This is a genomic window from Actinomycetospora termitidis (assembly GCF_030286555.1).
Classification (GTDB): Bacteria; Actinomycetota; Actinomycetes; order Mycobacteriales; family Pseudonocardiaceae; genus Actinomycetospora; species Actinomycetospora termitidis.
Genome location: NZ_JASVWF010000005.1, coordinates 109986 through 337627, shown reverse-complemented (window position 1 = coordinate 337627; position 227642 = coordinate 109986). Strand labels below are relative to the sequence as shown.

The 227642-nt window shown below is 74.5% G+C and carries 220 protein-coding genes and 1 pseudogene (2 of these 221 cut by a window edge); 114 read left to right on the top strand and 107 right to left on the bottom strand.

The window, feature by feature from the left end; translation table 11 throughout:
- The 3 genes from QRT03_RS22355 to QRT03_RS22345 all read left to right on the top strand — a co-directional run.
- A protein-coding gene (locus QRT03_RS22355) for a sensor histidine kinase (protein WP_286055264.1) crosses the window boundary here: on the top strand, positions 1-2346 show its 3' portion. Its footprint begins 318 nt before the window's first position; only the last 2346 of its 2664 coding nucleotides appear in the window; the start codon falls outside the window, past its left edge; the stop codon is at positions 2344-2346.
- Positions 2343-3032 carry a response regulator gene (locus QRT03_RS22350; protein ID WP_286055263.1) on the top strand — a complete coding sequence of 230 codons (690 nt, stop codon included), beginning with the start codon at positions 2343-2345 and terminating at the stop codon, positions 3030-3032. Before QRT03_RS22355 ends, QRT03_RS22350 begins: the two co-directional genes overlap by 4 nt.
- Before the next feature lie 72 nt (positions 3033-3104).
- Positions 3105-4637 (top strand): CYTH and CHAD domain-containing protein, encoded by a 1533-nt coding sequence (locus QRT03_RS22345; protein WP_286055262.1) that lies wholly within the window; start codon positions 3105-3107, stop codon positions 4635-4637.
- Between the two features lie 7 nt (positions 4638-4644).
- Here the strand turns inward: QRT03_RS22345 and QRT03_RS22340 are convergent, their stop codons facing one another.
- Positions 4645-5217, bottom strand: a complete 573-nt coding sequence (locus tag QRT03_RS22340) for a hypothetical protein (protein WP_286055261.1) — start codon at positions 5215-5217, stop codon at positions 4645-4647.
- Between the two features lie 238 nt (positions 5218-5455).
- On the opposite strand from QRT03_RS22340, the gene QRT03_RS22335 reads away from it, so the two are divergent.
- From QRT03_RS22335 to QRT03_RS22305, 7 genes are all read left to right on the top strand, one after another.
- On the top strand, positions 5456-6955 hold the full coding sequence (locus QRT03_RS22335) for an NCS1 family nucleobase:cation symporter-1 (RefSeq protein WP_286055260.1): 1500 nt from the start codon (positions 5456-5458) through the stop codon (positions 6953-6955).
- 177 nt (positions 6956-7132) lie between these two features.
- A complete protein-coding gene (gene folP, locus QRT03_RS22330; protein ID WP_286055413.1) occupies positions 7133-7942 on the top strand; it encodes a dihydropteroate synthase in 810 nt (269 codons plus the stop codon).
- Positions 7942-8694 (top strand): dihydrofolate reductase family protein, encoded by a 753-nt coding sequence (locus QRT03_RS22325; RefSeq protein WP_286055259.1) that lies wholly within the window; start codon positions 7942-7944, stop codon positions 8692-8694. The genes folP and QRT03_RS22325 overlap by 1 nt, the downstream gene beginning before the upstream one ends.
- 183 nt (positions 8695-8877) lie before the next feature.
- Positions 8878-9855, top strand: a complete 978-nt coding sequence (locus QRT03_RS22320; RefSeq protein WP_286055258.1) for a permease — start codon at positions 8878-8880, stop codon at positions 9853-9855.
- Positions 9852-10577 (top strand): TIGR03943 family putative permease subunit, encoded by a 726-nt coding sequence (locus QRT03_RS22315; protein ID WP_286055257.1) that lies wholly within the window; start codon positions 9852-9854, stop codon positions 10575-10577. The genes QRT03_RS22320 and QRT03_RS22315 overlap by 4 nt, the downstream gene beginning before the upstream one ends.
- A 34-nt stretch (positions 10578-10611) precedes the next feature.
- A complete protein-coding gene (locus QRT03_RS22310) occupies positions 10612-10941 on the top strand; it encodes a DUF1330 domain-containing protein (protein WP_286055256.1) in 330 nt (109 codons plus the stop codon).
- A gap of 109 nt (positions 10942-11050) precedes the next feature.
- A complete protein-coding gene (locus QRT03_RS22305; RefSeq protein ID WP_286055255.1) occupies positions 11051-11224 on the top strand; it encodes a hypothetical protein in 174 nt (57 codons plus the stop codon).
- 10 nt (positions 11225-11234) lie between these two features.
- On the opposite strand, the gene QRT03_RS22300 is transcribed toward QRT03_RS22305, so the two are convergent.
- Entirely contained in the window at positions 11235-12092 is an 858-nt protein-coding gene (locus tag QRT03_RS22300) for an alpha/beta fold hydrolase (protein ID WP_286055254.1), read from the bottom strand.
- A 7-nt stretch (positions 12093-12099) separates the two neighbouring features.
- Here QRT03_RS22300 and QRT03_RS22295 point away from each other — a divergent pair, with 7 nt between their 5' ends.
- Positions 12100-12507: a winged helix-turn-helix transcriptional regulator gene (locus QRT03_RS22295; protein WP_286055253.1), complete on the top strand. Its 408-nt coding sequence runs from the start codon at positions 12100-12102 to the stop codon at positions 12505-12507.
- Here QRT03_RS22295 and QRT03_RS22290 read toward each other — a convergent pair.
- Positions 12504-13271, bottom strand: coding sequence for a methyltransferase domain-containing protein (locus QRT03_RS22290; protein WP_286055252.1), 768 nt, complete (start codon positions 13269-13271; stop codon positions 12504-12506). The genes QRT03_RS22295 and QRT03_RS22290 overlap by 4 nt on opposite strands.
- A 55-nt stretch (positions 13272-13326) precedes the next feature.
- On the opposite strand from QRT03_RS22290, the gene QRT03_RS22285 reads away from it, so the two are divergent.
- Positions 13327-14697 carry a protein adenylyltransferase SelO gene (locus QRT03_RS22285; RefSeq protein WP_286055251.1) on the top strand — a complete coding sequence of 457 codons (1371 nt, stop codon included), beginning with the start codon at positions 13327-13329 and terminating at the stop codon, positions 14695-14697.
- On the opposite strand, the gene QRT03_RS22280 is transcribed toward QRT03_RS22285, so the two are convergent.
- The 4 genes from QRT03_RS22280 to QRT03_RS22265 all read right to left on the bottom strand — a co-directional run bounded on the left by QRT03_RS22280 (position 14678) and on the right by QRT03_RS22265 (position 19777).
- Complete coding sequence (locus tag QRT03_RS22280; RefSeq protein ID WP_286055250.1) at positions 14678-15820, bottom strand: MFS transporter; 1143 nt, start codon at positions 15818-15820, stop codon at positions 14678-14680. The genes QRT03_RS22285 and QRT03_RS22280 overlap by 20 nt on opposite strands.
- Before the next feature lie 38 nt (positions 15821-15858).
- On the bottom strand, positions 15859-17151 hold the full coding sequence (locus tag QRT03_RS22275; protein ID WP_286055249.1) for a YibE/F family protein: 1293 nt from the start codon (positions 17149-17151) through the stop codon (positions 15859-15861).
- Positions 17152-17301: 150 nt separating this feature from the next.
- A complete protein-coding gene (locus QRT03_RS22270) occupies positions 17302-19491 on the bottom strand; it encodes a heavy metal translocating P-type ATPase (RefSeq protein WP_286055248.1) in 2190 nt (729 codons plus the stop codon).
- A gap of 1 nt (position 19492) precedes the next feature.
- Positions 19493-19777 carry a DUF1490 family protein gene (locus QRT03_RS22265; protein WP_286055247.1) on the bottom strand — a complete coding sequence of 95 codons (285 nt, stop codon included), beginning with the start codon at positions 19775-19777 and terminating at the stop codon, positions 19493-19495.
- Positions 19778-19904: 127 nt separating this feature from the next.
- On the opposite strand from QRT03_RS22265, the gene QRT03_RS22260 reads away from it, so the two are divergent.
- Positions 19905-21824, top strand: a complete 1920-nt coding sequence (locus QRT03_RS22260) for a protein kinase domain-containing protein (protein ID WP_286055246.1) — start codon at positions 19905-19907, stop codon at positions 21822-21824.
- On the opposite strand, the gene QRT03_RS22255 is transcribed toward QRT03_RS22260, so the two are convergent.
- Positions 21821-22567, bottom strand: coding sequence for a hypothetical protein (locus tag QRT03_RS22255; protein ID WP_286055245.1), 747 nt, complete (start codon positions 22565-22567; stop codon positions 21821-21823). The two genes, QRT03_RS22260 and QRT03_RS22255, sit on opposite strands and share 4 nt — an antisense overlap.
- Positions 22568-22731: 164 nt before the next feature.
- Between QRT03_RS22255 and QRT03_RS22250 the strand changes: the two genes are divergently transcribed.
- The 5 genes from QRT03_RS22250 to QRT03_RS22230 all read left to right on the top strand — a co-directional run bounded on the left by QRT03_RS22250 (position 22732) and on the right by QRT03_RS22230 (position 28612).
- Positions 22732-23406, top strand: coding sequence for a hypothetical protein (locus QRT03_RS22250; RefSeq protein WP_286055244.1), 675 nt, complete (start codon positions 22732-22734; stop codon positions 23404-23406).
- Positions 23407-23656: 250 nt separating this feature from the next.
- Positions 23657-26014: a molybdopterin cofactor-binding domain-containing protein gene (locus tag QRT03_RS22245; protein WP_286055243.1), complete on the top strand. Its 2358-nt coding sequence runs from the start codon at positions 23657-23659 to the stop codon at positions 26012-26014.
- A gap of 12 nt (positions 26015-26026) precedes the next feature.
- Positions 26027-26506, top strand: coding sequence for a (2Fe-2S)-binding protein (locus tag QRT03_RS22240; RefSeq protein WP_286055242.1), 480 nt, complete (start codon positions 26027-26029; stop codon positions 26504-26506).
- 23 nt (positions 26507-26529) lie between these two features.
- Positions 26530-26811, top strand: a complete 282-nt coding sequence (locus tag QRT03_RS22235) for a hypothetical protein (protein WP_286055241.1) — start codon at positions 26530-26532, stop codon at positions 26809-26811.
- Positions 26812-26851: 40 nt separating this feature from the next.
- Positions 26852-28612, top strand: coding sequence for a pyruvate dehydrogenase (locus QRT03_RS22230; RefSeq protein ID WP_286055240.1), 1761 nt, complete (start codon positions 26852-26854; stop codon positions 28610-28612).
- A 52-nt stretch (positions 28613-28664) separates the two neighbouring features.
- On the opposite strand, the gene QRT03_RS22225 is transcribed toward QRT03_RS22230, so the two are convergent.
- Positions 28665-31007 carry a transketolase-like TK C-terminal-containing protein gene (locus QRT03_RS22225; RefSeq protein ID WP_286055239.1) on the bottom strand — a complete coding sequence of 781 codons (2343 nt, stop codon included), beginning with the start codon at positions 31005-31007 and terminating at the stop codon, positions 28665-28667.
- A 56-nt stretch (positions 31008-31063) separates the two neighbouring features.
- On the opposite strand from QRT03_RS22225, the gene QRT03_RS22220 reads away from it, so the two are divergent.
- Complete coding sequence (locus QRT03_RS22220) at positions 31064-32734, top strand: DUF885 domain-containing protein (protein WP_286055238.1); 1671 nt, start codon at positions 31064-31066, stop codon at positions 32732-32734.
- 52 nt (positions 32735-32786) lie between these two features.
- Here the strand turns inward: QRT03_RS22220 and QRT03_RS22215 are convergent, their stop codons facing one another.
- Entirely contained in the window at positions 32787-33929 is a 1143-nt protein-coding gene (locus QRT03_RS22215) for an LLM class flavin-dependent oxidoreductase (protein WP_286055237.1), read from the bottom strand.
- A gap of 109 nt (positions 33930-34038) precedes the next feature.
- Positions 34039-35025 (bottom strand): AraC family transcriptional regulator, encoded by a 987-nt coding sequence (locus QRT03_RS22210; RefSeq protein WP_286055236.1) that lies wholly within the window; start codon positions 35023-35025, stop codon positions 34039-34041.
- Positions 35026-35181: 156 nt separating this feature from the next.
- On the opposite strand from QRT03_RS22210, the gene QRT03_RS22205 reads away from it, so the two are divergent.
- The 4 genes from QRT03_RS22205 (at position 35182) to QRT03_RS22190 (ending at position 38851) form a co-directional block, all read left to right on the top strand.
- Positions 35182-35724 carry an NAD(P)H-dependent oxidoreductase gene (locus QRT03_RS22205; RefSeq protein WP_286055235.1) on the top strand — a complete coding sequence of 181 codons (543 nt, stop codon included), beginning with the start codon at positions 35182-35184 and terminating at the stop codon, positions 35722-35724.
- A gap of 24 nt (positions 35725-35748) precedes the next feature.
- Positions 35749-36336 (top strand): 3,4-dihydroxy-2-butanone-4-phosphate synthase, encoded by a 588-nt coding sequence (locus QRT03_RS22200; protein WP_286055234.1) that lies wholly within the window; start codon positions 35749-35751, stop codon positions 36334-36336.
- Positions 36337-36341: 5 nt separating this feature from the next.
- Positions 36342-37805, top strand: coding sequence for an aldehyde dehydrogenase (locus tag QRT03_RS22195; protein WP_425604880.1), 1464 nt, complete (start codon positions 36342-36344; stop codon positions 37803-37805).
- A 68-nt stretch (positions 37806-37873) separates the two neighbouring features.
- Positions 37874-38851, top strand: a complete 978-nt coding sequence (locus QRT03_RS22190; RefSeq protein WP_286055232.1) for a zinc-binding alcohol dehydrogenase family protein — start codon at positions 37874-37876, stop codon at positions 38849-38851.
- On the opposite strand, the gene QRT03_RS22185 is transcribed toward QRT03_RS22190, so the two are convergent.
- The 4 genes from QRT03_RS22185 to QRT03_RS22170 all read right to left on the bottom strand — a co-directional run bounded on the left by QRT03_RS22185 (position 38841) and on the right by QRT03_RS22170 (position 42250).
- On the bottom strand, positions 38841-40292 hold the full coding sequence (locus tag QRT03_RS22185; protein ID WP_286055231.1) for an FGGY-family carbohydrate kinase: 1452 nt from the start codon (positions 40290-40292) through the stop codon (positions 38841-38843). The two genes, QRT03_RS22190 and QRT03_RS22185, sit on opposite strands and share 11 nt — an antisense overlap.
- Before the next feature lies 1 nt (position 40293).
- Positions 40294-40836: a Uma2 family endonuclease gene (locus QRT03_RS22180; protein ID WP_286055230.1), complete on the bottom strand. Its 543-nt coding sequence runs from the start codon at positions 40834-40836 to the stop codon at positions 40294-40296.
- A gap of 45 nt (positions 40837-40881) precedes the next feature.
- Entirely contained in the window at positions 40882-41397 is a 516-nt protein-coding gene (locus QRT03_RS22175) for a Uma2 family endonuclease (protein WP_286055229.1), read from the bottom strand.
- A gap of 94 nt (positions 41398-41491) precedes the next feature.
- The gene (locus QRT03_RS22170; protein ID WP_286055228.1) at positions 41492-42250 is read right to left on the bottom strand and encodes a MerR family transcriptional regulator; all 759 of its coding nucleotides are present in this window, start codon (positions 42248-42250) and stop codon (positions 41492-41494) included.
- 47 nt (positions 42251-42297) lie between these two features.
- Between QRT03_RS22170 and QRT03_RS22165 the strand changes: the two genes are divergently transcribed.
- From QRT03_RS22165 to QRT03_RS22155, 3 genes are all read left to right on the top strand, one after another.
- Positions 42298-42732, top strand: coding sequence for a GNAT family N-acetyltransferase (locus QRT03_RS22165; RefSeq protein WP_286055227.1), 435 nt, complete (start codon positions 42298-42300; stop codon positions 42730-42732).
- A gap of 79 nt (positions 42733-42811) precedes the next feature.
- Entirely contained in the window at positions 42812-43801 is a 990-nt protein-coding gene (locus QRT03_RS22160) for a sensor domain-containing diguanylate cyclase (protein WP_286055226.1), read from the top strand.
- 94 nt (positions 43802-43895) lie between these two features.
- The gene (locus tag QRT03_RS22155; protein ID WP_286055225.1) at positions 43896-44927 is read left to right on the top strand and encodes a GGDEF domain-containing protein; all 1032 of its coding nucleotides are present in this window, start codon (positions 43896-43898) and stop codon (positions 44925-44927) included.
- A 66-nt stretch (positions 44928-44993) separates the two neighbouring features.
- On the opposite strand, the gene QRT03_RS22150 is transcribed toward QRT03_RS22155, so the two are convergent.
- Positions 44994-45836, bottom strand: a complete 843-nt coding sequence (locus QRT03_RS22150; RefSeq protein WP_286055224.1) for an acyl-CoA thioesterase domain-containing protein — start codon at positions 45834-45836, stop codon at positions 44994-44996.
- A 174-nt stretch (positions 45837-46010) separates the two neighbouring features.
- On the opposite strand from QRT03_RS22150, the gene QRT03_RS22145 reads away from it, so the two are divergent.
- The gene (locus tag QRT03_RS22145; RefSeq protein WP_286055223.1) at positions 46011-47222 is read left to right on the top strand and encodes a thiolase family protein; all 1212 of its coding nucleotides are present in this window, start codon (positions 46011-46013) and stop codon (positions 47220-47222) included.
- Positions 47219-47917 carry an SDR family oxidoreductase gene (locus QRT03_RS22140; protein ID WP_286055222.1) on the top strand — a complete coding sequence of 233 codons (699 nt, stop codon included), beginning with the start codon at positions 47219-47221 and terminating at the stop codon, positions 47915-47917. The genes QRT03_RS22145 and QRT03_RS22140 overlap by 4 nt, the downstream gene beginning before the upstream one ends.
- Position 47918: 1 nt before the next feature.
- Here QRT03_RS22140 and QRT03_RS22135 read toward each other — a convergent pair whose 3' ends face one another.
- A complete protein-coding gene (locus QRT03_RS22135) occupies positions 47919-48293 on the bottom strand; it encodes a hypothetical protein (RefSeq protein ID WP_286055221.1) in 375 nt (124 codons plus the stop codon).
- A 148-nt stretch (positions 48294-48441) separates the two neighbouring features.
- Between QRT03_RS22135 and QRT03_RS22130 the strand changes: the two genes are divergently transcribed.
- Together QRT03_RS22130 and QRT03_RS22125 are read left to right on the top strand one after the other, a co-directional pair.
- Positions 48442-48768, top strand: coding sequence for a DUF6247 family protein (locus QRT03_RS22130; RefSeq protein ID WP_286055220.1), 327 nt, complete (start codon positions 48442-48444; stop codon positions 48766-48768).
- A 94-nt stretch (positions 48769-48862) separates the two neighbouring features.
- On the top strand, positions 48863-49330 hold the full coding sequence (locus QRT03_RS22125) for a DUF3293 domain-containing protein (RefSeq protein ID WP_286055219.1): 468 nt from the start codon (positions 48863-48865) through the stop codon (positions 49328-49330).
- An 11-nt stretch (positions 49331-49341) separates the two neighbouring features.
- On the opposite strand, the gene QRT03_RS22120 is transcribed toward QRT03_RS22125, so the two are convergent.
- The 7 genes from QRT03_RS22120 to QRT03_RS22090 all read right to left on the bottom strand — a co-directional run bounded on the left by QRT03_RS22120 (position 49342) and on the right by QRT03_RS22090 (position 54231).
- On the bottom strand, positions 49342-49608 hold the full coding sequence (locus QRT03_RS22120; RefSeq protein WP_286055218.1) for a hypothetical protein: 267 nt from the start codon (positions 49606-49608) through the stop codon (positions 49342-49344).
- 39 nt (positions 49609-49647) lie between these two features.
- A complete protein-coding gene (locus QRT03_RS22115; RefSeq protein WP_286055217.1) occupies positions 49648-50955 on the bottom strand; it encodes an SLC13 family permease in 1308 nt (435 codons plus the stop codon).
- 103 nt (positions 50956-51058) lie between these two features.
- Entirely contained in the window at positions 51059-51535 is a 477-nt protein-coding gene (locus tag QRT03_RS22110) for a hypothetical protein (RefSeq protein ID WP_286055216.1), read from the bottom strand.
- 37 nt (positions 51536-51572) lie between these two features.
- Positions 51573-52181 (bottom strand): hypothetical protein, encoded by a 609-nt coding sequence (locus QRT03_RS22105; RefSeq protein ID WP_286055215.1) that lies wholly within the window; start codon positions 52179-52181, stop codon positions 51573-51575.
- A gap of 41 nt (positions 52182-52222) precedes the next feature.
- A complete protein-coding gene (locus QRT03_RS22100; protein ID WP_286055214.1) occupies positions 52223-52813 on the bottom strand; it encodes a hypothetical protein in 591 nt (196 codons plus the stop codon).
- Between the two features lie 90 nt (positions 52814-52903).
- Positions 52904-53644, bottom strand: a complete 741-nt coding sequence (locus tag QRT03_RS22095; protein WP_286055213.1) for a hypothetical protein — start codon at positions 53642-53644, stop codon at positions 52904-52906.
- Positions 53644-54231 carry a hypothetical protein gene (locus QRT03_RS22090; protein ID WP_286055212.1) on the bottom strand — a complete coding sequence of 196 codons (588 nt, stop codon included), beginning with the start codon at positions 54229-54231 and terminating at the stop codon, positions 53644-53646. Before QRT03_RS22090 ends, QRT03_RS22095 begins: the two co-directional genes overlap by 1 nt.
- A 33-nt stretch (positions 54232-54264) precedes the next feature.
- Between QRT03_RS22090 and QRT03_RS22085 the strand changes: the two genes are divergently transcribed.
- Positions 54265-55029 (top strand): uracil-DNA glycosylase family protein, encoded by a 765-nt coding sequence (locus QRT03_RS22085; protein WP_286055211.1) that lies wholly within the window; start codon positions 54265-54267, stop codon positions 55027-55029.
- On the opposite strand, the gene QRT03_RS22080 is transcribed toward QRT03_RS22085, so the two are convergent.
- From QRT03_RS22080 to QRT03_RS22065, 4 genes are all read right to left on the bottom strand, one after another.
- The gene (locus QRT03_RS22080; protein ID WP_286055210.1) at positions 55026-56024 is read right to left on the bottom strand and encodes an FAD-dependent oxidoreductase; all 999 of its coding nucleotides are present in this window, start codon (positions 56022-56024) and stop codon (positions 55026-55028) included. The two genes, QRT03_RS22085 and QRT03_RS22080, sit on opposite strands and share 4 nt — an antisense overlap.
- A 190-nt stretch (positions 56025-56214) precedes the next feature.
- Positions 56215-56388 carry a CsbD family protein gene (locus tag QRT03_RS22075; protein ID WP_286055209.1) on the bottom strand — a complete coding sequence of 58 codons (174 nt, stop codon included), beginning with the start codon at positions 56386-56388 and terminating at the stop codon, positions 56215-56217.
- A gap of 102 nt (positions 56389-56490) precedes the next feature.
- Positions 56491-57600, bottom strand: a complete 1110-nt coding sequence (locus QRT03_RS22070; protein ID WP_286055208.1) for a DNA glycosylase AlkZ-like family protein — start codon at positions 57598-57600, stop codon at positions 56491-56493.
- Between the two features lie 4 nt (positions 57601-57604).
- Positions 57605-57871: an acylphosphatase gene (locus QRT03_RS22065; RefSeq protein WP_286055207.1), complete on the bottom strand. Its 267-nt coding sequence runs from the start codon at positions 57869-57871 to the stop codon at positions 57605-57607.
- 75 nt (positions 57872-57946) lie between these two features.
- On the opposite strand from QRT03_RS22065, the gene QRT03_RS22060 reads away from it, so the two are divergent.
- Positions 57947-58642: an alpha-ketoglutarate-dependent dioxygenase AlkB gene (locus tag QRT03_RS22060; RefSeq protein WP_286055206.1), complete on the top strand. Its 696-nt coding sequence runs from the start codon at positions 57947-57949 to the stop codon at positions 58640-58642.
- Between the two features lie 18 nt (positions 58643-58660).
- Here QRT03_RS22060 and QRT03_RS22055 read toward each other — a convergent pair whose 3' ends face one another.
- Positions 58661-59128: a nuclear transport factor 2 family protein gene (locus QRT03_RS22055; protein ID WP_286055205.1), complete on the bottom strand. Its 468-nt coding sequence runs from the start codon at positions 59126-59128 to the stop codon at positions 58661-58663.
- Positions 59129-59231: 103 nt separating this feature from the next.
- Here QRT03_RS22055 and ruvC point away from each other — a divergent pair, with 103 nt between their 5' ends.
- The 9 genes from ruvC (at position 59232) to QRT03_RS22010 (ending at position 71179) form a co-directional block, all read left to right on the top strand.
- Positions 59232-59801, top strand: a complete 570-nt coding sequence (gene ruvC / locus QRT03_RS22050) for a crossover junction endodeoxyribonuclease RuvC (RefSeq protein WP_286055204.1) — start codon at positions 59232-59234, stop codon at positions 59799-59801.
- A 122-nt stretch (positions 59802-59923) separates the two neighbouring features.
- Positions 59924-60550 (top strand): Holliday junction branch migration protein RuvA, encoded by a 627-nt coding sequence (ruvA, locus tag QRT03_RS22045; protein WP_286055412.1) that lies wholly within the window; start codon positions 59924-59926, stop codon positions 60548-60550.
- 19 nt (positions 60551-60569) lie between these two features.
- Positions 60570-61643: a Holliday junction branch migration DNA helicase RuvB gene (gene ruvB / locus QRT03_RS22040; RefSeq protein WP_286055203.1), complete on the top strand. Its 1074-nt coding sequence runs from the start codon at positions 60570-60572 to the stop codon at positions 61641-61643.
- 48 nt (positions 61644-61691) lie between these two features.
- Positions 61692-62174 (top strand): preprotein translocase subunit YajC, encoded by a 483-nt coding sequence (gene yajC / locus QRT03_RS22035; protein ID WP_286055202.1) that lies wholly within the window; start codon positions 61692-61694, stop codon positions 62172-62174.
- A 219-nt stretch (positions 62175-62393) separates the two neighbouring features.
- Positions 62394-64181 carry a protein translocase subunit SecD gene (secD, locus tag QRT03_RS22030; protein ID WP_286055201.1) on the top strand — a complete coding sequence of 596 codons (1788 nt, stop codon included), beginning with the start codon at positions 62394-62396 and terminating at the stop codon, positions 64179-64181.
- Positions 64178-65527, top strand: coding sequence for a protein translocase subunit SecF (gene secF / locus QRT03_RS22025; RefSeq protein WP_286055200.1), 1350 nt, complete (start codon positions 64178-64180; stop codon positions 65525-65527). Before secD ends, secF begins: the two co-directional genes overlap by 4 nt.
- The gene (locus QRT03_RS22020; RefSeq protein ID WP_286055199.1) at positions 65524-66066 is read left to right on the top strand and encodes an adenine phosphoribosyltransferase; all 543 of its coding nucleotides are present in this window, start codon (positions 65524-65526) and stop codon (positions 66064-66066) included. The genes secF and QRT03_RS22020 overlap by 4 nt, the downstream gene beginning before the upstream one ends.
- Positions 66067-66168: 102 nt before the next feature.
- Complete coding sequence (locus tag QRT03_RS22015) at positions 66169-68592, top strand: FUSC family protein (RefSeq protein WP_286055197.1); 2424 nt, start codon at positions 66169-66171, stop codon at positions 68590-68592.
- 292 nt (positions 68593-68884) lie between these two features.
- The gene (locus QRT03_RS22010) at positions 68885-71179 is read left to right on the top strand and encodes a RelA/SpoT family protein (RefSeq protein WP_286055411.1); all 2295 of its coding nucleotides are present in this window, start codon (positions 68885-68887) and stop codon (positions 71177-71179) included.
- On the opposite strand, the gene QRT03_RS22005 is transcribed toward QRT03_RS22010, so the two are convergent.
- A complete protein-coding gene (locus QRT03_RS22005) occupies positions 71163-71762 on the bottom strand; it encodes a TetR/AcrR family transcriptional regulator (protein ID WP_286055196.1) in 600 nt (199 codons plus the stop codon). The two genes, QRT03_RS22010 and QRT03_RS22005, sit on opposite strands and share 17 nt — an antisense overlap.
- Before the next feature lie 85 nt (positions 71763-71847).
- Between QRT03_RS22005 and QRT03_RS22000 the strand changes: the two genes are divergently transcribed.
- Genes QRT03_RS22000 through QRT03_RS21985 form a run of 4 tightly spaced genes read left to right on the top strand, consistent with a single transcriptional unit; the run spans position 71848 to position 76157 of the window.
- On the top strand, positions 71848-72990 hold the full coding sequence (locus tag QRT03_RS22000; protein ID WP_286055195.1) for an acyl-CoA dehydrogenase family protein: 1143 nt from the start codon (positions 71848-71850) through the stop codon (positions 72988-72990).
- Between the two features lie 11 nt (positions 72991-73001).
- Positions 73002-73742, top strand: coding sequence for an SDR family NAD(P)-dependent oxidoreductase (locus QRT03_RS21995; RefSeq protein ID WP_286055194.1), 741 nt, complete (start codon positions 73002-73004; stop codon positions 73740-73742).
- Positions 73739-75373, top strand: coding sequence for a class I adenylate-forming enzyme family protein (locus QRT03_RS21990; RefSeq protein ID WP_286055193.1), 1635 nt, complete (start codon positions 73739-73741; stop codon positions 75371-75373). Before QRT03_RS21995 ends, QRT03_RS21990 begins: the two co-directional genes overlap by 4 nt.
- Entirely contained in the window at positions 75360-76157 is a 798-nt protein-coding gene (locus tag QRT03_RS21985; protein WP_286055192.1) for an enoyl-CoA hydratase/isomerase family protein, read from the top strand. Before QRT03_RS21990 ends, QRT03_RS21985 begins: the two co-directional genes overlap by 14 nt.
- Before the next feature lie 25 nt (positions 76158-76182).
- Here QRT03_RS21985 and QRT03_RS21980 read toward each other — a convergent pair whose 3' ends face one another.
- The gene (locus QRT03_RS21980; protein ID WP_286055191.1) at positions 76183-77484 is read right to left on the bottom strand and encodes an AI-2E family transporter; all 1302 of its coding nucleotides are present in this window, start codon (positions 77482-77484) and stop codon (positions 76183-76185) included.
- A gap of 124 nt (positions 77485-77608) precedes the next feature.
- Here QRT03_RS21980 and pyk point away from each other — a divergent pair, with 124 nt between their 5' ends.
- Both pyk and QRT03_RS21970 read left to right on the top strand, forming a co-directional pair.
- Positions 77609-79027, top strand: a complete 1419-nt coding sequence (pyk, locus tag QRT03_RS21975; RefSeq protein WP_286055190.1) for a pyruvate kinase — start codon at positions 77609-77611, stop codon at positions 79025-79027.
- Between the two features lie 70 nt (positions 79028-79097).
- On the top strand, positions 79098-80264 hold the full coding sequence (locus QRT03_RS21970; RefSeq protein ID WP_286055189.1) for a MalY/PatB family protein: 1167 nt from the start codon (positions 79098-79100) through the stop codon (positions 80262-80264).
- Positions 80265-80269: 5 nt separating this feature from the next.
- Here the strand turns inward: QRT03_RS21970 and QRT03_RS21965 are convergent, their stop codons facing one another.
- Positions 80270-80794: a GNAT family N-acetyltransferase gene (locus tag QRT03_RS21965; RefSeq protein WP_286055188.1), complete on the bottom strand. Its 525-nt coding sequence runs from the start codon at positions 80792-80794 to the stop codon at positions 80270-80272.
- 37 nt (positions 80795-80831) lie between these two features.
- Between QRT03_RS21965 and QRT03_RS21960 the strand changes: the two genes are divergently transcribed.
- Together QRT03_RS21960 and acs are read left to right on the top strand one after the other, a co-directional pair.
- Positions 80832-81050, top strand: a complete 219-nt coding sequence (locus QRT03_RS21960; RefSeq protein ID WP_286055187.1) for a hypothetical protein — start codon at positions 80832-80834, stop codon at positions 81048-81050.
- Positions 81051-81122: 72 nt separating this feature from the next.
- Positions 81123-83048 carry an acetate--CoA ligase gene (gene acs / locus QRT03_RS21955; RefSeq protein ID WP_286055186.1) on the top strand — a complete coding sequence of 642 codons (1926 nt, stop codon included), beginning with the start codon at positions 81123-81125 and terminating at the stop codon, positions 83046-83048.
- Here acs and treZ read toward each other — a convergent pair.
- Positions 83035-84774, bottom strand: coding sequence for a malto-oligosyltrehalose trehalohydrolase (gene treZ, locus QRT03_RS21950; RefSeq protein ID WP_286055185.1), 1740 nt, complete (start codon positions 84772-84774; stop codon positions 83035-83037). The two genes, acs and treZ, sit on opposite strands and share 14 nt — an antisense overlap.
- Before the next feature lie 100 nt (positions 84775-84874).
- Here treZ and QRT03_RS21945 point away from each other — a divergent pair, with 100 nt between their 5' ends.
- Positions 84875-89752 carry a SpoIIE family protein phosphatase gene (locus QRT03_RS21945; protein WP_286055184.1) on the top strand — a complete coding sequence of 1626 codons (4878 nt, stop codon included), beginning with the start codon at positions 84875-84877 and terminating at the stop codon, positions 89750-89752.
- On the opposite strand, the gene QRT03_RS21940 is transcribed toward QRT03_RS21945, so the two are convergent.
- Positions 89723-90412, bottom strand: a complete 690-nt coding sequence (locus tag QRT03_RS21940; protein WP_286055183.1) for a response regulator transcription factor — start codon at positions 90410-90412, stop codon at positions 89723-89725. The genes QRT03_RS21945 and QRT03_RS21940 overlap by 30 nt on opposite strands.
- Positions 90409-92487, bottom strand: coding sequence for a sensor histidine kinase (locus QRT03_RS21935; protein WP_286055182.1), 2079 nt, complete (start codon positions 92485-92487; stop codon positions 90409-90411). The genes QRT03_RS21940 and QRT03_RS21935 overlap by 4 nt, the downstream gene beginning before the upstream one ends.
- Before the next feature lie 144 nt (positions 92488-92631).
- On the opposite strand from QRT03_RS21935, the gene QRT03_RS21930 reads away from it, so the two are divergent.
- The 4 genes from QRT03_RS21930 to QRT03_RS21915 all read left to right on the top strand — a co-directional run bounded on the left by QRT03_RS21930 (position 92632) and on the right by QRT03_RS21915 (position 95521).
- Positions 92632-93360, top strand: a complete 729-nt coding sequence (locus QRT03_RS21930; RefSeq protein WP_286055181.1) for a hypothetical protein — start codon at positions 92632-92634, stop codon at positions 93358-93360.
- A 55-nt stretch (positions 93361-93415) separates the two neighbouring features.
- Complete coding sequence (locus tag QRT03_RS21925) at positions 93416-94456, top strand: aldo/keto reductase (RefSeq protein WP_286055180.1); 1041 nt, start codon at positions 93416-93418, stop codon at positions 94454-94456.
- Positions 94457-94527: 71 nt separating this feature from the next.
- Positions 94528-94776, top strand: coding sequence for a hypothetical protein (locus tag QRT03_RS21920; protein WP_286055179.1), 249 nt, complete (start codon positions 94528-94530; stop codon positions 94774-94776).
- Between the two features lie 4 nt (positions 94777-94780).
- Complete coding sequence (locus QRT03_RS21915; protein WP_286055178.1) at positions 94781-95521, top strand: ferric reductase-like transmembrane domain-containing protein; 741 nt, start codon at positions 94781-94783, stop codon at positions 95519-95521.
- A gap of 133 nt (positions 95522-95654) precedes the next feature.
- Here QRT03_RS21915 and treY read toward each other — a convergent pair whose 3' ends face one another.
- The gene (treY, locus tag QRT03_RS21910; RefSeq protein WP_286055177.1) at positions 95655-98006 is read right to left on the bottom strand and encodes a malto-oligosyltrehalose synthase; all 2352 of its coding nucleotides are present in this window, start codon (positions 98004-98006) and stop codon (positions 95655-95657) included.
- A complete protein-coding gene (gene glgX, locus QRT03_RS21905) occupies positions 98003-100216 on the bottom strand; it encodes a glycogen debranching protein GlgX (RefSeq protein ID WP_286055176.1) in 2214 nt (737 codons plus the stop codon). The genes treY and glgX overlap by 4 nt, the downstream gene beginning before the upstream one ends.
- A gap of 82 nt (positions 100217-100298) precedes the next feature.
- On the opposite strand from glgX, the gene QRT03_RS21900 reads away from it, so the two are divergent.
- The 6 genes from QRT03_RS21900 to QRT03_RS21875 all read left to right on the top strand — a co-directional run bounded on the left by QRT03_RS21900 (position 100299) and on the right by QRT03_RS21875 (position 104285).
- A complete protein-coding gene (locus tag QRT03_RS21900; RefSeq protein ID WP_286055175.1) occupies positions 100299-100724 on the top strand; it encodes an HIT family protein in 426 nt (141 codons plus the stop codon).
- 31 nt (positions 100725-100755) lie between these two features.
- Positions 100756-101370 carry a histidine phosphatase family protein gene (locus QRT03_RS21895; protein ID WP_286055174.1) on the top strand — a complete coding sequence of 205 codons (615 nt, stop codon included), beginning with the start codon at positions 100756-100758 and terminating at the stop codon, positions 101368-101370.
- Positions 101367-102005, top strand: coding sequence for a TMEM175 family protein (locus tag QRT03_RS21890; protein WP_286055173.1), 639 nt, complete (start codon positions 101367-101369; stop codon positions 102003-102005). Before QRT03_RS21895 ends, QRT03_RS21890 begins: the two co-directional genes overlap by 4 nt.
- A 122-nt stretch (positions 102006-102127) precedes the next feature.
- The gene (locus tag QRT03_RS21885; RefSeq protein ID WP_286055172.1) at positions 102128-102964 is read left to right on the top strand and encodes a class I SAM-dependent methyltransferase; all 837 of its coding nucleotides are present in this window, start codon (positions 102128-102130) and stop codon (positions 102962-102964) included.
- Entirely contained in the window at positions 102961-103947 is a 987-nt protein-coding gene (locus QRT03_RS21880; RefSeq protein ID WP_286055171.1) for a phytanoyl-CoA dioxygenase family protein, read from the top strand. Before QRT03_RS21885 ends, QRT03_RS21880 begins: the two co-directional genes overlap by 4 nt.
- Before the next feature lie 29 nt (positions 103948-103976).
- Positions 103977-104285, top strand: coding sequence for an EthD family reductase (locus QRT03_RS21875; protein WP_286055170.1), 309 nt, complete (start codon positions 103977-103979; stop codon positions 104283-104285).
- Positions 104286-104306: 21 nt separating this feature from the next.
- Here the strand turns inward: QRT03_RS21875 and QRT03_RS21870 are convergent, their stop codons facing one another.
- The 5 genes from QRT03_RS21870 to QRT03_RS21850 form a co-directional block, all read right to left on the bottom strand.
- Positions 104307-105449, bottom strand: a complete 1143-nt coding sequence (locus QRT03_RS21870) for a tetratricopeptide repeat protein (RefSeq protein WP_286055169.1) — start codon at positions 105447-105449, stop codon at positions 104307-104309.
- Positions 105446-106690, bottom strand: a complete 1245-nt coding sequence (locus tag QRT03_RS21865) for an AAA family ATPase (RefSeq protein WP_286055168.1) — start codon at positions 106688-106690, stop codon at positions 105446-105448. The genes QRT03_RS21870 and QRT03_RS21865 overlap by 4 nt, the downstream gene beginning before the upstream one ends.
- 394 nt (positions 106691-107084) lie before the next feature.
- On the bottom strand, positions 107085-108647 hold the full coding sequence (locus QRT03_RS21860) for a Na+/H+ antiporter (RefSeq protein ID WP_286055167.1): 1563 nt from the start codon (positions 108645-108647) through the stop codon (positions 107085-107087).
- Positions 108644-109276 (bottom strand): class I SAM-dependent methyltransferase, encoded by a 633-nt coding sequence (locus tag QRT03_RS21855; RefSeq protein WP_286055166.1) that lies wholly within the window; start codon positions 109274-109276, stop codon positions 108644-108646. Before QRT03_RS21855 ends, QRT03_RS21860 begins: the two co-directional genes overlap by 4 nt.
- 20 nt (positions 109277-109296) lie before the next feature.
- On the bottom strand, positions 109297-109833 hold the full coding sequence (locus tag QRT03_RS21850; RefSeq protein ID WP_286055165.1) for a GNAT family N-acetyltransferase: 537 nt from the start codon (positions 109831-109833) through the stop codon (positions 109297-109299).
- 93 nt (positions 109834-109926) lie between these two features.
- Here QRT03_RS21850 and QRT03_RS21845 point away from each other — a divergent pair, with 93 nt between their 5' ends.
- The 9 genes from QRT03_RS21845 to QRT03_RS21805 all read left to right on the top strand — a co-directional run bounded on the left by QRT03_RS21845 (position 109927) and on the right by QRT03_RS21805 (position 118859).
- Positions 109927-110487, top strand: coding sequence for a Uma2 family endonuclease (locus QRT03_RS21845; RefSeq protein WP_286055164.1), 561 nt, complete (start codon positions 109927-109929; stop codon positions 110485-110487).
- 280 nt (positions 110488-110767) lie between these two features.
- Entirely contained in the window at positions 110768-111760 is a 993-nt protein-coding gene (locus QRT03_RS21840; RefSeq protein WP_286055163.1) for a cation diffusion facilitator family transporter, read from the top strand.
- Between the two features lie 69 nt (positions 111761-111829).
- Complete coding sequence (locus QRT03_RS21835) at positions 111830-113476, top strand: purine-cytosine permease family protein (RefSeq protein ID WP_286055162.1); 1647 nt, start codon at positions 111830-111832, stop codon at positions 113474-113476.
- A 32-nt stretch (positions 113477-113508) separates the two neighbouring features.
- A complete protein-coding gene (locus QRT03_RS21830; protein ID WP_286055161.1) occupies positions 113509-113811 on the top strand; it encodes an urease subunit gamma in 303 nt (100 codons plus the stop codon).
- Positions 113808-115877: an urease subunit alpha gene (locus QRT03_RS21825; RefSeq protein WP_286055160.1), complete on the top strand. Its 2070-nt coding sequence runs from the start codon at positions 113808-113810 to the stop codon at positions 115875-115877. Before QRT03_RS21830 ends, QRT03_RS21825 begins: the two co-directional genes overlap by 4 nt.
- Positions 115878-115891: 14 nt before the next feature.
- Positions 115892-116386 carry a methylated-DNA--[protein]-cysteine S-methyltransferase gene (locus tag QRT03_RS21820; protein ID WP_286055159.1) on the top strand — a complete coding sequence of 165 codons (495 nt, stop codon included), beginning with the start codon at positions 115892-115894 and terminating at the stop codon, positions 116384-116386.
- A 259-nt stretch (positions 116387-116645) separates the two neighbouring features.
- The gene (locus QRT03_RS21815) at positions 116646-117470 is read left to right on the top strand and encodes an urease accessory protein UreF (protein ID WP_286055158.1); all 825 of its coding nucleotides are present in this window, start codon (positions 116646-116648) and stop codon (positions 117468-117470) included.
- Between the two features lie 16 nt (positions 117471-117486).
- A complete protein-coding gene (gene ureG, locus QRT03_RS21810) occupies positions 117487-118119 on the top strand; it encodes an urease accessory protein UreG (protein WP_286055409.1) in 633 nt (210 codons plus the stop codon).
- Positions 118116-118859, top strand: coding sequence for an urease accessory protein UreD (locus QRT03_RS21805; RefSeq protein ID WP_286055157.1), 744 nt, complete (start codon positions 118116-118118; stop codon positions 118857-118859). Before ureG ends, QRT03_RS21805 begins: the two co-directional genes overlap by 4 nt.
- Positions 118860-118881: 22 nt before the next feature.
- Here the strand turns inward: QRT03_RS21805 and QRT03_RS21800 are convergent, their stop codons facing one another.
- Entirely contained in the window at positions 118882-120453 is a 1572-nt protein-coding gene (locus QRT03_RS21800; protein ID WP_286055156.1) for a hypothetical protein, read from the bottom strand.
- Between the two features lie 60 nt (positions 120454-120513).
- On the opposite strand from QRT03_RS21800, the gene QRT03_RS21795 reads away from it, so the two are divergent.
- The gene (locus tag QRT03_RS21795) at positions 120514-121218 is read left to right on the top strand and encodes a (2Fe-2S)-binding protein (protein ID WP_286055155.1); all 705 of its coding nucleotides are present in this window, start codon (positions 120514-120516) and stop codon (positions 121216-121218) included.
- On the opposite strand, the gene QRT03_RS21790 is transcribed toward QRT03_RS21795, so the two are convergent.
- Positions 121210-121923, bottom strand: a complete 714-nt coding sequence (locus QRT03_RS21790; protein ID WP_286055154.1) for a M50 family metallopeptidase — start codon at positions 121921-121923, stop codon at positions 121210-121212. The genes QRT03_RS21795 and QRT03_RS21790 overlap by 9 nt on opposite strands.
- Before the next feature lie 46 nt (positions 121924-121969).
- On the opposite strand from QRT03_RS21790, the gene QRT03_RS21785 reads away from it, so the two are divergent.
- Genes QRT03_RS21785 through QRT03_RS21775 form a run of 3 tightly spaced genes read left to right on the top strand, consistent with a single transcriptional unit; the run spans position 121970 to position 125252 of the window.
- A complete protein-coding gene (locus QRT03_RS21785; RefSeq protein ID WP_425604886.1) occupies positions 121970-123397 on the top strand; it encodes an MFS transporter in 1428 nt (475 codons plus the stop codon).
- Positions 123394-123798: an ACT domain-containing protein gene (locus tag QRT03_RS21780; RefSeq protein WP_286055152.1), complete on the top strand. Its 405-nt coding sequence runs from the start codon at positions 123394-123396 to the stop codon at positions 123796-123798. Before QRT03_RS21785 ends, QRT03_RS21780 begins: the two co-directional genes overlap by 4 nt.
- Positions 123795-125252 (top strand): glucose-6-phosphate dehydrogenase, encoded by a 1458-nt coding sequence (locus QRT03_RS21775; RefSeq protein WP_286055151.1) that lies wholly within the window; start codon positions 123795-123797, stop codon positions 125250-125252. The genes QRT03_RS21780 and QRT03_RS21775 overlap by 4 nt, the downstream gene beginning before the upstream one ends.
- Here QRT03_RS21775 and QRT03_RS21770 read toward each other — a convergent pair.
- The 3 genes from QRT03_RS21770 to QRT03_RS21760 all read right to left on the bottom strand — a co-directional run bounded on the left by QRT03_RS21770 (position 125238) and on the right by QRT03_RS21760 (position 127666).
- Complete coding sequence (locus QRT03_RS21770; protein WP_286055150.1) at positions 125238-125561, bottom strand: hypothetical protein; 324 nt, start codon at positions 125559-125561, stop codon at positions 125238-125240. The genes QRT03_RS21775 and QRT03_RS21770 overlap by 15 nt on opposite strands.
- A 432-nt stretch (positions 125562-125993) precedes the next feature.
- Positions 125994-127001, bottom strand: coding sequence for an aminotransferase class V-fold PLP-dependent enzyme (locus QRT03_RS21765; protein WP_286055149.1), 1008 nt, complete (start codon positions 126999-127001; stop codon positions 125994-125996).
- An 83-nt stretch (positions 127002-127084) separates the two neighbouring features.
- On the bottom strand, positions 127085-127666 hold the full coding sequence (locus QRT03_RS21760; protein ID WP_286055148.1) for a helix-turn-helix transcriptional regulator: 582 nt from the start codon (positions 127664-127666) through the stop codon (positions 127085-127087).
- Between the two features lie 245 nt (positions 127667-127911).
- Between QRT03_RS21760 and QRT03_RS21755 the strand changes: the two genes are divergently transcribed.
- Entirely contained in the window at positions 127912-130665 is a 2754-nt protein-coding gene (locus QRT03_RS21755) for a helix-turn-helix transcriptional regulator (protein ID WP_286055147.1), read from the top strand.
- Between the two features lie 6 nt (positions 130666-130671).
- Here the strand turns inward: QRT03_RS21755 and QRT03_RS21750 are convergent, their stop codons facing one another.
- From QRT03_RS21750 to QRT03_RS21740, 3 genes are read right to left on the bottom strand one after another with little or no spacing between them, the layout of a single operon-like run.
- Complete coding sequence (locus QRT03_RS21750; protein WP_286055146.1) at positions 130672-131361, bottom strand: hypothetical protein; 690 nt, start codon at positions 131359-131361, stop codon at positions 130672-130674.
- 46 nt (positions 131362-131407) lie between these two features.
- The gene (locus QRT03_RS21745) at positions 131408-132808 is read right to left on the bottom strand and encodes an MFS transporter (protein WP_286055145.1); all 1401 of its coding nucleotides are present in this window, start codon (positions 132806-132808) and stop codon (positions 131408-131410) included.
- Positions 132809-132851: 43 nt separating this feature from the next.
- The gene (locus QRT03_RS21740; protein WP_286055144.1) at positions 132852-133322 is read right to left on the bottom strand and encodes a MarR family winged helix-turn-helix transcriptional regulator; all 471 of its coding nucleotides are present in this window, start codon (positions 133320-133322) and stop codon (positions 132852-132854) included.
- A 64-nt stretch (positions 133323-133386) separates the two neighbouring features.
- Here QRT03_RS21740 and QRT03_RS21735 point away from each other — a divergent pair, with 64 nt between their 5' ends.
- Positions 133387-134679: an FAD-dependent oxidoreductase gene (locus QRT03_RS21735; RefSeq protein ID WP_286055143.1), complete on the top strand. Its 1293-nt coding sequence runs from the start codon at positions 133387-133389 to the stop codon at positions 134677-134679.
- 72 nt (positions 134680-134751) lie between these two features.
- On the opposite strand, the gene QRT03_RS21730 is transcribed toward QRT03_RS21735, so the two are convergent.
- From QRT03_RS21730 to QRT03_RS21660, 15 genes are read right to left on the bottom strand one after another with little or no spacing between them, the layout of a single operon-like run.
- Complete coding sequence (locus QRT03_RS21730) at positions 134752-135954, bottom strand: acyl-CoA dehydrogenase family protein (protein ID WP_286055142.1); 1203 nt, start codon at positions 135952-135954, stop codon at positions 134752-134754.
- The gene (locus tag QRT03_RS21725; protein ID WP_286055141.1) at positions 135951-136922 is read right to left on the bottom strand and encodes a hypothetical protein; all 972 of its coding nucleotides are present in this window, start codon (positions 136920-136922) and stop codon (positions 135951-135953) included. Before QRT03_RS21725 ends, QRT03_RS21730 begins: the two co-directional genes overlap by 4 nt.
- Positions 136919-138103 (bottom strand): glycosyltransferase, encoded by a 1185-nt coding sequence (locus QRT03_RS21720; protein ID WP_286055140.1) that lies wholly within the window; start codon positions 138101-138103, stop codon positions 136919-136921. Before QRT03_RS21720 ends, QRT03_RS21725 begins: the two co-directional genes overlap by 4 nt.
- Entirely contained in the window at positions 138103-139167 is a 1065-nt protein-coding gene (locus tag QRT03_RS21715; RefSeq protein WP_286055139.1) for a class I SAM-dependent methyltransferase, read from the bottom strand. The genes QRT03_RS21720 and QRT03_RS21715 overlap by 1 nt, the downstream gene beginning before the upstream one ends.
- Positions 139164-139484, bottom strand: a complete 321-nt coding sequence (locus QRT03_RS21710) for an antibiotic biosynthesis monooxygenase family protein (RefSeq protein ID WP_286055138.1) — start codon at positions 139482-139484, stop codon at positions 139164-139166. The genes QRT03_RS21715 and QRT03_RS21710 overlap by 4 nt, the downstream gene beginning before the upstream one ends.
- On the bottom strand, positions 139481-139804 hold the full coding sequence (locus QRT03_RS21705) for a TcmI family type II polyketide cyclase (RefSeq protein WP_286055137.1): 324 nt from the start codon (positions 139802-139804) through the stop codon (positions 139481-139483). The genes QRT03_RS21710 and QRT03_RS21705 overlap by 4 nt, the downstream gene beginning before the upstream one ends.
- Positions 139789-141027 carry a cytochrome P450 gene (locus QRT03_RS21700; protein WP_286055136.1) on the bottom strand — a complete coding sequence of 413 codons (1239 nt, stop codon included), beginning with the start codon at positions 141025-141027 and terminating at the stop codon, positions 139789-139791. Before QRT03_RS21700 ends, QRT03_RS21705 begins: the two co-directional genes overlap by 16 nt.
- On the bottom strand, positions 141024-142094 hold the full coding sequence (locus tag QRT03_RS21695; RefSeq protein ID WP_286055135.1) for a methyltransferase: 1071 nt from the start codon (positions 142092-142094) through the stop codon (positions 141024-141026). Before QRT03_RS21695 ends, QRT03_RS21700 begins: the two co-directional genes overlap by 4 nt.
- Complete coding sequence (locus QRT03_RS21690) at positions 142091-142552, bottom strand: SRPBCC family protein (protein WP_286055134.1); 462 nt, start codon at positions 142550-142552, stop codon at positions 142091-142093. The genes QRT03_RS21695 and QRT03_RS21690 overlap by 4 nt, the downstream gene beginning before the upstream one ends.
- 17 nt (positions 142553-142569) lie before the next feature.
- Positions 142570-142986, bottom strand: a complete 417-nt coding sequence (locus tag QRT03_RS21685) for a cupin domain-containing protein (protein WP_286055133.1) — start codon at positions 142984-142986, stop codon at positions 142570-142572.
- Positions 142987-142998: 12 nt separating this feature from the next.
- On the bottom strand, positions 142999-143964 hold the full coding sequence (locus tag QRT03_RS21680; protein WP_286055132.1) for an NAD-dependent epimerase/dehydratase family protein: 966 nt from the start codon (positions 143962-143964) through the stop codon (positions 142999-143001).
- A complete protein-coding gene (locus QRT03_RS21675; protein WP_286055131.1) occupies positions 143961-145073 on the bottom strand; it encodes a DegT/DnrJ/EryC1/StrS family aminotransferase in 1113 nt (370 codons plus the stop codon). Before QRT03_RS21675 ends, QRT03_RS21680 begins: the two co-directional genes overlap by 4 nt.
- Entirely contained in the window at positions 145070-145738 is a 669-nt protein-coding gene (locus QRT03_RS21670; RefSeq protein ID WP_286055130.1) for a dTDP-4-dehydrorhamnose 3,5-epimerase family protein, read from the bottom strand. Before QRT03_RS21670 ends, QRT03_RS21675 begins: the two co-directional genes overlap by 4 nt.
- A complete protein-coding gene (gene rfbA / locus QRT03_RS21665) occupies positions 145735-146646 on the bottom strand; it encodes a glucose-1-phosphate thymidylyltransferase RfbA (protein WP_286055129.1) in 912 nt (303 codons plus the stop codon). Before rfbA ends, QRT03_RS21670 begins: the two co-directional genes overlap by 4 nt.
- 4 nt (positions 146647-146650) lie before the next feature.
- Positions 146651-147880 carry a class I SAM-dependent methyltransferase gene (locus QRT03_RS21660; protein ID WP_286055128.1) on the bottom strand — a complete coding sequence of 410 codons (1230 nt, stop codon included), beginning with the start codon at positions 147878-147880 and terminating at the stop codon, positions 146651-146653.
- Positions 147881-148188: 308 nt separating this feature from the next.
- Here QRT03_RS21660 and QRT03_RS21655 point away from each other — a divergent pair, with 308 nt between their 5' ends.
- The 9 genes and pseudogenes from QRT03_RS21655 to QRT03_RS21615 form a co-directional block, all read left to right on the top strand.
- Complete coding sequence (locus tag QRT03_RS21655; RefSeq protein ID WP_286055127.1) at positions 148189-148983, top strand: AfsR/SARP family transcriptional regulator; 795 nt, start codon at positions 148189-148191, stop codon at positions 148981-148983.
- A gap of 115 nt (positions 148984-149098) precedes the next feature.
- Complete coding sequence (locus QRT03_RS21650) at positions 149099-149761, top strand: VC0807 family protein (protein ID WP_286055126.1); 663 nt, start codon at positions 149099-149101, stop codon at positions 149759-149761.
- A gap of 70 nt (positions 149762-149831) precedes the next feature.
- A complete protein-coding gene (locus QRT03_RS21645) occupies positions 149832-150812 on the top strand; it encodes an ATP-binding cassette domain-containing protein (protein WP_286055125.1) in 981 nt (326 codons plus the stop codon).
- Entirely contained in the window at positions 150809-151603 is a 795-nt protein-coding gene (locus QRT03_RS21640; RefSeq protein WP_286055124.1) for an ABC transporter permease, read from the top strand. Before QRT03_RS21645 ends, QRT03_RS21640 begins: the two co-directional genes overlap by 4 nt.
- A gap of 116 nt (positions 151604-151719) precedes the next feature.
- Positions 151720-153180, top strand: a complete 1461-nt coding sequence (locus tag QRT03_RS21635) for an NDP-hexose 2,3-dehydratase family protein (protein WP_286055123.1) — start codon at positions 151720-151722, stop codon at positions 153178-153180.
- A 20-nt stretch (positions 153181-153200) separates the two neighbouring features.
- Entirely contained in the window at positions 153201-154472 is a 1272-nt protein-coding gene (locus tag QRT03_RS21630) for a beta-ketoacyl-[acyl-carrier-protein] synthase family protein (RefSeq protein WP_286055122.1), read from the top strand.
- Positions 154469-155674, top strand: coding sequence for a ketosynthase chain-length factor (locus tag QRT03_RS21625; protein WP_286055121.1), 1206 nt, complete (start codon positions 154469-154471; stop codon positions 155672-155674). Before QRT03_RS21630 ends, QRT03_RS21625 begins: the two co-directional genes overlap by 4 nt.
- 21 nt (positions 155675-155695) lie before the next feature.
- Positions 155696-155947: an acyl carrier protein gene (locus tag QRT03_RS21620; RefSeq protein WP_286055120.1), complete on the top strand. Its 252-nt coding sequence runs from the start codon at positions 155696-155698 to the stop codon at positions 155945-155947.
- Positions 155944-156516, top strand: a pseudogene (locus QRT03_RS21615) (VC0807 family protein); the annotation flags it as partial. The gene QRT03_RS21620 and the pseudogene QRT03_RS21615, both read left to right, overlap by 4 nt.
- A gap of 23 nt (positions 156517-156539) precedes the next feature.
- Here the strand turns inward: QRT03_RS21615 and QRT03_RS21610 are convergent.
- Genes QRT03_RS21610 through QRT03_RS21570 form a run of 9 tightly spaced genes read right to left on the bottom strand, consistent with a single transcriptional unit; the run spans position 156540 to position 166606 of the window.
- Positions 156540-157925 (bottom strand): NADH-quinone oxidoreductase subunit N, encoded by a 1386-nt coding sequence (locus QRT03_RS21610; protein ID WP_286055119.1) that lies wholly within the window; start codon positions 157923-157925, stop codon positions 156540-156542.
- The gene (locus QRT03_RS21605) at positions 157922-159466 is read right to left on the bottom strand and encodes a complex I subunit 4 family protein (RefSeq protein ID WP_286055118.1); all 1545 of its coding nucleotides are present in this window, start codon (positions 159464-159466) and stop codon (positions 157922-157924) included. Before QRT03_RS21605 ends, QRT03_RS21610 begins: the two co-directional genes overlap by 4 nt.
- Position 159467: 1 nt before the next feature.
- Positions 159468-161333 (bottom strand): proton-conducting transporter transmembrane domain-containing protein, encoded by a 1866-nt coding sequence (locus tag QRT03_RS21600; protein WP_286055117.1) that lies wholly within the window; start codon positions 161331-161333, stop codon positions 159468-159470.
- Positions 161330-161632: an NADH-quinone oxidoreductase subunit K gene (locus tag QRT03_RS21595; RefSeq protein ID WP_286055408.1), complete on the bottom strand. Its 303-nt coding sequence runs from the start codon at positions 161630-161632 to the stop codon at positions 161330-161332. The genes QRT03_RS21600 and QRT03_RS21595 overlap by 4 nt, the downstream gene beginning before the upstream one ends.
- A gap of 5 nt (positions 161633-161637) precedes the next feature.
- Positions 161638-162120: an NADH-quinone oxidoreductase subunit J gene (locus QRT03_RS21590; protein ID WP_286055116.1), complete on the bottom strand. Its 483-nt coding sequence runs from the start codon at positions 162118-162120 to the stop codon at positions 161638-161640.
- Positions 162117-162974, bottom strand: a complete 858-nt coding sequence (locus tag QRT03_RS21585; protein WP_286055115.1) for an NADH-quinone oxidoreductase subunit H — start codon at positions 162972-162974, stop codon at positions 162117-162119. The genes QRT03_RS21590 and QRT03_RS21585 overlap by 4 nt, the downstream gene beginning before the upstream one ends.
- Before the next feature lie 40 nt (positions 162975-163014).
- Complete coding sequence (locus tag QRT03_RS21580) at positions 163015-164058, bottom strand: hypothetical protein (protein WP_286055113.1); 1044 nt, start codon at positions 164056-164058, stop codon at positions 163015-163017.
- A complete protein-coding gene (locus tag QRT03_RS21575) occupies positions 164049-164408 on the bottom strand; it encodes an NADH-quinone oxidoreductase subunit A (RefSeq protein WP_286055112.1) in 360 nt (119 codons plus the stop codon). Before QRT03_RS21575 ends, QRT03_RS21580 begins: the two co-directional genes overlap by 10 nt.
- Positions 164405-166606 (bottom strand): heavy metal translocating P-type ATPase, encoded by a 2202-nt coding sequence (locus QRT03_RS21570; RefSeq protein ID WP_286055111.1) that lies wholly within the window; start codon positions 166604-166606, stop codon positions 164405-164407. Before QRT03_RS21570 ends, QRT03_RS21575 begins: the two co-directional genes overlap by 4 nt.
- A gap of 74 nt (positions 166607-166680) precedes the next feature.
- Here QRT03_RS21570 and QRT03_RS21565 point away from each other — a divergent pair, with 74 nt between their 5' ends.
- Positions 166681-166974, top strand: coding sequence for a metal-sensitive transcriptional regulator (locus QRT03_RS21565; protein ID WP_286055110.1), 294 nt, complete (start codon positions 166681-166683; stop codon positions 166972-166974).
- Positions 166975-166990: 16 nt separating this feature from the next.
- Here QRT03_RS21565 and QRT03_RS21560 read toward each other — a convergent pair whose 3' ends face one another.
- Complete coding sequence (locus QRT03_RS21560; RefSeq protein ID WP_286055109.1) at positions 166991-167329, bottom strand: hypothetical protein; 339 nt, start codon at positions 167327-167329, stop codon at positions 166991-166993.
- 65 nt (positions 167330-167394) lie between these two features.
- Positions 167395-168579: an acetyl-CoA hydrolase/transferase C-terminal domain-containing protein gene (locus tag QRT03_RS21555; RefSeq protein ID WP_286055108.1), complete on the bottom strand. Its 1185-nt coding sequence runs from the start codon at positions 168577-168579 to the stop codon at positions 167395-167397.
- A gap of 150 nt (positions 168580-168729) precedes the next feature.
- On the opposite strand from QRT03_RS21555, the gene QRT03_RS21550 reads away from it, so the two are divergent.
- The 3 genes from QRT03_RS21550 to ypfJ all read left to right on the top strand — a co-directional run bounded on the left by QRT03_RS21550 (position 168730) and on the right by ypfJ (position 171521).
- Entirely contained in the window at positions 168730-170193 is a 1464-nt protein-coding gene (locus QRT03_RS21550) for a glycoside hydrolase family 183 protein (protein ID WP_286055107.1), read from the top strand.
- A gap of 113 nt (positions 170194-170306) precedes the next feature.
- On the top strand, positions 170307-170429 hold the full coding sequence (locus tag QRT03_RS21545; RefSeq protein ID WP_286055106.1) for a hypothetical protein: 123 nt from the start codon (positions 170307-170309) through the stop codon (positions 170427-170429).
- A 72-nt stretch (positions 170430-170501) separates the two neighbouring features.
- Positions 170502-171521 carry a KPN_02809 family neutral zinc metallopeptidase gene (gene ypfJ / locus QRT03_RS21540; RefSeq protein ID WP_286055105.1) on the top strand — a complete coding sequence of 340 codons (1020 nt, stop codon included), beginning with the start codon at positions 170502-170504 and terminating at the stop codon, positions 171519-171521.
- Positions 171522-171706: 185 nt separating this feature from the next.
- On the opposite strand, the gene QRT03_RS21535 is transcribed toward ypfJ, so the two are convergent.
- Positions 171707-173173 (bottom strand): peptide MFS transporter, encoded by a 1467-nt coding sequence (locus QRT03_RS21535; RefSeq protein ID WP_286055406.1) that lies wholly within the window; start codon positions 173171-173173, stop codon positions 171707-171709.
- Between the two features lie 195 nt (positions 173174-173368).
- Here QRT03_RS21535 and QRT03_RS21530 point away from each other — a divergent pair, with 195 nt between their 5' ends.
- Positions 173369-175012: an L-lactate permease gene (locus QRT03_RS21530; RefSeq protein ID WP_286055104.1), complete on the top strand. Its 1644-nt coding sequence runs from the start codon at positions 173369-173371 to the stop codon at positions 175010-175012.
- On the opposite strand, the gene QRT03_RS21525 is transcribed toward QRT03_RS21530, so the two are convergent.
- Together QRT03_RS21525 and QRT03_RS21520 are read right to left on the bottom strand one after the other, a co-directional pair.
- Positions 175009-177249, bottom strand: coding sequence for a molybdopterin-dependent oxidoreductase (locus QRT03_RS21525; RefSeq protein WP_286055103.1), 2241 nt, complete (start codon positions 177247-177249; stop codon positions 175009-175011). The genes QRT03_RS21530 and QRT03_RS21525 overlap by 4 nt on opposite strands.
- Positions 177250-177281: 32 nt before the next feature.
- A complete protein-coding gene (locus QRT03_RS21520; RefSeq protein WP_286055102.1) occupies positions 177282-178133 on the bottom strand; it encodes a hypothetical protein in 852 nt (283 codons plus the stop codon).
- Positions 178134-178181: 48 nt separating this feature from the next.
- On the opposite strand from QRT03_RS21520, the gene QRT03_RS21515 reads away from it, so the two are divergent.
- The 6 genes from QRT03_RS21515 (at position 178182) to QRT03_RS21490 (ending at position 183049) form a co-directional block, all read left to right on the top strand.
- Entirely contained in the window at positions 178182-178964 is a 783-nt protein-coding gene (locus QRT03_RS21515) for a hypothetical protein (protein ID WP_286055101.1), read from the top strand.
- Between the two features lie 181 nt (positions 178965-179145).
- Complete coding sequence (locus QRT03_RS21510; protein ID WP_286055100.1) at positions 179146-180312, top strand: alpha/beta hydrolase; 1167 nt, start codon at positions 179146-179148, stop codon at positions 180310-180312.
- Between the two features lie 33 nt (positions 180313-180345).
- Positions 180346-181140, top strand: coding sequence for a methyltransferase domain-containing protein (locus tag QRT03_RS21505; protein WP_286055099.1), 795 nt, complete (start codon positions 180346-180348; stop codon positions 181138-181140).
- A gap of 54 nt (positions 181141-181194) precedes the next feature.
- Positions 181195-182202 carry an endonuclease/exonuclease/phosphatase family protein gene (locus tag QRT03_RS21500; protein ID WP_286055097.1) on the top strand — a complete coding sequence of 336 codons (1008 nt, stop codon included), beginning with the start codon at positions 181195-181197 and terminating at the stop codon, positions 182200-182202.
- 23 nt (positions 182203-182225) lie between these two features.
- Positions 182226-182738, top strand: a complete 513-nt coding sequence (locus QRT03_RS21495) for an SDR family oxidoreductase (RefSeq protein WP_286055096.1) — start codon at positions 182226-182228, stop codon at positions 182736-182738.
- Entirely contained in the window at positions 182735-183049 is a 315-nt protein-coding gene (locus tag QRT03_RS21490; RefSeq protein WP_286055095.1) for a Rossmann-fold NAD(P)-binding domain-containing protein, read from the top strand. Before QRT03_RS21495 ends, QRT03_RS21490 begins: the two co-directional genes overlap by 4 nt.
- Here QRT03_RS21490 and QRT03_RS21485 read toward each other — a convergent pair.
- From QRT03_RS21485 to QRT03_RS21475, 3 genes are all read right to left on the bottom strand, one after another.
- Positions 183036-184085 carry a phenylacetaldoxime dehydratase family protein gene (locus QRT03_RS21485; protein WP_286055094.1) on the bottom strand — a complete coding sequence of 350 codons (1050 nt, stop codon included), beginning with the start codon at positions 184083-184085 and terminating at the stop codon, positions 183036-183038. The two genes, QRT03_RS21490 and QRT03_RS21485, sit on opposite strands and share 14 nt — an antisense overlap.
- 565 nt (positions 184086-184650) lie before the next feature.
- Positions 184651-185439, bottom strand: a complete 789-nt coding sequence (locus QRT03_RS21480) for an SDR family NAD(P)-dependent oxidoreductase (protein ID WP_286055093.1) — start codon at positions 185437-185439, stop codon at positions 184651-184653.
- 298 nt (positions 185440-185737) lie between these two features.
- Positions 185738-186643 carry a LysR family transcriptional regulator gene (locus tag QRT03_RS21475; protein ID WP_286055092.1) on the bottom strand — a complete coding sequence of 302 codons (906 nt, stop codon included), beginning with the start codon at positions 186641-186643 and terminating at the stop codon, positions 185738-185740.
- Positions 186644-186763: 120 nt separating this feature from the next.
- Between QRT03_RS21475 and QRT03_RS21470 the strand changes: the two genes are divergently transcribed.
- Positions 186764-187981 (top strand): MFS transporter, encoded by a 1218-nt coding sequence (locus QRT03_RS21470; protein WP_286055091.1) that lies wholly within the window; start codon positions 186764-186766, stop codon positions 187979-187981.
- A gap of 143 nt (positions 187982-188124) precedes the next feature.
- The gene (locus QRT03_RS21465; protein WP_286055090.1) at positions 188125-188478 is read left to right on the top strand and encodes a DUF3099 domain-containing protein; all 354 of its coding nucleotides are present in this window, start codon (positions 188125-188127) and stop codon (positions 188476-188478) included.
- A gap of 3 nt (positions 188479-188481) precedes the next feature.
- Here the strand turns inward: QRT03_RS21465 and QRT03_RS21460 are convergent, their stop codons facing one another.
- The 3 genes from QRT03_RS21460 to QRT03_RS21450 form a co-directional block, all read right to left on the bottom strand.
- Positions 188482-189414 carry a hypothetical protein gene (locus tag QRT03_RS21460; RefSeq protein ID WP_286055089.1) on the bottom strand — a complete coding sequence of 311 codons (933 nt, stop codon included), beginning with the start codon at positions 189412-189414 and terminating at the stop codon, positions 188482-188484.
- A 154-nt stretch (positions 189415-189568) separates the two neighbouring features.
- Positions 189569-189982 (bottom strand): TIGR03668 family PPOX class F420-dependent oxidoreductase, encoded by a 414-nt coding sequence (locus QRT03_RS21455; protein ID WP_286055088.1) that lies wholly within the window; start codon positions 189980-189982, stop codon positions 189569-189571.
- A complete protein-coding gene (locus QRT03_RS21450) occupies positions 189982-190854 on the bottom strand; it encodes an LLM class F420-dependent oxidoreductase (protein ID WP_286055087.1) in 873 nt (290 codons plus the stop codon). Before QRT03_RS21450 ends, QRT03_RS21455 begins: the two co-directional genes overlap by 1 nt.
- A gap of 17 nt (positions 190855-190871) precedes the next feature.
- On the opposite strand from QRT03_RS21450, the gene glsA reads away from it, so the two are divergent.
- Genes glsA through QRT03_RS21435 form a run of 3 tightly spaced genes read left to right on the top strand, consistent with a single transcriptional unit; the run spans position 190872 to position 193690 of the window.
- Positions 190872-191987 (top strand): glutaminase A, encoded by a 1116-nt coding sequence (glsA, locus tag QRT03_RS21445; protein ID WP_286055405.1) that lies wholly within the window; start codon positions 190872-190874, stop codon positions 191985-191987.
- Positions 191988-192018: 31 nt separating this feature from the next.
- On the top strand, positions 192019-192780 hold the full coding sequence (locus QRT03_RS21440) for an SDR family NAD(P)-dependent oxidoreductase (RefSeq protein ID WP_286055086.1): 762 nt from the start codon (positions 192019-192021) through the stop codon (positions 192778-192780).
- A 10-nt stretch (positions 192781-192790) separates the two neighbouring features.
- Positions 192791-193690: an alpha/beta hydrolase gene (locus QRT03_RS21435; protein WP_286055085.1), complete on the top strand. Its 900-nt coding sequence runs from the start codon at positions 192791-192793 to the stop codon at positions 193688-193690.
- Here QRT03_RS21435 and QRT03_RS21430 read toward each other — a convergent pair.
- A complete protein-coding gene (locus QRT03_RS21430; RefSeq protein ID WP_286055084.1) occupies positions 193683-194477 on the bottom strand; it encodes a helical backbone metal receptor in 795 nt (264 codons plus the stop codon). The genes QRT03_RS21435 and QRT03_RS21430 overlap by 8 nt on opposite strands.
- Before the next feature lie 83 nt (positions 194478-194560).
- Between QRT03_RS21430 and QRT03_RS21425 the strand changes: the two genes are divergently transcribed.
- Positions 194561-195922: a wax ester/triacylglycerol synthase domain-containing protein gene (locus tag QRT03_RS21425; protein WP_286055083.1), complete on the top strand. Its 1362-nt coding sequence runs from the start codon at positions 194561-194563 to the stop codon at positions 195920-195922.
- Here the strand turns inward: QRT03_RS21425 and QRT03_RS21420 are convergent.
- Positions 195909-196724, bottom strand: coding sequence for a mycofactocin-coupled SDR family oxidoreductase (locus QRT03_RS21420; RefSeq protein WP_286055082.1), 816 nt, complete (start codon positions 196722-196724; stop codon positions 195909-195911). The two genes, QRT03_RS21425 and QRT03_RS21420, sit on opposite strands and share 14 nt — an antisense overlap.
- A 93-nt stretch (positions 196725-196817) precedes the next feature.
- Between QRT03_RS21420 and QRT03_RS21415 the strand changes: the two genes are divergently transcribed.
- Both QRT03_RS21415 and QRT03_RS21410 read left to right on the top strand, forming a co-directional pair.
- Positions 196818-198575, top strand: a complete 1758-nt coding sequence (locus QRT03_RS21415; protein WP_286055081.1) for a flavin-containing monooxygenase — start codon at positions 196818-196820, stop codon at positions 198573-198575.
- Between the two features lie 808 nt (positions 198576-199383).
- Positions 199384-200097, top strand: a complete 714-nt coding sequence (locus QRT03_RS21410) for an NHL repeat-containing protein (protein WP_286055080.1) — start codon at positions 199384-199386, stop codon at positions 200095-200097.
- Between the two features lie 32 nt (positions 200098-200129).
- Here QRT03_RS21410 and QRT03_RS21405 read toward each other — a convergent pair whose 3' ends face one another.
- Complete coding sequence (locus tag QRT03_RS21405) at positions 200130-200708, bottom strand: TetR/AcrR family transcriptional regulator (protein WP_286055079.1); 579 nt, start codon at positions 200706-200708, stop codon at positions 200130-200132.
- Between the two features lie 50 nt (positions 200709-200758).
- Here QRT03_RS21405 and QRT03_RS21400 point away from each other — a divergent pair, with 50 nt between their 5' ends.
- On the top strand, positions 200759-201709 hold the full coding sequence (locus tag QRT03_RS21400; RefSeq protein ID WP_286055078.1) for a zinc-binding dehydrogenase: 951 nt from the start codon (positions 200759-200761) through the stop codon (positions 201707-201709).
- Here the strand turns inward: QRT03_RS21400 and QRT03_RS21395 are convergent.
- Complete coding sequence (locus QRT03_RS21395) at positions 201706-202191, bottom strand: MarR family winged helix-turn-helix transcriptional regulator (RefSeq protein ID WP_286055077.1); 486 nt, start codon at positions 202189-202191, stop codon at positions 201706-201708. The genes QRT03_RS21400 and QRT03_RS21395 overlap by 4 nt on opposite strands.
- Before the next feature lie 92 nt (positions 202192-202283).
- Here QRT03_RS21395 and QRT03_RS21390 point away from each other — a divergent pair, with 92 nt between their 5' ends.
- Positions 202284-202919 carry an FMN-dependent NADH-azoreductase gene (locus QRT03_RS21390; protein WP_286055076.1) on the top strand — a complete coding sequence of 212 codons (636 nt, stop codon included), beginning with the start codon at positions 202284-202286 and terminating at the stop codon, positions 202917-202919.
- 47 nt (positions 202920-202966) lie between these two features.
- Here the strand turns inward: QRT03_RS21390 and icmF are convergent, their stop codons facing one another.
- Together icmF and QRT03_RS21380 are read right to left on the bottom strand one after the other, a co-directional pair.
- A complete protein-coding gene (gene icmF / locus QRT03_RS21385; RefSeq protein ID WP_286055075.1) occupies positions 202967-206200 on the bottom strand; it encodes a fused isobutyryl-CoA mutase/GTPase IcmF in 3234 nt (1077 codons plus the stop codon).
- Positions 206201-206266: 66 nt separating this feature from the next.
- Positions 206267-206818: an NUDIX hydrolase gene (locus QRT03_RS21380; protein WP_286055074.1), complete on the bottom strand. Its 552-nt coding sequence runs from the start codon at positions 206816-206818 to the stop codon at positions 206267-206269.
- A gap of 189 nt (positions 206819-207007) precedes the next feature.
- On the opposite strand from QRT03_RS21380, the gene QRT03_RS21375 reads away from it, so the two are divergent.
- Positions 207008-207163 carry a hypothetical protein gene (locus QRT03_RS21375; protein WP_018333901.1) on the top strand — a complete coding sequence of 52 codons (156 nt, stop codon included), beginning with the start codon at positions 207008-207010 and terminating at the stop codon, positions 207161-207163.
- Positions 207164-207310: 147 nt separating this feature from the next.
- On the top strand, positions 207311-207835 hold the full coding sequence (locus QRT03_RS21370; protein WP_286055073.1) for a hypothetical protein: 525 nt from the start codon (positions 207311-207313) through the stop codon (positions 207833-207835).
- Here the strand turns inward: QRT03_RS21370 and QRT03_RS21365 are convergent.
- From QRT03_RS21365 to QRT03_RS21330, 8 genes are all read right to left on the bottom strand, one after another.
- Complete coding sequence (locus QRT03_RS21365; protein WP_345783274.1) at positions 207798-209663, bottom strand: glycoside hydrolase family 15 protein; 1866 nt, start codon at positions 209661-209663, stop codon at positions 207798-207800. The two genes, QRT03_RS21370 and QRT03_RS21365, sit on opposite strands and share 38 nt — an antisense overlap.
- 8 nt (positions 209664-209671) lie before the next feature.
- Positions 209672-210286, bottom strand: a complete 615-nt coding sequence (locus QRT03_RS21360) for a hypothetical protein (protein WP_286055072.1) — start codon at positions 210284-210286, stop codon at positions 209672-209674.
- The gene (locus QRT03_RS21355) at positions 210283-210810 is read right to left on the bottom strand and encodes a hypothetical protein (protein ID WP_286055071.1); all 528 of its coding nucleotides are present in this window, start codon (positions 210808-210810) and stop codon (positions 210283-210285) included. Before QRT03_RS21355 ends, QRT03_RS21360 begins: the two co-directional genes overlap by 4 nt.
- Positions 210811-210872: 62 nt before the next feature.
- The gene (locus QRT03_RS21350) at positions 210873-211913 is read right to left on the bottom strand and encodes an NAD(P)H-dependent flavin oxidoreductase (RefSeq protein WP_286055070.1); all 1041 of its coding nucleotides are present in this window, start codon (positions 211911-211913) and stop codon (positions 210873-210875) included.
- A 64-nt stretch (positions 211914-211977) separates the two neighbouring features.
- Positions 211978-212496: a 2'-5' RNA ligase family protein gene (locus QRT03_RS21345; protein ID WP_286055069.1), complete on the bottom strand. Its 519-nt coding sequence runs from the start codon at positions 212494-212496 to the stop codon at positions 211978-211980.
- Between the two features lie 70 nt (positions 212497-212566).
- Entirely contained in the window at positions 212567-213517 is a 951-nt protein-coding gene (locus QRT03_RS21340) for a pseudouridine synthase (RefSeq protein WP_286055068.1), read from the bottom strand.
- A 117-nt stretch (positions 213518-213634) separates the two neighbouring features.
- The gene (locus tag QRT03_RS21335; RefSeq protein ID WP_286055067.1) at positions 213635-214834 is read right to left on the bottom strand and encodes an acyl-CoA dehydrogenase family protein; all 1200 of its coding nucleotides are present in this window, start codon (positions 214832-214834) and stop codon (positions 213635-213637) included.
- Between the two features lie 50 nt (positions 214835-214884).
- Entirely contained in the window at positions 214885-215832 is a 948-nt protein-coding gene (locus tag QRT03_RS21330; protein ID WP_286055066.1) for an SDR family oxidoreductase, read from the bottom strand.
- 190 nt (positions 215833-216022) lie between these two features.
- On the opposite strand from QRT03_RS21330, the gene QRT03_RS21325 reads away from it, so the two are divergent.
- Positions 216023-217042, top strand: a complete 1020-nt coding sequence (locus QRT03_RS21325; protein ID WP_286055065.1) for a maleylacetate reductase — start codon at positions 216023-216025, stop codon at positions 217040-217042.
- On the opposite strand, the gene QRT03_RS21320 is transcribed toward QRT03_RS21325, so the two are convergent.
- From QRT03_RS21320 to QRT03_RS21305, 4 genes are all read right to left on the bottom strand, one after another.
- Positions 217039-218184 (bottom strand): cobalamin-independent methionine synthase II family protein, encoded by a 1146-nt coding sequence (locus QRT03_RS21320; protein ID WP_286055064.1) that lies wholly within the window; start codon positions 218182-218184, stop codon positions 217039-217041. The two genes, QRT03_RS21325 and QRT03_RS21320, sit on opposite strands and share 4 nt — an antisense overlap.
- 124 nt (positions 218185-218308) lie before the next feature.
- Entirely contained in the window at positions 218309-219223 is a 915-nt protein-coding gene (locus tag QRT03_RS21315) for a 3-hydroxyacyl-CoA dehydrogenase NAD-binding domain-containing protein (RefSeq protein ID WP_286055063.1), read from the bottom strand.
- The gene (locus QRT03_RS21310) at positions 219220-220101 is read right to left on the bottom strand and encodes a beta-keto acid cleavage family enzyme (RefSeq protein ID WP_286055403.1); all 882 of its coding nucleotides are present in this window, start codon (positions 220099-220101) and stop codon (positions 219220-219222) included. The genes QRT03_RS21315 and QRT03_RS21310 overlap by 4 nt, the downstream gene beginning before the upstream one ends.
- Before the next feature lie 5 nt (positions 220102-220106).
- On the bottom strand, positions 220107-220937 hold the full coding sequence (locus tag QRT03_RS21305; protein ID WP_286055062.1) for a TetR/AcrR family transcriptional regulator: 831 nt from the start codon (positions 220935-220937) through the stop codon (positions 220107-220109).
- A 132-nt stretch (positions 220938-221069) separates the two neighbouring features.
- Here QRT03_RS21305 and QRT03_RS21300 point away from each other — a divergent pair, with 132 nt between their 5' ends.
- The 3 genes from QRT03_RS21300 to QRT03_RS21290 are packed head-to-tail and all read left to right on the top strand — an operon-like array spanning position 221070 to position 222183.
- Positions 221070-221309, top strand: coding sequence for an SH3-like domain-containing protein (locus QRT03_RS21300; protein ID WP_286055061.1), 240 nt, complete (start codon positions 221070-221072; stop codon positions 221307-221309).
- Complete coding sequence (locus tag QRT03_RS21295) at positions 221306-221575, top strand: SH3-like domain-containing protein (protein ID WP_286055060.1); 270 nt, start codon at positions 221306-221308, stop codon at positions 221573-221575. Before QRT03_RS21300 ends, QRT03_RS21295 begins: the two co-directional genes overlap by 4 nt.
- Positions 221572-222183 carry a nitrile hydratase subunit alpha gene (locus QRT03_RS21290; RefSeq protein ID WP_286055059.1) on the top strand — a complete coding sequence of 204 codons (612 nt, stop codon included), beginning with the start codon at positions 221572-221574 and terminating at the stop codon, positions 222181-222183. The genes QRT03_RS21295 and QRT03_RS21290 overlap by 4 nt, the downstream gene beginning before the upstream one ends.
- An 18-nt stretch (positions 222184-222201) precedes the next feature.
- On the opposite strand, the gene QRT03_RS21285 is transcribed toward QRT03_RS21290, so the two are convergent.
- Genes QRT03_RS21285 through QRT03_RS21270 form a run of 4 tightly spaced genes read right to left on the bottom strand, consistent with a single transcriptional unit; the run spans position 222202 to position 225910 of the window.
- Entirely contained in the window at positions 222202-223017 is an 816-nt protein-coding gene (locus QRT03_RS21285; protein ID WP_286055058.1) for an IclR family transcriptional regulator, read from the bottom strand.
- 3 nt (positions 223018-223020) lie between these two features.
- Positions 223021-224040 (bottom strand): histidine phosphatase family protein, encoded by a 1020-nt coding sequence (locus QRT03_RS21280; RefSeq protein ID WP_286055057.1) that lies wholly within the window; start codon positions 224038-224040, stop codon positions 223021-223023.
- The gene (locus tag QRT03_RS21275) at positions 224040-224984 is read right to left on the bottom strand and encodes a catechol 2,3-dioxygenase (protein ID WP_286055056.1); all 945 of its coding nucleotides are present in this window, start codon (positions 224982-224984) and stop codon (positions 224040-224042) included. The genes QRT03_RS21280 and QRT03_RS21275 overlap by 1 nt, the downstream gene beginning before the upstream one ends.
- Positions 224985-224995: 11 nt before the next feature.
- Complete coding sequence (locus tag QRT03_RS21270; RefSeq protein ID WP_286055055.1) at positions 224996-225910, bottom strand: catechol 2,3-dioxygenase; 915 nt, start codon at positions 225908-225910, stop codon at positions 224996-224998.
- Between the two features lie 101 nt (positions 225911-226011).
- Between QRT03_RS21270 and QRT03_RS21265 the strand changes: the two genes are divergently transcribed.
- The 3 genes in view from QRT03_RS21265 to QRT03_RS21255 are tightly spaced (each overlapping or abutting the next) and all read left to right on the top strand, a layout consistent with a single transcriptional unit that may run on beyond the window.
- Positions 226012-226719, top strand: coding sequence for a hypothetical protein (locus QRT03_RS21265; protein WP_286055054.1), 708 nt, complete (start codon positions 226012-226014; stop codon positions 226717-226719).
- On the top strand, positions 226720-227523 hold the full coding sequence (locus tag QRT03_RS21260; RefSeq protein WP_286055053.1) for an IclR family transcriptional regulator: 804 nt from the start codon (positions 226720-226722) through the stop codon (positions 227521-227523). It begins immediately after the preceding gene.
- On the top strand, positions 227510-227642 hold the 5' portion of the coding sequence (locus QRT03_RS21255; RefSeq protein WP_286055052.1) for a 2-keto-4-pentenoate hydratase. Its footprint extends 653 nt past the window's final position; the window shows 133 of its 786 coding nt (coding positions 1-133); its start codon is at positions 227510-227512; the stop codon falls past the right edge of the window. The genes QRT03_RS21260 and QRT03_RS21255 overlap by 14 nt, the downstream gene beginning before the upstream one ends.

Sequence of the window (227642 nt, the reverse complement as noted above, 5' to 3'; positions counted from 1 at the left end):
GCGCCCGAGGTGGTCGTGGTCGACGAGCTCGCCCACACCAACGCGCCGGGCAGCCGGCACGCCCGGCGGTACTCCGACGTCGAGGAGATCCTCGCCGCCGGGATCGACGTCATCTCGACGGTCAACGTCCAGCACCTCGAGTCGCTGCACGACGTCGTCGAGCGGATCACGGGCACCCGCCAGCACGAGACCGTTCCCGACGACGTCGTCCGCGCCGCCGAGCAGGTGGAGCTGGTCGACATCACACCGGAGGCGCTGCGACGGCGGCTCGCCCACGGCAACGTCTACCCGGCCGAGCGCATCGACGCCTCGCTCGCGCACTACTTCCGCACCGGCAACCTCATCGCGCTGCGCGAGCTCGCGCTGCTGTGGGTGGCCGACCAGGTGGACGTGGCGCTGCGCCGCTACCGCGCCGACGAGGACATCGACGAGGTCTGGGAGGCGCGCGAGCGGGTCGTGGTCGCCGTGACGGGCGGACCGGAGTCCCTCACGGTGCTGCGGCGCGCGGCCCGCATCGCCCGCCGGGCCGGCTCGGCGGACCTGCTGTGCGTGCAGGTGCTGCGAGGCGACGGCGTGGTCGTGCGGGACGGCGGGCGGGGAACGGGCCGGGACCTGCGGCGGCTCGCCAAGGAGGTCGGGGCCTCGTTCCACACGGTCGTCGGGGACGACGTCGCCGCGGCCCTGCTGGAGTTCGCGCGCGGCGCCAACGCGACCCAGCTCGTGCTCGGGACCTCCCGCCGGTCGCGGCTCGCCCGGCTCGTCGACCCCGGGATCGGGGCGCGGGCGGTCGCGGCCTCCGGGGCGATCGACGTCCACCTGGTCTCGCACGTGGAGCCCCGGTCCGACGGCGGCGCCGAGAACCCTGGACGGGGGCCGTGGCTCGGGACCCTGCTGCGGGGACGGCGGGCCCTGCGCGGGTGGCCGGCGGCGGTCGTCCTCCCGATGCTGGCGACCTGCTTCGGCTGGCTGTTCCCGATCGTGGGCCTCTCCACGGACACCGTCGCCTTCTTCCTCGCCACGGTGCTCACCGCGATCATCGGTGGCCTGGCCCCGGCCGTCGTGGCCGCCCTGTTCGGCGGGGCGCTGCTCAACTACTTCTTCACGCCGCCGCTTCACACGTTCACCATCGGCCGGTTCGAGGACCTCGTCGCCGTGACGACGATGCTGGTGATCGCCGTGCTCGTGGCCGCGGTCGTCGACCGCGCCGACCGGCGGGCGGCCCAGGCCGCGCAGGCGCGCGCGGAGGCGACCCTGCTCGCGTCCTTCGCGCGCGTGGTGATCTCGCGGTCCGACCCGCTGCCCCGGCTCCTCGAGCGGGTGCGGGAGGCGTTCGGGTTCGACTCGGTGGCGGTGCTGGAACGCGGGTCGAAGTCGTCGTGGACGGTGAGTGCGCAGGTGCCCGTGGAGGCCGACCACCCGGGCACCGACCCGTCCGACGCCGACCCGTCCGACGCCGACGCGGACGTCGAGATCGACGAGGGCTCGCACCTGGTCGGGCGCGGGCGCACCCTGACCGCGGCGGAGAACCGCCTCTTCGCGACCGTCGCCGGCCCGGCGCTGCTGGCGCTGCGGAACCGGCGGATCAGCGCCGAGGCGGTCGACGCGGCGCGGCGCGCCGAGGCGAGTGGGCTGCGGACCGCCCTGCTCTCCGCCGTCGGGCACGACCTGCGGACCCCGCTGTCGGCCATCAAGGCGGCCGTCTCGAGCCTCCGCGACCCCGGGCTCGAGCTCGCGGCGTCCGACCGCGACGAACTCCTGGCGACCGTCGAGGAGTCGGGGGACCGGCTCGTCGGGCTCGTGGACAACCTGCTCGACTCCAGCCGGCTCGCCTCCGGCGCCGTCACCCCGCACCGCGCCGAGGTGTGCGCGGGCGAGATCGCGCTCGCCGCCGCGGCGGCCCTGCCCCGGGCGGAGGACCGGGCACGGGTCCGGGTGGACAGCGGGGTGTTCCCGGACGACGTCGAGGTCGACCCCGGCCTGACCGAACGGATCGTCGCGAACCTCGTCGACAACGCCCTCCGCCACGGCGGTGCGGGGCCGGTCGCGGTGCGGACCAGCGCCCACGGCGACCGCGTCGAGATCCGGGTGGTCGACACCGGGCCCGGCGTGGACCGCGACGCCGAGCTCTTCGTCGCCTTCCAGCGCCTCGCCGACCACGACACCGCCGGGTCGCCGGGCGGGCTGGGGCTCGGGCTGCACGTGGCCCGGGGGTTCGCCCGGGCGATGGGCGGCACGCTGGAGCCCGAGGAGACCCCCGGCGGCGGCCTGACGATGGTGCTCTCGCTGCCCCGGGCCGGGACCCCCGGCCCGCGTCGTCCCGTCGTCGCCGGGACCGCCGCGTCGTGAGCCGGATCCTCGTCGTCGACGACGACCCGTACCTGCTGCGCACCCTGCGGATCAACCTCACCGCCCACGGCCACACCGTGGTCCCGGTGGCCACCGGAGCGGCGGCGCTGCGGGCCGCCGCCGCCCGACCCGCACCCGACGTCGTCGTCCTCGACCTCGGCCTGCCCGACCTCCCCGGCCTCGAGGTCCTCGAGGGCATCCGCGGCTGGAGCGCGATGCCGGTGATCGTGCTGTCCGCGCGCACGGACGCCGGCGACAAGGTCGCCGCCCTCGACGGCGGGGCGGACGACTACGTCACCAAGCCCTTCGGGATGCCCGAGCTGCTCGCCCGGATCCGCGCGGCCGTCCGGCGCGGGGCTGCCGTGGCGGGGGACGGGGAGCCGCGCGTGAGCACCCCGGACTTCGAGGTGGATCTCGTCGCGAAGAAGGTCGTGCGCGGCGGGGCCGAGGTGCACCTGTCCCCGACCGAGTGGGGCGTGCTGGAGCACCTCGTGCGCCACCCCGGCATGCTCGTCACCCAGCAGCAGCTGCTGCAGGAGGTGTGGGGGCCGCAGTACGGCACCGAGGGCCACTACCTGCGGGTGTACCTCGGGCACCTGCGCCGCAAGCTGGAGCCGGAACCGTCGCGACCGCGCTACCTGATCACCGAGCCCGGGCGCGGCTACCGCTTCGAACCGGCGGGCTGAACCGTTCCCGGTGATCTCCCGCCGGACGACCCGGTGCGCTTCGATGGGACGGGAGTGACGGAGGTGGCGCAGGTGTCGCAGGTGCCCGTGACGTCGGCCGGTGAGGTCGAGCGGAAGTTCGAGGCGGCGGGCGCGGAGACGCTCGGTGCCGACGACGTGCGCGCGGTCCTGGACCGTCCGGTGCCGGACGAGCCGACGGAGCGGCTGCAGGAGGCGGAGTACTGGGACACCGCCGACCTCGCGCTGCACCACGACCGGGTCACCCTCCGGCGCCGGACCGGGGGTCGCGACGACGGGTGGCACGTCAAGCTGCCCGGCTCCGGTGACCGCCGCGAGGAGCTGCACGCCCCGCTGACGCCGGCCGGCTCCGGGCCGCCGGAGGGCGTGGTGGCGCTGCTGCGTTCCTCCAGCCGCGGCCGGCCGGTGGTGCCGGTCGCCGAGCTGCTGACCCGTCGTCGGGAATGGCGGGCCGAGGACGCGGACGGGCGGACGGTCGCGGAGCTCGTCGTCGACCAGGTCACCGCCCGGACGGTGCACGCGGACGGGCGCGAGGACCTGCAGGCCTGGCAGGAGATCGAGGTCGAGCTGGGGCCCGGCGCCCCCGACGGGTTCCTGGACGAGGTCGAGGAGCGGCTCGCCGAGCGGGGGATCCGACGCTCGGCGTCGGCGTCGAAGGTGGGCCGGGTCCTGGCGGGGCGGGCCGCGACGGTCGCGCGCGCCGAGCCGGACGAGCACACCGCCGCCGGGGTCGTCCTGCGCTACCTGGCCGAGCAGGCCCGCGCGCTGCGCCACCAGGACCCGCTCGTGCGCCTGGACCGCGAGGACGCCGTGCACCAGATGCGGGTCGCCGCCCGCCGGCTGCGCAGTGCCCTGCAGGGCTTCGGGCGGGTGCTGGCGCGCGAGCGGACCCGTGGGCTCACGGAGGAACTGCGGTGGTTCGCGGGCGAGCTCGCCCCGGCCCGCGACACCGAGGTGATGCTCGCGCGGTTGCAGGAGCTCCTCGCGGAGACGCCGCCGGCGCTCGTCGTCGGCCCCGTCGCGGCCGAGGTGGACCGGGCGTTCACGCGACGGGGGGCCGCCGCCCGCGAGCGGGCGACGACCGCGCTCGACTCCGTCCGGTACCTGGCGCTGCTCGAGGCGTTGGACGCGCTGCAGGCCGACCCGCCGACGACGGGGCGGGCGTCCCGGGCGGCACGCCGGGTCCTGCCCGGCGAGGTCGACCGGGCCCACCGCCGGGTGGTCGCCGCGATGGACGCCGCCGACGCGACGCCCGAGGGCCCGGAGCGCGACGTGGCCCTGCACGAGGCCCGGAAGAAGGCCAAGCGGCTGCGCTACGCGAACGAGGTCGCCCAGCCGGTCCTCGGGAAGCCGGCCCGTCGGCTGCGCAAGCGGATGAAGGCGGTGCAGGAACTGCTCGGCGTCCACCAGGACACCGCGGTCACCCGGGCGACCCTGCTCGAGCTCGCGGGCCACGGGCAGGGCCCCGGGGAGGTCACGCACCCCTTCACGCTCGGGCTGCTGTACGGCGCGGAGCAGCGCCGCGCCCGGGACGCCGAGGACCGGCTTCCGGCGCTGTGGGCGAGGGTGCCGCGACCCGGGAGCTGAGGTCCGGTCACCGCGCGGTCGGGCTCGCCCGGCGCGGGATGGCGGCGTCCCGGTCCGCCGCGGGCCAGTCCGTGCCGGTGACGTCGGCCGCGGCGTCGGAGAGCAGGAAGTGCACGGCGTGGGCGGTGTCGAGCGGGACACCGCTCGGGCGCACGGAGTTGATCCGCACCCCGTCGTCGGCGAGCCACTCGGCCAGCGTCCGGGTCTGCTCGGGGCTGCCCACCAGGACGACCGCGGCGTACCGCGCGGCCCGCAGTGGCGCGCGGGCGGCGCGCAGCACGGCCAGGACCTCCGCGGGAGACCGGTCGACGGTCACGATGCCGGTCAGCACGCCGCGGTCGGCGACGGTCCGCGCCACCGCGGCGCGGATCAGCTCCGCGCACGCCCCGGGCTCGAGCGGGCGGTGCGCGACCCGACCCCACGGGCCACCGTGGCGCCGGGCGGCGGCCCGGGCGGCCTCGGCGTCCTCGTCGAGGATCTCCACGGTCGCGCCGTCGGCCACCAGCTCGTCCACGACCGCCCGGCCGTGGTCCCCCGTGCCACCCAGGATCAGGACGACCCGTCCGTCCAATGCCCCCATGATGCGCTCCGTTCCCGCGCTCCTCCGCGTGGTCTCGACCCCTGTGAGCAGCGGAAAGTACGACGCCGGACGGTCGGTGGCTATGCCGACCGCGAAGCCGTTGGACGTGCGGCGCATCACACTCCGACTGTTGCGTGCGCGTGATGCGTATGAGGATCGTGTGAAGGGTTCGGACATCGCTCGGTGCGCGTCCATTCGCGACCTAGCGTCGCCCGGAGCCGACCCGGGGAGGACCGCGATGACCGATCAGATGCGCACAGGTCATGACGATCTGGTGGAGGCCGCCGGCCATCCGATCGGTGCGGGCGTGGGCGGGGAGGGCTACGACCCGCGGCTGACCAACGAGGACCTGGCCCCGCTGCGCGAGCAGACCTGGTCGTCGTACAACTTCTTCGCGTTCTGGATGAGCGACGTCCACTCGGTGGGCGGCTACCTGACGGCGGGCTCGCTGTTCGCGCTCGGGCTCGCCGCGTGGCAGGTGCTCGTCGCCCTGCTGGTCGGCATCGGGATCGTCTACCTGCTGTGCAACCTCGTGGCCCGCCCGTCCCAGGCCACCGGCACGCCCTACCCCGTCGTCTGCCGCTCGGCGTTCGGGGTGCTGGGCGCGAACGTCCCCGCCATCATCCGCGGCCTGATCGCGGTCGCCTGGTACGGCATCCAGACCTACCTGGCCTCCGCCTCGCTGGTCGTCGTCGCGCTCAAGCTCTGGCCCGGGCTCGCCCCGTACGCGGACGACTCGACGGGGTTCACCGGACTCTCGCTGGTCGGGTGGGTGGCGTTCGCCCTGATGTGGGTGCTGCAGGCCCTGGTGTTCTGGAAGGGCATGGAGGCCATCCGCCGTTTCATCGACTTCTGCGGCCCCGCGGTCTACGTGGTCATGTTCCTGCTCGCCGGCTACCTCGTCTGGCAGGCGGGCGGCTTCTCGGCGATCGACCTGAACCTCTCCGAGAACCTGGTCACCGGCTGGGCGGCGGTGCCGATCATGGCGACGGCCGTCGCACTGGTCGTCTCCTACTTCTCCGGCCCGATGCTGAACTACGGGGACTTCTCGCGGTACGGGAAGAGCTTCGCCGCCGTCAAGAAGGGCAACTTCCTCGGCCTGCCGGTGAACTTCCTGGTGTTCGCCCTGCTCGTCGTCATCACGGCGGCCGCCACCGAGCCGGTGTTCGGGGAGATGATCGACGATCCGGTGGAGACCGTCGCGCGGCTGGACTCGACGACCGCCGTGGTGCTGGGCGCGCTGACGTTCATGATCGCGACGGTCGGGATCAACATCGTCGCGAACTTCGTCTCTCCGGCCTTCGACTTCTCCAACGTCGCACCGCAGCGGATCAGCTGGCGCACCGGGGGCATGATCGCGGCGGTCGGCTCGGTGCTGCTCACGCCGTGGAACCTCTACTCCAGCCCGGAGGTCATCCACTACACGCTGGACACGCTCGGCGCGTTCATCGGCCCGCTCTACGGCGTCCTGATCGCGGACTACTTCCTCATCAAGCGCCGGGTGATCGACGTCGACGCGATGTACACGCTCGACCCGACCGGGAAGTACTTCTTCCGCCGCGGCTACAACCCGGTCGCGATCGGGGCCACGGCGGTGGGCGCGGTCGCGGCGATGCTGCTGGTGCTGCTCGGGTCCTCGGACGTCGCGGCCTTCTCCTGGTTCCTGGGCGCGGGCGTCGCCTTCGTGGCGCACTGGGGCCTGAGCGCGCGGGCGGCGGCGACCACCGAACCGGTGTGAGTCCGCGGCCGGCCGCGACCGCACCGTGAGTCGTGCGGTGGCCCGGCGAGATCCGGCCGTGTATCAAGGCGGCATGCCCATCCTGATCGACACCACGGTCTCGTGAGCACGCCGACCCGCGCGGGGGTCGACCTGACGATCCACGGCCGGACGCTGCGACGGGACCGCGCCCTCATCATGGCGATCGTCAACCGCACGCCGAACTCGTTCTACGACCACGGCGCGACCTGGGAGGCCGGGGCCGCCGAGGACGCGATCGACCGCGCGGTGGCCGGAGGCGCGGACGTCGTGGACCTGGGGGGCGTGCCCGCGAGCCCGGGACCCGAGGTCACCGTCGCCCAGGAGATCGACCGGGTGCGGCCGACCCTGCTCTGGGCCCGCGAGCAGTTCCCGGAGCTGACGATCTCGATCGACACCTACCGGGCCGAGGCGGCGGAGGCGCTGCTGGCCGCGGGCGCCGACCTGGTCAACGACAGCTGGGCCGGGTGGGACGAGGAGATCCTCCCCGCCACGGCCCGGTACGGCGCCGGCTACGTCGCGGCGCACACCGGTGGCCTGACACCGCGCACCGACCCGGTGAAGCCGGTCTACGACGACGTCATGGGCGACGTCGTGGACGTGACCGTCGCGCTGGCGGAGCGGGCGGTCGAGGCCGGGGTCCCCGCGGAGGGCATCCTGCTCGACCCCACGATCGACTTCGGCAAGAACACCGTGCAGAGCCTCGAGGTGCTGCGCTCGCTCCCGCGGCTGATCGACACGGGGTGGCCGGTGCTGCTCGCGATGTCGAACAAGGGCGTGGTGGGGGAGACCCTGGACGTCCCGCTGGAGGGCCGACTCACCGGCACGCTCGCGGCCACCGCCCTGGCCGCCGAGGCGGGCGTCGCGATGGTGCGGGCGCACCAGGTCGAGGAGACGCGCCAGACGCTGGAGATGGTCGCGAGCGTGCTCGGGCACCGCCCGCCGTCGCGCGCGGAGCGCTGGACCTGATGCACCGGGTGTGGCCGCTGCCCGCCGGGGAGCTGGGGCCGGCGGAGCTCGAGGAGCTGTACACCTATCCCGTTCCCGACGACGGGTCGGGCTGGGTCGCGGTGAACTTCGTCAGCTCCCTCGACGGCGGGATCGAGATCGAGGGGCGCAGCCGGGGCCTGTCCACCGATGCCGACCGGAAGGTCTTCCACCTCGGGCACGACCTGGCCGACGTCGTCCTGCTCGCCTCCGGCACCGCGGTCGCCGAGGAGTACCCGGGGCTGCGGCCGGAGGGGGAGTCCGCGCGCCGTCGGGAGCGCCACGGCCTCGCCGGCGTGCCGCCGCTCGCCGTCGTGACCTCCGGGTCGTTGCCGGCGGACACGCCGAGCATCGTCGACGTCCTCGTCCCGACGATCGTGATCACCTGCGCGTCGGCGCCGGACGACCGGCAGCGGGCCTGGAAAGCGGCGGGCGCCGAGGTGCTGGTCGCGGGTGAGGGTGACGTCGACCTGGCGGACGCGACGCGGCAACTGGCCGAGCGGGGCCTGCGGCGGATCGACTGCGAGGGCGGGCCCGGGCTCACCGGGAAGCTCCTGGCGGCCGACCTGGTCGACGAGATGCGCGTGAGCTTCGTGCCGACCGCGGTGGCCGGGCGGGCGTCGCGCCTGGCCCGGACCGACGATCCGCTGGACTCGCCGCGCGGCTTCGCGGTGAACTCGTTGCTGGTCGAGGACTCGACGATCCTGGTGCGCTACGTCCGCACGCGATCCTGATCCGAGCGAAGGGCCCCTTCGGTCAGCTCTATCGCCGAGGGGCGCCCCTCGCCCATGCGGCGGCGTCCTGGCGATGGGCGCCCACGGCCCGTCTATGCGACCGAAGGGGCCCTTCGGTCGAACCGGGCGGCACCGTCGTCGTTCCGGCCCACGGTGTCGGACCCCTCTGCCACCATCGCGATCATGACGACGGGCGTGGTGCGACGGGTCAGTGGGGTCGAGGTCCTCGCCGTCGTGCTCGTCGTCGCGCTGGGGCTGCGGGTGCTCGGGGTGGACCCGCTGGTGACGCCGCAGTTGCGGGTCGGGGCCACGGTGTTCGTCGCGGTCGTGGTGCAGGCGCTGCCGTTCCTGGTGCTCGGCGTGCTGCTCAGCGGTGTGTTGACGGCCTACGTGTCGCCGGCAGCGTTGCGGCGGGTGCTGCCGGCGCGGACCGGGGCGGCGGTCCCGGTCGCGGTGGCGGCGGGCGTGGCGCTCCCGGGATGCGAGTGCGCGTCGGTGCCGGTGGCGCGCCGGCTGATCGCGCGGGGCGTGCCCGACGCGGTGGCCCTCGCGTTCCTGCTCGCCGCGCCCGCGGTGAACCCGATCGTGCTGGTCGCGACGGCCGTCGCGTTCCCGGACGCGCCGGAGATGGTGCTCGCACGGTTCGTGGGCTCCTTCGCGACGGCGGCCGTGGTCGGGTGGGTGTGGTCGCGGGCGGGCCGGGTGGAGTGGATCGCCGAGCGGGTGCGGCGGGTCCCGACGCCGGGTGACGGGCCGCGGTGGCGGGTCGCGGCGGCCACCGCCCGGCACGACCTCGTCGACGCCGGCGGCTTCCTCGTGCTGGGCGGTCTCGCCGCGGCGGTGCTGACGACCGTGGTGCCCGCGGCGTGGGTGGCCGGACTGGGGGAGCAGGTCGTGCTCGCCGTGCTGGTCATGGCCGTGCTCGCGGTGGTGATGTCGCTGTGCAGCGAGGGCGACGCGTTCGTGGCGGCGTCCCTCTCGGCACTGCCGCTGCTCCCGCGGCTGGTGTTCCTGGTCGTCGGGCCGGCGGTGGACCTCAAGCTGATCGCGCTGCAGACCGGGACCTTCGGGCGGGCGTTCGCCCTCCGGTTCGCCCCGGTGACGTTCGTGGTCGCGGTGCTGTGCGGGGTCGGGGCGGGTCTGGCGGTGGGGCTGCCGTGACGCGCGAGGTGCGCAACGCGCTGCTGGTGTTCGTCGGGGCCGTCCTCGTGCTGATCGTGGCCGACGGCACCGTGCTGCACTACGTCCGGCCCGGCATGGCGCCGCTCGTGGCGGCGGCCGGGGTCGTGGTGGTCGGGCTGGCGTTGCTCGACGTCGTGCGGGACCTGCGGCGCTCGGGCCCGGAGGACGGGCCCGTCGAGCACGACCACGGGTCCGGTCGGTCGGCGTGGCTGCTGCTCGTCCCGGTGCTCGTGGTGCTGCTCGCTGCGCCGCCGTCGCTGGGGTCGGACGCGGTCGACCTCGCCGGGTCGCGGACGGTCGCGGTCGGCCGCGCGCCGGAGGAGCCGTTGCCGCCCGGGGAGGCGCCGGACGTGCCGGTCGTCGACCTGGTCGCCCGCGCGGCCGCGGCTCCCGACGGCGGGGCGCTGGCCGGGCGGGACGTGACGCTGATCGGGTTCGTCGTCCCCGCCCGCGCCGGGCCGGGCGTCGACCTCGCCCGCCTCGTGATCTCCTGCTGCGCCGCCGACGCGAGCCCGGTGCGTGTCCGGCTGGACGATCCGCGGGGCGTCGTCGGCGGGCCGGGCAGCGGTGCCGATCGCTGGGTCGCCGCCCGGGTCCGACTCGTTCCGGGTACGGCGACGCGGGAGTCCGGCTTCGTCCCGACCGTCACCGTCGTCGACGCCGTCGAGGTCGCCGAGCCGACGCCCGCCTACGAGTACTGAGCTGTCCGTCCGGCCGGTGTGGAAGCCTCCGGGCATGAGCGCCGTCTACGCCCTGAACCTCTTCGACCTCGCCCCGAACGACGACTACAAGCAGTACTCGAAGCGGTCGGTCGATGCGGTGGGCAAGCACGGCGGGCGGGTCGTCGCCCTCGGCCGGCTCAGCGCCGACACGGAGTCCAGCGGCGGGACGCCCCGGCAGGTGATGGTGCTGGTGGAGTGGCCGTCCGCCGAGGCGTTCCAGGCGTTCAAGGACGACCCCGACCACGCCGACCTCCACCCGCTGCGCGAGGGCGGGACGGAGAACTACCTCTGGTGGGCCTACGACCGGCTCGACGACCTGCGCCCGGTGCTGAACGACCGGTGAGCGTGCCGCGAGTGCGACACAGTGCAGGTTCCGGCGCCCCGGAAGCTGCCTCACGTCGACCTCGCTGCTCGGGTTTGCCCCGAGAGCCCGCTGGGAAGGATCTCCGCCGATGCGTGACGTCGAGTACTCCGCCCTGACCGACTGGCTCGCCGACGGCGCGAGCGCTGCGGCGGGCACCGCCGAGGCCGAGCTGGCCGCGGACTGGAGCCGCGTCACGTCGTCGGCCCGCTGGACCCGGCTGACCGCGGCGCAGGACCCGGAGGCACCCGCCCGGACCGCCTGAGCGGGAGCGATCAGCGGCCCGCGGTGGTCGGCGAGACCTGCAGCAGGGCGCGGAGCCGCTCGACCAGGGCGGCCGGCGCGTCGGCGGGCACGATGTGGCCGCACTCGGGCAGGACCTCGCTGCGCAGGTCCGGGGTGATCGGCGCGAGTTGACGGGCGAGCGCGTCGCCGACCGTCGCGCCACCCAGTGCCAGGGTCGGTTGCGACAGAAGGATCCCGGCCGCCGCGGCGGCGACGAGTTCGGCGTTCCGGGCCAGGGCGCGGTAGTGCGCGAACCCGCCGCGCAGTCCCTCCGGGTCGCGGTAGGCGGCGAGGAAGGCCGAGCGCAGGTCGTCGTCGACCCCGCGCCCCCGCCAGGTCCCGGCGCGCAGGAACCAGTCGACGTAGGCGTCGGTCCGACCGGCGAGCACGGCCTCGGGCAGGTCGGGCACCGCGTGGAACCCGAACCACCACGGCGGGCCGCCGGCGAGGAACTCCTCCGCACCGGGTAGCCGCCCCAGCAGCGACTCCATCACCGCGAGCCGGGCGACGCGGGCGCGGTGGCGCACCGCGGTCATCCAGGCGACCGGGCTCCCCAGGTCGATCCCGGCGACCAGCGCCAGCTCGCCGACACCGAGCGCGTCCAGCAGCCCGACGGCGTCGTCCGCCAGAGTGTGCAGGTCGTAGCCCCCGGCCGGTTTGTCGGTGCCGCCGATCCCGCGGAGGTCGGGAGCGATCACGAAGTGGTCCACCGCGAGCGCATCGATCACGTCCCGCCAGAGGCGCCAGGTGTGCGGCCACCCGTGCAGCAGCAGGACCGCGGGACCGGCTCCGGCGGTCGCGACGTGGACGCGGAGGCCCGGGATGTCGACGTGACGGGTGGTTACCATAAAAAACATGGTCACCAATGGAGACCGGACCGGGAAGACGGCACCTCCGGGTAACCGTCGCGGCGACCTCTTCGACCCGGCGTGCCCGACCCGCCGGCTGCTGGACCGCATCGGCGGCAAGTGGACCTCGATGCTCGTCAAGACCCTCGCCGACGTGGACGGGGAGGTCCGCTTCTCCGAGCTGCAGCGCCGGGCCCGCGGGATCTCGCGGAAGATGCTCGCGCAGACGCTGCGCGACCTCGAGGCCGATGGACTCGTCGCCCGCCACGTCGAGCCGACCGTGCCCCCGGCGGTCCGCTACTCGCTCACCCCGCTCGGTCGCAGCCTGGTCGTCCCGCTGGACGCCCTGCGCGACTGGGCCGAGACGCACATGCCGACGGTCGACGCGCACCGCGCGGCCGGGGCGGGGAGTTAGGACACGCGGATCAGCACCTCCCCGTGCGGGAGGGAGAACCAGCCGTCGGGGTGGTCCGCCCACGCCCGCCAGGCGTCCGCGATGTCGGCCAGCTCCGCGCGGGTCGCGAAGCCGCCGTCCACGGCGCGCTCGGCGATGGTCGAGTCGACGATCCGCTCCGCCCACTGCCCGCCCCACCAGGCACGCTCGTCCGGGGTCGCGTGGCACCAGATCGACGCGCTCGGGGTCACGTCGGTCGCGCCGGCCGCGTGCGCCCAGCCCAGCAGGCGGCGGCCCGCGTCCGGCTCCGTCCCGTGCGCACGGGCCACCCCGCGGTAGATCTCCAGCCATCGGTCCAGCCGCAGGTCGTGGGGGTGCAGCACGATCCCGCCGTAGTCGCAGTCGCGTGCGGCGACCAGCCCACCGGGTCGCGTCACGCGGAGCATCTCGCGCAGCGCGGCGACCGGGTCCGTGAGGTGCAGCAGCACCTGGTGGGCGTGCACGACGTCGAACGGCCCGTCCGGCAGGGCGTACGCGTCACCGACCACCGCGTCGACCCCGAGCGCCCGCGCCTTCTCGACCACCCCGGGATCGGTGTCCACCCCGAGCACCGAGTGCACGCGGGTGGCGAGGTCCGCCGTGATCGTCCCCGGACCACACCCGACGTCGAGAACCCGCATTCCCGACGACAGGTGCGGCGCGAGGTACGCGGCGGAGTTCGCGACGGTGCGCCACGTCTGCGAACGCAGCACGCTCGCCGCGTGGCCCTGGCTGTAGGCGGTCACCCGCGCCACGCTGCCACCACGGCGGCCGGGGCGCCGCCCGCGTAGCGTCGGGAGAGTGAGTACCGCCGTCTCGCAGCTCGAGCACACCTACGCCGACGCGGTCCCGGATCTGGTCCTGAACTGGTCCGCCGCGCCCGTGCGGAACCCCTCGGCCCTCGTCGTCAACGACGAGCTCGCGGCCGAGCTGGGCCTGGACCCGCGGGAGCTGGTCGGGTCGGGCCTGCTCACCGGCACGGTGCCGGAGGGCGTGCAGCCGGTCGCGATGGCGTACTCCGGGCACCAGTTCGGCATGTACCAACCGCGACTCGGCGACGGCCGGGCGCTGCTGCTGGGCGAGATCGTCGACCCGCAGGGCCACCGGCACGACCTGCACCTCAAGGGCTCCGGGCGCACCCGCTTCGCCCGCGGCGGCGACGGCAGGGCCGCGCTGGGGCCGATGCTGCGCGAGTACCTCATGGGCGAGGCGATGCACGCGCTGGGCATCCCCACCAGCCGCGGCCTCGCGGTCTCGACGACGGGTGAGGACGTCCCGCGCGACACCGGCCTGCTGCCCGGCGCGGTCCTGGCGCGCGTGGCGTCGAGCCACATCCGCGTCGGCACCTTCCAGTACGCCGCGGCGACCGGCGGGCCCGACCTGGTCCGGGCGCTGACCGACCACGCGATCGCCCGCCACCACCCCGAGGCCACCGACGTCCTCGACTTCTACCGCCGCGTCGTCCACGCCCAGGCGGCGTTGATCGCGCAGTGGATGCTGGTCGGGTTCGTGCACGGCGTGATGAACACCGACAACACCACGATCTCCGGCGAGACGATCGACTACGGCCCCTGCGCGTTCATGGACCGCTACGACCCGCAGACCGTGTTCAGCTCCATCGACCACGCCGGGCGCTACGCCTACGGGAACCAGCCGCCGATCGCCCGGTGGAACCTGGCCCGTCTCGGCGAGGCGCTGCTCCCGCTGATCGACGAGGACAGCGACACGGCGATCGAGAAGGCCACGGCGGTGGTCCAGGAGTTCGGCGAGGTCTACGAGCGGCACTTCCAGGCCGGCATGGCCGCCAAGCTCGGGCTGCGCGAGCCGGACCCGGACCTGGTCGCCGACCTGCTCGCCCTGCTGCACGCCCAACAGGTCGACTGGACCGGCTTCTTCCGCGCCGGGACCCCACGCGACCTGTTCCTCGACCGCGACGCCTACGACGCCTGGGCCGCGCGCTGGCATCCCGAGCTCGACCGGGACCACGCCAACCCGCTCTACGTCCCGCGCAACCACCTCGTCGACGAGGCCCTGACCGCGGCCGAGCAGGGCGACCTCGCGCCGTTCCTGGAGATCCTCGAGGTCGTGTCGGCGCCGTACACCGAGCAGCCCGGGCGGGAGCGCTACACCGAGCCGGGCTCGGGGCCGTTCGTCACGTACTGCGGGACCTGAGCAGCCCGACCCCGACGACGGCGCAGAGCACGCCGAGGGCGGCGAGCAGCACGGGCAGGCCGGTCGTGGTGACCAGCGCGCCGACCACGATCGGCGCGAGGATCGCGCCACAGGCGCCCACGACCATCGCCACCGACAGCGCCCGCCCGGGGTCGGTGTCGACGACGGACCCGGTCCACACGGCGAGCGCGGCCGCCCCGACCATGTACGGCGGGGCGAACACCGCGGCCGCCACCAGCGCGATCACCGGCGAGCGCTCCCCGAGGGCCAGGATCAGCAGCGCCACCGCGATCGTCAGCAGGCACCCCGCCGCCACCCGCGGCGGTCCGACCCGCGCCGCCATCGCGCCCGTGGCGAACCCCGCGACCCCGAGCACCCCGATGATCACGAACAGCACCGGGCGCACCCCGGCGGAGAGGCCGGCACGGGTCGCCACGTCGGCCGCGTAGGTGAAGGCGACCGCGGTCCCGGCCTGGTAGGTGATCGCGTAGACGGCGGGCCGGCGGAGTGCGCGCCAGGGCACCGGCGCTCGTGCCGCGGACGGTCGCGGCGCCACCGCGGGGACCCAGCGCAGGTTCAGCACCGCCGCGGCCGCCGAGCACAGGGCCACCGCGGCCCACACGAGCCGCCACTGGCTCGTGACGGCGATCGCGACGAGCCCGGTCAGCACGAGCCCGCCGCAGGTGCCGGTGCTGATCGTCGAGATCAGCCGGGGCCGGACCTCCGGACGGGCCAGGGCGGCGACGACGTCGGAGTAGGGCGCCCACACCCAGCCCGCGGCGCTGCCCGCGAGCACCGCCCCGACGGCCAGCACCGCGGGCGAGCCGGCGAGGACCACGATCAGCGCACCGACCGCCCCGCAGACCCCGCCAACCGTGGTGGGCGCCCGCGGGCCGCGCCGCGCGCCCAGCAGGGGGCCGCCGACGATGCCGGCGAGGAACCCGGCGAATGTGGCCCCGGCGATGAGGCCCAGCACGGCCTCCGGCACCCCGGTCGCCGACAGGCCCGGATCCACCCGGAGATCGGGCAGCGTCAGCCCGAAGCAGAACCGGCCCATCCCGAAGGCGACCCCGACGACGGCCGCCCCGGCGATCCCGACCCGGACCTCGACGTCGTGGCGCACCCGATCACCCTGCCGAGCGAACGGCACCTTCGCAGCGTCTACGGGCGCGAGAGGGCCGCTCGCTCGGAACCAGAGGCCCCCGACCGCACGACCACCGCGGCCACGAGCGTCGTCAGGGGCACCGCCGCGACGATCCCGATCGACCCGACCAGCGTCCGCAGCACCTCCTGCGCCACGTCCTCGGCGGTCAGCAGGTCGCCCACCCCGCGCCCGGACAGCGTGAACAGCAGCAGCAGCGGCAGGGCGGCGCCCGCGTAGGCGAGGACGAGGGTGTTCACCGCCGACGCCACGTGGTCGCGCCCCACGCGCATCGCTGCGGCGTACAGCGTTCTCGTTCCCGACGACGGGTCGGCCCGGTGCAGCTCCCAGACCGTCGAGGTCTGGGTGACCGTGACGTCGTCGAGGACCCCGAGGGCACCGATGATCAGCCCGGCGAGCAGCAGGCCGCGGGCGTCGATGCCGGCGCCGAGCACCCCGATCAGCTCGGTCGACGCGTCGTCGAGCCCGGTGAGCCGTGTCAGCCCGCCGAAGACCAGCGCGAGCACACCGATGAGGCCGAGCGAGACGACCGTCCCGAGCGCGGCGGTGGCGGTCCGCGCCGAGAAGCCGTGGATCGTCGGGAAGACCACCGCCACGATCAGCCCGGCGGCGACCAGCGCGACCGGCACCGGCGCCGATCCGGTCAGCAGCGCGGGCAGCACGAACACCCCGAGCACGACCAGCGTGATCCCGAGCGCGCCCAGCGCCGCGAGCCCCTGCCACCGCCCGAGCAGCACCACCGCGACCGCGAACACGGCGGCCAGCACCAGCAGGGACCCGCCCCGCTGCCGGTCCACGACCTGGTAGCCCGTCGCGTCGGCCGGGTCCCCGCCCGCCCAGGCCACCACGACCGCGTCCCCGTCCGCGAACCGCGGCGTGGCCGGGCCACCGGGCAGCAGGGTGTCGATCGTGCGCCCCGTGGCCGGGCCCTCGTCCAGGCGGACCTGCAGCGGGAAGCAGCCGGTGCCGGCCTCGACGGCGAGCGTCGGGTCGGAGCAGTCGGCCTCGGCGCCCGCGCGCGCGATCGTCCCGTCGAGCGGCTGGGTGGCGACCGCCGCGGCCGACCCGGTCGTCGTCCCGCCCGCCGAGCCCTGCGCCGCGGCGTGGCTGCCGTCGAGCACCGCGCGGTACTCCGACGGCGACGGGGCCAGGAACACGAGCCCGACCAGCACCGCCAGCCCGCACGGCACGAGCAGCGCCGCCAGCACCCGGCGCACGGTCGTCCCGACGGCGGGGGCGGGCCCGTGGCCGTGGCCGTGGCCGTGACCGTGACCGTGACCCGTGTCGCGCACGGCCCGCCGTCGGGAACCGCCTCGCCGACCCGAGCGAACGGCACTCTCGCTGCTTCTAGGGGCGCGAGAGTGCCGTTCGTGCACCGGGGGAGCGGCGGGGATCGGCGCCGTCACCGGGTCGTCGGTGTCCATCGGCGTCCAGTGTCCGGGCTAGGAGGGCGCGGGCTCGAGGCGGTAGCGGATCAGGCGCGAGGAGTTCGCGACCACGGCCACCGACGACGCGTTGTGCAGGATCGCCGCGACCACCGGCGAGAGCGCCCCACCTGCGGAGACGACGAGCCCGATCGCGTTGACGGCGATCGACATCCCGTAGTTCTGCCGGATGACGCCGACGCCGCGGCGGCCGAGGTCGCGCAGGTCGAGCAGGGCGGAGAGCCGGTCCCCGGCGAGGGCGACGTCCGCGGTCTCCACGGCCACGTCGGTACCCGCGACGCCCATCGCGATGCCGAGGTCGGCGAGTGCGAGGGCGGGCGCGTCGTTGGTGCCGTCGCCGACCATCGCGACCGTCCAGCCCTCGTCCTGCAGCGCCCGCACGGCGTCCTGCTTGTGCTCCGGCAGCACCTCGGCGCGCCACTCGTCGATGCCGAGCTCGCGGGCGACCGCCGCCGCGACGTCCGGGTGGTCCCCGGAGAGCATGACGATCCGCCGGACGCCGTCGGCCCGCAGCGCCGCCAGCACCTCGACGGCCTCCGGGCGGACGGTGTCGCGCAGGCTGATCAACCCGGTGAGCGTCCCGTCGACGGCGAGCAGCAGCGGCGTCTCGGCCTGGCGTTGCAGGCGGCGCACCCAGTCCGAGGCCTTCCGGGAGACGCCGACCTTCTGCTCCTTGAACAGCGCCCGGGACCCCAGCAGCAGCGTCCGGCCGTCGGCCTGCACCCGCATGCCCTGCCCGAGCAGGACCTCGCACTCCTCGTGCGGCGGGATCTCGATCCGGCGCTCCTCGGTGGAACGGATCACCGCCTGCGCGAGCGGGTGGCGGGAGTGGATCTCCGACGACGCGGCCAGGGCCAGGACCTGCTCGGGGGAGTAGGCGTCGTCGAAGGACACCACGTTCGTGACGACGGGTCGGCCGGTGGTGGCGGTCCCGGTCTTGTCCAGGACGACCGCGTCGACCCGCCCCGCCGACTCCAGGTGCGAGCCGCCCTTGATCAGGATGCCGCGGCGGGCGCCGTTGCCGATCGCGGCGCTGATCGCGGTCGGGGTGGCGAGCCCGACCGCGCACGGGCAGGCGACCAGCAGCATCGTCATGGCCCGGCGGACGTCGCGGGTGACCAGCAGGGTGGCGGCGGAGAGCGCGAACGAGAGCGGGACGAAGCGGCGGGAGAAGTTCTCGCCGACGGTCTGGATCGGCGCCCGGTCGGCCTGCGCGGCCTCGACGCGCTCGATGATCCGGCCGACCGCGGTGTCCCCGCCCACCGCGGTCGCGCGGACCACGAGCCGTCCGCGCAGCAGTACCGACCCGGCGTGCAGCGCGTTGCCGACCTCGGTGGTCACCGGGAGGTTCTCGCCGGTGATCGCGGCCTGGTCGACGAGGCAGCCCTGGGCGGACGCCTCCACGACGACGCCGTCCACCGGCAGCACCACGTGCTCGTGGACCACGATCTCGTCGTCGACGCGCACGCGCTCGATCGGCACCTCGATCTCGACCGGCTCGCCGGCCGGGTCGGCCGCGGCGACCCGCATCCACGTCGTGGTGCGTGCGCCGGTCAGCAGGTCGGAGATCGCGCGGCGGCTCCGGCGCAGCGTGAGGTCCTGCAGGTACTCGCCGATGTTCAGCAGCCAGAGCACCGTCAGCGCGACGACGTTCTCGCGCAGGACCAGCGAGGCCACCGTGGCGGCCGAGACCAACGCGTCCGTGCCCGCCCCGCGCCCGCCGACGAGCGAGCGCAGCGCGCCGCGCAGGAACGGGTAGCCGGTGAAGATCGTGACGCCGGTGGCCACGGTGCGGCTGGTCGGCCCGAGCATCGGCGGACGTCGCAGCACCCACCGCCGGCCGCCGAGCAGTAGCAGGGCGATCCCGCCGACCGCCATGCGGAGCAGGTCGCCGTTGCCCACCTCGGCCGAGCGCGGCGGGCGCGCCGCGGGCTCGTCCCGGGAGGTCGACGCCGCCACCTCGCGGTAGGCCGCGCCGATCGTCGTGGTCGAGCAGCGGTCGCGGTCGTACCAGACGACGAGCGCCCCGGTGCGCGGGAAGGCGTGCACCTGGCGGACGCCTTCCACGGCGTCGAGCCCCTCCTCGACGGCGACGGCGAGCCCGGTCGCGGCCCGCAGGCCGGGGGCGTCGAAGCGCACGCGGCCCGCGGCGTCCGAGACCACCCGCAGCGTGTCCCCGGCGGCCACCTCAGTGCTCGTGGTCGTGCTTCTCGACCGCCCCGGGCGGTGGGGCCTGCTCACCGACACGCTCACGCGCCTCCGCGACGACGTCGGCGGTGTTCAGCCGGACCTTCTCGGCGCCGGCCTCGGCCGCCCGCGACACCCGCATCCCGAGCGTCGTGACGGCGACCGCCGACTCGTGCACCGCCCGGCCGCCCGACAGCTTCCGCACGCCCTCGACCACCGCGACACCGGCCACGCCGCTCGCCACCGCACCGACGGCCCGCGCCGCCAGGGGTCCCCACGCCACCATCGTCGGTCGTCTCCTCGGTCGTGTTGGTAACGGTTCCCGATTCCATCACATCACGATCGGTCGCATGCCGTGCCCCCGAACGGGGGGCGGGTGACCCCGGTCGGATGGGATGGGTCACGATCTCGACGTGGAACCGGACACCGAGCACGGGGCCCGCGACGGCGAGGTCGGCGACGGCGGCACCGTCGTGACCCTCGACGCGGCGGCCGTGCCGGCCACCGTCGGGGACCGTTTCGACCTGGGCGAGCGCCTCGGTCGGGGAGCCTCCGCCACCGTCTACCGCGCCCACGACCGCGTGCTCGGCCGCGACGTCGCGGTCAAGCTGTTCGCGCCGGGCGTCGGGACCCTGGAGTCCGCCTCGGTGCGGCGTGAGCTGCAGGCGGCCGCGCAGGTGTCGCACCCGGGCGTGCTCGAGGTGTTCGACGTCGGGGAGGCACCCGGCCCGGACGGGTCCGACCGCGTGTTCCTGGTGACCCGGCTGGTCCCCGGAGGGTCGCTCGCGGACACCCTGGAGCGGGGTGCGCTGCCGCCGGAGGTGGTCGTCGGGCTGGCGGGGGAGCTGCTCGCGGCGCTCGCGCACGTGCACGCGCTGGGGATCGTGCACCGGGACGTCAAGCCCGCGAACATCCTGCTCGACCCGGTCGACGCGGAACCGGACGACGGACCCGGCCCGGCGCGGGTGCACCCGGTGCTCGCCGACTTCGGGGTGGCCGCCGTGGCCACGGCGACGACGGTGCACGGTCAGGTCACGGGCACGGCCGCCTACCTCGCGCCCGAGCAGGTGCGCGGCGACGAGGTCGGTTCGCCCGCGGACGTCTACGCCCTCGGTCTCGTGCTCCTCGAGTGCCTCACCGGGCGTCGCGAGTTCCCCGGCGGCCCCGTGGAGTCGTCGGTGGCGCGCCTGCACCGGGACCCCGTCGTCCCCGCGGAGCTGCCGGACGACCTGCGCGACCTCCTCGTCGCGATGACCGCGACCGCTCCCGTCGACCGGCCCTCCGCAGAGGCGGCCCGCGCCCGGCTGCGCGCCCTCGCCCCGGTGCTCGGCCTCGACGAGGAGACGCTCGCGGTGCCCGCCGCGGCGCTGGCGGCCGCGCCCGAGGGGCTGCCCGCGCGGTCGCCGATCGTGATCGGCCCGCCGACGACCGGGGTGCCCGCCGGTCCCGCCGCTCCCGCCGCCCCGGCCCCGCTCGCCGTTCCCGCGGGCCCGCCGCTGACGTCCGGCCCCGGGGCGGCCACGGTCGCCGCGGCCCCGACGGTCGTCACGGGCGGCGCCGTCGACCTGCCCACCGGCCCCGTCGTGACCCCGCCGACCCGGAGCTCCACCGTCCGGCGCGGCCTGCTGGGTGCCGCGGCCGTCCTGGTGCTGGCCGGGGGAGTGGTCGGCGGGGTCGTCCTGACGGGCAGCTCGTCGCCGCTCACCCCCGGCGGCCCGGAGCCGCTGCCGGCCGTCCCCGCCGCCGCGGCGCCGGCGCCTGCCGTCCCCGGGACGGCGCCCGCCGCCCAGCCGGTCGGGACGCCCACGGAGCCGTCGGCCGCCGACCCGACCGATCCCGCGGCCGAGGACGGCGACGACGGCGGGGACGCCGCCCTGCCGGACCAGCCCACGCCCGGCCCGGCCCCCGCGCCAGGAGCGCCGCCCGCGCCGGCGCCGCCCGCGGCCTGCCGCAGCGTGGTCTCGTCGATCACCGGTGCCGGGGCGAGCGTCCGCGTCGTCTTCACCAACCGCGGCGACGCGACGTGCACGCTGACCGGCTTCCCCGCGGTGTCCTTCGTCGGCGGGGGGAAGACGGTCGGGAAGCCGGCGAGCCGGGCCGGCACGCGGGGTCCGGCCGTGCCCCTGGCCCCCGGCGGCTCGGTGGCCGCCACCCTGAAGATCGTGCCGGTCTCGGAGTTCGACGCGAAGAACTGCCAGGCCGTGGCCGTGTCGGGGCTGCGGGTCCGGGCGCCGGGCACGAAGGCGGCCGCGACGCTCCCCCGGACGGGCAAGGCCTGCTCCGGCAAGATCGCGAAGCCGCAGCTCACCGTGACGACGGTGGCGGCCCTCTAACCCGCGACGTGCTCGCCGAGCTCGACCGCGTGCGCCAGGCGCAGCGTCGTCGTGAGCCAGAGCAGGACGTCGTGCAGGCGCAGGCGGCCCGGCCGGGCGTCGCCCACGACCGCGGCCACGGCGGCCTCGAGCTCGGCGAAGGCCCCGGCGTTCGCCCGGAGCTCGCGGTGCACCACGGCCTCGACGCCGCTGTCGCCCTCCTCCACGTGCGGCAGCAGCGCACGCCGCGTGGTGGGGGTGAGGTGCGGGACGAGGTCGGGGTGCCGGTGGTGCAGGGCGGCGAGGACGTGCGCGGGGTGCGGGCCCGCCTCCTGCCCGAGGTGGCGTAGCAGGGCGCCCACGGTGCCGGGCTCGTCGAGGACGGAGAACTCGTCGGCGGGCAGCTCCCAGAACGGTCGCCCGGCCGCCCGCGCGCCCACCGCCTCCACCACCGGGGCCAGGCCGACCAGGGCGTCGTGCACCGCGTGCCAGCCCGTGCGGTCGAGGCGTCCGTGCAGTCCCTCGGCGATCAGCACGTCGGCGTCCGGCCCGGTACTCGGCGGGTGCGCGTCGAACCGGGCCCACCCGAACGCCGGCACCCGCACCCACCGGCCCTCCGGCCGACCGGGGGAGCGGAACCGCAACCAGCGCCGGCCGCGCGCGTAGCCCAGCACCGCCGCGACCGCCCGCTCCAGCGGCACCGCGTCGGGTCCGAGGCAGGGCAGGTGCAGGACCGTCCGGGTGCGCTGCGAGCCGGTCGTCATCGCCCGCGATCGTGCCGTACCGGCCGCTCCCAGGTCGACGGTTCGGGTCACCACGGCGGGGGGCATCACCGCGCAACTCGGTCCACCGCAGGGCCGGGACGTCCGGCGCCCCGCACCCCGTGCACGGGGGGCGCCACCCTCTCGCCCCAGGAGCAGTCAACGACATGAGCACTCGCGACACCGGCCTCCGCGCCCTCCACGACATCGGCCTCGCCGCCTGGTTCGGCGGCTCGCTGTTCGGGGTCGCCGGCCTGAACGCCGCCGCCGCGGAGGCGGACCAGCAGCGCACCACGGCTCGGATCACCAGCGTCGGCTGGGCGAAGTGGTCGCCGGTCAACACCGCGCTGATCGGCGCGCACCTCGTCGGCGGTGCCGGCCTGCTCGTGAACAACCGCAAGCGGGCGGCGGCCCAGAAGGGCGCCACCGGCACGACCGTCGCCAAGCTGGTCCTCACCGGGGCCGCGCTGGCCGCCACGGCCTACACCCGCGTCGTCGGGAAGAAGGTGGAGGACCAGGTCGTCCACCAGTCGCCCGGGATGTCCTCCAGCGCGACCTCCCACCTGGACCGGGGGACGACCCAGGCCGGGCGCGGTGGCGCGGCGCAGGCCGTGCAGGAGCTCGACAAGCAGGCCGGCCAGACGGTCAGCCAGGCCGCGGAGGCGCTGCCGATCGGGGCCGCCGAGGCCCAGCGTCAGCTGCGCTACCTCCAGCTCAGCGTCCCGGCGCTGACCGGCGCGCTGCTCGTCCTGAACGCGCAGGCCGGGGAACAGCAGAAGCCGGGCGACCAGATCCTCGGCGTCGCCCGCCGCGCGGCCAACGCCGTCGGGGTCGCCGCCTGACGTCGGTCCCCCGGGATCCGACACGGTCGCTCGATCGGGTGTCGAGGGTCTCGTCCTGGCGTGGGACCACCCTTCTCCCGACGTGCGGCCGGCCGCGCGAACCCGACATCGCGCACCGAACGGTCCACACCTCCCTGTCGAGAAGTTCCGTGACCGTTAAACGTGCATGTCGTTGTGCCTCCCAACACAGTCCTCGACCGAGCGGCCGCTCCCCCCTGCGCCGTTCGGTCGAGCGTCGGGAGGGACGACGATGCCCACTCACCGAGCGGTCACCACACGCTCGAGGCCGACCCGCGAGCCGGCCCACCGCGCGGACGTCAAGCGCCGGAGTTTCCTCGGGCTCCTGGTCGCCGCGCCGGTCCTCGTCACCGCGGCCGAGATCGGCCGCCAGACGGTGTTCGACTCGGTCCCGGAGGCGTCGGCCCTGGCCGTGCCCTCGCCGCCGCAGCCGGCCGAGGTCTACGACCTGCTCGACGTCATCCGCGACAGCGCGCGCCCGACGGCCAACCTGATCACCGTCAAGGTGAACAGGGACGGCACGGTCTCCTTCGCGCTGCCCCGGTCGGAGAACGGGCAGGGGATCATCACCTCGACCCAGATGATCATCGCCGAGGAGATGAACCTCGACCCGGACCAGGTCGAGGTGACCCTCGCCGACGCGCGGCCGGAGCTGGTGTTCAACCAGCTGACCGGCGGGTCCAGCACCACGTTCAGCACCTACACGCCGATCCGGGTCGCGGCGGCACTGGCGCAGGGCCGGCTCCTGGGTGCGGCGGCCAACGAGCTGGACCAGGACATCTCCGTGCTGACCAGCCGCCAGGGCCTGATCACCGGGCCGAACGGGAAGTCGTTGCCCTTCGGCGACCTCACGACGAAGGCCGCTGCCCCGGTCACCGAGGCGGCGAACGTGGTCCTCAAGGACCGCGAGAAGTTCACCGTCATCGGGAAGAACCGCACGAAGTCCGACGCGCTAGCCATGGTGACCGGCCGGAAGAAGTTCACCACCGACCTGAAGATCCCCGACGCGCTGCCGACCGTGATCTGCCGGGCCCCGGACCTCAACGGATACCCGCGATCGGTCGGCAACCTCGAGGCGATCCGGGCGATGCCCGGCGTGACCGACGTGGTGGAGGTCGGCAACGGCGTGGCCGTGCGGGCGAGGACCTACGGCCAGTGCGTCGACGCGGTCAATGCGGTCGAGGCCCGGTGGGCCGCCGGCACCGTCGCCGGCGAGGACGACGAGTCCGTGCTGCGGAAGCTGCGCCGGGGCGAGTTGCCGCTCGCCGTCCCGAAGGGCGTCGGGACCACGCTCGAGAGCGACACCGTCTTCTACTTCCGCAGCAACTCCTCGCTGGAGACGAACTGCGCCATCGCTGACGTGCGGGCGAACAGCGCCACCATCTGGGGGCCGTCGAAGAGCCCGATCGCGGCGCAGAACGAGATCGCGAAGAAGCTCGGCATCGCCCAGAACGCGGTCACCTTCCACGTCATGGAGGGCGGCGGCTCGTTCGGGCGCAAGCTGTTCTTCGACGCCGCCCTCGAGGCCGCCGAGGTCTCGCAGGCCATGGGCAAGCCGGTCAAGCTGATGTGGACCCGGTCCGACGACTCCCGCCAGGGTCGCGTGCACCCGATGGCGACGACCCGCATCCGCGCGAACGTGACGGCCGATGCCGTCGCGAGCTTCGAGATCCGGCACACCAGCGTTGCGACCGAGACCAACCCCGGTCTGTCCGAGGCGATCACGGCGACGGCGCAGAAGGCGCCGGGCGGGAACCTGACGGTCTCCGAGAGCATCTGGGAGACCACGCAGGTCACGCCCTACAACGTCGGGGCCTCGACCCGCCTCCTCAGCGAGGTCGACATGCGCTTCAACACCAGCTCGATGCGCAACATCTACTCGCCGGACGTCGCCACCGCCCGCGAGCTGATGGTCGACCGGATCGCCGCGCAGATGGGCAAGGACCCCTACGAGTTCCGCAGCGAGTTCACCAAGCTCGAGCGCTGGAAGAAGGTCGTCGACCGGGCCGCGCAGGAGGGCGACTGGGGGAAGTCGATGGCGGAGGGCACCGCCCAAGGCATCGGCATGCACGTCGAGTACAAGGGCGTGGCCTGCGCGGTCGTCGAGCTCGACTGCCGCCCGGAGACCGTCAACCGGAAGATCCGGCAGGCCCGCACCGGTCCGCGCGTGACCAGGGTGACCTACGTGGTCGACGTCGGCCTCGTCATCAACCCGCGCGGCGTCCGCGCCCAGATGATGGGCGGGATCAACGACGCCCTCGCGATGACGCTGACCTCCAGCCTGCACCTCACCGACGGGCACTTCGTCGAGGCCAGCTGGGACAACTACTTCTACACCCGGCAGTGGAACACCCCGCCCGAGATGAACATCATCGTCGTCGACGACTCGGACGCCCCGGAGCCCGGCGGCGTCGGCGAGTTCGGCGTCGCCGCGACCTGCGGGGCGATCGCCTGCGCCTACGCGCGGGCGACGGGGGAGCAGCCGACCTACTTCCCGCTCGACCACAAGGACCCGTTGCCCTTCACCCCCTACCCGACGTCGCCGCCCGTTCCGCCGTCGCCGACCAACGGCCTCGAGACCACGTTCTGAGACGGAGCCCCCGTGCCGAACCACACCTTCCAACTCAACGGCGAGTCGGTGACCGTCGAGGTCGAGGACGACGTCCGCCTGCTCTGGGTGCTCCGCGACCTGCTCGGGGTCACCGGCCCGAAGTACGGCTGCGGCATCAACGTCTGCAAGGCGTGCACCAGCCACATCAACGGCAAGGCGTTCAACCCGTGCTCGGTACCGGTCGGGGCGATCCAGCCGAACGACCAGGTCACCACGATCGAGGGCCTCGCCGACACCGCGCCCGGTGACGGCCTGCACCCGATGCAGGACGCGTGGATCGCCAACGACGTCGCCCAGTGCGGCTACTGCCAGCCCGGCCAGATCATGGCCGCCGTCGCGAAGGTGCGGCAGTGCCGGGCGGAGGGCCGCGAGGTCGACGACGAGGCCATCGAGGAGCTCCGCAACATCTGCCGCTGCGGCACCTACAACCGCATCCGCGAGGCCATCAAGGCCGGCGCGGAGAACATGTGACGTCGAGAAGACCAGGAGACACCGTGACCTTCCGCAAGCCCCTCGCCGCCCTCGGACTGGCCGGCGCCGCCCTCCCGCTGCTCGCGGGCGTGGCGCAGGCCGACGAGACCCAGAGCCCGCTCCAGGGGGTGTCCGCCGTGACCGCGATCGGCACCGACCTCCTGGCGCAGGGCGCCGACGCGTCGAACGTCCAGGGCGACCGCCCCGACACCGCCGACGGCACCGACACCCGCGTGCCGAACGCCGACCCCCGCTTCGTCGAGGGCCCGGCCGGTGGGCTCCTGAAGGACGGTCCGTTCGAATAGGTCGCGTCACGAGGCGCGGCCACCTGACACGATCACGGCCATGGCATCCACGGTCGCCGACCAGATGATCGAACTGCTCGTCCAGGCCGGCGTCCGCCGGATCTACGGGCTGGTGGGGGACAGCCTCAACCCGATCGTCGACGCGGTCCGCCGCTCCGGTGGGTCCGCGCAGGGCGGGATCGACTGGATCCACGTGCACAACGAGGAGGCCGGGGCGCTCGCGGCCGCGGCCGAGGCGCAGCTGACCGGCACCCTCGCGGTGTGCGCCGGTAGCTGCGGCCCGGGCAACACCCACCTGGTCAACGGCCTCTACGACGCGCACCGCTCCGGTGCGCCCGTGCTCGCGATCGCCTCGCACATCCCGTCGACCCAGATCGGGACGAACTACTTCCAGGAGACGCACCCGACGGCGTTGTTCGCCGAGTGCTCGTCGTGGGTGGAGCTCATCTCCCGGTCCGCGCAGCTGCCCCGGCTGCAGCGGGTCGCGATGCAGACCGCGCTGGCCGACGGCGGCGTCGCCGTGCTGGTGGTCCCCGGCGACGTCACCGCCGAGGCCGCCGCGCACCCGACCGCCACCGGCGACCTCGTCGCGCCGTCGTCCGTCGTCGTCCCGGCCCGCGACCGGGTCGAGGCGCTCGCCGAGCACGTGAACCGCGCCCGTCGGATCACGCTGTTCGTCGGCGCCGGGGCCCGGGACGCGCGCCCCGAGGTCCTCCAGCTCGCCGAGAAGGTGAAGGCCCCGGTCGGGCACTCCCTGGGCGGCAAGGAGTGGATCCAGTACGACAATCCGTACGACGTCGGGATGAGCGGGCTGCTCGGCTACGGCGCCTGCTACGAGGCGTCGCACGAGGCCGACCTGCTCGTTCTGCTCGGCACCGACTTCCCCTACGACGGGTTCCTCCCGCAGGCGCACACCGTGCAGGTCGACGCCGACGGGAGGCACCTCGGCCGCCGCTCGGTGCTCGACCTCGGGGTGGAGGGCGACGTGGGCGAGACCCTGCGGATGCTGCTGCCGCTGGTGCACGAGAAGACCGACCGCGACTTCCTCGACGAGATGCTGCGCCACCACGCGGGCGCGCTCGAGCACGTCGTGGACGCGTACACGACGAACGTCGCCGAGCGCACCCCGATCCACCCGGAGTACGTCGCGGACGTGCTCGACGACGAGCTGGCCGACGACGCCGTCGTCACCGTCGACACCGGCATGTGCAACGTGTGGGCCGCGCGGTACATCACCCCGACCGGGCGCCGACGCATCCTCGGCTCGTTCCGCCACGGCACGATGGCGAACGCGCTGCCGCACGCGATCGGCGCGGCCACGGCGTTCCCGGGACGGCAGGTCGTGTCGATGTCCGGGGACGGCGGGCTGACGATGCTGCTGGGAGAGCTGCTGACCGCCGCGGAGCACGACCTGGACCTCACGGTCGTCGCGTTCAACAACGGCGCGCTCGGGATGATCCGGCTGGAGATGATGGTCGCCGGGTTCCCCTCGTTCCAGACCGACCACGGCCCCGCCGACCTCGGTGCGATCGCCGCCGCGGCCGGGCTGCACGCGGTGACGGTCCGCGAGCCCGGCGAGCTGCGCGCCGCCCTCCGGACGGCGCTCGATCACCGCGGTCCGTCCCTGGTCGACGTGCGCACGGACCCCGACGCCCTGTCGATCCCGCCGCACATCACCGCCGAGCAGGTCCGCGGGTTCGCGCTGGCGGGGATGCGGACGGTGCTCTCCGGCGGCGTCGGGAAGATGGTCCAGCTCGCCCGGTCGAACCTGCGCTCGATCCCGCGGCACCCGCTGCGCTGATGTGGGATGCGCCCAGGTGAGCACCTGTTGCGGCTATAGCCGCACCAAGTGCTCACCTGGCGTCAGCCACATCCAGACCCGCCGTCACGATCCCGTCGGCGTCGATGCCGTGCACGGCGTAGGCGTCCGCGAGGTCGGAGGACTGGCCGAAGGTCCGCACGCCGAGGTGCTTCGCCGGCACCCGGTGCACCCCGGCGAGGAACGCCAGCGTGTGCGGGTGCCCGTCGAGCACCGTCACGAGCGGGGCGGCCCGGTCGGCCGGCAGCGCCGCGTCGAGCACCGCCCGGTCACCGGTGTCGAGGGCCCGGAACAGCAGGTCCCCGCTGGTCACGACGACGACGTCGGCCGGGTGCCCGAGCGCGTCCAACCGCTGTGCGGCGTCCAGCGCCTGCGGGACGACCGCCCCCGTGGCCGCGATCGTCACCTGCGGCCGCCGCTCGCTGCGTCGCAACAGGTACCCGCCGCCGACCACCTGACGACGGCGGCGTTCGCGTGCGGCCGGGTCCTCGGGCACGGCGGCGAGGGACTGGTCGATCGGCCGGGTGGAGAGCCGCAGGTACGTCGACGACCCGTCGGGGCGACCGAGCCGTCCGAGCCCGTCGAGCAGGCACCACGTCACCTCGACCGCGAAGGCAGGTTCGAAGGCGACACAGCCGGGCTGTTCGAGCCCGATCGACGGGGTGGTGATCGACTGGTGCGCGCCGCCCTCCGGGGCGAGCGAGACCCCGCTCGGTGTGCCGACCAGGATCGACTGCCCGCCGGCGTACATCCCGAACGCCCACGGCTCGAGGGCCCGCGCGACGAAGGGGTCGTAGAGCACCCCGATCGGCAGCAGCGGCTCGCCCCAGCGTGACCACGTCGCCCCGAGCTCGCCGAGCAGCCCGACGAGGTTGGTCTCGGCGATCCCCAGCTCGATGTGGCGACCGGTGGGGCGCTCCTTCCAGTGCAGGATCGTCTCGGCGTCGTCCTCGAACCAGTCGCGACGTTCCCGCGGCGACCAGGTGCCGACCTTGTTCAGCCAGCCGCCGAGGTTGGTCGAGCTGGCGACGTCGGGGGAGCAGGTGACGACCCGGCGGGCGGCCTCGGGCGCGGAGCGGGTGAGGTCGAGCAGGGCCCGACCGAGGGCCTGCTGCGTCGTGCCGGTGCCGGACGGGGTGCGACCGACGTCGGTCGGGATCTCCGGGAGGTCCGGCCCGTGGTCCTGGCTCGCGGGCCGCGAGCCGGCGCGCTCGGTCTCGTCCGGGCGCGCGAGGCGCTCTGCCGCTTCGGCGCAGAGCCGGGCCGCGTCCGAGTCCGGCGGCAGGGGAGTCCACGGCTCGTCCAGGTCCGTGCCCGCCCAGGCCGCGAGCTCGCGCATCTGCTCCTCGGTGAGCAGCGAGGAGTGGTTCTGGGGGTGCCCCTGGGTCGGGAGCGCGTAGCCCTTGACGGTGTAGGCGAAGATCACCGTGGGTCGGGTGTCGTCGATGCGGGCGTAGGCGTCGAGCAGGGCGCCGAGGTCGTGGCCGCCGAGATTGCGGATGGCGGCGTGGACGGCGTCGTCGTCGAGTGCTTCCAGCAGGGACGCGACCAGACGGCCGTCGTCGGGAAAGTCCTCCGACGCCTGCGGCAACCGCTCGCGCAGCTCGGCCGCGGTGCAGCGCAGCAGCCGCTGGTACTCCGGGTTCGACATCGTGTCGATGCGCCGGCGCAGGGCGTCCCCGCCCTCGCGGGCGTAGAGGTCGGTGAGCAGGCGCCCGTACTTGACGATGATCACCTGCCAGCCCGCGGCCTCGAACAGGCCCTGCAGCCGCGTCACGGAGATGTCCGGGACGACCCGGTCCAGCGACTGTCGGTTGAAGTCCACGATCCAGGTGACCTCGCCGAGCTCGCGCACGACCGGGTCCAGCACCGCCTCCCACACCGCGCCCTCGTCCAGCTCGGCGTCGCCGACCAGCGAGAACTGCCGACCCGTGCCCGCACGCGTCCCGAGCCCGTGGGCGTAGCGGCGGGCGATCGCCCCCCAGATCGGGGCGGTGGCGCCGATGCCGACCGAGCCGGTGGAGTAGTCGACGGGGTCGGGGTCCTTGGAGCGCGACGGGTAGGACTGCAGCCCGCCCTTCTGTCGCAGCGTCGTCAGGTACCGGGCGTCCAGCCGGCCGAGCAGGTGGTTGACCGCGTGCAGCACGGGCGAGGCGTGCGGCTTGACCGAGACCCGGTCCTCCGGGCGGAGCGTGCCGAACCACAGCGCCGTCATGATCGAGACGATCGAGGCGGACGACGCCTGGTGCCCGCCCACCTTCACCCCGCCGGTGGCCTCGCGGACGCGGTTGGCGTGGTCGACGATCGCGGTCGAGAGCCAGAGGACCCGCTGCTCGACCTCGCGCAGCGTGTCGAGGTCGGTGCTGGCGGCAGGCATCGTCGTCGACACGTCCGCTGAGTGCCCCGGCCCGGGTGGGGGCACACTGCACGGCGATGAACTCCAGCCGGGCTGTTCGAGACCTCGCCGACGACCACGTGCGTCGGCTCGCCGCGCTCGACCCGATCGTCGCGGGCGAACTCGGCCTGGGCGAGGGGCAGGACCAGCTGCCCGACCTCTCGCCCGACGGGATCGCCGCCGGCGACGCCCTGCGGCGCGAGACCCTGACCCGTCTCGACGCCTTGTCCGAGCCGACGGACGCCGATGAGCGCCGCTGCGCCCGGCTCCTGCGCGAGCGGCTGGAGGCCGAGCTCGCGTACAGCGGGAGTGGGGAGCCGCTGCGCGCGGTGCAGGAGCTGTTCGGGCCGCCCGCCGGGGTGCGGATGGCGTTCGCGCTGATGCCGCTCGCCACCGAGGAGGACTGGGCCACCGTGGCGGCGCGCATGGCGCGTGTCCCGGAGGCGCTCGACGGCTACTGGCGCTCGCTGGACGAGGGCCGCCGGCGCGGTCTGCTCGCCGCTCCCCGCCAGGTGGCGCGCGTGGGCGAGCAGCTGCGGACCTGGCTCGACGACGACGGCGGGCGCGGCTGGTTCTCCGCCTTCGCCCGCGAGGCGGACGTCGGACCCGCCGTCCGGAAGGACCTGGAGCAGGGGGCCGCCGCCGCGGCCGGTGGGCTGGCGGAGCTGCGGACCCGGCTGCTGGAGGACTACCTGCCGGACACGCAGGGGACGCCGGACGCCGTCGGCCCGGACCGCTACCGCGTGGCGACCCGCTTCTGGAACGGCGCGGACATCGACGTCGACGAGGTCTACGCCTGGGGCTGGGAGGAGTTCCGGCGCCTGCGCGACGAGATGGTCGTCGAGGCCGACCGCGTGCGCTCCGGCGCCACCCCGCGCGAGGCGATGGACCTCCTCGAGACCGAGGGCGAGGTGATCTCCGGCGGCGAGGCGGCCCGCGAGCACCTGCAGGCGCTGATGGACGCGACGATCGACGCGCTCGACGGCACCCACTTCGACCTCTCCGGCCCCATCCGTGCCGTCGAGGCCCGCCTCGCGCCCGTCGGGAGCGCCGCCGCGCCGTACTACACGCCGCCGACGCTGGACTTCAGCCGGCCCGGCCGCACGTGGCTACCCGCGACCCCGGACGACCGCTACCCGATGTGGAACCTGATCTCCACCTGGTACCACGAGGGCGTCCCCGGCCACCACCTGCAGCTCGCGTCGTGGCCGCTGCACGCGGAGACGCTGTCGACGTTCCAGACCTCGGCGGTCGGCATGGTCAGCGCGAACGTCGAGGGCTGGGCCCTGTACGCGGAGCGGCTGATGGACGAGCTCGGCTTCCACGCCGACCCGGCGTCGCGGCTCGGGTACCTGGAGGGGCAGATGCTGCGCGCGGTCCGCGTCGTCATCGACCTCGGGATGCACCTGGAGCTCGACGTCCCGGCCGACTCACCGGTCGGCGCCGGGCAGCGGTGGACCCCGGAGCTCGGCCGGGAGTTCTTCGGGATGCACGTGGGCCGGGGCGACGCGATGGCGGACTCGGAGCTGCTGCGCTACCTCGGCGGCCCGGGGCAGGCGATCGGCTACAAGCTCGGCGAGCGGGCGTGGTTGGCCGGGCGCGCCGAGGCCGCCGCCCGCCCCGGCTTCGACGTGCGCCGCTGGCACGCCGACGCCCTGGCGCAGGGCTCGCTGGGGCTGGACGACCTGGTGAGTGAGCTTCGCAGGTGAGCACTTCTTGTCGTTATGGCGACAAGAAGTGCTCACCTGGGCTCCGCCCACATCAGTGGCGAAGGCCCGCCTCGCGCATCAGCGGCATGACCTGCTCGCCGAACTGGTCGATCTCCTCGTTGTAGTCGAGGAAGCCCATGATCATGCCCTCCATGCCGTGGTCGGAGAGCTGCTGGAACCCCTCGACGACCTGCTCCGGCGTGCCGACCAGCGGCTGACCGGCCCAGCCAGCGATGAAGCGCTCCTGGAACTTCTCGATCTGCTCGTTGAACGACTGCGACTCCATGCCGATGATCGACATGAGGTTGCGGGCGCCCGGCCAGTCGCCCTCGTCGATGATCCGCTGGTGGTCGCGCTTGGCCTCGGCCTCGGTGTCCCGGCAGACGACCAGCCCGTAGGTCATCGTCGAGATCTGTCGCTGGTAGTCCTCGCGTGCCTTGCGCTTGATGTCCTTCGTGTAGTCGGCCATCTTCTCCATGTCGAGCGAGGCGAAGTTGATGTCGACGTACTTCGCGGAGAAGTCCGTGCCGGACTTCGAGTTGCCGGCGTTGATGAGGACCGGCCTGGGGTTCTGGACCGGCTTCGGCTCGGACTCCAGGTTCTGCGCCTGGAAGTACGTGCCGTCGATGTCGAATTCACCCTCCGCGGTCCAGAGGCGCTCCACGAACTCGAGCCATTCCCCGCCGTAGACGTAGCGCTCGTCGTGCTCGAGCTGCTTCGGGTTGAACATCCCCATCTCCGGCGTGAACCAGCCCATCACCAGGTTCATCCCGAACCGGCCCTTCGCGATGTGGTCGTTGGTGACGGCCATGTTCGCGGCGACGACGGGGTGCACCGTCGGGATGTGGGTGGTGGTGAAGACGGTGATCTGCTCGGTGGCCTCGGCGATGCCGGCGGCCCAGGTGAACGTCTCGAAGTTCGTGCCGTTGAAGTTGACGTTGCCGCCGAAGCCCTTCCACCGCGCGACCGGGACCATCGCCTCCATCCCGAGCCGGTCGGCCTTCTGCGCGATGGACCTGGTGTGGTCCCAGGTGATCTCGTAGGTCGTCGGCGCGTCGGTCATGCACAGACCGCCGGAACAGTTCGAGCCGAACAGACCGAGCTTCATCTTCTGGTCGTTGAAGATCGACGGCCCGGTACGCGGGTGCTCCAGGGGCAGCGTCTGCTCGCGGCCGTACGTGATCGTCTGGACCATGGGGGACCTCCAGCGGCGTCGTCGGTGATCGGGATCACGGTAGGAAGGCGCCGGGCGGGGAGGACATCCGTGAGGCGCAGCCGAACATCCGAAGTGCGCAACCGACCCGTCAGGAACGCAGCGTCTGCGACGGCAGGCGGCCGTACTTCGCGCGGTACTGCTCGGAGAACCGGCCCTGGTGCAGGAAGCCCCAGGCCGCGGCGAGCTCGGTGACCGAGCTGTCGGCCGGGTTGGCGGCCAGCAGGTCGGCGTGCGCGCGCGCCAGTCGGACGTCGCGGACGTACTCGCTCGGCGTCATGCCGACGTGCCGGGCGAAGGTGACCTGGAGCGTCCGCGTCGAGACGCCCATCCGCCGTGCGAGCTGCGGGATGCTGAACGGCTCGCCGGCGTGGGCGTCGATGTAGTCCTGCGTCTGGCGCACGAGCGCCGGCCGGTCCTCGGTGCGCGGGGCGACGAGCTCGTTCGTGTACTGGTGCCGCACCCCGTGCAGCAGCGCGGTCATCACGTACGTCTCGAGCTGGGCGCGGGCGAGCGGGGCGGCGGCGATCCCACCCGGCCGGTCCATCTCGGTCTGCAGGAACCGGACCGCGCCCATCAGCGCCGCCCCGGGACCCGCCGTCAGGTCCATCGAGACGTCGAAGTCGAGCGCGTCGTGGATGGGGTGCCCCAGCAGGCCGCCGAGGTGCTCCTCGAGCGGGGCGCGCGGGAACTTCATCGCGAACTGCGTCGCCTCCGGCGTCCACTGCACGGTGGAGTCCTCGGTGGGGATCAGGACCGCCCCGCTGCGCCCGCCCTCCGTGACCGCCCGCTCCTTCCCCCGACGGCGGGTGACCTCGGTGCGCCCGGAGAGGGTCAGGTTCACGTGGTAACAGTGCTCGAGCGGCGGGAGGTCCAGCGCGGCGTGCGCCCCGTACACCAGGTAGCCCAGGGTGAGGCGCTCCGAGGCGATGCTGTTGAGCCGCGCGTCGAGGGGCCGGCCGCCGAGGGAGTCGAGCTCGTGCCGGACGTAGACCTCCGACACGACGTGCTGCGCCTCGTCGACGTCGGCGGTGTTCATCACCGTGTGCGCCGCGAGGGGCTCCTCGGCTGGGCTCACCTGCGAGACCTTCTGCTCGATCACGCCATTGTGTGGTGGGACACACGGTTGCACGCAGGGGGATCGTCGCGCAAACGTGCGGCGCCTGCGTGAATCGGCTGCCGCGGTGCGCACGGCGGATGGGGCGGGGCGTGGGCCGTGCCTACCGTCGACGCCGTGAGCCAGCACACGGTCGTCGGTATCGGCGGGTCGCCGAACGCGGGCGGGCGCAGCTCCACCGCGCTCGCGGCGTTCCTCGACGCCACCGGCCTCACGACGACCGTGATCGAGCTCGGAGACGGGCCCGACCCGGAGGAGGTGCAGCGCGCGATCGAGGCCGCCGACGGCGTCGTCATCGCCACCCCGACCTACCGCGCCCGCTCGTCCGGGCTGGTCAAGGCCCTGCTGGAGAACACCCAGCGTGGGGCCACGGGGGAGCGACGTGCTCCGCTGCGCGGGAAGGCGACCGCGATCCTGCACACCGGCAACGCCGCGGAGCACTTCCTCGCCGTCGACGACCTGCGCTCCGTGCTGGCCGGGTTCTTCGCGGCCCAGGTCCTCTCGCCCGGGCTCTTCCTGCACGGCGGCCACTTCGGCCCCGACGGCGACCTGGGTGACGAGGCCCGCGCCCTCGTCGCCGCGCACGGGCGGGCCTTCGGGGAGTTCACTGCGGCGGTGCGCGCCTCGCCCGCCATCACCGCGCTCGCTCCGCTGCTCTAGACCCGCCGTCCGGAAGGATCCACCGTGACCTGCGCCCTCGTCGCGCCCCCCGCCGCCCCCGATCTCGTCGACCACGCGGTCGCCGAGACCCGGCGCGGCCGCCCCGTCGTCGTGTCCGCGGGATCGCAGGGCGCGGTGCTCGTCGCCGCCGCTGCGGGGATCGAGCCCGCGACGGTCGCCTTCCTCGTGCGCTACGGCAGCGGCTTCCTGGAGGCGGCCGCGCCGGAGGCGACCCTCGCCGCGCTCGACCTCGCCCCGGCCTGGGGGCGGAGCGCGCGGACGGTCCCGTTCGACGCGGCGCACGGCGTGACCACCGGCATCAGCGCGACCGACCGTGCCCGGACCCTCGCCGTGCTCGCCGACCCCGGCAGCCGGCCCGTCGACCTGACCCGGCCCGGGCACGTCGTGGCCACCACCGTCCGGCCCGGCCGTGCCGGCGCTCCCGAGGCCGCGTCGGCGCTCGCGGAGCTCGCCGGCCTCGGGCCCGTCGCGGTCACCTGCACGCTGCTCGACGAGGAGACCGGGGACCTCGTGCCCCCGTCCTCCGCCGCCGCCTTCGCCCGGGTGGAGGGACTCGCGTTCCTCGCCGTCACCGATCTGATCACGAGGTGAGCACCATGGAGACGTTCCGCATGCTGATCGGCGGTCGGTCCGTCGACGCGATCTCGGGGGCGACCTTCGAGTCGCAGAACCCCTACACCGGCGAGAGCTGGGCGACGATCCCGGACGGCGGTCCGGACGACGTCGACGCCGCCGTCGCGGCCGCCCGCTCGGCCTTCGACGGCGAGTGGGGCGCGATGACGGGGTTCGCGCGGGCCGCGTGCCTGCGCCGCCTGGGCGATCTGATCGGCCAGAACGCCGAGCGCCTCGCGACCCTGGAGGTCAACGACTCCGGCAAGCTCTACCGCGAGATGCTCGGCCAGCTCAACGGCCTCGGCGGCTGGTACCACTACTTCGCCGGGCTGGCCGACAAGATCGAGGGCGCCCAGATCCCCTCGCCGAACCCGAACTATCTCGTCTACACCCGCCGCGAGCCGATCGGCGTCGTCGCGGCGATCACGCCGTGGAACTCGCCGCTGCTGCTGATGACGTTCAAGCTGGCGCCGCTGCTCGCCGCCGGCTGCACCGTCGTCGTCAAGCCGTCGGAGCACGCGCCGGCGTCGACGCTGGGCTTCGCGGACCTCATCGAGCAGGCCGGCATCCCGGCCGGCGTCGTCAACGTCGTCACCGGGCTGAACCGCGAGACCGGTGCCCACCTGGCCGCCCACCCCGGCGTCGACAAGGTCGCGTTCACCGGCTCCACCGCGACCGGCCGGCACGTCGGCCAGGCCGCGATGGAGAACCTCAACCCGGTCACCCTGGAGCTCGGCGGCAAGTCGCCGCAGGTCGTGTTCGCCGACGCCGACCTGCAGGCCGCCGCGAACGGGCTGGTCGCCGGCGTGTTCGCGGCGACCGGGCAGACCTGCATGGCCGGATCGCGGCTGATCGTGCACGCCGACGTCCACGACGAGCTCGTGCGCCTGGTCGCCGAGCGCGCCGCGTCGATCAAGCTCGGCAACCCGATGGACGCCGAGACCGAGATGGGGCCGGTCGCCAACCAGCCGCAGTACGAGAAGGTGCTCGGCTACCTCGACAAGGCCCGCGAGGAGGGCGCGACCATCGCCTACGGCGGCGTCGCCGAGGAGTCGCTGGGCAGCTACTTCGTGCGCCCCACCGTCCTGAGCGTCAAGCCGACGGACACCGTCTACCGCGAGGAGGTCTTCGGGCCGGTCCTCTCGGCGGTCACCTTCACCGACGAGGAGGAGGCGATCAAGCTCGCGAACGACACCCCGTACGGCCTCGCGGGCGCGGTGTGGACCAAGGACGTGCACCGGGCGCACCGGGTCGCCGCGCGCATCCGGGCCGGGTCGGTGTGGATCAACGCCTACCGCGTGCTCTCACCGAGCGTCCCGTTCGGCGGGTTCAAGCAGTCCGGCCTCGGCCGCGAGAACGGCCTGCACGGCATCGACGCCTACCTGGAGACCAAGGCGGTGTGGGTCGAGCTGACCGGCGGCACGCGGGACCCGTTCACGCTGGGATGAGCTGCGCTGGTGAGCACTTGTTGTCGCCATGGCGACAACAAGTGCTCACCTGCGGGTACCGCACACCCATGAAGGCGATCGCCTACCACCAGACGTCCGGCCCGTTCACCGAGATCGACCTGCCCGAGCCGACCCCCGGTCCGCGGGACCTCGTCGTCGAGGTCCGTGCGGTCTCGGTGAACCCCGTCGACACGAAGCTCCACCACGGCGTCGACCCCGGCGGCGAGCCGAAGGTCCTCGGGTTCGACGCCGCCGGGGTGGTCACCGCGGTCGGCGACGAGGTGACCCTGTTCGCCGTCGGCGACGAGGTCATGGAGGCCGGGTCGATCACCCGGCCGGGCACGAACGCGCAGTACCACGTCGTCGACGAGCGGATCGTCGGCCGCAAGCCGTCGACCCTCGACTGGGCGGAGGCGGCGGCGCTCCCGCTCACGTCGATCACGGCGTGGGAGTCGCTCTTCGACCGCTTCCGTCTTCCTGACGGCCGGTCGCGCACGCTGCTCGTGCTGGGCGCGGCCGGCGGGGTCGGGTCGATGGTGCTGCAGTATGCCCGCGCCCTGACCGATCTGACCCTGGTCGGGACGGCGTCGCGCGAGGCCTCCCGCGACTGGGCGACCGCGATGGGGGCCCACCACCTGGCCGACCACCACGACCTGGTCGCCTCGGTCCGGGAGGTCGCCCCCGACGGCGTCGACCTGGTCTTCTCGCCCGCCACCGCCGGGATGATCGAGGCCTACGCGGAGCTGCTGAACCCCGGCGGGGGCATCGTCGCGATCGACGAGCCGGAGGGCCTGGAGACGCTGCCGCTGAAGGACAAGAGCCTGGCCCTGCACTGGGAGCTGATGTTCACGCGCCCGATGTTCGCGCCGCCGGACATGGTCGCCCAGCACGAGCTGCTGGACCGCACGGCCGAGCTGATCGAGGGCGGGTCGATCCGTACCACGCTCTCCGAGCGCCTCGACGGGCTCACCCCGGAGACCCTGCAGCGCGCCCACGAGATGGTGGAGAGCGGACGCATGACCGGCAAGGTCGCCATCACCGTCTGAGGCCGGCCAGGAAGTGCGCCGTCTCCCGGGTCGCCGGGTAGAGGGCGCGGTAGTGCTCGTGCATCGCGTCGTGGACCTCCCGGGTGGCCGGGTCCGGCTCCACGGTCCCGACGACGGGGTTCCACGCCGCGATGTCGGGCTCGGCCCCCGTCGCCACGGCCGCGAGCCAGGCGTCGCCGAGGGCCGCGCCGGTGGTGTCGGCCGGGACGTCCTGGCGAAGGCCGGTCACGTCGCTGACGATCTGCGTCCACACCCCGCCGGTCGTGCCCCCGCCCACGGCGACGAGGCGGGCATCGGCGGCGGGGAACGCGGCGAGGTTGTGCCGCACACCGTGGGCGATGCCCTCCAGCGCGGCGCGGTAGATCTCCGGCGCGCCGTGCTGGGTGGTCAGGCCGATCAGCACCCCGCGGGCGTCGGGGTCGAACACCGGCGTGCGCTCACCGGCGAAGTAGGGGAGGAGCAGCAGAGCGCCCGCGCCGGCCGGGACCTCACCGGCCGCGGCGGTCAACGAGGTGTGGTCACCGCCGACGAGGTCGCGCAGCCACGTGGTGACCGCCCCGCCGGTCGCCATCCCGGCCGCCGTCGTGAACGAACCCGGCGTCACGCCGCGGGTGGACCAGAGCGTCTCGTGCCGCGCGGGCGCATCGGCGGTCTGGACCAGGAACATCGTCGTGCCGTACATGACCATGGTGTCGCCCGGCCCCTCGACGCCCACCGACGCGGCCTCGGCCCACGCGTCGATGGTCCCGACGGTGACCGGGGTGCCCTCCCGCAGCCCGGTCTCCGCCGCGGCGGCCGCGGTGACGTGCCCGGCGACCTCGGTGGGCCACGCCAGCCGGGGCAGCGCGAGGCCGGGCGCGACCTCGTCCGCCCAGTCGGCCGCCCAGTCCGCGGCGTCGAGGTCGTACAGCGGGTCGCACTGGCTGGCCGAATGGTGGTCGAGCACGTACTCGCCGGTCAGCCGGTGCACCAGGAACGAGCTCGCCATGAGCAGCATCGCCGTCGCGTCCCACACCTCCGGCTCGTGCCGACGCAGCCACGCGATCTTGGGGCCGACCGCCTGGCTCGACAGCGGTGTCCCGCCCCGGCGCAGGATCTCCGCGGCGCCGAACCGCTCGGTCAGCTCCGCGATCTCGCGGGTGGCCCGGGTGTCGACCCCGTAGAGGATCGCCGGACGCAGCGGCCGGCCCGCGGCGTCGGCGGGCAGCAGCACCGGGCCGATGCCGCTCACCCCGACCGCGTCCGGGCTCCCGCCGAGCTCGCGGACGAGGTGGACGAGGTCGTGCCACCACACGGCCTCGGCGTCGTGCTCCACGTGCCCCGGCGCGGGGTACGACGTCGCGTGCTCCACCTGGGCCCGCGCGAGGACGGTCTCGTCGTCGCCGACGAGCACACCCTTCGAGCTCGACGTCCCGATGTCGATGCCGAGGTAGGTGGGCATCTCAGCCGAGGTCGATCCGCACGCCGTCCAGCTCCAGGACGTCGACCTCCTCGTACGCGCCGTCGCGCAGCGCCAGCACGAGGGTGGCGCCCTCCGGGTCCACCAGGACGTAGTGCGCGATGCCCGCCGACCCGTACTCGGCCGCCTTCATGATCCGATCGGTCCGCCGGGAACCGGGGGAGAGGACCTCGACGGCGACCCGGACCTCGTCGGCGTCGCACCGCGCCCGCCGGTCCACGATGTCGGCCGGGACCACCACGACGTCGGGCACCCGCACCGTCGGGAAGGGGTCGCCCTCGACGACGATCTCGACCTCGATCAACGTAGCGAGGTGCGGCGGCAGCTGGTGGTGCAGCGCCGAGGCGACCCGGACGACAGCGTGCCCGTGCTGGAACTGCGCCCTGGGCGACACGACCAGCACCCCCTCCACCAGCTCGACGTGATGGAGCTCGTCCTCCGGGAGCGCGTCCCAGTCGGCGAGCTCGAGCAGCCGCGAGGGAGCGGAGTAGCTGATGCTCATGTCACCTCCCCGGTCGCTGCTCATGCTCGCACCTCCCCGACGTTGCGTGGGGCCGTTCCGCGACACCCCTCAGAGCGTCGACGACCCGCCGTCCCACGACAGGCACAGGGCCTGCTCGACGGACGCGAACGCGACACCGAGGACCTCGGACATGGCGTCGACCTCGGTGGCCCCGCGGAACAGCCGGGCGGTGCGGTCATCGGGGTCGAGGACCAGCACCTCCCGCACACCGAGCTCGGCGTACCAGGGGAGTTTCGCGACGGTCTCGTCGCCCGGCGACAGGATCTCCACGACCAGCTCGGCGCTCTCGGCGCCGCGGGAGGATCCGGCGTCGGGACGACGGTAGAGCTGGTCGGGGACCCGGTAGTCGTCCCGGGTCCGGAACAGGCCCGTCTCCATCCGCGGGACGAGACCCCGCGCCTTCGCGAGGGGGCCGAGGACGAGGAACAGCTCCGCGGAGAGCCCCTGGTGGGGGTCACCGGGCGGGGGCACCATGTGCAGGACCCCGTCCCAGAGCTCGTCCTTCCGGTCCAGGCCCAGGCGGCGCCGCTCGTCGAGCAGCACCTCCGGGACGACGGCTCTCATGGCTCGAGGGTAGGTCGCACGGTTCCTCCATCCCAGCCCCTTCCGACGTGGCTCGTCGGACGGGGCGACGCACGGTCCCCGCGATCGGTTCCGATCAACTCCGATAGGCGTTGATCGCGTCGTGGACGTACTGCGCGAGGCCCGGCTCGAGGTCGTCGTAGGTCTTGGCGAACCGCTCGTCCTGCACGTACAGGCAGGCGAGGTTGCGGTGCATCTCCGGCGAGAGGTCGTAGAACCGCTCGTGGATCTGCCGGCCGTGCGCCTCGGCGGCCGCGCGGGCCGCGTCGGAGTCCGGCGCGGCGCCGGACCGCTTGGCCGCCACGAACGCCGCGTTGACCGCGTCCGTCTCGGCCTTGATCGCGACCCAGTCGTCCTTCGTGTACCGCGCGGTCCGCTCCTGCGACTGCCGCCACTGCTCGGTGTCGCCCCAGCGCTCCCGTGCCTCGGCCTGGTACTCATCCTTGAATCCCTCCCCGAAGAGCTCCCTGCGCTCCTCGCGGGTCAGCTGTATGCCGTCCATCTCCGCCTCCAGGGCTCGGTCGATGGCCACGACGAGGTCGGTCAGCTCGTCGAGCCGGGTGGTGACCGCGTCCCGCTGCCGTCGCAGGTGCTCGCCGACGTCGGCCGCGGGGTCGTCGAGGAGGACGGCGATGTCCTCCAGGCCGAACCCGAGTCGCCGGTACACCACGACGTGCTGCAGGCGGGTGACGTCGGACGGGGCGTAGAGGCGGTAGCCCGACGCACTGCGACCGCTCGGGCGCAGCAGCCCGATCTCGTCGTAGTGGTGCAGGGTCCGCACCGTCAGCCCGTAGCGCTCGGCCACCTGGCCGACGGTGAGCGCCGTGTCCGTCATCCCGGTCATGATGGCCAGGTTCCGGGCTGACGTCGCGTGAGGGTCAAGTGCACATCCGAGATTCCGTCCCGGCCGACCTGGACGCCCTCGTCGGCGTCTGGCGCCGCGCCGTGGAGGCCACGCACGACTTCCTGACGACCGCGGAGGTCGACGGGTTCGAGCGCCGCCTGCGCGGCGAGCTGCCGCGGGCCGCGGTGCGCGTCGCGACCGGTCCCGACGACGGGCCGCTCGGCTTCCGCAGCGGGCGCGGCGGCGACGTGGCGATGCTGTTCGTCGACCCCGTCGCGCACGGCCGCGGCATCGGGACCGCCCTGCTCGACGACGTCCGCGCCCCGATCCTCACCGTGGACGTCAACGAGGAGAACCCGCGCGCCCGCGACTGGTACCGGCGCCGGGGCTTCGTCGAGATCGGCCGGTCCGAGACCGACTCCGACGGTCTGGCGCACCCGCTGATCCACCTGCGGAGGGTCACTCCTCCGTGACCGCCCCCTGCCGCGCGGCGTCCCGGCTCCGGTAACAATGAGTGCCGGGGGAGGCACGGGCTGTGGCAAGGGGATCGATGTGAACAGCAGTGACGACGGCGCGGTCATCGCCGACCTGGCGCCGCCGCGAGCGTTCGACCAGGCCTGCCGGATGGTCGTGGACTACCTCGCCGAGTCCGTCCCGCTCGGCGCGTGGGCGGTGACGCGCGTGGCGGCCGGGTGGCAGACGGTGCTGGTGGCCCACGACCGGGACTACGGGCTCGCCCCGGGCTTCGGCAACCGGTGGACCGAGACGATGTGCCAGACGATGGTGACCGGGGACACGCCACGGGTCGTGCCGGACACGTCCGCGGTACCGCAGCTGCAGGCGCCGGCGGAGTCCGCCGCGGCGCTCGACTTCCCGGTCGCGGCCTACGTCGGGACCCCGATCGTCCAGCCCGGCGGCGAACTCTTCGGCACCCTGATCGGGCTGAACAAGCAGCCGATGGGCGACGGGTTCGTGTCCCACGAGGGGCTGCTCGACCTGCTCTCCAGCCTCCTGTCCAGCGTGCTCGAGGCCGACACGAACGCCGTGGACCACGCCCGCGAGCTCGAGCGGGCCGTCTCCGACGCCGAGACCGACCAGCTCACCGGCCTGCTGAACCGCCGCGGGTGGACCCGGTGGCTCGAGCGCGAGGAGGAGCGCTTCCGACGGTTCGGTGACCCCGCCTGCGTCCTGATGATGGACCTCGACGGCCTCAAGGAGGTCAACGACACCCAGGGCCACGACGCCGGTGACCGCTTCCTGCAGCGCACCGCGGAGACCCTGCGCGCCGCGACCCGGCACGGCGACCCGCTGGCCCGGCTCGGCGGCGACGAGTTCGCGATGGTGGCCACGGTGGGTCCCGACGACGCCGGCCCGCTGGTGGCGCGGCTCCAGCGCGTCCTCGACGACGCCGGGACGCCGTGCTCGATCGGCGTCGCCCCGGTGGGGTTGGCGTCCGGGTTCTCCGAGGCGATCTCCGAGGCGGACGCCGCGATGTACACCGACAAGCGGGCCCGCAAGGGAGCGCGCGTCACCGGATCGTGAGCCGCCCGACGGGGTGGTCCTCCCGCTCACGGGGCCACCTCGGCGTCCGGTGCGGGGTAGTCCGGGACCGGTGGCGACGACGAGGGGATCGGGAGTGCGGACGCGGAGCGCGCAGGTCGCGGTGGAGCTGACGCCGCAGAAGGCGTTCGACGCGGCCTGCCGCATGGTCGTGGACTTCCTGGCGGCGACCGTGCCGATGGGCGTCTGGGCCGTCTCCCGCGTGGTCGGGCGGCGCCAGACGATGCTGGTCACCGCGGACACCGCTTACGGGCTGCGGCCCGGCGCCGAGGTCGCGTGGTCGACCTCGCTGTGCCGGACGATGTCGCTGGGGACCACCCCGCGGGTGGTGCCGGACACCGCGCTCGTCCCCGACCTCGCTGCGGCGGTCGGCGCGCAGGCGGCGCACGCGGTGCGGGTCGGGGCCTACGTCGGGACGCCGATCGTGCGGCCCGACGGCTCGCTCTTCGGCACCGTCGTCGGCCTGAACCCCGACCCGCTGCCCGCCGAGTTCCTGCGGCACGAGTCGCTGCTCGACCTGCTGTCGAGCCTGCTCTCCAGCGTGCTCGAGGCCGACGGCGCCGCCGTGGAGAGCGCCCGGGCCCTCGAGCGGGCGGTCTCCGACGCCGAGACCGACGCACTGACCGGGCTGCTCAACCGCCGCGGCTGGCAGCGCTGGCTCGCGCGCGAGGAGGAGCGGTTCCGCCGCTTCGGCGACCCTGCCTCGGTCGTGATGGTCGACCTCGACGGGCTGAAGACGGTGAACGACACCGAGGGCCACGACGCCGGCGACCGCCACCTCCGCCGCACGGCCACCGCCCTGCTCGGGGCCGTCCGTGCCGGTGACCCGCTCGCGCGCCTCGGCGGCGACGAGTTCGGGCTGGTCGCGTCGGTCGGGGCCGACGACGCCGCCCGCCTGGCCGACCGGTTGCAGGCGGTGCTCGTCGACGCCGGCGTGCCCTGCTCCGTCGGTGTGGCCCCGTTCCGGGTGGACGGCGGGTTCGCCGCGGCCGTGGCGGCCGCCGACGCCGCGATGTACGAGAACAAGCGCGCCCGCCAGGCGTTCCGGCCGGAGCACGCCGGGGTCCGCGACGTCCGGGAGCCCGTCGTGGAGCTGACCGCGGACTGATCGCGCCGCCGCGGGGGTGACAGCGAAGCGTCGTTGCCGGCATCCAGTGGCAGTCACGCCACATCGTCAGACGGTCACCGCACGCTCCCCGTTGGCCAGCGTCGACACGACGACGCTCCCCAGCGTGCCGTGCTCGTCGAACACCGTCGTCGTGCCCCAGGCGATGCCGTCGTCCTCCACCCGGGACTCGGCGTGGTGGCCCACGCCCGCACCGCGGTCGGGCACGCGGGTGAGCGTGAGCGTGAGGTCGGCGTTGATGTACTCGACGCCGAGCGTGCCCCAGCTCGAGGTCAGGTTGGCTGCGTCGGCGACGGCCGCGACGTGCGCCAGCCCGGTCGGCTCCTCGCCCTCGACGATCGGGGCGACGGGGAACCACGTCGCCTTCCGGGCCGCGTTGGCGTGCAGCCGGCGGTCGGCCGACCAGCAGCCGTCGCTGCGGTAGAGCGTCGGCTCCGCCGGGTCGGGGACGAGGTCGGCGGGCGGCGGTTCCGGTGTCGACGGCAGGGGCGCGGTCCACGTCGTCCCGGCGCGCGGGCCACCGGTGGCCAGGAGCAGCAGCGACGCCCGGGCGACCGCGCGGCCGTCCTGGTCCAGCGTCGCGTCCACGAGCCGCAGCCGCCGTCCACTGCGGACGACGGCCGCCGTCGTCGTGACCGGAGCCATCGCGGCCGGACGGAAGAGATCCAGCGTCCAGCGCACCGGGCGGAACCACGCCGGGTGCTCCAGCTCGTCAGCGGCACGCTCGGCGGCGCGGGCGAGGATCGCGCTGACCGCGGTGCCGCGGATCTGGTCGGGTCCGTCCGATCCACCCCACCCGCTCCTCGCCCGCCGCAGCGGCACGAGGTGCTCGCCGTCCGCCCGGAAGAACGCCGTGGAGCCGTCGACCGACCCTGCCGTGGATGCTCGCACCCCGGTACCCGTACGCACCTGGCCGGTCATGGTCAAATCGGCGCCAGGCAGGTGCCGGCGACCCGTCCTGTGGCGCGGAGCACGACCGTCCTCGTTGACCCACGGAGGTCGGAGGCGCACGATTCGGACCGAGCGGTCCGGGACCGATCGGTCCGCATCGTGGAGGAGGACGTCATGAGGGACGCGGTCATCGTCGAGGCGGTCCGCACGCCGCTGGCGAAGGGCAAGGCCGACGGGGCGTACGCGGGCGTGCACCCGGTCGAGCTCCACGCGCACGTGCTCCGCTCGCTGGTCGAGCGGACGGGCCTCGATCCCGCGGAGGTCGACGACGTCATCGGCGGCGCGGTGGGCCAGGTCGGCGAGCAGAGCGGCAACACCACACGCTTCGCCGCGCTCGCCGCCGGCTTCCCCGAGTCGGTCCCGGGCACCACCGTCGACCGCCAGTGCGGCTCGAGCCAGCAGGCGCTCTCGTTCGCCGCGCAGGGCGTCGTGGCCGGGGCCTACGACATCGCGATCGCCTCCGGCGTCGAGTCGATGTCGCGCATCCCGATCGGCAGCCAGACCCGGGTCGACGGTGTCCCGCAGGACGTCGCCGGGCCGTCCGTCGCCGCCCGCTACGCGCCCGGGCTGATCCCGCAGGGCGTCAGCGCCGAGCTGATCGCGCGCCGCTGGGGCCTCGCCCGGACGCAGCTCGACGAGTTCGCCCGGCAGAGCCACCGGAAGGCCGCCGCGGCGTGGGCCGACGGCCGGTTCGCCGCGGAGACGGTGCCGCTGAAGAGCCCCCTTCCCGACGGTTCCGTGGTCCAGTTGGCGACCGACGAGACGATCCGGTCCGGCACCACCGCCGAGGCGCTCGCCGGCCTGCGCACCCCGTTCGCCGACCCGCGGTGGTGCGAGCGGTTCGGGGAGATCGACTGGACCGTCACCGCCGGCAACGCCAGCCCCTACAACGACGGCGCCGCGGCCCTGCTCGTCACGACCTCGGAGATCGCGGCCGCGCACGGGTGGACCCCGCGGGCCCGCGTGCACACCGCCACGGTCACCGGCGACGACCCGGTCCTCATGCTCACCGGCATCATCCCGGCCACCGCGAAGGTGCTCGCCCGCGCCGGGCTCGCGCTCGACGACATCGACGCCTTCGAGGTCAACGAGGCGTTCGCGTCCGTCGTGCTGGCCTGGCTCGCCGAGACCGGCGCCGACCCGACGAAGGTCAACGTGAACGGCGGCGCGATCTCCATCGGGCACCCGCTCGGCGCCAGCGGGGCGCGCCTGGCCACGACGCTGCTCGGCGTGCTCGAGCAGACCGGCGGGCGCTTCGGCCTGCAGACGATGTGCGAGGCCGGCGGCACCGCGAACGCGACGATCCTCGAGCGGGTCGTCCGATGATCCTCTCCGGCGCGAACGCCCTGGTCACCGGCGCGAACCGCGGTCTCGGCGCCGCCCTCGTGACCGGCCTGCTCGCCCGCGGCGCGAGCACCGTCTACGCGGCCGCCCGCGACCCCCTCCTCGTCGGTCTGGACGATCCCCGGGTCGTCCCGGTCCGTCTGGACGTGACCGAGCTGTCGACGATCAAGGAGGCGGCGGCCCGCGCGGCCGACGTCGACCTCGTGATCAACAACGCCGGGGTCGGGGGCGCGGGCTCGCTGCTCACGACGGACCCGGAGCGCGCCCGGGCGGAGATGGAGACGAACTTCTGGGGTCCGGTCGCGGTGCTGCGGGAGTTCGCGCCGGTCCTCGCCCGCCGTGGGGGAGGGACGGCGGTGACGGTGCTGTCCGCGCTGTCGTGGGCCGCCGCGCCGTGGGCCGGCTCGTACGCCGCGACGAAGGCGGCCGCGTGGTCGTTCACCAACGGTGCCCGCGCCGAACTCCGCGTCCGGAACGTGCACGTCCTGGGCGTCCACCTCGGGTTCATGGACACCGACATGATCGCCCACCTCGACGTCCCGAAGATTGCCGCCGCCGAGGTCGCCGACCGGATCCTCGACGGCGTCGCGGAGGGAACCGACGAGGTCCTCGTCGACGCTCCGAGCCGCATGCTGAAGGAGGCGCTCGCCGGGCCGCCGAAGGGACTGGAGATCTGAGTCAGGAGGCCGCGAGGAGGTCGACCAGCGTCGGGAAGGCGTCGTCCGGACCGAACATGACGTCCGTCGCATCTCCCCGGGCGAACCCGTGCTCCGGGGTCCAGCGGGTGGTGTGGAAGTGCCGCTGCCCCAGCCACAACCCGTCGTCCGGCCACCACTCGAAGATCACGACGTCCGCGCACGGGTGGAAGCCGAGGCTCGTCTCGTCGGCGAGCCCGTCGTGGACGGCGTAGAGCGCGACGAGCTCGGCGACGACGGCGCCCGGGACCCCGGCCTCGCCCGCCCGTCGGGCGAACAGGTCCCGGTCGGCCTCCGGGGCCGGGACGGCCGGCTCGCCGTCGAGGATGCGCCGCACGAGGTCGGGGAGCGTGCTCACGGCACGCAGTATGGCCGGGCGGTCGGCTCGTCGAGGTCGACGTCGGGCAGGTCTCGGGGGGTGCCGCACCTGCGCCACGTCGACGTCGCGGCCCCGCGAGCCCGTTCCTGCCCGACACCTCCGCCCTGAGCCAGTACTCTTCGTGGGCATGTCGGCTTCGTGGAGCATCGACGCGGACCCGCCCGCGCGGCCCCTCGGCGCAGGTGCGAGCCCGGAGTCGATCCACGCGGCGCTCGACCCCGAGGATCAGGTCCGCTTCCGGCAAGCCCTCGAGACGGCGTCGGAGTCGATGCGTCGCGAGTTGGACCTGACCCCGGTGTTCTCCGTGCTGGAGGAGTTCCGCCGACTCGCCATCCTCCAGACGAACCGGGGCTCGTACCACCGGGTCATCCGGGCTGCAGCCGCGATGGCCACGGGTGAGGAGAGTCCTCGTGACGAGCCGTTCGAGGTCACCAGGGCCAAAGCGGGATTCTGACCGGTAGGCCGGTGTACCAGGTCGATGACACCGCGGTCGCCGAATCGATCGCGGCCCGTTCCGACGTCTGGGGTGATCGCGGCATCCTCGACCCATGGCGGAGCGGGTCGAACGGTTCGCGGGCTACGCGCAGGCGCGGCTCCGCGTCCGGTGGCACGGAGGCGGGACGACGGAGCTCCGGCCGGCCGACGAGGGCACGGGGGACTTCCCGTTCGACGGCCCCGTCCACGTCCTCACCGCCCACAATCCGGGCCCGGAGCGGCTCGACGCGGCGGAGAACCAGCGCCGGCAGGAGGCGCTGGTGGCCGAGCTGCCCGCCGAGGTGGAGACCTGGTGCGGCGACGCCGGTGCCGTCGACGGTTCGCACGTCGAGGAGAGCGTGGTCGTCCGCAGGCTCAGCGACGAGACCGCTGTCGCGCTCGCGGCGCGTTACGGGCAGGATGCGATCTTCCGTTGGACCGCCGAGGCCTGGTCGATCCTCCCGTGCGACGGGGGCGAACCGCTGCATCGCGGTTGGCGGACGCGCTCCGTCGGCTCCGGCCGGGGAGACCGCCCCGACTGACGCCGTGGCGCTCAGCCGTCGTCGTCGTCCCCGTCGTCGTCCTGCGGCGCCGCCGGCGCGGCGGGCGCCGCCGGCGGCTGGCTCTGCGCCGGCGCCTGCGGCTGGCTTCCCCCGGGGACGGGGGCCGGTACGACCTGGCTGGTCGGCGGCGGGGCGGCCGGGGCGTCGTCGTCATCGTCGTCGGCCTCGGCGGCGTGGCCGAAGCCGGTCAGGACGGCCACGAGACAGAAGATCGCCCCGAGCACCCCGAGCGTGTTCGTGATCCGGTCCTTCGTCACCGGGGCAGCGTGACGGCGATCACCCGTCCGAGTCAAGATCTAGAGCCACCCGGGCAGGATCAGCAGCGCCCACGCGAGCAGCGGACCGGCCACCACGACCGACCCCGCGTACACGAGCATGCGCCGGTAGAAGGCGTCCCGGTCGACGTCCTCCGGGGTGCTCGCCAGCACGAGGGCGCCGTTGGTGGAGAACGGGCTGACGTCGACGATCGTCGTCGCGACGGCGAGCGCGGCCACCATCCCGATCGCGCTCACCGATCCCTGGAGCAGGAACGGCAGGGCCAGCGGGATCGCGACGCCGATGATCCCCGCCGACGACGCGAACGCGGACAGCACGCCGCCGAGGTAGAGCAGCAGCAGCGCCACCACCAGCGGGACCCCGAGGGCGACGATGCCCTGCCCGACCAGCTCGGTGGTCCCGACCTCCTGCAACACCCCGACGTAGGTGATCACCCCGCAGACCAGGAGCACGGTCGACCAGCTGATGCCCTTGAGCGCCTCGGCGTTCCCGGCGGGGGAGAGGATGCCGAGCACGACCGCGAGCGACATCGCCAGCACGCCGACGTCCAGACCGAAGCCCACCGTGCCGACGGCGAGCACCACGATCGCCGCGAGCGTGAGGACCTGCGGGTAGGTGACGCGCGTGCCGGCCCTGGTCCGCTCCCGCACCCCGACGCCCCCGGGGACGGACACGTCGGAGTCGGCCGGGGGTTCCTCGTCCTCCTCCTCGACGTGGTGGGAGCGCACACCGACGAGGTCGCGCCCGCCGAGCAGCACGAACACCACGGCGGCGACGAGCACGTTGAACGCCAGCGGGACCAGGAAGAGCGTGAGCGGGCTCGACGGCAGGGCGGTCCCGGCCACGAGCCCGTTCACCACGACGCCGTACACGCTGATCGGGGAGAACGCCCCGGCGAGGGAGCCGTGGACGACCATCATGCCCATCAGCAGCAGGTCGATCCGGTAGCGACGGGCGAACGGCATCGCGAGCGGGGCGACGATCGCGACGGCGAACAGCGCGCCGATGGCGGAGAACACCGTCGCGAGGGTGAAGAAGATCCACGGCGCCGCCACCAGGTGGCCGCGCACCAGCCGCATCGACCACTCCACGAGCCGGTCGATCGTCCCGTTCTGCTGGGCGATCCCGAAGAGGAACATGAGCCCGACCAGGATCAGGAACAGGTCGGTGGGGAAGCCGGCCAGGGAGTCGTCCAGGCTCAGCCCGCCGACGAGCACCCCGACACCGGCGGCCGCCACGAAGCCGAGCGCGCCGAGGTTCACCGGCAGGACCGTGGCGATCACGAACATCACCATCAGCACCACGATCGACACGAGCTCCGGTGCCATGGGCCACCTCCCGCCGACCGGTCACCCGCGCCGGTGACCGGGAGGATTGCGACACAGGACCGTCAATGCGTCAATCCGGGCGATCGGGCGGGTGGGGAGCGGGTCAGCGCGACAGGTCGACGACGTAGACCGCGTCCGGATCCACGTCGTCGACCGCCGGCAGCCGGTCGATGTCGTGCGCGGCCTCCTCGCCGACCGCCCGCAGGCGCGTGACGGTCCAGTCCGAGCGCCCCTCCGGTTCGGCGTCGGCGAGCTCGCTGCCGGGTGCCCACAGATAGGGCTCCACGGTCAGCCACCCCTCGACCGACAGGTCCACATCGGGGTCCACGCGCCGGCTCGCCAGCAGAGCCAGCACCCAGGGCGAGCAGCACAGGACCGTGGTGCGCCCGACGGTGACCGTGCGCCCGCCGACCGTGGTGAGGCCGGGCCGGTCGGCGTCCTGGGCGAGCACGCCCGCGCCGTCCGGGACCGTCGCCGTCACCTGGAGTGCGAACCCCGTGCTCACCGCGTCGCCCACCGCGAGCCCGACGTACTCCCCGTCGGCCAGCATCCATGCCGGCACGACCGCGACCACCTGCACGCCGAGCACCGTAGGACCTCCCACCAGCAGGAACCCGTCATCCGAGGGTCGGAAACCGTGGCGTGTCGGGCACGCCCACCGGGAGCAGCCCCACGACGAGGACCAGATCGTCGTCGAGGTCGCGCGGGACCTCGGTGAGCCGCAGGCCCGGCCCCGGGCGCCACGACAGCCGCGGCGAGACCCGCAGTCCGGTGACCCGGTAGCGCTCCCGGCACAGTGCCACCTGCTCGCCGAGCGCACTGCCGGCGGCGAGGTCCGGGTCGAGGTAGAGCGCCCCGCCGACCGTGACGGGGCCCTCCACCGGCTGCGTCGTCGACCAGAACAGCGGGAACAGCCGCTCGCCCGTGTCGAGCACGCTGACCGGCGGCGGCCCGCCGGAGGCCGGCGTCGCCGTCAGCACCGTGCCACGGGCGTGCACCAACCCGAGCTCGTCGTGCCGCCAACCGGCCGGCCCGCCGTCGGGCGGCGACGTCTCCGCGACGAAGAGCGCGGGCGCCACGTCGATCTCCGCGCCCGGCACGAGCCCCTGCAACTCCGGGTCGTCGAGGAACGTGGACGGCAGCTGGACGGCGAGCTCGTCGTCGCGCGTGTGCCGGGCGGCCGCCCGCTCGGCCGCCCGCTCGGGCCGCCACCGCTCGCCCGCCACGCGGACCGGACGCCGCCGGGGACGCCCTCCCGGACCGGCCCTCACGCCGGCTCACGGCCCGGCTCGGCGTGGGCCCCGGCGTCGGCGAGGTCGACGAGGTAGAGGCAGTGCGCGTCGTCGTCCCCGGCTTCCGGGAGCTCGCGCACCGGCACCCCCACCACGCCGTCGCCGTGCCCGCGGTAGCGCCGCCAGGCGCGGACGACCCAGTCGCGCGCGTCGCCTGCGGCGGGCGTCGTCGCCGCGACGTGGAGGAGGCCCGAGACCTCGAGCCGGGTGTCCGGCCGCGCGTCGACGCCCTCGGAGAGCGACCAGTTCCGCCCGACGACCTCCAGCGCGCCGGGGGAGCAGCAGGGGTCCCCGTCCGGGCGCCGGAACGTGCCCCGGGCGTCGAGCCGACCGCGCTCGTCGGTGCGCCAGCGGTCCCGGCCGACGTACGCGACGCGCCACTCGACGGCGGCGATCGCGAGGGCGAGCCGGACGACGTCGCCGCGCCGGACGCCCCGCAGCGGATCCACGGCCTCCGACGGGAGGCATGCGGTCACGGTCACCCCCTCCCACCCGGGCAGGGGCAGCGGGAAGCGGTCGGGGCGGGACGGGCGGGCAGGTCGGCGGGTCCGGACGGTCGCGCTCACGGGGTTCCTCCTCGGGGACCACGGGTGTGTCGTCATCCCCTTGGAGTGCGCCGCCGCCCGATCGGTTCCGGGAGATTTCCCGCGGGCGGTTCAGGCCGGGCGGACCGTCGCGCCCCGCAGCCGCAGCCCGCCCGGTCCGCGGCTCGCGGGCCCCGTCACGACGACCTCGCTGCCGAGCAGCCGCGCGGCCGCGACCAGCGGGTCGCCCTCGACGTCGTACCCGGCCAGGACGCTCTCCACGACGACGTCCGCGCCGCTCTCGTCCAGCACGCGCAGCACGCGGCGGCGCAGGTCGACCCGGTCCAGCCGCCCCCGCACGGTGGCCGCCGCGCCGTAGCGCCGCGGGGCGTCCTCCCGCGGCCACGCCTCCCGGGACAGGGCCGCGGGCGCGAAGCTCACCTCCCGGAAGCGGGCGCCGCCGAAGGCCGCGGTCCGGGCGACCCGGGCGAGGGCGTCGAGCAGCTCGACGCACGCCTCGCCGAGCAGGGGTGTGGTCCACGACGGCGGCTCCTCGTTCCACAGGCCGCGGACCAGCTCGAACAGCGCGTCGGTGATCTCGTGCTCCAGCCCGTCGCCGAGCACGCCCTCCTCACCGACCGCGAACCGCAGCACCGTCGCCGTGCCCTCGCCGTCCAGGCCGACCACGCGGACGCGGGCGGAGCGCTCGACGACCCCGGCGCTGCGACCCGGCCGGGCCTGGTCCACGAGGTGCCGGCCGACCCGTGTGCTCAGCAGCTGCACCGCGGCCAGCAGCCCCCGAAAGCCGGCCGCGTCCAGCTCCCCGGGATGATCGGGCCCGCCGACCAGCCGGACCACCACCGCGTCGGCCATCAGCCGTCCCGGTGGTCCAGGACGGCCCGCCCGCGCGGGGAGAGCTCGTAGCCGACCGGCAGCGAGAGCGTGAGCCCGAGCGCCTTCAGCTTTCGGACGTCGATCTTGAACGGCGCGGTCTCGCGGCCGGCCGCCGCGGCGAGGTCGGGGGCCCGGCGGCCGGGTTCGCGGGCGATCGCCCGGAGGGTCGCCCAGGTCCACGGCCCGTGGGCGCTGCGCCGGTCCATCGCGTCGAGTTTCCCGGCGACCTGCTCGATCTCGGGTCCCGACGGCAGGTCCTGCGCGAGTTCGGTGCGCGGGTCGGGCTCGTCGAGCAGGTGGAAGCGCACGCGGAACAGCGGCGTGCCGTCGTCGGCGTGCCGCCCCGCCTCGGCCAGCGCCGCGGCCGCCGTCGGGAAGCCCGCCCGGCGGGCCTCGGCGTCGGTGACCGACGTCGGGTCTACCTCGCCGACCTCGTCGACCTCCAGCCGGCCCACCGCCGTCCGGTAGGGCCGCCCGACGCGCACCTGGGCCCGCGTCCACCGGCGGAAGGTGAGGTCGACCTCCCCGCGGGCGATCGGTTCCGCGAAGCGCAGGCCGAACAGCACGCCGCGCATTGTGGCGCACCTAGGGTGGACCGCGTGGTGCAGGACGAGCGACGCCCGGTGGCGCGGCCGGAGCGGGTGGTGTGGAACCGCCTCGCGCAGCGCCGCGGGGAGCTGTTCAGCCGAGAGCTCGACCCCGAGCGGCACGCCCACTGGTGGGCGCGCCGGCACGACGGGTGGGCGGGCCGCGTGAACCGCTGGGTCGACCGGCTGCGGGACACGACGCTGGAGAACGTCCCCTACGTGGACCCGACGGCGGCCGCGGACGGCGTGCGGGTGCTGGTGCTGCTCCACGAGCCCGCCGCCGACGCCGAGGACCACTGCGGGTTCGTCAGCCGCTACGCCAACGACGCGGTCTCGGCGAACCTCTACCGCGCCGCGGACCGGGCCGGGCTGGCCCACGAGGTGACGCTGCACTGGAACCTCGTGCCCTGGTGGGTGTCCAACCCGACGCACGGACCCCGGCGGCTCACGACGGAGGTCGTGCGGGCGAAGCCCCGGATCGGGGAGTTCCTCGACCTGCTCGGCGGGCCGCCGTCGGAGGTGGTGCTGCTCGGCGCCCCGGCGGCGAAGGCGTGGGACGTCCTCGCCCGCCGTGCGGGCCTGCCCTGGCAGCTCACCACCCCGACCGTGTCCCGCGCGCCGCACCCCAACCCGCTGGTGCACGACCGCCTCGACCCGCTCACCGGGCGGCGCAACGGGGACCGTCTGGTCGAGGTCCTGCGCGACGCCGCCCGCCGGGCGCGCGGTGAGGTGGTCGTCCCGCCGCGGGCGACCGGCACGGGCCGCAGGCCGTTCTAGCCGACCCGGGAGCTCCGCCGGGGTTCCCCGGCCAGGCGCGCGACCTCGCGGGCCGCGCCCCAGCTCAGCGTCACGCCGGCGGTCGCGTGCCCGTAGGCGTGCACCACCGTCCCGTCCCCGTGCTGCTCGGCCTGGACCCGCATCGTCGGGCGGCCGGGCAGCAGCCCGGTGTCCACCCGCAGCATCCGGGCATCGACCAGCCGCGGCTCGATCTCGCGGCAGTGCCGCAGGACGTCGGCGGCGAGCTCGCGGTCCGGGCGGGGGTCCTCGCGCCCGGTGACCCGGACGCCACCGAGATGCACCCGGTCGCGGTGCGGGATGATCGACACCCAGCTCCGGGGGTCGGAGGTGTCGACGAGGACCCGGTCGAGGCCCGGGTTGTCGGTGACGACGTACTGCGAGAACACCGGGCGGACCGTCGTGTCTCCGGCCAGCGCTCCGGCTCCGAGGCCGGCGGCGTTGACCACCACGGGCGCGACCGCGAGGGGCTCGGCGAGGTCCTGCACCCGCCGACGACGGACGCGGCCGCCGTAGGCGTCGAGTCGCTGCAGCAGCCACGGGACGTACCGGGCCATGTCGACGACCGGCATCCGGTAGCGGAGCCCGGCCCGGTACGCCGCGGGCAGCTCGTCGGCGGCGGCGGGCCGCAGGTCGGGGGAGAGGCGGGTCAGGGGCGGGAGCACCTCGTCCGGTTCGGCGGTCAGCGTCAGCCCCTCGACGAGCCGGACGCCGGAGCCGGCCACCCGGGCGAGCCCGCAGAAGTCCTGCAGGGACTGCCGGGCCCACGCCACCGACGTCGCCAACGGGGCCTGCGACTTCGGGGTCCAGACGCCGGCCGCGCGGGCCGAGGGCGTCCCGGCCGGGTCGTCCGCGGTCCACACCTCGACGCGGTGCCCGGCTCCCGCCAGCGCGACGGCCGCCGTGAGTCCGACGACGCCGGCTCCGACGACGACGGCGTCGGGCCGGGGTGTCGAGGGATCGGGGCCGAGCGGCACGGACGGACAGTAGCCGTACACCGCGGCGTCAGCGTCGGAGTCCCGCATGAGCCACCCGAACGGACATCCCCACCGGCGGGTGGCTCACCGAATGTTGCGGTTCCCGGACATTCGGTGCGCCGTGAGCGGTGGTGAACGACGACGGCGCCCGGACCGAGAGGTCACGGGCGCCGTCGGGACGAGCGGGAGATCAGGACTTGAACGCGTCCTTCACCTTCTCGCCGGCCTGCTTGAGGCTGCTCTTGGTCTGGTCGGCCTTGCCCTCGGCCTCGAGGGACTCGTTGCCCACCGCGCTGCCGGCGGACTCCTTGACCTTGCCCTTGAGCTCCTCGCCCTTGTTCTCGACCTTGTCGGCGTCGCTCATGGCGTCCCCTTCCGCAGGTACTCCTCGGATCACGTCGATCCGCTCGGTGATCACGTACCCAGTCGACGGGTCGGGGCAACCCTGCCCGGTCGGAGGGGCGACTCACGGCCCGAGCACACGCCGCCAGCGCTCCTGCTCGGCCGCGACGTCGTCGTCGGGCAGGGCCGTCTCGCCGGGGAAGAGCTCCACGTCGGCGACGTCGGACCCCGACCACGTCCCGACGATCCGGCCCGAGCGGATGACCACGGGGGCGATCCAGCCCGCGGTGCGACTGACCCGGGAGCGGTGCTCGGGCGGCAGGACGTGCGGGTCCCGGGTCCCGGGACCGAGCACCCACTGGTCGAACGCGGGCAGGAAGCGGACGGAGTCCTGCGGCGGGGGCGGGACACTCAGCCCGGGGACGTCGGCGGCCCGGGCGTACAGCGTCTCGGCGGCATCGGGGGCGCCGTCGGGGTGCATCGCGACCGGGACGATCGCGCCCTCGTCGACGAGCTCGGCGAACCAGCGGCGCAGGGTGCGCCGCGGGGTGGCGCCGCGCAGCAGCCACGCGTCGAACGTCTCCGGGCTCGCGGGCCCGTGGACGTCGAGGTAGGCGGGGACGACGGAGCGGGCGGCCGTGTCCGGGTCGGGCAGCTCGCGCCACGGCGGTGCGGTGAACGTCGGCCGGGAGCCGCGCGGCTCGCCGTTCACGAGCAGTCCCTGCCAGGCCAGGGGCTTGAGGAGCGTGCCCCAGCCGGATGCCAGGCGGCCGGCGAGCTCGGGGGAGACGTGCGGCGCGAGTGCGGCCACGAGCTCGTCCCGCGTCGGACTCGACCCGGCGACGACGTCGACGACGAGGTCGGCGAGCCTGGCGATCTCGTCCGCCGTCGCGAACTCGCGCTGCCACGCGCCCTTCTCCCACGACCGTGCGGCGGCGAGCAGCGCGAGGAGGTCGGGCGCGGCGGCGGTGTCGAGCACGTGGAGCGTGCCCCGCGCCGCCCACGTCCGGACCAGCGAGCCGTCCGCCAGACCGTCGCGCACGGAGGACGCCGCGGGGCCGCGGACCGCCACGGCCTGCTCGGCGGACGAGGTCACCTGCGCCTGCACCCCGAGGAGCCGGCCGGCCACCTCGACGGGCGAGGTGGCCCCGTCGCCGGACAGGAGGTGCCGCGCCTGCCGCCGGGCCAGGGCGTGCGACCACGGGACGCGCGGGACGTCGGTCAGCCCGGACACGCGCTCACCGCTGACCGAACCCCGAGAGGCCCTCGGGCTGCCGGTCGGTGACGTCCACGCCCGTGACCTCGGCCCGGGCCGGACCCTCGTGGGCCCACGCCACCAGCTCCGACACCGCGTCGTCCTCGCCCTCGACGACCATCTCGACGGTGCCGTCGGACCGGTTGGCCACCCAGCCGGCGACGCCGAGCCGGGCGGCCTCCTGCTCCGCGCTCGCCCGGAAGAACACACCCTGGACGGTGCCGTGGACGACGAGGTGCCGTGCGCTCATGGGGTGCTCCGTACCCAGCGAGCGCCCGGGTGACGCGACTTGCCCCGCCGTCGAACATGTGTTCGACTCTATCGCATGACGGCGGTGTTCACCCCCTCCCTGTTCGACGAGGTCGCGCTCGACGGTCCCGAGGTCGGGCCCTCGTGGGCCGGTGCGCACCGCACCCGGCTCGACGAGCGGTCCTGGGTGGACGTGGTGCCCGGCTGGCTGCCGGGCGCCGAGGCGTGGTTCGACCGCCTCGTGCGGGACGTGCCGTGGAACCAGCGGCTTCGCCGGATGTTCGACCAGGAGATCGTCGAGCCGCGGCTGACCTGCGGGTGGGCCCTCGACGAGGCGCCCGACCGGGCGCCCGAGCTGGGGGCGGCACTCGCCGAGCGCTACGGCGAGGCGTTCGACCGGGTGTCCGCGAACTTCTACCGCGACGGGGCGGACTCGGTGGCCTGGCACGGCGACCGGGTGCGGTTCACGCACCCCGCACCGGTGGTCGCGATCGTCTCGCTCGGCGCCCCGCGGCGGTTCGGCCTCCGGCCGGTCGGGCCGGCCGCGTCGACCGACCGCACCCGCGGGGCCGGCGGGACGCGTTGGCTGACGGTGTGCGGGGGCGACCTGCTGGTGATGGGTGGCCGGTGCCAGCACGAGTGGCAGCACACCGTGCCGAAGGAGCCCGGCGCCGGCCCGCGGATCAGCGTGACCTTCCGGCACTCCGACCCCGGGCCGGTCGCGGCCCGCTCGGAGCGCGCGCGGGACGTCCCGGCGTGGGCGCTGCGCTGAGCCCGGCCGCGGTCGTCCTCAGATCGGGATCTCCGACTCGTCCCCCTCGGCGCGGGGCCCGTGGATGCGGCGCTGCGACTCGTCGATGCGCAGGTCGTTGATGCTCGCCTCGCGGCGGCGCATGAGGCCGTTGTCCGCGAACTCCCAGTTCTCGTTGCCGTAGCAGCGCCACCACTGCCCGGCGGGGTCGCGGCACTCGTACTGGAAGCGGACCGCGATCCGGTTCCCGCCGAAGGTCCACAGCGCCTTGCGCAGCGCGTAGTCGAGCTCGCGCTCCCACTTGCGGGTCAGGAACGCGACGACGTCCGCGCGTCCCTGCACCCACTCGTCGCGGTTCCGCCACACGGTGTCCGCGGTGTAGGCGAGCGACACCTTCTCCGGGTCGCGGGTGTTCCAGGCGTTCTCCGCGGCGCGCACCTTGCGGGCGGCCGCCTCGGCGTCGAACGGGGGGAAGGGGGGCCGGGGCTCCTCGGCGGGGCTGCTCATGACGATCAGCTCACCACGACGGGGCGGTCCCGGGCGCGTCACCGCCCGGGTCGTCCGGGTCCGCTGGGTAGCGTGCGGCCCAGCCGGACGAGCGGAGCGACGGATGCGGGTGCTGGGCGTCGACCCGGGGCTGACCCGGTGCGGGCTCGGGGTGGTCGAGGGTGGCGGGGGCCGGGAGGTCCGCGCCGTCGCGGTCGACGTCGTCCGCACCCCGCCCGACGACGAGGTCGCCGCCCGCCTCGGCGCGATCGCCGACGCGGTGGAGCGCTGGATCGCGGAGCACCGTCCGGACGTCGTCGCGGTGGAGCGGGTGTTCAGCCAGCACAACGTGCGCTCGGTGATCGGTACCGCCCAGGCGGGCGGCGTGGTCGCCCTGGTCGCGGGGCGGGCCGGGCTCCCGGTGGCGTTCCACACGCCGTCCGAGGTCAAGGCGGCCGTCACCGGCTCCGGACGCGCGGACAAGGCCCAGGTGACCACCATGGTGACCCGGGTGCTCGCCCTCGACGCGCCCCCGAGACCGGCCGACGCCGCGGACGCGCTCGCCCTCGCGGTCTGCCACTGCTGGCGCGCCCCGATGGCCGCGCGGATGGCGCAGGCGGAGGCCCGGGCCGCGGAGGTGGCGCGCGTCCACGCCGCCAAGGTGGCCGCCGCGACCCGACGCCGGGCGCGCTAGACCGACGGCCCGAGGTCGCCCGATCGCGCGACGGCGGGTCGGGCCGGGACCGTCGGACCCTCGCGGTAGCGTGTCGAACACGTGTTCGTGGGCATGGTCGTGAGCGGGTGGAGGGGCAGGCGATGATCTCGTCGGTGCGCGGGGACGTCCTCGCCGTGGGGCTGGACCACGCCGTGGTCGAGGTCGGCGGCGTCGGGCTGGCCGTGCAGGCCACGCCGACCACGCTCGCCGGGCTGCGCCGCGGCCAGGCGGCCCGGCTCGAGACCGCCCTGGTGGTCCGGGAGGACTCGCTGACCCTGTTCGGGTTCGCCGACGCGGCCGAGCGCGAGCTGTTCGGGCTGCTGCAGACGGTCACGGGGGTCGGGCCGCGCCTCGCGCTCGCCACCCTCGCGGTGCTCGACCCGGCGGCCCTGTCCCGGGCGCTCGCCGACGGCAACCTCACCACGCTGATGAGCGTGCCCGGCATCGGGCGCAAGGGCGCGGAGCGCCTGGTCGTGGAGCTCCGCGACAAGGTGGCGCCGCCGGACGCGTCCGGAGCTGACGACGCCGGCGTCGAGGACGTGCTGTCCGGTTCGGTCGTCGCGTCGGGGACGATGCGCGACCAGGTGGTCGAGGCCCTCGTCGGCCTCGGGTTCGCCGCGAAGCCGGCGGAGAAGGCGGTCGACGAGACCGTGGGCGCCCTCGGCGAGGACGCCGGCTCGTCGGCGGTGCTGCGGGCGGCCCTGCACCGCCTGGGGCCGAACCGGTGACGCGGGTCGGGGTGCCGCGATGAGCGGCGACGAGCTGTCCGCCGACCTCGAGCGCGCCCTCGCGGCCACCCGGGAGGTCGGGGAGTCCGACCTGGAGAACCGGCTGCGCCCCGCGCGGCTCGAGGAGTTCATCGGGCAGCCACGGGTCCGCGAGCAGCTCGACCTCGTGCTGCAGGGCGCCCTGCGCCGCGGCCGCCCGCCCGACCACGTGCTGCTCTCCGGGCCGCCCGGGCTCGGCAAGACCAGCCTCGCGATGATCATCGGCACCGAGCTCGGCAGCGCGGTCCGGATCACCAGCGGCCCGGCCCTGGAGCGTGCGGGCGACCTCGCCGCGATGCTGTCCAACCTCGTCGAGGGCGACGTCCTGTTCATCGACGAGATCCACCGGATGGCCCGGCCCGCCGAGGAGATGCTCTACCTCGCGATGGAGGACTTCCGGGTCGACATCGTGGTGGGCAAGGGCCCGGGGGCGACCTCGATCCCGCTCGACGTCGCCCCCTTCACGCTGGTCGGGGCGACGACGCGGGCCGGCTCGTTGACCGGCCCGCTGCGCGACCGGTTCGGGTTCACCGGGCACATGGAGTTCTACGAGCCGTCCGACCTCGAGCTGGTGGTGGCCCGCAGCGCGCAGATCCTCGAGGTCGACCTGCAGCCCGACGGCGGGCGCGAGATCGCCTTCCGGTCCCGGGGCACGCCGCGCATCGCGAACCGGCTGCTGCGCCGGGTGCGCGACTACGCCGAGGTGCGGGCCGACGGCCGGGTGACCCGCGAGATCGCGCGGGCGGCCCTCGCGGTCTACGACGTCGACGAGCTCGGGCTCGACCGGCTCGACCGTGCCGTGCTCGCGGCGCTCGTCCGGTCCTTCGGCGGCGGCCCGGTCGGCGTCTCGACGCTGGCCGTCGCGGTCGGCGAGGAGCCGGGCACCGTCGAGGAGGTCTGCGAGCCCTACCTGGTGCGCGCGGGGATGCTCGCCCGGACCCCGCGCGGCCGCGTGGCGACGCCCGCGGCGTGGCGACACCTCGGCGAGAAACCCCCCGAACCGGACTCCCGGGACGAACCGGATGAGCAGGGCCCGCCGACGCTCTTCGGTTGAGCTGGCAGACTCGGGGGCGAGACCACAAAGTACCCGGATCGGAGAGAGATGGACCTCCTCTTCCCCCTGCTGATCGTCTTCATGATCGGCATGATCTTCTTCTCGAACCGTCAGCGGAAGAAGCAGCAGCAACAGCAGGAGAACCTGCAGAACGCGATCCAGGTCGGCGACGTCGTCCTGATGACCAGCGGCATCAGCGGCACCGTCGTGGACGTCGACGACGAGCGGACCATCGACCTGGAGATCGCGCCCGAGGTCATCACCACCTGGCTGCGGGCCGCGGTGCGGGAGAAGCTCTCGACCGAGACCGACCACGCCGCGGACGCCCTCGAGGCCGACGACGTCGACGCGGTCGAGCCCGCCGCGGAGCCGACCCCGTCCACCACGGTGCAGGCGCCCGCGACGGCGACGACCACCTCGACCGGCACGGAGCCGAAGGACGCGCCCCGCGGCGACGACCTCTCCGACCCGACGGCGGCGCCGACCACCAACGGGGTGTCCGCGGGCTCGAAGGAGTCGCGCAACAACTGAGGGGTGCCGTAGCGGACGGTTCGTCGCCGTCCGCCACGGGCCGGGTGCGGTCGTCGTCGGAGGGTGGTCCTACCCTGCGGTCAGGTCCTTCGCGGGCGGCCGCGGCCACGTGGTCGCGGCGCCCGGGGACACCGAGGCCCGGGCGTCCGGTTCGTCCGGGCCGCCCACCGCGAGGACCGATCCGAGGACCCGTCCCCGTCTGACCCTGGAGTTCGCAGCGTGGCCCCTCCCACCGTCCGGTTCCGGCCCGGGCGCTACCTGGCCGTGTTCGTGGCCATCGTGGCGGTCCTGTACGGGCTGGTGTTCCTGACCGGCGACGGTCGGCCGACCCCGAAGCTCGGGATCGACCTCCAGGGCGGCACGCAGGTCACGCTGACCGCCCGCACCGAGACCGGTGTGGCGCCGACGCCCGACCAGCTGAACCTCGCCCGCCAGATCATCGAGCAGCGGGTGAACGGCCTGGGCGTGTCCGGCGCGGAGGTCGTGCAGAACGGCAACAACCTCGTCATCACCGTGCCGGGCAGCTCGGGCGACCAGGCCCGGAGCCTCGGTCAGACCGCCCGGCTCTACTTCCGGCCGGTCACGAACGGCCCGGTCGCGGCGACCCCGCCGGGCGCGCAGCCGGGCCAGGCCGGCCAGCCGGGCGCCACCCCGGGCCAGGCCGGACAGCAGCCGGGCCAGGCCGGTGGCGGCGGAGGCGCGGCGACCCCCGGGCAGGCCCCCGGCGGGCAGTCGGTGCGCCTGCCCGCGCAGGACCCGACCCCGCCGCCCGCCCCCGCACCCGGCGGCGGCACGTCGCAGGACCCGCGGCTCGCGGCGGCGATCGCGCAGGCGAAGGAGACCCGTCAGAGCGCCGACCCGGCCGTGCAGGCCCAGGCCCTGACCGCGTTGAACTGCGCGGCCGACGATCCGCTCCGCGGCTACGACGACCCGGCGCGGCCCCTGGTCGCGTGCGACCGGGAGGGCACGGCGAAGTACGTGCTCGGCCCGTCGATCCTGTCGGGGACCGAGGTCGCGGGGGCGACGTCGGCACCGAACCCGCAGGGCGCGGGCTTCGTCATCAACGTCGACTTCAAGTCGGCGGGCGCGGGCATCTGGGCGCAGTACACCGGCGCGAACATCGGCCAGGCCGTGGCGTTCACGCTCGACTCCGAGGTCGTCTCCGCGCCGGTCATCCAGGCCGCGCAGCCCGCGGGCAACTCGCAGGTGAGCGGCAACTTCAACCAGGCGTCCGCCCAGGACCTGGCGAACGTCCTGCGCTACGGGTCGTTGCCGCTGTCCTTCGACACCTCGGACGCGCAGACGATCTCCGCGACCCTCGGTCTGGCCTCGCTGCAGGCCGGCCTGATCGCGGGCGTGATCGGGCTGATCCTGGTCTTCGTCTACTCGCTCTTCTACTACCGCGCGCTCGGGGTCCTGACGATCCTGTCGCTGGTGCTCTCGGGCCTGATCGTCTACGCGGTCCTGGTCCTGCTCGGCCGGGGGATCGGCTTCACGCTCGACCTCGCGGGCGTCGCCGGCTTCATCGTGGCCATCGGCATCACGGCGGACTCGTTCGTCATCTTCTTCGAACGCATCAAGGACGAGATGCGCGAGGGCCGCAGCTTCCGCTCCGCCGTGCCCCGCGGCTGGACGCGGGCCCGGCGCACGATCCTGTCCGGCGACGCGGTGAGCTTCCTCGCCGCCGTGGTGCTCTACGTCCTCGCCGTCGGCCAGGTCCGCGGCTTCGCCTTCACCCTGGGCATGTCGACGATCCTCGACCTGATCGTCGTCTTCCTGGTCACCCACCCGCTGCTGGCCCTCGCGTCGAACTCGAAGCTCTTCGCGAGCCCGGCCTGGTCGGGGCTGGGCAAGGTGGCCAACCAGACCGGCACCACCGGGACCCGGGGCGGGTCCGCACCCCGGGTCGGCGCCCGGCCGGCCGGCAGCCGGCCCGGTGGGAGCCGGAGCAGTACGACGAACCGCTCGACCACGCGCAGCGGCTCCGGCCGCGGAGGTGCCCGATGACCCGCGCAGGCGGCCGCGACCCCCGGGACGGCCGGGCCGACCCCGACGTCGACGAGCCCGAGGACCTGGTGTCCGACGATGCCGACCTCGACGCCGAGGAGGCCGGGGAGACCGAGGAGGAGGTCCCCGCGCGGTCCGCCGGACGCCGGGGGAGGCGCAGCCGGCTCGACGCCCTCTACGAGGGCAACGGCGGGCTCGACATCGTCGGGCGCTCGAAGACCTGGTACGCGGTGTTCGCCGCGATCGTCGTGGTCTGCCTGCTCTCGATGATCCTGCGCGGGTTCAACTTCTCGATCGACTTCGAGGGCGGCACCTCGGTGCAGTTCCCGGCCCGCGGCGCGACCGGGGTGGCCGAGGTCAGCCAGGTCCAGGAGGTCTTCGACCGGTCCGTCGGACGCCCCGCGGAGACCGTGCAGACCGCCGGCGCGGGCGACACCTCCACGATCCTGATCAAGTCCGACCGCCTGTCGCAGGCCGAGGTCGTCGCCCTGCGCCAGGCGCTCTTCGACCGGTTCCAGCCGCTGGACGCCGCCGGCGTGCCCGACCAGAACGCCGTCAGCGACAGCGCCGTCAGCGCGAGCTGGGGCGGCGAGATCACCCGGCAGGCGCTGATCGCGCTCGTGGTGTTCCTGGTGCTGGTGTCGGTGTACCTGGCGTTCTACTTCGAACGCCGGATGGCCCTCGCGGCGATCATCGCGCTGGCGAACGACATCATCGTCACCGCGGGCGTGTACTCGCTGATCGGCTTCGAGGTCTCACCCGCGACCGTCATCGGCCTGCTCACGATCCTCGGCTTCTCGCTCTACGACACCGTGGTCGTGTTCGACAAGGTCCGGGAGAACACCCGCGGGCTGCAGAGCACGACACGGCGGACCTACGCCGAGGCCGCGAACCTCGCGGTCAACCAGACGCTGATGCGCTCGCTGAACACCTCGCTCATCGCGGCACTGCCCCTCATCGGGCTGTTCGTCGTGGGGGTCGTGCTCCTCGGGGTCGGCGTCCTGGGCGACCTCGCCCTGGTCCAGCTCGTCGGCACGATCATCGGGGCGGCGTCCTCGGTGCTGCTCGCGACGCCGATCGTGGTCGACCTCGCGATGCGCGACCGCCTGTGGGTCCAGCAGGCCCAGCGGGTGGCCGCGCGACGCGCGAAGAACACCCGGCGGTCGCAGGACGACGGGGGCGCGGCCCCGGGGGAGAGCACGGACGTGCTCGACACCCGGGCGGTCGCCGCCGCGGCGGCCGGTCCCGCGCGCGACACCGGCGCCCGCAGCACGGCGACGGCCCCGCGTCCGGGGGCGCGTCCGGCCGGGAAGTCCGGCCGCCCCAGCGGCAAGCGCCGCCGGTGAGCCCCGCGACCGACCGGGACACCGTCGAGCGGCTGCTGCGGGACGTCCCGGACTTCCCCGAGCCCGGGATCCGCTTCTGGGACCTCACACCGGTCCTCGCCGACGCCGAGGGCCTCGCGGCCACCACGCGTCTGCTCAGCGCGCCGGCCGCGGCCGGGGTCGACGCCGAGGTCGACGTCGTCGTCGGGATCGAGGCGCGGGGCTTCCTGCTCGGCGCCGCGGTCGCGCAGGCGCTCGGCCTCGGGATCGTCCCCGTGCGCAAGCAGGGCAAGCTCCCCGCCGTGGCGGCCTCGCGCTCCTACGACCTCGAGTACGGGTCGGCCACCCTCGAACTGCCCGCGGACGTGCTGGCCCCGGGCGCCCGCGTCCTGCTCGTCGACGACGTCCTCGCGACCGGCGGGACCGCGGGGGCGGCGAGCGAGCTGGTGGAGCAGTGCGGAGCGCGGGTGGTCGCGTTCTCCGTGGTGCTGGAGCTCCCCGCGCTCCACGGCCGGGACCGCCTCGGCGAGCGGGCGGTGCACGCCGTCCTCGAGCGCTGACCACCCGCGGCGGGATCGACACCTCCTGTCGCACACCTCATCCTTCGTCGCGACCCGATGGTTGCCACAGCTAACATTCAGGGCGACGACGAGGGAGGGCGATTGACGATCCAGGCGACCGGCCACCGGGCGGGCATCGGACCCGACGACCCCGACGAGCCGGGCTCCCCGGCCGCGGTCCCGGCACGGCGGGACCCGGGGGCGGTCGCGGACCGCGTCGGACCCCCGACCCGGATCCGGCTCCGGGACCGCCTGCTCGCCTCGGACCCCGGCAACGTGCGGATCGCCCTGGCCACCCGCGCGGCGGTCACGCTCGCCGTCGCCCTGGGGTGCTCGGCGCTGCTCGCCCGGCTGCTCGGACTGGCCGGGACGCCGGCCGTCGTCGTGATCGTGCTCGGCGCGGTCCTGACGATGATCACGACCTTCACCGCGTCCGACCCGACGCCGGCCGGGCGCGCGGTCACGCAGCTCTGCCTGCCGGTCGCGATGCTGGTGGGCCTGACGCTGAGCACCCTGGTCGACCGGCACCGGGTGCTGTCGCTGCTGGTGTTCGTGCTGGTGATGTTCGCGGCGGTCTGGGTGCGCCGGTTCGGCCCGCGGGCGTTCGCCTGCGGGATGGTCGCGTGGATGGGCTACTTCATCGCCCTGTTCCTGCAGCTGTCGTTCGCCCAGCTCCCCGTTGTGCTGGCGTCGGTCGGCACGACGACGGTCCTGCTGCTCGTCATCGCCCTGGTCGTCGCCCCCCAGCGCCCGGCCCGTCGGCTGCGGCGGATGGTGGGCTCCTTCGCGGCCCGCACCCGGATCGCGCTCGCCGAGCACCGCGACCCCGCCCGGCGCCCCCCGTGGCGCCGCGGGGACGACACCGCGCACGACCGCGCCGTGCTCCGGGTCAACGAGACCGCGGTGCTCGTCGACGGCCAGCTCGCCGTCCCCGGGGTGTTGGCCGACCCGCACCGCGCCGGCGAGGTCCGGGCCGCGGTGCTGCGGGCGGAGGCGGCGCTCGCCCGGGCGCTGGACGGTGCGGGTGACGACGTGACCGCCGCCGAGGTCGAGCGCACCCTCGCGGACCTCGAGGCGGTCCTCGACGACGACCGGCGGGGGCGCCCCCGTCGCGGCGCCGCCGACGGGGAGCCCCCGCCCTTCGCGCCGGCCGCGGAGCTCTTCGCCGGCTTCCTGCCGGGCAGCGCGGCCACGGTGGGCCCGATGGTCGCCCCGCCCGACGGCGACGGGGGCGGGCGGACCGACCGCGCCCGCCGGCCCCTGGAGGGGATGCTGCTCAGCACCCGGCAGGCCCTGCAGATCACGCTCGCCGGCGGGCTCTCGATCGCGCTGGGCGACGCCGTCTCCGGCCAGCGGTGGTACTGGGCCGTGCTCGCGTGCTTCCTGGCCTTCACCGGGACCGCCACCGCGGCCGAGACCGTCCGCAAGGCCGTGCAGCGCACCGTCGGCACCGTCGTGGGGGTGGTGGTCGCGCTCGTCGTCGTGCCGCTGCTCGGGCACTCGACCACGGTCGCGCTCACCGTGATCCTGGTGGCGATCTTCGTCGGCTTCTACCTGTTCCGGGTCTCCTACACGTCGCTCGCCTTCGCGGTCACCCTGGTCGTGGCGGAGCTCTACGAGCTGCTCGGGACGTACTCCAGCGGTCTGCTCGCGCTGCGCGTGGGGGAGACCGCCCTGGGCGCGCTGGTGGGCGGGATCGTCGCGGTCTCCTTCCTCCCGACGACGGCGGTGCGGGCCGAGCACGCGGCCCGGGCCCGCCTGGCCGAGGAGCTGCGCGCGGCGACCGCGGACGTGGCGGCGCTCGTCCACGCCACGGGGGAGCGGCCCGACCTGCACGCCCGGGCGCGGGCCCTCGACGCCGCGGTCCACCAGCTCGCGCTGATCGGGGTGCCGCTCTCGCTGCGGATCGCCCCCGGGGGAGCGCGGCGGCGCCCGCTGCTCGCCCGCCGCCTCGCCGCGTGGGTCCGGTGCGCGGTCCGGGTGCGGGCGCTGGTCGACGCGGCCGCGGAGTACGAGCGCACCCGACGGTCCGTCCCCGGGCTGCGTCACGAGCGCGTCGGGGCCGCCACCCGGGCCGTGCAGGGGCTGGTCGACGCGCTCGCCGCGGGCCACGGTCCCGGCGAGCACCGTCACCGGCGGTGGGAGGAGTCCCCGGACGACCTGCTCACCGAGCTGTCCGCGCTGCACGGCGCCCTCGTCGCGCTGCACGAGATCGACCCGACCGCGACCCCGGCCGGCCCGTCGACCCCGACCGCGCCCGCCGGCGGGACCGGGGTGCACGGGCGGGTCACCGACGACGCCGGGCGGGGACTGGCCGCCGTCGTCACCGTGGTGGACGCCAACGGCGTGCAGCGGGGCCGGGTGCGCTCGGGGGAGGACGGCCGCTTCGCCGTCGGGACCCTGCCCGACGGCAGGTCCTGGCAGCTCGTCGTCGCGGCCGCCGGCCACGCCCCGCACGCCGGGCGGGTGGTCGGTGCGGGCGCCCACGAGGTCGTGCTCCGCCCGACCGGGCCCGCCCGCCGTTGAACGCCCGCCGCCGGCCGGCCTCTCGGGGATCCCGACGGGCCGCCGACGGTGGGTGACCGGACACCGACCGTGGCGGACACCGCCGCGGTCCTGACCTAGGCTGGACTGATTCCGGGAACGACGGCGTCCTGCAGACGCAGGAGAGCCGGGACCAGCGGAGGTGACCGTGAGCCAGGACCTGGGACCGGCCGAGACGGTCAGCGACGAGTCCGCCCCGGCCGAGGGCGACGCGCGCGGTGACCTGCCCGAGGTCGGGCACGCCGAGCCGCGCGAGGCCCGTCGTCTGGAACCCGTGGGTGGTGCGGCCGGCGGACGCCCGCGGTCCGCGACGCGGCGGGTCCGCGCCCGGATCGCCCGGCGGATCACCGCCCAGCGCACCGGGCCGGTCAAGCCGGTCCTCGAGCCGCTGGCGACGGTCCACCGGGAGCTGCACCCGAGCGCGGATCTCGCGATCCTGCAGCGGGCCTACGACACCGCGGAGGCCTCCCACGAGGGCCAGATGCGCAAGTCCGGCGACCCGTACATCACCCACCCGCTCGCGGTCGCGACGATCCTCGCCGAGCTGGGGATGGACACCACGACGCTGACGGCGGCGCTGCTGCACGACACCGTCGAGGACACCGACTACTCGCTGGAGAAGCTGGCCGCGGACTTCGGGGCCGAGGTCGCGCACCTCGTCGACGGGGTGACGAAGCTCGACAAGGTCCAGCTCGGTGCGGCGGCCGAGGCGGAGACGATCCGCAAGATGGTCGTGGCGATGGCGCGCGACCCGCGCGTGCTCGTCATCAAGCTGGCCGACCGGCTGCACAACATGCGCACGATGCGCTTCCTCAAGCCGGAGAAGCAGGCCAAGAAGGCGCGGGAGACCCTCGAGGTGCTCGCCCCGCTGGCCCACCGGCTCGGGATGTCCACGGTGAAGTGGGAGCTCGAGGACCTCGCGTTCGCGATCCTGCACCCGAAGCGCTACGACGAGATCGTCCGCCTGGTCGCCGACCGCGCCCCGTCGCGCGACACCTACCTGCGCACCGTGATCGACGAGGTGTCGGGCCAGCTCGAGGCCGCGCGGGTCAAGGCCGAGGTGCTCGGTCGCCCGAAGCACTACTACTCGATCTACCAGAAGATGATCGTCAAGGGGAAGGACTTCGACGACATCCACGACCTGGTGGGCGTGCGCATCCTCGTCGAGGACGTGCGCGACTGCTACGCCGCGATGGGCATGGTCCACGCGCTGTGGCAGCCGATGCCGGGGCGGTTCAAGGACTACATCGCCCAGCCGCGCTTCGGGGTCTACCAGTCGCTGCACACCACGGTGATCGGGCCGGACGGGCAGCCGCTCGAGGTGCAGATCCGCACCCACGAGATGCACCGGACCGCCGAGTACGGCATCGCGGCGCACTGGCGCTACAAGGAGACGAAGGGGATCGCGGCCGCCGGCGGGCTGGAGCTCGACGAGATGGCCTGGATGCGCCAGCTCCTCGACTGGCAGCGGGAGGCCGCCGACCCGGGCGAGTTCCTCGAGTCGCTGCGCTACGACCTGGCGACCCGCGAGATCTTCGTGTTCACGCCGAAGGGCGACGTGATCACGCTCCCCGCAGGGTCCACCCCGGTGGACTTCGCCTACGCGGTGCACACCGAGGTCGGCAACAAGTGCATCGGGTCGCGGGTCAACGGGCGGCTGGTGGCGCTCGAGCGGCAGCTCGAGAACGGTGAGGTCGTCGAGATCTTCACCTCGAAGGCCGAGACCGCGGGGCCGTCGAAGGACTGGATCGGCTTCGTCTCGTCGCCGCGCGCGAAGCAGAAGATCAAGCAGTGGTTCGCCAAGGAGCGCCGCGAGGAGGCGATCGAGGAGGGCAAGGAGTCGATCACCCGCGAGGCGCGGCGCACCGGGCTGCCGCTGCAGCGCCTCGTCAGCGCGGACTCGATGGGCGCCCTCGCCCGCGAGCTGCGCTACACCGACGTCTCCGCGCTGTACGCCGCGGTGGGGGAGCACCACGTCTCCGCCCGCCACGTGGTGCAGCGCCTCGTCGCGCTGCTCGGCGGCGTCGAGCAGAACGAGGACGAGCTCGCCGAGCGCGCCACGCCGTCGACGGTCCAGCGCCGCCGCGGCACCGGCGACGTCGGCGTCGTCATCAACGGGATGGACGACGACGGCGACTCGTCCACCGACATGTGGATCAAGCTCGCCCGCTGCTGCACGCCGGTGCCCGGCGACGAGATCCTCGGCTTCGTCACCCGCGGCGGCGGGGTCTCGGTACACCGGACCGACTGCACCAACGCCGACGACCTGCGCTCCGAGCCCGAGCGGCTCATGGACGTCAGCTGGGCCTCGTCGTCGACCGCGGTGTTCCTGGTCGCGATCCAGGTCGAGGCGCTCGACCGGCACCGGCTGCTCTCCGACATCACGAAGGCCCTCGCGGACGAGAAGGTCAACATCCTGTCCGCATCGGTGACCACGTCGCGCGACCGCGTCGCCGTGAGCCGGTTCAGCTTCGAGATGGGCGACCCGAAGCACCTCGGGCACGTCCTGCGGGTGGTGCGCAACGTCGAGGGCGTCTACGACGTCTACCGGGTCACCTCGGCGAGCTGACCAGTCGGACCAGGGTGTCCGCGAGGTCGTCGATCGCCTGCTCGCGGGCCTCGGCGGCCAGGTGCGCGCACCACAGCGGGGCCTGGCTCATCGTGGCGTGCATCGCCTGCAGCGTGGCGTCGACGGAGACGACCGCGAAATCGCCCGCCTCCACCCCGGCGGTGATCTCGCGGCGGAAGACCAGGTCGTGGCGCCGGCGGAGCTCGCGGATGCGCATCCGGAGGGCGGCCGGCCACGAGTCCGGGACCAGGAAGAGCCGCAGCGCCGCGGGGTACTCGTGCACCGCGATCGCGATGTGCTCGCGCAGCAGCGCCCGGAGCCGCTCGTCGCGGGGTCGGTCGCCCGTGGACGTGGCCAGGGCCTCCAGCCGCTCGGTCCAGTCGGTCCCGAGGGTCTCGATCGCCGCCGTCGCCAGTTCGTCCTTGCCCGCGAAGTAGTAGTAGAGCGACCCCTTCGTGACGTCGAGCCGCTCCGCGACCTCCTCGAGCGTCGACGCCTCGTAGCCGCGCTCGCCGAACACCTCCGCCGCGACCGCGACGATGCGCCGGACCCGCTCGTCGCGCTTGCGTTGGACCCGGCTCACGCCCTGCACCCTAACCCATCGGTCATCTCTTGACTCTTGGGTCAAAGTTCGGCACGTTCGTCGACACCGAGGACGGAGGCCGAGGATGGACTTCGAGCTCACCGACCCCCAACGCCGCGTCCGCGACACGGCCCGGGAGGTCGCGACGAGCACGCTGCTGCCGGGGTACGCCGAGCGGGCGCGCGCCGGCCGCGTCGAGCCGGCCCTGCGCCGGGAGCTGGGTGGTCTCGGCCTGATCGCGCCGGAGCTGCCGGTCGAGGTGGGCGGCCGGGGCACGGACCGCGTCACGACCGGTCTGGTCTGTGAGGAGCTCGCGCGGGGCGACCTGAACGTCGTGTACCTGCAGGTCGTGGGCTCGCTCGTCGGGCAGATCCTCGTCGGATGTGCCCCGGAGCTGGCGGCGGAGTGGGTCCCGCGGATCACGTCCGGCGACCAGGTCGTCGGGATCGGGCTGACCGAGCCGCACGGCGGGTCGGACGCCGGGGTGCCACGTATGACGGCGGCTCGTGACGGCGCCGGCTGGCGGCTGCACGGGACGAAGTCGCTCTCGTTCGCCGCCGACGCGGCCGCGGTCGTCGTGTTCGCCCGCACCGAGGAGGCCGGGCGCGGCCGCGGGATCAGCGCGTTCCTCGTCCCGCTCGACGCCGAGGGCGTCACGCGCGAAGCCTTCCCGGACATCGGGACGGCGGCCGTGGGTCGCGGGGCGGTGCACTTCGACGGCGTGCACGTCCCGGCGGAGAACCTGATCGGCGCCGAGGGCAGTGCGTTCAGCCAGGTGATGCAGGGCTTCGACTTCAGCCGCGCCCTGATCGGCCTGCAGTGTCTCGGGGCGGCCGAGCAGTCGGTGGACGAGACCTGGGCCTACGTCTCCGAGCGGGAGGCGTTCGACCGGCCGCTCTCGTCCCAGCAGGGCGTCGCGTTCCCGCTGGCGGAGGCGGAGACCCTGCTCGCGGCCGCCCGCCTGCAGTGCCTGGAGACCCTGTGGCGCAAGGACACCGGGCGCCCGCACACCGCGCAGGCCGCGATGTGCAAGTGGTGGGCCCCGAAGACCGCCCACGACGCGATCACCACCTGCCTGCTGCTGCACGGGCAGTACGGCTACCGCGCGGAGAAGCCGTTCGACCAGCGGATGCGGGACGTCCTCGGTCTGCAGATCGGCGACGGCACCGCCCAGATCATGAAGCTCGTCATCGCCCGGCAGCGCGTGGGCCGGGCGCTCGCACCCTAGGAGGACCACGGATGGGCAGGCACGACGGGAAGGTCGCGATCGTCACCGGCGCCGGGCGCGGGATCGGGCGGGCGATCGCGGAGACACTGGCGGCCGAGGGCGCGACGGTCGTCGCGACCGACGTCGACGAGGGATCGGCGAAGGACACCGCGCAGGCGGTCGGGGGCACCGGGATCGCCGCCGACGTCAGCGACCGCGCGGCGGTCGACGCCCTGGTCGCCCAGGTGCGCGCGGAGCACGGCCGCATCGACGTCCTGGTGAACAACGCCGGGTACGACGAGGTCGGGCCGTTCGTGGACTCCGACCCGGACCGGTGGGGCCGCATCGTCGGGATCAACCTCTACGGCGTGCTGAACACTTGTCACGCGGTCCTGCCCGTGATGGTGGAGCAGGGTGGCGGCGCGGTGGTCAACCTCGGTTCCGACGCCGGCCGGGTCGGGTCCTCCGGCGAGGCGGTCTACTCCGCGGCCAAGGGCGGCGTCATCGCCTTCACCAAGACGATCGCGCGGGAGATGGCCCGCCACCAGGTGCGGGCCAACTGCGTGTGCCCCGGGCCGACGGACACCGCGCTGTTCGCCTCCGTGGTCGAGGGGAACGACAAGCTCCGCGACGGGCTGATCCGGGCCATCCCGCTGCGCCGCCTCGCGCAGCCCGGTGACCTGGCCCCGATGGTCGCGTTCCTCGCCTCGGACGAGGCCGGCTTCGTCACCGGTCAGACCGTGAGCGTCAGCGGCGGGATGTCGATGTCATGACCTACACGTACGACCCCACCGCGTACCGCCGGTTCTTCGAGCACTCCTTCACCTACCTCGCCGGCTTCCGGCGGACCGCATCCCGGTTCGCGGGGCGGACAGCCATGACCGACCCGGCGACCGGCACCGCGTGGACCTACGGCGAGCTCGCCGCCGACGTCGTCCGCCTCGCCGCGGGGCTCGCGGCCGCCGGGGTCCGGGCCGGCGACGTCGTCACGTACCAGCTCTACAACTCCCCGGAGTTCGCGCGCCTCTACCTCGCCACCCAGGCCCTCGGCGCCGTCGGCTCGCCGATCAACTTCCGGCTGGCGTCCGGCGAGGTGGCGCACGTGCTCGCCGACAGCGCGCCGCGGGTGTTCGTCTACGACGCCTCGTTGCAGGAGACCGTGGCCGAGGCCCTGCGCCGCAGCCCGCACCGACCCGACGTCGTGATCGCGGTGGGGGAGGGCGAGGCGCTCGCCGACCTGCTGCCGGCCGGTGGGCCGGTCCCGGCGCCGGAGCGGACGGTCTACGACGAGACCACCCGGCTCTACACCTCGGGCACCACCGGGATGCCGAAGGGCGTCCCGCTGAACAGCCTGGTCGAGGTGTTCAGTGCGCACGACGTGGCGATGCACTTCCCGCTCGGGCCGGAGGACGTCACGCTGAACATGACGCCGTGGTTCCACCGCGGCGGGCTGTACTCGGGCGGGCCGAACCCGGCGTTCTACGTCGGCGCGCAGGTCGTGCCGCTGCGGGCGTTCGACGCCGAGCACGTCCTCGACCTGGTCGAACGGCACGGCCTGACGTTCCTCGTCGGAGCGCCGACGAACCTCGCGATGCTCGCGGCGGCCCAGGAGCTGCGCCCGCGGGACCTCTCGACGCTGCGCGGCATCGTCACGATGGGGGCGCCGCTGGAGCGGGAGGCGTGCCTGCGCTACCAATCCGTGCTCACCGAGCGCATCTTCAACGGGTACGGGACGACGGAGTCGTTCTGGAACACGTTCCTGCGCCCCGCCGACCTGCCCGAGCACGCCGGCGCGGCGGGGCGGGCGTGCACGGACGACGAGGTGCGGGTGGTCTCGATCGGGGGCGGGGCGTCGGACCCGGTGCCGAAGGACGCGACGACGGTCGGTGAGGTGATCGTCCGCTCGCCGAAGGCCGGCTACGGCTACGTCAACGCCCCCGACCAGGAGACGGCGAAGTTCGACGCCGACGGCTGGATCCACCTCGGCGACCTCGCGACGTGGGACGCGGGGGAGTTCGTGACGATCGTCGGGCGGGCCGACGACATGCTCGTCTCCGGCGGCGAGAACGTGCACCCGGTCCAGGTCGAGGAGGCCCTCAACGAGCTCCCCGGTGTCGCGGACTCCCTGGTCGTGGGCGTGCCCGACGAGCGGTGGGGACGGCGGGTGGTGGCGTACGTCGTGCGGGCCGACCCGGGCCTGACCGCCGAGCAGTGCGAGGCGCACTGCCGCGACCACCCGATGCTCTCGCGCTACAAGCGGCCGCGGGCGTACCGGTTCGTCGAGACGCTGCCGCTCACCGCGACCGGGAAGAAGATTCACTACCGGGCGACCGAGCAGGCGGCCGCGGACGTCGCGGGCGGGCTGTTCACCGACGTGCGAGGAGGAACGAGTGTCCTGGGATGACTACGGGCAGCTGCTGTTCGAGCGCCGTGACCACGGCGTCCTGCTGATCACGATCAACAACCCGGACAAGTACAACGCCACCGACGAAGGGCTCCACGGTGAGCTGGCCCGGGTGTGGCGGGACGTGGACGCGGACCCGTCGGTGCGGGTCGCGGTGGTGACCGGGGCCGGGAAGGCGTTCTCCGCGGGCGGCGACCTGGCGATGGTGGAGCGGATGGCGGGTGACCACGCGCGGGTCTCGCACATGCTCAAGGAGATGTCCGAGCTGGTCTACGGGATCATCGACTGCGAGAAGCCGATCATCTCGGCGATCAACGGGGTCGCGGTCGGCGCCGGCGTGGTGGTGGCGCTGCTCGCCGACGTCGCGATCGCGGCCGAGGACGCCAAGCTCGGCGACGGGCACGTCAAGCTGGGCGTCTCCGCGGGCGACCACGCGGCGATCATCTGGCCGCTGCTCGCCGGCATGGCCAAGGCGCGGTACTACCTGCTCACCGGCGAGATGGTGACCGGCGCCGAGGCGGAGAAGCTGGGCATGGTGGCGAAGGCGCTGCCACGGGACCAGGTGCTCGACGAGGCGCTGCGCGTCGCGGACGTGCTCGCGACGGGGTCCCAGCAGGCGATCCGGCTGACCAAGAAGTCGCTGAACAACTGGCTGCGGGCGATGGGTCCGACCTTCGACCAGTCGGCGGCCTACGAGATGCTCTGCTTCCTCGGCCCGGACGTGCACGAGGGCGTGGCGGCGCTGCGGGAGAAGCGGGCGCCCGTGTGGCCTTCGGCCAGGTGAGCAGAAAGTGTCGCGATAGCGACAGTTAGTGCTCACCTGGCGGAGCCACATTCACGACCGGGTCGGCGCCGAACTCCGGGCGCGCCGACCGCGGGTCGAGCGGGTTCACCGTCGCCGGGTCGACATCGGCGTCCGAGGGTCGCGTCAGCGACCGGACGCCGTTGTCGATCACGGTGACCAGCGGGACCGCCAGCAGTGCCCCGGGGATGCCGGCGACCACCAGACCACAGGCGATCGGGAGCACGACGGCGAGCGGGTGCAGCTTGATGGACTTCCCCAGGAAGAGCGGCTGCAGGATGTAGCCCTCGAGGTTCTGGACGGCGAGCAGCAGCAGCACCACCAGGAGGGCGTCGGTGATCCCGCCGCTCACCAGGGCGACCAGCGCGGCGACGGCCCCGGAGATGACGGCGCCCAGCGTCGGGATGAACGCGCCGAAGAAGATGAGGGCGGCCAGCGGGACGGCGAGCGGCACCCCGATCAGCCAGAGCCCGAGTCCCGCCGTCACCGCGTCGATGAACGCCACCACGACGATCGCGCGGGTGTAGCCGACGAGCGAGGCGAACGCGCGGCGCCCGGCCACGTCCGCCCGGTCCCGGACCGTCCGCGGGACACCGCGGAGCAGGAAGCGCCAGATCGCCCCGCCGTCGTGGATGAGGAAGATCAGGGTGAACAGGGCGAGCAGGCCCTCGGTGAACAGCTCGCCCACGGTACCGACGGCGCCGAGCGCGCTCGCGGCGATCGTGGCCTGGCTCTGCTGGATGCCCGCGAGGATCTGGTCCCCGAGCTGGGCGAACTGCTGGTTGTTCAGCCCGAGCGGCCCGGTCCGCACCCAGTTCTGGATCTCGCTGAGGCTGCTGGTGAAGGCGCTGGTCAGGTCGGGCAGGCCGGAGATGAACGCGTACACCACCCCGGTGAAGACGCCCCCGACGACGGCGAGCCCCGCGATGATGACGACGGCCGTGGCCACGGCGTGCGGGAGCCACCGGACCCGCGAGCTCATCAGGTGCGCCTCGGGCGCGAGCAGGGACGCGAGGATGAGCGCCAGCACCACGGGCACCAGGACCACGGACAGCGTGCCCGCGACGTAGATCAGCGTCGCGACGGCGGCGGCGATCAGCACGACGCGCCAGGCCAGCCCGGCGGCGACGTCGAGGCCGTGCGGGATCGCCCACCGTGGGCGGGCGGCCCGCGGTGGCGGTGCGGTGTCGCGGGTCGGTGCGGTGGTGGCGGCGTCGGGCGCGGCACGACCCGCGGCCGGGTCCGTGGTGCGGGTGCCGACCACCTCCGGCGCCCCGGCGCCCGGTTCCGACCCGCGCTGCGCCGTCACGGGCGTCACGGTAGTCGGACCCCGACCGACGGGCCCGGTGACCAGCGCGTGACCGGGAGGTAGCCGGTGCAGAACTGTGTCCCCGGCCTCCTGGATCGGTGCAGAACGGCGTAGGGTGGGGCCCGTGAGCCGCCGCGCGAAGATCGTCTGCACGCTGGGTCCGTCGACGTCGTCCCCGGAGCGGATCCGAGCCCTCGTCCGGGCCGGGATGGACGTCGCCCGGCTCAACTTCTCCCACGGGGAGCACGCCCAGCACGCGGAGGTCTACGCCCGCGTGCGCGAGGCCGCCGACGCCGAGGGCCGCGCGGTCGGCATCCTCGCCGACCTCCAGGGCCCGAAGATCCGCCTGGGCCGCTTCACCGACGGGCCGCAGACCTGGGCCACCGGCGAGACCGTCCGGATCACCACCGAGGACGTCGCCGGCACGCACGACCGGGTGTCCACCACGTACAAGGGCCTCGCCGACGACGTGCGCCCCGGCGAGTCGCTGCTCATCGACGACGGCAACGTCTCGGTCGAGGTCACCGCGGTCGAGGGCCGGGACGTGGTCTGCCGGGTCGTCGAGGGCGGGAAGGTCTCGGACAACAAGGGCATCTCGCTGCCGGGTACGGCGGTCTCGGTCCCCGCGATGAGCGAGAAGGACGAGGCCGACCTGCGCTTCGCGCTCGGGCTGCGCGTCGACATGATCGCGCTGTCGTTCGTGCGCTCGCCCGCCGACGCGGAGCTCGTCCACAAGATCATGGACGAGTACGAGTGCCGGCTCCCCGTGATCGCGAAGCTGGAGAAGCCCGAGGCGGTCGACGCGCTCGAGGCCATCGTGCTCGCGTTCGACGCCGTGATGGTCGCGCGCGGCGACCTCGGCGTGGAGCTCGCGCTCGAGGACGTCCCGCTGGTGCAGAAGCGCGCGGTGCAGATCGCCCGCGAGAACGCCAAGCCGGTGATCGTCGCGACGCAGATGCTCGAGTCGATGATCCACAACTTCCGCCCGACGCGCGCCGAGGCGAGCGACGTCGCGAACGCCGTGCTCGACGGCGCGGACGCGGTGATGCTCTCCGGCGAGACCTCGGTCGGCGACTACCCGATCGAGACCGTGCAGACGATGTCGCGCATCGTCGAGGCCGTCGAGTCCGGCCCGGCGTCCGTCCCGGCGATCCAGCACGTGCCGCGCACCCAGCGCGGTGTGGTCACCACGGCGGCCCGGGACATCGGCGAGCGGCTCAACGCCCGCGCGCTGGTGGCGTTCACGCGCTCCGGCGACACGGTGCGCCGGCTCGCCCGGCTGCACACCCGGCTGCCCGTGCTCGCGTTCACGCCGGTGCCCGCGATCCGTTCGCAGCTGTCGCTCTCCTGGGGCGTCGAGACCTTCCTCGTGCCGTGGGAGGAGACCACGGACGCGATGATCGCCCGGGTCGACGCGTCCATCCAGCAGATCGGCCGCTTCGCGCCCGGCGAGCTCGTCGTCATCGTCGCCGGCTCCCCGCCCGGGCAGGCCGGCAAGACGAACCTGATCCGCGTGCACCGGCTCGGCGAGGACACCCACTAGGGCGTTGCGAACGGCACCCTCGCAGCATCTGTGCGCGCGAGCGTGCCGCTCGTTCGTTTGGATGGGGCCCATGCCGCACCCGTTCGACGCCCTGACCGCCGACGCGATGCGGGCCGGTGGCTCGTGGAAGTGGTCGGGCTCCGGGGTCGGCGGTGGCGTCGACGCGCACGGCCGGGGGCTGATCGGGGCCTTCGTCGCGGAGATGGACTTCCCGACGGCGGGTCCGGTCGCGGACGCCGTCCGCGCGAGTGCCGACGCGTCGCGGTTCGGCTACCTGGCCGACGCCTGGGTCGCCGACCTGGCGGCGGCGTGCGCGGCGTTCTGGGCCGACCGGTTCAACTGGTCGGTGGACCCGGAGCGGATCCGGCCGGTCCCCGACGTCATGACCGCCCTGGTCGCGACGATCGAGCACTTCACCCCGCCCGGCACGCCGGTGCTGCTGCCGACGCCGGCCTACATGCCGTTCCTGACGGTGCCCGGGCGGCTCGGTCGGGAGATGGTGCCCGTCCCCATGTCGAGGGATCCGTTCGCGCTGGACGTGGACGCCCTCGACGCCGCGTTCGCCGCGTCGGGCTCACGGCTGCTGGTGCTGACGAATCCGCACAACCCGACCGGCCGGGTGTTCACCGCCGACGAGCTCGCGGGGATCACCGCGGTGGTCGAGCGGCACGGGGCCCGGGTGTTCGCGGACGAGATCCACGCGCCGCTGACGTTCGACGGCCGGGTCCACGTGCCGTACGCGTCGACCTCGGACACCGCCGCCGCCCACACGATCACCGCGACGTCCGCCTCGAAGGCCTGGAACCTGCCGGGCCTGAAGTGCGGCCAGGTGATCCTCTCGAACGCCGCCGACGCGGCGCGCTGGAGCGAGCGGGGCTACCTGGCCGAGCACAGCACGGCCACCCCCGGGGTGCTGGCGTCCACGGCCGCGTACGTCCACGGCCGGGAGTGGCTCGACGACGTCCTGACCTACCTTGACGGGAACCGCGCCCGGCTGCGTGACACCCCGCTGCCCGGTGTCGGCGTCACGGTGCCGGAGGGGACCTACCTCGCGTGGCTGGACGGCACCGCCCTCGACCTGGACGAGCCGCCGTCGGCCTTCTTCGCCCGGGAGGCCGGCGTCGTGATGACCGACGGCGCGGCGTGCGCCGGCCCGGGCGGGATGCGGTTGAACCTCGCGATGGGCCGCCCGGTGCTGGCCGAGGCGCTGGAGCGGATGGCGGCCGCGCTGGGCTGAGGACGTCAGCGCGCGATCGGTGCCACGAACCGGGCTCCCCGCCGGGTCCGGCCGGCGCGCCGGAACCCGGCGTCGAGGGGCACCCGCAGCGAGTGGACGTTCGCCGGGTCGACCCGGATCACGGCGGTCGCGGTGCCGGTGTGCGCCGCGAGCCAGGGCAGGACGAGGGCCACGCCCCGCGCCGCGTAGTGGTGCCCGCGCCGGCCGGCGAGGACGCCGTAGGACAGGTTGGCCTCCCCGGGCTCGAGGTCGACGGCGGAGAGCTCCACCTCCAGGGTCCCGACGACCTCCGCGGTCGACGCGTCGCACAGCGCCCAGGCCAGCGCGGCGCCGGGCGCGTACCAGTCGCCGGTCCACGTGGCGGCGCAGTCGTCGATCCAGCGCCGCACGCCGTCCACGGTGCCGCGGGCGCCGCTGAGCCACCGGACGAGGTCGTCGTCCTCGCCTGCGAGCAGGGCGGGGGCGTCGTCGGGCTCGAGCGCCCGCAGGGTGACGACGCCGTCGGTCGGGGTCTCCCGGGTCGTCGTCACGCCCGACATCCTCGCCCGCGCCGATAGGGTCTCCGTCATGGGCCTGTCCTTCTCCGAGGAGCCCGAGACCGGGCTCGTCGCGGTGACCCTGACGAACGACGACGGCGAGGTCGTCCAGACCCGGGTGGTCTCCTCCGACGAGCTCGGCCGGATCGCGGCCGCCGCCCGCCGGGCGAGCGCACGGGCGGCCGAACGGGGCGAGCCGCTCTTCGTCACGCTCGACGAGCTGATCGACGGGGACGGCGACCCGGGCTGATACCCCCTCCGATTGTGACGTCGGGCGTCAGCATGGCCGCACTGCTGACGCGGAGGGGAGGGTGGATCCCCGATGAGCGACGAGCTGTTCGACCCGCCGGCCGATCTCGCGGCCACCGCCAACGTCACCGCGGACGACGCCGCCCGGCTCCGCGCCGAGGCGGGCGCCGACCTCGACGCGTTCTGGCTCGCGCGGGCCCGGGAGCTGGACTGGGAGCGGGAGCCGACGGTCGGGTACGACGGGTCCGACCACCCATTCGTCACCTGGTTCGCCGACGGACGCCTCAACGTCGCGCACAACTGCGTCGACCGGCACGTCGCGGCCGGGCGCGGGGACAAGGTCGCGCTGTACTGGGAGGGCGAGCCGGGGGACCGGGTCGCGGTCACCTACGCCGACCTGCAGCGCCGGGTCGCGCAGGCGGCCCACGCCCTGACCGACCTCGGGGTCCGGCGCGGCGACGTCGTCGTGGTCTACCTGCCCGTGCTGGTGGAGACCGTCGTCGTCATGCTGGCCTGCGCCCGGATCGGCGCGCTGCACTCGCTGGTGTTCGGCGGGTTCTCGGCCGAGGCGCTGCGGTTCCGCGTGACCGACGGGCGGGCGAAGGTCGTCGTCACCACCGATGGGCAGTACCGCCGCGGGACGGCGGTCGCCGTGAAGGAGAACGCGGACGCAGCCGTGGCGGGCACCGACGTGGAGCACGTGCTCGTCGTGCGCCGCACCGGCCAGGACGTCCCGTGGACCGACGGCCGTGACGTCTGGTGGCACGACGCCGTCGACGGCCGCCCGGAGCACCACGAGGCGGAGGCGTTCGACGCCGAGACGCCGCTCTTCCTGATCTACACCTCCGGCACGACGGGGCGGCCCAAGGGCCTCGTCCACACCATGGGTGGCTACCTCACGCAGACGGCGTGGACCGCGTGGGCGTGCTTCGACCACCGCGAGGACGACGTCTACTGGTGCCAGGCCGACCTCGCCTGGGTCACCGCGCACACCTACGAGGTCTACGGCCCGCTCGCGAACGGCGTCACCCAGGTGCTCTACGAGGGCACCCCGGACACGCCGCACCGCGGCCGGCACTTCGAGATCATCGCCCGCTACGGCGTCACCGTGTACTACACCGCCCCGACCCTGGTGCGGACGTTCATGACGTGGGGCACGGAGATCACCGACGGCCACGACCTGTCGTCGGTGCGACTGCTGGGGACGGTCGGCGAGGCGATCAACCCGGAGGCGTGGCGCTGGCTGCACACCCACGTCGGCGGCGGGCGCTGCCCGGTCGTCGACACGTGGTGGCAGTCCGAGACCGGGGCGGCGATGGTCGCGCCGCTGCCCGGGGTGACGCCGCTGAAGCCGGGCTCCGCCACGCAGGCGCTGCCCGGGATCTCGGTGCGGGTGGTGCGCGAGGACGGCACGGACGCCGAGCCGGACGAGGGCGGCCTGCTCGTCGTCGACCGCCCGTGGCCCGCGACGGCGCGCACCGTGTGGGGCGACCCGGACCGGTACGTCTCGTCCTACTTCGAGAAGTTCCGGGCGCAGGGCTGGTACCTCGCGGGCGACGGCGCCCGGATCGACCCCGACGGCTACGTCTGGCTGCAGGGCCGGGTGGACGACGTCATGAACGTCTCCGGGCACCGGCTCTCGTCGATCGAGCTGGAGTCCGCGCTCGTCAGCCACCCGCGGGTCGGGGAGTCGGCCGTGATCGGCGCGCCGCACCCGACGACGGGCCAGGCCGTCACAGCCTTCGTCGTCACTCGCGGCGAGCCGACGCCCGACGAGGACCTGACCGCCGACCTGCGCGCCCACGTGACCCGCGAGCTCGGCCCGGTCGCCCGGCCGCAGCGGGTGCACGTGGTGTCGGTGCTGCCGAAGACGCGCTCCGGCAAGATCCTGCGCCGGCTCCTGCTCGACCTCGCGTCCGGCCGGGAGCCGGGGGACACGACGAGCATCGTCGACCCGACGGCGCTCGACCAGGCCCGGGCGGCGCTCAGGACGTCCTGACCACCGCGCACGACTCGCCGGGCAGGACGACGGCGGCCTCGGAGAGCCCGACCTCGAACGGGGCCCACAGCACCTCGGTGGCCCCGTCGACGGCCACGGTGGCCTCACCGGCGCCGAGGTTGACCACGAGCCGCAGCGCCCCGCGGTGCAGGACCAGCGTGCGCGCCCCGGCGTCGACGTCGCACCGGACCCGGTCCAGGCGCGGGTCGGCCAGCTCCCGCTCGGAGCGGCGCAGCGCGATCAGGTCCCGGTGCACCTCGAGCAGCCAGGCGTGCTGGCCCTCCTCGGCCTCGGTCCAGTCCAGGCGCGAGCGCTCGAAGGTGGCGACGTCGGTGGGATCGGGGACCTCCTCGGCGCCCCACCCGTGCTCGGCGAACTCCCGGCGCCGGCCCTCGCGCACCGCGTCCTGCAGCTCCGGGTCCTCGAACCCGACGAAGAACGCCCACGGGGTGGACGCGCCCCACTCCTCACCCATGAACAGCATCGGGGTGAACGGGGAGCAGAACACCAGCGCCGCCCCGCAGGCGAGCAGGCCGGGAGAGAGGGTCGCGGTGAGCCGGTCGCCCCCGGCGCGGTTGCCGATCTGGTCGTGGTCCTGCAAATAGGCCAGGAAGCGCCACCCGGGGACACGGTCGAGGTCGACCGGCCGCCCGTGGGTGCGGCCGCGGAACGTCGACCACGTCCCGGCGTGCACGTAGGCCTCGCGCAGCACCCGGCCCAGGGTCTCCAGCTCGCCGAAGTCGACGTAGTAGCCCTGGGTCTCTCCGGTCAGGGTGGAGTGCAGCGCGTGGTGGATGTCGTCGCACCACTGCGCGTCGAGCCCGTACCCGCCCGCCTCGCGGGGTGTGACCAGCCGCGGGTCGTTGAGGTCGGACTCGGCGACGAGGGTCAGCGGCCGACCGAGCGTCGCCTCCAGGCCCTGTACGACGACGGCCATCTCCTCGAGCAGGTGGGTCGCGCGGCTGTCGCGCAGGGCGTGCACGGCGTCCAGGCGCAGCGCGTCCACCCCGAAGTCGGCGAACCACATCGCGACGTTCTCGAGGATGTAGGCGCGGACGGTGTCCGAGCCGGGCCCGTCGAGGTTGAGCGCGGACCCCCAGTCGTTGGACCCGGAGAAGTACGGGCCGAACCGGTCGAGGTAGGCGCCGGACGGCCCGAGGTGGTTGTAGACGACGTCGAGGACGACTCCCAGGCCGCGCTCGTGGCACGCGTCGACGAACCGGCGGAACGCGTCCGGCCCGCCGTAGTTCTCGGTCACCGCGAACCACAGCACGCCGTCGTAGCCCCAGCCGCGGGTGCCGTCGAAGGCGTTGACGGGCAGCACCTCGACCAGCGTCACGCCGAGGTCGGCGAGGTGGTCGAGGCGCTCCACCGCGCTGTCGAACGTCCCGCCGGGGGTGAACGTGCCGACGTGCAGCTCGTAGATCACCGAACCCGCCAGGGACCGGCCGGTCCACCCGTCGTCGGGAAGGACGGAGCCAGGGGCCCAGACCTGCGAGGCCGCGTGGACGCCGTCGGGCTGCCGACGGGAGCGGGGATCGGGCAGCGGGTCGGCGCCGTCGATCGCGTAGGCGTAGCGGCTGCCGGGCCCGGCCCCCTCGACGGTCGCGGTCCACCACCCCTCGTCGGCGGCCATCGGCCAGGTCGCGCCGTCGACCACCACGGACACCGACCCCGCCGCCGGAGCCCACACCGAGAACGTCCCGTCGACGCCCAGTCCCGTCATGGCACGCATGATCCCGGTCCCGACGCCGGGTCGCCGCACGAGTGGGTGCCCCGTGACGGCGGGTACTGTCGATCGCCGAGCAGTTGAGGAGCCGGAACGCATGGACAGGACGGACGGGGCTGTCGACCCCCTGTTCGCCGGACGCGCGGGCGTCGCCGAGGCGATGGCGGCGGTCGACTGGGCGGCCACCCCGCTCGGCCCCTCGCAGGACTGGCCGACGTCCCTGCGCTCGGTGGTGCGGGTGCTGCTGACCTCGCGGTTCTCCATGTGGATGGCGTGGGGCCCGGAGCTGACCTTCTTCTACAACGACTCCTACCAGCGGGACACGCTGCGCGGGAAGCACCCGTGGGCCGTCGGCCGGCCGTTCCGCGAGGTCTGGTCGGAGGTCTACGACGCGGTGTCCCCGCAGGTCCGGGCGGTCATCGACCACGGCGAGTCGACCTGGGACGAGGACCTGCTGCTCCACCTGGAACGCCACGGATGGCCCGAGGAGACCTACCACACGTTCTCCTACAGCCCGCTCGCCGACGAGGACGGTCGCGTGCACGGGCTGTTCTGCGCGGTCGTCGAGACCACCCCGCGGGTGCTCTCCGAGCGTCGGATGGCGTTCCTGCGCGACCTCGCCTCGGCCATGACCTCCGCGCGCACCACGGGCGAGGTGGCCCGCGCCGCGCAGGAGGTGCTCGGGGACGACCACCGCGACGTGCCGTTCGGCCTGGTCTACCTGCGCCCCGACGGCGCGGCGTCCGACGTCCTGGAGCTGGCGGCGGCGATGGGCATCTCCCGGGGAGGTGCCGCGGCGCCGCCGACGGCCGACCTCGGCCGGACCGACGCGGCCGCCGGATCCCCCTGGCCACTGGCCCGTGCCCGCGAGGGCACCGCCGTGGTGGACCTGCCGTCGTCCGTGCGCGCGGACGTCCCCGACACCTGCGACCGGGCGGCGCTGGTGCCGCTGCGCGCGCCGGGCGCGGCCTCCGAGGAGCTGCTCGGCGTCCTGGTCGTCGGCCTCTCCCGCTTCCTCGCCTTCGACGACCCGTACCGGGACTTCGTCGAGCTCGTCGCGGGGCAGGTCACCTCGGGGGTGCTCGACGCGCGCGCCGCGGAGTCCGAGCGGCGCCGCGCCGAGGCCCTCGCCGAGCTCGACGAGGCCCGGCGGCGGTTCTTCGCCGACGCCAGCCACGAGCTGCGCACCCCGCTGACGCTGATCGCCGGCCCGGTCGACGGGCTGCTCGCCGACCCGGACCTCGCTCCCGGCCGGGCGCGGGCCGACCTCGAGGTCGTCGCCCGGAACGCCCGGCGGCTGACCCGGCTGGTGGGCGACCTGCTCGAGGTGGCGCGGCTGCAGGCCGGCAGCGCGAGCTCGCCGCCGCTGCCGCTCGACCTCGGGCGGGCCACCGTCGACGTCGCCGGGATGGTCGCCTCGGCCATGCAGCGCGCAGGGCTGGAGTACGTCGTCGACGCGCCGTCCTGGCCGGTGCCCGTGGCGGTGGCCCGCGACGGGTGGGAGCGCATCGTCCTCAACCTCGTCGCGAACGCCCTGAAGTACACGCGGACGGGTCGGGTGGAGGTCCGCCTGCGCCGCGAGGACGGGCACGCCGTGCTCACGGTCACCGACACCGGCATCGGGATCCCCGCCGACGAGGTGCCGCGGCTCTTCGACCGGTTCCACCGCGTCGAGGGCACGTGGGCCCGCTCCGCCGAGGGCAGCGGGATCGGGCTCGCCCTCGTCCGCGAGCTCGTCGAGTTCGACGGCGGGTCGGTCGACGTGCGCAGCGAGGTCGGCGTCGGTAGCACCTTCACCGTCACGCTCCCGGTCCGCGAGGTCCCCGCGCCCGGCCCGACCGACGACGACGCCACCGGCCCGACGGAGCGCGCCCGCGCCCTCGTCGACGAGGCGGAGCTCTGGGTGCCGACCGGGTCGGACGCCTCCGGATCGGACGCCGCCGGGTCGGCGGTCATCGGCCGGGTCCTGGTCGCCGACGACAACGCGGACATGCGGGCCTACATCACCCGCCTGCTCGCGCCGCGCTGCACCGTCACGACGGCGACCGACGGCGAGGAGGCCCTGCGGCTCGCCCTCGCCGACCCGCCGGACATGATCGTCTCGGACGTGATGATGCCGGGCCGCGACGGCCTGGCGCTGCTCACGGCCCTGCGCTCGGACCCCCGCACGGCGCGGGTCCCGGTGCTGCTGCTCTCGGCCCGCGCCGGCGAGGAGGCCGCGGTCGAGGGCCTGGCCGCCCAGGCCGACGACTACCTGGTGAAGCCCTTCTCACCCGGTGAGCTGCAGGCCCGCGTGCAGGCGCACCTGCAGCTCGGCCGGTCGCGCCGCGAGGCGGAGGCCCGCTTCACCGCGGTGGCCGACCTCGCGCCCGCCATGATCTGGGTGTCCGACGCCCGCGGACGGCGGGTCTTCCTCAACGCCGGGTGGAGCCGCTTCACGGGGCGGGACCAGGCCGACGAGCTCGGGGAGGGCTGGGTCGAGGGGGTCCACCCCGACGACCGGGCGGGCTACGACGAGCTGGTCGCGCGCGGCCGGGAGCTCGGCCGCGCCTGGGAGACCGACTTCCGCCTGCGGCACGCCGACGGGACCTACCACCGGCTCGTCGAGCAGGCGACGCCCGTGCCCGGACCGGACGGCCGGGCGACCGGCTGGGTCGGGTCCGCCGTCGACGTGGAGACCCGCCTGCAGGAGGCCGACCGGGCCCGGCTGCTCGCCGAGGTGGGCGCGGCGATGGAGTCCACCGACACCGTGGCCGGACGCCTGCGTGAGCTGTCCCGCGTGCTGCACGACGCGCACCTCGCCGACCGCGTCACGGTCCTCGACGACGAGCCGGAGCCCGACCCGCGCACGCTGCAGCGGGTGCTCCGGGTCCGCGACCGCACGCTCGGCGTGCTCGTGCTCGCCCGCGACGGCCGCAGCGCGCCGTGGACGGACGCCGACCGGGCCCTCGTCGACGAGGTCGTGGCCCGCACCCTGCCCGGCCTGGACAACGCGCTGCTCTACGCCGACGAGCGCAGCGCCGCGCACCGGCTCGCGATCGTCCACCACGCGACGGCCGCGTTCTCCGCGGCCGCGACCCCGGCCGAGGTGGCCCGCGCCGCCACCGACCACGTCGTGGAGCTGCTCGGACAGGACATCGAGGTGGCCGTCTTCGAGTACGACGCGGCCCAGCGACAGCTGCGGATGGTCACCCGCCGCCCCGTGGTGGCGCCCGCCCGGTCCCATGGCGACGTCGTGCCGCTGGAGGCGGACACGCTGCTGACCCGCGCCGTCGTCACGGAACGCTCGCTGTGGGTCCACGAGCCCGAGCCGGGGGAGCCCGAGGACGCGCAGGACCCGGAGCTGGTGGCGCTGATGCGCGACCGCGGGCTGCAGAAGGTGGTGACGATCCCGCTGATCGCGGCGGGCAGCGTCGTCGGGGCGCTCGCGGTCGGCCGGGACACCCGCGGGCGACTGGACGCGGGCGAGCGGCTCACGCTGCAGTCCCTCGCCGAGCCCTGTGCGGTCGCCCTCGACCGGGCGCGGCTCTACCGCGCCGAGCACGAGATCGCCCAGACCCTGCAGCGGTCGCTGCTGCCCCAGGCCCTGCCGGAGGTGGCCCGGCTGCCCATCGCGGTGCGCTACCTGCCAGGCGCCGTCGGGACCTCGGCGGGCGGCGACTGGTACGACGTCGTGGAGGTCGGCCCGCACCACGTCGCGGTGGTCGTCGGCGACGTGGTGGGGCAGGGGACCGCGGCGGCCGCGGTGATGGGACAGCTGCGCACCGCCCTCTCGGGCTACCTGCTCGCGGGGCACGGACCCGGGCCGGCGCTGGACCTGCTCGACGGGCTCGTGGCCCGGGTGCCGGGCGCGCGGGCGTCCACCGCGATCTGCCTGGTGGTCGACACCGACAGCGGCGAGGTGCACTGGGCGCGCGCCGGGCACCTGCCCGCCCTGCTCGTCGACGCCGACGGCCCGCGGCTGCTCACCGACCCCGCCGGCCACGGGCCCCTGCTCGGGCTCGCCCACGACCGGCGCCGCGCCCGCACCGAGGGCGTCACCCGGATCGTGCCGGGCGACGACATCGTCCTCTACACCGACGGCCTGGTGGAGCGGCGCGGCGAGTCCCTCGACGACGGGCTGGACCGGCTGCTCGCGGTCGCCGCCTCGTGCACCGACGTCGCCCCGGAGCCGGTGGCCTCGGTGCTCCTGGACGCCCTCGCGCCGGCCGAGGCGATCGACGACGTGGCCGTCGTCGTCGTCCGGCTCGCCCCCGCCCCCCTCGATTCGACCTTCCGTGCCGACCCGGCCGAGCTCGCGGTGCTGCGCCGGGCGGTGCGGGCGTGGGCGGTGCCCGCGGGCCTGCGCGACGAGGTCGTCGAGGACCTGCAGCTCGCCCTCGGCGAGGCCGCCACCAACGCCGTCGAGCACGCCTACGGGACGGTGCCGCCCTCGTCGTCGGAGGTCACCGTGCACGTCGCCGCCCGTCCCGACGGCGGCGTCGCGGTGCGGGTGACCGACCGCGGGGCGTGGCGCGACATCCCGCGGGATCCCGGACACCGCGGGCGGGGACTGTCGATGATCCGCGCGCTGGCCTCCGACGTCGTCGTGGACGGCGGACCGGGCGGCACCACGGTCTCGTTCACCGTGCCGCCGGGACGGCGCGCGGTGGACCGGGGCCGGATCCGGCCGCCCCAGGTCGTGCCCGCCGACGAGGCCGTGTCGGTGGACGTCACCGGGTCCACCGTCGAGGTGACCGGCGACCTCGACCTCGTCGGCGCCGACGTCCTGGGCCGGATCCTCGCCCACCCGCCGGGGCCGGAGTGGTCGCTCGACGTCACCGGCGTCGGCCACCTCGCCAGCGCCGGGGTGGGGGTGCTGCTCGCGGCCGCCGACCAGGGCGCGCGACTCGTGCTGCCGCGCACCGGTCCCGCCGCCCGCGTGCTCGCGCTCAACGGCCTGACGTCACCGACGGAGCCCGTCGGTCGCCCCTGAGGCCCGGCCCAGGCCCGCCTCGCGGGCGCGGACGATCGCCTCGGCGCGGTCGGCCACGTGGAGCTTGGTGAAGATCGACGACACCACGTTGCGCACGGTCTTCGGCGACAGGTGCAGCGTCGCCGCGATCTGCGGGTTCGCCCGGCCCGCGGCGACGAGGTCGAGCACCTCCCGCTCCCGGCCGGTCAGCTCCGGGAACAGGCCCTCGGCCGTGGTCCGCGCCGGGGCGAGGAAGTCCGCGACCCGGCGGGCGATCGCGGGTCCGAACACCGCACCGCCCGCGGCGACGGTGGCGATCGCGTTGGTGATCTCGACCCGGGTGGCGCCCTTGAGCAGGTAGCCGCGGGCCCCGGCGCGCATGGCCGCGAAGACCGTCTCGTCCTCCTCGCTCATCGTCAGCACCACGACCCCGACGTCCCGGCCGGCGGCCGCGGCGGCGTCGACGACGCGGCGGGTGGCGGCGATCCCGTCGAGGCCGGGCATGCGGACGTCCATGACGACGACGTCGGGCGCGAGCTCGGCCGCGGCCGTCACGGCCCCGGTGCCGTCGGTCGCGGTGCCGACCACCTCGATCCCGGTGGCCGCGCCCGCGGCACCCAGGAGCGCCGCGAGCCCCTCGAGGTAGACCGGGTGGTCGTCGACCAGCAGGACCCGGGTCACGGGGTCACCGCGCAGGGGAGCTCGGCGCGGACGACCGTGCCGCCGTCGTCGGGGCAGCTCACGGTCGTCGTGCCGCCGAGCTCGGCGGAGCGCTCCCGCAGCGAGCGGCTCCCCACCCCGGCGGTGACGGCGGGGGTGATCCCGCGGCCGTCGTCGGCGACGGTGACGACCAGGCGGTCGGGCTCCCGCGTCACCACCACCTCGGCGGTGCGGGCGTGCGCGTGCCGGACCACGTTGGTCAGGGCCTCCGAGACGATGTGGAACGCGGCGACCTCGACCGCCGCGGACAGCTCCCCGGGGTCGTCCCCGCGGACCGTGATCTCCAGCCCGTCGCCGGACAGCGACCGGGCCCGGGCGCGCAGCGCCCCGACCAGCCCGAGCTCGTCGAGGGCCGGTGGGCGCAGGTCGTGGACGAGGCGGCGGACGTCGGCGAGCAGGGCCGCGACGTCGGCGGTGGCCCGGTCGAGCATGCCGTCGGCGGCGACCGGGTCGGCGGCCGCGAGCTCCCGGGCGGTCTCGATCCGCAGCGTGACCGCCCCGAGGGCCGGACCCACGGAGTCGTGCAGGTCCCGGCGCAGCCGTCGGCGCTCCTCCTCCCGGGCGGTGACGATCTGCTCGCGGGCCCGCTGCAGCGACGCCCCGAGCGCGCCGGCGCGGGCCGCCGCGGCGGCCTGCCGCAGCAGGTCGGCCAGCAGGCGCTGGTCGCGGGCGGAGAGGGCGTCGAGCGCGTGGGCGGGGAGCGCGACCCGGCCGATCGGCTCGTCGCGGTAGCGCAGCGGCAGCTCGACGACCGCCGTCCCCGGCCGACCGTGCTCGACGGTGGCCCGGGCCCCGTCGGCCCGGTCGACCTCCACCCGTACGCCCGGGAGCCGGAACGCCTCGACGACGGTGCGGGCCAGGGCCGCGAGCTGCGCGTCGGGCGCGGAGGCGGACTCCAGGCGCCCGGCCAGGGCCGCGACGGTGCCCTCCGGGTCGTCGCGGGTGCCGCGGACCAGCCGTCGGGACAGCGTCCACAGCCGGGTCCGCAGCGGGGTGTAGGCCACGGCGACGACCGCGACGGCGATCAGCCCGGCGTCGCGGTCACCGAGGAGCGCACCCGCCGTCAGGACCAGGAGGACGTCGACCGCGACCACCCCGACGGCCAGCAGCGCCGTCAGGACGGTGGCCGGGAGCAGCCGGTCGATCTCGTAGAGTCGGTAGCGCGTGACGGCGACCAGGATCGCGGCGCTGGTCACCGCGATCGCCACGCACAGGGCGGGACCGGACGCCCAGGCGGGCAGGAGCCGCCCGACCAGCATCACCAGGGCGTCCACGATCGCGGCCCAGACGAGCCAGCGCATCTGCCGGCGGCGGACCCCGGTGGCCCGCCGGAACCGCACGACCACCACGGCCAGCGGGACCAGCAGCCCGAGCGGCAGGAACGCGTAGGCGACGGTCAGCACGGCCGGCCACCCGGTCCACGGCACGGACAGCGTGTCGACGCCCAGGGCCAGGACCTCGGGGGCGGTCGGCGCGCCGGAGTGGGCGTCGATCACCGCGGTCGGCACCAGGACGAGGCACAGGGGGAGCAGCGCCGTCGCGGCCAGACTGGCGACGGACGCGGCCCGGCCCCACCGGCCGCGGGGGAGCTCGCCGTCGGGGAACAGCAGCAGGATCAGCGGGAGCGTGAGCAGGAGGAACGCGCCCCACCGGTTGATGACGGCGAAGGCGAGCCCGCCGAACGGGCGGTCGTGGACGAGGGCCTCGAGGAGCCAGGCCCCGGCGAGGGCGTCCAGCACCCACGCGACCCCGCCGACCACGAGGACCAGGCCCACGCGGTGTCGCGCCCGGTCCCGGACGACGACGAGCCCGGGGACCAGCAGCGCGAGTCCGGACAGGGCGATCGGCCAGCCCGGCGAGCCGTCGACCCCGGGCGGGAGGACCCGGCCCACGGCCCGGACGTCGAGCACGACGACGGCGAGGGAGACGGCGAGGGAGAGCAGCGCGACCAGGGCGAGCGGCAGGTCGACCCGGAGCCGCGGCCGGGCCCGCTCCTGCGCCGGCACCGCGGGGGCGCGCGCGATGGTCTCCGTCACGCGCCGAGATTGCCACGCCGACCCGTGGATCCCGTAGGGACCGGCGTCCCGCCCGATGTCCCGTCGATCCGGGACACGGGACGGGACTCCGGCGGGATCCGCGGCCCTGGGGGAGCGGGACGCCTCGGGCGCAGGGTTCTCGCCATGACCGACCGGCACCCCGCCATCACCACCGCCACCGCCGACCGATTCCCCCAGGAGCCCGCCATGACCACGTTCCGCACCACCACGAGCCACGTCCCCGCCCCCGCCCGCACCGACGTGGCCCCGCCCGCGCCGGTCCCGCCGGACCCCCTATCGGCGTGCTCAGCTGCTTTGTCGGGAACGCTCCGTCTGCTCGGAGCGGGCCTGGCCGCGGGCGCGGGCGCCTACGGCGTCGCGTTCATGACCTCGGGTGCCGAGTCCGAGCAGGGCAGCTTCGCCATCTCGCTGACCGGCCTGTTCTTCCAGCTCGGCGTCTTCTGCCTGCTCGCCGCGATGTGGCGGACCCGGGCGACCGGGACGTCGCGCCTCGCCCGCACCATGCTGGTCGTCGAGTCCGTGGTCCTCGCGGTCGCGACGGTGCAGTCGGTGTTCACGCTGCCGGCGGACGGCGGCGAGTGGGGCACGGTCGCGACGGTCCTCGACCCGTTCTGGCCGCTGTCGATGCTCGGCATGGCGATCATCGGCGTGAAGGTCGCGGTCGCCGGCCGCTGGCGTGGTGCCCTGCGGGCCTGGCCGGTCGTGGCCGAGACGTGGATCTTCGTCGCGCTGCCGTCGCTCATGGTGTTCGGACGGGAGATCGGCTCCGTCGTCGCCGGGACGCACTTCCTCGTCGGCTACGCCGTGCTCGGGCTGCTGCTCGCGGTGCGCCCGGAGCTGACCCGGCGCTGAGTCACATCGACCGGATGCCCGTTCGGGGGACACCCCGGGCGGGCATCCGGCGGGCATGGAGTACAGGCAACTGGGCCGGTCGGGACTGAACGTCTCGACGATGACGATGGGCACGATGACCTTCGGCGGGCAGGGGATGTTCTCCCAGCTCGGCACCACCGACGTCGAGGGCGCCACCCGCCAGATCGACCTGTGCGTCGAGCGCGGCGTCAACCTCGTCGACACCGCCGACATGTACTCGGCCGGGCAGTCCGAGGAGATCGTCGGGCAGGCGACGAAGAACCACCGCGACGACCTGCTGATCGCCACCAAGATGCGGTTCCCGATGGGCGACGGCCCGAACGACGGCGGGGCCTCCCGCCAGCGGATCGTGCGGTCGTGCGAGGACAGCCTGCGCCGCCTCGGCGTCGAGCACATCGACCTCTACCAGATGCACGGCTGGGACGGGCTGACGCCGCTCGAGGAGACGCTCGAGGCCCTCGACACCCTCGTGCGCAAGGGCAAGATCCGCTACATCGGCTGCTCGAACTACTCGGCGTGGCACATCATGAAGGCGCTCGGTGTGTCGGAGCGGGGCGAGTACCAGCGCTTCGTGTCCCAGCAGATCCACTACACGCTGCAGGCCCGGGAGGCGGAGAACGAGCTGGTCCCGGTCTCGATCGACCAGGGGCTCGGCATCCTCGTGTGGAGCCCGATCGCGGGCGGCCTGCTCTCCGGCAAGTTCCGGCGTGGCCAGGACGACCCGGAGACCTCGCGCCACCTCGGCGAGTGGTCCGAGCCGCCGGTCGCGGACCGCGAGCGGCTCTACGACATCATCGAGGTCGCCGCGGAGATCGGGGACGCGCACGGTGTCTCGGTCGCCCAGGTCGCGAACGCGTGGCTGCTGCACAAGCCCGGGGTGACCTCCCTGGTGATCGGCGCCCGCACCGAGGAGCAGCTGGCGGACAACCTCGCGGCGGCGGACCTCGCGCTGTCCGACGACGAGATGCGGCGCCTGGACGAGGTCTCGGCGATGCCGCTGCTCTACCCGTACTGGCACCAGCGGAACACCATCACCGACCGGCTCTCCCCGGCGGACGCGACGCTGCTCGGGTGACGGCATCCGGGGGCCGCGATCCGCGGCCCTCGGGTGATCTCACGCCGACCTCATGCGGCATCCTGGAGCGCGTGGCGGCGACGGGAGCGGTGCGCGCGGGCACGGGCTCGCGCAAGAAGTCGCAGCACGAGACGAACAAGCGTCTGATCGTCGAGACCACGGCGTGGATCACCGCGATCGCGGCCGCGCTCACGGTCGGGCTCCAGGCCGCGATCTCCGCCACCGCGTCGGCGCCCGACGTGCCCCGGGTGACGCCCCTGGAGTACCAGTACACCCGGCCCCAGGAGGGGCCCCTCGTCTACACGCCGTTCACGCGGTGACGCGGTGCTCCAGCTCTGGTTCGTCTCCCGGGCCCTCGGGGCCGTCGGCCTGCTGCTGCTGAGCCTCGTCGTCGTGCTGGGGATCCTGCACAACACCTCGGTGGTGAAGAACGCGGAGCTGGGGCTGCCCCGCTTCGTGCTGGTGGCGCTGCACCGCAACCTGTCGCTGATCACCGTGGTGTTCGTCGTCCTGCACGTGCTCACGGTGCTGGTCACCGACTACGTGCACCTGCGGGTGGTCGACGTGTTCGTGCCCGGGGTCGCGCTGTACAACCCGATCGGCGCGGCGTTCGGGACGATCGCGTTCGACCTGATCCTCGCCATCGTGGTGACCTCGCTGCTGCGCTCGCGCATCCCGCGGCGCGTGTGGTTCTGGGTGCACTGGTCGTCGTACCTGTGCTGGCCGGTGGTCGTGGCGCACGCGGTGCTGAACCTGTCGTTCCGCGGGACGACGTGGTGGACGCTGGTCGTGCCGTTCCTCGCGACGGTCGCGATCGTGGGCGCGCTGCTCTACCGGCGTCGGGACAAGCGGCGCGTGGCCGTGCCGGTCGCGGAGCGCGGGAAGGTGCCCGAGGAGGCCATCCGCGCCGTGACCGGGGAGGTGCCGATCGCCCGGCCCGCGCCGCCCGACGAGGAGGACGCGGTCACCGAAACGATCGCATCGTCGCCGGTCGACGCCGAGACGGAGGTCATGCCCCGCACGCCGTCCCGGCGGGTCGTCCCGCTCGCGCCGAAGCGCCGCTGAGGCAGACCCACCTCGGCGCGACCGTGTCCGGCGGACGGGGTTGTGCGTCGGCGTCCCGGGGGTCGGCGCGAGTGCGACGTGGCGCAGGTTCCGGGCGCGCGGATCCTGCGTGGTGTCGCACTCGCGACGACGCTCAGGCCGGGCGCACCAGCAGCGCCACGGGGTAGCGGGCCAGCAGGGTCGACAGCGCCGGCGCGGACCCATCGACGGGCGAGCCGGTCACCATGTCGGTCCAGTCGGTCGCCCCGCCGGGCAGGGGGAGGACCGTGTCGGCCCAGCCGCCGGCGGCCTCCAGGCCGACCGGGAGCCGCGTCGCCACGACGACGAGCCGCTCCCGCCCGGCCGGACCGCCCCGCGCGAACGCCACGGCGTGCTCGGCCGCCGGGCCGGACGCGGGCAGCTCGGCGTACCCGTCGAACAGCTCCGGGCGGAACCGGCGCAGGCGCAGGGCCGCCGCGGTGACCAGGAGCTTCGACGCACCGTCCGGGTCGTCGGCCGGGGGCAGCCACCCGCCGTCGATCCGCGCGAGGAGCTCGCGTCGCCGGGCGAAGTCGACGGGGCGCCGGTTGTCCGGGTCGACCAGCGAGTACTCGAAGAGATCGGTGCCCTGGTAGACGTCCGGCACGCCCGGCCCGGCGATCTGCAGCAGCTTCTGGCCCAGCGCGTTCGACCGGCCGTGCCCGTCGATCGCCCGCACGAACGCCTCGATCTCGGCGACCGTCCCGGGGTTCCCGAGCACCTCGGCCGGCCACGCGGCGACCTTCTCGTCGACCTCGGCATCCGCGTCGACGTGCGCGGTGACGAGCTTCGCCTCCTTGGACGCCTTCGTCAGGTACCCGCCGAGGCGCTCCTCGGTGAGCGGCCACGCGCCGATCACCGACTGCCACGCCAGCAGCTCCAGCGAGGGGGAGGGCAACGGGTGCCGCGCGGAGAGGGTCCGCAGGAACGCGCCCCACTCGGCGGTGAGCTCGGATAGCACCGCGAGCCGCGCGCGGACGTCCTCGGAGCGCTTGGTGTCGTGGGTCGACAGCGTCGTCATCGCGACGGGTGTCGCCGCGTCGCGATGGCTCGCGGCGGCGTGGAACTCCGCGGGGGAGACCCCGAACCGGTCGGGGGCTCCGCCGACCTCGTTCAGGGCGACGAACCGGTTCCACCGGTAGAAGGTCGTGTCCTCCACGCCCTTCGCGGTGACCATGCCGCTGGTCTGCTCGACGCGCAGGGTCAGCGGGCCGTCCGGGTCGGCGAGCATCGCGGCGCGGATCCGGCGCACCACGTCCGCCAGCTCCGGGCGCGCGGTGGCGGCCGTGTCCACCGCCAGCTCGAGGTCGGCCCGCCCCTCGGGCAGGTAGGAGCGGTACACCGGGTAGGCCGCGAGCAGCTCGGCCACGGCGTCCTGCACCGTCGCGTCGTCGTCGCCGTCCTCGGAGGGCACGAGCCGGGCGATCCGCTTGACCTCGGCCAGCAGGATCTCGTCGGTGACCAGCCGCTTCGCGGTGTGCTCGGCGACCGAGAGCCGCTGCCGCTCGCCGGTGTGCTCGGCCGCGACCTGCTCGACCAGCGACTCGCCGCGCGGGTCGACGAACAGCCCGCACACCTCGCGGAGCGCGTCGTACCCCGTCGTCCCGTCGGCCGGCCACGACGCGGGCAGGACCTCGGTGACCCCGCCGGTGCGCAGCGAGGTGATCTTCTCGACGAGCAGCCACGCGTCGTCGCCCAGCCGGTCCCGCAGCCGGCGGAGGTACGCGCCCGGGGCGGTGAGCCCGTCGGGGTGGTCGATCCGCAGTCCGGCCACGACGTCGGGATCCGCGGCGACCCAGCGCAGCACCTCGGCGTGGGTCGCGTCGAACACCTCCGGGTCGTCCACGCGCACCGCGGCGAGGTCGGAGACGTCGAAGAAGCGCCGGTAGGTCAGCTCGGCGTTGCCCCGGCGCCAGTGCACGAGCCGGTAGTGCTGGCGCTCGTGCACCTCCTGCGCCGAGCCCTCGCCCGTCCCGGGGGCCACCGGGTACCGGTGCTCGAAGTAGCGCAGCTCGTCCCCGTCGTCGGAGAGCTCGAGCTTCTCGACGTCCTCCGGCGAGCCGAGGACCGGGATCAGGATCGGCACGCTCAGGTCCACGTCGTACCAGGAGGCGTACGGCGACTCCGGGCCCAACTGCAGCAGCGACCACCACGACGGGTTGGCCTCCGGGACCGCGACGCCCATGTGGTTCGGCACCAGGTCGATCAGCGCGCACAGGCCGGCCTCGCGCAGCGCGCCGATCAGCGCCACCCGGGCCTGCTCGCCGCCGAGCTCCTCGTTGACCCTCGTCGGGTCGACGACGTCGTAGCCGTGCATCGAGCCCGGCGACGGCTGGAGCAGCGGCGAGCAGTAGAGCGCCCCGGCGCCAAGGTCGGAGAGATAACCGACGAGGTCGGTCGCCGCGGCGAAGTCCTGCTGCGGGGAGAGCTGGAGCCGGTACGTGGATGACGGGATGCGGCTGCTCACGAGCCCTCGTCCGTCCGCTGCAGCAGCAGCATCGACCGCGCGACGAGGGTCACGGAGTCGCCACCGCCGACGGTCTCGAGGTCGTCGGGCAGCGCGTCCACGGTGGTCACGGCCGTCGACCGCGCGGTCCCGACGACGACGGTGCCGTCGACGGTGTCGAGCACCGTCGCCCACCGGTCGGGCAGCCCCTCGCCGGGCAGGGTCACCTCGACGTCCTCGTGGTGGGCGTTGAAGATCAGCAGGAAGGAGTCGTCGACGACGCGCTGCCCCCGCGGGTCGGCCTCGGCGATGCCCTGGCCGTTGAGGAAGACGGTGAGGACCGCGGCGCTGCCGCCCTCCCAGTCCTCGTCGCCCATCTCCTCGCCGGAGGCGGTGAACCACGCGATGTCGCGCTGCGGTTCGTCGGAGGACCCGGGCAGGGCCGGGCGGATCTCCCGGCCGTTGAAGAAGCGGCGGCGCCGGAACACCGGGTGCGCCGCGCGCAGGGCGGAGATCCCGCAGGTGTAGGTCATCAGCTCGGAGTCGGACTTCTCCGGCGACCACTCCATCCAGGAGATCGGGGAGTCCTGGCAGTAGCCGTTGTTGTTGCCGTCCTGCGTGCGCCCCTGTTCGTCGCCGTGCAGCAGCATCGGCACGCCCTGGGACAGGAACATCGTCGCGAGGAGGTTCCGCCGCTGGCGCTGGCGCAGTTCGAGGACCGCCGCGTCGTCGGTCGGGCCCTCGACGCCGCAGTTCCACGAGTTGTTGTCGTCCGCGCCGTCGCGGCCGCCCTCGCCGTTGGCCTCGTTGTGCTTCTCGTTGTAGGAGACCAGGTCGTTGAGGGTGAAGCCGTCGTGCGCCGTCACGAAGTTGATCGACGCGTACGGCCGGCGCCCGTCGTCCTGGTAGAGGTCCGAGGAGCCGGTGAGCCGGGACCCGAACTCGCCCAGCGTGCCGGGCGTCCCGCGCCAGAAGTCGCGCACGGTGTCGCGGTACTTGCCGTTCCACTCGGTCCACGCCGGCGGGAAGTTGCCCACCTGGTAGCCGCCGGGTCCGACGTCCCACGGCTCGGCGATCAGCTTGACCTGCGAGATCACCGGGTCCTGCTGGACGAGGTCGAAGAACGTCGACAGCCGGTCGACGTCGTAGAACTCCCGCGCGAGGGTGGACGCGAGGTCGAACCGGAAGCCGTCGACGTGCATCTCGGTGACCCAGTAGCGCAGCGAGTCCATGATGAGCTGCAGCGTGTGCGGGTGCCGGACGTTGAGCGAGTTCCCGGTGCCGGTGTAGTCCATGTAGTACTGCGGCTGGTCGTCGACCAGGCGGTAGTAGGCCTGGTTGTCGATCCCGCGCATGGACAGCGTCGGGCCCTGGTGGTTGCCCTCGGCGGTGTGGTTGTAGACCACGTCGAGGATCACCTCGATGCCGGCCGCGTGCAGGTCACGCACCATCGCCTTGAACTCCTGCACCTGCGACCCGGGCGCGGTCGTCCCGGTGGGGCCGGCGCTCGCGTAGCCGAAGTGCGGGGCGAAGAAGGCGATCGTGTTGTAGCCCCAGTAGTTGCGCAGGCCGCGCTGGACGAGCGCGTCGTCGTGCACGAACTGGTGGACCGGCATGAGCTCGATCGCGGTGATCCCGAGCCGCTGGAGGTGCGAGATCGTGGCCGGGTGCGCGACCGCGGAGTACGTGCCGCGCATCTCCTCGGGGATGTCCGGGTGCTGGTAGGTCAGCCCCTTGACGTGCGCCTCGTAGATCACCGTCTCGTGGTACGGCGTGCGGGGCGGCCGGTCGTCGTGCCAGTCGAAGAACGGGTTCACGACGACGGCCTTGGGCACGTGGTGCGCCGAGTCGTCGTGGTTGACCTCGTCCGGGTCCTCGAAGTGATAGCCGAACAGCGACTCGTCCCACCCGTAGGTGGTGCCCAGGCTGCCGTCGATCGACTTCGCGTACGGGTCGATCAGCAGCTTGTGCGGGTTGCAGCGGTGCCCGGCCTCCGGGTCGGACGGGCCGTCGACGCGGTAGCCGTAGCGCTGCCCGGGGACGACGCCGGGGAGGTAGCCGTGCCAGACGAAGCCGTCGCGCTCCGGGAGCGGGATGGCCGTCTCGGCGCCCTCGGCGTCGAAGAGGCACAGCGTCACCGCGGTGCCGACCTCGCTGAACAGCGCGAAGTTGGTCCCCGCCCCGTCGTAGGTCGCACCCAGCGGGTAGGACGTGCCCGGCCAGGGCTGCATCGATTCTCCTCAACACTCCGAACGGCTGCCCCGTCACGCTACCGGGGAGCCCCGACACCGACCGGTCGTTAGGCTCCGGCGCGTGGCGACCGTCTTCACCAAGATCATCAACGGCGAGATCCCCGGACGCTTCGTCTGGTCCGACGACCAGGTGGTCGGCTTCCTCTCCATCAATCCCCTGGGTCCGGGCCACACCCTCGTGGTCCCCCGCGAGGAGATTGACCAGTGGATCGACGCCCCAACCGGCCTGTTCGAGCACGCCATGGCCACGGCACGCACCATCGGCACCGTCATCCGGGACGTCTTCGAGCCGCCGCGCGTCGCGCTCATGATCGCCGGGTTCGAGGTGCCCCACCTGCACGTCCACGTGCACCCGGCCTGGGGCCTGGAGGCCTTCGACTTCACGCAGGCCGCCACCGACCCCGACCCCGCCGCGATGGACGACCAGGCCGAGCGGATCCGCGCGGGCCTGCGCGACGCCGGCCACGGCGAGCACGTCCCCTCCTGACCGGGCGATCGCAGCGACGGGAGGCAGACCGATGCAGCTCATCCTGGCCCGCCACGCCGAGCCCGTGGCCGCCGACACCGGCCCCGACGGCACCCCCGCCGACCCGGAGCTCTCCTCCCGCGGCCGGGTGCAGGCGAGTGCCCTCGGCTGGTGGGCGGCGAACCACACGCACGAGAAGATCACCGAGATCGTCGTCTCGGGGATGCGCCGGGCGCAGGAGACCGCCGCCCCGGCGGCGGACGCCCTGGGCCTGACGCCGGTGATCGACGAGGATCTGGCCGAGTTCGACGTCGGCCGCTCCTCCTACACCCCGGTCCACGAGCGCCTCGGCTCGGACGACCCGGACTGGCAGCGCATCAGCGAGGGCTTCTTCCCGGAGTTCGTCGACGTCGGGGCGTTCACCGCCCGGGTCCGCGGCGCGTTCGACCGGATCGTCGAGCGGCACGCCGACGCCGGGCGGGAGTCGGTGCTGGTCGTCTGCCACGCCGGGACGATCAACCTGTTCCTCGCGCTCGAGCTGGCGCTGGGCCGCCCGCTGACCTTCCCCCTCGACCACGCGGGCCTGAGCCGGGTCCTCGTCTCCCGCAGCGGGCGACGGCGGGTCCGGTCGGTCAACGAGACCGGGCACGTCGCGGACGTGCTGTGAGCACGGCCGGGGAAGCGGACGAGCCGGACCCCGACGCGCTGCCCGGTGCGGAGCGGATGGTCGCCTTCGTCGACGCCTCGGTCGCGATCGCGCTGACCCTGCTCGTCCTCCCGCTCACCGAGCTCGTCCCGTCCGACGACCGCCCGGCCGTCCCCGCGGCCGAGGTCGTCGCGGACAACCTCCCGGTGTTCGCGAGCTTCCTGTTGAGCTTCGTGGTGATCGGACGCCTGTGGCTGGTCCACCACCGGCTCTACGGGTACGGGGGCCGGCTGACCCCGGTGCTGGTCCTGCTCAACCTGGCGTGGGTGCTGTCGATCGTGGTGCTGCCGTTCACCACGGAGATGGTCGCGACCTACGGCTCGCAGCCGTTCGTCCTGCGCGTCTACGTCGGCATCCTCGTGCTGGGCAGCGGCCTGCTGACGGTGATGGCGGTGCTCATGCGCCGGACGGGGCTCGCCGACGGCAGCCGGCGCCGCCCGCCCGAGGCCTTCGTCACCGGCTCGGTGGGCGCGTCGATCGACATGCTGCTCGCGTTCGTGCTGGTGCTGGTGGTCCCCGCGATCGGCTACTTCGCGCTGTTCGCGCTGTTCCTCGATCCGATCACCACGAGGATCGTCGCCCGCCTCCGGCGCTGACCGCGTCGCGACGACGGGTCGGGTCGGCTCGCGTTGCCGCGCCGGCCGCCCCGTGGTTGCGTGCCATGGAGTTGCCGTCCTCCACACCCGGGGCACGGCGCCGATCACGGAGGCACCGCCCCATGCCCCAACCGGGGAGCACCGAGGAACGCAGTCTCGCCCACTGGGCCGAGCAGGGGCGGGCGGGCATGGAGGCCTTCTACGCCCTCGCCGCCGAGGACTACCGGCAGATGGTCGCCGCCCGCGACTGGGCCGCCGACCTGCGGGCACACGCCCGGGACGGCCGGGTCCGCGTCCTCGACGTCGCCTGCGGCAGCGGGAAGTTCCCCGCCGAGCTACAGCGGCAGGGTCTCGCGGCCCGCGTCGGCGACGTCCGGGTGGAGATCGACCTGCTCGACCCGTCCGCGTTCTCGCTCGCCGAGGCGCGGTCGGTGCTCGAGGCGCCGTTCACGGTGCGCGCCGAGCACGAGGTCCGCATCCAGGACCTGCCCGCGGACGTCGGCGACGTCGACGTCGCCTGGGCCACGCACGCCCTCTACGCCGTCCCGCCGCAGGAGATCGGCGTCGGCATCGCGAGGATGGTGGCCGCACAGCGCCCGGGCGGGTTCGGCGCGATCGTCCACGCCCGGTCGGACTCGCACTACCTGCGCTTCGCCGAGGCGTACCGGGCGACCTTCTCCCCGGACGCGGTCCCCTTCACGACGGCGGAGCAGGTCCGCCACGCCCTCACCGGCGCCGGCGTCGTCCCGGAGGTCACCACCATCCGCTACGACGTCGGGCACCCGGACCGGTCGGTGATCGAGGGCTTCCTCCAGCGCTGCGTCTTCGACGACTCGGTGCCCCTCGCGCGAATGGAGATCGAGGGCGCCGTCGCCGAGTACCTCACGCCGCAGCTCGGGACGGACGGTTACCGCTTCACGCAGCTCGTCGACGTGATCACCTGGGAGGTCCCCGCATGAACCCGTACCTCAGCGACGCCACCGCGGCCGGGGCCTCCGACGACGTCGCGCCCGCCTGGGACGGCGACAACGAGCAGTGGTGGGACTGGTACATGTCCCTGGCCGAGGGCGGCCCGGAGACGACCCTGGTCGACGTCCCGGAGCCCGAGCCCGGCCCGTTGCCCGACGAGGACGCCGTGCTCGCCGAGCTCGCCGCGCCGTACGACCTGCCCCTCGGTGCGGTCGGGGCCTTCGCGGCCGACGGCTTCGTCGTCCTGCCGCGCGTGGTGACCCCGGGCGCCGCCGAGGTGCTGCGCCGCCGGCTCGTCGACCTGCTGGCCACCACCACCGGCTCGTCGCTGCGGGCCCGCGAGATGATGTGGCTCGAGGACCCGCTGGTCCGCGCGGCGGTGCTCTCCCCGCGGATCGCCGGCATCTGCGCCGCGCTCCTCGGGCACGACACGCTGCGGCTCTACCACGACAGCGCGCTGTGCAAGGAGCCCGGCGCGGGCCGCACCCCGTGGCACCACGACGCCCACCACTTCCCGCTCGACTCGCACGACGTGATCTCCACGTGGATGCCCCTGCAGGCGGTGCCGGCCGCGATGGGCCCCCTGTCGTTCGCCCGCGGGATGGACACGTGGCGCCTGCTCGCCGACCTGCCCTTCGACAAGGTGGGGACGTCCTACGACCTGCGCGTGTCCGAGGCGCTGCGCGACGCCGGGGTCGTCGTGCACGACGAGCCCTTCGCCCTCGGCGACGTCAGCTTCCACTCGACGCTGTGCTTCCACACCGCCGGCGCGAACCGCACCACCCGACCCCGGATGGTGCTGGGTGCGACCTACTACGCCGACGGTGCCCGGGTGATCGACCACCCGACGATGGTCAGCGGCGACTGGCGGCTCTTCGTGCCGGACACCGAACCGGGCCAGGCCGCCGCGAGTGCGCGGAACCCGATCGTCACGCGACCCCTTCCCGACGGCGGGTCGGGCCTGGTTCGCTGAGGCGACCGTCACAACCGGGAGGTTCGTCGATGTACCGCCTGACCGCCAGCTACCACCACCCCGCCGACCGGGACGCCTTCGTCACCCACTACCGCGACGTGCACGCGAAGCTCGCCGCGAAGCTGCCCGACGTGCGCTCCTTCTCGTGGGGGGTGTGCGAGACGCCGGACGGGTCGCAGCCGCCGCACGCGCTGGTCGCGGTGCTCGACTGGGACTCGAAGGAGGCCGCGCAGGCGTCCCTCGGCTCGGAGGAGGGGCAGGCGGCGGTCGCCGACCTGGACAACTTCGCGCAGGCCGGCGTCGACATGGAGTTCCAGGAGCTGACCAGCGAGGTGTGACGCCCCATGCGGCCCCGCAGCTCAGCTCCGGGGCCGCCAGAGGTCGGCCCGCTCGGTGCGCCGCTCCCGTCCGTAGCGTGCGGTGCGCGCGCGCCTGACGACGCCGGCGACGATGCGCACGACCACCCCGAGCAGCAGCAACGGTGGCACGTGCACGCCGTTCGGCACCGGCAGGGCCACCATGACCACCGCGATCACGCCCGAGATCGCGGAGGAGACCACGAGCGGCGCCAGCACCGGGTCCCGACGCCAGGCCCGAGCCGCGGCGGGACGGACCGTCGGCGGCACCAGGTGTTGGACCCGCGCCACGACCAGCCCGAGGACCGCGAGGACGGCCACCACGGCGACCACGTGGCCGAGCACCCCGGCGCCGGGCGCGCCTCCCGCGGCCGCCGTCGCCGCGCGCGGGGCCAGCGCCACCCCCGTGACCGCGGCGGCCAGCAGGACCAGGGTCACGACGAGGCCCGCGCGGCGGACCAGGCCCAGCATCGCCAGGGGCAGGTTGAACGCGGCGGGCTCGAGGGTCGGGTCGACGGCGAGCGCGTCGGCGAAGGAGCGCAGGGCGCTCGCCGACCGGCCGAGGGTGAGGTCGACGACGCCGAGCGCGTTGAGGTTGGCCGGGTCGTCCGGCTTGAGGCGGACCGCCTCGCGCAGGTGGGGGAGCGCCGCCCGGGCGCCCCACCGGCCGTGGGTGGAGGCGAGGACCTGGCCCAGGGCGTAGTGGGCGTGGTCGTTCTCCGGCGCCAGCGAGACGGCGTACTCGCCGTGCGCGCGAGCGCGGTGGTAGTCCGCGCGGCCCTCCCCGCCGAGCATCTGGGCGAGCAGGACGTGGGCCTGGAGCTGCTGCGGGTCGTGGCGCAGCAGTTCCTCGGCGACCGGCACCGCCTCGGTGAACCGGCGGGCGTGGTAGAGCGTGTTCATCCGGGTGTGCAGGTACGCGGTGGGGGCGACCCCGAGCGCGGCGGCCCGGTCCAGGGCCTCCAGGGACTCGTCGTGGTGCCCCTCCCGCTGCTCGAGCAGGGCGAGGACGTGGAAGGCGGCGCCGTCGTCGGGATCCTCGGCGAGCGCCCGGGCGATCTCCGCGCGGGCCCGGACGTACTGCCGGGCGTCGACCAGCATCCCCGCCCGACGCCGGGCTCCGCCCTCGCTGCCCTCCGGAGTCACAGCAGCTTGCGGCGTTTCATGTAGGCGGCGAGGTCGTCGTAGGTGCCGTCGGTGTTCGCGTACAGCGCGACCTGGCGGGCGGTGGTGAACCACGGGCCGGTCGAGGGACGGAGCTCGGCGGCCGCCGCGAGGAGGTCGTCCTGGGTGATCATGCGGGCGGTGCCGGTCGACACGGAGTCGAGCAGGGCGTGCTCCGTGGCGGCCTCGCAGAGGTGGGCGAGGTCGGCGCCGGAGAAGCCCTCGGTCCGCGCGACGAGCGGCTTGAGCTTCACGTTCTCCACCGGCCGGTCCCGCAGGTGGTACTCCAGGATCGCGCGCCGGGCGTCGTCGTCCGGGGGCACCACCAGCACCGTCCGGTCGAACCGGCCGGGGCGGCGCAGGGCCGGGTCGACGTCCCACGGCATGTTGCTGGCGGCCAGCATGAACACACCCTCGTTGTCCGCCGACACCCCGTCGAGCTCGGCGAGCATCTGCGTGATCACCTGCCGAAGGACGCCGCCCGTGACCGCCGAGCGCTTCTGCGCGATGCCGTCGAGCTCGTCGAAGAACAGCACGCACGGAGCGGCGGAACGGGCCGCGAGGAACACGTCGTGCATGTTGCGCTCGGAATTGCCCGCCCACGGGTCGAGCACGTCGTGGATGCCGACCGCGAGGAAGCCCGCGCCCAGCTCTCCGGCGAGCGCCCGGGCGAAGAACGTCTTCCCGCAGCCCGGCGGCCCGTAGAGGAGCAGCCCCCCGCGCAGGCTCTTGCCGTACAGCTCGCGGAGCTTCTCGTTGCGCAGCGGCGCGAGGAACGCCGCCTCGAGGCGCTTCTTGACGGCGTCCATCCCGCCGACGTCGGCCAGGCGTAGGTCCGGGCGCTCCACCGCGAACCGTCCGCCGCCCGCCGGGGGACCGACCGGGATCGGCTCCGCGGCGTCGTCGGGGGCGAACCGGGGGCTGACGACGTCGCTGACCTCGGCCTCGGCCGCGGCCCAGTCGAAGCCCGGCTTCTGCGGGGCGGGTTCGGGGGCTGACGACGTTTCGGGGGCCGGTGCCGTCCCGAGCGCGCGGGCCATGAGGGTGGCCGCCCCAGGGTGGCCCGGCTCCCGGCCGAGAACGGCGGCCACGTGCGTGACGGCCTCCTGCTGCTCCCCGGCGTCGATCAACAGCCCGGCCAGGTGCAGCCGCAGGGTCGTGTCCTCCGGCGCGGCCGCGACGGCGGCGCGCAGGCTGTCGAGCAGGGGGTCGGCGCCGCTCACGCGAGGCACCCTAGCGAGTCGTCGACCGACCGCGGGCGTCGATCGGTGGAGCGGACCCGAACCGCCGGGTGTTGCGGGGCGCACACGGCTGGCCGAGTCGCGGTGGGTCCGGTGGCGCGTTGCGGGACGCATACGGCTGGCCGAGTCGCGGTGGGTCCGGTGGCGCGTTGCGGGACGCATACGGCCGGCCGAGTTGCGGCGGATTCGGCGGCGATCCCGTCGGGCGTCGATCTCGCGGGAAGCCCGACGTGTGCGCGACGCAACGCCGGTGCGCCGCAGGGCGAACCCGTCCAGCCGTGTGCGGGACGCAACGGGCAGACACCGGCGGGCGACTCCCGTGGCCCGTGTGCGCGACGCAACGCCTGCGCGCCGTCGCCCAGCCGCGCCCCGCGGATCACCGGTCGAGCATCGCCTCCTCGTAGTCCAGTTCCCGCAGCAGCTCGCGCATCGCGGACTCCTCGAGCCGGCCCATGTCACGGAACCGGACGAACGTGCGCCGCTCGGCGTCCAGCATCGCCCGCCGCAGCCGCACGAAGGCGACCGACGGGGACTCGCCGATCTCCTCCGCCGGCCGTCCGAGCCGTTCCCACGCCCCGTTGGACCGTTGCTCGGCCCAGGAGCGGAGCTGGTCGGTGACGTGCGAGGGGGTGCGGTCCTCGTCGCCGGCGGTGAGCTCCTCGAGCCGGGCCAGTGCGGTCTCGGCGGCGGCCTGCTTGGCGGCGGCCTCCTGCAGCGTGTCCTTCTGGGCGCCGGTGTCGTAGACGTTCAGGCGTCGGATCACCCAGGGCAGCGAGAGCCCCTGGATCAGCAGCGTCCCGACGGTCACGACGAACGCCAGGAACACCACGATGTCGCGCCCCGGCATGGCGGGGTCGATGACGAAGGCGGCCGCGAGCGTGACCACCCCGCGCATCCCCGCCCACGAGAGCACCGTCGGCACCCGCCACGGCATCGCGGGACCCCGCGCCCGGACCTTCGGCAGGACCCGCGGCAGGTAGATCGTCGGGAACATCCAGACGAAGCGCGCGAGGATCGTCGCCGCGAGCACCGCCACCGACGACGCCACGACCAGCTCGAACGGCAGGCGCAGGTCTGCCACGACCACCGCCAGCTGCAGCCCGATCAGTGCGAAGACCAGGGCCTCGAGCAGGCGGTCGAGGGCCTTCCACACCGCCTGGTCCTGGATGCGGGTCGCGAACCCGCCCTCGGTGGACTTGTGCCCGAGGTAGAGGCCCGCGACGACGACGGCGAGCACTCCGGACGCGTGCAGGTCCTCGGCGAGCAGGTAGATCGCGAACGGCACGACGAGGCCGACCGCGCTCTCCAGCGAGGAGTCGCCCAGCCGCAGCCGCACCCGGTGGATCACCCAGCCGGCGACCGCGCCGATCGCGATCCCGCCGACCGCCGCGATGAGGAACTCGAGCAGGCCCTCCCAGATCGAGGCTCCCGCGCCGAGCGCGACCGCCAGGAGCACCCGGAACAGCGTCAGCGCCGTGGCGTCGTTCAGCAGGCTCTCGCCCTCGAGGACGGTCATCATCCGTCGGTTCAGACCGAGCCGGCGGCCGATGGACGCGGCCGCGACCGCGTCGGGCGGCGCGACCACGGCCCCGAGCACGAGGGCGCTCGCCAGCGGCAGCCCGGGGACGACCCACCACGCGACGAGCCCGACGACCGCCGTCGTGAAGATGACGAGGCCGAAGGCGAGCTGGCCGATGCGGTTCAGGTTCTCCCGGATGCGCAGCGCGGACGACTCGAGCGCCGCGGAGTAGAGCAGCGGCGGGAGGACGAGGAACAGCACGAGGTCGGGGTCCAGTGGCACGTTCGGGATGCCGGGGACGAACGAGAGCCCGAGCCCCACCACCACGAGCAGCAGCGGGGAGGACACCCGGAACCGGTCGGCGAGGGCGGTGACCCCGAGCGAGACGACCAGGACGATCAGCAGGGCGAGGCCGTTCACGGCGTGGTGCTCCCTCGGCGGTGGACGCTCACCGCGTAGCCGCCCCCGGTGTACGGCTCGCGGCCGTCCCAGTCGGCGGTGCGGACGAGCAGCTGCAGGCCGGCGCCGACGGCGGCCGTGTCGTAGGCGTGCAGGTCAGGGAACGGCACGCCGTCGGGCAGGGTGAACGGCACGTGCTCGCTGTCGAGCCCGAACCCGAGCACCAGGAGACCGCCCGGACGCAGGTGCGCGGCGAGCCGGGCGATCACGCGGGCGTGGGTGCCCGGGGTGAGCAGCGGCCACAGGTTGCCGGCGCCGACGACGAGGTCGAAGCGCCGGTGCAGGTCGAGGGTCGCGAGGTCGCGGAGGAGCCACGGGAGCGACGGGGCCGCGGCGCGGGCCTCGTCGAGCATGGAGGCGTCCAGGTCGACCCCGACGACCCGGTGGCCGAGCTCCGCGAGGTGGGTCGCGACCCGCCCGGTGCCGCACCCGGCATCGAGGACGTCGCCCGGTTCGGCGTCGAGCAGGCCGTGGACGCGGCGGGCCTCGCCGTGCAGGTCGGCGCCCTCCGCGGCCATCGTCGCGAAGCGCTGCGCGTACCCGGGGCCGGCGGTGCCTCCGGTGACGACGAGCCAGGGGTTGTCGGACACCGGCGCATGTTAGTGCGCCGTCACGGTCGGTCGAGCCGGTAGACGCGGTGGTCGGGCGGGTCGATCGGGTTGTCGGGGGCGGCCCGGGCGTGGGCGACGAAGCGGAAGCCGGCCTTCTCCAGGGCCCGCCACGACGCCGGGTTGCCCGCGATCACGGGCACGAGGAGCACACCGCAGTCGGCGTGGGCGGCGAACGTGTCGACGGCGAGGTCCCGGATCAGGGCGGTGCCCAGACCCTGCCCGACGTCGGCCGGGTCTCCGATCAGGTAGTCGATCGTCATCGCGTCCCGAGGGACGTCGAGGTACGGCGCGAACTCCTCGACCTCCTCCGGGTAGGCGTGCCAGAAGGACCGCTGACACAGCCCGATCGGCCGCCCGTAGGCGCTCGCGATGAGGTCCTCGGCCGGTTCCTCGCCGCGCAGCGTGGGTCCGAAGTCCCGCTCGATCGCGTCCGGGGTGAACTCGTGCGCCCACCACCGCTCGACGTGCGGCTCGGCGAGCCAGCGCCCGATCAAGGCGAAGTCGTCCGCCGTCACCGGGCGGAACGTCACCTCCACACTGGTGGACGCTAGCCCTTCGGAGACGTCGGGTCGGGACCGATTTCGTGGGCCCGGAACCGTGGGACGATGCGGTGCGTCGGAGGAGGTGAGATGACCATGACCGCTGCCGGCTCCGCCTGGCCCCCACGCCCGCCCGATCACCTGATCGACCTCGCGGAATGGGAGGCGCTGCCCGAGGACGACTCCGCGCGGTACGAGCTCGTGGAGGGGGTGATGGTCGTCAGTCCGCGCCCGGCCCTCCGGCACCAGGACCTGGTGTTCGAGTTCTGCGCGCAGCTGCGTGCGCAGCTCGGCGACGCGCTCACCGCCCTGCCCGAGGTCGAGCTGGTGGTGGATGACGGCGGCGGCCGGGGACCGGCGACGGTCCGGGTGCCGGACCTCGTCGTCGTGCCGAGGGCCGTCGTCCCGGATCGTGCTCGTGTGCTGCCGGTCGACGTCCTCGCGGTGCTGGAGATCGTTTCGCCGGGCTCGCGGCGGACCGATCGCGTGGCGAAGCTCGCGGAGTACGCCGAGGTCGGGATCGCGCACTACGTGATCGTGGACCCCGACGGTGCGATGGCGGAGTTCGTCCTCGAAGGTGTCTCGTACCGGCTCGTCGCGGAGCACCGCGGACCTGCGGCCCTGGCCTTCGGCCCGACGATCACGCGGTAGCCGGGGCCTGACCGCCCCCGAGAGCGACGTGACGCAGGTTCGGGGCGCTCGGAACCTGCCAGCTGCCGCCGTCGGTGACGCGTCCGGCTCCACGAACCATGCGGCAGAACCGCTTCCACTGGAATCGGTCTTGCCGCACGTCCGGAGCTCGGGCGTCGCCGAGCGTCACGCTCGATCACGGGGAGTCGTGGAGCCGCTTCGTCCGGGCGAGCACAGCAGGCGTCCGACGTCACCTCCCGGTCGTCTCGACATGCGCATGCGTGCATGTATCGTCCGGGTCATGGGGCACGATCACGGGCACGGCCATGGCCACGGGCACGCCCACGGCGCGGCCGCGGACGGCCGCCGGCTGACGATCGCCCTGGTCATCACGGCGCTGGTGCTCGTGTCCGGCGCGGTCGGGGCGTGGATCACCGGGTCGCTGTCGCTGCTCGCGGACCTCGGGCACCAGGTCACCGACGTGGCCGCGCTGGTCACCGCGGTCGTCGCCGCCCGCCTCGCGCAGCGCCCGCCGAGTGCCCGGCGCACCTTCGGGCTCGGCCGCAGCGAGGTGCTCGGGGCGGCGGTCAACGCCCTCGCGCTGCTCGCCGTCACGGTGTGGGTCGCGGTGGAGGCGGTGGAGCGCCTGCTCGCCGACACCCCGCCCGAGGTGCCCGGGCTCGCGCTGCTCGTCTTCGGTGCGGTGGGCCTGGTCGGGAACCTGGTCTCCCTCGCGGTGCTCTCCGGTGGCACGGGGTCGCTCAACGTGCGGGGCGCGGCCCTGCACGTGCTCGGCGACGCGCTCGGGTCGGTGGCCGTCATGGTCGCGGCGGGGGTCGTGCTGCTGACCGGCTGGCCGTACGCGGACGTCGTCGCGTCGCTGGTGATCGTCGCCATCCTCGTGCCGCGCACCGTCACGCTGCTCTCGACCACCGCCCACGTGCTGCTCGAGGGCACCCCGCCCGGCACCGACGTCGAGGAGATCCGCGCTGCCCTGCTCGCGGTGCCCGGCGTCCAGGAGGTGCACGACCTGCACGTGTGGGTCATCTCCGACCGGGTCCCCGCAGCCTCGGCGCATCTCGTGGTGGACGAGGACGCCACCCCGCACTGCGAGGGGCGCGCCGACGGCGCGAGCGTCCTCGACCGGGCCGGCGAGGCGCTGCGGGAGCGGTTCGGCATCGACCACTCGACGCTGCAGATCGAGACCGCGGAGCACGCCGACCACGAGGAGCACTGCGCCCCGCCACCCGTCCGGGGGGCAATTAACACCCCGGTGACACCGCGGCAAAGCTGAGCACATCGCACTCACCCAGGCTTCACGGCGCCGCCCCGGACGGGGGTGGCGACGGAAGGGGTGGTGCGGGTGTCGCAGGACGTGCAGGCGACGACGGGAACGGCGACGGCCCCCGTCACGAAGGCGAACGAGACCCTCGAGGACTACACGCTGCGGTTCGCGCCGCGCAGCTACCGGAAGTGGTCCACGGGGGTCGTCGCGACGTCCGCGCTCGGCGGCATCGCCTACCTCGCCGACTTCGCGATCGGCGCGAACATCGGCATCTCCTACGGCACGGTGAACGCGCTGTGGGGCATTCTCGTGTTCGCCGTCGTGATCTTCCTGTCCGGCTTCCCGCTCGCCTACTACGCGGCCCGCTACAACCTCGACCTCGACCTCATCACCCGCGGCAGTGGCTTCGGCTACTACGGCTCCGTGGTCACCAACGTCATCTTCGCGACGTTCACGTTCATCTTCTTCGCGCTCGAGGGCTCGATCATGGCCCAGGGGCTCGAGCTCGGCCTCGGGATCCCGTTGTGGATCGGCTACGCGGCCTCGACGATCGTCATCTTCCCGCTCGTGGTCTACGGGATGAGCCTGCTCTCGAAACTGCAGCTCTGGACGACGCCGCTGTGGCTGGTCCTGATGGTGCTGCCGTTCGTGTACCTGATGATCAGCCACCCGGAATCGGTGTCGACGTTCTTCGCCTACCAGGGTGAGGAGGGCCAGGGCAGCCCGAGCCTGGGATCGGTGATGCTCGCGGCGGGCGTCTGCCTCTCCCTGATCGCGCAGATCGCCGAGCAGATCGACTACCTGCGGTTCATGCCGCCGAAGACCCCGGAGAACGCCCGGCGCTGGTGGACCGCGACGGTCCTCGCCGGGCCGGGCTGGGTGATCTTCGGGGCGGCCAAGCAGGTCGTCGGGCTGTTCCTCGCGGTGTACCTGCTCGCGAACGTGGCCGGGGCGTCGTCGTTCGCGAACGAGCCGGTCCGCCAGTTCCTCGAGATCTACACGAACATCATGCCGGCGTGGCTCGCGCTCACCCTGGCCGTGATCCTCGTCGTCATCAGCCAGATCAAGATCAACGTGACGAACGCGTACTCCGGCTCGCTCGCCTGGACGAACTCCTACACGCGGATCACGAAGCACTACCCGGGCCGGCTGGTGTTCCTCGGCGTGAACCTGGTGATCGCGCTGATCCTCATGGAAGCGAACATGTTCGACTTCCTGAACACGATCCTCGGCTTCTACGCGAACTGCGGCATGGCCTGGGTGGTCGTGGTCGCCTCGGACATCGCGATCAACAAGTACCTGCTCGGCATCTCGCCGAAGCAGCCGGAGTTCCGCCGCGGGATGCTGTACGACGTCAACCCGGTCGGTTTCGGGTCGATGCTGATCGCCGCCGGCGTCTCGATCCTCGCGTTCTTCGGCGTCCTCGGCGACACGCTCGCCTCGTACTCGCCGCTGGTCGCGATCGTGCTCGCCCTCGTCCTGCCGCCGGTCCTGGCGCTGGCGACCCGCGGGAAGTACTACCTGCGCCGCACCGACGACGGCATCGAGGCGCCGATGCACGACGAGCACGGCAACCCGTCGGGGGAGACGCTGCACTGCCAGGTGTGCGACCAGGACTTCGAGCGGCCGGACATGACGGCGTCGGGCACCGGCGAGGGGTACGTCTGCTCGCTCTGCCTGTCGACCGACCGCAGCGGGACCCACGTCCTGCCCGCCTCCCCGTAGCCTGCCCGCACGTCCACCGAGAGGAGCCGGGGTTGCTGCTGTCGCCGCACGAACAGGAGAAGCTGCTGCTGCACGTGGCGGCGAACCTCGCGAGGGAGCGGCGGGCCCGCGGGCTGCGGCTGAACCACCCCGAGGCGGTCGCCCTGCTCAGCTCCTGGATCCTCGAGGGCGCCCGGGACGGCCGCAGCGTCGCCGACCTCATGGCGGACGGGCAGCACGTGCTCACCCGTGACGACGTCATGGAGGGCATCCCGGAGATGCTCCCCAGCGTCGCGGTGGAGGCGACGTTCCCGGACGGGACGAAGCTCGTGACCGTGCACGAGCCGATCCAGTGAGCGCTACGGACAGTGGCCCGGGACAGGTGTTCCCCGGCGACGGCGAGATCGTTGCCGGGGAGGGCGCGCCCGTCGTCACGATCACCGTGACGAACACCGGCGACCGGCCGGTGCAGGTCGGCTCGCACATGCACTTCGCGTCGACGAACCCCGCGCTGACGTTCGACCGCGAGGCCGCCGCGGGGATGCGGCTCGCGATCCAGGCCGGGACGTCCGTGCGCTTCGAACCCGGCGTCGAGAAGGACGTCGACCTGGTCGCCCTGGGCGGCGCCGGGTCGTTCCCCGGCGGCCGTCTCGACGTGCCGGACCCGGCCGGCTCGTCGTCAGGAACGGCGGGGCGTGGCTGGACCGTCGGCCGCGACCGCTACGCCGCGCTCTTCGGCCCGACGACCGGCGACCGCGTGCGCCTCGCCGACACCGACCTGACGATCCGGGTCGAGGAGGACCGGTCCCGCGGCCCGCGCGGTGGGGACGAGGCCGTTTTCGGCGGGGGCAAGGTCATCCGCGAGTCGATGGGGCAGTCGCGCGCGCCCCGCGCGGAGGGCGCCGCCGACCTCGTGATCACCGGCGCGCTCGTGCTCGACCACTGGGGCGTGGTCAAGACCGACGTCGGCGTGCGGGACGGACGCATCGTCGGGCTGGGCAAGGCCGGCAACCCGGACACGATGGACGGGGTCGCGCCGGAGCTCGTCATCGGTCCGTCCACGGAGATCCTCGCCGGGAACGGCCTCATCCTGACGGCGGGTGCGGTCGACTGCCACGTCCACCTCATCAGCCCGCAGCAGATCCCCGAGGCGTTGGGGTCCGGCGTCACGACCTGGATCGGCGGCGGCACCGGGCCGGCCGAGGGGACGAAGGCGACCACGGTGACGCCGGGGTCGTGGTGGCTGGCGCGCATGTTCGAGGCGCTCGACGGCGTGCCGATGAACTTCTCGCTGCTCGGCAAGGGCAACACGGTCGGCCACGAGGCGCTGCACGAGCAGGTTCGGGCGGGGGCGTCGGGCTTCAAGGTGCACGAGGACTGGGGTGCGACCCCGGCGGCGATCGACGCTGCCCTACGGGTGGCCGACGAGACCGGGGTGCAGGTCGCGCTGCACACCGACACCCTCAACGAGGCCGGCTACGTCGACTCGACCCTCGCCGCGATCGCGGGCCGCTCGATCCACGCGTACCACACCGAGGGCGCCGGAGGCGGGCACGCGCCGGACATCATCACCGTCGCCGGGCAGCCGCACGTGCTCCCGTCGTCGACGAACCCGACCCGCCCGCACACCGTGAACACCGTCGACGAGCACCTCGACATGCTCATGGTCTGCCACCACCTCTCGCCGTCGATCCCGGAGGACCTGGCGTTCGCCGAGTCACGCATCCGGGCCTCGACGATCGCGGCCGAGGACCTGCTGCACGACCTGGGCGCGATCTCGATGATCGGCTCGGACTCGCAGGCGATGGGGCGGGTCGGCGAGGTCGTGCTGCGGACCTGGCAGACCGCGCACGCGGCGCGGCGGCGGGTGACGGGGCAGTCGGGGGTGTCGGCGACCGGCGACGACAACGAGCGGGCCCGGCGCTACGTCGCGAAGTACACGATCTGCCCGGCCGTGGCGCACGGGTTGGACGGCGAGGTGGGGTCGGTGGAGGTCGGGAAGCTCGCCGACCTCGTGCTGTGGGACCCGGCGTTCTTCGGGGTGCGGCCGCAGGTGGTGGTCAAGGGCGGCGTGATCGCGTGGGGCCGGATGGGCGACGCGAACGCCTCGATCCCGACCCCGCAGCCCGAGCTCTCCCGGCCGATGTTCGGGGCGTACGGCTCCTCGCCCGCGGCGACGTCGGTGTACTTCGCGACGGAGGCGGCGCTCTCCGACGGACTGGCCGGGGCGGTCGACGTGTCCCGGCGCTTCGTGCCCGTGCGCTCCACCCGGGAGGTGGCCAAGGCGGACATGCCGCAGAACGCCGCGACCCCGGACATCGCCGTCGACCCGGAGACGTTCACCGTGCGGATCGACGGCTCGGTGGTCGACCCGGACCCGGTGCGCGAGCTCCCGATGGCGCAGCGGTACTTCCTGTTCTGAGTAGCCTCGCCGGCATGGCGGTGACGCACTCGGTGATGGAGAGCCCGCTCGGGCCGCTCACGCTGCGGGCGGACGACGGGGTGCTGTCGGGGCTCTACATGACCGAGCACCGACACGGGCCGTCGGTCGAGGCGCTGGGGGAGCGGGTCGACGACGCGGTGCCCGCTGCGCGCGAGGAGCTGGCGGCCTACTTCGACGGGTCGCTGCGGGAGTTCTCGACGGAGGTCGTGCTCCGGGGCACCGAGTTCCAGCGACGGGTGTGGGCGGCGCTGCGGACCATCCCGTACGGCGAGACCTGGACGTACGGCGAGCTCGCGGTGGCGATCGGGCAGCCGACCGCCGTGCGGGCCGTGGGCCTCGCGAACGGGAAGAACCCGGTGAGCATCGTCGTGCCGTGCCACCGGGTGATCGGGACCAACGGCTCGCTCACCGGCTACGGCGGTGGGATGGAGCGCAAGCGGGCGCTGCTCGACCTCGAGGGCACCGGGGTGCCCACGCTGTTCGGGTGACACGGCGCCGCGCCGCTAGGTCGGTGAGTGCCGTGTCTGGCGCACGCAGCAGCTCCGTGGTCGGGCCGATCGATTCAACGCGCTCGTACGAGCTGCAGGTCGACGTGCGCCCCGGGTTCGTGCTGGACGCGGCCACCTTCACAGACCAGCTGCTCTGGCCGGAGATCCGAACTTGTGCGGCGTGTCGTCACCATCCTTGGGCGTGTTGCCACACGACTCGGGATCTCGTGCGTAACACGCCGAGCCTAGGGTGACGCTCGTGGTCGCACCGGAGCTCTGGCTGCTCGCCGACTCGCGGTTGCCGACCGGCGGGCACGCGCACTCCGGCGGTATCGAGGCGGCCGTCCGGCGCGGGCTGGTGACCGGCCCCGACGACGTCGCCGCGTGGCTCGCCGGCCGCGTCCCGACGGCGGGTCTGGTCACGGCGGCCGCTGCGGCGGCGGCGTGCGCGCTGGTCACCGTCCCGGTTGAGCGAAGGGCACCATCGGTCGACCTACTGGGCCATGGGCGCCCATCGCCGGATCCCCGTCCTAGCCCGGCCACCTGGCGAGGGGCGCCCACGGGCGGCTCTACCGAGCGAGGGGGCCCTTCGCTCGAATCGGGGGACGGCGACGTCGACTGGGCACGGTGGGACGCCGCGATCTCCGCTCGGACCCCGGTGGCCGCGCTGCGCGACGTGTCGCGGCAGCAGGGGCGGGCGATGCTGCGGACGGTCCGGGCCGCGTGGCCGCACGCCCCGGTCGACGGTCTCGGCGCCCGCCCGCACCAGGCCCTCGTCCTCGGGGTCGCGACCCGTGCGGCCGGCGGGACGCCCCACGACGCCGCCGCGCTCGCCGTCCACCACCTCACCGGTCAGGTGTGCTCGGCCGCCGTCCGGCTCCTCGGCCTCGATCCGCTCGCCCTCGCCGGGGTCCACGCCCGGGCGCTGGCCGCGCACGGACCCGTCGTCGGGACGGCCGCGGAGGCCGGGACGGCGGCCGCCGCGGCCCGCGATCCCGACCTGCTCCCCACGGCGACGACGCCGTGGCCGGAGGTGCTCGCCGTCCTGCACGCCCGATCCGAGGGAGCCCTCTTTGCTTCATAGACTCGACGAACTCGACCTGTCCGGGGGCGTGCACGACCACCCGAAGCCGGGCCGCGCGGTGCGGATCGGGATCGGCGGGCCGGTCGGCTGCGGCAAGACCGCGCTCGTGGCCGCGCTGTGCCGGGCGCTGCGCGACGAGCTCTCGGTCGCCGTCGTCACGAACGACATCTACACCACCGAGGACGCCGACTTCCTGCGCCGCGAGGCCGTCCTCGACGCCGAGCGGATCGTCGCGGTGCGCACCGGGTGCTGCCCGCACACCGCGATCCGCGACGACGTCACCGCGAACCTGGACGCCGTCGAGGACCTCGTCGAGCGGTTCGACCCCGACCTGGTGCTCGTCGAGTCCGGCGGGGACAACCTCACCGCCACGTTCAGCTACGGTCTGATCGACCGTCAGATCTTCGTGGTCGACACCGCCGGCGGCGACGACGTGCCGCGCAAGGGCGGCCCCGGCGTGGCGGGCGCCGACCTCCTGGTGATCAACAAGGTCGACCTCGGCCCGCTCGTCGGTGCGGACACCGAGCGGATGGCCGCCGACGCGGCGGCGGTCCGCGACGGGAAGCCGACCGCGCTGGTCAGCGTGCGGACCGCGCCGATCCCGGAGGTCGTGGACTGGGTCCGCGCCCAGGTCCGCGTCCCGGCGTGACGACGGCGTCGGTCGCCTCGGCCCGGGTGTCCGTGCGGGACGGGCGCCTCACCTGGGCCTCAACACCGCCGGTGGTGCTGCGCCGGACCGGACCGCGGCAGGTGCACGTGATCGCGGTCGGCGGTGGGCCGCTCGGTGGTGACCAGCTCCGGCTGACCGTCGACGTGGGGCCGGGAGAGCAGCTCACGGTGCACAGCGCGGCGGCGACGGTGGTGCAACCGGGGCGGGAGCCCGGTGCGGTGGCGTCGTTCGCGGTCGAGGCGACCGTCGCGGGGGAGTTCGTGTGGCGCCCCGAGCCGACGGTGGTCTGCGACCGGGCGGTGTGGGCACCGTCGATCTCGCTCCACGTGGCGGGCGGGGCGCGGGCGCAGGTGCTCGAGCAGCTGGTGCTCGGTCGGGCCGGTCAGCGGGGCGGACGGTGCTCGTCGTCGATGAGCGTGGCGGTCGACGGGCGCCCCCTGCTTGCGACGACGACGGTGCTCGACGGCGCCGATCCCGGCCTGAGCGGGATCGGCGGGACGGCGGGTGGCCGGTCGGTGGGCACGGTCCTGGAGGTCGGCGACGCGCCCGGGACCGAGGACGGCGGCGAGGACGGTGACGTCACCTGGGCCCGCACCCCGCTCGACGGGCCGGGCTCGCTGCTGTCGGCGGTCGGGACGGTTCGGGGGGTCGCGCGGGTCCTCGGCGCGAATGCCGAGAGGACCCCGGCGGGGGTGGCGACGGGGTCCGGGGACCGATGAGCGCCCTCTCGACGAGCGTGGGTCAGGACCCGCGGCGCTGATCCTCGCCGTCCTCCGCCGACGACCCGAATCCGTCGGCGGCGCTGCCGGTGACCGGCTCGAACCAGCCGGCGACCGGGGCGCGCGACCGCTCGACCCGGGGCGTGGCGGCCCGGCTCGGCGTGCCGCCGACGGCCTCGTCGGCCACGTCGGGGGCCGCAGCACCCGTCGTGGGGCTGAACAGGTCCGACCCGCGGGCGGACGACGGCTCCGGGGACTCGGGCCGGTCCTCGGCGGGCGTGGGCCGCGGGGCGCGCATCATCGGGGCGAGCCCGGGGTGGCTGGCGGGTGCCGGGTGGTCCGCGCCCGGACCGCTCTCGGTCGCGGCCGCCGGGGCGGGGTCGGCGACCGGCTCGTCGTCCCGGCCCTTCGGGGTCGGGGCCGACGGAGGCCCGGCGGCCGGGCCGGCGGCGGCGCCCGGCGAGGCGGCTGCGTCCTCGGAGGTGGTGGGCGTGCCCCCGACGGCGGCGTCGTCGACCTCGACCGCGTCGTCGAGGTCCTCCTCGACGTCGACCGCCGGCATCGGGGAGGACGACGGCCGGCTCGACGTCCCGTCCGTCGGAACCGGCAGCGGGGTCACCTCGGTGTCGGTCTCAGAGCGGTCGTCGCTGGCCGACACCGGGGTCCCGCCGACCGCCGCCTCGTCGACGTCGGCCGGCCCGGGGTCGGCCTCGTCCGCGACGTCGGCGTCGGCGTCGGCCCCGGAGTCGGAGTCGGTATCGGCGTCGGGCTCCACGGGCGTCCCGCCGATGGCTGCCTCGTCGACCCCCGCCGGGCCCGGGTCGGCGTCGGCGGTGTCCGTGTCCGCGCCGGCTCCGGTCGGCGTGCCCCCGACGGCGGCCTCGTCGACGGTGCCGGCTGTCCTGGCCCCGGAGGTGCCCACGACCGGCACGGCCTCGGTCGGCAGGTCCTCGGTGCCGGTGGCGGCAACGGCATCCTCGGCAGGCGGCGTCGCGACGGGCCCGGAGCTGGGCGCGGCGGCGAACGGCCCGGAGCCGTGCGGTGCCGACAGCAGCCCGGCGCCCCCGACGGCCGCCGCCCCACCCGCAGCCGCGGCGGCACGCGGCCCGGACAGCCGCACCCCCTCCTGGGCGACCACCTGCTGGCCGTGCTCGTCGAGCAGGGCGTGCCGGCCGGTCGGCGCGTCGTCGGCGAAGGGCTCGCCCGACGGCGTCGGCGACGAGACCGGCCCGACCGCCGCCGGCACGGCCGTCGTCGGGGGCTCGGCGGCCTGCTGTGCGGGAAGGCGCCGGAACAGCGCCGTCAGGAGGAGGACCCACGAGACCACCGTGAGGGCGGCGACCAGCAGGGAGATCACGGAGGAGACGGTGAGCGCGGTCTGCGGGCTCCCGCCGCCGGAGACGATCGTCGACGGGACGACGTTGATCGACGCGGCCGCGAGGATCGCGAGGAGCTGGAGAAGCAGGCCCCAGATCGCGGGCGTGGACACCTCGGGCTGCACGCGGCGGCGCTGCACGGCGATGACGAGGCCGACGACGACGGCCACGCCCGCCGGCAGGAACGCGAAGGCGAAGCGCAGACCGGACTCCAGCATGCGTCGAACCTAACGAACGGGTCCGACACCCACCCGCACGCGGTCGGGGACGATGGGCCCATGGCTGCGACCACCACCGCCGGGGCCGCCCTCGCCGACGTCGACACCCTGGGCGGCTTCTTCGTCCTGTCGACCGACCCGACCGAGGGTGCCGACCCGTCGTGGCGGCCGCTGCCCGAGTTCACCGGCGATGTCCTGGACGCCCGGATCGACCAGATCGCCGGGCAGCTGAACGCGTCCCGACGGGTCGCGGGCTCGCTGCTCGGCCTGTCGGTGTCGGCGCGCATCACCGGCCTGGTCCTCGGCGCCGCGGCCCTCCACGGCCTCGTGCCGCGCCTGCACGACCGGGTGCACTGGCGCCCCTGGTCGGGCGGCCCGGCGCCCCTGTGGCTGGAGACCCCCGAGGCGGTCGACCACGACGACCTCGCCGCCACCGCCACCGCCGAGATCGACCGCACCCTCCGCCCGGTGCTCGCCGCGATCCGTGCCCAGGCCGCCGTGTCCGACCAGGTGCTCTGGGGCAACGTCGCCTCGTCCGTCGGGGGTGCGCTGCGGATGATCCTCACCGACCGGCCGCGAGAGGCGACCCGCGCCACGGCCACCGCCCGCGCCGTCGTCGCGAACCCGCCGTTGCTGGGGCTGGGGGAGTTCCGGGCCGAGCCCGCCCACCCCACCGGGATCGGGTTCGGGCGCCGGACGTGCTGCCTCTTCTACCAGGTGCCCGGCGGCGGGACCTGCGGTGACTGCGTGCTGGCGTCAGGGTAGGGGCGGCCAGGCGAGCAGCAGGTTCGCGGCGAGGATCAGCGCGATGAGCCCGATCAGCGCGTAGATCGCGATGACCGCCCCGGCCGGCACGCCGGTCAGGTGCTCGACCTGGTCGGGGTCGGAGGTCGGGGCCCCGCGGCGCTGCAGGCGCGAGCGCTTGCGCGACATCTCCAGCACCGTCTTCAGCCCGCCCACGATGAGGAACCACGTCACGAAGCACGCGAAGGCGTACTGCGTGGTCACCGACCCGTAGGCGATCACGAGGCCGACCACGGCCCCCGTGAGCACCACCGAGACGACCCCGAAGACGTTGCGGATCAGCACCAGGGTGCCGAGCAGCACCATGATCGCCAGCCCGAGCATCGTCGGGACCGCCCCGCCCGCGACCAGCGCGGCCGCCCCGAGCCCCAGCAACGGCGGCGTCGCGTAGCCGGCGAAGGCGGTCGCCGCCATCCCGGCGCCGGTGGGCCGGCCGCGCGACAGCGTCACCCCGGACGTGTCCGAGTGCAGCCGGATCCGGGTCATCTGCCGACCGGTGGCGATCGCGACGAGCGCGTGGCCACCCTCGTGCGCGATCGTCACGACCGACCGGGCCACCCGCCACGTGGTGTCGAACGCGATCACGAGCAGCGCGACCAGGCCGGCGCAGACGACCAGCGCGACCTGGGTCTGCTCGGAGGTGAGGTCACCGAGTGGTTCGAGCACAGTGCCGGTGACCGTAGCGTGGTGACCCGTGACGACCGAGTTGCGCATGGGCTCTGCAGCCGGGCGCTGGGTGCTGGTGACGACGGTGCTGGGGTCCGGGCTGGCGATGCTCGACTCGACGGTGGTCAACGTCGCGCTCGAGCGCATCGGGTCGGACTTCGGCGCCGAGTTCGCGGGCCTGCAGTGGACGATCAACGCCTACACGTTGACCCTCGCCGGGTTCATCCTGCTCGGCGGCTCGCTGGGGGACCGGTTCGGCCGTCGGCGGATCTTCCTGGTCGGCGTCGTCTGGTTCGCCCTCGCCTCGGCACTGTGCGGGTTCGCGCCGTCGATCGAGGTCCTGATCGCGGCCCGGGCGCTGCAGGGGGTCGGTGGGGCCCTCCTGACGCCGGGCTCGCTCGCCCTGATCTCGGCGTCCTTCCACGGCGAGGACCGCGCGGCCGCGATCGGGGCCTGGTCGGGCCTGGCCGGGGTGGCCGGGGCGGTCGGGCCGTTCGTCGGTGGCTGGCTCGTCGAGTGGAACTGGCGGGCGGTCTTCCTGATCAACCTGCCGCTCGCCGCGGTCGTCCTGCTCGCCGCGCTGCGGCACGTCCCGGAGTCGCGCGACCCCTCCGCGGCGCGCCACCTCGACGTGCCCGGCACGGTGCTCGCGCTGGTCGGACTCGGGGCCGTCACCTGGGCGCTGACCGAGGCCGGGGAGGCCGGGGCGTCGGTCGCGGTCGTGACGACGGGGGTGGCCGGCGTGGTCGCGCTCGTCGCGTTCGTGCTGGTGGAACGCCGGTCGCGCTCGCCGCTGGTGCCGCCCGACCTGTTCGCCAACCCCCGCTTCTCGGCGCTGAACGGCGTGACCCTGCTGATGTACGCGGCGCTCGGGGTGCTGTTCGTCCTGCTCGTGCTGCAGCTGCAGGTCGTCGCGGGCTTCTCCCCGCTGACGGCCGGGCTCTCCACCCTGCCGATCACGCTCGTCATGCTGCTGCTCTCGGCCCGGGCCGGGCGGCTGGCGACGAGGATCGGGCCCCGCATCCCGATGACGGCGGGTCTGGTCGTCGCCGCGGGCGGGATGCTGCTGCTCCTGCGCGTCGGGCCCGGGGCGTCGTACTGGACCGACGTGCTGCCCGCCGTCGTGCTCTTCGCGCTCGGCCTGTCCGCGACCGTCGCCCCGCTGACCGCGACCGTCCTCGACGCCGCCGACGACCGCCACGCCGGCATCGCCTCCGGCGTCAACAACGCGGTCGCCCGCGCCGCGAACCTGCTCGCGGTCGCCGTCATCCCGGCCGCCGCGGGCATCGCCGGCGCGGACTACACGAACCCGGTGGCGTTCTCCGCCGGCTACCACCGGGCGGTCGTGATCGCCGCCTGCCTGCTGCTCGCGGCCGCCGTCGTGACCGTGCTGCTCCTGCGCCCGTCCCCGCGGTTCCAGGTGCACGAGTGCTCGCACTGCGGGGTCTCGGAGCCGGCCCCGGACCCGTCGTGACGGAGCTCCCGGCGCTGCTCGCCGACATGTCGCCCCGCCTGCGGGAGGGGCGGTACGTCTTCTCCGTCCTTCCCGACGGCGGGCCGGTGCCGGCCGACGCGGTCGTCACCGTCACCGAGGACGAGGGCCGCACCGCGGTCGTGCCCTGGCCCGGCCCGGAGGGCGCGGAGTACGACTGCGCCTGGATCACGCTCGAGGTGCACTCGTCGCTGTCCGCGGTCGGATTCCTCGCCGTGGTCTGCTCGGCCCTCGCCGAGGCGGGGATGAGCGTCAACCCGGTCAGCGGGTTCCACCACGACCACCTGTTCGTCCCGTGGGAGGACCGCGAGGCCGCGATGGGGGTGCTGCGGGGCCTGGTCACGTGTCAGCGGGCGGGAACCGGGGGAAGCTCTGGACCGTGACCGACCCCGGAGACACCCCTCCCACCGTGTTCGTCCTCTTCGGCGCGAGCGGTGACCTCGCGGCGCGGCTCGTGCTGCCCGCGTTCTTCCGCCTCGCCCAGGAGGAGCTCCTGCCCCCGCAGTGGCAGCTCATCGGCAGCGGGCGACGGAAGCTCTCCGACGACGACTTCCGCGCGCACGTGCACGAGAAGCTCACCGAGTTCGGGCCGAAGCCCGACGACGGGCCCTGGGAGGAGTTCGCCTCCCGGCTGCACTTCGCCAGCGACGGCTTCTCGGTGGACGACCCGGGCCGGCTCGTGGAGAAGGTGGAGCAGGCCGAGCAGGAGCTGGGTGACGGCGACCCGTCGTCGGTCCAGCGCGTGCACTACCTCGGCGTGCCACCGACCGCCTTCGGCCCGACGACGGAGGCGCTGGGCGCCCACGGCCTGGCCGAGCGCTCGCGGGTGGTCTACGAGAAGCCGTTCGGGACGTCGCTGGAGAGCTTCCGCAAGCTCGACGAGGCCGTGCACCAGGTCTACGACGAGTCGTTCGTCTACCGGATCGACCACTTCCTGGGGAAGGAGGCGACGCAGCAGCTGCGGGCGCTGCGCTTCGCCAACGGCCTGTTCGGCTCGAGCTGGGACCGCCACCACGTGGCCTCGGTGCAGATCGACGTCCCGGAGACCCTCGACGTCGCCGACCGCGCCGAGTTCTACGACGAGACCGGCGCCGTGCTCGACATGCTCGTGACCCACCTGTTCCAGGTGGCCGCGGAGATCGCGATGGAGCCGCCGGCGACCCTGTCGTCCGACGACATCGCCCAGGCCCGCGCGGACGCGGTCAAGGCGTTCCGGCCGCTGGCGACCTCCGACGTGATCCGCGGGCAGTTCGACGGTTACCGGGACATCGACGCCGTCGCCGAGGACTCCGACACCGAGACCTTCGTGGCCGCCCGGATGTACGTCGACACCGATCGCTGGCGCGACGTCCCGTTCCTCATGCGCACCGGCAAGAAGATGGCCGAGAGCCACCAGAAGGTCTCGCTGATCATGCGGGACCCGGAGGGTGGGCCGTACTGCGCGCCGGGCGACACCGGGAACCCCGAGTGCGCGGACATCCCGCAGCGGGGCAACGTCATCCGGTTCGACCTCTCCGGCGACGGCGAGCTGGGCATCTCGATGAACATCGAGCTGCCGGGCAGCCAGTCCGAGCTGACCACGCAGTGGACGACGATCCCGCTGCACGACGTGCACGGCGGTGACCCGCTGCCGCCCTACGTGCGGCTGATCCACGACATCCTGCTCGGCGACCGGACGCTGTTCACCCGGCCCGACGGTCTCGAGGACGTCTGGGAGGCCGCCGGGGCCGCCCTCGACGGCTCGGCCGAGCTGCACTCGTACGAGCCGGGCTCGTGGGGGCCGCGCGAGGCCCTGCAGCTGGCCGAGCCCGTGGGGTGGACGCTAGGCGACCAGTGAGTCGGCGGCGGGCCGGACCACCTGGGACCAGTTGGTCACCGGGAGGTCCGGGCCCGCGGCCGGCCACAGCACGGAGGCCTCGGGGTGGTCGTCGTCGAGGATGCGGTGGGCGAGGGCGGTCGCCTCGTCGTGGAGCTCGCCGGGGGCCGCCGTCGGGTCGACGGCCAGGGTGGTGAGTCCGTTCGTGACGACGTTGACCGCGGCGTCGGACAGCTCGGGGTAGCGCCCGACGCGGCGGCGGAGCAGGACCGTCGAGCGGGCCCGCAGGAGCAGGGTCATCAGGGCGTTGCGGTGGGTTCGGGCGCGCACGGCACCTCCAGGTCGTTCTCGGGGAGCGCTCCCGATGGTGCCTGTCCCTGCTCCCCCGTCAGCGTGACGCACGTCCCCTGACCGGCGGTGATCGCAGTTCCTGCTGGGCAGCTCGGGGGTTGCCCGGAGGAGTCGTGACGACCCGCACGGTCGCTCGCCGTCGTCGTTGCGTCGCGCACACGGCTGAGGCGGGTCGTTCACTCCCGCGTGACCGTTGCGCGACGCACACGGCTGGAGCGAATCGTGTCGCTCGCCGCGGGCGTTGCGGGACGCAACGCCGGTGCGGCGCGGTGTCGGGTCGTCCGGCCGTGTGCGGGACGCAACGCCGGTGCGGCGCGGTGTCGGGTCGTCCGGCCGTGTGCGGGACGCAACGCCGGTGCGGACCAGTGTCGGTGTGTCCGGTCGTGTGCGTGGCGCAACGGCGGAGCCGGGTCAGCCCAGGGCGTCGAGCACCAGGTCGACGTCGGCGTCGGTGTTGTACAGGTGGAACCCGACCCGGGTGGCGCCGGCGCGGGGAGCCGAGCGCACCCCGGCGGCCGCGAGGCGATCGGGCGCGGCCGGGTCGGGGATCGATACGATCGCCGACGGCGAGGGCGGGAGCCCGAGTTCCTTGCGCAGGCGCTCGGCGAGCCCGACGCCGTGGGCGTGCACCGCCGACCGGTCCAGGCCCGTCAGCCACGGGAGCGCCACGGCGGCGCCGACGAACGAGACCCAGCCGGGGGAGACGTCGAGCCGGCGGGCGCCGCTCGCGAGACGCAGCGGCAGCCCGTAGACCGAGCTCCAACGGTCCTCGCCGGCGTACCAGCCGGCGGCGCTCGGGGTGACACGATCGAGCATCCGCGGCGAGTAGGCGCCCCACGCGCACCCGCGCGGCGAGAGCAGCCACTTGTAGCCACCGGCGACCACCACGTCCGCCCACGACAGGTCCGCCGGCAGCCACCCCAGCGACTGCGTGGCGTCCAGGACGACGACGGCGTCGGTCGCCCGCAGTGCGTCGAGGTCCACCAGTGTCCCGTCGGCGGACTGCGCGACGCTGACGGCGACGACGTCGTGGTCGCCCGCGCGGTGCGGGATCTCCGCCACCGGCACCTCGGTGACGTCGTGCCCCTGCGCGGCGAAGGGGAAGCTGACGCTGGTGAACTCCCCGGCCGCCGTCAGGACCCGGGTGCCGCGCTCGAACGACGCGGCGACGGGGGCGAGGAGGCCGGACACGACGGAGTGGATCGCGACGTCCCCCGTCGGGAAGCCGGTCAGCGCGGCGAACGCCTCGCGGGTCCGGTCGACCGGCTCGTCCATCGCGGGCGCGGAGAGCCCGCCCGACGCCCAGTCGTCGACCCAGGCGCGGACGGCGCCGACGACGTGCCGCGGCGGGATGCCGACCGAGGGCGTGTTGAGGTAGCCGGGCGCGACGTCGAACTCGGCGCCGAAGGCGGAGATCACCCGACCGACGCTAGCGACGGCTCCGGGGCGCCGTCTCCTGGCACCCGGCCCGAGGTGGCAGGGCGGGCTCGGACCAGCACGCCTCAGATCAGCCCGGCCCGGACCGCCCGGGCCACGCTGTGCACACGGTTGCGGGCGCCGAGCCGGGCCGAGACGGCCTTCAGGACGTTCTTGATGGTGCGCTCCGAGTAGTGCAGGGCCTCGCTGACCTCCCCGGTGCTGGCCCCGCCGGCGAGCATCCGCAGCACCTCCACCTCGCGGTCGGACAACCGCGGGGACCACGACCGGTCCGGCTCGGGAACCGCCGGCGCGGGACCGGCCAGGGCGCCGACCACCAGCTCCCACGTCACCGACTCCCGGTCCAGCACGTGGCTCGCCCCGAGCGCGTGGAGTCGTTCGACCTCGGCCTCGTCGAGCCGGTCGCTGACCAGCACGAGGCGCGGGGGGTCCGCGCGGGCGTCGACCGCGGCGCGGATGGCCGCGTCGACCGCGGCGTCGACGGTGCGCGCGAGGACCAGGACGACGTCGGCGTGGGTGTCGTCGAGGACGACCTCGCGCCGGGTGGCGAGGTAGGCGTGGGCGGCGTCGTGCTCCCAGGGGTCCAGCGGCAGGAGCGCGACACGGGGGACGGGCGGGCAGGGTGTGCGGGTTGCCGTCGTGGTCATCGTGGGCTTCCTCGGTCGGTGGTGGCTGTACCCCCACGCTCCGTCGGCGGGAGCACCGACCGCAGCCCACCGGTGCACCGGAACGGTGTGACGGACGTCCTCGGGGTCGGCCCACCTGGTACCCGGGAATCGGACGTTCCGGACATCGGTCGGCGAACGGATGAAGGGTCGGAGAACTCCGCCGGGACGGCACTCGAACCGTCACTCCTCGGGGTACACCTCTTTCCGAGGCGGGGGAGGAACGGGTGAGCGCAGCGGTGGTCGGGCCGTCACGGCCGCGTGTGATCGGCCGGACGGCCGAGCTGGCCGCGCTGGAGGCGTTCGTCGCGGATCCCGCGGAACACCCGCGCGGTCTCGTCCTGGCGGGTGAGCCCGGCGTCGGGAAGTCGACGCTGTGGGAGGCGGGCCGGGCAGCGGCGGCCGGCGCCGGGGTGCCCGTGCTGGCCACCTCCTGCGCCGAGGCGGAGTCGGCGATGTCCTACGTGACGCTCGACGATCTGGTCGGCGACCTGCTGGACGCGGGCGACGCGGACCTCCCGGAGCCGCAGCGCGCGGCGGTGGAGACCGCCCTCCTGCGGCGCAGCACGACCACGACCGCCGACCCCCGCACGGTCGCGGTCGGGGTGCTCTCGCTGCTCCGGAGCCGCCTCGAGGGCGGTCCGCTCGTCGTGGCCGTCGACGACGAGCAGTGGCTCGACCCGGAGACGCGACGGTGCCTCGCCTTCGTCGCCCGGCGGCTCGCCGACCGGCCCCTGCGCGTCCTGCTCGCCACGCGCACCGCCTCGCCGTGGTGGACCCCGGCGCCCGACCGGCCCGAGCCGGAGGCGCTCGTCGGTCCCGGGGCCGAGGTGACGACGTTCGAGCTCGACGGGCTCACCGCCCCGTGCGTCGAGCTCCTGCTGGCCGATCGCGTCGCCCCGGTCTCCCGCGCCCGCGCCCGCGAGATCGCGGCCGAGACCGGCGGCAACCCGTTCTGGGCCATGGAGCGTGGCCGCGGGGGCGCGACCGGTGAGCGGCTCGGGGCCCTCGTCGCCGAGCGGCTCGAGGCGGCCGGACCGGTCGTCGCCGAGGTGGCCGCGCTCGTGGCGGCCCTCGGACGGGTCCGGCCGGCCGCCCTCCTCGCCGCGACCCGCGGGGGCGAGGAGCTGCTCGACGCCGCGGTCACCGTGGGGCTCGTCCTCGCCCGAGACGGGAGCCTGGTCCCGTCCCACCCGCTCGTCGGGGCCGCGATGCTCGAGGCCCTGCCGCCGTTCCGCCGCCGCGCGCTGCACCGCCGGGCGGCGGCGCTCGCGGGCTCGGTGGAGGAGCGTGCCGAGCAGCTCCTGCGCGCCGCCGACCTCGCCGACGACCCCGAGGACACCGCGGATCTGATCGAGACCCTCGACGCGGCCGCGGTGGCCGCCCAGCGGCGCGGCGCGGCGATCGGGGCGGTGCGCTTCGCCGACGAGGCCGTGCGACGCGACGGCGGCGACGCGGACGCAGCGCCGGCCCGCCGGATCCGGGCGGCCGAGCTGCACTTCCGGGACGGGGGCTTCGCGCGCTGCCAGGACCTGCTCGGGACGTTGGACCTCGCCACGCTCGACGCCGACACGTTCGACGTCGTCGTGCCGTTGCTCGCCGACGCGACCTACCGGGCCCGGGGCGAGTCGGCGGCCCGCGAGCTCGTCGCGGGGCTCGCGGACCTCCCGGGAGCCGACGACGACCGCCTCGCGCGGCGCCGTGTCGCGGTGACGACGACGCTGCGCAGCGAGCCGGTGTACGGGAACGCGGACCGTGCGACGACCGCGGCCGCCGCGGTCGACGCGGTGTCGGAGAGCCTCCCGGCGGTGGTCCGGCGGGCGCTGGGGTATCTCGCGTTCGCCCGCCTCGACGCCGGCGAGCCGATCGACGACGAGCTCTGGGCGCGCCACGCCGCGCTCGCGGCGGCGGAGGGCGCCGACGGGGACGTGGACGGCATCCAGCTCGTGCGGGGACGGGCGCTCGAGGTCGACGACCGGCTCGACGAGGCCCGGGCTCACCTCGCTGCTCGCGCCGGTCTGGCGCGGGACGCGGGTGACGACATCGGCGTCCTCCGGGCCGGGCTGTCCCTGGCCTACGGCCACTACATCGCCGGCCGTCCGGACCTCGCCGCGAGCGAGATCGAGGCCCTGCCCGACGCCGGGGCGGTCGAGCCCCCCGAGCTGATGGGGGTGCGCGGGATGCTCCGGCTCGCCGCCGCCGATCACACCGGGGTCGCGGCCGTGATCGAGGAGGGCGAGGCCGCCCGTCCGGTGCTCCCGCGCCGGCGCCTGCTCGTCGAGTACCTCGCGGGGCTGCTGGCCTGGCAGGACGGGGACCCGGCGGACGCCGCCGCCAAGCTCTGGCACGTGCTCTCGACGGCCGTGGGTCGCGGGCTGCGCGAGCCGGGACGGCGGCTGCTCGTCGACGCCGACCTCGGCGACGCCCTGCTCGCGGTGGGGGAGTGCGCCCGCGTCGGGCAGCTCGTGGACCACCTCGACGGGATCGCCCGGGGCCGACCGACCCCGACCGGGCTCGCGGAGCGCCTCCGCGCGGGCCTGGCCACGGCCCGGGACGACCCGGACGCCGCCGTGGTCCACGCCCGGGCGGCGGTGCACCACCACCGCCGCGGGCCACGCCCCCCGGAGCTCGGGCGGAGCCTGCTCGTGCTCGGTCGCGTGGAGCTCGCCCGGGGCGCGGAGGGGGCCGACGAGCACCTCCGGGAGGCCCGCTCGGTGTTCGACTCGTCCGGGTTCGTGTGGTGGTGCCGGCGTGCCGACGAGGCGCTCGCCGAAGCGACCCCCCGGGACCCCCTGAGCGTCGCGGAGCGGGCGGTCGCGGACCTCGTCGCCTCGGGTGCCTCCAACCGCGAGGCCTCGGTCGCCCTGCACCTGAGCATCCGCACGGTCGAGTACCACCTGCGCTCGGTGTACCGGAAGCTCGGCGTCCGTTCCCGGACGGAGCTGGCCGCGTTGCCGCACGACCGCCCGGTGCCGCACTGAGGGCGCTCAGGCCATCGCCGCACCGCGCTCCTCCGCCGCGCCGGCGCCCACCGGCTCGGCGGGCTCGGCGGGCTCGGCCTCCTCACCGGCGGCCTGTCCGCTGCGCGGCTTCTCGACCACGGGGGTGGCGACGCCGGTCCCGGTCGGGACCGGTCGGGCGGCGGCCGCGCGCGTGCGGCGCCCCGCCCCGCGCGAGACGGAGGTGCGGCGGAACCACGGCGTCTTCCCCCACGGCTTCGCGACGGAGGCCCAGGTCATCAGCAGGAACGCGGCGAGGCTCGGGAGCGGGCCGAGGGCCAGGTGCGTGGCCACGGGGCTGACCGGGCTCCCGGCCGTGGTCGCCTCGATGCTCTCGATGCTCCAGACCCCGATGTAGAGCGTCGAGTAGACGATGATCCCCACGGTGAGGACGAGCTTCACGAGGACCCACCAGTACTTCGCCAGGCCCCACGGGGTGAGCAGGGAGAGCAGCACGCCCGTGCCGAGGGCGGAGAACGCGCCCGGGATGATCAGGTACTCCTCCATCGACCACGTCATCTGGTAGCAGACCCGGGCGACCACGGGATCGTCGGTGAGCCAGGCCGTCATGGACAGGACGACGTTCGCCGCGCCCGCCCCCATCCAGCCGAGCGACACCACCACGTGCAGGAAGACGAGGAACTGCCGGGTGCGCTTGCCGAGCACGCTGCGAGCCATGCCCCCAGAGTGCCTGGGTATCAGGTTCCGTAAACCCATTCGAGTATCACGAACCTGATGCTCTGTCCGATCGGGCACCGTCCCGGTCCCGGCTCCGGGTCGTGAGCGCGAGGACCGCCGCGACGCCGGTCAGGGCCGCGCCGGCGAGGAAGGCCGCAGTGGCCCCACGCAGCACGCCGTCCGGGCCCGGTCCGCCCGCGGCGGTCGCGACGGCCGCGAGGGCGGCGAGCCCGACGGCCGCCCCGACCTGCCGGGCGGTGGAGAGCAGGCCGGACACCAGTCCCTCCTCGCCCTCCGGCGTCCCGGCCGTGGCGAGCGTGGCGATCGGGGTGACCGAGAGCCCCATTCCGAGCGTGACCAGGACGCCCGGCAGGGCGATCCCGCTGGCCCAGGTGTCGTCGGGCCGGAGCCCGGCGAGCCCGAGCAGGCCCGCCGTCATCACCACCGCGCCGCCGAACAGGACCGGCGACGCGCCGAGCCGGGGGACCAGCCGGGCCGCGAGCTGGGCGCCCAGCATGATCCCCGCCGCCTGCGGCAGGAACGCGAGCCCCGCGTGGAGCGGGTCGAGCCCGAGGCCCTGCTGGAGGACCAGCGCGACGTGGAACCACATCGCGAACACGGCCGCCCCCACCAGGGCCATCGCCGCGAGCGCCGGCGCGACGCCGGGACGGCGCAGCGCGTGTCCGGGGACCAGCGGCTCGGGCGCACGACGCTCCACCGCGACCAGGGCGGCGCCCAGGACGACCGCCGCGCCGCCGGCCACGGCGGGCAGGACGGGGCCCTCATCGGCCTGGGACCCGATGACGGCGAGCACGAGTGCGACGAGCGCTCCCGTCGCGAGCAGGGCACCGGGCAGGTCCAGCCGGGGGCGTCGGGTCGCCGGACGGACGGCCACCCCGGCGAGCGCGCCGACGATCGCCGCGGCGCAGACGGGTGCGTTGATCCAGAACACCCAGGGCCAGCCGACGAGCTGCACCAGGACGCCACCGACGGCGCCGCCGGTCGCCCCGCCGAGAGCGCCGACGGCGGACCAGGTGCCGAGCGCGCGCGTGCGCTCCGGGCCCTCCGAGAACGCCGCGGTGAGGACGGTGAGGGTCGCGGGGGAGAGGACGGCGCCGGCGAGGCCCTGGGCGGCCCGCGCGGCGATCAGGGCGGCGGGGTCGCCCGACGCCCCGGCCGCCACGCTGGCCAGCCCGAACGCGGCGAGCCCGACGAGCAGCATCCGGCGGTGTCCGAGGAGGTCGGCGAGGCGCCCGCCGAGCAGCAGGAAGCCCGCGAACGCGACGGTGTAGGCGTCGAGCACCCACGGCAGCGAGGCGGACGTGAACCCGAGGTCGGCCTGGACGCGCGGCAGGGCCACGTTCACCACGGCCACGTCCAGCACCACGAGGAACTGGGCGAGGCAGGCGACGGCGAGGACCAGGCGCGGCCGGCCCGGGGCGCTCACCGCCGGCTCCCCGGGACGAGCAGGGCGAGCGGGAGGCGCGGGGTCAGTCCTCCGCGAGCGCGAGCTTCTGCAGCAGGCGGTTGAGGGTCTCCCGCTCCTCCGGGTCGAGGCCGAGCGCCTCGGAGGTGTTCGCCGCCTCGACCGCGGGGGTCGCGGCCAGGAGCAGGTCGCGTCCGGCGTCGGTGATGTGCACCGGGATCGGGTGCCCGCGACCCGAGCGGGTCCCGCGCACCACCAGGCCCGAGTCCACCAGCGCGGGCAGCACCTCGCCCATGCTCTGCGGCGTCATCAGGCACCGCCGCGCGAGCGCCGCCTGCGCGATGCCCGGGCTGTTCTCCAGCTGCACGAGCACCCCGAACTGGGTCGGGGTCAGGCCGGTCGGGGCCAGGGCGTGGGCGAGGCGCGGTGCGAAGACCAGCGAGGCCCGGATGAGCATCCACGCGGTCAGGTCGGTGATGCGGTCGTCGGTCCACACCGGCGCCACGGGCGCGGACTGCTGCGCTGCGTCGGACACGGGCCCACGATAGTCTGGTCCCGGGCAGTAAGGTTCCTGATGCCATACGAGGAGTGTGACGGTGATGGCCGCCGAGAGCCACGTGATCATCGCCGGGGCGGGGATCGGTGGTCTGTGCCTCGCGCACGGTCTGCGCCGCCACGGCATCCGGGTCACGGTCTACGAGCGCGACCCCGACCCGGACGCGCGGTGGACCGGGTACCGCCTGCACCTGACCCCGGAGGCGAACCGCGCACTGCACGCGTGCCTGCCGCGGGAGAACTACCTCGGGCTCCTGGCCAGCGCCTCCCGCCCGATCGACGCCTTCCGCATCCTGGACGAGTCGCTCACGGAGCTGCTGGTCTCGGGGGAGGTCGCCGAGTCGGCCACCCTGGTCGACGAGGACACGCTGATCGGACGCCGGCCGCTGCGGGCGATCCTGGCGCGCGGCCTCGAGGACGTGGTGCGCTGGGGCCGGCCGGTCGAGCGGTACCGGAGCCTGCCCGGCGGGCGGGTGGCGGTGGACCTGGCCGACGGCTCGGTCGACGAGGGCACCCTGCTGGTCGGGGCCGACGGCCGCTCCTCCCGGGTGCGTCGGCAGCTGCTGCCGCACGCCGAGCCGGAGCAGTGGGACACCCTGTGCGTCGCCGGCACGACGCCGCTCGACGTGGCCCGGGAGCTCGACCTGCCGCCGTCGTTCGTCGACGGGGTCGGCTTCGCGATCGGCCCCGAGGGCCACAACATGTTCTTCTCCGGGCACGACCCGTCCGGTCCGAGCCGCCCCGACCTGCCCCCGGGCGGCCTGCCCGCCGAGCCGGACGGGTCGTACGTGCTGTGGTCCGTGGGCGCGCCCCTCGACCGCTGGCCGACCGACCCGCGCGAGGCCGCCGACCCGGAGGAGCTGCGGACGCTCGCGCTCGGGGCGCTCGACGGCTGGCGGGCCGGTGCCCGCGACCTGGTGGCGGCGGCGCGGGCGGACACGCTGTCCCCGCTGTCGTTCTGGGTGGCTCCCGACGTGCCGCACTGGCAGACCCTGCCCGGGGTGACGCTGCTCGGTGACGCCGTGCACTGCATGCCCCCGACCGGCGGGATCGGGGCCAGCACGGCGCTGCAGGACGCGGCCGCGCTGGTCGACGTCCTGGCCCTCACCGAGGAGGGGCTGGCCCGCCCGGTGCCGGCGCTCGCCGCCTACGAGTCCGCGATGCTCGCCCGCGGGCGCGCGGCCATCGAGGCGTCGGTGTCGAACCTGCAGTGGGCCCAGCGGCTCGACGGCCCGGTGTCGTTCCGGCTCGGCAAGATCGGCCTGCGGTCCGCGTCCGGCGTGGACCGCCTGCTGCGCTCACTGCGCGAGAAGGTCGGCCTGGGCGACGACGCCTGAGGCCGACCGGACACGCAGCGGGGCCCGGGCGGACGCGCGCCCGGGCCCCGCCTCCCCGCACGGACCACGTGCTCAGATCATGTACTGCATGCTGTGGTCGCCGAGGTACACCACGCGCGCCATCCGCCGCTCGGCCACCAGCCCGAACGCGAGGTGGGCGCCCGCGGCGTGCACGTCGCGCCAGGTGCGCTGCAGCGGGTGGTCGTCGTGCAGCCCCGCCGCGCCGACCAGGGCGAACGCCCCGTCGACGACGCGCTCGGCGACCCGCTGGGAGTGCTGCACCGCGCCCGCGTAGAGCGCGCGGGTCTCCGGGGCCGCGGCGCCGCTCGCGCGGACCTCGTCCCACACGCGGGCGGTGGCGTCGGCGAGCAGCAACCGGGCGGCCCGCCGGTCGGCGTCCAGCCGCCAGAGCTCGACCTGGGTGTCGGTGTCGGCGAGGTCCGGTCCGCCGGGGGTCCCGGCCAGGTCGAACACCTCGTCGACGGCGCGCCGGGCCAGACCCGCGGAGAAGCCGCCCATCATCGTCATGAGGAAGGCGAAGTAGGAGAGCCGGTAGAGGGGCCCGTCGTGCTCGCCCGCCTCGAAGAAGGGGCTGAAGGTCATGCTGTGCGGCACCTCGACGCCGTCGATCTCGACGTCGTCGCTGCCGGAACCGCGCAGACCGAGCACGTGCCACGTGTCCAGGACCCGCACCCGGTCGGCGGGCAGCACCGCGAACCGGACGACGTCCTCGCCCCACTGCGGGGAGTCGACGCCCTCCGTCTTCTTCGCGAAGGCCGCGATGAACCAGTCGGCGTGCCGGCAGCCGGAGTTGATGGCCCACCGACCGGACAGGCGGTAGCCCGGCTCGTCGCCGCCGGTCTCCTCGGCCGACAGCAGCGTGCCGTCACCCATCGGGGCCAGGGCGCACGCGATCAGCGGGTCCGGGGTCGTCCCGACCACCCGCTGCCCCAGCTCCTGCGAGCCCCATCCCAGGAAGCCGGACCCCTGGCCGATCATGAGCGCCCACCCGACGGACGGGTCCGCCCAGGACACCTCCTCCACGACGGCCATGACGGTCGCGGGATCGGCCTCGGCCCCGCCGAGGGCCTTCGGGAGGGTCAGCGAGAACAGCCCGGCGTCGCGGAGCTGCTCGACCACCTCGCGGGTCGGAGTCCGGGCCTCCTCGGTGGCGACGGCGCCCGCGGCGAGCTCACCCGCGATCGAGCGGGCCCAGCGGACGGGGCACGTGTCGTCGCCGTCGAGACGCGGCGGACGCTGGTGGACGGCGGTCATCGGGGTCCTCCCTGTCCGGCGAGCAGCCGGTCGACGTCGGGATCGAGGGCCGTGCGCGTGGCGCGGCGGCGGGCGGAGCGGTCGAGGAGCGGGTGGGCGGCCAGCGCGGCCAGCAGCGCGTACGACTCCTGCATCGGGCTGGCGTCGTAGAGGGCACTCGCCCCGGACAACGTCATCAACCCGGTCGTGGCGCGGCGGGCGGCGTCGACCGCCGCGCACGCCGCGGCGGCGAGCTGCGCGCCCTCGGCCGCACCGACCCGCCCGGGGTGCCCGAGCGCCGCGCCCGCGCGCGCCCCGAGCAGGGCGGCGGCCCCGTCGAGCAGGGCGTCGGCGTCGCCGAGGGACCGCACGACCAGCGGGTCGTCGATCGTCTTCACCGCGGCCCACCCGCGGGCGCTCGTGGCCGCCTTGCGCAGGAACGCGTCCCGGAAGCGGGCCGCGAGCCCCAGGGCGTGGGCCCCCAGCGCGAGGACCGCGGCCAGGCCGGGGTCGAGGGCCGCGGGACCGGCCGCGGTCGCCCGCGGCCCGGGTCGCGGCGCGGGCACGGCGTCCGGTGCCACCTCCACCTCGGCGACGACGACGCCCCAGAGCGCCATGCCCCGCGGCAGCACGGCCGGACGTACCGCCACCTCGGCCGCGGTGTGCAGCGACCACTCCGGGGTGCCGTCCGCGCCGGGTCGGGTGAGGACGACGGGGTCACCTGGGCCGGGCGGCCCGTCGAGGGCGTAGCGGGTGGGGACGCCGGGCACGGGCGGGGACAGCGCGAATCCCACCGTGGGGGTGCGGTCCACGTCGACGACCGCCGCCACCGACTCGGCGGTGAGCGCGACCACCGCGGCGAAGCCGGCGCGCGGGTCCCGGCGTGCGGCCGCGGCCAGCGACCGTAGGGACGGCTCGGTGACGAGATCGAGCCGGTCGCCCGGCTCGAGGGCCGCGACGGGCGCGGGGGAGATCGAGGGCGCGGTCATGCCGCCTCCTGGATGACGGGTCGGGTGGTGAACTCGGCGAGCAGCGGCCCGACCACCTCGGCCGGCCCCGGCAGGGCGGCCATCTCGGCGGCCACCTCCCGGGCGGTCGCGGCGATCGCGGGGTCGTCGAGGACGGCGGCGAGAGCGGCGTCGAGGGCGGCGGGCTCCGGCGCGGCCACGGGGTCGGCCGGGGCGGCCGAGGCCCCGGCGCCGCGCCGGACGAGGGCGGCGGCGTTGAAGGCGTGGTCGGCGTGCCCGGACACCACGACCTGCGGCACGCCGTGCGCCAGGGCGGCCAGGGCGGACCCGGCACCCCCGTGGTGGACCAGGGCGTCCACGCCGCCGAGCACGGTGTCGAGCGGGAGCCAGCCCTGGGCGACGATCCGCGCACCGTGCGTCGGGTCGGGGCAGGAGTCGGGGAGGTCCCCGGCCAGGAGGACCTCGGCGTCGCGGTCGGCGAGAGCGCTCAGGACGGCGGGCAGCGCCGTCGCGTGGTCGTCCGTCGTCCCCACCGTGACCAGCACCCGGGGCCGGGCCCGCGGGCGATCCAGGACGGAGGACAGGAGGCGGTCGTCGAGCACCCGGCCGCCGCTGTAGGGCCGGAGCCCGAGCGACCGTCCGATCGGGCCGCCGGGATGCATGCTCGGCGGGCAGACGTCGAGCGCGGCGGCGGTCGGGGCGAGGTCGGGGACCCCGTGGCGGGCGCACGCGCCCGCGAGGTGCGGTGCGAGCAGGTCCCGGGTGCGGCCGACCCCGGTCAACTGGAAGCCGTGCTCGATCGCCGGCACGCCGAGGACGGCGGCCACCAGGGGGCCGGCCGCCTGGAGCGGGGTGTGCACGACGACGTCGGGCCGGACCGCCCGGCCCAGCGCGACCGCGGAGTCCGCGACCCGGTGCGCCTGGGCGGCGAACATCGCCATCGCGATCCCGAAGCGCTCCCGGTCGTCGGTGGCGCCCGGCATCCGGCGCAGGAACGACGCGCGGATGGCGGCGAGGTCGTCGCGACCCCCGGGGGCGAGGTCGACGGCGGGCAGGCCGGCCTGCGCGGCCGCGCCGACCGCGGGCCCGCTGGCCCCCACCACGACGGACGCCCCGGCTCCCCGGGCCGCCCACAGCGTCGGGACCATCGGGAACAGGTGGCCGACCCCGGACGACGTCAGGGCGAGGACCCGCGGCCCCATCAGTCGGCCCTCCGCGCGGTCAGCACGTGGAACGGCAGCCCCGGCACCTGCTGCGTGGCCTCGATCTCCAGCCCGGCCGCGGCGCACATCCGCCGGTGGGCGGCCTCGGTGTGCACCTCGCCCGCGGCCGTCCAGACCAGCATGAGGATGGAGAACAGGTAGGGCTCCGGGTCCCGCGCGGGCACGTCGGAGGCCACGAAACCGACCACCCCGATCCGCCCGCCGGGAGCGAGGTCGGCGGCCGCGCGACGCAGGAGCTCGGTGGCCCGCTCCTCGGAGAAGTGGTGCAGGACGTTCGTGACCAGCACCAGGTCCTGCGGCTCGTCCACCGGCGTGGTGAACATGTCGCCGGGGACGGCGGTGAAGCGGTCGGCGAGACCCTGCTCGGCGGCGTGCCGGGCGGTGATCGCACAGACGTTCTCCCAGTCCACGCCGGTGACGTGGGCCCCGGCCCAGCGCCCGGCCAGCGTGAACCCGTAGATGCCGTGCCCGCAGGCGAGGTCCAGGATGCGCAGGTCGTCGCGACCGTCCGCCCAGGTCCCCAGCAGGTCGCCGAGCAGGTGCGCCGTCGGGACCGTCACCGGCCCGACCGACCGCGCGAAGGTCTCCCAGTAGGAGTAACCGGGGGTCTCGGCGTCGACGTCGCGCACCGAGCCGCCGGCGAGGACGGCCGCGTCGAGGTCCCGCAGCGCGTCCCACTCCTCGCTGCTGGCGACCACGTCGACCATGCCGCCGTAGTAGGTCGGCGAGGTGCGCACGAGCAGCTCGCGGGCCCCGTCGTCGAGGTCGTAGCGGCCGTCGTCCGTGGTCGTGACCAGCTCGAGCGCGGCCAGCGCGTCGAGCAGCAGCCGCGCGCCGCGCTCGGCCGCGCCGAGCCGGCCCGCGACCGTGGCCGCGTCGGCCGGGCCGTCGGCGAGCGCGTCGAACACCCCGGTGCGCACGCCGGCACGCAGCAGTGCGGTCTCCTTGTAGACGCGCATCATGCGGTAGAGGCGACGCTGGGTGACCGCGGGCGCGGCCGGGTGCGCCGGTGCGGTCCCGACGGGGTTCTCGACGGCGGTCATGACGTGGCCTCCTGCAGGGCGGGCGGGACGGAGAGGACCTCGTGCATCCGGCCCATGGCGACGGTGCGGCCGTGGGCCTTGAGGTCGGCGGCGAGCGCGGCGTGATCCGGGCTCGCGGAGAAGGCGGCGAACGCCTCGTCGGACGCCCACTCGCTGACGATGAACCAGCGGGCCGGCTCCGCGGCGTGGCGGTTGAGGCTCTGGGCGAGGTTGCCCTGGGCGTGGGCGGCGCGGTCGGCCATGCGCCGCCACACCGCGAGGAAGGTCTCCGGCGCGGTCTCGCCGGTGTCGATCTCGAGGAACACGCGCAGTGTCATGCGGTCCGCCTCCAGTCGTAGAACGGCGTCGCCTGGGCCTGGGCCATGGACGGCGTCGTCGTGTCGTAGGGGGTGAGCAGCCCGGCGAGCTGGGTGTCGACGCTGCGGAAGCGGTCGTCGGCGACCGCGGCGAACAGGCGCTCGCGGAAGTCGTCCTCGGCCTCGATGAGGTGGAAGTAGAGGTCGTGGAAGCCGAACAGAGTCCGGCGGGTGGCGCCGATCTGCGCGGGCAGGTCGGTGCGGTCGTGCTCGGCGAAGATGCCGGCGATGCGCTCGGCGTCGTCGGGGTTCCAGCGGCGGACCATCAGGGCGCGGTACACGGCGCGGCTCCTCTCTCTGGGTGGGCCGGGCCGAGACGGACCGGCAGGGTGGCGAGGCCGCGGACCAGGGAGTCGCGGTTCCAGCGGTGGTCCGCGGTGGCGAGCGCGGCCGCGGGACGGTCGTCGAGGACCGTCGCGATCCCGGTCGCGAGCTCGAGGCGGGCCAGGGCGGCGCCGAGGCAGTGGTGCGCCCCGGAGCCGAAGGCGACATGACCCGCCCCTCCCACGCCCGCGAAGCGGGCGAGGTCGACGCGGTCGGGGTCGTCGAAGGACCCCGGGTCGCGGTTGGCGGCGTTCAGGGCCGGGATGACGGTCTCCCCGGCGCGGACCGTGACCCCGGAGAGCTCGACGTCGGCGAGCGCGACCCGGGGGAAGCCCCCGACGGCGCCGAGGGAGACCACCCGCAGCAGCTCCTCGACCGCCGTCGTGACCGCCTCCGGGCGCCCGCGCAGCGACGACGCGACGTCCGGGTCGGAGAGCACGAGCAGCAACGAGCTCGCGAGGTGGTTGCTCGTCGTCTCGTGGCCGGCGACCAGCACCGCGATCGCCAGCATGACCGTCTCGCGCGGGTCGGCGCCCGACCCGGCGAGGTGGCTCAGCAGGTCGTCCTGCGGCTCGCGGGCCTTGCGGCCGAGGAGTTCGCCGACGAACCCCGCGAGTTCGCCGCGGGCCCGGCCCACCTCGGCCGACGAGGCCGCGGTGGACAGGAACGCGTCCGCCCACCCGGTGAACCGGTCGTGGTCGGCGGCGGGCACGCCGAGCAGGTCGCCGATGACGTGGACCGAGAGCGGCCGGGCGTAGCGCGCGACCAGGTCGACGGGCCGGTCGGCCGGGAGGTCCGCGAGGAGCTCGCGTGCCGTGGCGGCCACGGCCGGTCGCAGTGCCGCGATCCGCCGGGCGGAGAACGCCCCGGCCACCAGGCGGCGCACCCGGGTGTGGTCGGGCGGGTCCAGCGCGAGCAGCGAGCCCGCGGGCGGGGCGAGCCCGGCGGCCGGGACGTCGGGGGAGTCGGTCGCCGCGGCCCGGGAGAACCGCGGGTCGCCGTGCACGGTGCGCACGTCGGCCATCGAGGTCACCAGCCACGCCCACCGGCCCGGGGCCACCGTCACCGGGACCGGCCCGCCCGTGGCGCGCGCGAGGGCGTAGCCCGGGTCGGGGTCGACGCCGTCGCGGGCGGGGAACGGGTAGCCGGGGCAGGCCGTCACCGGCGCCGCGGGGGTCACACCGGCTCCGCGTGCAGCACCGTCCACCGACCGGTGTCCGGGGTGTTCACGAGCGCGAACCCGGCCGCGGCGAACGTCTCGCGCCACTGCCCGAGCGTGCGCTCCCGGCCGCCGAACAGGACCAGCATGTCGACGTCGAGGACCTTGCCGTGGTCGAACCCGTCGCCCTCGCCGACCACCTGCTCGACGACGAAGAGCGGGGTCCCGGCCTCGCCGATCGCCTCGCGGACGCGGCGCAGGATCGTCGCCACCTCGGCGTCCGGCCAGTTGTGCAGGACGGCCTTGAGGACGTACGCGTCCGCCTGCGGCAGTGCGTCGGCGAACAGGTCGCCGGGACGGCGCTCGACCCGGTCGGCGACGTCGGCGAGGACACCGTCGGCGTCGGCCAGGACGGCCGGGTGGTCGACCAGGATGCCGCGCGTGCCCGGCGCGCGGGTCAGGGCGGCCGCGAGGAAGTGGCCGTGGCCACCGCCCAGGTCGGCCAGCACCCCGAACCGACCGGGGTCGATCGCGTCGAGGTGGCGGGCGGTCTCCCACTGTCCGAGCTCGGTCATCATCGAGTCGAAGAAGGCCTCGTCGTCGGGGTGGGCGCGCAGGTGGCCCCAGAAGTCGGTGCCGAGCACCGCGCGGGTGGCGGGCTCGCCGGTGCGCAGGGTGTGGGCGAGCGCGCCGTAGGGCCCGGCGACGAACGGCTTCGTGCCGTAGTCGATCAGGGGCCGCAGGCTGTACGGGACCCCGGAGCGCATCGGGGTGGCGAGTGCGGTCGCCGCGAACTCGCCCGGCGCCACCTCGGAGAACACCCCGAACGACGCCGCCATGCGCAGCACGCGGTGCAGGGCGTCCGGGTCCGCGCCCGCGCGGGCGGCGATCTCGCCGACGGGCAGCGGGCCCCCGGCGAGGATCGTCGGGACCTCGAGCTCGGCGAGCGCGGAGATCACGTGGGCCAGGCGCAGCCCGCAGGTGAGGATCGCGAGCCGGTCGCGGTGGGCGCCGGCGTCCCCGGGCCCCGCGGCGGGCGTGAGCGTGGCGGGGCTCGGCGTCTCGGGGCGCTGCTCGACGGCGGTCATGCCGACACCGCCCCGACGCGCGCCTCGACGACGCCCTTGATGTGGGCCATCTGCTCCCGCGAGGTGCGGTTCAGCCGCTCGGTCATGTGGGCGTCGTCGAAGCGGAAGCCCGGCTTCATGGTGAAGTCCTGCCGCCAGCGCATCTCGACGCCGCCGTCGACCTCCCGGTAGTCCCAGCGCAGGTTCATGTACTCGAACGGCCCGGTCTCGACCCGGCGGGCGGTCGCGACCAGGTTCTCCCGGTCGGGGAAGCGCTCGGACACCCACGACCACACCGACCCGTCCGGGTCGGGCTTCGTCGTGAGCCGGAACAGCAGGCGGCGCTCGTCGGCCTCGAGGACCTGGGCGTCGGAGTACTCGCTGAACAGGTTGGGCCAGTCGGCGACGTCGTTGGTCATCGTCCAGACGGTGTCGAGGTCGGCGGCGATGACCACGGCGTTGTCGGTGTGGGCGGTCATGGAGGGCCTCCTGCGGCTCAGCCGACCCGCGGCGGGGCGGCGTCGGGGTGGGGGACGGGGACGGTGTCGACGTGGCCGTCGGCGGGGTCGGGGGCGAGCGGACCGAGGAAGAGCACGGCGCGCGCCGTGTCCGGACCGGTCTGGCGCATCACGTGGCGGGCCCCGCGGCGGACGTAGGTGGCGTCGCCGGCGGCGAGGTGGAGCTTCGTGCCGTCCACGACGACCTCCACGGCGCCGGCGACGACGAGGACGTGCTCGTCGGTCCACGGGTGGTAGTGCTCGCTGATCTCCTCCCCGGGCTCCAGGACCGCCTGGGCGAGGAAGCCGGCGTGGGTCCCGGCGGAGGCCGGGGTCAGCAGCGGGTAGATCGCGCCGCCCATCCGGCGGCTCGGGGTGACGTCCTCGGTGCGGACGACGACGGGGGTGCGGGACACGGTCGGTTCTCCTCAGACGGGGACGGGTCGGGTGGCGACGGCGTCGGCGACCTCGTCGAGGCCGGTGCCGAGCGGGGTGCGCGCCCGCCACCCGGTGACCGCCCGGAAGGCGGCGGGGTCGACCTCGACGGAGTGGAAGTCGGTGGGCGCGGCGTGATCCGGGGCGGGGACCTGCACCACGGGCACGGGTTCGCGTCCGGTGCGGTCGGCGATCCGGGTGGCGAGGCCGCGGACGACGGCCCCGAGCGGGACGCCGATCCCCGTGCCGATCACCCAGGGCCGGCCCGCGAGCCGGTCGGCGTGCCGGACGGCGGCGTCGAGGGCCGCGGCGACGTCCCGGACGTGGAGCAGGTCGCGGCGCACCGACCCGTCGTGCCAGAGCGTGAGGTCCCGCCCGGCGGCGGCGCGCTGCGCCATGGCCGCGACCACCCCGGTCCCCGGGGCGGCGGGGTCGGCTCCCCGCCCGTAGACGGTGGGCAGGCGGACCGGGACGGCCGGCAGGCCGGACTCCAGCAGGGCCCGTTCGGCCGCGAGCTTCTGCCGGTCGTACGGGGTCCGGGGGTCGTCGGGCTCGGTGCCGTCGAGGCGGATCCGCTCCGGGCACCCGGCGATCCCGACCGTGCTGGCGGTCACCACGGGCACCCGGCGGTCGCGCAGGGCCGCGACCAGTGCCCGGGCGGGCCCGACGGTGCCGGCCTCGCCGGCCGGGTCGTCGTCGGCGACCCGCCACGACCGTCCGGGGACGAGATGGGCGACGAGGTGCACGACCGCACCGGCGCCCGCGACGACCCGCGCGAGGTCGTCGGGGTCGGTCGCGTCGACGGCCGCGGTCCGCACCGTCGGTCCCACGGCGCGCGGGGCCCGCCGTCCGACGGCGACGACCTCCGTGCCCCGCCGCGCCAGGTGCGTGACCAGGGTCGACCCCAGGTAGCCCCCGGCGCCCAGCACCAACACCGGCCCGATCACGGTGCCGCTCACGGGGCCCCCAGCACGGTGCGCACCGCCGCGACGACGTCGTCCTGCGTGCCCTTGTCTAGCGACGAGTACATCGGCAGCGAGAGGATCTCGCCCGCGAGCCGCTCGGTCACCGGCAGCGACCCCGGCCCGAGTCCCAGGTGCGCGAACCCGCTCATCGTGTGCACCGGCCAGCGGTAGCTCACGGTCAGCTCGATCCCGTGCGCACGCAGACCCTCGAGCAGCTCCTCCCGCTCCGGGTGGCGTGCGACGTAGAGGTAGTAGGAGTGCTCGTTGCCCGGGGTCACCGGCGGGAGGGTGAGACCGTCGACGTCGCCGAGGCCCTCGGCGTAGCGGCCGGCGATCGCGCGGCGCGCGGCGACGTAGTCGTCGAGCCGGCGCAGCTTGCGCCGCAGGATCTCGGCCTGCACCGCGTCGAGGCGGGCGTTGTGCCCCGGGGTCTGGACCACGTAGTACTGCTGCGCCATCCCGTAGTAGCGCAGCCGGCGCAGGTCGGCGTCGACGTCCGGCTCGGCGGTGACCACCGCGCCCCCGTCACCGTAGGCGCCCAGGATCTTCGTCGGGTAGAAGGAGAACGCGGCGGCGTCGCCCATCGTCCCGGCGAGGCGACCGTGGTGGCGGGCGGCGTGCGCCTGGGCGCAGTCCTCGAGCACCCGCAGCCCGTGGCGCGAGGCGACCGCCTGCACCGCGGCCATGTCGACGCACTGCCCGTAGAGGTGCACCGGCACGATCGCCCGGGTCCGCGACGTGACCGCGGCCTCGAGGAGGTCGGTGTCCATCAGCTGGTCGTCGGCGCGGACGTCGACGAACACCGGGACCGCGCCGATCTGGTCGATCGCGACGACCGTGGGCGCCGCGGTGTTCGACACCGTGATCACCTCGTCGCCGGGGCCGACGCCGAGGGCGCGCAGCCCGAGCACGATGGCGTTCGTGCCGTTGTCGACCCCGGTGGCGTGCGGCAGGCCGTGCCAGGCGGCGAACTCCGCCTCGAAGGCCTCCACGGCCGGCCCGAAGACGAGGCGGCCGGACGAGAACACGGTGTCGACGGCGTCGAGCAGGTCCTCGCGCTCGTCGGCGTACTCGGGCAGGTAGTCCCAGACGCGCACGGTCATGACGACGGGTCCTCTCCGTACAGGCGGCGCTCGAGCGCGACGCAGGTCGGGTGGTCGGGGAGCAGGCCGGCGGCGCGCAGCTCGGCCAGCCCGGGCGCCGCGGTGTCCCGCGGCGACATCGCGGCGGGCGGCAGGTCGTCGGGCAGCGCGAGGCCGATCTCCGGGTCGTGCACCGAGACGGCCCGCTCGTGCTCGGGCTCGTAGGAGGTGGAGAGCAGGTAGGTCATCGAGGCGCCGTCGGTGAGGGCGACGAACGCGTGGCCGACCCCGACGGGGAAGGACACGGCCTGCCCGCGGGCGGCGTCGAGCCGCACCGCGTCCCAGACCCCGAAGGTCGGGGAGCCGACCCGCAGGTCGACCACGTAGTCCAGGACCGAGCCCGCCGAGCACCAGACGTACTTGGCCTGGCCCTCGGGGGTCGTCGAGTAGTGGATCCCGCGGACCACGCCGGCCGCCGACCGGCTGAAGCTGGCCTGCCGGACGGCGAAGAGCCGTCGGCCGGTGCGGGCCAGGTGCTCGGGCTCGACGAACGGGGACACGAACGCGCCGCGGTCGTCGCCGAACACCGGGGGCGCGATCGTCCAGGCGCCCGCCACGGCGAGGTCGCGCACCGTGCCCGGGGCGTCGGTGGTGTCGAGCCGGGTGTCGATCCCGAGGGCGCTCACACCGCCTCCAGCACGGTCGGGGTCGGACGGTCGGCCTGGTCGGCGACGGCGACGACGTAGCGCCCGTAGTCCGAGGAGGCGGAGAGCTCGCCGAGGCGGCGGGCCTGGGCGGGGGAGATGAACCCCATCCGCAGGGCGATCTCCTCGGGGCAGGCGATCCGCACCCCGTGGCGCGACTCGACCACGGCCACGTACTGCGCGGCGTCGAGCAGCGAGGCGTGCGTGCCGGTGTCGAGCCAGGCGAAACCGCGGCCGAGGGTCACGAGTTCGGCGGTGCCGCGCCGGACGTAGGCGGCGTTGACGTCGGTGATCTCCAGCTCGCCACGCGCGGAGGGCTCCACGTCCGCGGCGACGTCGAGGACGTCGTTGCCGTAGAAGTAGAGCCCGGTGACCGCGACGTCGCTCGGGGGGTCGGCCGGCTTCTCGACGACGGCCGTGAGCCGGCCGTCGTCGTCGATCGCGGCCACGCCGTACCGGGCGGGATCCGCGACGACGTGGCCGACCAGCACCGCACCACCCCGGTGCTCCACGGTCGCCCGGCAGTGCGCGAGCACGTCGGAGAACCCGGCACCGTGGAACAGGTTGTCGCCCAGGACCAGCGCGACGTCGTCGTCCCCGACGAAGTCCCGGCCCACGACGAGCGCGTCCGCGATCCCGCGGGGCCGGTCCTGCTCGGCGTACTGCAGCTCGATCCCCAGGTCGGCCCCGTCGCCGAGCAGCGCGCGGAAGGCCGGCAGCGCCTCGGGCGTCGAGATCACGAGAATCTCCCGGATGCCGGCCAGCATGAGGACCGACAGCGGGTAGAAGATCATCGGCTTGTCGTAGACCGGGAGCAGCTGCTTGCAGACCGCCCGCGTGGTGGGGTGCAGCCGGGAGCCGGTGCCGCCGGCCAGGAGGATGCCGCGCACGTCCTCACACCACCCGGACGTCGGGCACGTAGAGGATCCAGCGCCCGCCGGCCGCGCGGAACGCCGCCTCGCGGTCCAGGATCTCCGCGGCGTGGTTCCACGCGAACAGCAGCGCGTAGTCCGGGTACGGCTCGGCGAACGTGCTCGCCGGGCGCACCGGCAGGTGCGCCCCGGGCGTGACCCGGTGCTGCTTCTCCGGGGTGGTGTCGACGACGGCCTCGACGAGGTCCGTCCCGATGCCCGCGTAGTTCGTCACCGTGGCGCTCTTGGCCGTCGCCCCGTAGGCGACCACGCGGGCGCCCTCGGCCCGCAGCCGCTCGAGCAGCGCGACCAGGTCGGCGGCGTTGGCGGCGACCGCGTCCGCGAAGCGGCGCAGCGTGGCGGGGGAGTGCAGGTCGGCGGCGGCCTCCTGGGCCAGCAGCTCGCCCACCGCCGCGTCCGGCGTGCGCCGGCCGGCCCGGGCCAGCGTGTAGCGGACCTCGCCGCCGTGCACCGGCAGGCGCTCCACCCCGACCAGCTCGAGGCCGTGGCGGGCGGCCGCGTCCGCGACCGTCGTCGCGCTGAACAGGAAGAAGTGCTCGTCGTAGATCTGGTCGTAGGACGTCTTCGCGACGATGTCGCCCAGGTAGGGGTCCTCGAAGACGAACACCCCGTCGTCGGTGAGCAGCTCCGCGACCCCGTCGAGGATCGAGCCGAGGTACGGGATGTGGCAGATGGTGTTGGCCGCGTAGACGACGTCGGCGGGCCCGTGCTCGGCGCGGACCGCCCGGGCGGTGTCCACCTCGAAGAACGCGGTGAGCACGGCGACGCCCTGCTCCGCAGCGGTCCGCGCGATCCCGGAGGACGGCTCGACCCCGAGGTGGCGTACGCCCTCGGCGGCGATGGTGCGCAGCATGACGCCGTCGTTGGAGCCGATCTCGACCACGAACGGGTCGCTCCGGCCGGACAGCTCGCCGGCGAGCAGCGACTTGGCGAGGGCCTCGAAGTGCGCCCGCATCACCGAGGAGCCGGAGGACCGGTAGGGGTAGTGCTCCCCGAACATGGCCTCGCGGGGGACCTCGTCGAGCAGCTGCACCATGGTGCAGTCGGCGCAGGTCCCGACACGCAGCGCGTACGTGAACTCCTCGCCGGGCGCGGGCGCCTCGACCGGGAACACGTCGGAGAGCGGTTGGCGGCCGAGGTCGAGGAACATCGTCACCACCCCGCCGCAGATCCGGCAGGTCGATTCGGGCATCGCGGGTCCCCTCTCGGGTTCGGCGTCGGTGCCCAGCACGCTGGGCAGCACGCCTCGAGGGCCGCTCGACGCCCGCGCGAGGGTCGACCGAGAGCCGCCCGAGAGCCGTCCGAGGACCGTCCGGACGCCGCGGCAGGGCCGTCCGGAGCCCTCCGCGCAACCGGTTGCCCGATCGGACCTCGCGGCTGTGGCGGGGACCACACTGCGGTCGCCGGGAGCGGCCGTGACCTTCAGCGTCGAGTCCGTCACCCACGGTGGGCCCCGGGTCGAGTCCGACCCCTCGCCACCGCTCGAACCCGGAGGTCCTGATGGAGTTCGCCCTGCTCGGAGGCCTGGACGTGCACAGCGAGGACGGGCGCGGCCGACCGACGGCGCCCAAGCAGCGCCAGGTCCTCGCCGCGCTGCTCCTCAACGCCAACCGCGTCACGTACGTCGACTCGCTCGCCACCGAGCTGTGGGGCGACCACCCGCCGGAGAGCCTGCTGACGACGTTGCAGACCTACATCTACCAACTACGACGGCTGCTCTCCGGCTCCACCGACCCCGACGTGGCCGCGGGCGGGGTGGGGATCGAGACCCGACCGCAGGGGTACCTCCTGCGCACCCCGGCCGGCTCCGTCGACGTCGAGGTGTTCACCGACGCCGTCGGTCGGGCCCGGGCCGTCCTCGACACCGAGCCCGAGGAGGCGTCCCGGATGCTCGCCGACGCGCTCCGCCTCTGGCGCGGGCCGGCCCTCGCCGACGTGGAGTGCGGCGACGTGCTGTCCGGCCACGTCGCGCACCTCGACGAGCTGCGCCTGTGCGCCGTCGAACTGTCCCTGGAGGCCGGGATGCGGGCGGGCCGGCACCGCGAGCTCATCGGTGACCTCAAGCGGCTCGTCCGGACCCACCCGTTCCACGAGACCTACCACGCGCAGCTCGTGCGGGCGCTGGCGCTGTCGGGCCGCCGTCAGGAGGCGGTGGACGCGTACCGCTCGGTGACCGCCCTGCTGCGCCGGGAGCTCGGCGTCGACCCCTCCGCCTGCCTCGAGGACGCGTTCCGTGTCGTGCTCGGGGCGCCCGACGGCCGGCGGTCCGGGGCACCGGTCGATCGCGCCGCCTGACCGGCGCGTGGCCGGGACCGAGCCGGGGTACACGGAACCTGACACCTCCGGACCGGCCGTCGCCGCGCCCGGCACCGGACATCCGCGGCCCCCCCGGGCCGCACGAGAGGTCGCGATGACCCCGCAGGACGCCGCGGAGCGCAGCTCGCCCCCCGCGGGCACCACCCCCACCCCCACCTCGTCGTGGCGGACGATCGCGTGGACCCTCGTCGTCGACGTCATGGTCCCCTTCGCCGCGTACCTGGCCCTGCTCGGGCTCGGGGTCCACGAGGCCGCCGCGCTCGCGACGGCGGGCGGTGTCGCCCTGGTCCGTGCCATCGTCATCTGGATCCGCGAGCGCGAGGTCGGGGCGCTGTCGATCCTGCTCGTCGTCCGCTTCTCGCTCGGCGTCATCGCCGCGCTGCTCACCGGCGACGCCCGGTTCGTGCTCGCGAAGGACTCGGTCATCACCGCGTCGGTCGGGCTCGCGATCCTGGCGAGCCTCGCGTTCGCGAAGCCGCTGATCTACTACATCCGGCGCAGCCTCTCGCCGCGCCCGCGGGCCTTCGACGCCCAGTGGACCCGCTCCCCGGAGTTCCGGGCGCTCAACCGGCGCATGACCTGGGTGTGGGGCCTGGGCCTGATCACCGAGTCGTCCCTGCGCGTCCTGGTGATCTACACGCTGCCGATCGAGGTGGCCGCGCTGCTCAGCCAGGCGATGGCCGCCCTCGCGATCATCCTGCTGGTCGCCTGGACGCAGTGGTACGGGCGCCGCAGCCCGGTCGATCCCGAGGGCTGATCTCGAGGACGGCTCGAGGACCAGAACAAGGAGCCTGACACCTGCGCTCTGACGTGTCAGGCTCCTGATCGTGGACGACAACGCGATCGAGGCCGAGGGCCTCGTCAAGCAGTTCCGGGGGAACGTCGGACTCGCCGGCATCGACCTGCGCGTCCCGGCCGGGAGCGTCCTCGCGCTCCTCGGCCCGAACGGCGCGGGCAAGACGACCGCCGTCCGGATCCTCGGCACCCTGCTGCGCCCGGACGCCGGGCACGCCCGGGTCGGCGGTCTGGACGTGGTCGCCCGGGCCCACGAGGTCCGCGGGCTGATCGGACTGACCGGCCAGTACGCGGGGGTCGACGAGACCCTCACGGGCACCGAGAACCTCGTGCTCGTCGGCCGCCTGCTCGGCCTCGCGCGCCGCGCGGCCCGGGCCCGGGCCGCGGAACTGCTCGCGGAATTCGGCCTCGTCGACGCCGCCACCCGCCCCGCCGCCACCTACTCCGGGGGCATGCGCCGCCGGTTGGACCTCGCCGCCAGCCTGGTGGGCCGACCCCGGGTGCTCTTCCTGGACGAGCCGACCACCGGCCTCGACCCGGCGAGCCGGGTGGAGCTGTGGGCGGCGGTCCGCGGGCTGGTCGACGGCGGCACCACGGTCCTGCTCACCACGCAGTACCTGGAGGAGGCCGACCGGCTCGCCGACGACGTCGTCGTCCTCGACCGGGGGCGCGTCGTGGCCGCGGGGACCCCGGACGGCCTCAAGGCGAGCCTGGGCGGCTCCGCGCTCGAGCTGCGTCCGGTCCTCGCCGACCGCCTCGACGTCGTCGCCACGACGGCCCGCGACCTGGCCCGCGGCGAGGTCACCGTCGTCGACGGGGCGGTGCGGGCCACGGTCTCCGACCCCGACGTGCTGCCCGCCGTGCTGCGCCGCCTCGACGAGGCCGGCGTGCACCTGGCCGAGGTGAGCCTGCGCCGGGCGAGCCTCGACGAGGTCTTCCTGTCCCTGGTCGACACGCCGTCGCGGGTCGACCCGACCCCCCGCACCGCCACCCGGACCGGGAGCCCCGCATGATCCTCACCTCGACGCCGACCCGGTCCGTCGGGCCGCTGACCGCGCTGCGGCAGGCGATGACGATGGCCTGGCGCAGCCTGCTCCAGATCCGGCACAAGCCGACCGAACTGCTCGACCTGTCCGTGCAGCCGGTGATGTTCACCCTGCTGTTCACCTACGTCTTCGGCGGGGCGATCGCGGGCAGCCCGGGCGCCTACCTCGACTTCGCGTTCGGCGGGCTCGTCGTGCAGAACGCGCTCTTCCTGTCGATCTATGCGGCGATCGGGCTCGCGACCGACCTGCGCCAGGGGCTGCACGACCGGTTCCGCAGCATGCCGATCGCCCGCTCCGCGCCGCTCGCCGGACGCCTGCTCGCGGACGTGGTGCGCCAGCTGTGGTCGTTCGCGGTGCTGCTCGTCGTCGGGTTCGTGCTGGGCTTCCGGCCCGACGCCGGTCCGGCGGCGCTCCTCGGGGCCGCGGCGGTCCTGGTCGTGTTCACGCTCGCGTTCTCCTGGATCCCGGTGTGGATCGGGGTGCTGGCCCGCGACCCGGAGAAGGTCCAGGTGTTCGGGTTCGTGCTCGTCCTCCCGATCACGTTCACCAGCAATGCGCTCGTGCCGCTGGACACGATGCCCGGCCCGCTGCGGGCCTGGGTCGCGCTCAACCCGGTCACCGCGGCCAACGACACCCTGCGCTCCCTGCTCACCGGGACGACGCCGCTCGGGCCGCCGCTGCTCGCGACCCTGGCCTGGTCCGCGGCGGTGACGCTCGTGTTCGCGACCGCCGCGATGCGGGCGCTCGCCCGGCGCTGAGCCGGCGTCGAGCACCTCGCCCACCGGTCCTTGCGCGACCGTCGAGCGTCGCGCCGGAGGGTCGGTCCCGGCACCACCCCCACCTCGTCACCACCACCGCATCCCAGGGAGCCGACATGACCGTGCTCGCCCCCGGCCTGGCGCCGGCCGACGACCAGGAGCTCACCGGCCTGCTCGCCGCGTCGGCCGCCGCGGAGGTCCCCGACGGCGGGGCCGCGCTCCTCGGCTGGCTCGCCGACCACGACCGGCACGCCGCCATGACGGTGCACCGCGCCGACCTCGCGGCCCTCGAGGGGTGGACCGACGACCCCGTCGGCGGCCGCATCCACCACCGCTCGGGGCGCTTCTTCGCCGTGGAGGGCCTGGACGTCCAGGTGCCCGGTGCCCCGGTGGAGCACTGGCAGCAGCCGATCATCCGGCAGCCCGAGGTCGGCGTCCTGGGCATCCTCGCGACCCGGATCGGCGGGGTGCTCCACCTGTTGATGCAGGCCAAGGTGGAGCCGGGCAACCCGGTCGGCCACCAGCTCTCGCCCACGGTCCAGGCGACCCGCAGCAACTACCAGCGTGCCCACGGCGGTCGCGCCGTGCCCTACCTGGAGTACTTCCTCGGGACCGTGCCCGGCGCCCGAACCGTGGTCGACGTCCGGCAGTCCGAGCAGGGCTCCTGGTTCCTGCGCAAGCGCAACCGCAACGTCGTCGTCGAGGTCCCCGGGGGGCCGGAGGCCGTGCCCGCCCGGCCCGGCTTCCGGTGGTGCACCCTCGCGGAGGTCCACCGGGCCCTCGCGGTCACCGACGTCGTCAACATGGACACCCGGACCGTCCTGTCGTGCCTGCCGCTGGCCGGCGGGGCGCTGCGGCCGGCCGGGGCCGGACGTCCGGACGACTTCCGGGCCGCGCTGCTGCGTTCCATGCTCGGGGAGAGCGGCGGGGTCCACCGGACCGCCGACCTGCTGAGCGACCTCACCGTCGCGCGCACCGAGACCGACGTCGACGTCGGCCGCGTCCCGCTGCACACGCTCCAGGGCTGGTCGCGCCGCGACGGCGCGATCGTCCACGACGACGGGGCCTACTTCTCGGTGGTCGGGGTCGACGTCGTCGCCCGGGGCCGCGAGGTCGCCCGCTGGTCCCAGCCGATGTTCGCGGCCCACGGCACGGGCCTGGTCGCCTTCGTGGTCCGCCGCATCGGCGGGGTCCTGCACGTCCTGGCCGCCCTGCGCACCGAACCGGGGTTCGTCGACGCCGTCGAGCTCGCCCCCACCGTGCAGTGCACGCCGGAGAACTACGCGCACCGGCCGGCCTCGCAGCGCCCCGCGTACCTGGACCGGGTCCTCGCGGCCGACCCGGACCGCCTGCGCTTCGACACCGTGATGAGCGAGGAGGGCGGGCGCTTCCACCACACCCGCACCCGCTACGTGGTCGTCGAGGAGACCGGGGACGACCCGGACCTCGTCACCGGACCCGGTCACCGCTGGGTGACCCTCGCGCAGCTCTCCGAGCTGGTCCGGCACAGCCACTACCTGAACGTGCAGGCCCGCAGCCTGCTGACCTGCCTGCACTCGCTCGCCCTGTGCGCCTGAGGACGACCGGAGGATTCGCCATGGGAAGACGTGTCGCCATCACCGGCATCGGGGTCGTCGCCCCGGGCGGTATCGGCGTCGAACCGTTCTGGGACCTGCTCACCGCCGGACGCACGGCCACCCGGACCATCTCCTTCTTCGACCCCACCCCCTTCCGCTCGCGGGTGGCGGCCGAGGCCGACTTCGACCCCGCCCGGCACGGCTTCGACGCCCGCGAGGCCGTCGAGCTCGACCGTTCCGCCCAGTTCGCCGTCGTCGCCGCACGGGAGGCCCTCGCCCACAGCGGCATCGCGCCGACCGACCCGGACGACCGCGCCCACCGCTGGGGGGTCACGGTCGGCAGCGCGGTCGGGGCCACCATGGGCCTCGACCGGGAGTACGCGGTGGTCAGCGAGGGCGGATCGCGCTGGCTGGTCGACCACACCCGTGCGCCCGCCCGCCTGTTCGACTACTTCGTCCCGAGCTCGATCTCCGCCGAGGTCGCGGGCCGGTTCGGGGTCGAGGGGCCGGTGGCCATGCTCTCGGCGGGCTGCACGAGCGGGCTCGACGCGGTCGGGCACGCCGCCGCCCTGATCGCGGAGGGCTCCGCCGACGTCATGCTCGCCGGCGCCACGGATGCGCCCATCTCGCCGATCACGGTGGCCTGCTTCGACGCCATCAAGGCCACCACCGCCCGCAACGACGATCCGGCCACCGCCTCCCGGCCGTTCGACGGCACCCGCGACGGGTTCGTGCTGGGGGAGGGCGCGGCGATGTTCGTCCTCGAGGAGCTCGACGCCGCCCGCGCCCGGGGCGCGACCATCGTCGCCGAGCTCGCCGCCCACGCGTCGCGCTGCAACGCCTTCCACATGACCGGGCTGCGCGCCGACGGACGGGAGATGTCCGTCGCGATCGACGCGGCGCTCGCCGACGCCAAGCTCGACCCCGAGCGGGTCGACCACGTCAACGCGCACGGGTCGGGCACGGTGCAGAACGACCGGCACGAGACCGCCGCGGTGAAGCGCAGCCTGGGCGAGCACGCGCGGCGCACCCCGATGAGCTCGATCAAGTCGATGATCGGCCACTCGCTCGGTGCGATCGGGTCGCTGGAGCTCGCGGCGTGCGCCCTCGCGGTCGATCGCGGTGTCGTCCCGCCGACCGCGAACTACGCGGTGCCCGACCCGCAGTGCGACCTCGACTACGTCCCGCGGGAGGCCCGCCCCGCCGACCTCGACGTCGTCCTGAGCGTCGGCAGCGGCTTCGGCGGCTTCCAGAGCGCGGTGGTCGTGACCCGCGAGGGGGTGCTCGGATGACCGCCGTCGTCACCGGCCTGGGCGTCCTCGCCCCCACCGGCGCGGGCGTCGAGACGTACTGGGCGGCGACCCTGGCGGGCCGCAGCGCGCTCGCCCCGCCGACCCGTTTCGACGCGACGGGGTACCCGCACCGGCTCGCCGGGGAGATCGACCTCGACGTCGCGGCCCTGGTCCCGCGCCGGCTCCTCGCCCAGACCGACCACATGACCCGGCTCGCGCTCGTGGCCGCCGAGTGGGCCCTCGCGGACGCCGTGCTGGAACCCGCGGAGCAGCCGGAGTACGCGATGAGCGTCGCGACGGCCTGCTCGTCCGGCGGGTTCGAGTTCGGCCAGCGCGAGCTGCAGAAGCTCTGGGGCCACGGACCGCACCAGGTGAGCGCCTACCAGTCGTTCGCCTGGTTCTACGCGGTGAACACCGGCCAGATCTCCATCCGGCACGGCATGCGCGGACCCAGCGGGGTCCTCGTGGCCGAGCAGGCGGGCGGGCTCGACGTGCTCGGGCAGGCGCGGCGGCTGCTGCGCGGGCCGGCCGCGCTCGTCGTGAGCGGCGCGGTCGACGCGTCGCTGTGCCCGTGGGGCTGGGTCGCCACCGGCACCTCCGGGCGGGTCAGCACCTCCGACGACTCGGCGCGGGCCTTCCTCCCGTTCGACGCGGCCGCAGGCGGGCACGTGGTCGGGGAGGGGGGCGCCCTGCTCGTGGTCGAGGAGGCCGCCGCGGCCGCCGCCCGCGGCGTCACCCGGCCGTACGGCACCGTCGCGGGCTACGCGGCCACCTTCGACCCGCGCGACCCGCGACGCGAGCCGGGGCTGCGCCGCGCCGTCGTCGGTGCCCTGGCCGACGCCGGGCTCGAGCCGTCCGACGTGGGCGTCGTCTACGCCGACGCCGCCGGCACCCCCGAGCTCGACGAGCAGGAGGCGGCCGCGCTCCGGGACGTGTTCGGCGCGAACCGGGTCCCGGTCACCGCGCCGAAGGCCGGCGTCGGCCGACTCTCCTCCGGCGGCGGCCCGCTGGACGTGGCGACGGCCCTGCTCGGCCTGCGCGACGCCGTCGTCCCCCCGACCCCGAACGTCACCGCCCCGCGTCCCGATCTCGGCCTCGACCTCGTCGTCGGCGGGGCGCGCGAGGTCGAGCACGACGCGGCCCTGGTCCTGGCCCGAGGCCAGGGCGGCTTCAACGCCGCCGTCGTCGTCACCCGTCCCTGAAGCACGAGAAGGAGAACCACCATGCGCAGCCTCACCGGACCCGAACTCGCCGCCCTGCTCTCGGACGCGGGCGGCCCCCCGGACGTCACGCTCGACCCCGAGGCGTTCATGTCCACGCCGTTCGCCGACCTCGGGTACGACTCCCTGGCGGTGCTCGAGACCCTCACCCTCGTCCAGGCGCGCTGGGGCGTGTCCCTGCCCGACGACGTGGTCGCCGCCGCCACGAACCCGGCGGACCTGCTCGTCGTCCTGAACCGCGAGCTGGTCGCGTGAGCGGCGGGGCCACGCGGACCACGTGGGCGACCGTCGTCGCGTCGCTGGGCTGGGACGTGGCCCTGCCCTTCGTCTGTTACCTCGCCCTCTCGGCCGCCGGGTGGTCCGCCGTGGCGGCCCTCGCGGCGGCCGGGGGCGTGGCCCTGGTGCGGGCCGGGATCGTGCGGCTGCGCACCGGGGTGCTCGGGGCACTCCCGCTGCTGCTGTGCGGGAAGTTCGCCCTCGGCGTCCTCGCGGCCCTCGTCACCGGCGACGCCCGCGTCGTCCTGGCCAAGGACGCGGTCGTCACGGCGTGCCTGGGGGTCGTCTTCCTGGTCACGTTGCTCGCCCGACGGCCCGCGATCTACCACGTCCGCCGGGGGCTGGGCGGGGACCCGGACGCGTGGGCGGCCCGGTGGGACTCCTCGCCGGCGTTCCGCACGCTGCACCGGAGGATGACCGCGACGTGGGGCACGGTGCTGCTCGCCGAGGCGGCGGTGCGCGTGCTGCTGGCCGTCACGCTGCCGCTGGAGCCCGCCGCCCTGGTCGTCCCGCTGCTCGGTGCCCTGACGATCCTCGCGCTCGTCGCGTGGACGCAGTGGGCGGCCGGCTCCTACGAGACGACGGCGGCGACCGTGCCCACGAGCGACACCGCCGAGAGCACCACCGCGACCGCCCGGGCCCGCGGCGCGACCGGGTCGCGCAGCACCGGGTCGCCCGCGGAGAACACCGGGGCGATCCAGCGCAGGTAGTAGAAGAGGCTCGCGATCGAGTTCAGCACCGCGACGCCCGCCAGCCAGGCCCACCCGCCGTCGAGCGCGGCCGTGAAGCCCGCGAGCTTCCCCGCGAACACGACCGTCGGCGGCGTCCCGACCAGCCCGAGCAGCCCCACCGCCAGCGCCACCGCGAGCCCGGGGTGGCGGCGCGCCAGGCCCCGCTGGTCGCCGATCTCCAGCGCCTGCGGGCGGGCGGCGAGCACCGCGAAGACCGCGAGGTTCGTGACGACGTAGGCCGCCAGGTAGCCGAGCAGGGCCGGGAGTGCCAGCGCGGTCTCCCGGGCGACCACGACCGGCACCAGCAGGTAGCCGACCTGGCTGACCGTCGAGTAGGCGAGCAGCCGGCGCAGCGAGGTCTGGGCGAACGCGGCCAGATTGCCGAGGGACATGGAGCCGACCGCGACGATCGCGAGCAGCAGCGGCACGGGCACACCGGGGACGGCCAGGGCGAGCCGCCACAGCGCGACGAGCGCGCCCACCTTGGCCGTGGTGGTGAGCACCGCCCCGGTGACGGGGGAGGTGCCGTCGACCGCGTCCGGCACCCAGAAGTGCGCGGGCACGGCCCCCGCCGTCATGAGCAGCCCGGCCAGCACCAGCACTATCCCGACGGCGGGTGCGGGCCCCGTGAGCCCGGCGAGCGCCGGGTAGGCGGTGGCACCCGCCAGCCCGAGCAGCAGCGTCGTCCCGGCCAGCGCGAGCAGACCGAACAGCGCCGAGGACAGGAAGTACTTGAGCGCGGCCTCCGTCGAGCGCCCGTCGCGCGCGAGCCCGGCCAGCGCCGCCAGCGGCAGCCCGGCGAGCAGCACGGCGGACGCGAGCAGCAGCAGGTCGGTCGCCCCGCCGAGCAGCATCGCGCCGACCGCGGACAGCTGGAGCAGCACGGCGAACGCGGTGTCCACCCGCGCGCTCGTCGGGCTCGCCCGGTCGGGCGTCCCGCCGAGGGCGGACGGGTCCCCGGCCAGCACCAGCGTCACGACGACCGCACCCGCCACGATCACCCGCACCGCCGCGGTCGCGCCGTCCACGGCGAACGTCCCGCCGAAGGCCGGGCCCGCGACCGGTGCGGCCACCGCCACGACCCCCGCGGCCAGCGCGGCGACCACCCCGATGCCGCGGACCGCGCCCTCCCGCCCGGGCGGCAGCCACGTCCCGACCGCGAGCCCCAGCACCGCCCCGAGCGCGAGCAGCGCCTCCGGGGCGAGGGCGAGCAGGTCGCGCGTCACCGCGACACCAGGTCCACCACCGAGGTCGCGGCGGGCGCGATCGTCGTCGTGACGAGGGCGGGGGCGATCCCGATCGCGAGCGACGCCGCCAGCAGGAGCCCGACCGCCGTCGTCTCGGCGACGCGCAGGTCGGGGGAGACCGGTCGGCGGAAGACCCCGGTGCTCCGGATCGGCGGACGCTCCGCAGCCGCAGGCAGGTGGCGGTCCCCGAGCAGCATCGACTGCACCGCCCGCAGGAACAGCCCGGCGGTGATCGCGAGGCCCAGCGCCGCGAGGACCGTCGCCACCGGAACCGCGGGCAGCGACCCGGCGAGCATGGAGAACTCGGCGACGAAGCCGGAGAGCCCGGGCAGGCCCAGCGAGGCGAACGCCGCCACGGCGAACGTCCAGGAGAACCGCGGCATCGGCCCCGCGAGACCGGACCAGGCGCCGATCACCGACGTGCCGCCGCGCTCGCGCAGCGTCCCGGCCAGCAGGAACAGCGCTCCGGTGACCAGGCCGTGGCTCACCATCTGCACCGTCGCCCCGGTGACGGCGAGGACCCGCGCCTCGGACCCGGCGGCCGCGTACCCGGCGGCACCCAGCGCCAGCAGCACGTAGCCCATGTGGTTCACCGAGGTGTAGGCGACGAGCCGCTTGAGATCCCGCTGGGCGAGGGCCACGAGCGCACCCGACAGCACCGAGACCACGCCCAGGACCACCGCGACGAGCGCCGCCCCGCGCCACGGACCGGGCAGCAGCGGCAGCGCGATCCGGACGAAGCCGTAGGTCCCCATCTTCAGCAGCACCGCCGCCAGGACGGCCGATCCTCCGGCGGGGGCGTCGGTGTGGGCGGGCGGGAGCCAGGTGTGCAGCGGCCACACCGGGGTCTTGATCGCCAGGCCGATCCCGATCGCCGCGAGCGTCAGCATCCCCGCGACGCCGCGGTCCGCCAGCGGGTTCGTGGCGGCGAGCGTCGGGATGTCGAAGGTGATCTGCGGTACGGCGACGGCCAGCGACAGGAACCCGAGGAGCATCACCAGCGACCCGACGAACGTGTACAGGAAGAACTGCAGCGCGCTCCTCGCCCGCGCGCCGGAACCCCACCCCGCGATCACGAAGTACATCAGCACGATCGAGACGTCGAAGAACACGAAGAACAGCACCAGGTCGAGTGCGGTGAACACCCCGACCGACACGGCCTCGAGCCCGAGGAACAGCAGCACGTAGCCCCGGGTGCGGCGCTCGTCGGTGTCGCCGTCCCCCGCCGGGTCGTGGCGCAGCGAGTACAGCGCCACCGCGAGGAACACCAGCGTCGTCATCGCGACCAGCGGCGCCGAGATCCCGTCGAGCCCCAGATGGTAGCCGACCCCGAACGCCGGGATCCACGGCACGGCGACCTCGTGGGCATAGCCGACCCCCACCGACGTCCACGCGACGACCGCGAGCACCACCTCGAGCAGCGCGAGCCCCGTCCACGCGCCGAGCAGCACCTCGCGGCGGGTCACCGGCACGAGCAGCAGGGCCACGGCCAGCGGCGCGACCCACATCACGGTCAGCACCTCAGCGCACCCCCGCCCACACCACGACGGCGGCGAGCGCCCCCAGCGTCCCGATCGCGATCACCCCCTGGGCGTAGTACTGGTGCTGCTGTCCGGTCTGCGGGCGCCGCGCGAGGTCACCCAGGCGCCGCACTCCCGCCGCGAGCGCCCCGACGGCGGCTGCGAGGGGCTGCTCGCCCCGGCGTTCGACGCCGCGGGCCAGCGCCGGGACGGCGGCCACCGCCCGCGGCAGGGCCTGCCCGAGCGTCGCGTCCGCGCGCTCGGTCAGCCGGGCGAGGGCCGTCACGGGCTTCCCGACGGCGGGTCCGAGGAGTCCCAGCCCCAGCCAACGCCGCGCGACGCCCGCGGCCCGGCCCCACACCGGCGACCTGACCTGCAGCGGGCGGCTGTGCAACGCCCACGTCGCCGCGGCGGCGAACACGACGACCACTCCCGTCGTCACGAGCTCACCCGCGTCCGCTCGTGGCACGAGCCCGACCGCCACCGCGATCCCGCCCAGCGCCGCGGCCGGCACCGTCAGCGCCGCGAGGGCCAGGGTGATCGCGAGCGGCACGCGGCGGCGGGCGCGGTCGGGACCCCGGCGGATCGACGGGGACCGCACCGGGCGCCACACGAACCACGCGGCGCGCGTCGCGCCGACCGCCGAGAGCGCGGTGGCGAGCAGGCCGGCGACGGTCAGCAGCCCGTCGCCGAGCGGGATGCCGACGAGCACGGCGTCCTTGGTCCACCACAGCGACAGCGGCGGGACCCCGGCGAGCGCGACCGCCCCGACCGTGAACGGGATACCGACGGCGGGATGACGGCGGGCGGCGCCGCGCAGCGCGGGCAGCGCGCGGGTCCGGAGCACGGCGAGCCACCCGCCGGCGGCGAGGAACAGCAGGGCCTTGACCGCCGCGTGCGCCACGAGGAGGCCGGCGGCCCCGCTGAGTGCGCCCACCCCGGCGCCCAGGACCATCAGCCCCACCTGCGCGCAGGTCGACGCGGCGAGCAGCTGTTTGAGGTCGCGCTGGCACGCGCCGATCAGCCCGAGCACGACCGCGGTCAGAGCCCCGACCCAGGCCACGAGCGTCGCCGCCCACCCGGTCGCGGCGAGCAGCGGCCCGGCCCGCAGGAGCAGCACGGCGCCGGCGGCGACCATGGTCGCGGAGTGCAGCAGGGCCGACACCGGGCTCGGGCCCAGCATCGCGCCGGAGAGCCACGCGGAGAACGGCAGCTGCGCGGACTTGCCGAGCGCGGCGAGCACGATCCCGGCGGCGATCAGGCCCTGCCAGGCCGGGTCACCCGCCGTCAGGAAGGCGAGACCGAGCCCGGGGACGCCGGCGGCGAGGGCCGCGCCGGTGGCGACGTAGAGGCCGAGGTCGGTCGTCCTCGTCGTCAGGAAGGCGCGGCCGGCGGCGGGCCCCACGGCGGGGTCGCGCCGGTCGAACGCGATCAGCGCCCAGCTCGCCGCGCCCATGACCTCCCACGGCGCGAGCAGGGCGGGGAGGGTCGCGGCGGTGACGGTCGCGAGCATGGCGCCGAGGAAGACCAGCACCATCCCGACGAAGCGGCCGCGCCGCAGCCGCTGCTCCCCGGCGGCCGCGAGCAGGACGAGCGCGCCGATCACCGTGACCGTCACGACGAGGACCGCCGCGAGGCCGTCGACGGCGTAGGTGAACGTGACGGGGCCGAGCAGGGGGACCACGAGCATCGGGGTCGCGCGCGTGCCGACCGCGGTCGCGAGCTCGACCGCGAGCACGGCGGACACCACCGCCGCGACGAGCCCGGCGGCCACGATCGGCGCCCCGGTCGCGCGGGGGAACGCCGTGAGCAGCACGAGGCCCGCGAGGACGGGGACGGCGAGCAGCAGGGCGAGCAGGAGGGTCATCCGGCGAGCTCCGCGGCGTCGTCGGTGAGGTCGACCTGCCGGGCCCGGTAGAGCGCGAGCGCGACGGCGAAGCCCAACGCCATCTCGACCGCCATCACGGTGACCAGCACGACGACGAGCACGCTCGCGTCCGTGCCGCCGCCCCCAGCCCACCAGAACGCCCCGGCACCGAGGATCAGGCCGTTCACGACGAGCTCCAGGCCCATCATGATCATGACGATCGACTGCTGCGACAGGGCGCCGTAGAGCCCCGTCGCGACGAGGGCGGCGGCCACGGTCAACGCGATGCGCAGCACCAGCTCGGTCACCGGCGGCTCACCGCCACGGCCACCGTCCCGACGATCGTCGCCAGCAGCGCCAGGCCCAGCGTCATCATGGTGAGCATCTGCGGGCCCATGAGCGCGTCGCCGAGGGCGACGGTCGGGTCCTGGGCCGCGCGACCGGTCGTCGGGAACGGCACCAGCCAGGCGCCCGCGGCGAGGAGGCCGAACACGACCAGCGCGATCGCCCAGGAGCCCCACCGGTTGTGGACCATGGTCATCGGCATCAGCCCGGCCGGGTTCATCATCAGCATGACCATGAAGACCGCCATGATCATCATCTCGATCGTCATCATCAGGACGATCACCGTCCCGAGGTAGCCCAGGCCGAACGCGATCAGCAGCACCGCGACCGCGACGAACGAGGCCAGCAGCAGGAACGTCGCGCGGGCCATCGAGTTCACGGTGAACACGAGCAGGCCGGTGCCGACGGCGACGACGCCGAGGGCGCCCACCAGGGCGATCACGTCAGCACCACCACCGTCACGACGAGGGCCTGGGCGACGGCGAGGGGGATGAGGACCGTCCAGGCGAGGGTGACGAACCGGGCCGTGCGCAGCATCGGCACCACCCGGCGCGCGGCCAGGAGCAGGCCGATCACGACGACGAGCTTGACGGCGAACCACAGCGCAGGCAGACCGGGGAACGGGTCCGGCCCGGTGATCGGCGGGGGAGCGCCGCCGCCGAGGAACAGCGGGACGGCCATCGCCGCACCCGCCGTCAGGAGCATCCAGCGGCCCGCGTGCAGCAGCAGGCGGCCCAGCCCGGCGTGCTCGGCCACGGCGCCGCCGGCGAGGTCACGACCCAGGGGAGCGGCGAACGGACCCCAGAACGCCATGGCCGCGACCGACACCAGGTAGAGCACGAAGGCCGCGGGCATCCACACCGCGTACCAGAGGTCGTGCTGGGCGGCGGCGATCGTGGCCGGCGCGAGCGACCCGGCGGCGATCGCGGGGGTGATGATCGCGAGCATGTGCGGGAGCTCGTAGGCCAGCCCCAGCGGCAGCATCCGGTAGCCACCGGCCAGGCTCGTCACGGCGTTCGGCCCCCACCCGGCGACCCACACCGCGAACCAGGCGAGGACCTCCATGGCGTTGAACCACACGACGCCGACGTCGAGGTCGACCGGGGCGGTGTCCCCGAGCGGGACCACCGCGAGCGCGAGGACGGCGGCCACCGGCAGGACGGTGAGGCCGATCCGGGCGAGCGCGGGGTCGTCGGCCGGGGTGCGGCGGCGCTGCTTCGCGAGCAGGCGGAGGGTCTCGACGACGGGGGTGGCCGGGTGGTCCCCGGCGGTGACGGCGCCCGCGCCCGCCGCCATCCCGGCGACGACGACCAGCGCCGGCGCGAGGACGACGAGCTCAGTGATGGTGGTGATGGGTCACCTCCCCCTGGGGCGGGGCGTACGCGGCGACCGGACCCGCGCCGAGCGTCGTGTCCGGGTCCATCGCGGCGAGGGCCAGGCGGGCGGCCCCGAGCTCGAGGCCGATCATCGCCTGGGTGGCCTTCTCCGGCGTCGGCCGCACGGGCGGTGCCAGGCTGCCGCCGAGGGCGCGCGCGAGCGCGAGGACCCGCTGCTCGACGGTGCGCTCCTCGACCGGCCCGCCGACCAGGGCGATGTCGCGGGTGGCCCAGCGCAGCGGGCGGTGCCGGGCGAGGCGGCGGCCGAAGGTGGTGAGTTCGCCGGGCTCCGGGTCGTGGTCGCGCAGGTCCCGCGCCCGGGCGGCGAGGTGGTCGGCGCCCAGGAGCCCGAGCACGCGCGTGAGGATGTCGAGCCGGGTGCGGTCGGGGCCCAGCGGCGAACGCCCGCGGCTGCCGGGTCCGACGGTGGCGGGCACGTCGAGGACCTCGGCCCGCGCGTCGGTGACCAGGTCCCCGGCCAGCGTCGCGTGCACCACGAGCCCGGCGGGCCAGTGCGGCAGCACCGGGCCGAGCGCGACGTGCACGGCGTCCAGGGCGAGCCCGTCGCGGTCGTAGAAGGCGAGGTCGGCCATCTGCGCGTCGGCCACTCCGGTGTCGGCTCGGTCGCCCACTCCGGTGTCAGCAGTGCGGCCATGCTGACGCTGGACGGCACAATCGGACGTCGTATCGCCGCCCCGCCCCGCCAGCCGCGCCGCCGCATCGTCGAGCACCGACCGGACCGCACCCGGCGTCGTCACCCCGACCGCCACCCGTGGCGCCGGCACCGTCGCCCACACCGCCCGCACGACCTGCGCGAGGCGCGGGCCCGGCGTGCCGAGCACGAGCAGGACGTCGGTGTCGGCGGGCGAGGTCGCGGACGGCCAGCGACGGCGGGCGAGCTCGACCTCGACGGCGAGCCGCAGCGGCAGGTCGTCGGGGGAGACCGGGGCGGGCGCGATCGTCAGCACGTGGGGGCGGCGGGCCGCGAGGCGCCTCAGGACCACCGGAACGCGCCCTCGCGCCACGCGTAGCCCACGCCCACCAGCAGGATCCCGAGGAACACGAACATCTCGACCGCCGCCGCCGGGCCCGACCGGGCCACGACCAGCGTCCACGGGTACATGAAGAGCATCTCCATGTCGAAGGCCAGGAACACCAGGGCGAGGGTCGGCCACCGGACGTGCCAGCGGGACACCGCGTGCTCGACCACCGGCATCCCGCCGACGTGCGGCGCGGCCACCAGCGGACGCCGCGTCCCGGCCACGACCCGCACCAGCCACGACCCGGCCACCACCAGCCCCACCCCGACCAGGGCGGCGCCGGCGACCACCGCGAGCGCGACGAATCCCGTCACGAGAACCGTCGCAGCCGCAGGCTGTTGCCCACCACGAAGACGCTGGAGAACGCCATGGCCGCGCCGGCGACCATGGGGTTGAGCAGTCCGAACGCCGCCAGCGGGATGGCCGCGACGTTGTAGGCGAACGCCCAGAACAGGTTGCCCCGGATCGTGCCGAGCGTCCGGCGGGCGAGGCGCAGGGCGTCCGGGACCGCCCGGAGGTCCTCGCGGACCAGGGTCACGTCGCCCGCCTCGATCGCGACGTCGGTGCCCGTGCCCATGGCGAGCCCGAGATCGGCGCGGGCGAGCGCGGCCGCGTCGTTCACGCCGTCGCCCACCATCGCGACGGCGTGCCCCTGCGCCTGCAGCTCCGCGACCGCGTCGGCCTTCTGCTCGGGCAGCACCCCGGCGCGGACGTCGTCGATCCCCACCTGCGCGGCGACGGCGCGAGCCGCGGTCTCGTGATCGCCGGTCAGCAGGACCGGACGCACGCCGAGGGCGCGCAGCGCCGCGACCGCGTCCGCGGAGGTCTCCCGGACGGTGTCGGCCACCGCGAGCACCGCCCGCGCCGCGCCGTCCCAGCCCACGACGACGGCGGTGGCCCCGTCGGCCTGCGCCGCCTCGAGGTCGGCGCGCAGCTGCGCGGACAGCTCCAGACCGCGCTCGGCGAGCAGCACCGGGCGACCGACGAGCATGGAGTGGCCCTCCACGGTCCCGCTCACCCCCAGCCCGTCGATCGTGCGTGCGTCGTCCACCGCCGGCAGCGGCCCGCGGCGACGTCCCGCCTCGGCGATCGCCCGCGCGATCGGGTGCGTGGAGCCGTCCTCGACCGCGGCGGCGAACCGCAGGGCGGTCCCGTCCACCTCGCCGACCACGCGCATCTCCCCGGTGGTCAGGGTGCCGGTCTTGTCCAGGACCACGGTGTCGACGCGCCGGGTCGACTCCAACACCTCCGGGCCACGCAGCAGGATGCCGAGCTGCGCGCCGCGTCCGGTCCCGACCATCAGCGCCGTCGGGGTCGCGAGCCCCAGCGCGCACGGGCAGGCGATGATGAGCACGGCGACGGCGGCGGTGAAGGCCCCGCTCACGTCGCCCGCCAGCACGAGCCACGCCACGAACGTCAGCACGGCGACCGCGACGACGATCGGCACGAACACCCCGGAGACCCGGTCGGCGAGGCGCTGGATGTCGGCCTTGCCGTTCTGCGCGTCGGCCACGCGCTGCGCGATCCGGGCGAGCTGGGTGTCGGCCCCGACCCTCGTCGCACGCACCACCAGCCGCGACCCCACGGCGACGCATCCACCGATCACCGCGGACCCGGGCGCGACCTCGACCGGCACCGACTCGCCGGTCACCGTGCTCGCGTCGACCGCGCCGACCCCCGAGACGACCTCACCGTCGGTCGCGATGCGCTCGCCCGGCCGGACCACGAACTCGTTCCCGACGACGAGCCGCTCCGCCGGCACCCGCTGCTCGGTCCCGTCCACGAGCAGCGCGACGTCCTTCGCGCCGAGGTCGAGCAGCGCACGCAACGCGGCTCCGGCCCGCCGCTTGGCCCGTGCCTCGAAGAACCGCCCCGCCAGCACGAACGTCGTGACGGCGGCTGCGGTCTCCAGGTAGATCGCGTCGCCCGGGTCGCTCGTGAAGGACAGCTCGTGCGTCATCCCCGGCATCCCGGCGTCGCCGAACAGCAGCGCCCACACCGACCAGGCGAGGGCGGCCAGGGTCCCGAGCGAGATCAGCGTGTCCATGGTGGCGGTGCCGTGGCGCAGGTTGAGCGCGGCCGCCCGGTGGAACCGCCACCCGCCCCAGAGCACGACCGGCGCGGCGAGGACGAGCGAGATCCACTGCCAGTCCGCGAACTGCCACGCCGGGACCATCGCGAGGGCGACGACCGGCACCGTGAGCACGAGGCTGACCAGCAACCGGTGGCGGAGCTCGTCGGTCTCCGCGTCGCCGTCGTCGTCGCCGTCGCCCGACCGGTCGGCCGACGGCGGGGTCGCGCCGTAGCCCAGACCCTCGACCGTGGCGACGAGGGTCTGCGCCGAGACGTCGGGGGAGTGGCGGACGTGCGCGTTCTCCGTGGCGTAGTTGACCGTCGCGGTGACGCCCTCGAGCCGGTTGAGCTTCTTCTCGATGCGCATGGCGCACGAGGCGCAGGTCATTCCGGTGATGGCGAGCTCGGTGCTCGTGGGCGCGTCGGTGGTCGTCGCCATGGGTGCAGTGATACCCCCCTGGGGTATGCGCGTCAAACGGGACCGGGATACCCCGCCCCGGTATCATCGCACCCGTGAGCGAGCACCAGCACGGCTACTCCGAGCACAAGGACGCGCACCTGCGGCGCCTCAAGCGGGTCGAGGGCCAGGTGCGCGGCATCGCGCGGATGGTGGAGTCCGACCAGTACTGCATCGACGTCCTCACGCAGGTCAGCGCGGTCACGGGCGCGCTGCAGAACCTCGCCCTGGCCCTGCTCGAGGAGCACATGGGCACCTGCGTGGTCGACGCGGCCAAGGCCGGGGACCAGGAGGCGAAGGAGAAGGTCGCGGAGGCGTCCGCCGCGATTGCCCGGCTCGTGCGGTCCTGACGTTCCCGGCGGCGGGTCAGACCGTGCGGGCGTCCAGGCGGGCGCGGAGCTGCGCGGCCAGGTTCTCCACCCCGCCGAAGCGGCGGTCGACCACGAGCTGCCCCAGGCAGGAGAGCAGCACCGCCGGCCACTCCATCAGCCCGAGCACCCCGGCGCCGACGAACAGGCCGTAGAGCAGGAGGCTCTCCGGCTCGGGGACGTGCGCGGCGATCCACGCGCGCACCGCCGCGTCGTCCCCGCGGTCGAGCGCGGCCAGCAGGTCGGGGGCGTGCAGCGGGTCCCCGTGCTTCTCCGGCGGCAGGGCGGGCGCCGCCTCCGGACCCGTCGGGACGCTGGTCAGCACGCGGTCGGCCATTGCGGTGACGCTACCCGCCGTTCACCCCGGTGTCGCCGTGATCGTGGGTCGCCGTCACCCGATCTTCACACCCACAGCCGCGCGAGCGCCGCCCGCCGCTCGTCCCGGTCGAGCCCGCGCAGGTCGGCCGTGCCGTGCTCGGTGACCACCACGTCGACGTCGTGGCTCGCCGTCGTCACCGGGCGCGAGAGGCGCTCGACCATCGTCGGCCGCCCGCGGTGGGTGCTGGCGAGGGCGACCACCGACAGGCCCCGGCCCGACCGCGTCGCCGCTGCGGCGTAGTCGGGGTGCCCGCCGATCCCGCCCACCAGCGCGGACGCGGTGCCCTCGACGTTGACCTGCCCGTCGGCGTCGATCTCGACCGCGGTGTTCACGGCGACCAGGGGCGGGTCGGCGGCGAGGCGCGCCTGGTCGTGCGTGACCTCCACGCCGTGCACCACCGGCCGGCCGGCCCGGCCCTGCGCGTCCGCCCAGTCGTAGAGCCGGGGGGTGCCCACGAGGTAGGTCGCGACCGGTGTCGATGCGAGGAGCCCGGCCTCGTCCAGGTCGACCACGGGGTCCCCGAGCAGGCCGGAGTCGGCGTGCACGGGCCGGCCCCGCTCGAGGATCGCCCGCACCACCGCCTGGCCGAGCTGGCCCGGCGCCCACTGGACGCGGGCGTCGTCGGGGAGGAGCCCGGCCACCAGCTCGCCGATGCGCCGGTGCTCGGGGCTCGGCTCGGGCGCCACGGGGACGACCGCCGGCCCGCGCCGGACCCGGCCGATCACCGTCGTGCGGGCCTCCGGCAACGGTGGCCCGGCCGCGGCGCGGGGGAGGGCGTCGTCGACGACTGCTGCGATCGGCACCCCCGCCTCGACCGCCGCGCGCACCCACGACACCTCGCTGCCCAGGGACAACCCGTCGGGGCCGGGCACCGCGGCCACGACCAGCAGGTCCGGCCTCAGCGGCCCGGCGACCAGCGCGGGGACGGCCGAGAGCCGCGCCGGGACGGAGCGCACCAGGCCGCCCGCCACCCCGGCACGCAGGCCCCACCCGGGCATGACGGTGCGGGCGTCGGCGAATGCCGCGAGATCGAGACCCTCCGGGACCGCCGGCATCCAGCCGAGCACCAGCCGCACCCCGCCGCGCTCCCGCGCCACGTCACCCAGGGCTGCGAAGGCCGCCTGCGGGGTGCCCGTCCCGTCCGCGAGCGCGATCCGCGCCCCCGGCCGCACGAGGGCCGCGAGGGCCCGGCTGTCGATCTCCGGCACGTTCGGTACTCCTCGGACGGGGTGGTCGGGCGCGTCCCGTGATCATGCCCGAGGGGTCCGACAGCGCCCGGGTGGTTGCTGGGACACCTGTGGGTGACGGCGCGTGGCGTGGGCCGTCCGGGGCAACCCCGATTCCTAGCGTGCGGCCGCATGGAGCAGTCACGCCCCCAGCGGCGTTCCCGGCGCGGCCTCGCGGTCCTGACGGCGGGTCTGGTCGCCCTGATCGGGTTCACGGTCGGCACGGCCGCGGTCGCCGCTCCGGGGGACGCGGGCTCCTGGGCGGTGGCGCGGGCGTCGACCGCCAAGGTCGCGGATCTCGTCGGCGCCGGGTCGATCAACGACACGGGCGCACGGTACGGCGTCGAGGGGACCGACCTCGGCCACATGTTCATGGTCGGCCCGCAGATGGCGATGACCTTCGGCGACACGTTCGGCGCGCCCCCGGCGAAGGACTTCTTCTCCGTCGCCCACACCGACTGGCGCTCCAACGTCATCGCCTCGATCGACCCGCCGGCGTCCCCGGCGAAGGGCCTGCCCTTCCGCGGGATGATCACCGACCGCGCCGGGCACGCGAAGGAACTGATCCCCTCGCAGAAGCGCAAGGGGATCCAGGAGACGGTCATCCCGACCTACGGCATCGCCACCGGCGCGAAGAACACCACGATGAACCTGCAGTACATGTCGGTGAAGAGCTTCGACACCCCCGGGCACTGGCGGCTCACCGGCTCCGGGATCGTCACCTCCACCGACGGCGGCACCACCTGGACCGACTCCGGTGCGCGCTGGGCCGCGGACTCGAAGTTCGGGCAGGTCGCGTACGTGCGGCCGGGCGGCCCGGACGACCCCAAGGCGCCCGTGGCCCCCGGCACGACGCCCGGCTCCGAGATCTACGTGTACGGCATCCCCGGCGGCCGCTACGGCGACCTGTCGCTCGCGAAGGTCCCGGCGGACCGGCTCACCGACACCGCCGCCTACCGCTACTGGAACGGCACGGCGTGGGTGGCCGGCGAGGCGAACGCGGCCCCCGTCGTGAAGGGCCCGGTGGGCGAGCTCTCCGTGCGCTGGAACAGCTTCTACAAGCAGTGGATCATGATGTACCTGGTCGACGACACCGGCGAGGTCGTCCTGCGCACCGCCCCGGCGCCCACGGGCCCGTGGACCCCGGCCCAGGTCGTCACGACGACGAAGGACTTCCCGCAGGCCTACGCGCCCTACGTCACCCCGCGCTGGAACGACGGACCCGACATCTGGTTCACGATGTCGCAGTTCACCACCTACCGCGTGGAGCTGATGACGACCCGGCTTGCGCCGCTCGCAGCCGGCGCCGCGCTGCCCGCCGCGGTCGTGCCGCAGTCCGTGCCGGCCCGGCAGGGCTCGCTGTCGGCCCCTCCGGTCCCGACGGCGGCTCCTGCCGCGGCTCCCGCGGCCACCACCCCGGCCACCTCGGCTCCGGCCTCCGCGACCCCGACGACGGCGCCCACGACCGCCGCGACGACGGCTCCGGTGAGCCCGGGCGCCGCCACCACGACCGCCCCGCCGTCGATCGACACGGCCACGCCCGCGGCGGTGCCGACCACACCCGCCGTCGGGGGCCGTCCGGGCGCCGGGGGCTGAGCCGACCGTCCCAACCTCGAGGGCGGAACGCCGTCATTCCTCTCGCCAGGTCGAACATCCGTGCTACTTGTCGTTCCGGGGGAACGGGGGGCACGGGCGTGATCGAGTCGTGGATGTTGATCGCCGGGGGCGGCGTGGTGGTGGGGTTCTTCCTGGGCCGGAGCTGGGCCGAGGTGCGGCGGGCCCGGTTCGACCAGCGACAGGTGTGGAACGGGCGCAAGCGGTACCGGTCCTGAGGGGGCCGACTTCCGGTCGGCCGGTGATCGCGCCAGGATCGTCGGGTACCGACACCGCCGGAGGAACGACGCATGCGCTACGACGACGACGCCCAGCTCGACGCGTCCGAGGTCACCGACCAGCGGGGATCCGGGGGCTCCTCCGGTGGTGGCGGCCTCGGAGGTGGCTTCGGAGGCGGCGGTGGTGGTGGCGGTCTCGTCGCGTTGATCATCGGGATGCTCCTGCGGGGTCGCGGCGGCAAGGCGAGCCTCGGCGTGATCGTCCTCGCCGTCATCGCCTTCCTCGCGGTGCAGTTCCTCGGCGGCGGGGGCGGCACGACGACGAACGTGGCCGGCGGGTTCGGCGACCCGGGCGGGCCGGCGCAGGTCGGCACGGGTGACCTCGCGAGCGAGTGCCGGACCGGTGCCGACGCGAACGCCAAGCTGGACTGCGCGATCGTCGCCGACATCAACTCGATCCAGGCCTACTGGGCGGGCGGCGGCTACGCCCGGGCGGCCTCGGTGGTGCGCGGCGCCCAGCCCACCTACCAACGCGTCGACACGGTGTTCTTCTCCGGCGGCGTGCGGACCGCCTGCGGCTCGGCCGACTCCAGCGCCGGGCCGTTCTACTGCCCGGGCGACAACCTCGTCTACATCGACCTGACCTTCTACGACCAGCTGCAGCAGCAGTTCGGCGCCCAGGGCGGCCCGCTGGTGAACGCCTACGTGCTCGCCCACGAGTACGGCCACCACGTCCAGGCGCAGCTCGGCACGGAGGCGAAGGTGCGCTCCCGCCAGGGTGCGACGTCCGACTCCGTGCGCCTCGAGCTGCAGGCCGACTGCTACGCCGGGGTGTGGATGAACCACGCCAGCCAGCCCGTCGGCGGACGTCCGGCGTTCTTCCAGGACATCAACCAGGCTGACCTGGACTCGGCCGTCGACGCCGCGCAGCGCATCGGCGACGACTACATCCAGGGCAAGCTCGGCGGCGGGACCGTGAACCCGGACTCGTTCACCCACGGCTCCTCGGAGCAGCGCAAGCGCTGGCTCACCACCGGGTTCACCGGCGGCGACCCGACCCGCTGCGACACCTTCGCGACGAACGCGCTGTAGCGCCGGCCCGCGAGGTCGACGTCACGCAGGTTCCGGGGGGCGCGAACCTGCATGGTGTCGCACTCGCGTCCCGGCGTCCCGGCGTCCCGGCGTCCCGGCGTCCCGGCGTCCCGGCGTCCCGGCGTGCCCGTGCCGGGGATCCGCTTCCGGTGGAAGCGGATCCCCGGCACGGTGCGGGACCGCCGTCAGCGCACCCCGCGCATCGCCCGGCGCACCCACGGCGACAGCGCGACCAGCACACCGCCGAGCACCAGCGCCGCGATCCCGATGACGGAGAAGTAGGTGCCCTCCGTCGACGGGTCGTAGAAGCCGGCCATCGTGCCCGCGAGCGCCGAGCCGAGCGAGACCGACAGGTAGAACAGCGCCACCGTCTGCGACCGGAACAGCTCCGGGCCGATACGCGTCGACAGCGACAGCCCCACGGGGGAGAGGTTCATCTCCGCGAGGGCGAACACCAGCATGATCAGCACGATGGCGAGCACGGGCGTCGTCGGTCCGGTGCCCCCGGCCCACGGCAGGAAGAGCAGGAACGCCACGCCCATGCCACCGGCGCCGAGGGCGAACTTGACCGGGGTCGACGGGGCGCGGTCACCCAGCTTCGTCCACAGCACCGCGAACAGCGGTGCCAGCACGATGACGAAGAACGGCTCGAGGGAGTTGACCCACGCGATCGGGAACTCCCACCCGCCGATCACCCGGTCCAGGCGCTGATCGGTGTAGATCGTGACGACGGTGAACTGCTGCTGGAACAGCGACCAGAACACCACGCTGGCCAGCCACATCGGGATGAACGACCGCACCCGCGAGCGCTCGTCCGCCGTCACCCGCGGGCTGGACAGGAGCAGCGCGAACAGCGCGATCGAGATCAGCGCCACCACGATCGCCACCGCGGTCGACAGGTTCTCCGCGGTGAGCACGCCGAGCACGAACAGCAGCACGACCACGACCACGACGCCGACGACGATCCCGACCGGGCGCTGCCAGGCACCCGCGGGCAACGGGTTCGGGACGACGGCGGCCGAGTCCGGCAGGTTCTTCCGGCCGGTCACGTAGATGCCGAGACCGAGGGCCATGCCGACGGCCGCGAGCCCGAAGGCCCAGTGGAACCCGACCGTGGTCTGCACCAGTCCGGTGAGCAACGGCCCGACCAGCGCGCCGATGTTCACGCCCATGTAGAAGATCGAGAACCCGGCGTCGGCGCGCGGGTCGTCGCGGCGGTAGAGCGAGCCCACCACCGCGGTCGCCGCGGTCTTCACCCCGCCGGAGCCCAGCGCCACGAGGAGCAGGCCGACGACGACCCCGCCGAGCCCCGGGATGACGGCGAGCGCGATGTGCCCGAGCATCACCGCGCAGGCGGAGAAGAACAGTGTGCGTTCGGCGCCGAGGAGGCGGTCGGCGACCCACGCCCCGCCGACGCTGGCGAGGTACACCATCCCGCCGTAGGCGCCGATGATGCTGGTCGCGGCCTCCTCGGGCAGGCCCAGCCCGCCCTCGGCCAGCGAGTAGTAGAGGTAGTAGGCCATGACGGCCTGCATGCCGTAGAAGCTGAAGCGCTCCCACAGCTCCACGGAGAACAGGTTCGCCAGGGCCAGCGGGTGGCCGAAGAAGCGGCGGTCGGTGGAGAAGTCCTGGCCGGGGTCGGCCGTCGTCACGCCCGACGCGGCGGGATCGTCCGCCCGCGGGTCGTCGGGGTTACCGGGGGTGGTGGTCACGGACGGACACTGTGACTCACCTGAGAGGTCCGCACCAGTGGAGGGCCCGAATTCCGTCAAGTGAGTTTCGGGTGGCTGTCTCCTCCTCGAACAGGGTATGACCCCGGTCACCCCGACGACGAGGAGTCACCGACCATGTACGTGCAGCAGTACGCGCCGGTGCTCGGTTCGCTGGCCTGGAGCTCGCTGGTGGCGGCCCTGCCCCTGCTGGTGCTGTTCGTCCTGCTCGGCGGGCTGCGCGTGCGCGCGTGGCTCGCCTCGATCGTCGCGCTCGTGGTGTCGCTGCTGGTGGCGGTCCTCGTGTACGCGATGCCGGTCGGGCAGGCGCTCCTGGCCGGCACCGAGGGCGCGGTGTTCGGCTTCTTCCCGATCCTCTGGATCGTCATCAACGCGCTGTGGATCTACCGCATGACGGTGCGCACGGGGCACTTCGACGTGCTGCGCCGCTCGTTCAGTTCGGTGTCGGACGACCAGCGCGTGCAGGCGGTCATCATCGCGTTCGCGTTCGGGGCGCTGCTCGAGGCGCTGGCCGGCTTCGGCGCCCCGGTGGCCATCTGCACCGTCATGCTGATGGCGCTGAACTTCCCGCCGCTCAAGGCCGCGGTCGTCGCGCTGGTCGCCAACACCGCGCCGGTCGCGTTCGGGGCGATCGCGGTGCCCATCACCACGCTCGCCCAGGTCACCGGGCTCCCCGAGGACGTCCTCGGGGCGGTCGTCGGGCGGCAGACGCCGGTGCTCGCGGTGTTCGTGCCGCTCGTGCTCGTGGCCCTCGTCGACGGGATGCGCGGCCTGCGCGAGACGTGGGGCGTCGCCCTGGTCGGCGGACTGACGTTCGCGGTCGCGCAGTTCCTCACGTCGAACTTCCTGTCCGTGCCGCTGACCGACATCGTCGCCTCGCTGCTCTGCGCCGGTGCCGTCGTGCTGGCCGTGCGGTCGCGCCGGAGCACCGCGTCGACCCGTGTCCCGGTCACTGCAGGCGGGGGGACCGGCCCCGAGGGGCCGGAGACGGCGGCGGAGCGGGAGCCGGAGCCGCGCGACTCCACCCGCGACACCGTCCTCGCCTACCTGCCCTACGTGATCATCATCGCGCTGTTCTCGATCCAGCAGATCCCGCCGGTGAAGGCGGCGCTCGACGCGACCACGGCCAAGTTCCGCTGGCCCGGGCTGGACGTGCGCGCGCCATCGGGGAGCCAGGTCTCGTCCACCAGCTTCACCCTGAACTGGCTCGCCTCGGCGGGCTCGATCCTGCTCATCGCCGGGCTGCTGACGATGCTCGTGCTGCGCATCGGACCGCGTCTCGCGGTGAGCGCGTACGGGCAGACCCTGTCCGAGCTGCGGGGCGCGATCGTCACCGTCATGGCGGTCCTGGCCCTGGCCTACGTCATGAACCTGTCCGGGCAGACGATCACGATCGGCCAGTGGCTCGCGGCGACCGGCGGGTTCTTCGCCGTCCTGTCGCCGGTCCTGGGCTGGCTGGGCGTGGCCGTGACCGGCTCGGACACGTCGTCGAACTCGCTGTTCGGCGCGCTGCAGGTGGCCGCGGCCGAGCGCAGCGGGCTGGACCCGGTGCTGCTCGCGGCGGCGAACACGTCCGGCGGCGTCCTGGGCAAGATGATCTCGCCGCAGAACCTCGCGATCGCGGCGTCCGCCGTGGGCATGGCCGGCCGCGAGGGCGAGATCTTCCGGCGCGTCCTGCCGTGGAGCCTGGTCTTCCTGGTGGGGATGGCGGTGCTGGTGTTCCTGCAGTCGACCCCCGTCCTCGGCTGGATGCTGCCCTAGACCCGGGCGCCCGCGAACGCGGTCACCGGAGGCGCGTCGATCACCTTCTCGACCTCCACCAGCACCGTCTGCGCCACCGGCGCCTGCCCGAGGCGCGACGAGCCGGAGTCGGCGGTGACGACGTTCGGGCTGCCGTGCTTGTCCGGTGACCCGGGCGTGCCGGGCTCGGCCGGGTCGTACCAGGCGCCGGTGGAGATCGACAGGACCCCGGGCACGAGGTCGTCGGTCACGCGGGCGCCGGCGTAGAAGGCGCCGCGCGCGTTGGAGACCCGGACGGTGTCGCCGTCGGCGATCCCGCGGGCCTCGGCGTCGACCCGGGCGATGCGCAGCGGCTCCCGCCCGTCCACCTTCGTCGCCCGGCTGCCCGACGACGGGTCGAGCTGGCTGTGCAGGCGGGCCGCGGGCTGGTTGGAGAGCAGGTGCAGTGCGGTCGGCCCCGCGGCGCCGAGCCATTCGCCGGGCTCGTGCCAGACCGGGTGGCCGGGCTGGTCGTCGTAGCCGAGTCCGGCGACGGTCGGCGAGGTGATCTGGATGCGGCCCGACGGGGTCGCCAACGGGTGCGCGACCGGGTCGGCCCGGAAGGCCGAGAACACCGGGGGCGAGGCCGGCGCGGGGAAGGTGACCCGACCCGTCGTCCAGAACCCGTCGAAGTCCGGCGGCTCGTACCCCTGCTCACGCGCGCGGTCGGCGGCGACGTCGTAGAGGTGGCGCAGCCAGCCCATCTCGTCGCGGCCCTCGTGGTAGTCCGGCCCGAACCCGAGCCGGTCGGCGAGCTCGGCGAACACGTCGAGGTCGTTGCGGGCCTGCGCGTGCGGCGGGCGCACCCGGTACATCGCGCGCCACTCCGGGGCGAACTCCGTGGCCAGGACGTCGTTGCGCTCCAGCGTGGTGGTCGCCGGGAGCACGATGTCGGCGAACACGGCGGGCGGGTTCCAGAACTGCTCGTGCACGATCACGGTGTCCAGGCGCCGCCAGCCCTCCAGGAGCCGGTTGAGGTTCGCGTTGTGGTGGAACGGGTTGCCGCCGGCGGAGTAGACGAGCCGCACGTCGGGCAGCGGGATCCGGCCACCCGCGTACTCCAGCTCCTCGCCGGGGTGCAGCAGCAGGTCGGCGAACCGCCCGACCGGGATCGCGATGTCGACCGGGTTCTTCCCCAGCGGCAGGGTCGGTCGCGGGACCGGCTCGGTCCGCGGCACCACGTTCCCGCGGATGCTGCCGAAGCCGAGCCCGAACCCCTGGCCCGGCAGCCCGATCCCGCCGAGCACAGCGGCGAGGGCGACCGTCATCCACGGCGGCTGCTCGCCGTGCTGTGCACGCTGCACCGACCAGCTCGTGGTCACCAGAGTGCGGTGCGCGGCCATGCGCCGGGCGAGGTCGCGGATCCGCTCGGCCGCGATCCCGGTGATGCCGGCGGCCCAGTCCGCGTCGTGGCCGTGCAGGTAGCGCTCGAAGGACTCCCAGCCGTCGCAGTACCGCGCGAGGAACTCCCGGTCGGCCCGGCCGTCCTCGAGCAGGGTGTGCGCGAGCCCGAGCATCAGGGCCACGTCGGTGCCGGGACGGACCGGGAGCCACTCGGGGTCGACGGACGCCGTCAGGTCCTCGCGCGACGGGCTGACGTTCACGAACCGGACCCCGGCCGCGTGCGCCCGCGCGAACCAGTCGGCGCCCGTGTGCTCGAGCGCGCCGCCCGGGTCGACCGCGGTGTTCTTCAGGTGCGCCCCGCCGAACATCACGACGAGCTCGGTGTGCTCGACGACCTCCGGCCACGTCGGCGTGAGGTTCGGGATGTCGGACCGGCCGACCACGTGCGGCATCACCGCCAGCGCGGCGCCGAAGCTGTGGTTGCCGACCTTGTCGACGTAGCCGCCGAACCCGGCGAGGAAGCGTTTGAGGGTGCTGGGCGCGTGGTGGAGCCGGCCGGCGCTGGCCCAGCCGTAGCACCCGCCGTAGATGCCCTCGTTGCCGTGCCGCTCGCGGACCCGGGTCAGTTCGTCGGCGACCAGCTCGAGCGCGGTGTCCCACCCGACCGGCACGAACCGCTCCGCCCCGCGGCCCTCCCGCGTGCGCCGCCGCAACCAGCCCTCGCGGACGTGTGGCCGGTCGACCCGCAGGTCCGACCCCACCAGCTCCGGCAGCCCGCGCACCAGCGGTGACGGGTGCGGGTCCTCGGGCATGCCGCGGACGGACCCGTCCGCGTCGACGTCGTAGACGCCCCAGTGGGATGCGGTCCGGCTCATGACGACGACGGTAGCCCGGGGGTCCGACAACCTCAGGGATCGCCGACGCGGTGCAGCGACAGCGTGCCGTCGGCCGCGCCGGTCTGCTCCCAGGCTCCGGAGTCCGCGGTCCACGTGCGCCCGTCGTAGGCGACCCGGTCGACGGCCAGGCGGGTCGAGTGCGCGACCAGCCAGGACGCGATCGCCCACCCGTTCTCCGCGGTCTGCTCGCCGGAGAGCCGGGCGCTGCCGAGCTCCGCGCGCGCGAGCCCGGCGACGGTGTCCGCGGGCGGCTCGGACAGGTCGAGGTCGGTGCAGGTGAGGCCGCCCGGGTTCTGGCCGAGGAAGGCGACGGCGAGCGTGCGCGCCTCGGGCTCGTGGTCGGCGTACGCCTCGGGGAACCCGCTGCGCTGCACCCGCTGGGCGGCCTCGGTGACGTCCATCCCCGCCCAGCCCGGCGTCGCGAGCAGCGCCTCGTAGAACTTCGTCGACGAGGTCACGGTGTCGGTCAGCTCGTCCACGCTGCCCCAGCCCTGGCTGGGACGCTGCTGGAACAGGCCCACGGAGTCCCGGTCGCCCCCGCGCAGGTTCGCGAGCGTCGACTCCTGGATCGCGGTGGCCAGCGCGATGGTGATCGCCCGGTCCGGCGCGCCGAGCCGGCGGCCCACCCCGGCGATGGTGGCCGCGTTGTCCATCTGCTCCGGCGAGCCGCTCCAGCTCGTGCGCAGCCCGGGCGAGTTCGCCGGGGCGGTCACGGTGCAGGTGGGGCGCGCGGCGGGCCCGGTACCGGTGATCACGACGATCAGCAGGACCAGCGCCAGCAGCACCACGGTGCCCAGCGCGGCCGGGAGCAGCCACCGTGGCTGCCGACCCGCTCGGAAGAACCCCGACACACCGTCCAGCATCCCACCCCTGCCGGTTTCGTCCCGGTGCAGCCCGGGCATGTTCTCTTGGTGACCAAGACATCGGACGTCGTCCGCAGCAGTGCGGTGCTGGTGACGGCGGTCGCGCAGTTCATCGTCGGTTCGATCGGTGGCTCGGGGGCGTTCGGCACGCCGATCGGGGAGGTGTCCGCCGCGTTCGAGACCCCGATCGTCCCCGCCGGCGGCGCCTTCGCCATCTGGGGCCTCATCTACCTCGGGGTGCTCGTCCTCGCGGTGTTCCAGGCCCTGCCGTCGCAGCGGGCACGTCCCGAGCACCGCGCGACGGGGTGGTGGCTGGTCGGCGCGGCCGTCGCCAACATGGCGTGGATCCTGCTGTTCTCGCAGGTCCTGCCCGGGGTCGCCGAGATCGCGATCATCGCCCTGCTCGTCTGCCTCGCCGTCGTCCTCGCGCGCCTGAACTCCTTCCCGACGACGGGTGCGGGCCTCTGGCTCGTGCACGTCCCGGTCGCCTTCTACGCCGGGTGGGTCAGCGTGGCGACGGTCGTGGGCACCGCGGCGACCGGGGTGTGGGCCGGGCTGCCGGGGACCGGGGGCGTCGCGACGGTGCTCGGCGTGGTGATGCTCGTCGTGACCGGGCTGATCGCCGCGGCGGTCGCGACGGCGGGTCCGGCGCCGGTCGCGTTCGCGCTGTCGGTGCTGTGGGCGCTGGGCGGGATCGTCGTCGCCGGGCGGCCGGGGGCCGTCGTCGTCGCGGCCGTGGTCGCGGCGGTGATCGTGGTCGCTGCCGTGGTGCGCCGGCTCGTCGCCGGACGGACGCTCCGGCGGCAGGAGCGTCCCGCTCGGGTCGTGTGACCCGCGCGAGAGGGACATGACGCACGTCGGCGGACCCGCAGGGGTGCCTGGTGTGCTTCTCGACGAGGGGCGCGGGTCCTCGTCGAGGCGTCGGCGGCGCCGCTCGCACGTGTCAGGGGTGTGCCCGCGCTGACACCCGGGGGGCCGCACCGGAGGGCGCCCGCTCGACGAACATGATCCCGTGATCCTCCTGGTCGTCGGTCGTGTCGCCCTCGGGATCGTCGGTGTGCTCCTGGTCGTGGCGCTGGCCGTGGTGGTCGGCGGCGCGTTCGCGCCCCGGGTGCCGGTGATCGGGTTCCTCGGCTCGTTCGTGTCCGGGCAGTACCCGCTGCACGCGGCGCTGGCGGCGGTCGTGGGGGTGGCGGCGGCCGCGGGGCTGATCGGTCTGGGCATGCTGCGGTTCGGCGGGGTGATCGCGGTCCTGGCCGCCCTCGTCCTCGTCGGCACCCTCGTGGTCCTGGGCACCCAGGCCGCCGCCGCCCGGGCCGCCGGGGTGCGGATCGACTGGGAGCTCACCCTCACCGCGGTCGACCAGCGCGGTGCCCCGCCCGACCTCACGGTCGAGTACCTCCCCGGGCTGGACCTGGCCGTGTACCTGCCGTCGGGACCCGGCCCGCACCCCGTCATGGTGTGGGTGCACGGCGGCAGCTGGGTGCGTGGGACGTCCGCCGACCGGGCGCGAGCCAACCGGTGGTACGCGGACCAGGGGCTGGCGGTCGTCGCGGTGCGGTACCGCCTGCCGGCTGATGCGCCCCTGCCCGGCGCGACCCTCGGCGAGGCCCAGCGGCACGACGTCGCCCGCGCGCTCGCGTGGGTGCGCGGACCGGGCGGGGCGCACGGACTCGACCCGGACGCCGTCGTGCTCGGTGGGCAGTCCGCGGGGGCGACCCTCGCGCTGTCGACGACCGCCGCCCTCGTCGGGACCCCGCACTCCTCCCTGCCGCCCGGGGCCGCCGGCCCGCCGCCTCGGGGCACCGTCGCCTTCTACCCGGTGGTCGACATGCGGCAGATCGCGCCCGGGCTGCAGGACGCGGTGTTCGGCGGCCCGACGTCCGCGAACGTCGGACTCACGCGTGCCGCCTCACCCGGTGACCTCGTCGACCCGCGCCTCCCGCCGACCCTGCTGCTGCTCGGCGCGGCCGACAACTTCATCCGCGCCGACCTCGTCCGCGGCTACGACGCCGCGCTCCGGGCGGCGGGCGTGCCCGGTCGGCTGGTCCAGGTGCCGTACGCCGACCACGTCTTCGACCACCCGTACGGCTCACCGGGCGCGCAGATCGTGCGGCCGGCGGTCCTCGCGTTCGTCCGCGAGCAGATCTCGTCCGGGCGTGACCCGTCCGGGCGCTGACGTCCGGTCCGTCCGTCGCGTTGCATGGTCGGGGTGACGGAGCGTGGAGCGGACATCCACCGAGCGTTCCACGACGTGGAGCGCGTCCCGTCGTCGCGCCCGGCCGTGGAGTTCCTCCGGGCGGCCGAGACGGTCCCGGCGATCGCCGCGTACCGGAGCCGCCTGCGCGCCCACCTCGCGCCGGCCGCGGGCGAGACCGTGCTCGACGTCGGCTGCGGCGTCGGCACCCACGCGGCCGCGATCGCGGCCGAGCGCGCCGCGGCCGGGGCGGACGGACCCGTCGTCGGGGTCGACCGTCCACGCATGATCGAGCAGGCCGGCGCCACGCACGGGGACGCCGTGCGCTGGCTCCCGGGCGCGGGGGAGGCGCTGCCGCTGGACGACGACTCCGTCGACGCCGTCTACGCCGAGCGGGTCCTGATGTACGTCGACGACCCCGTGGACGTGATCAGTGAGATCGCCCGCGTGCGGCGGCCCGGCGGACGGGTGGCCCTGTTCGAGCTGGACTACGCCTCCATGGTGCTGGGCGGCGACGCGAAGATCGCCGACGAGGTGCTCGAGGTCGTCTGCGGGACGGTCGGCCAGGACCGGATGGGGCGGACGCTCGGGCCGCTGCTCACCGACGCCGGCGTCCTCGTCGTCGACCAGACCCCGTACGCCATGACGATCCCGCCGCCCGTCTGGGCGCAGGCCGTGCGCGGGCCGGTCGAGGACGCGGTGGCGGACGGGCGCCTCGACCGCGAGCGGGTCGACGCCTGGTTCGCGGAGCTGGGGGCGCCGGGCGCCTACCCCGGCTCCGTGACCGGGGTGCTCGTCTGCGGGACCTGACCCGCGGGCGGTACGGCCGCGCCGGGGACCACGGCCGACTGCGACGATCAGCGGGTGCGCCGCCCCCTGCCCGCCGTGCTCGGCGTCGTCCTGGGCGCGGCCGTGGCGCTCGCGGTGCTGCTCCCGGGGTACGTCGGGCTGGACGGGGTCACGCCGTTCGTGCAGCTCGCCGCGCTGACACCGATGCTGCTCGTGGTGATCACCGGGTCGGTGTTCGTCGGGCGCCTCGCGGGCGTGCTGGTGATGCGCGGTCGTCGGGGGAAGCCGCCGCTCGACGAGCGTCGTCCGCAGCTGTTCGCGTTCGGGTTCGCCGCGATGGTCGCGGCGGCGGTCGTCGCGCTGAGCGCCGCGGGCATCGTCGGGAGCCGCCTGCTGGCCGACGAGCCGGCGCCACCCGGGCCGGGGACCAGCGTGCTGGTGCTGAACGTCGACCAGGGCCGGGCCGACGTCCCCGCGCTGACCGCCCTGGTCCGCGACCGGCGACCGGACGTCGTCGTGCTCCTCGAGGCGGGGGAGCCCTACCGGGCCGCGCTCGCGCCGGGGCTCCCGGGGTACCGGAGCTGGAGCGCCCGGACGGACTCCCCGCGGGACGCGGCGTCGACCACCGTGCTGCTCGGCCCCGCCGCACCGGAGCCCCGGGTCGTGACCGTGCCGAGCACGCTCTACGGCACCCTCGACCTGAGCTGGCCCGGCCTGCGCGTGGTCGCGGTGCACACCGCGGCGCCCTACCCGCCGTCCCGGGTCGGGCTCTGGCAGCAGGACCTCGCCGCGCTGGTCGCGCCACCCTGCCGGGGCGATGCGCCCGTCGTCGTGGCCGGTGACCTCAACGCCACCACCGACCACAGCGCCTTCCGGGCCGCGACCGAGGGCTGCGTGGACGCGCTGGAGTCCGTCGGCGCCGGGACGACCGGCACCTACCCGACCGATCTCCCACGCTGGTTCGGCGTGCAGATCGACCACGTCCTCGCCGGCGGGGGTGTCGGGGTGCAGGGCGGCGAGGTGCTCGACGTCCCCGGCACCGACCACCGCGCCGTCCTCGCCCGGCTGTCACTGCCGCGGTGATCGCCGAGGAGCACAGTGGACCCATGACCGTCCTCGTGACCGGTGCTCGCGGCGCCGTCGGGTCCCACGTCCGTGCCGGGCTGCTCGGCGCCGGCGCCGATGTCCGCGCGGCGGGCCGCGACCCCGGGCAGATTCCCGACGACGGGGGTGGCCGGGTCCGGCTCGACCTGGCCGACCCGTCGTCGTTCGGGCCGGCTCTCGACGGGGTCGACCGGGTGTTCGTCTACGTCACCGGCGACCTCACCGCCTTCGCCCGCGCCGCCGCGACCGCCGGCGTGCGGCACGCGGTCCTGCTCTCCTCGGAGTCGGTGCTCACCGAGTCCGACCCCGAACCCGGTGGGATCGCGGCCCACCACGCGGACGCCGAGGCCGCTCTGCGCGGCGCGGGACTCCCGGTCACCGCGCTGCGGCCGGGCGCGTTCGCCGGCAACACCGGGCAGTGGTCCCGGGGATCGCCGCGGGGGTCGTCGAACTCCCGTTCCCGGACGCGGCCACGGCGCCGATCGACGAGCGCGACATCGCCGACGTCGCCGTGACCGCGCTGCTCGGCGAGCCCGCCGACGACTCGCCGCACCTCACCGGCCCGGAGTCGCTCACCATGCGCGAGCAGATCGGGCTGATCGCCGGGCACCTCGGACGGACGATCGAGGTACGGACCGTCGACCCGGACGTCGCCCGCGAGCAGATGGCGCGGCACGCCCCGGCGGGCGTGGTGGACTCGCTCCTCCGCTACTGGCGCGAGACCGACGGCGTGCCCGCGCCCGTCACCGCCGACGTCGAGCGCCGCACCGGGCACCCGGCGCGTACCTACCGGCAGTGGCTCGCGGAGGTCTTCACGACACCGTGAGCAGCGTCGGCGCGAACGGGAGCAGACCCGTCGTCGGGACGCAGTTGACGTACTCGAACCGGGCGCTGCGCGGCAGCACCACCACCTCGTGCCAGGTCACCACGGACCGCGCGTCGCCCCAGTGGCGCTTGGCCTCGATCGCGTGCTCGTAGATCGCCAGGTGCGTGTGGTGGCTCGCGGCCCACTCCTCGAGCTCGCCGAGCGAGTGGAAGTAGCCGAGCACGGAGGTCTCCCGGCGCGGGGCCAGCGAGGCCGCATCGAGCGAGGTGAGGATGCGCAGCGAGAGCGTGCCGGTGTCGGTCGGGTGCTCGCGCAGGTGGTCCATGCCGGTGAGCAGCTTCGACTGCAGGTTGTGCTCGTAGTCGACCAGCTGCTCGCCCTCGGCCGGCTCCCAGAACTGCCCGGAGCGGATGACGGCGGTGTCGTGTCCGGACTCCACGCGCAGCCGGCGCCCGCGCGAGTCCACGTCGCTCCGCCGGACCTGCTTCCCGACGGCCTCGAGCGGGTCGATCGCGGAGACCGGGAACCGGTCGCGGGCGGCGCCGAAGTAGCCGTTCGTCGTCATGGGCTCGCGCTCGGTCCCGGCGCAGCTGCCGAAGCCGAAGGTCCAGCGGGGGTCGGAGTAGATCGTCTCGAAGCGGTCGGGGTGGCACTGGAGCACCTCGTGCCAGGCGCCCACGGTGACGGTGCGCGGGTCGAGCCGGTCGAACCAGGTCGGCAGCGGGGCGTCGTGCAGCCAGCGCTCGTGGGCCGTCGGGTCGGTGAAGTACGCCAGGTGGATCAGCTCGACGGTGCCCTCGGGGCCGGTCGCGACGAGCAGCTCGGTCGACTCGGGGCCGACGGCGCTCGCCCGCACGAGCTCGAGGAACTCCTCCTCGGCGGGCCCGCCGCGCTCCGGCAGCTGCACGGCGAGGTAGTCGGCCGTGAGCAGGGAGGTCGGGGCATCGAGGACGAGGGTCCAGCGCGGGGCCCGCGGCTCGTGGCCCGGCGGACGGCGCTCGGGCAGGACGCGCGGGTACGAGATCGACCAGCTCACCCGCCGAGGTTCGCAATGCGGCGCCGCCCCGACAAGGTGGTCCTCCTCGTCACGGCCCGTTCCCGAAGATGGGTCCGCCCCGGCCGGACCACCCGTCGTCGGGAAGAGCAAGGCCCGCAACGCGTGGAGCTGCGGGAACGTGCGTGTGAGTGACCGACGCAGCGTGAACGACGCCCGAACGGCGGGCGAACGACGGCGTTGACAGCGCGGGCTCGGCGAGTACCGTCAATCACGTCGATGTGGTCCCGATCACAGGGTACAAGACCACCTCAGAGCACCCGTGGATCGACTCACAGCGGCACGACCGACGTTCCGACGAGGAGGCAGGTGATCGTTTGATCGCAGGGAGCATCCCGCACCGGACCGGCTCGTGCCGCTCAGAGGACAGAGGCCGCCCGTAGCCCGTGAGGCACGGCGCGGCACGCCGAGAGAGCGCAGACCCACGAGCGGTGAGCCGCGATACCCGAGCAGTTGCCGGGGCGGGTCCCGATACCGAACGTTCCTTCGAAGACCACGACGGCGCCATCCCAGTCACGCGGATGGCGCCGTCGTGGCGTGTCCGGACCTAGTAGTGCACGACCCCCGGCTGCCCGCCGCCCGCGCCGAGCGAGTCCCCGGTGACGGCGACCGCGCGAGGCGAGGCCAGGAACGTCACGACGTCCGCCACCTCGGCCGCGGTGATCACCCGCCGCAGGCTCGTCGTCGACTCCAGCGACTCCCGCGCCTGCGCCTCGCTGATCCCGCGCTGCGCCGCGATGTCCGCGAGCATGCCCGGCGTCCGCTCGGTGTCGGTGATACCCGGATGGACGCACGTCGCGTTGATGCCGTGCGGGCCGAGCTCGTCGGCGAGGTTCGCGGTCAGGGCGGCGACCGCGACGTTGCGGATCGTGCCGGCGATCGACCCGGTCCGGCGGGCGTTCAGCCCGCTGATGTTGACGATCCGCCCGGCGCCCTGCGCGATCATCGACGGCGCCACCGCCCGGGCGGTCCGCAGGTAGCCCATCACCTTGGTGTCGAACTCGCTGTGCACGGCGTCGTCGGTGAGCTCGGTGAGCTTCGGGACCGGCGACCCGCCCGCCGGCCGCGCCGCCGCGTTGACCAGCACGTCCACCCCGCCCCACGCCTCGACCACCCGGTCCACCATCGCGCGGACGGCCGCGTCGTCGGTGGTGTCGGCGACGATCGCGAGGGTCTCGCTGCCGACCGTGGCCGCGGCGGTCTCCAGGTCGTCCGCCGACCGCGCCACCAACGCCACCCGGGCGCCCTCCGCCGCGAGCGCCTGCGCGCACGCCAGCCCGATCCCACGCGATGCCCCGGTGACGATCGCGCGCGCTCCACCCAGTCCGAGGTCCATGCGCGCTGCCTTCCCCGCGCAGAGGTCCGCCACGCGTCGCCGCGGCGCGTCCGGGTCGGTGTCGGTGTCGGGGTGTTCGGTGTCGGCGGACCATGATCGGGACTTCGGGGGCGAGTCGCATCAGATCTTGCGCGTGTCGCTCCCGAACTGCTGATCATGGTCGCGGTCCGGCCGTGCGGGACGCGAGCACGGGGCGACCGGCCCCGCGGACCTCCGGCGAGTGCGACGTGGCGCAGGTGGACGGGTCCCGGAACATGCGCGGTGTCGCACTCGCCGCGTGGGTCGGACTCGTCGTCACTCACCCCAGGTGCGCGGCGACGTGCGGGGGCATGAGGACCGCCCGGCGGGCGAGCAGGGCGACGAAGCGTGAGGTGAGCGCGTCGGGATCCGGGCCGGTGGTCGCGGCGAGCTCGCGGGTGATCGCGGGGACCGGCCGGGCGATACGCCCCGCGAACGACGCCGGGACGATGCCCGCCGGGACGAGGGCCGGCCCGAGCCCGGCGTCGACCAGCAGCGGGGCCATCGCGGTCTGTTCGGTGCGGACCGCGGCGCGGGGGCGGAACCCGGCGTCGCGTGCGGCCCGGTCCAGCTCCTCGGCGAGCCCGTGGCTCGGTGCGTACTGCACCCACGCCACGTCCGCGAGCCGCTCCAGCGCGATCTCGTGCCCCCGGACGTCGACCGGCCCCTCCGGCGGCAGCAGCACCACGAGCTCCTCCGCCCCGAGCACGCGGACCCGACCGCGCCACCCGGGCGGGTTCGGCCCGACGGCGACGTCGGCCTGCCCGGACGCCATCGCCGTCGTCATCGCGTCCGTGGTGCGGTGCTCCAGCAGCCGCACCGTCACGTCCGGATGTTCCGCGCGCCAGGCCGTGAGGACGGGCGGGAGGACGCCGAGCCCGGTCGAGTAGACGGTCGCGATCCGCAGCTCCCCGGCGCCCGTCCCGACGACGGCCCGGGCCGCGCTCGTGCCCCGCGCGGCGGCGTCGACGGCGGCGCGGGCGTGCGGGAGCAGCGCCCGTCCCGTGGGGGTCAGCGTCACCGACCGCGGCAATCGGCTGAACAGCGACGCACCCAGATCGGCCTCGAGCGCGGCGATCTGCTGCGACAGCCCGGGCTGCGAGACACCCAGGACCCCGGCCGCCCGTGTGAACGAGCCCTCGTCGACGACCGTGAGGAAGGACTCCAGCTGTCGCAGCGTCGGCACGTGACCAGGATAGACAAGCTCAGCTTATGCAGAGTCGTGCGTTGGTTCTTCGACTTATGGCGAGAACGCTCCAACCCTGGTCGGCGTCGTTGCTGGATCGATCCCGTTGGAGAAGCCGCCGTGATCCGTCGTCCTTCCGCAGGGCTCGCGCTGTTCGCCCTCGCCGTCGGCACCTTCGGCATCGGGACCACCGAGTTCGTGATCATGGGCCTGCTGCCCGAGGTGGCCGCCGGGCTCGGGGTGTCCGTGTCCGAGGCCGGCCACCTGATCTCCGCCTACGCCCTCGGCGTCGTCGTGGGCGCCCCGCTGCTCGCCGGCGCGGGCGTGAAGTTCTCCCGACGGCAGGTGCTGACGGCCCTCATGGGCACGTTCGCCGTCGGGAACCTGTTGTCCGCGATCGCGCCCGAGATGGGTTCGCTGCTGGTCATCCGGTTCCTCACCGGTCTGCCGCACGGGGCGTTCTTCGGGGCCGCCTCGGTCGCCGCCGCCACGATGGTCGCGCGAGACCGCCGGGCCACGGCCGTCGCACGGGTGTTTCTCGGCCTGACGATCGCCAACGTGGCCGGGGTGCCGCTGGGCACCCTGCTCGGCCAGGCGCTGGGGTGGCGGGCGACGTTCGCCGCTGTCGGTGTCATCGGCGTGCTCGCCGTCGCCGCGGTGTGGGCGTTCGTGCCCGAGGCCGCGCCGAGCGGCGGCGGCCGTGCCGCGCTGCGGACCGAGGTCGTCGCGCTGCGCCACCCGCAGGTGCTGCTCTCGCTCGGCGCCGTCGTGTTCGGCTTCGGCGCGATGTTCGCCTGCTACTCGTACGTGACGCCGATGCTCACCGAGGTCGGCGGGTTCTCGCCGGCGACCGTGACGCTGCTGCTGGCCGTCGTCGGGCTCGGGATGACCGCCGGGTCGGTGGTCGGCGGGCGCCTGGCCGACCGGGCGCCGCTCAAGACGCTGTGCGGGTGCCTCGTGGCGCTGGCGGTCGTGCTCGTGACCTTCCCGATGACGGTCGGGACCCCGTGGCTCGCCGTCGCGTCCCTGTTCGGGGCCGGGATGTTCTCGCTGGCCCTCGGCCCGGCCATCCAGACCCGCATCATGGACATCGTCGGGGAGGCCCCGACCATGGCCTCGGCCGCCATCCAGTCCGCGTCCAACGTCGCGAACTCCCTGGGCGCCTGGCTCGGCGGGATCGTCATCGCGGCGGGCTACGGGCTGCTGGCGCCGGCGTTCGTCGGGGCCGTGCTCGCCGTCGCCGGGCTCGCGGTGCTGCTGGTCAGCGGGGGCCTGCAGGTCCACGCCCGCCGGGAGCGGGTGCGCGCCGAGGTCGCCGAGACGCTCGTGGCGGCATGACCGACACCACGTCGTCGCCCGCTCGCCCGCGGATGGGGCCGTGACCGCGCGGTGTTGATTCCGATGCCGCTCCGACACCGTCCCTCGAGAGGGGGCGCGAGGCGGCTGGAACCGGGCAACGGCGCCCGGGGAGGAGCACGACTGTGCGACACCAGGACACCCCTGTCCTCATCACCGGTGCTGCGGTCTCCTTCGAGGAGGAGTTCGCCGCCCGCCGCAAGCGCTACTCACTGATCATGGCCCTGCGCATCCCGTGCCTCGTGCTCGCCGGCGTGTTCGGCATCGCCCTCGGGTGGACCTGGGTGGCGGTGGCCCTCATCGTCGCGTCGGTCCCGCTGCCGTGGATCGCGGTGCTCATCGCCAACGACGCACCGCCACGCAAGGCCGAGAAGCCGTCCCGCTACCGGCCCGACGACCCGCAGCTCGGCTCGACCACCCGCGCGCTCGGACCGGCGACCCACGAGGTCGTCGACATGCCGGACGACCGCGTGGCCTGACGGTCACCCGGACGAGCCGCGGTCACCGTCGTCGCGGGGACGGTCCTCCTGCGGGCGGTCCTCTCCCCGCCCGCTCGTGGGCCGCGGATCGCGCTCGGGGCCCGCCGACGGCTCCGACGGCTTCGAGGGCTCCGACGGCTTCGAAGTCTTCGACGGCTTCGACGGCTTCGACGGCTTCGTCGGCCGCGGCGTCCTCGACGGCTTCGGAGCCGCCGAGGTCGGTCGGGTGGTCGGGGTACGGGTCGGCTCCGGCGCCGAGGTACCCGTCGGTGAGGTGGTCGGTGGAGTCGTCGGCGTTCCCGTCGGCCGCGGGCCCGGCACGGACGGGAGCCCCGGCACGTCCGGCCCGTGGGGGAGGGTCGGCAACCTCGGGGAGTGGGGCAGGAGCGGACCCGGCAGATGCGGGAGCGACGGCACCGGCAGAACGGGGAGCGACGGCACCGGACGGTCAGGCCACGAGATCGTCTCGGGGGCCAGCGCCGACCGGTCCACCCAGGGCACGAGCCGGTCCACGTCGACGGCGTGATCGGAGGTCGTCCGCACGGTGCGGACGACCGGGGTGGCGACCACCATGCGGGCGGGCGACTCGACGGGGGCGAGGACCACCGGCACGACGGGCCCCGGCGCCGCCGGTACCGGGCGAGCGGCGGCCCCGGCATCGGGCACGACCGGTCGCGGGGACGCCCCGACGGTCGGGAGGACCCGCGGCCCCTCGGGTGCCTGCGGGAATGCGCCCGTGCCGGCGATCGTCGTCACGGCCCAGGCGGTGCCGCCCACGGCCACGGCCGCCACGGCGGCCTGGACGAGGGGGAGACGGACGGGAGGCGCGGGAGCTCGGTGCGAGCCCCCGGGTCCCCGACGCCGCACGAGGACGACGGCCGCAGCGAGAGCGAGGAGCCCGAGCACACCGAGGGTGACCAGGGCGGCGGCGCTCATCACTCCATCGTGCAGACATCCGCGGTTCTGGCACTCCACATGCCCGATCACCCACGAAGAGATGCCCTGTGTCGGCGTCGCGTGCTCGTCCGAGGGATGATCGCCCGCACGGACGGAGCAGTCGGGGACCCCGCAGTCGCGCGGGGTGAGTCCGTCAGGACGCGGACCACCCGGACCACCGGGTGGCCGTCACCTCGATCACCGGGCCCTCGGGCGGGTCCGCCGCGTGCTGCGGGTAGCGCGCGGCGAGCGCGACACGGGCCTCGTCGAGGATGTCCGTCCGGATGGTCGCCGTCCCGTCGACCCGCACCCACCACAGCGCCGACCAGTCGTCGGAGTACTCGTCGACCAGCAGGGACACCGCGGGGTTCGCCTCGATGTTGCGCAGCCGCTTCAGGTCGCGGCTGCGCTTCGGCTTCTGGTCGACGGCGATCAGCACCCGGTCGTCCACCGCCGCGAAGACGACCGGGACGAGGTGCGGCCGTCCGGCGGCGGAGACCGTCCCGAGCCGGGCGACGCGCGCCGTCGCGAACCGGCGGCGCGCGTCGTCCGGATCGAGGGTCGGCATCAGCGCGACACGAGGGGGGCGAGCTCGTCGAGCTCCTTGAGAACGGTGTCGCGGTCGGAGCTCGAGACGCCGTAGATCGCGCGGTCGAGCCCGGCCCGGCGGTAGGCGTCCGCGGCCTCGTCGGAGGTCTCCGCGCCGAACAGCGACATCGGGATCCGGCCCCGGCCGGCGTCGGCGGCCCGCTGCTGCAGCTTCTCGGCGCGGTCGATGAACTCCTCGACGTTGTCCGGCCCGACGCGCTGCGGGAGCCACTCGTCGCCGAACTCCAGGATGCGGTCCTCGACGGTCGGCCCCATGCCACCGACGATGACCGGCGGGTGCGGCTGCGTCACGGGCTTCGGCCAGGCCCAGGACCGCTCGAACTGCACGAACTCGCCGTCGAACTCCGCCTCCTCCTGCGTCCACAGCGCCTTCATCGCCTCGACCTGCTCGCCGAGGCGGCGCATGCGGGTCTTCGGGTTCGTGCCGTGGTCCGCCATCTCCTCGCGGTTCCAGCCGCCGCCGATGCCGAACAGGAAGCGGCCGCCGGAGAGCCGGTCGAGCGAGGCGACCTCCTTGGCGGTGTGGATCGGGTCGCGCTGGATCAGCAGGCAGATGCCGGTGGCGACCTTCAGCGTCGTCGTCGCGGCCGCCGCCCAGGAGAGCGCGACGAACGGGTCGTAGGTGTGGACGTACATCCGCGGCAGGTCGCCGCCGCCCGGGTAGGGCGACTCACGCGAGACCGGGATGTGCGAGTGCTCGGGGAACCACAGCGAGTCGAAGCCGCGGTCCTCGACCTCCTTGGCCAGCGTGGCCGGGTCGATGGCGTAGTCCGTCGGGAACATCATGATGCCGTGCTGCACGTCCCGGGGGTTCCCCGCAGTGCCGATCACCCATGCGGCACGTCATCATGCGCGTCGTGTCGTGGGAAGAGACGCTCACCGAGCAGGAGAAGCGGCGTGCCCGGGAGCAGCTCGAGCAGCTGCTGGAACGCCAGGCTCGCCTGGGTCACTCCGACGTCGTGACCTACTACCCGCCGGAGGCGATCGCCCAGCGGGACCTGTTCGCCCTGGCGGGCACCCACGTCGACGGCACGCAGTGGGCGGTGGGCGACTGCGACCACCGGTTCCCGCTGCAGTCGATCTCCAAGGTGTTCACCTACGCGCTCGCGCTGGAGGACAACGGACGCGAGGCGACGCTGACCCGGGTCGGGGTCGAGCCCAGCGGCGACCCCTTCAACGCCCTGGAGTTCGACGAGACCAACCGCCGGCCGCACAACCCGATGGTCAACGCCGGCGCCCTCGTCGCCGCGGACATCCTCGGGGGTGCCGACGTCGACGAGAAGGTCGCCCGCCTGCTCGAGCGGATGCGGATCTACGCGGGCAACCCCGAGCTCGAGGTCGACCAGGAACTGCTGGACGCGATGCTCGCCGACGCCGACCGCAACCTCGGCATCAGCTACTACATGCGCTCCCTCGGCATGCTCGTCGGCGAGGTCGAGGACATCCTGCGGGTCTACCTGTCGGCCTGCTCGGTGCACGTCACCGCGGCGGAACTCTCCGAGATGGGGGCGACGCTGGCCAACGGCGGGGAGAACCCGCGGACCGGCGAGCGGGCCATGGCGCGCACCTACGTCCGTGACGTGATCGGCGTGATGTTCACCTGCGGCATGTACGACGCCGCCGGCCAGTGGGCCAACGACGTCGGCATCCCGGCGAAGAGCGGTGTCTCCGGCGGGATCATGGCGGCGATCCCGAACCAGGTCGGGCTCTCGGTGTTCTCGCCCGGGCTCGACCAGCACGGCAACTCGGTGCGGGGGATCAACGTCTTCCGCGAGCTCTCCGACCGCTTCGGGCTGCACATCTTCGCGGATCCGGCGGAGACCCAGCTCGGGCGCCTCGGCGGCCGCGTGTGGCCGGAGCCCGAACCCGAGCCGGAACCGGGCGCCCTGGATCCCGAGCCGCGGGACGATCTTCCCGACGACGGGGTCGTCCCGGTCGCGATCGAGGGCGCGGCCACGGTGTAGCCCGCGCCCGGGACTGGATACGGTGCCCCGCGTGGGCATCCTCGATCGTTTCCGTCTCGACGACCGCGTCGCCGTGGTGACCGGCGCCTCCTCCGGACTCGGGGCGGTGTTCGCCCGGACCCTCGCGGAGGCCGGCGCCGACGTCGTGCTCGGCGCGCGGCGCGTCGAGAAGCTCGACGAGACCCGGGCCGCCGTCGAGAAGGCCGGTCGCCGGGCGCTCGCCGTGCGCACCGACGTGGCCTCCCCGGAGGACTGCACGGCGCTGATCGACGCCGCGACGAGCGAGTTCGGGCGGGTCGACGTCCTGGTCAACAACGCCGGCGTCGGCACTGCGGTGCCGGCGACGAAGGAGACCCCGGAGCAGTTCCGCGAGGTGATCGACGTCAACCTCAACGGCTGCTACTGGATGGCCCAGGCCGCGGCGAGGGTGATGGGCGAGGGCAGCTCGATCGTCAACGTCTCCTCCGTCCTCGGGCTCACGACGGCGGGTCTGCCGCAGGCGGCGTACTCCGCGTCCAAGGCCGGCCTGATCGGGCTCACGCGCGACCTCGCGCAGCAGTGGACGCCGCGCAAGGGCATCCGCGTGAACGCGCTGGCCCCGGGCTTCTTCACCTCGGAGATGACCGACAGCTACCAGGACGGCTACCTCGAGTCCCAGCTCCCGCGGGTGCTCGCGCGCCGGATCGGCGACCCCGAGGAGCTCGCCGCGGCCCTGATCTTCCTGGTGTCCGACGCCGGGTCCTACGTCACCGGCATCACGCTGCCCGTGGAGGGCGGCCTGCTCACGAGCTGAGGAGCCCCCGATGGCCTGGGACCCGGAGCTGGCGGCAGCGCTGCCGGCGCTGCCCGACCTGCACATCGCCGATCTCGGGGCGGCGCGCGAGCGGATGCGGGAGCTCGCGGCCCGCGCGCCGGAGCCGCCGCCGGGCGCCGTGGAGGAGGAGACGGTCCCCGGTCCCGACGGCGGGTCGGTGCGGGTGCTGGTCGCGCGGCCGCCCGGGACCGGGCCGGCGCCGGGCGTGCTGCTCCTGCACGGCGGCGGCTTCGTCATGGGCGCTGCCGACATGTCCGCCGCCCAGGCCGCGACGCTCGCCACGGAACTCGGCGCGGTCGTCGTCGTCCCGGACTACCGGCTCGCCCCGGAACACCCTTATCCGGCCGCCCTGGACGACTGCGCAGCCGCCCTGGCCTGGCTCGCCGGCCGCCCGGACGTCGACCCCGCGCGCGTGGCCCTCTACGGGATGAGCGCCGGCGGGGGACTGGCCGCGGCGCTGACGCTGCTCGGCCGCGACCGGGGCGGGCCGGCGGTGTGCTTCCAGGTGCTCGACGCCCCCGAGGTCGACGACCGGCTAAGCACCCCGTCGATGCGGGCCTTCGTCGACACCCCGCTCTGGAGCCGCCCGGACGCCGAGCTGAGCTGGCGGCACTACCTCTCCGGCCTGGACGGGGACGTGCCGGTGTACGCCGCTCCCGCCCGCGCCACCGACCTCGCCGGCCTGCCACCAGCCCACGTCGCGGTCTACGAGAACGACCCGCTGCGCGACGAGGGCCTCGCCTACGCCACGGCACTGCTGACGGCCGGGGTGAGCGTCGAGCTGCACCTGTTCCCGGGCACGTTCCACCGCTCGGCGATCCTCGCGGCGGAGGTGTCGCGGCGGCAGGCCGCCGAGACGGTGGCGGCGCTGCGCCGGGCGTTCAGCTGACGGGCAGCCGCAGTGCCCCGGGCAGCGTCGTCGCGGCCTCGAGCAGGCTCGGCCCGTACCAGGTGAGCAGACGCCCGCTGACCAGGGCGGACGGTGCGTCGAACGCCTCGGGGCCGTCGTCCGCGGTGAACCGGTAGGGCTCGTCGGGCAGGACGACGAGGTCGTGCGGCGGGAGGTCCGCCGGGTCGAAGCGGGGGTAGCGCTCGGCCTTCGGGCCGCCGTCGGCGAGGACGTTGTCGACTCCGAGCCGGTCGAGCACCGCCCCCGCGAAGGTGTCGCACCCGACCGCCATCCACGGCTTGCGCCAGATCGGGACCAGAGCCGTCCGGCGCTCGTCGTCGGGAACCCGCCCGATCTCCGACCACGCCTTCTCGGCGCCCTCGAGCCACGCCGGGCGTTCCAGCCCGCAGGCCGCGAGCATGCCGTCGAGGCTGGTGAACGCGCCGTCGACGGTGCGGACGTCGGTGACGTAGACGGCGAGCCCGGCCTCGCGGAGCGCCGCGATGTGCTCGGGCTTGTTCTCCTCGTCGTTCGCGACGACGAGGTCGGGCCCGAGCGCGACGATCGCGTCGAGGTCCGGGTTCTTCGTGCCGCGGACGCGCGCCGGGGGAGCGAGGGCGACCTCGTCGAGGTCGACCGGGTGGGTGCACCAGTCGGTCACCCCCACGAGCAGCGCCGGCTCGGTGACCCCGATGGCCTCGGTGAGCGAGGGGACGAGGCTGACCACGCGGCGGACCTTGTCCGGCACCTCGACCGTGGTGCCCTGGTCGTCGACGGAGCTGCTCATGGTCTCCAGTGTGCCGGGTGCGGACGGCGGGCGGACCGTCACCCGGTACCGTGCGTACCTCACACCTCGGAGGGGGGCGCGCGATGGACCGGTGGGCGTCCGGGATCGACACGGCGTGGCTGCAGCTCGAGCAGGAGACCAACCGGATGGTGGTCCACGGCGTGCTGTTCTGCGACGGGCCGCTCGACCTCGACGTGCTGCGGACCCGCGTGCGGGAGCGCTGGGTCGACGTCTACCCGGGGTTCCGTCAGCGCCCGACGTGGCCGACCGGGCCGCTCGGGCCCGCGCGTTGGGTCGACGCCCCGCCCGACCTCTCGGTGCACGTGACGACGATGGCCCTCTCCGCACCCGGGGACGATCGGGCCCTGGCCCGACGGGTCGGCGAGCTGATGTCCTCGCCGCTGCCGACCGACCGGCCGTGGTGGCGGATCGAGGCCATCTCCGGCTACGACGGGACCGCGGTGCACGTCGCGATCCACCACGGTCTCGCCGACGGTGTGGCGCTCAACCACCTGTTCCACGCCCTCGCCGACCCGGTGTCCGATCCGCGCACTCCGGCGGCCTACGTCGAGCCGCCCCGGGAGGCCCGGCCGGTGCACGACGTCCGGCTCTTCCGCCGCGAGGTGCGGGACCGGGCGTCGTCGCTGTGGGCCACGGTGAAGCGCTCGGGGACGCCCGAGGGCCTCGCGGAGCTCGGCGCGACCGGGCGGGCCGTGCGGCACTCGGCGTCCCTGCTCGCCAGCCCGCCGCGGGAGAAGCCGTCCCCGTTGCAGGGCCGACCCGGCGTCGCGAAGGCCGCGCGCTGGACCTCCGCGGTGCCGCTCGACGACGTCCGGGCCGCCGGGAAGGCGTCCGGCGGCAGCGTCAACGACGTGCTGTGCGGGGCGATCGCCGGGGCGCTGCGTGCGTTCCTCGGCGGGTCCTCCGACGTGCCCCGCCTGCGCGCGGTCATGCCGACGAACCTGCGTCCGCTGGACCGTCCGATCTCGGCCGAGCTCGGCAACGAGTTCGGGCTCGTCCTGCCGCCGTTGCCGACCGACGAGCCCGACCGCGCGCGGCGCGTCGAGCGGATGCACCGGTCGATGGCGACGATCAAGCGCACCAACCAGGCCCTCGCGAGCTTCACCGGGATCGCGGCGGCCGGACTCGGGACGCCGGCGCACACGCAGCAGCTGGTCGCCCGCTACGCCCGGGCCGGGTCACTGATCATCTCGAACGTGCCGGGGCCCCTGGAGGAGCTCTCGCTGGGGTCGGTCCGTGTCCGCGACCTGATGTTCTGGGTGCCCTGCTCCGCCCGCCTGGGACTCGGCGTCTCGGTGCTGTCCTACGCGGGCCGCGTCCGGCTCGGGGTCGACGCCGACCTCGGCCTCATCGGGGGCGAGGAGGGCGTCGACCGCTTCACCGCGGCGCTCGACGCGGAGCTGGCGGCGCTCAGAACTCGGTGACGCCCGCGTCCGGGGCCAGTTCGTGGGCGGTGATGTAGCGGGACTCGTCGGAGGCCAGGAACAGCACGGTCTGCGCGACGTCCTCGGGCATCGTGACGTCGACCGGGAGCAGGTTGGTGAACATCGCGGCCGGCCGCGGGTTCTCCGCCATCGCCTCGCCCAGCGCGGACTGCATCGCCTCGCCGGTCATGCCGGTCGCCACGCCCGTGGGGTGCACGCTGTTGACGCGGATCGAGTGCCGGGCGAGCTCGGCGGCGAACGCCTTCGCCATCCCGCGCACCGCCCACTTGCTCGCGGTGTAGGGGACCATGTACGGCTGCACCTTCATCCCCGCCGCCGAGCTGATGACGATCACCGAGCCGCCGCCGGCCGCCACGAGATGCGGTGCTCCGACCATGATCGTGTTCCACGTCCCCGTGACGTTGACGTCGAGGGTGTCGCGGAAGATCTCCGGCGTCACCCGGTGCCAGGTCCGCGGGATGCAGATGCCGGCGTTCGCCACGACGACGTCGAGCCGGCCCAGCGTGGCGACCCCCTCGTCGACCGCGGCACGCAGCGCGTCGAGGTCCCGGATGTCCACCTGCGCGGCCACCGCGCGGCGCCCGGTCTTCTCCACCAGCGCCACGGTCTCGTCGAGATCGGACGGCGTGGCCGACGCGTAGTCCACCCCCGGCAGGGGTCCGCAGACGTCGACGACGACGACGTCCGCGCCCTCCTCGGCGAGCCGCACCGCGTCGGCCCGTCCCTGCCCGCGTGCCGCGCCCGTCACCAGCGCGACCTTGCCCGCTACCCGTCCGGCCATGTCCGACTCCTCGAGAGTGTCCGATCCCGCAATTGATGGCGGTTGCTGCCATCAAAGATACCGTGGGAGTCGAGTCCATCAGAGGGAGCAGTCGTGACGGTGCAGCAGGAGCAGGCGATCGACCTCGAGGCCCTGCGTGCCCGCTACCGGGCCGAGCGGGACCGCCGCCTGCGGCCGGACGGGAACGACCAGTACGCCCCGCTCGCCGCGGACCGCGGTGCCGGCGACCCGTGGGTGCGCGGCGACGACGACCGGGCGCCGGTATCCGACGCGGTCGACGCCCTCGTCGTGGGCGGCGGGTTCGGCGGGTTGGTCGCCGCGGCCCGGTTCCGCGACGCGGGCCTGGAGCGCATCCGCGTCGTCGACGCGGCGGGCGACCTCGGCGGCACCTGGTACTGGAACCGCTACCCGGGCGTGGCCTGCGACGTGGAGTCCTACATCTACCTGCCGTTGCTCGAGGAGGTCGGCGTGATGCCGACCCGCAAGTACGCTCCCGGCGAGGAGATCCGCCGGCACGCGCAGGCCATCGGACGGCGCTTCGACCTGTACCGCGACGCGCTGTTCCGCACCGAGGTCACGAGCCTGGCCTGGGACGACGAGGCGGCCCGCTGGACCGTGCGCACGAACCGCGGCGACGTCGTCTCCGCCCGGTACGTGGTGATCTCCAGCGGACCGTTCAACCGTCCGAAGCTGCCCGGCATCCCGGGCATCGACGACTTCCGCGGCCACACCTTCCACACCAGCCGTTGGGACTACGACCACACCGGCACCGACCTCGAACGGCTCGCCGACCGCCGGGTCGCCGTCATCGGCACCGGAGCCACCGCCATCCAGGTGGTCCCGCACCTCGCGCGCACGGCGGAGCAGCTGCTCGTCGTCCAGCGCACTCCGTCGTCGGTCGACGAGCGCGGCGACCGCGAGACCGACGCCGACTGGTGGGAGTCGCTGGAACCGGGCTGGCAGCGGACGCGGCGGGAGAACTTCCTCGCCCTGGTCGACGGTCGCGCCGCCGCCGACGATCTCGTCGACGACCGCTGGACCGACACCGCTCCCGTCCGCGGACGACGCCGGGCGGGCGAGGGCCGGGAGGACCCGGCCCTCGCCGTGGAGCTCGCCGACGCCGAGAAGATGACCGAGATCCGCGCCCGGGTCGACGAGATCGTGGCCGACCCGGGGACCGCCGACGCGCTCAAGCCCTGGTACCGCCAGATGTGCAAGCGCCCGACGTTCTCCGACGCCTACCTCCAGGCGTTCAACCGGCCGAACGTCACGCTGCTGGACACCCGCGGTGCCGGGGTGGAGCGCCTCACCGCCGACGGGCTCGTCGTCGATGGCGTCGAGCACCCGGTCGACACGATCGTCCTCGCCACCGGCTTCGAGCTCGGGGCCGACCCGGCCACCCGCGCCGGCGTCGACATCCGGGGCCGGGGCGGGTTGCCGCTGGCCGAGTACTGGGCCGACGGACTGCGCACCTTCCACGGCTGGGTCAGCCGCGGGTTCCCCAACCTGTTCCACCTCGGCTCGACCCAGAACGCGGCGTCCCCGAACTTCGCGCACGTCCTGGAGGTCCAGGCCGAGCACGTCGCGGGCGTCGTGGCCGAGGCGCAGCGGCGCGGCGACGTCCTCGTCGAGCCGACCGCCGCCGCGGAGGACCGCTGGGTGGCCACCATCCGCGAGCGTGCCGTGGACATGCAGGACTTCCAGGCCCAGTGCACCCCCGGCTACTACAACTTCGAGGGCCGCCCGCGCCGCCGGTCCGAGCAGTTCGGCGGGGGACCGGTCGAGTTCCACGAGGTCCTGGCCGACTGGCGCGCGCACGGCGACCACGACGAGGTGTTCACGTCCCGATGAGGCCCTTCGTCGGCGTCGGCGGCACGCCCGAGGCGCTCGCGCCCGGGGTCGTCGTCGAGAACCTCCTGCCGCCGAACCCGTTGTGGGCCTCGAACGGCCTCGCGTTCGGCCCCGACGGGCGGCTGTGGATCGCGCAGTTCCTCGGCGGGACCGTCTCCGCGCTGGACCTCGACACGGGCGTCCTCGAGCCCGTGCTCGGTCCGTCCGGGCCGCTGACCGCGCCCGACGACCTCGCCTTCGCCGACGACGGCTCCTGCTTCGTCGTCGACCTCCCGCCCGGCCTGGTCTGGCGCCGCGCGCCCGACGGGACGATGTCGATCGTCGCCGACGGGATCGTCGCGCCGGACGGGATCGCGACCCACCGCAGGCGACTGTTCGTCAACGAGCTCGCGCCGGACGGTCGGCTGCTGGAGATCCTTTCCGACGGCCGGTGGCGCGAGATGGCGCACGGGCTCGCCCTGGGCAACGCGATGGCGGTGGGCCCCGACGGTCGGCTGGTGTACCCGCACCTGATGGGCGGCGAGGTGTGGGCCGTGGAGCTCGACGACGGTCCTCCGGAGCGGCTCCTCGCCGGGCTGGACCGCCCGGTGGCGGTGCGGTTCGACGCGGCCGGCCGGATGCTCGTGCTGTCGAACGCCGACGGGTCGGTGCTCGTCGACGGTGACCAGGTCGTGGAGACCGGCGTGACCGGTGCGGACAACCTCGCCGTCGGCCCGGACGGCACCTGGTACGTGACGGGGCCTTCACCGGCGGTCTCGTCGCGCTCGAGCCCGACGGGTCCCGACGACAGGTCCTCCCGCCCGGGCTCGTGGGGCCGTTCGGCCTGGCGTCGGTCGGTGGCCGGCTGCTCGCGGCCGACCACCACACGCTGGCCACGCTGGTCGACGGCGGGGTGCACGCGGCCGAGGTCGGCGTGCACGGGCTGCGCGGGCTCGCCGTCGTCGCGGACGAGCTGGCGACGACCACCGAGTCCGGGGAGGCCGTCGTCGGCACTCCGGACGGTGCCTGGCGTCGCGTCGCCTCCGGCCTCGACCGGCCGAGCGGGGTGCTGGCCGCGTGCGGCGAGCTGCTGGTGGCGGAGTCGGGCGCGGGCCGGGTCGTCCGGATCGGCCGGGCGGCGGAGGTCGACCCGGTCGTCTCGGACCTGGACGGGCCGGCGGACCTCGCCGAGGCCGACGGCGAGGTGTGGGTCAGCGACTCCGCACGGGGTCAGGTGGTGCGCCTGCACGACGGCGCGGTGGTCGCCGCCGGCCTGGCCCGACCCGAGGGGCTGGTGGCGCACGCCGGTGCGCTGTTCGTCGTGGAGGCCGCGGCGGGCCGGCTCACGCGCGTGGACCCGCGCTCCCGGTCGAGCACCCCCGTCGTCGGGAACCTGCCGTTGGCGTCGCTGCCCCCGCACGCGGTCGAGACCTCGACGATCGCGCAGCGCCCGGCGCCGTACGCGGGGCTGACGGAGCACGACGGCGACCTCGTGGTGGGCCTGACCGGCACCGGAGGTGCGCTCCGCGCTCGTGTGCACTGATCCGCGCCCAGGTGCACCGCACACTCCGGAACTCACGCGACGGTCGCGTGCAGGCCACCGATCAGCAGGTCGGCCAGCCGCCGTGCCGCGGCCGGCCGCGCGGATTCGGGCATGACGTCGAGCCCGCGGGTCGCCGTCAGGGTGAGGACGAGGTCCTGCGGGACGAAGTCACGGCGCAGCTCACCCTCGGCCTGCGCCCGCCGGGCCAGACCCGCGACCGCGTCCAGCGCGGCCCGGCGTTCGGCGCGGAGGTCGACGGCGTGCGGGAAGGTGGCCAGGAAGGCCTCGGTGAACCCGAGGTTGCGGGCGTGCAGCACGGTGAGCCGCTCGATGACGGTGCACAGCCCGCGCCACGCGGACGGGTCCGCGAGCCCGTCGTCGACGACCGCGCGGCACGCCGCCATCTCGGCGGCGAAGGCCTCGGTGGCCAGGTCCTGCTTCGTCGGGAAGTGGCGGTAGAGCGTGGCCGGACCGACACCGGCCTCGCGGGCGATCTCGCGCATCGGGACGTCCAGCCCGTCCCGGGCGAAGAGGACCCGCGCGGCCGCGAGCAGCCGGGACCGGTTCTCCACGGCGTCCGCGCGGCGCACCCGAGTCACTTCCTCGTCCACCGCTCTCACCTTAGTCAAACGGACGCCCCCGTCCGTTAACGTCCGGCCGCGTGCAGGCCATCGAGATCCAGACGTTCGGACCGCCCGAGGGACTCGTCCTGGTGGACCGTCCCGACCCCGCGCCGGCCACGGGCCAGGTGCTGGTGACGCCGGAGGCGATCGGGGTGGGCGGCGTCGACGCGGTGATCCGCCGCGGCACCCTCGGGGGCTACGGCTTCACGACCGGATTCGTGCCCGGGGCCGAGGTCGCGGGCACGGTGGGCGCCGTCGGTGACGGGGTCGACCCGTCATGGGTGGGACGGCGGGTGTGGGCGTTCACGGGGACCGGTGGGGCCTACGCGGAGCAGGCGGTCGCGGACGTGGCGGACGTCGTCCCGTTGCCCGACGGTCTGGGCGGCGTGGACGCCGTCGCGCTCGGCAGCTCCGGGCCGGTCGCCCACTTCGCCCTGGCGCAGGCCCACCTGGCGGCGGCGGAGTCGGTGCTGATCCGAGGGGCCGCCGGCAGCATCGGGATCGCGGCCGTGCAGCTGGCGCGGGCCGCGGGAGCCGGGACGATCGCCGTCACGACCTCCTCGCCCGAGCGCGGCCGGCGCCTCCGGGAGCTCGGCGCGACCGAGGTCCTCGACCGCTCGGGCGACGGTGCGACCGAGCTCGACGTGCTTCTCGACGTCGCGGCGGGACCCGACCTGGCGTCGTGGTTCGACCGGCTCGCTCCGAACGGCCGGATGGTGGTCGTCGGGGTGGTGGCGGGCATGCCGCCGGCCGACTTCGGCGCCGGTCTGCTCGCGAACTTCCGGCGTTCCCTGACCTTCGGCACCTTCTCCGCGGACACGATCCCGCGCGCGGACCGGAACGCCGTCACGGCGGCGCAGTTCGCCGCCGTCGTCCGGGGCGACCTGAGCGCCGTCGTCCACGACGTGCTCCCGCTCGCCGACGCCGCCGTGGCGCACCGCCGCATGGACGCCGGCGAGGTGTTCGGCCGGATCGTGCTCGTCCCCTAGGTCTCCTCGCAGGCCGTGAGGTCCGCGGCGACCTGGCAGGCGGAGGCCTGGTCCGGGTCGACCGCGGCGAGGCGGGCGAGGAGTTCGCGCAGGACGTCCTGCTCCTCGGGACGCAGCGGGGCGAGCAGGTGCTCCTCGGCGTCGCGCAGCCGGCGCTCGAGGTCACAGAGTCGGGCCCCGCCCGCCTCGGTGATCTCCACCCGGCGGGCGCGGCGGTCCGCGGGGTCGGGACGGCGCTCGATCAGGCCGGCGGCCTGGATCTCGTCGAGCAGGTAGGTCATGACGGTGCGGTCGACGCCGAGCTTGCGCGCGAGGGCCAGCTGCGAGGCCGGTTCCCCGCGGGCGACGGCGGCCAGCACCTGGTAGCCCCGGGGGCCGCCCGGGAGCCCGCCCATCACCGTCTGCGCGGTCCGCAGGTGGGCGCGTGCCACCCGGCCCAGGGCCCAGCCCAGGTCCGACTCCACCTGCCGCGGCGTGCTCACCGTCTCAGGATAGGCGGTTGCGCAGGGAATCGGTGCGACAGATAGTCTGTTCGACAGAACATCTGACGTGCCGCACACCAGGAGATCGAGTCATGAGCCTGCTCCGCATCGACAGCAGCATCCGCACGCAGGGGTCGGTGAGCCGCGAGGTGCTCGACAGCCTCGAACGCTCCTACGTCGAGTCCCACCCCGGTACCGGAGTGGTCCGCCGCGACCTCGGCCGCGAGCCGATCCCGGCCGGGACCTGGGCGGCGGCCACCGCCGCCGGGATGACCCCGGAGGACCAGCGCACCGACGAGCAGCGGGACGCCCTCGCGACGGCCGCGGCCCTCGCCGACGAGCTCCTCGCCGCCTCCTCGGTCGTCATCGGGTCGCCGCTCTACAACTTCGGCATCGCCGCGCACCTCAAGAGCTGGGTCGACCTGCTCATCACCGACCCGCGCTTCGCGCCCGGCAGCAGCCCGCTGGCCGGCACCGAGGTCGTCCTCGTGGTGAGCCGGGGCGGTGGCTACGGCCCGGGGACGCCCCGCGAGGGCTGGGACCACGGCACCGGCTGGATCACCCGGATCCTCGCCGACGTCTGGGGCGCCGACGTCCACGTCGTCGAGGCCGAGCTGACCCTGGCCGACGTCGTGCCGGCCATGGCCGAGCTGCGCCCGCTGGCCGCACAGAACCGGGCCGAGGCCCACGAGGCGGCGGCGAAGATCGGCGGTGGGCTTCGCAGGTGAGCACTTCTTGTCGCTATGGCGACAAGAAGTGCTCACCTGAGCTTCGCTCACATACTGCGCCGGTACTGCCCGCCCACCTCGAAGAACGCGTCGGTGAGCTGGCCCAGCGAGCACACCCGGGCGGCGTTCATCAGCTCGGTGAACACGTTCTCGCCGTTGGTCGCCGCGTCCTGCAGGCGACGGATCGCCTCGGCGGACTCGGTCTGGTGGCGGGCCTGGAAGTCGTCGAGCCGCTGGAGCTGCGAGGTCTTCTCCTCCTCGGTCGCCCGGGAGAGCTCCAGCTCCGGCGCCTCCTGCTCGGCGTCGGCAGGCGGCAGGAAGGTGTTCACGCCGACGATCGGCAGCGAGCCGTCGTGCTTGCGGCCCTCGTAGAGCATCGACTCGTCCTGGATCTTGCCGCGCTGGTAGCCGGTCTCCATCGCGCCCAGCACGCCGCCCCGCTCGGCGATCCGGTCGAACTCGGTGAGCACGGCCTCCTCGACGAGGTCGGTGAGCTCCTCGATCACGAACGAGCCCTGCAGCGGGTTCTCGTTCAGCGAGAGCCCCCACTCGCGGTTGATGATCAGCTGGATCGCGAGCGCCCGGCGCACCGACTCCTGCGACGGGGTCGTCACGGCCTCGTCGTAGGCGTTGGTGTGCAGCGAGTTCGCGTTGTCGTAGAGCGCGCAGAGCGCCTGCAGCGTCGTGCGGATGTCGTTGAACTGCATCTCCTGCGCGTGCAGGGACCGGCCCGACGTCTGGACGTGGTACTTGAGCTTCTGCGAGCGCTCGTTCGCGCCGTAGCGCTCGCGCATCGCGACGGCCCAGATGCGCCGGGCGACGCGGCCGATCACCGAGTACTCGGCGTCCATGCCGTTGGAGAAGAAGAACGACAGGTTCGGCGCGAAGTCGTCGATGTCCATGCCGCGCGCGAGGTAGGACTCGACGTAGGTGAAGCCGTTCGCCAGCGTGAAGGCGAGCTGCGAGATGGGGTTCGCCCCGGCCTCGGCGATGTGATAGCCGGAGATCGACACCGAGTAGAAGTTGCGCACCTTGTGCGCGATGAACCACTCCTGGATGTCGGCCATCATCCGCAGCGAGAACTCGGTCGAGAAGATGCAGGTGTTCTGGCCCTGGTCCTCCTTGAGGATGTCGGCCTGCACCGTGCCGCGGACGTTCGCCACCGCATGGGCGACGAGCTCCGCGCGCTTCTCCTCCGAGGGCTCCTCGCCGTGCTCGGAGCGGTAGGTGTCGACGACCTGGTCGATCGCGGTGTTGAGGAAGAACGCCAGCACCGTGGGGGCCGGCCCGTTGATCGTCATCGACACCGACGTCGTGGGCGAGGTCAGGTCGAACCCGGAGTAGAGCACCTTCATGTCGTCGAGCGTCGCGATCGACACTCCGGACGTGCCCACCTTGCCGTAGACGTCCGGGGGAGTGGCCGGGTCGCGGCCGTAGAGCGTGACGGAGTCGAACGCCGTCGACAGGCGCTTGGCCGGCGAGTCCTCGGAGAGGTAGTGGAACCGCCGGTTGGTGCGGAACGCGTCGCCCTCGCCGGCGAACATGCGGGCGGGGTCCTCGCCCTCGCGCTTGAACGCGAACACGCCCGCGGTGAACGGGAAGTGCCCGGGGAGGTTCTCGGCGCGCAGGAAGCGCAGCACCTCGGCCTCGTCGGTGAACCGGGGCAGCGACACCCGGTTGACCTTCGAGCCGGACAGCGTCTCCCGGGTGAGCTGCGTGCGCAGCTCCTTGTCCCGGACGTGGACGACGAGCTCGTCGCCGGAGTAGTCCTCCTTCGTCCGCTCCCAGCCGTCGATCAGGTCGGCGGCCTCGGCGGGCAGCGCGCGCTCGGCCTCGGAGAGGACCGCGGGCAGCTCGCCGGCGTCCCGGTCGCCGAGGGCCTCGGCGGCCTGGCGCAGCGCGGAGCGCCGCCGGGCGGCGGCGACCATCGCGTCGGTGTCCTCGTGGTAGCTCCGGACGGTGCCCGCGACGTCGGCCAGGTAGCGCTCGCGGTCGGCCGGGATGGCCGAGCCGGCGAACGTCGAGACCGCGGTGTCCGGGATCTCCAGGTGTCCCGCACCCTCCGCCAGGCCCTTCTCGGAGAGCAGCGCGACGAGCTTCCCGTAGAGCGCGGTGACGCCCTCGTCGTGGAAGGTCGCGGCGGAGGTGCCGTAGACCGGCATGTCCTCCCAGCTCGCGCCCCACTCGTCGCGGTTGCGCACGATCTGGCGCGCCACGTCCCGCCGCGCGTCGTCGCCGCCGCGCCGCTCGAACTTGTTGATCGCGACGACGTCGGCGAAGTCCAGCATGTCGATCTTCTCGAGCTGCGACGCCGCCCCGAACTCCGGGGTCATGACGTACAGCGACACGTCGGCGTACTCGACGATGCCGGCGTCGCCCTGGCCGATGCCGGGGGTCTCCACGATCACCAGGTCGGCGCCCGAGGCCCGCAGGACCGCGATGACGTCGGCCAGGCGTTCCGGCAGCGCCGTCCCGGAGCCGCGGTTGGCCAGCGACCGGAAGGCGACCGGCCCGCCGAGGGCGTTCATCCGGATCCGGTCGCCGAGCAGTGCCCCGCCGCCCCGGCGCCGGGTCGGGTCGACGGCGAGCACCGAGACCTTGAGCTTGTCCTCGCGGTCCATGCGCGAGCGGCGGACGAGCTCGTCGGTCAGCGACGACTTGCCCGACCCGCCGGTGCCGGTGATCCCGAGGACCGGCACGTGGCGGTCGCCGTTCGCGGCCTCGACGCGCTCGCGGACGTCGTCGGGCAGGACGCCGGCCTCGGCCATCGTCACCGCCCGCGCGACGACCGCGCGCTCCCCGGTGAACAACCCGTCCCACGACGACGGCGCCACGGCGGACAGGTCCTCGTCGCACTCCCGGATGATCGTGTTGATCATCCCGGGCAGGCCCAGCTGCTGGCCGTCCTGCGGCGAGAAGATCCGCGCGACGCCGTGGGCGTGCAGCTGGTCGATCTCGCGCTGGACGATCACCCCGCCGCCTCCGCCGTACACCCGGACGTGCCCGGCGCCGCGCTCGCGCAGCAGGTCGACCAGGTACGAGAAGTACTCGACGTGCCCGCCCTGGTAGGAGGAGATCGCCACCGCGTGGGCGTCCTCCTCGACGGCCGCCGAGACGACGTCGTCGACCGAGCGGTCGTGCCCGAGGTGGATCACCTCCGCACCCTGGCGCTGCAGGATGCGGCGCATGATGTTGATCGCCGCGTCGTGCCCGTCGAACAGGCTGGCCGCGGTCACCACGCGGATCGGGTTGCTCGGTACGTGCAGCTCGGACTCGGCCATGTGCGGATCGTCCTCGGTCGTCGACGGGGGTGCAGAGCAGTACGCCCGCCACTTTAGTAGGACGTCCTAGTAATTGCGACGGGGTCGTGACGCATCCGTCTCCGCGACGTACTGGAGCAGCCCGACCAGCGTCCCGGAGCCGAGCAGGTCCCCCGCGGCGGCGAGCCGCACCACGTCGTCCACCGCCACCCACTGCGCGCGGCCGGGTTCGTGCCGGTCGAGGGGTTCGTCGGTGGGTTCGGCGTCGGTCCAGAGGTGGACGTGCACGCGCGTCACGACGCCGCCGGGCAGCGGCTCGAACGCGATCAGCGGCCGTCCCTCGCCGACCGGGCGCCAGCCGGTCTCCTCCGCCGCCTCGCGCGCGGCCGCGACCCCGGGGTCCTCCCCGTCGTCGACGCCGCCGCCGGGCAGCTCCCAGCCGTACCGGTTCACCGGGTACCGGTAGGTCCGCAGCATGAGCACGTGCTCGTCCCGCACCACCAGGGCCACCCCCACGCTCGGCAGGTGCACCACCGGGTAGTCGAACCGGTCGCCCTCGGGCGCGGTCACGTCGTGGAGATCGACGCGGATCGACGCGTCGTCGGCGTCCGCCGCGGCGGTCGTCCGCGCCCCCCACACGGTCGTCACCTCGTGGGTGGCCCACGAGTCATCGGGAGTCACATCGGCCTCGGCTGTCTCACGCCGCGACGGAAGGTCAACTTCACCGTCACCCGACGCGGTGAAATGTCGACCTTGTGTGTGCCTCACGTGACGCTCGGGTACTTCGCAGGTCCCGGCCGACCGGCCGGACCTACACGAGGGAGTGTCATGATCATCCTCGGCATCATTCTGCTGATCGTCGGGTACATCGTCCCGATCTCGGTGCTGACCTACATCGGGTGGATCCTGGTGGTCGTCGGCCTGATCCTCACCATCCTGGGCGCCGTCGGACGGGGTGTGGGCGGCCGCAAGACCTTCTTCTAGATCCGGGCGCGGGGGCACCCGGATCGACGACGCGAACGCCCGTTCCCGGCGAGGGGGACGGGCGAGCGCGTCGCTGTCCGTAGTCTCCTGTGGCGATTATCGCCAGCTTGCTTCTCTTTCCGTGTACGCAGCGTCATTGTCGTCGTCATGACGATTCCCGCGTACTCCGGCCGCCACTCCACCTTCGACGCGACCACGGTCCTGCCCGCCGCCGCACTCCATGCCCAGGTCCCGCCCGCCGGTGCTCCGCCGGGCCGGCGCCCGGGCACCGTCGACGCCGTCTTCTTCGTCGCGGTCGCCCAGGCCGTCGCGGCCCTCGCCGGCGCCGCCGTGTTCGCCCTGATCCTCCTCGCGGTGTCGACCCACCCGCCGGAGGGCGCGATCGCCGCGGCGGTCGTCCTCGGCGGCACGGCGCTCGCGGACGCCGGGTGGCTCCTGCTGGCGTGGCGGGTCCGGGCCGGCGGTCGCGGGGCGCGCGTCGTCCTCGCGGTGCTCGCCGCGGTCGGCCTGCTGATCGCCCTGGTGTTCAGCCTCGTCGGGTGGACGGTGCTGGTGCCGCTGCTCGGGGTCGCGCTCAACGCCGCCGTCCTGGTGCTGCTGTTCGCGCCCGCGTCGAACGCGTGGTTCCGCGTCCTCAGCCCAGCGCCCGGTCCAGGTTCACCGCGGCGCTGATCAGGCCCAGGTGCGTGAGCGCCTGCGGGAAGTTGCCCAGCTGCTCACCCGAGGCGGAGAGCTCCTCGGCGAACAGGCCGACGTGGTTGGCGTAGGTGAACGCCTTCTCCAGCACGTTGCGGGCCGCCCCGAGGCGTCCCGCCCGGGTGAGCGCCTCCACGTACCAGAACGAGCACAGGTTGAAGGTGCCCTCCTCGTCGTCGAGGCCGTCGGACCCGTCGGGCCGGTAGCGCTGCACGAGGGAGTCGACGACGAGGTCGCTCTCGATCCGGGTGAGCGTGGACAGGAACCGCGGATCGGTCGGCCCGGAGAACTTGACCAGCGGCAGGATGAGCAGACCGGCCTCGACGTCGTCGCTGCCGGGGTGCTGCGTGTAGGTGCCGAGGTCGTCGCGCCAGCAGTCCCGCTGGACCTCCTCGTAGGCCTCGGCCGCCGCCTTCTCCCAGGCCTCGACCGGCGCGGGCAGGCCGCGTTGCCGCGCGAGGCGCAGCGCCCGCTCGAACGCCACCCACACCATCACCCGTGAATAGGTGTGGAACTGCGGCTCACCGCGGGACTCCCAGAGCCCCTGGTCGGGCAGGTGGCGGTTGCGGTCGAGCCAGTCCAGCGAGCTGCGGACCCGCGTCCAGAGGTCGTAGGAGATCGGGGTCTCCTTGTTGGCGATGTAGACCGAGTCCATCACCTCGCCGTAGGTGTCGAGCTGGCGCTGCGCACCCGCGGCGTTGCCGATCCGTACCGGCTTCGATCCCCGGTAGCCCGACAGGTGGGACAGCTCCACCTCGTCCGGCGGCGGGGCACCGTGCACGGTGTAGACCGGCAGCAGGCCGGACTCGTCGTCGGCCTCGGCCATCCGCTGCTCGAGCCACGACAGGAAGGCCCGGCCCTCCTCGACGAAGCCCAGGCGCATCAGCGCGTAGGACGTGAACGCCGCGTCGCGCAGCCACGCGTAGCGGTAGTCCCAGTTGCGCTCGCCGCCGATCTGCTCGGGCAGACCCGCCGTCGGTGCCGCGATGAGGGCTCCGGTCGGGTCGTGGACCATCAGCTTCAGCAGCAGCGCCGAGCGGTGGACCATCTCGCGCCAGCGCCCGGAGTAGTTCGACCGGGCGAGCCACCGCTGCCAGTAGGTCAGCACGGCGTCCCGGCGCCGGTCCGCCTCGTGCTCTCCCAGTGGGGCGACCTCGCCGCGCGACGGCGGCCCGTCGTGCCAGGTCAGGAGGAAGTCGGCGGCCTCGCCGGCGCCGAGGTCGATCTCGGCGACGACGGCGGGCCCGGTCGCGCCGGAATCCTCGGCGACCCGCAGCTCTGCCGAGGTCCGTAGGAGCAGCGCCCCGCTCCCGTCGTCGGGGACGAAGACCGCCCCGACCCCCTCGACGAGTTCCACGGAGTGCCGCACCCGCGCCCAGTCGAAGGCGGGCGCGCAGCGCACGGTGAAGCTCTGCCGGCCGCGGACCACCCGGACCGTCCGGACCAGCGGGCGCGTCCCGCCGTCGTCGTCCGGGTCCATCAGGTCGACGACCTCGGCGACCGACGTGGCGTCGAGGAACCGCGTCATGAGGACGTTGGAGTCGGGCAGGTAGAGCTGCTTGGTGCGGGTGCCGGAGCCCGGGCGGACGGTGAAGGCGCTGCGCCCGCTCTCCGGGCCCTCCTCGGTGAGCAGCGCCGAGAACACCGCGGGCGAATCGAAGTCGGGCAGGCACGCGAAGTCGATGCTGCCGTCGGTGCCCACCAGGACGACCGTCCGCAGGTCACCGATCACGCCGTGGTCCTCGATCGCCAGCATGATCGTGAGGTACCCCGTGCGGGCCGTCCCGATCGGGACGGCCCCCACGGGTCCGCTCAGCGCTGCTCGCGGGCGGCGTCGGCCGCCTCGGCCGTGCCGAGGGCCTCCGCCTTGCGCGCGGCGGCAGCCCGCTCGGCCTCGACCGCCTCGGTCTCCGCCTGCACACGGGTCTTCCTGGCCTCGCGGGCGTGCTCGTCCGCGACCTCCTGAGCCTTCTGCTCCTCGCGCTGCGCCGCCTTCTTGCGCTCCTGCTCGCGCTCGCGGGCCTGCTGCTCGCGTTCCTTCTTCTGCGCCTCGAGCTTCTCGTGCTGCGCGCGCTCCTGCTCGCGGGCCTGCTCGCGGGCCTTGCGGTCGTTCTCGCGGCGCTGCTCCAGGCGCTGGTCGGCGACGTCACGACGGGCGTCCGCGGCCTCGTCGCGCTCCGCGGCCTCCGCGCGCTGCTGCACCCGGGCGTCCTTGACCTCGCCCTGCCGGGCGAGCTCGGGGTCGCCCAGCAGCGAGCCGAGCACCTGGCGCACGCCGGCCTCCAGGCCGTCGATGGCGAGCGTCGGGCCGAACTCCGGGTTCCGGCCGTTGCCGGTGACCTGGGCCAGCAGGCCCACGGGCAGCCGGGCCACGCCGAAGCCCAGCGAGATCACGGGGCCGGCCACCGCCGACACGGGGTTGCTCATCGGTCCTCCTCGACCTGCTCGACCTGCTCCAACGTCCGCGCGGACGACCGCGCCTGCTCGGCCCGGACCTCCTCGTCGCGGACGCGGCGCTCCGCCTCGCCGCGCTCGCGCACGGCCTCGACCTCGTCGCGGTGGGTCTGCTGCTCCTGCGCCCGCGTCGCCTGCGAGACCGTCTGCTGCCGCCGGGCGGTCTCGGCCTGCGCGCGCTCCTCCTCGGCCTGCCGTTGCGCCTCGGCCCGCTCCTCGCGCTCCTCGCGGGCGTCCTCGGCGGCCAGGCGCTCGCGCTCGACCCGCAGCTCCTCGGCGCGCGCCTCGGCCTCGGCCTCCTCGCGCTTCTGCTGCGCCACCTGCTCGGCGTGCTGCGCCTCCTTGGCCCGGTCGGCGTGCTCGGACTGCAGCTCGCCCTCGGCGCGCAGCGCGTCGTTGCCCGTCACGCTCCCGGCCGCCTTCTTGACGGCGCCCGCGAGGCGCTGGCCCGCGCGCTCGGTCTTGGTGGTGTCGCTCGGATCGGCACCCTCGGACATGGGTCCTCCTTCCCACTCAGCGCGCCGCTGGTACCCGATCCACCGGCGTGGGAAGCGCCCGGTCAGACCAGGCCGCGCACCACCTCGGAGGCAGGCCCCTCGGCCGCGCGCCGGAAATGCACGCCCGCCCACAGGTGCAGTCGGGTCGCGTCGCCCGCCTTCGCCGCCGCCGTGCGGATCGGCCGGGTCAGGTAGTGCAGCTCGGGGTACGCGGCGGGCGCGGACGGCCCGTGCTCGACGGCGAAGCGGTTCGTCAGCGCACGGGCGGCGCGACCGGTGAAGGCCCGGGTGACCGTGGTGCCGGAGAACGTGGGGTCGCCGAGGGCGTCGCGGTGGGTGGCCGAGGTGCCGGCCTCGTCGGTCCGCAGGAAGGCGGTCCCGAGCTGGACCTGCGTCGCCCCGGCGTCGAGAGCCCGCCGGACGCCGGCGCGGTCCGCCACCCCGCCCGCGGCGATCATCGGCAGCGACGTCCGTGGCCGGATCGCGACGAGCAGGTCGAGGGTGTCGTCGTCGTTCGGCTCGTCGACCACGCGGTGCGTGCCGCGGTGACCGCCGGCGTCGGTGCCCTGCACCACCAGGCCGTCGAGGCCCAGCCGCTCGGCGTCGCGCGCCTCCTCGGGGCTCGTGACGGTCGCGACCAGGCGTGCGCCGGTGGCCCGCAGGGCGGCGAGGCGGTCGGGATCCGGGAGGCCGAAAGTGAGGCTGATCGTGTCCGGCGGGTCGGCCGCGAGCACCCGGAGCTTGGCGTCCAGCCCGGGCCCGTCGTCGGGATCGTCGGCGGGGTGGGGATCGCCGAGGTCGACCCGCACCGCCTCCGCCTCCGGCACGAGCCGCCGCCCGTACGCGATCACGGCCTCTTCCCGACGGCGGGTGCGGCCGCTCGGGTCGGGCAGGAACAGGTTCACGCCGAACGGCCCGTCGGTGCGTTGCCGCAGCTCGGCCATCCGGGCGGCGAGTTCGTCCGCGGTGAGGTAGCCCGCGGCGAGGTAGCCGTACCCGCCGGCCGCGGTGACGGCGGCGACCAGGGCCGGGGTCGAGGGGCCGCCCGCCATGGGCGCGGCGACGATCGGCAGGCGGGGGCCCGCGGGGTCGGCCGGATTCACCGGGAGCCGCCGCCTTCTGGAGCGAACGGCACTCTCGCAGCGTCCAGGGGTGCGAACGGCCCGATCACTCCGACGACGCCGGACCGCCGAACCGGTACTCGCCCGCCGCCTCCCACGGGCCGCCACGGTAGTGCCACAGGGCGAGCGCCTCGACGTGGGTGTCGTAGGGGACGTGCGTCTCCCGGACGGTCTCGAGCGTGCGCCGCGCCTCGTCGGGCGTGACCTTGTTCTGGATCGTCACGTGCGGGCGCCACCGCCGGGCGTCCTGGTCGGTGAGGTCGGCCTCGAACCGCCGTGCGATCGCGCCGCGCAGCCCCTCGAGCGCCGACGACTGCAGCCGCAACCCCACCCCGCGCCCGAGCTTGAACGGCTCGCCCACGTGGAGGGCCGGCCCCGGGCGCTCGACGAGCTCGCCGAGGAGGGCCGCCACCTCGTCGATCCGCTCGCCGGGGAGCGCGTGGAAGAGCGTGATGTGCGCGCCGACGTGCAGGCGGTCGGCGGGGAACCACCGGCGCCGCTGCGCGTCGAGGTCGGCCTGCGCGTCCGGGGCGAGGACGGCGGAGACGATCAGCGGGTCGGTCACGGCGTCGGCGTACCCGCTGCGGGCGCGAGAGCTACGTGACGCAGGTTCCGGGGCCTGCGTGGTGTCGACCTCACGGCCCGGCCGCCCATCCCGCCGGGTCGTCCCACGCCTGCAGCCGTCGACGCGAGTGGACCGTGACCGGCTCGTCGGTGCGCGGATCCGGCCACGACAGCGTTCGTGCGAGCAGCTGCAGCGGCGCGCGGAAGTCGTCCAACCCGACGTCACGAACCCGCGGGTAGAAGGTGTCGCCGAGGATCGGGACGCCGAGCGAGCAGAGGTGCAGCCGCAGCTGGTGGGTCCGGCCGGTGTGCGGGGTGAGGCGGTAGCGGGCGATCGCGCCGAGCGCCGGGTCGTCGCGGTACTCGAGCACCTCCACGAGCGTCTCGGCGTTCGGCTCCCCGTCGACCTCCCGCGCCGTGACGATCCCGCGCTCCTTGACGATCCGGGACCGGACGACCTGCGGCGTCCCGAGGTCCGGCCGGTACGGCGCGATCGCCTCGTAGGTCTTCGACACCCGCCGGTCGCGGAACAGGTTCTGGTAGGTGCCGCGGTCCTCGCGCGCGATCACGAACAGGACCACGCCCGCCGTCGGGCGGTCGAGTCGGTGGGCGGGGGAGAGGTCGGGCAACCCGTGCTCGTCCCGCAGCCGGACGAGCGCGGTCTCCCGGACGTGCCGGCCGCGCGGGATCGTCGCCAGGAAGTGCGGCTTGTCGGCGACGAGCACCCGGTCCTCGCGGAAGGCGACCTCGACCGCGAACGGCACCGGGGCCTCGTCAGGAAGGTCGCGGTGGAACCACACCGAGCCGCCACTGACGTAGGGCGCGTCGATCGGCAGCGGGCCGTGCTGATCGTGGAAACGACCGGCCGCGAACATGGCGTCCACCTGCGCCGGCGACAGCGGGACTCGACCCACCACGTGGTCGCGCACCGTCGCCCACTCGTCCGACACCGGCAACCGCATCCGGGCCGGGTCGAGCCCGAAGCGGGGCGGCAGGGACGGCGGGGGACGCACGCACCCCATTCTGAGCGAAGGGCCCCTCCACTCGATCTACCCGCCCGTGGGCGCCCACCGCCACGGCGGCCCCGGACTGGCGATGGGCGCCCACGGCCCGTCTATCCGAACGATGGTGCCCTTCGCTCAGTCGGCCAGCAGCGCGTCCGACACGATCTTGCGCTGGATCTCCGACGTGCCCTCGAAGATCGTGGTGAGCCGGGCGTCCCGCCAGTACCGCTCGGCCGAGTACTCCGTGGTGTAGCCGTTGCCGCCGAAGATCTGGAGCGCCTGCGACGTCACGCGCTCCGCGGTCTCGGAGGCGACGAGCTTGGCCTGCGAGGTCTCGACGTCGGCCGCGACGCCGGAGTCCACCAGCCACGCCGCGTGCAGGTAGAGCTGGCGGGCGGCCTCGGCCTCGGACGCCAGGTCGGCCAGGGCGTGCCGGATCACCTGCTGGTCACCGATCGGGTGCCCGAACTGGACCCGCTGCTTCACGTAGGCGATCGCGTCCTCGACCGCCCCGCGCGCGAGCCCCACCGCCCGCGCCGCCGTCTGCACCCGCGCCGGCCCGAGCCAGCGCAGCGACTCCTTGAACCCCTGACCCTCGTCCTGACCGGTGTCCTGCAGCGCGTCGACCGGCACCCGGAGCCCGTCGAGCGTCAGCTCCCACGTCGTCAGCCCGTAGTAGCCGATCTTGTCGATCGGCGTGCCCGAGACGCCGTCGGGGAACGACCCGCGCGCCTTCTCCACCAGGAACAGCTCCAGCCCGTCCGACCGGCCGTGCCCCTCGCGCGGCTCCCGCGTGCGGGCGAGCAGGTGCAGGAAGTCGGCCCGCTTCGCGTGGCCGACCCAGCGCTTGGTCCCGCTGATCACCCACTCGTCACCGTCGCGCTCGGCCGAACACCCGACGTTCGCCAGGTCCGACCCGGCGGACGGCTCCGAGAACGCGATCCCGCCGATCCACTCGCCGCGCGCCGACCGCGCCAGTAGGTCCGGCCGGCCCGCACACCCGGTGCCGTTGCCGCGGGCGATGATGCTCGCGACGCTCATCCACCCGCGCGCCAGCTCCTCGCAGATCAGCGCGTACTCGAGGACGCCGAGCCCGAGCCCGCCGTGCTCGCGGTCGATCATGATCCCGAAATAGTCGAGCTCGGCGAGCCGCGCCAGCAGTTCGTCGGGGATCTCGCCGCGCTGCGGGTCGAGCTCGTCCGCGACCGGGAGCACCTCCTCCATCGCGAAGCGGCGTGCGGTCGCTTGGAGTTCGAGACGCTCCGGGGTGAGGTACACACTCGCCGCGGGCGCGAGCGTCTCGACGTCGGCGAGGTTCTTCCGGCTCCAGGTCACGAGGTCCTCATTCCCGACGACGGGCCCTGCCGCACCTCTGCGGGCGCGCGTCACGGCACGTGCGGGGTGATCCCGTCGGCGGCGAGCCGGTCGAAGACGGCGGCGAACGCGTCGAGGGTGCGCACGTACCCGGTGAACCCGGCGAGGCGGGAGCGCGACATGTCGGTGAGGCACTCGATGTCGCGGCCCAGGTCGCCGTCGGTGTGCCAGAAGGAGGCGACCCGGCCGAGGTCGGTCTCGCGGAGACCCTCGCGCTCGGCGATCCGCGCCCACACGTCGTCCATCCCCGCGGTCTGCTCCTCGAGCGGGCGTACGGTCCCGTCGAACCCCTCGGGCTTCACCCCGAGCAGCTCGGCGAGTCGCGGCCACATCCACCGCCAGCGGAAGACGTCGCCGTTCACGACGTTGTGCGCCTGGTCGTGCGCCGACGGCGACCCCGTCGCCCAGATCATGTGCTCCGCGGCCTGCCCGGCGTCGGTCATGTCGGTGAGCCCCTCCCACTGCTGCCGCGAGCCGGGGAAGGTGAACGGCCGGCCGGTCTCGCGGCAGAGCGCGGCGTAGGCGGCCAGGGTCGAGGCGATGTTCATGGCGTTGCCGACCGCGTACCCAACGACGGTGTGCGCCCGGTGCACGGTCCACGAGAACCGGTGCTCGCGGGCGGCCGCGAACAGCTCGTCCTCCTGCGCGTAGTAGAAGTTCGGCGCGTCGAGACGAGGCTCGGTCTCGACGAACGGGGTCTCCGGCAACGTCCCCTCGCCGTACGCCTCGAACGGCCCGAGGTAGTGCTTGAGCCCGGTCATCAGCGCGACGTGCTGCACGGTGCCCTCGGCGCCGGCGGCCGCGAGGACGTCGCGGACCATCCCGCCGTTGACCCGGATGTTCTCCTCCTCGGAGTCCTGGCGCGCCCAGGCGGTGAGGAAGACCGAGGTCGGACGCGTGCCCGCGATCGCGTCGCGGAGGGCATCGGCGTCGGTGAGGTCGGCGTGCAGGCCCTCCACCTCCGCGACCGGCGACGAGCTGCGTCGGGACAGGCCGAGGACGTGACCCCGCGGACGGAGAGCCGCTCGGCGAGGGCGTGGCCCGCGATACCGGTGACGCCGACGATCAGGGGACGGGAGAGCGCGTGCATGCCGCGCGGATGCCCGATGCGCTTCGGTTGAACCCTTGACCATTGCGGTAGAAGAGGGCGTGTTCGTCTACACCGCCCAGCCCGCGCGCGTCGTGTTCGGCGCCGGCAGTCTCGACCGGGTCGCCGAGGAGGTCGAGCGCCTTGGCCGGTCCCGGGTGCTGGTCCTCGCGGGTCGCCAGGCGGAGCGGACGGAACGCATCCTGGGCCCGCTCGCCGTCGCGCGCTTCGACGGCGCCGTCATGCACACCCCGGTGGAGGTGACCGAGCGGGCGCTCGCGGTGCTGCGCGAGGCCGGCGCGGACTGCGTCGTGGCCGTCGGCGGCGGGTCGACCACCGGGCTCGCGAAGGCGCTGGCCGTGCGCGCCGGCGTGGACCAGGTGATCGTCCCGACCACCTACTCCGGCTCCGAGGTCACCCCGGTGCTCGGCGAGACGGCGGACGGCGTCAAGACCACACGGACCTCGCCGGACATCCTCCCCGAGACCGTGATCTACGACGTCGACCTCACCCGCTCGCTCCCGCACGAGGTCACCGTCACCAGCGCCGTCAACGCCCTCGCGCACGCGGTCGAGGCGCTGTACTCGCCGCAGGCGAACCCGGTCGTCGACCTGCTCGCGCTCGACGCGGTCCGACGCCTGGCCGTCGGTCTGCGTGGTCCGGGGGACCGGGAGCAGCTCCTGCAGGGGGCGTGGCTGGCGGGGACGTGTCTCGGGTCGGTCGGGATGGCGCTGCACCACAAGCTCTGCCACACCCTGGGCGGCTCGTTCGACCTCCCGCACGCGCCCACCCACACCGTCGTCCTGCCCCACGCGATGGCCTACAACGCTGCGGCCGCTCCGGAAGCGATGCGCCGGATCGCGGACGCGCTCGGCGTCGAGGACGCCCCGCGCGGGGTGTTCGACCTCGTCACGACGGCGGGTGGCCCGACCTCCCTGCGCGAGCTCGGCATGGCCGAGACCGACCTCGACCGCGCGGCCGAGCTCGCCGTCGGGACCCCGTATCCGAACCCGGCCGAGCTGACCCGCGACGGCCTGCGGGCCCTGCTCGGCCGGGCGTGGGCGGGGGAGCGGCCGAACTAGACGCGGTCGGCACCCGCGCGCAGGGCCCGGAACTTCTCCCACACGACCGTCGGGTGCACCTCGGGCTGGTAGCTCGCGCGGGAGGAGAACCCGCAGTCCGCGCCGGCGATGACCTGCTCGCGCCCGACCGCGTCGACGTAGTGCCGCAGCATCTCGGCGACCAGGTCCGGGTGCTCGACGTAGTTCTGGGCGTGCCCGAGCAGGCCGGGGATGAGCAGCGCGTCGCCGAGCTGCTTCCGCAGCGCGCCGTCGGACCAGATCGTCCACTCGTGCATGTGTCGGGGGTTCGCGACCTCGAACGAGTACGCCCCCGCCCGGATCGCCAGCATCGGGCCCGCGACCTCGGCCATCGTGATGTCGTGGACCCGCGGCCCGTGGTTGAGGCCGTAGCAGGTGTGGAGGCGGATCTTCTCGGTCGGGATGTCGCGCAGCGCGTGGTTGACGATCTCGGCGTGCTCGGCGGCGGTGTGCTGCCGCTCCTCGGGCGTCAGCTGCGGGTCGGACAGGATCTCGATCAGCCACGGGTCGTCGATCTGCAGCAGGAACCCGGCGTCGACGATCGCCAGGTACTCCTCGCGCAGCGCCTCGGCGACCGCGGTGTAGTACTCGGTGTCGGTCGCGTAGAACTCGTTGCGGCCGAACCCGCGCGGCGAGGTCGAGGGCAGGAACGCCTCGGTGTGCTCGACACCGACGAGCGCGGCCCGCAGGTTCTCGATGTCGGTGCGCAGCTGGTCCTGGCCGGTGTAGGAGACCGGGCCGACGCAGGCCACCGTCACCATCGGCGCCACGGTCTTCGAGTACTTCCCGAGGTACTGCTCGTAGTACTCCGGGAAGGCGTCGATCTCGAGCTTCCACGACGGCGGGAGCAGCTTCTCCCCGCTCGAGGGGGAGAAGCCGTCGAGCCTGTCCTGGACGTAGGTCGCGAAGCTGACCTTGCCCATCTCGCCGTCGGTGACGACGTCCAGGCCCACCTCGGCCTGGCGCGCCACCACGTCGCGCACCGCCTCGGTCACCTGCTTGGCGAAGCCGGCCTCGTCGTACGGGCGGCCGTGCTCCTTCTCCCGCATCGTGTCCAGCAGCGCCTCCGGACGCGCGAGGCTGCCGACGTGGGTGGTGAGGATCCGCTCTCCGCTGCGCTGCATGTCCGCGACGCTAGGAAGCGCCGGTCGTCGGGGGCAGCGCCGTGTTCGCGGGTCGGGAACACGGCGGATCCCCGGGCAAGATCTCGTTCCGCCGCGCGGAGTGGGGCGAGGACCGAGCGGTCCGCTACCCGGAACCGGATCTTGCTCCCTCGACGGCCCGGCGGATGGCGATGACGGCCCGGTCGCGCTCGGCGACGAGCTCCGCGAACGACCGGTCCGTGGCAGTGCCGTCCACCATCGCGTCGCGCAGCTCCGGGGTCAGCTCCGGCGCCTCGAGCCGGGTCCACGGCGCCTGCAGCGACGGACCGAAGTGGTCGAGCATGTGCGCCATCCCGCCCTCGCCGCCGGCCAGGTGGAACGTCCGGCACGGCCCGTGGACCGGCCAGCGCAGCCCCGGGCCCTCGGTGATCGACGCGTCGATCTGCTCGACGGTGGCGTCCCCGTTCGCGACCATGTGGAGCGCCTCGCGCCACAGCGCCTCCTGCAGCCGGTTCGCGACGAAGCCCGGGACCTCCCGGTCCATCTCGATCACCGACTTGCCGATCGACCGGTAGAACTCCGCCGCGCCCTTCACGACGGCGGGTGCGGTCGCCTCGCCGCCGACCACCTCGACCAGCGGGATCAGGTACGGCGGGTTGAACGGGTGCCCGACGACGAGTCGCGACGGGTCCGCGGCGCGCACGGCCATGTCCGTCATCGGGAAGCCCGAGGTCGACGACGCGACGATCGTGTCCGGGCCGGTCGCAGCGGCCAGGTCGGCGAGCAGCGACCGCTTCAGCTCCAGGTCCTCGGGGGCCGACTCCTGCACGAACTCCGCGTCCCGCGCGGCGGCCTCCAGCGACCCGGCGACGGTCAATCCGCCCCACCCGTCGTCGGGAAGGTCCAACGCGTTCAGCGCGGGCCGGGCCGCCTCGACGATCCGGCGCAGCCGGGCCTCGGCGTCCGGTGCCGGGTCCCACGCGGCGACGTCGTGACCGTGCGCGAGAAAGTAGGCGGCCCACCCGCCGCCGATGACTCCCGCACCGATGCAGGCGATCACCGCTGCAGCCCGAACGTCTCGCGGGCCTCGTCCGGCGTCGCGACGGCGGCGCCCAGCGACTCGATGATCGTCACCGCCCGCTCCACGAGCTGCGCGTTCGTCGCCTTGACCCCGCGCGAGAGGTAGAGGTTGTCCTCGAGCCCGACGCGCGCGTGCCCGCCGAGGAGCACCGACTGCGCGACCCACGGCAGCTGGTCGCGCCCGAGCGCGAAGGAGGTGAACTCGGCGTCGTCGGGGAGGAGGTTGACCATGGCCGCGAGCAGACCCGGGTCGGCCGGCGCCCCGTACGGGACGCCCATGCACAGCTGGAACAGGCCCGGCGCGTCGATCAGGCCCTCCTCGCGCAGGACCGTCGCGAACCAGAGCTGGCCGGTGTCGAAGACCTCCAGTTCCGGCTTCACGCCGAGCTCCTGGAAGCGCTTCGCCCCCTCGCGGAGCATGTCGGTCGTCGAGACGTAGAGGGCCTGGCCGTCGCCGAAGTTGTAGGACCCGCAGTCGAGCGTGCCGATGTCGGGGAGCAGCTCCTCGATGTGCGGCATGCGGTCGTGCTGGCTGACCAGGTCGGTGCCGTCGACCGGCTTGAGCGGGTCCTCGGCGTCGACGACGAGGTCGCCGCCCATGCCCGCCGTGAGGTTGAGGACGACGTCGACGTCCGCGGTCCGGATCAGGCCGGCGGCCTCGCGGTAGAGGGCGACGTCGCGCGACCGGATGCCGGTCTCCGGGTGCCGGACGTGCACGTGGACGACCGCGGCACCGGCCCGGGCCGCCGCGACCGCGTCGTCGGCGATCTGCTGCGGCGTGACCGGGACGTGCGGGCTCTTCGCGGGGGAGTCGGCGGCACCGGTCAGCGCGGCCGTGATCACCACGCGACGGTTCATCGGTCTCATCGGTCGTCCTTCCGGATGGTGTGTGCGACGAACTCGTGGAGGGCGGCGCGCATGTCGGCCGCGGTGGAGACCCCGGTCATCACGCCGACGCCCAGGCCGTCGACCAGCGCGGTGAGCTGGCGGGCGCGCAGGGTCTGGTCGCCGCCGCGGAACACCCCGGCCTCGGCGCCGGCCTCGAGGGTCATCAGCACGGTGCGGAACCAGCGGTCCTGGCCGCGGGCGTAGAGGTCGCGGTGGCGGGACTCGGTGAGGGCCTCGACCCACACCTGCATCCAGATCGACCACTCCGGCTCGAGCACCGGGCCGTCGGGCAGCTGCAGGTCGAGCAGCTTCTCCAGCCGTACGGCCGGGTCGTCGATCGCGGTGAGGGCGGCCGACTGCCGGTCGTGGGCCAGCTCGACGTTGTGCCGCAGCGCCTCGTCGAGCAGGGCGTCCTTGTCGGCGTAGTGGTAGTGCACGCTCGCGCTGCTGGTGCCGGCGGCCTCGGCGACGTCGGCGATGCGCACGCGGTGGTAGCCGCGGGTCGCGATCAGGGTCCACGCGGCGTCGAGGATGCGCTTGCGGGCGTCGTCGGGCTCGCTGCGTGCGGGGATGAGGTCGGACGCGGCCGTCACCGGGGGAGTGCCGTCGGCGTGCAGCAGCCAGGCGAGCTCGGTGCCGGTCGCTGCGGCGATCCGGTCCAGCTCGTCGGCGGTGAACCGGCGCCGCCCGGCGAGCGACTTCGACAGCTTCGTCTCGTCGAGCCCGACCGCCGCCGCGACCCGTCGTCGGGAACCGGCGGCGTCGATGGCCCCTCGCACCCGGTGTCGGACCTCGTCGTCGCTCATCGCGGTCGACGCTACCGGGATCGTTGCCCAGATCGCAAGGACTGGCTGGCGAGTCAACTCGGTCCTTGCGATCGTGAGGGGAAGATGCGAGCGCTCTTGTGGTGCGAGGGTTCCCCTCACGAGACTCCGGGGATGGCGTACGCGAACGACGTCGGTGGGATGCACGGGTTCGGCGACCTGCCCGAGGAGGGGCACGGGTTCGAGTCCGTGTGGGAGGCGCAGATCTTCGCGCTGAACCAGGCGTGCGTGGCCGCGGGCGTCTACACGCTCGACGAGTTCCGACACGTCATGGAGCGGATCCCGCCGAGGGAGTACTACGACATGCCCTACTACGAGCGCTGGCTCACCGCGGTCGAACGGCTCCTGCCGTGAACGTCGGCGACCGGGTGCGGGTGCGCGTCATGAACCCGCCGGGGCACAACCGCGCGCCGTCGTACGTCCGGGGGCGCTGCGGGGTCGTCGTGCGGTCCGTGGGGGACGGACGCTTTCCCGACGAGGCCGCGGCGGTCGGGTCCGACGCGCGCCAGGAGACGATCTGGACCGTGGCCTTCGCCGGCACCGAGCTGTGGGGTCCGGACGCCGGGCCGCGCGACGTCGTGCACGTCGACCTGTTCGAGACGTATCTGGAGGGCGCGTGAGCGGGTCCGGGCACCACCGCAACGGCGAACTGCAGGCGCGGGTGAACGCGCTGCTGGCGCTGGCCGAGGAGCGCGGGATCGTCACGCGCGCCCAGATCGACGAGCGGATCGAGGCACTCGGGTCGTCGGTGTCGCCGCTCAACGGGGCGCTGATGGTGGTGCGGTCGTGGAACGACCCCGCGTACCGCGACCGGCTGCTCTACGACGCCGGAGCGGCCGCCACCGAGCTCGGGATCGCCGGCGGCGGCTACTCCTCGGACATCCACCTGCACGCCGTGGCGAACACCGCCGAGGTGCACAACGTCGTCGTCTGCACCCTGTGCTCCTGCTACCCGCTGGCGTGGCTCGGCCCGCCGCCCGCCTGGTACAAGTCCGAGGCCTACCGCTCGCGGGTGGTGCGCGACCCGCGCGGCGTGCTCGCCGAGTTCGGGACGGTGCTGCCCGACGACGTCGAGGTGCGCGTGTGGGACGCCAGCGCCGAGGCGCGCTACCTCGTCGTCCCGCGGCCGCCCGAGGGTGTGGAGCAGCTGTCCGAGGACGAGCAGCTCGACCTGGTCACCCGGGACTGCCTGATCGGCGTGGCGGTCCCGCGGGTCCCGGTGCACTGACGCGCGAGCCCGGGCCCCCTACGAGCTCGCCCGCTCCAGCGCGACGGTGATCCGGTCCGCGGCCCGGCGCACCCCCTGCACGACGGCGGGTTTGCGCGGCCCGAGCATCCGGGAGGTCGCGCCGACCACGGACACCGCCGCGACGGCACGACGGCGACCCGTGACCCCGGTGAGGATCGGCGCGGCGATCGACGACCAGCCCTGGTCGTACTCGTCGCGGCACGTGGCGTAGCCCTGCTCGCGGGTCTGGACCAGGGTCCGGCGCCACCGCAGCGGGTCGACGACGGTGAACGGGGTGCGCCGCTCCAGGCCGCGCTCCAGGATCGCCGCGGTCAGCGACGGGTCGGACGCCGCGAGGACCCGGCCGATCGACGACGAGTGCGCCGGGTTGCGGTGGTAGTCGGTGCGGAACCGCAGGCCGGCGCCCGCCGTCTCCAGCCGCTCCAGGTACAGCACGTCGGTGCCGACGGCCACCCCGAGCTGCACGGTTTCGCGCACCGTCTCCCGCAGCTCGCCGAGGAACGGCATCGCGACCTCGCGCAGCAGCAGCCGGTCCACGGCGAGCTGCCCGTACTCGAACAGCCGGAGGCCGAGCCGGTAGCGCCCCGACCCGGCCTTCTCCAGCAGCCCGCCGGCGGCCAGCGCCGCGAGCATGCGGCAGGCCGTGGACTTGGCGATCCCCAGCCGCGCGGCGACCTTCGTCGCGCCGAGCTCGGGTTCGGCGGTGAAGCAGTCGAGCACCGCGACCGCGGTGGACACCGACCGCAACGGCGAGTCCTCCGGCCCGTCGGAGGCGTCCTCGGGCAGCACGGCAGAGAACGGCAGCACCGTCATTCCTCACGCCTCCCAGTTCGGGAACTCGTCGGGCGGAGGCACGTTCACCTCGGTGACCCGATTCCGGTAGGAGACGAACGCGGTGCGCCCGCCCTCGCGCATCTTGACCCGGATCTCCTCGGTGTTGAGGGGTTCGCCGGGGTCGTAGCCGTGCGCCCACGTCGCGAACGCGCGCATCGGGCCGGAGTGCGTCGCGGCGAGGATCCGCTGGTGTCCGGGCTGTTCGGACATCAGCCGGTGGAAGCCCCGCCAGAACCGCCGCACGCACATCGCCGGCGGCTCGAAGTACATCATCGGGATCGTGAGCCACTCCTGGATCGGGTCCGCCCCGCCCAGCTGGGTCCGGTAGAACCGGTCGATCTCGACGAGCCACCGCGGCCGGTCCCCGACCGCGAGCCGCTCCAGCGTCTCGTTCGTCGCCTGGTACTGCCGGAACGCCGAGGTGACGTCGCGCAGCCCGTCCGGGGTCCAGACGCCGAAGTTCCGCAGCTCCGGGATCGGTTCCTTGTCGGTGATCTCCGCGTCGATGCCCCACATCGACAGGCCGTCCTTGGCGCCGCGGAAGAGCTGGTCCGCGGTCTGGCGGGCGCGGTTGGTGTCCGCGCACACGAGCAGCACCCGGTCGCCGTCCGACCAGCGCCGCGCGAGCTCGTGGCCGCGCCGGTGCGCCTGCCAGGCGCCCATCGGGGTCAGCCCGGCGTCCGTCGAGTACCCCTGGGTGATCCCGTGCCGGATGATCGAGATCTCGCAGACGATCTTCTCGGTCGCCCGGCGCTCCATCGGCGCGGCGATCTCCTTGCCGCGGCTGGCCTCGGCCAGGGCGGGCGTGAAGCGCTCGCCGTCGTAGGAGACCGACGTCTCCGTTCCCGACGATTCCGTGGTCCGTTCCCGGAACCGGCGCAGGTAGAGCGGGGTCCCGTCGTCGGCGGAGGTCTCCTGGCCCGCGGCCTGCCGGCGGGACCGGTACTTCGAGAGGTAGTCCGGCGTCTCGTAGCGGTCCACCGACCGCGGGTCGCGGGCCATCAGGAGTGCACCGTGAAGAAGCGCTCGTTGACCTGTCGGTGGTAGTAGAAGATCGCCCGGCCCATCTCCTCCTCGGTCCAGGTGATCGGCTCGAAGTCCGGGTCCACCCAGTAGCCGCCGGTGAACAGCTCGTTGCGGTTGCCGGCCGGGTCGAAGAAGTAGGTGGTGTATCCGCGGGTGACGCCGTGCCGCGTGGGGGCCACGTCGATCGGGACCCCGTGGTACGCGAGCGTGTCGGCGGCGTCGCGGATGCCGTTCCAGTCGTCCATCCAGAACGCGAAGTGGTGCAGCGCGCCGTTCGGGCCGGTGATGACGGCGATGTCGTGCGGGGTGTGCGAGTGCTCCAGGAACGTGGCGAGCTGGTGGCCGTCGTTGGCGAGGATCTGCTCGGTGAGCCGGAACTCCAGCAGCTCGCAGAAGAACGCGGTGAACGTCTCGACGTCCTCGGCCATGACGAAGATGTGGTCCAGCCGCGGCGGCGCGATGCCGACCAGGTCCTGCGGACGGGGCGGCGGGTTCTGCATCGGGAGCATGTTCCCGATGCGCTCGGTGCCGTGGGTGAGTTCCACGAGGTGGCCCGACGGGGCCTCGAACCGGATCGCCTCCCCCCAGCCCGGGCCGAGCTCGCGGGCGGCGAAGCGCTTCACGCCCACCCCGGCCGCCTCGAGCTTCGTCGTGAAGTGGTCGAGGTCCTCGGGGGCGTGCAGCTTGAACGACATGTGGTCCAGGCCGTGCGTCGGCGCGGAGCGCAGGATCACCGAGTGGTGCTCGCGCTCGTCCCAGCACTTGAGGAAGACGCGCTCGGCGCCGTCGCGCTCGTCGCGGGCGGTCTCGATCAGGCCGAGCACCTCGGTGTAATAGGCGGTGGCCAGCTCCAGGTCGGGGACGCGGACCTCGACGTGCTGGAGCCGCAGGATGCGGTCGGAACTGGAACCGTTCGGCATCGCTCGACCCCTCACGTGTGCATGCGCAGGAAGCGCTGGCTGACGACGTTCTCGTAGTAGAAGAGGCCCTTGCCGAAGTTGTCCTCGGTCCAGGTGAGGATCTCGGTGTCGGGGTCGACCCAGTAGCCGCCGGTGAAGACCTCGTTGCGGATCCCGAGCGGGTCGAAGAAGTAGATGGTGTTGCCGCGGGTGACGCCGTGGCGCGTCGGGCCCTGGTCGATCTGCACGCCGTTGTAGGCGAGGGTGTCGGCCGCCTGGCGGATGTGGTCCCAGTCGTCGAGCCAGTAGGCCCAGTGGTGCAGGGCGCCGTTCGGGCCGTTGACGATCGCGATGTCGTGCGGGGAGTTCGTGCGGCCGGCGAGCCAGACGCCGAGCTGGTGACCGTTGCCGTCCAGGACCTGCTCGGTCATCCGCAGCCCGAGCACGTCGATGAAGAACTTCGCGGACTCCGCGACCTCCTCGGCGTTGACGAGCATGTGGTCCATGCGCGGGGGCGCGATCCCGGGCAGGTCCGGCGGCGGGGTGGGCGACGGGTTGCGCTTGCCGAGCAGGTTGCCGGTCTTCTCGATGTCCCAGACCAGCTCCATGACCTGGCCGCTGGGCACCTCGAAGCGCAGCGACTCGCCCTGCCCGACGGCCTCGCCGCGGCTGACCCGCGAGGTCGGGCACCCGTAGGCCTCGACCCGGTTCTCGAAGTCGGCGAGGTCGTCCTCGGCCTCGACGCGGAACGTGAACGAGTCCATCCCGGTGCGCGGGTGGTAGCGCATCCGCAGCGAGTGGTGGTCCTCCTCGTCCCAGCACTTGAGGTAGACCGCGTCGTCGGTCCGCATGACCTGCTGCAGGCCCATGACCTCGGTGTAGTAGGCCGTGGAGAGGTCGAGATCGGGGGTCCGGACGTCGACGTGCGCGAGGCGAAGGATGCCCATGTACACCTCCCGGGTGTGCTTGACGTCACGACGCTAACCGCCCTAGCGTTCCGGGGAGAAGAGCTGCCGTTCCGGACGTCGGAACGCCCCGAGGAGGTGCCGTGGCCGATCCGATGGCGATGCGACGGGCCGTCGCGGGCTACGTCGAGGGGATCCACGCCGCCTACGCCACGCAGGCGGCCACGTTCCCGCCTGCGGTGCGCGGCCGGATGCCGCTGCTCGCGGCCGGCCGGTTCACGGTGGTCGCCGCCGGCGCCCGCAACCTCCACGTCCTCGCGACGAGCGAGGCGCTCGGGCCGCTGCGCGGCGAGGAGGTCGAGCTCCCGGGTGCGCTCGACGGGATGGAGTGGGCGGTCCGGTTCTACGATCCGGTCGTGCTGCCCGCGCTCGGACTGATCGACGAGGGGGAGCAGGCCCGTCCCGACGAGGTCCGCGGCACGCTGGGCATCTCCACCGTGCTCTACCACGTGGTCACCCAGCCCGGCTCCGGGCTCTCCCCGCACCACGCGGGCCACGTCGGCTCCGGCCTCGCGGCCGGTCACTCCGCCGCCGCCCGGGACTTCGACACGCTGCGCTCGCGCGCCCGCGGCCGGGAGGCGCTCGTCGACGAGATGCAGGGCGCGTCCGTCGCCGGGCTCGCCCGGGCCCAGGTGCTGCTCGCCCGCGCGATCGCCCCGCACAACGTGCCCGTGGGCGACGCGGTCGACACGGCCCTGCGCCCGGGCACCTGCCCCGACCCGGACGCGGTCCGACGTGTGCTCGTCGAGGCGCTGGGCGGGTCCCCGGCCGGCACCGCCGGGGCGGTGTGAATGGACGCGACGCTGCAGTCGGTCACGAACGCCGCGCGCCTGCTCAAGGCGTTCCTGTCCCGCGAGGAGTCGCTGGGGCCGTCGGAGCTGTCGCGACGGCTTGGCCTGGGCAAGTCCGCGGTGCACCGGCTGCTCGCCACCCTGGCGGCGGAGGGCCTCGTGACCCGCGACGCGAGCGGCTCCTACCGGCTCGGCATGGTGATGTTCGAGCTGGGCGAGGCGGTCCGCTCGCACATGGACCTGCACGCCGCCGCCGGGCCGGTGCTGGTGGAGCTGCGCGCGCAGACCGGGGAGTCCTCGCAGGTCGGGGTGCTCGACGGCGACGAGGTGGTCTACGTCGACCGGCTCGAGAGCACCCACTCGCTGCGGCTGTTCCACGAGACCGGCCGGCGGGTGCCGTTGCACTGCACCAGCTCCGGCAAGGTGCTGCTCGCGGCGATGCCCGAGTCCCGCCGCGACGCGCTCGTCGACGGCGGCTTCCGGGCGCTCACGCCGCACACGATCGTCGCGCCGGACGCCGTGCGCGCGGAGCTCGACCGCGTCCGGCGGCGCGGGTGGGCCGAGGCGGTCGACGAACGCGAGATCGGCGTCGCCTCGCTGGCGGCCCCCGTGTACGGGCCGGGTGGCGACGTCGTGGCCGCCATCAGCGTCGGTGCCCCGGCCACCCGCTTCCACGCGATCCCGCGCGAGCACCTCGTCCGGTGCGTGGTCGAGGCCGGTGAGGCCGTGTCGCGCCGGTTGGGGTGGAGTCCGGAGAACCTGTCGTCGGGAAGGATCGAGGAGTCCCTGCATGCCCGTGTCTGACCCGGCGGCCAAGGCCCGCGCGCTCTACGAGGCGCGGCGCACGCGGACCCCGATCCCGCCGTTCACCGACGACGACCCGTCCCTCGGGATGGACGACGGCTACGCCATCCAGCGCGAGC

Excerpts from the sequence above, each read along its gene's own strand:
- QRT03_RS22340 (WP_286055261.1), bottom strand. The coding sequence starts at position 5,217 with ATGGGGGCATTGGACGGACGGGTCGTCCTGATCCTGGGTGGCACGGGG.
- QRT03_RS22335 (WP_286055260.1), top strand. The coding sequence starts at position 5,456 with ATGACCGATCAGATGCGCACAGGTCATGACGATCTGGTGGAGGCCGCC.
- folP (WP_286055413.1), top strand. The coding sequence starts at position 7,133 with ATGGCGATCGTCAACCGCACGCCGAACTCGTTCTACGACCACGGCGCG.
- QRT03_RS22325 (WP_286055259.1), top strand. The coding sequence starts at position 7,942 with ATGCACCGGGTGTGGCCGCTGCCCGCCGGGGAGCTGGGGCCGGCGGAG.
- QRT03_RS22320 (WP_286055258.1), top strand. The coding sequence starts at position 8,878 with ATGACGACGGGCGTGGTGCGACGGGTCAGTGGGGTCGAGGTCCTCGCC.
- QRT03_RS22310 (WP_286055256.1), top strand. The coding sequence starts at position 10,612 with ATGAGCGCCGTCTACGCCCTGAACCTCTTCGACCTCGCCCCGAACGAC.
- QRT03_RS22305 (WP_286055255.1), top strand. The coding sequence starts at position 11,051 with ATGCGTGACGTCGAGTACTCCGCCCTGACCGACTGGCTCGCCGACGGC.
- QRT03_RS22300 (WP_286055254.1), bottom strand. The coding sequence starts at position 12,092 with ATGGTAACCACCCGTCACGTCGACATCCCGGGCCTCCGCGTCCACGTC.
- QRT03_RS22295 (WP_286055253.1), top strand. The coding sequence starts at position 12,100 with ATGGTCACCAATGGAGACCGGACCGGGAAGACGGCACCTCCGGGTAAC.
- QRT03_RS22265 (WP_286055247.1), bottom strand. The coding sequence starts at position 19,777 with ATGGTGGCGTGGGGACCCCTGGCGGCGCGGGCCGTCGGTGCGGTGGCG.
- QRT03_RS22255 (WP_286055245.1), bottom strand. The coding sequence starts at position 22,567 with ATGACGACCGGCTCGCAGCGCACCCGGACGGTCCTGCACCTGCCCTGC.
- QRT03_RS22250 (WP_286055244.1), top strand. The coding sequence starts at position 22,732 with ATGAGCACTCGCGACACCGGCCTCCGCGCCCTCCACGACATCGGCCTC.
- QRT03_RS22245 (WP_286055243.1), top strand. The coding sequence starts at position 23,657 with ATGCCCACTCACCGAGCGGTCACCACACGCTCGAGGCCGACCCGCGAG.
- QRT03_RS22230 (WP_286055240.1), top strand. The coding sequence starts at position 26,852 with ATGGCATCCACGGTCGCCGACCAGATGATCGAACTGCTCGTCCAGGCC.
- QRT03_RS22225 (WP_286055239.1), bottom strand. The coding sequence starts at position 31,007 with ATGCCTGCCGCCAGCACCGACCTCGACACGCTGCGCGAGGTCGAGCAG.
- QRT03_RS22220 (WP_286055238.1), top strand. The coding sequence starts at position 31,064 with ATGAACTCCAGCCGGGCTGTTCGAGACCTCGCCGACGACCACGTGCGT.
- QRT03_RS22215 (WP_286055237.1), bottom strand. The coding sequence starts at position 33,929 with ATGGTCCAGACGATCACGTACGGCCGCGAGCAGACGCTGCCCCTGGAG.
- QRT03_RS22195 (WP_425604880.1), top strand. The coding sequence starts at position 36,342 with ATGGAGACGTTCCGCATGCTGATCGGCGGTCGGTCCGTCGACGCGATC.
- QRT03_RS22190 (WP_286055232.1), top strand. The coding sequence starts at position 37,874 with ATGAAGGCGATCGCCTACCACCAGACGTCCGGCCCGTTCACCGAGATC.
- QRT03_RS22185 (WP_286055231.1), bottom strand. The coding sequence starts at position 40,292 with ATGCCCACCTACCTCGGCATCGACATCGGGACGTCGAGCTCGAAGGGT.
- QRT03_RS22180 (WP_286055230.1), bottom strand. The coding sequence starts at position 40,836 with ATGAGCAGCGACCGGGGAGGTGACATGAGCATCAGCTACTCCGCTCCC.
- QRT03_RS22175 (WP_286055229.1), bottom strand. The coding sequence starts at position 41,397 with ATGAGAGCCGTCGTCCCGGAGGTGCTGCTCGACGAGCGGCGCCGCCTG.
- QRT03_RS22170 (WP_286055228.1), bottom strand. The coding sequence starts at position 42,250 with ATGACGGACACGGCGCTCACCGTCGGCCAGGTGGCCGAGCGCTACGGG.
- QRT03_RS22145 (WP_286055223.1), top strand. The coding sequence starts at position 46,011 with ATGAGGGACGCGGTCATCGTCGAGGCGGTCCGCACGCCGCTGGCGAAG.
- QRT03_RS22140 (WP_286055222.1), top strand. The coding sequence starts at position 47,219 with ATGATCCTCTCCGGCGCGAACGCCCTGGTCACCGGCGCGAACCGCGGT.
- QRT03_RS22130 (WP_286055220.1), top strand. The coding sequence starts at position 48,442 with ATGTCGGCTTCGTGGAGCATCGACGCGGACCCGCCCGCGCGGCCCCTC.
- QRT03_RS22125 (WP_286055219.1), top strand. The coding sequence starts at position 48,863 with ATGGCGGAGCGGGTCGAACGGTTCGCGGGCTACGCGCAGGCGCGGCTC.
- QRT03_RS22115 (WP_286055217.1), bottom strand. The coding sequence starts at position 50,955 with ATGGCACCGGAGCTCGTGTCGATCGTGGTGCTGATGGTGATGTTCGTG.
- QRT03_RS22095 (WP_286055213.1), bottom strand. The coding sequence starts at position 53,644 with ATGGCCGACGCGGTGGTGGTCCGGCTGGTCGGCGGGCCCGATCATCCC.
- QRT03_RS22075 (WP_286055209.1), bottom strand. The coding sequence starts at position 56,388 with ATGAGCGACGCCGACAAGGTCGAGAACAAGGGCGAGGAGCTCAAGGGC.
- QRT03_RS22065 (WP_286055207.1), bottom strand. The coding sequence starts at position 57,871 with ATGAGCGCACGGCACCTCGTCGTCCACGGCACCGTCCAGGGTGTGTTC.
- QRT03_RS22060 (WP_286055206.1), top strand. The coding sequence starts at position 57,947 with ATGACGGCGGTGTTCACCCCCTCCCTGTTCGACGAGGTCGCGCTCGAC.
- QRT03_RS22055 (WP_286055205.1), bottom strand. The coding sequence starts at position 59,128 with ATGAGCAGCCCCGCCGAGGAGCCCCGGCCCCCCTTCCCCCCGTTCGAC.
- ruvC (WP_286055204.1), top strand. The coding sequence starts at position 59,232 with ATGCGGGTGCTGGGCGTCGACCCGGGGCTGACCCGGTGCGGGCTCGGG.
- ruvA (WP_286055412.1), top strand. The coding sequence starts at position 59,924 with ATGATCTCGTCGGTGCGCGGGGACGTCCTCGCCGTGGGGCTGGACCAC.
- ruvB (WP_286055203.1), top strand. The coding sequence starts at position 60,570 with ATGAGCGGCGACGAGCTGTCCGCCGACCTCGAGCGCGCCCTCGCGGCC.
- yajC (WP_286055202.1), top strand. The coding sequence starts at position 61,692 with ATGGACCTCCTCTTCCCCCTGCTGATCGTCTTCATGATCGGCATGATC.
- secF (WP_286055200.1), top strand. The coding sequence starts at position 64,178 with ATGACCCGCGCAGGCGGCCGCGACCCCCGGGACGGCCGGGCCGACCCC.
- QRT03_RS22000 (WP_286055195.1), top strand. The coding sequence starts at position 71,848 with ATGGACTTCGAGCTCACCGACCCCCAACGCCGCGTCCGCGACACGGCC.
- QRT03_RS21995 (WP_286055194.1), top strand. The coding sequence starts at position 73,002 with ATGGGCAGGCACGACGGGAAGGTCGCGATCGTCACCGGCGCCGGGCGC.
- QRT03_RS21990 (WP_286055193.1), top strand. The coding sequence starts at position 73,739 with ATGACCTACACGTACGACCCCACCGCGTACCGCCGGTTCTTCGAGCAC.
- QRT03_RS21970 (WP_286055189.1), top strand. The coding sequence starts at position 79,098 with ATGCCGCACCCGTTCGACGCCCTGACCGCCGACGCGATGCGGGCCGGT.
- QRT03_RS21960 (WP_286055187.1), top strand. The coding sequence starts at position 80,832 with ATGGGCCTGTCCTTCTCCGAGGAGCCCGAGACCGGGCTCGTCGCGGTG.
- acs (WP_286055186.1), top strand. The coding sequence starts at position 81,123 with ATGAGCGACGAGCTGTTCGACCCGCCGGCCGATCTCGCGGCCACCGCC.
- treZ (WP_286055185.1), bottom strand. The coding sequence starts at position 84,774 with ATGACGGGACTGGGCGTCGACGGGACGTTCTCGGTGTGGGCTCCGGCG.
- QRT03_RS21945 (WP_286055184.1), top strand. The coding sequence starts at position 84,875 with ATGGACAGGACGGACGGGGCTGTCGACCCCCTGTTCGCCGGACGCGCG.
- QRT03_RS21930 (WP_286055181.1), top strand. The coding sequence starts at position 92,632 with ATGACCGACCGGCACCCCGCCATCACCACCGCCACCGCCGACCGATTC.
- QRT03_RS21925 (WP_286055180.1), top strand. The coding sequence starts at position 93,416 with ATGGAGTACAGGCAACTGGGCCGGTCGGGACTGAACGTCTCGACGATG.
- glgX (WP_286055176.1), bottom strand. The coding sequence starts at position 100,216 with ATGCAGCCCTGGCCGGGCACGTCCTACCCGCTGGGTGCGACCTACGAC.
- QRT03_RS21895 (WP_286055174.1), top strand. The coding sequence starts at position 100,756 with ATGCAGCTCATCCTGGCCCGCCACGCCGAGCCCGTGGCCGCCGACACC.
- QRT03_RS21885 (WP_286055172.1), top strand. The coding sequence starts at position 102,128 with ATGCCCCAACCGGGGAGCACCGAGGAACGCAGTCTCGCCCACTGGGCC.
- QRT03_RS21880 (WP_286055171.1), top strand. The coding sequence starts at position 102,961 with ATGAACCCGTACCTCAGCGACGCCACCGCGGCCGGGGCCTCCGACGAC.
- QRT03_RS21875 (WP_286055170.1), top strand. The coding sequence starts at position 103,977 with ATGTACCGCCTGACCGCCAGCTACCACCACCCCGCCGACCGGGACGCC.
- QRT03_RS21845 (WP_286055164.1), top strand. The coding sequence starts at position 109,927 with ATGACCATGACCGCTGCCGGCTCCGCCTGGCCCCCACGCCCGCCCGAT.
- QRT03_RS21840 (WP_286055163.1), top strand. The coding sequence starts at position 110,768 with ATGGGGCACGATCACGGGCACGGCCATGGCCACGGGCACGCCCACGGC.
- QRT03_RS21820 (WP_286055159.1), top strand. The coding sequence starts at position 115,892 with ATGGCGGTGACGCACTCGGTGATGGAGAGCCCGCTCGGGCCGCTCACG.
- QRT03_RS21800 (WP_286055156.1), bottom strand. The coding sequence starts at position 120,453 with ATGCTGGAGTCCGGTCTGCGCTTCGCCTTCGCGTTCCTGCCGGCGGGC.
- QRT03_RS21795 (WP_286055155.1), top strand. The coding sequence starts at position 120,514 with ATGGCTGCGACCACCACCGCCGGGGCCGCCCTCGCCGACGTCGACACC.
- QRT03_RS21785 (WP_425604886.1), top strand. The coding sequence starts at position 121,970 with ATGGGCTCTGCAGCCGGGCGCTGGGTGCTGGTGACGACGGTGCTGGGG.
- QRT03_RS21760 (WP_286055148.1), bottom strand. The coding sequence starts at position 127,666 with ATGACCACGACGGCAACCCGCACACCCTGCCCGCCCGTCCCCCGTGTC.
- QRT03_RS21750 (WP_286055146.1), bottom strand. The coding sequence starts at position 131,361 with ATGGCTCGCAGCGTGCTCGGCAAGCGCACCCGGCAGTTCCTCGTCTTC.
- QRT03_RS21735 (WP_286055143.1), top strand. The coding sequence starts at position 133,387 with ATGGCCGCCGAGAGCCACGTGATCATCGCCGGGGCGGGGATCGGTGGT.
- QRT03_RS21730 (WP_286055142.1), bottom strand. The coding sequence starts at position 135,954 with ATGACCGCCGTCCACCAGCGTCCGCCGCGTCTCGACGGCGACGACACG.
- QRT03_RS21725 (WP_286055141.1), bottom strand. The coding sequence starts at position 136,922 with ATGACCGCGCCCTCGATCTCCCCCGCGCCCGTCGCGGCCCTCGAGCCG.
- QRT03_RS21720 (WP_286055140.1), bottom strand. The coding sequence starts at position 138,103 with ATGGGGCCGCGGGTCCTCGCCCTGACGTCGTCCGGGGTCGGCCACCTG.
- QRT03_RS21715 (WP_286055139.1), bottom strand. The coding sequence starts at position 139,167 with ATGACCGCCGTCGAGAACCCCGTCGGGACCGCACCGGCGCACCCGGCC.
- QRT03_RS21710 (WP_286055138.1), bottom strand. The coding sequence starts at position 139,484 with ATGACACTGCGCGTGTTCCTCGAGATCGACACCGGCGAGACCGCGCCG.
- QRT03_RS21695 (WP_286055135.1), bottom strand. The coding sequence starts at position 142,094 with ATGACCGCCGTCGAGCAGCGCCCCGAGACGCCGAGCCCCGCCACGCTC.
- QRT03_RS21690 (WP_286055134.1), bottom strand. The coding sequence starts at position 142,552 with ATGACCGCCCACACCGACAACGCCGTGGTCATCGCCGCCGACCTCGAC.
- QRT03_RS21675 (WP_286055131.1), bottom strand. The coding sequence starts at position 145,073 with ATGACCGTGCGCGTCTGGGACTACCTGCCCGAGTACGCCGACGAGCGC.
- QRT03_RS21660 (WP_286055128.1), bottom strand. The coding sequence starts at position 147,880 with ATGCCCGAATCGACCTGCCGGATCTGCGGCGGGGTGGTGACGATGTTC.
- QRT03_RS21655 (WP_286055127.1), top strand. The coding sequence starts at position 148,189 with ATGGAGTTCGCCCTGCTCGGAGGCCTGGACGTGCACAGCGAGGACGGG.
- QRT03_RS21650 (WP_286055126.1), top strand. The coding sequence starts at position 149,099 with ATGACCCCGCAGGACGCCGCGGAGCGCAGCTCGCCCCCCGCGGGCACC.
- QRT03_RS21640 (WP_286055124.1), top strand. The coding sequence starts at position 150,809 with ATGATCCTCACCTCGACGCCGACCCGGTCCGTCGGGCCGCTGACCGCG.
- QRT03_RS21635 (WP_286055123.1), top strand. The coding sequence starts at position 151,720 with ATGACCGTGCTCGCCCCCGGCCTGGCGCCGGCCGACGACCAGGAGCTC.
- QRT03_RS21630 (WP_286055122.1), top strand. The coding sequence starts at position 153,201 with ATGGGAAGACGTGTCGCCATCACCGGCATCGGGGTCGTCGCCCCGGGC.
- QRT03_RS21625 (WP_286055121.1), top strand. The coding sequence starts at position 154,469 with ATGACCGCCGTCGTCACCGGCCTGGGCGTCCTCGCCCCCACCGGCGCG.
- QRT03_RS21620 (WP_286055120.1), top strand. The coding sequence starts at position 155,696 with ATGCGCAGCCTCACCGGACCCGAACTCGCCGCCCTGCTCTCGGACGCG.
- QRT03_RS21600 (WP_286055117.1), bottom strand. The coding sequence starts at position 161,333 with ATGACCCTCCTGCTCGCCCTGCTGCTCGCCGTCCCCGTCCTCGCGGGC.
- QRT03_RS21585 (WP_286055115.1), bottom strand. The coding sequence starts at position 162,974 with ATGGCGGCGGGCGCGGGCGCCGTCACCGCCGGGGACCACCCGGCCACC.
- QRT03_RS21570 (WP_286055111.1), bottom strand. The coding sequence starts at position 166,606 with ATGGCGACGACCACCGACGCGCCCACGAGCACCGAGCTCGCCATCACC.
- QRT03_RS21560 (WP_286055109.1), bottom strand. The coding sequence starts at position 167,329 with ATGGCCGACCGCGTGCTGACCAGCGTCCCGACGGGTCCGGAGGCGGCG.
- QRT03_RS21550 (WP_286055107.1), top strand. The coding sequence starts at position 168,730 with ATGGAGCAGTCACGCCCCCAGCGGCGTTCCCGGCGCGGCCTCGCGGTC.
- QRT03_RS21545 (WP_286055106.1), top strand. The coding sequence starts at position 170,307 with ATGTTGATCGCCGGGGGCGGCGTGGTGGTGGGGTTCTTCCTGGGCCGG.
- ypfJ (WP_286055105.1), top strand. The coding sequence starts at position 170,502 with ATGCGCTACGACGACGACGCCCAGCTCGACGCGTCCGAGGTCACCGAC.
- QRT03_RS21530 (WP_286055104.1), top strand. The coding sequence starts at position 173,369 with ATGTACGTGCAGCAGTACGCGCCGGTGCTCGGTTCGCTGGCCTGGAGC.
- QRT03_RS21525 (WP_286055103.1), bottom strand. The coding sequence starts at position 177,249 with ATGAGCCGGACCGCATCCCACTGGGGCGTCTACGACGTCGACGCGGAC.
- QRT03_RS21520 (WP_286055102.1), bottom strand. The coding sequence starts at position 178,133 with ATGCTGGACGGTGTGTCGGGGTTCTTCCGAGCGGGTCGGCAGCCACGG.
- QRT03_RS21495 (WP_286055096.1), top strand. The coding sequence starts at position 182,226 with ATGACCGTCCTCGTGACCGGTGCTCGCGGCGCCGTCGGGTCCCACGTC.
- QRT03_RS21480 (WP_286055093.1), bottom strand. The coding sequence starts at position 185,439 with ATGGACCTCGGACTGGGTGGAGCGCGCGCGATCGTCACCGGGGCATCG.
- QRT03_RS21460 (WP_286055089.1), bottom strand. The coding sequence starts at position 189,414 with ATGAGCGCCGCCGCCCTGGTCACCCTCGGTGTGCTCGGGCTCCTCGCT.
- QRT03_RS21455 (WP_286055088.1), bottom strand. The coding sequence starts at position 189,982 with ATGCCGACCCTCGATCCGGACGACGCGCGCCGCCGGTTCGCGACGGCG.
- glsA (WP_286055405.1), top strand. The coding sequence starts at position 190,872 with ATGCGCGTCGTGTCGTGGGAAGAGACGCTCACCGAGCAGGAGAAGCGG.
- QRT03_RS21435 (WP_286055085.1), top strand. The coding sequence starts at position 192,791 with ATGGCCTGGGACCCGGAGCTGGCGGCAGCGCTGCCGGCGCTGCCCGAC.
- QRT03_RS21430 (WP_286055084.1), bottom strand. The coding sequence starts at position 194,477 with ATGAGCAGCTCCGTCGACGACCAGGGCACCACGGTCGAGGTGCCGGAC.
- QRT03_RS21425 (WP_286055083.1), top strand. The coding sequence starts at position 194,561 with ATGGACCGGTGGGCGTCCGGGATCGACACGGCGTGGCTGCAGCTCGAG.
- QRT03_RS21420 (WP_286055082.1), bottom strand. The coding sequence starts at position 196,724 with ATGGCCGGACGGGTAGCGGGCAAGGTCGCGCTGGTGACGGGCGCGGCA.
- QRT03_RS21390 (WP_286055076.1), top strand. The coding sequence starts at position 202,284 with ATGAGCCTGCTCCGCATCGACAGCAGCATCCGCACGCAGGGGTCGGTG.
- icmF (WP_286055075.1), bottom strand. The coding sequence starts at position 206,200 with ATGGCCGAGTCCGAGCTGCACGTACCGAGCAACCCGATCCGCGTGGTG.
- QRT03_RS21375 (WP_018333901.1), top strand. The coding sequence starts at position 207,008 with ATGATCATCCTCGGCATCATTCTGCTGATCGTCGGGTACATCGTCCCG.
- QRT03_RS21370 (WP_286055073.1), top strand. The coding sequence starts at position 207,311 with ATGACGATTCCCGCGTACTCCGGCCGCCACTCCACCTTCGACGCGACC.
- QRT03_RS21360 (WP_286055072.1), bottom strand. The coding sequence starts at position 210,286 with ATGAGCAACCCCGTGTCGGCGGTGGCCGGCCCCGTGATCTCGCTGGGC.
- QRT03_RS21355 (WP_286055071.1), bottom strand. The coding sequence starts at position 210,810 with ATGTCCGAGGGTGCCGATCCGAGCGACACCACCAAGACCGAGCGCGCG.
- QRT03_RS21340 (WP_286055068.1), bottom strand. The coding sequence starts at position 213,517 with ATGGGGTGCGTGCGTCCCCCGCCGTCCCTGCCGCCCCGCTTCGGGCTC.
- QRT03_RS21320 (WP_286055064.1), bottom strand. The coding sequence starts at position 218,184 with ATGCAGCGCAGCGGAGAGCGGATCCTCACCACCCACGTCGGCAGCCTC.
- QRT03_RS21310 (WP_286055403.1), bottom strand. The coding sequence starts at position 220,101 with ATGAACCGTCGCGTGGTGATCACGGCCGCGCTGACCGGTGCCGCCGAC.
- QRT03_RS21305 (WP_286055062.1), bottom strand. The coding sequence starts at position 220,937 with ATGAGCGACGACGAGGTCCGACACCGGGTGCGAGGGGCCATCGACGCC.
- QRT03_RS21300 (WP_286055061.1), top strand. The coding sequence starts at position 221,070 with ATGGCGTACGCGAACGACGTCGGTGGGATGCACGGGTTCGGCGACCTG.
- QRT03_RS21285 (WP_286055058.1), bottom strand. The coding sequence starts at position 223,017 with ATGACGGTGCTGCCGTTCTCTGCCGTGCTGCCCGAGGACGCCTCCGAC.
- QRT03_RS21280 (WP_286055057.1), bottom strand. The coding sequence starts at position 224,040 with ATGGCCCGCGACCCGCGGTCGGTGGACCGCTACGAGACGCCGGACTAC.
- QRT03_RS21275 (WP_286055056.1), bottom strand. The coding sequence starts at position 224,984 with ATGCCGAACGGTTCCAGTTCCGACCGCATCCTGCGGCTCCAGCACGTC.
- QRT03_RS21270 (WP_286055055.1), bottom strand. The coding sequence starts at position 225,910 with ATGGGCATCCTTCGCCTCGCGCACGTCGACGTCCGGACCCCCGATCTC.
- QRT03_RS21260 (WP_286055053.1), top strand. The coding sequence starts at position 226,720 with ATGGACGCGACGCTGCAGTCGGTCACGAACGCCGCGCGCCTGCTCAAG.